General features: G+C 71.1%; 157 protein-coding genes, 4 tRNA genes and 4 pseudogenes (1 of these 165 only partly in view). 91 read left to right on the top strand and 74 right to left on the bottom strand.

All coding sequences use genetic code 11. The annotated features are described in order from the left end of the window. Nucleotides 1–120 (top strand): annotated as a pseudogene (locus AB0B14_RS10675) (dTDP-glucose 4,6-dehydratase); the annotation flags it as partial. 92 nt (nucleotides 121–212) lie between these two features. On the opposite strand, the gene AB0B14_RS10670 reads toward AB0B14_RS10675, so the two are convergent. Together AB0B14_RS10670 and AB0B14_RS10665 are read right to left on the bottom strand one after the other, a co-directional pair. Further along, nucleotides 213–1,688, bottom strand: a complete 1,476-nt coding sequence (locus AB0B14_RS10670) for a sugar transferase (protein WP_357522283.1) — start codon at nucleotides 1,686–1,688, stop codon at nucleotides 213–215. Nucleotides 1,689–1,864: 176 nt separating this feature from the next. Next, on the bottom strand, nucleotides 1,865–2,932 hold the full coding sequence (locus AB0B14_RS10665) for an LCP family protein (RefSeq protein ID WP_357080997.1): 1,068 nt from the start codon (nucleotides 2,930–2,932) through the stop codon (nucleotides 1,865–1,867). A 219-nt stretch (nucleotides 2,933–3,151) separates the two neighbouring features. Here AB0B14_RS10665 and AB0B14_RS10660 point away from each other — a divergent pair, with 219 nt between their 5' ends. Both AB0B14_RS10660 and AB0B14_RS10655 read left to right on the top strand, forming a co-directional pair. Then, nucleotides 3,152–3,970: an MOSC N-terminal beta barrel domain-containing protein gene (locus tag AB0B14_RS10660; protein ID WP_357522282.1), complete on the top strand. Its 819-nt coding sequence runs from the start codon at nucleotides 3,152–3,154 to the stop codon at nucleotides 3,968–3,970. A 113-nt stretch (nucleotides 3,971–4,083) separates the two neighbouring features. Next, on the top strand, nucleotides 4,084–5,073 hold the full coding sequence (locus tag AB0B14_RS10655; protein ID WP_357522281.1) for an expansin EXLX1 family cellulose-binding protein: 990 nt from the start codon (nucleotides 4,084–4,086) through the stop codon (nucleotides 5,071–5,073). A gap of 53 nt (nucleotides 5,074–5,126) precedes the next feature. Here AB0B14_RS10655 and AB0B14_RS10650 read toward each other — a convergent pair whose 3' ends face one another. The 3 genes from AB0B14_RS10650 to bcp form a co-directional block, all read right to left on the bottom strand. Then, nucleotides 5,127–5,654, bottom strand: a complete 528-nt coding sequence (locus AB0B14_RS10650; RefSeq protein WP_357080990.1) for a GNAT family N-acetyltransferase — start codon at nucleotides 5,652–5,654, stop codon at nucleotides 5,127–5,129. A 109-nt stretch (nucleotides 5,655–5,763) separates the two neighbouring features. Then, a tRNA-Leu gene (locus AB0B14_RS10645) sits at nucleotides 5,764–5,846 on the bottom strand. Nucleotides 5,847–5,935: 89 nt separating this feature from the next. After that, entirely contained in the window at nucleotides 5,936–6,412 is a 477-nt protein-coding gene (gene bcp / locus AB0B14_RS10640) for a thioredoxin-dependent thiol peroxidase (RefSeq protein WP_357080986.1), read from the bottom strand. A 253-nt stretch (nucleotides 6,413–6,665) separates the two neighbouring features. Between bcp and AB0B14_RS10635 the strand changes: the two genes are divergently transcribed. From AB0B14_RS10635 to AB0B14_RS10620, 4 genes are read left to right on the top strand one after another with little or no spacing between them, the layout of a single operon-like run. Further along, a complete protein-coding gene (locus AB0B14_RS10635) occupies nucleotides 6,666–7,382 on the top strand; it encodes an energy-coupling factor ABC transporter permease (RefSeq protein WP_357080983.1) in 717 nt (238 codons plus the stop codon). Beyond that, a complete protein-coding gene (locus AB0B14_RS10630; protein WP_357522280.1) occupies nucleotides 7,379–7,831 on the top strand; it encodes a PDGLE domain-containing protein in 453 nt (150 codons plus the stop codon). Before AB0B14_RS10635 ends, AB0B14_RS10630 begins: the two co-directional genes overlap by 4 nt. A 16-nt stretch (nucleotides 7,832–7,847) precedes the next feature. Then, on the top strand, nucleotides 7,848–8,618 hold the full coding sequence (cbiQ, locus tag AB0B14_RS10625; RefSeq protein ID WP_357522279.1) for a cobalt ECF transporter T component CbiQ: 771 nt from the start codon (nucleotides 7,848–7,850) through the stop codon (nucleotides 8,616–8,618). Next, on the top strand, nucleotides 8,615–9,373 hold the full coding sequence (locus AB0B14_RS10620) for an ABC transporter ATP-binding protein (protein ID WP_357522278.1): 759 nt from the start codon (nucleotides 8,615–8,617) through the stop codon (nucleotides 9,371–9,373). The genes cbiQ and AB0B14_RS10620 overlap by 4 nt, the downstream gene beginning before the upstream one ends. Nucleotides 9,374–9,461: 88 nt before the next feature. On the opposite strand, the gene AB0B14_RS10615 is transcribed toward AB0B14_RS10620, so the two are convergent. The 4 genes from AB0B14_RS10615 to AB0B14_RS10600 are packed head-to-tail and all read right to left on the bottom strand — an operon-like array spanning nucleotide 9,462 to nucleotide 12,409. Continuing rightward, nucleotides 9,462–10,556: a hypothetical protein gene (locus tag AB0B14_RS10615; RefSeq protein WP_357522277.1), complete on the bottom strand. Its 1,095-nt coding sequence runs from the start codon at nucleotides 10,554–10,556 to the stop codon at nucleotides 9,462–9,464. After that, nucleotides 10,553–11,269, bottom strand: coding sequence for a thioredoxin domain-containing protein (locus AB0B14_RS10610; RefSeq protein ID WP_357522276.1), 717 nt, complete (start codon nucleotides 11,267–11,269; stop codon nucleotides 10,553–10,555). Before AB0B14_RS10610 ends, AB0B14_RS10615 begins: the two co-directional genes overlap by 4 nt. Next, the gene (locus AB0B14_RS10605) at nucleotides 11,262–11,786 is read right to left on the bottom strand and encodes a MauE/DoxX family redox-associated membrane protein (protein ID WP_357522275.1); all 525 of its coding nucleotides are present in this window, start codon (nucleotides 11,784–11,786) and stop codon (nucleotides 11,262–11,264) included. The genes AB0B14_RS10610 and AB0B14_RS10605 overlap by 8 nt, the downstream gene beginning before the upstream one ends. Before the next feature lie 32 nt (nucleotides 11,787–11,818). Beyond that, nucleotides 11,819–12,409, bottom strand: coding sequence for a sigma-70 family RNA polymerase sigma factor (locus tag AB0B14_RS10600; RefSeq protein ID WP_357522274.1), 591 nt, complete (start codon nucleotides 12,407–12,409; stop codon nucleotides 11,819–11,821). Between the two features lie 202 nt (nucleotides 12,410–12,611). Here AB0B14_RS10600 and AB0B14_RS10595 point away from each other — a divergent pair, with 202 nt between their 5' ends. The 3 genes and pseudogenes from AB0B14_RS10595 to AB0B14_RS10585 all read left to right on the top strand — a co-directional run. Next, nucleotides 12,612–14,276 (top strand): copper resistance protein CopC, encoded by a 1,665-nt coding sequence (locus AB0B14_RS10595; RefSeq protein WP_357522273.1) that lies wholly within the window; start codon nucleotides 12,612–12,614, stop codon nucleotides 14,274–14,276. A 17-nt stretch (nucleotides 14,277–14,293) separates the two neighbouring features. Then, a complete protein-coding gene (locus AB0B14_RS10590) occupies nucleotides 14,294–15,031 on the top strand; it encodes a YcnI family protein (RefSeq protein WP_357071085.1) in 738 nt (245 codons plus the stop codon). Nucleotides 15,032–15,721: 690 nt separating this feature from the next. Continuing rightward, a pseudogene (locus AB0B14_RS10585) lies at nucleotides 15,722–15,937 on the top strand (hypothetical protein); the annotation flags it as partial. Between the two features lie 330 nt (nucleotides 15,938–16,267). Here AB0B14_RS10585 and AB0B14_RS10580 read toward each other — a convergent pair. Further along, nucleotides 16,268–17,560 (bottom strand): glycosyltransferase family 87 protein, encoded by a 1,293-nt coding sequence (locus AB0B14_RS10580; RefSeq protein ID WP_357071088.1) that lies wholly within the window; start codon nucleotides 17,558–17,560, stop codon nucleotides 16,268–16,270. Nucleotides 17,561–17,632: 72 nt separating this feature from the next. Between AB0B14_RS10580 and orn the strand changes: the two genes are divergently transcribed. Beyond that, nucleotides 17,633–18,223: an oligoribonuclease gene (gene orn / locus AB0B14_RS10575; RefSeq protein WP_357071091.1), complete on the top strand. Its 591-nt coding sequence runs from the start codon at nucleotides 17,633–17,635 to the stop codon at nucleotides 18,221–18,223. 115 nt (nucleotides 18,224–18,338) lie between these two features. Continuing rightward, nucleotides 18,339–18,411: transfer RNA gene (locus AB0B14_RS10570), tRNA-His, on the top strand. Nucleotides 18,412–18,515: 104 nt separating this feature from the next. Here AB0B14_RS10570 and AB0B14_RS10565 read toward each other — a convergent pair. Together AB0B14_RS10565 and AB0B14_RS10560 are read right to left on the bottom strand one after the other, a co-directional pair. Next, a complete protein-coding gene (locus AB0B14_RS10565) occupies nucleotides 18,516–19,805 on the bottom strand; it encodes an Ig-like domain-containing protein (protein WP_357522272.1) in 1,290 nt (429 codons plus the stop codon). 251 nt (nucleotides 19,806–20,056) lie between these two features. Then, a complete protein-coding gene (locus AB0B14_RS10560; RefSeq protein WP_357522271.1) occupies nucleotides 20,057–21,331 on the bottom strand; it encodes an Ig-like domain-containing protein in 1,275 nt (424 codons plus the stop codon). 188 nt (nucleotides 21,332–21,519) lie between these two features. Between AB0B14_RS10560 and AB0B14_RS10555 the strand changes: the two genes are divergently transcribed. Further along, nucleotides 21,520–21,595: transfer RNA gene (locus AB0B14_RS10555), tRNA-Lys, on the top strand. Nucleotides 21,596–21,778: 183 nt separating this feature from the next. Here the strand turns inward: AB0B14_RS10555 and AB0B14_RS10550 are convergent. The 3 genes from AB0B14_RS10550 to AB0B14_RS10540 form a co-directional block, all read right to left on the bottom strand. Beyond that, nucleotides 21,779–22,507 (bottom strand): hypothetical protein, encoded by a 729-nt coding sequence (locus AB0B14_RS10550; RefSeq protein ID WP_357071204.1) that lies wholly within the window; start codon nucleotides 22,505–22,507, stop codon nucleotides 21,779–21,781. 337 nt (nucleotides 22,508–22,844) lie between these two features. Next, on the bottom strand, nucleotides 22,845–25,967 hold the full coding sequence (locus tag AB0B14_RS10545) for a hypothetical protein (RefSeq protein WP_357522270.1): 3,123 nt from the start codon (nucleotides 25,965–25,967) through the stop codon (nucleotides 22,845–22,847). Nucleotides 25,968–26,072: 105 nt separating this feature from the next. After that, nucleotides 26,073–28,694, bottom strand: a complete 2,622-nt coding sequence (locus AB0B14_RS10540; protein ID WP_357522269.1) for a tetratricopeptide repeat protein — start codon at nucleotides 28,692–28,694, stop codon at nucleotides 26,073–26,075. Between the two features lie 581 nt (nucleotides 28,695–29,275). Here AB0B14_RS10540 and AB0B14_RS10535 point away from each other — a divergent pair. Further along, the gene (locus tag AB0B14_RS10535; protein WP_357071213.1) at nucleotides 29,276–29,845 is read left to right on the top strand and encodes a kinase; all 570 of its coding nucleotides are present in this window, start codon (nucleotides 29,276–29,278) and stop codon (nucleotides 29,843–29,845) included. A gap of 41 nt (nucleotides 29,846–29,886) precedes the next feature. On the opposite strand, the gene AB0B14_RS10530 is transcribed toward AB0B14_RS10535, so the two are convergent. The 3 genes and pseudogenes from AB0B14_RS10530 to AB0B14_RS10520 form a co-directional block, all read right to left on the bottom strand. After that, entirely contained in the window at nucleotides 29,887–30,432 is a 546-nt protein-coding gene (locus AB0B14_RS10530; RefSeq protein ID WP_357071612.1) for a hypothetical protein, read from the bottom strand. 339 nt (nucleotides 30,433–30,771) lie between these two features. Further along, nucleotides 30,772–30,924 (bottom strand): annotated as a pseudogene (locus AB0B14_RS10525) (J domain-containing protein); the annotation flags it as partial. 221 nt (nucleotides 30,925–31,145) lie between these two features. Then, nucleotides 31,146–31,271, bottom strand: a complete 126-nt coding sequence (locus AB0B14_RS10520) for a hypothetical protein (protein WP_357071216.1) — start codon at nucleotides 31,269–31,271, stop codon at nucleotides 31,146–31,148. Nucleotides 31,272–31,283: 12 nt separating this feature from the next. Here AB0B14_RS10520 and AB0B14_RS10515 point away from each other — a divergent pair, with 12 nt between their 5' ends. Then, nucleotides 31,284–34,268 (top strand): glycoside hydrolase family 3 C-terminal domain-containing protein, encoded by a 2,985-nt coding sequence (locus tag AB0B14_RS10515; RefSeq protein ID WP_357522268.1) that lies wholly within the window; start codon nucleotides 31,284–31,286, stop codon nucleotides 34,266–34,268. Nucleotides 34,269–34,682: 414 nt separating this feature from the next. Next, nucleotides 34,683–34,758: transfer RNA gene (locus tag AB0B14_RS10510), tRNA-Lys, on the top strand. Nucleotides 34,759–34,952: 194 nt separating this feature from the next. Here the strand turns inward: AB0B14_RS10510 and AB0B14_RS10505 are convergent. After that, complete coding sequence (locus AB0B14_RS10505; protein ID WP_357071226.1) at nucleotides 34,953–35,912, bottom strand: AraC family transcriptional regulator; 960 nt, start codon at nucleotides 35,910–35,912, stop codon at nucleotides 34,953–34,955. Between the two features lie 277 nt (nucleotides 35,913–36,189). Here AB0B14_RS10505 and AB0B14_RS10500 point away from each other — a divergent pair, with 277 nt between their 5' ends. The 12 genes from AB0B14_RS10500 (at nucleotide 36,190) to trpA (ending at nucleotide 51,279) form a co-directional block, all read left to right on the top strand. Then, the gene (locus tag AB0B14_RS10500) at nucleotides 36,190–37,494 is read left to right on the top strand and encodes an FAD-dependent monooxygenase (protein WP_357522267.1); all 1,305 of its coding nucleotides are present in this window, start codon (nucleotides 36,190–36,192) and stop codon (nucleotides 37,492–37,494) included. Between the two features lie 72 nt (nucleotides 37,495–37,566). Then, the gene (locus AB0B14_RS10495; protein WP_357522266.1) at nucleotides 37,567–39,042 is read left to right on the top strand and encodes a 4-hydroxyphenylacetate 3-hydroxylase N-terminal domain-containing protein; all 1,476 of its coding nucleotides are present in this window, start codon (nucleotides 37,567–37,569) and stop codon (nucleotides 39,040–39,042) included. Then, a complete protein-coding gene (locus AB0B14_RS10490; RefSeq protein WP_357522265.1) occupies nucleotides 39,039–40,517 on the top strand; it encodes an MFS transporter in 1,479 nt (492 codons plus the stop codon). Before AB0B14_RS10495 ends, AB0B14_RS10490 begins: the two co-directional genes overlap by 4 nt. Before the next feature lie 210 nt (nucleotides 40,518–40,727). Next, the gene (locus AB0B14_RS10485) at nucleotides 40,728–41,624 is read left to right on the top strand and encodes an NmrA family NAD(P)-binding protein (protein WP_357522264.1); all 897 of its coding nucleotides are present in this window, start codon (nucleotides 40,728–40,730) and stop codon (nucleotides 41,622–41,624) included. A gap of 154 nt (nucleotides 41,625–41,778) precedes the next feature. Next, entirely contained in the window at nucleotides 41,779–43,518 is a 1,740-nt protein-coding gene (locus AB0B14_RS10480; RefSeq protein WP_357522263.1) for a beta-ketoacyl synthase N-terminal-like domain-containing protein, read from the top strand. A 140-nt stretch (nucleotides 43,519–43,658) separates the two neighbouring features. Continuing rightward, complete coding sequence (locus AB0B14_RS10475) at nucleotides 43,659–44,828, top strand: monodechloroaminopyrrolnitrin synthase PrnB family protein (RefSeq protein ID WP_357522262.1); 1,170 nt, start codon at nucleotides 43,659–43,661, stop codon at nucleotides 44,826–44,828. Continuing rightward, nucleotides 44,825–46,111, top strand: coding sequence for a flavin-dependent oxidoreductase (locus AB0B14_RS10470; protein WP_357522261.1), 1,287 nt, complete (start codon nucleotides 44,825–44,827; stop codon nucleotides 46,109–46,111). The genes AB0B14_RS10475 and AB0B14_RS10470 overlap by 4 nt, the downstream gene beginning before the upstream one ends. Then, nucleotides 46,108–46,737 (top strand): DsbA family oxidoreductase, encoded by a 630-nt coding sequence (locus tag AB0B14_RS10465; RefSeq protein WP_357522260.1) that lies wholly within the window; start codon nucleotides 46,108–46,110, stop codon nucleotides 46,735–46,737. Before AB0B14_RS10470 ends, AB0B14_RS10465 begins: the two co-directional genes overlap by 4 nt. 5 nt (nucleotides 46,738–46,742) lie before the next feature. Beyond that, a complete protein-coding gene (locus AB0B14_RS10460; RefSeq protein WP_357522259.1) occupies nucleotides 46,743–48,353 on the top strand; it encodes an FAD-binding oxidoreductase in 1,611 nt (536 codons plus the stop codon). A 13-nt stretch (nucleotides 48,354–48,366) separates the two neighbouring features. Next, entirely contained in the window at nucleotides 48,367–49,170 is an 804-nt protein-coding gene (gene trpC / locus AB0B14_RS10455) for an indole-3-glycerol phosphate synthase TrpC (RefSeq protein ID WP_357071258.1), read from the top strand. Further along, nucleotides 49,167–50,450 carry a tryptophan synthase subunit beta gene (gene trpB / locus AB0B14_RS10450; protein ID WP_357071263.1) on the top strand — a complete coding sequence of 428 codons (1,284 nt, stop codon included), beginning with the start codon at nucleotides 49,167–49,169 and terminating at the stop codon, nucleotides 50,448–50,450. The genes trpC and trpB overlap by 4 nt, the downstream gene beginning before the upstream one ends. Nucleotides 50,451–50,472: 22 nt before the next feature. Further along, nucleotides 50,473–51,279, top strand: coding sequence for a tryptophan synthase subunit alpha (gene trpA, locus AB0B14_RS10445; protein WP_357071588.1), 807 nt, complete (start codon nucleotides 50,473–50,475; stop codon nucleotides 51,277–51,279). A gap of 142 nt (nucleotides 51,280–51,421) precedes the next feature. Here the strand turns inward: trpA and trpD are convergent, their stop codons facing one another. Next, complete coding sequence (gene trpD / locus AB0B14_RS10440; protein WP_357522258.1) at nucleotides 51,422–52,507, bottom strand: anthranilate phosphoribosyltransferase; 1,086 nt, start codon at nucleotides 52,505–52,507, stop codon at nucleotides 51,422–51,424. Between the two features lie 110 nt (nucleotides 52,508–52,617). Here trpD and AB0B14_RS10435 point away from each other — a divergent pair, with 110 nt between their 5' ends. After that, nucleotides 52,618–54,039 carry a PLP-dependent aminotransferase family protein gene (locus tag AB0B14_RS10435; protein ID WP_357522257.1) on the top strand — a complete coding sequence of 474 codons (1,422 nt, stop codon included), beginning with the start codon at nucleotides 52,618–52,620 and terminating at the stop codon, nucleotides 54,037–54,039. A 17-nt stretch (nucleotides 54,040–54,056) separates the two neighbouring features. On the opposite strand, the gene AB0B14_RS10430 is transcribed toward AB0B14_RS10435, so the two are convergent. Both AB0B14_RS10430 and AB0B14_RS10425 read right to left on the bottom strand, forming a co-directional pair. Next, complete coding sequence (locus tag AB0B14_RS10430) at nucleotides 54,057–54,635, bottom strand: aminodeoxychorismate/anthranilate synthase component II (protein WP_357071272.1); 579 nt, start codon at nucleotides 54,633–54,635, stop codon at nucleotides 54,057–54,059. After that, nucleotides 54,632–56,155, bottom strand: coding sequence for an anthranilate synthase component I family protein (locus tag AB0B14_RS10425; RefSeq protein ID WP_357522256.1), 1,524 nt, complete (start codon nucleotides 56,153–56,155; stop codon nucleotides 54,632–54,634). Before AB0B14_RS10425 ends, AB0B14_RS10430 begins: the two co-directional genes overlap by 4 nt. Before the next feature lie 266 nt (nucleotides 56,156–56,421). Here AB0B14_RS10425 and AB0B14_RS10420 point away from each other — a divergent pair, with 266 nt between their 5' ends. After that, complete coding sequence (locus AB0B14_RS10420; protein WP_357522292.1) at nucleotides 56,422–57,855, top strand: class II 3-deoxy-7-phosphoheptulonate synthase; 1,434 nt, start codon at nucleotides 56,422–56,424, stop codon at nucleotides 57,853–57,855. Between the two features lie 135 nt (nucleotides 57,856–57,990). Further along, nucleotides 57,991–58,452: an SRPBCC domain-containing protein gene (locus tag AB0B14_RS10415; protein WP_357071278.1), complete on the top strand. Its 462-nt coding sequence runs from the start codon at nucleotides 57,991–57,993 to the stop codon at nucleotides 58,450–58,452. A 368-nt stretch (nucleotides 58,453–58,820) separates the two neighbouring features. Here the strand turns inward: AB0B14_RS10415 and AB0B14_RS10410 are convergent. The 5 genes and pseudogenes from AB0B14_RS10410 to AB0B14_RS10390 all read right to left on the bottom strand — a co-directional run. Next, nucleotides 58,821–58,943: pseudogene (locus AB0B14_RS10410) on the bottom strand (GrpB family protein); the annotation flags it as partial. A 2-nt stretch (nucleotides 58,944–58,945) separates the two neighbouring features. Beyond that, nucleotides 58,946–62,596 carry an NACHT domain-containing protein gene (locus tag AB0B14_RS10405; RefSeq protein WP_357522255.1) on the bottom strand — a complete coding sequence of 1,217 codons (3,651 nt, stop codon included), beginning with the start codon at nucleotides 62,594–62,596 and terminating at the stop codon, nucleotides 58,946–58,948. A 133-nt stretch (nucleotides 62,597–62,729) separates the two neighbouring features. Continuing rightward, nucleotides 62,730–64,127: a dihydrolipoyl dehydrogenase gene (gene lpdA, locus AB0B14_RS10400; RefSeq protein WP_357522254.1), complete on the bottom strand. Its 1,398-nt coding sequence runs from the start codon at nucleotides 64,125–64,127 to the stop codon at nucleotides 62,730–62,732. A 156-nt stretch (nucleotides 64,128–64,283) separates the two neighbouring features. Beyond that, complete coding sequence (locus AB0B14_RS10395; RefSeq protein WP_357522253.1) at nucleotides 64,284–64,682, bottom strand: nuclear transport factor 2 family protein; 399 nt, start codon at nucleotides 64,680–64,682, stop codon at nucleotides 64,284–64,286. A 92-nt stretch (nucleotides 64,683–64,774) separates the two neighbouring features. Beyond that, nucleotides 64,775–65,578 (bottom strand): hypothetical protein, encoded by an 804-nt coding sequence (locus tag AB0B14_RS10390; protein ID WP_357522252.1) that lies wholly within the window; start codon nucleotides 65,576–65,578, stop codon nucleotides 64,775–64,777. Nucleotides 65,579–65,930: 352 nt separating this feature from the next. Here AB0B14_RS10390 and AB0B14_RS10385 point away from each other — a divergent pair, with 352 nt between their 5' ends. Beyond that, on the top strand, nucleotides 65,931–68,630 hold the full coding sequence (locus tag AB0B14_RS10385) for a ricin-type beta-trefoil lectin domain protein (RefSeq protein WP_357522251.1): 2,700 nt from the start codon (nucleotides 65,931–65,933) through the stop codon (nucleotides 68,628–68,630). Nucleotides 68,631–68,674: 44 nt separating this feature from the next. On the opposite strand, the gene AB0B14_RS10380 is transcribed toward AB0B14_RS10385, so the two are convergent. Then, a complete protein-coding gene (locus AB0B14_RS10380) occupies nucleotides 68,675–69,862 on the bottom strand; it encodes a DUF1996 domain-containing protein (protein WP_357522250.1) in 1,188 nt (395 codons plus the stop codon). 343 nt (nucleotides 69,863–70,205) lie between these two features. Between AB0B14_RS10380 and AB0B14_RS10375 the strand changes: the two genes are divergently transcribed. After that, nucleotides 70,206–70,502 (top strand): DUF6582 domain-containing protein, encoded by a 297-nt coding sequence (locus tag AB0B14_RS10375; RefSeq protein WP_357071300.1) that lies wholly within the window; start codon nucleotides 70,206–70,208, stop codon nucleotides 70,500–70,502. A gap of 57 nt (nucleotides 70,503–70,559) precedes the next feature. Then, on the top strand, nucleotides 70,560–71,768 hold the full coding sequence (locus AB0B14_RS10370; RefSeq protein WP_357522249.1) for an FUSC family protein: 1,209 nt from the start codon (nucleotides 70,560–70,562) through the stop codon (nucleotides 71,766–71,768). 22 nt (nucleotides 71,769–71,790) lie between these two features. On the opposite strand, the gene AB0B14_RS10365 is transcribed toward AB0B14_RS10370, so the two are convergent. The 3 genes from AB0B14_RS10365 to AB0B14_RS10355 form a co-directional block, all read right to left on the bottom strand. Next, nucleotides 71,791–71,874 carry a hypothetical protein gene (locus AB0B14_RS10365; protein WP_357522291.1) on the bottom strand — a complete coding sequence of 28 codons (84 nt, stop codon included), beginning with the start codon at nucleotides 71,872–71,874 and terminating at the stop codon, nucleotides 71,791–71,793. Between the two features lie 75 nt (nucleotides 71,875–71,949). Next, nucleotides 71,950–72,072 carry a hypothetical protein gene (locus tag AB0B14_RS10360; RefSeq protein ID WP_357522248.1) on the bottom strand — a complete coding sequence of 41 codons (123 nt, stop codon included), beginning with the start codon at nucleotides 72,070–72,072 and terminating at the stop codon, nucleotides 71,950–71,952. Between the two features lies 1 nt (nucleotide 72,073). Further along, the gene (locus AB0B14_RS10355) at nucleotides 72,074–72,499 is read right to left on the bottom strand and encodes a VOC family protein (protein WP_357522247.1); all 426 of its coding nucleotides are present in this window, start codon (nucleotides 72,497–72,499) and stop codon (nucleotides 72,074–72,076) included. On the opposite strand from AB0B14_RS10355, the gene AB0B14_RS10350 reads away from it, so the two are divergent. Then, complete coding sequence (locus AB0B14_RS10350; protein ID WP_357522246.1) at nucleotides 72,399–74,465, top strand: glycoside hydrolase family 15 protein; 2,067 nt, start codon at nucleotides 72,399–72,401, stop codon at nucleotides 74,463–74,465. The two genes, AB0B14_RS10355 and AB0B14_RS10350, sit on opposite strands and share 101 nt — an antisense overlap. 9 nt (nucleotides 74,466–74,474) lie before the next feature. Here AB0B14_RS10350 and AB0B14_RS10345 read toward each other — a convergent pair whose 3' ends face one another. Further along, on the bottom strand, nucleotides 74,475–75,290 hold the full coding sequence (locus tag AB0B14_RS10345) for a DUF72 domain-containing protein (protein WP_357522290.1): 816 nt from the start codon (nucleotides 75,288–75,290) through the stop codon (nucleotides 74,475–74,477). 141 nt (nucleotides 75,291–75,431) lie between these two features. On the opposite strand from AB0B14_RS10345, the gene AB0B14_RS10340 reads away from it, so the two are divergent. Continuing rightward, nucleotides 75,432–76,163 (top strand): Clp protease N-terminal domain-containing protein, encoded by a 732-nt coding sequence (locus AB0B14_RS10340; protein ID WP_357522245.1) that lies wholly within the window; start codon nucleotides 75,432–75,434, stop codon nucleotides 76,161–76,163. Nucleotides 76,164–76,173: 10 nt separating this feature from the next. On the opposite strand, the gene AB0B14_RS10335 is transcribed toward AB0B14_RS10340, so the two are convergent. Together AB0B14_RS10335 and AB0B14_RS10330 are read right to left on the bottom strand one after the other, a co-directional pair. Beyond that, complete coding sequence (locus tag AB0B14_RS10335) at nucleotides 76,174–76,692, bottom strand: hypothetical protein (RefSeq protein WP_357522244.1); 519 nt, start codon at nucleotides 76,690–76,692, stop codon at nucleotides 76,174–76,176. Nucleotides 76,693–76,818: 126 nt separating this feature from the next. Next, nucleotides 76,819–77,010, bottom strand: a complete 192-nt coding sequence (locus tag AB0B14_RS10330) for a DNA repair protein (RefSeq protein ID WP_357071321.1) — start codon at nucleotides 77,008–77,010, stop codon at nucleotides 76,819–76,821. A gap of 163 nt (nucleotides 77,011–77,173) precedes the next feature. On the opposite strand from AB0B14_RS10330, the gene AB0B14_RS10325 reads away from it, so the two are divergent. Continuing rightward, entirely contained in the window at nucleotides 77,174–77,836 is a 663-nt protein-coding gene (locus AB0B14_RS10325) for a GNAT family N-acetyltransferase (protein ID WP_357522243.1), read from the top strand. 226 nt (nucleotides 77,837–78,062) lie between these two features. Here AB0B14_RS10325 and AB0B14_RS10320 read toward each other — a convergent pair whose 3' ends face one another. From AB0B14_RS10320 to AB0B14_RS10305, 4 genes are all read right to left on the bottom strand, one after another. Further along, the gene (locus AB0B14_RS10320) at nucleotides 78,063–78,761 is read right to left on the bottom strand and encodes a TetR family transcriptional regulator (RefSeq protein ID WP_357071327.1); all 699 of its coding nucleotides are present in this window, start codon (nucleotides 78,759–78,761) and stop codon (nucleotides 78,063–78,065) included. Next, entirely contained in the window at nucleotides 78,724–79,218 is a 495-nt protein-coding gene (locus AB0B14_RS10315; RefSeq protein ID WP_357522242.1) for a DCC1-like thiol-disulfide oxidoreductase family protein, read from the bottom strand. Before AB0B14_RS10315 ends, AB0B14_RS10320 begins: the two co-directional genes overlap by 38 nt. Next, nucleotides 79,215–79,829 (bottom strand): hypothetical protein, encoded by a 615-nt coding sequence (locus tag AB0B14_RS10310; protein WP_357522241.1) that lies wholly within the window; start codon nucleotides 79,827–79,829, stop codon nucleotides 79,215–79,217. The genes AB0B14_RS10315 and AB0B14_RS10310 overlap by 4 nt, the downstream gene beginning before the upstream one ends. 131 nt (nucleotides 79,830–79,960) lie before the next feature. Continuing rightward, nucleotides 79,961–81,415 carry a glycoside hydrolase family 3 N-terminal domain-containing protein gene (locus tag AB0B14_RS10305; protein WP_357522240.1) on the bottom strand — a complete coding sequence of 485 codons (1,455 nt, stop codon included), beginning with the start codon at nucleotides 81,413–81,415 and terminating at the stop codon, nucleotides 79,961–79,963. Nucleotides 81,416–81,584: 169 nt separating this feature from the next. Between AB0B14_RS10305 and AB0B14_RS10300 the strand changes: the two genes are divergently transcribed. Beyond that, the gene (locus tag AB0B14_RS10300; protein ID WP_357071338.1) at nucleotides 81,585–82,760 is read left to right on the top strand and encodes an ROK family transcriptional regulator; all 1,176 of its coding nucleotides are present in this window, start codon (nucleotides 81,585–81,587) and stop codon (nucleotides 82,758–82,760) included. Nucleotides 82,761–82,880: 120 nt separating this feature from the next. On the opposite strand, the gene AB0B14_RS10295 is transcribed toward AB0B14_RS10300, so the two are convergent. Together AB0B14_RS10295 and AB0B14_RS10290 are read right to left on the bottom strand one after the other, a co-directional pair. Further along, a complete protein-coding gene (locus AB0B14_RS10295) occupies nucleotides 82,881–83,897 on the bottom strand; it encodes an ABC transporter permease subunit (protein ID WP_357522239.1) in 1,017 nt (338 codons plus the stop codon). Further along, nucleotides 83,894–84,901, bottom strand: a complete 1,008-nt coding sequence (locus tag AB0B14_RS10290; RefSeq protein WP_357522238.1) for an ATP-binding cassette domain-containing protein — start codon at nucleotides 84,899–84,901, stop codon at nucleotides 83,894–83,896. The genes AB0B14_RS10295 and AB0B14_RS10290 overlap by 4 nt, the downstream gene beginning before the upstream one ends. A 131-nt stretch (nucleotides 84,902–85,032) precedes the next feature. Here AB0B14_RS10290 and AB0B14_RS10285 point away from each other — a divergent pair, with 131 nt between their 5' ends. Both AB0B14_RS10285 and AB0B14_RS10280 read left to right on the top strand, forming a co-directional pair. Beyond that, complete coding sequence (locus AB0B14_RS10285) at nucleotides 85,033–85,863, top strand: ABC transporter ATP-binding protein (protein ID WP_357522237.1); 831 nt, start codon at nucleotides 85,033–85,035, stop codon at nucleotides 85,861–85,863. A gap of 25 nt (nucleotides 85,864–85,888) precedes the next feature. Next, nucleotides 85,889–86,785 (top strand): ribokinase, encoded by an 897-nt coding sequence (locus AB0B14_RS10280; protein ID WP_357522236.1) that lies wholly within the window; start codon nucleotides 85,889–85,891, stop codon nucleotides 86,783–86,785. Between the two features lie 11 nt (nucleotides 86,786–86,796). Here AB0B14_RS10280 and ftrA read toward each other — a convergent pair whose 3' ends face one another. After that, nucleotides 86,797–87,834, bottom strand: a complete 1,038-nt coding sequence (gene ftrA / locus AB0B14_RS10275) for a transcriptional regulator FtrA (protein ID WP_357522235.1) — start codon at nucleotides 87,832–87,834, stop codon at nucleotides 86,797–86,799. 70 nt (nucleotides 87,835–87,904) lie between these two features. Between ftrA and AB0B14_RS10270 the strand changes: the two genes are divergently transcribed. Further along, nucleotides 87,905–88,363 (top strand): rhodanese-like domain-containing protein, encoded by a 459-nt coding sequence (locus AB0B14_RS10270; RefSeq protein ID WP_357071356.1) that lies wholly within the window; start codon nucleotides 87,905–87,907, stop codon nucleotides 88,361–88,363. A gap of 19 nt (nucleotides 88,364–88,382) precedes the next feature. Here AB0B14_RS10270 and AB0B14_RS10265 read toward each other — a convergent pair whose 3' ends face one another. The 3 genes from AB0B14_RS10265 to AB0B14_RS10255 form a co-directional block, all read right to left on the bottom strand. Beyond that, complete coding sequence (locus AB0B14_RS10265) at nucleotides 88,383–89,111, bottom strand: hypothetical protein (RefSeq protein WP_357522234.1); 729 nt, start codon at nucleotides 89,109–89,111, stop codon at nucleotides 88,383–88,385. Between the two features lie 61 nt (nucleotides 89,112–89,172). After that, nucleotides 89,173–89,652, bottom strand: a complete 480-nt coding sequence (locus AB0B14_RS10260) for a DUF6232 family protein (RefSeq protein ID WP_357522233.1) — start codon at nucleotides 89,650–89,652, stop codon at nucleotides 89,173–89,175. Between the two features lie 127 nt (nucleotides 89,653–89,779). Next, on the bottom strand, nucleotides 89,780–90,259 hold the full coding sequence (locus AB0B14_RS10255; protein ID WP_357071365.1) for a DUF6232 family protein: 480 nt from the start codon (nucleotides 90,257–90,259) through the stop codon (nucleotides 89,780–89,782). Nucleotides 90,260–90,355: 96 nt separating this feature from the next. Here AB0B14_RS10255 and AB0B14_RS10250 point away from each other — a divergent pair, with 96 nt between their 5' ends. From AB0B14_RS10250 to AB0B14_RS10235, 4 genes are all read left to right on the top strand, one after another. Then, nucleotides 90,356–91,129, top strand: coding sequence for an enoyl-CoA hydratase-related protein (locus AB0B14_RS10250; RefSeq protein ID WP_357522232.1), 774 nt, complete (start codon nucleotides 90,356–90,358; stop codon nucleotides 91,127–91,129). 117 nt (nucleotides 91,130–91,246) lie between these two features. Further along, nucleotides 91,247–92,869 (top strand): acetolactate synthase, encoded by a 1,623-nt coding sequence (locus tag AB0B14_RS10245; RefSeq protein ID WP_357071370.1) that lies wholly within the window; start codon nucleotides 91,247–91,249, stop codon nucleotides 92,867–92,869. A 169-nt stretch (nucleotides 92,870–93,038) separates the two neighbouring features. Continuing rightward, complete coding sequence (locus AB0B14_RS10240; protein WP_357071372.1) at nucleotides 93,039–94,010, top strand: ATP-binding cassette domain-containing protein; 972 nt, start codon at nucleotides 93,039–93,041, stop codon at nucleotides 94,008–94,010. Further along, nucleotides 94,007–94,816, top strand: a complete 810-nt coding sequence (locus AB0B14_RS10235; RefSeq protein ID WP_357071375.1) for an ABC transporter permease — start codon at nucleotides 94,007–94,009, stop codon at nucleotides 94,814–94,816. Before AB0B14_RS10240 ends, AB0B14_RS10235 begins: the two co-directional genes overlap by 4 nt. A gap of 76 nt (nucleotides 94,817–94,892) precedes the next feature. Here AB0B14_RS10235 and AB0B14_RS10230 read toward each other — a convergent pair whose 3' ends face one another. Genes AB0B14_RS10230 through AB0B14_RS10220 form a run of 3 tightly spaced genes read right to left on the bottom strand, consistent with a single transcriptional unit; the run spans nucleotide 94,893 to nucleotide 96,031 of the window. Then, complete coding sequence (locus tag AB0B14_RS10230; protein WP_357071378.1) at nucleotides 94,893–95,309, bottom strand: PLD nuclease N-terminal domain-containing protein; 417 nt, start codon at nucleotides 95,307–95,309, stop codon at nucleotides 94,893–94,895. A gap of 27 nt (nucleotides 95,310–95,336) precedes the next feature. Beyond that, the gene (locus AB0B14_RS10225) at nucleotides 95,337–95,642 is read right to left on the bottom strand and encodes a DUF202 domain-containing protein (RefSeq protein ID WP_357071381.1); all 306 of its coding nucleotides are present in this window, start codon (nucleotides 95,640–95,642) and stop codon (nucleotides 95,337–95,339) included. After that, nucleotides 95,639–96,031 (bottom strand): DUF202 domain-containing protein, encoded by a 393-nt coding sequence (locus AB0B14_RS10220; protein ID WP_357071384.1) that lies wholly within the window; start codon nucleotides 96,029–96,031, stop codon nucleotides 95,639–95,641. Before AB0B14_RS10220 ends, AB0B14_RS10225 begins: the two co-directional genes overlap by 4 nt. Nucleotides 96,032–96,073: 42 nt before the next feature. Between AB0B14_RS10220 and AB0B14_RS10215 the strand changes: the two genes are divergently transcribed. The 4 genes from AB0B14_RS10215 (at nucleotide 96,074) to AB0B14_RS10200 (ending at nucleotide 99,223) form a co-directional block, all read left to right on the top strand. Next, a complete protein-coding gene (locus AB0B14_RS10215; RefSeq protein ID WP_357522231.1) occupies nucleotides 96,074–96,871 on the top strand; it encodes a GNAT family N-acetyltransferase in 798 nt (265 codons plus the stop codon). Next, on the top strand, nucleotides 96,868–97,281 hold the full coding sequence (locus AB0B14_RS10210; protein WP_357522230.1) for a hypothetical protein: 414 nt from the start codon (nucleotides 96,868–96,870) through the stop codon (nucleotides 97,279–97,281). The genes AB0B14_RS10215 and AB0B14_RS10210 overlap by 4 nt, the downstream gene beginning before the upstream one ends. A 188-nt stretch (nucleotides 97,282–97,469) precedes the next feature. Next, nucleotides 97,470–98,249: an electron transfer flavoprotein subunit beta/FixA family protein gene (locus tag AB0B14_RS10205; protein ID WP_357522229.1), complete on the top strand. Its 780-nt coding sequence runs from the start codon at nucleotides 97,470–97,472 to the stop codon at nucleotides 98,247–98,249. A gap of 14 nt (nucleotides 98,250–98,263) precedes the next feature. Next, on the top strand, nucleotides 98,264–99,223 hold the full coding sequence (locus AB0B14_RS10200) for an electron transfer flavoprotein subunit alpha/FixB family protein (RefSeq protein WP_357071396.1): 960 nt from the start codon (nucleotides 98,264–98,266) through the stop codon (nucleotides 99,221–99,223). Nucleotides 99,224–99,319: 96 nt separating this feature from the next. On the opposite strand, the gene AB0B14_RS10195 is transcribed toward AB0B14_RS10200, so the two are convergent. Next, nucleotides 99,320–100,177, bottom strand: coding sequence for an anti-sigma factor (locus AB0B14_RS10195; protein ID WP_357522228.1), 858 nt, complete (start codon nucleotides 100,175–100,177; stop codon nucleotides 99,320–99,322). Next, entirely contained in the window at nucleotides 100,131–100,733 is a 603-nt protein-coding gene (locus AB0B14_RS10190) for a sigma-70 family RNA polymerase sigma factor (RefSeq protein ID WP_357071401.1), read from the bottom strand. The genes AB0B14_RS10195 and AB0B14_RS10190 overlap by 47 nt, the downstream gene beginning before the upstream one ends. Before the next feature lie 230 nt (nucleotides 100,734–100,963). Here AB0B14_RS10190 and AB0B14_RS10185 point away from each other — a divergent pair, with 230 nt between their 5' ends. The 7 genes from AB0B14_RS10185 (at nucleotide 100,964) to AB0B14_RS10155 (ending at nucleotide 107,480) form a co-directional block, all read left to right on the top strand. Beyond that, nucleotides 100,964–101,794, top strand: coding sequence for a DUF4397 domain-containing protein (locus tag AB0B14_RS10185; protein ID WP_357071404.1), 831 nt, complete (start codon nucleotides 100,964–100,966; stop codon nucleotides 101,792–101,794). Further along, nucleotides 101,791–102,444, top strand: coding sequence for a class F sortase (locus AB0B14_RS10180; protein ID WP_357071407.1), 654 nt, complete (start codon nucleotides 101,791–101,793; stop codon nucleotides 102,442–102,444). Before AB0B14_RS10185 ends, AB0B14_RS10180 begins: the two co-directional genes overlap by 4 nt. Before the next feature lie 91 nt (nucleotides 102,445–102,535). Further along, nucleotides 102,536–103,711 carry a cysteine desulfurase family protein gene (locus AB0B14_RS10175; protein WP_357071410.1) on the top strand — a complete coding sequence of 392 codons (1,176 nt, stop codon included), beginning with the start codon at nucleotides 102,536–102,538 and terminating at the stop codon, nucleotides 103,709–103,711. A 210-nt stretch (nucleotides 103,712–103,921) separates the two neighbouring features. Further along, entirely contained in the window at nucleotides 103,922–104,995 is a 1,074-nt protein-coding gene (mnmA, locus tag AB0B14_RS10170; protein WP_357071412.1) for a tRNA 2-thiouridine(34) synthase MnmA, read from the top strand. A gap of 37 nt (nucleotides 104,996–105,032) precedes the next feature. Beyond that, complete coding sequence (locus tag AB0B14_RS10165; protein WP_357071415.1) at nucleotides 105,033–106,037, top strand: methionine synthase; 1,005 nt, start codon at nucleotides 105,033–105,035, stop codon at nucleotides 106,035–106,037. A gap of 36 nt (nucleotides 106,038–106,073) precedes the next feature. Continuing rightward, nucleotides 106,074–106,439 carry a VOC family protein gene (locus tag AB0B14_RS10160; protein ID WP_357071418.1) on the top strand — a complete coding sequence of 122 codons (366 nt, stop codon included), beginning with the start codon at nucleotides 106,074–106,076 and terminating at the stop codon, nucleotides 106,437–106,439. 30 nt (nucleotides 106,440–106,469) lie between these two features. Then, a complete protein-coding gene (locus tag AB0B14_RS10155) occupies nucleotides 106,470–107,480 on the top strand; it encodes an ADP-ribosylglycohydrolase family protein (protein WP_357071420.1) in 1,011 nt (336 codons plus the stop codon). Nucleotides 107,481–107,838: 358 nt separating this feature from the next. Here the strand turns inward: AB0B14_RS10155 and AB0B14_RS10150 are convergent, their stop codons facing one another. After that, the gene (locus tag AB0B14_RS10150; protein ID WP_357522227.1) at nucleotides 107,839–108,381 is read right to left on the bottom strand and encodes a type II toxin-antitoxin system PemK/MazF family toxin; all 543 of its coding nucleotides are present in this window, start codon (nucleotides 108,379–108,381) and stop codon (nucleotides 107,839–107,841) included. 511 nt (nucleotides 108,382–108,892) lie between these two features. On the opposite strand from AB0B14_RS10150, the gene ligA reads away from it, so the two are divergent. From ligA to AB0B14_RS10120, 6 genes are all read left to right on the top strand, one after another. After that, nucleotides 108,893–111,028: an NAD-dependent DNA ligase LigA gene (gene ligA / locus AB0B14_RS10145; RefSeq protein WP_357522226.1), complete on the top strand. Its 2,136-nt coding sequence runs from the start codon at nucleotides 108,893–108,895 to the stop codon at nucleotides 111,026–111,028. A gap of 157 nt (nucleotides 111,029–111,185) precedes the next feature. Beyond that, nucleotides 111,186–113,852 (top strand): EAL domain-containing protein, encoded by a 2,667-nt coding sequence (locus AB0B14_RS10140; protein ID WP_357522225.1) that lies wholly within the window; start codon nucleotides 111,186–111,188, stop codon nucleotides 113,850–113,852. 146 nt (nucleotides 113,853–113,998) lie between these two features. Further along, the gene (gene gatC / locus AB0B14_RS10135) at nucleotides 113,999–114,304 is read left to right on the top strand and encodes an Asp-tRNA(Asn)/Glu-tRNA(Gln) amidotransferase subunit GatC (RefSeq protein WP_357522224.1); all 306 of its coding nucleotides are present in this window, start codon (nucleotides 113,999–114,001) and stop codon (nucleotides 114,302–114,304) included. Then, entirely contained in the window at nucleotides 114,301–115,776 is a 1,476-nt protein-coding gene (gene gatA / locus AB0B14_RS10130) for an Asp-tRNA(Asn)/Glu-tRNA(Gln) amidotransferase subunit GatA (RefSeq protein WP_357522223.1), read from the top strand. The genes gatC and gatA overlap by 4 nt, the downstream gene beginning before the upstream one ends. 13 nt (nucleotides 115,777–115,789) lie before the next feature. After that, on the top strand, nucleotides 115,790–117,289 hold the full coding sequence (gene gatB / locus AB0B14_RS10125; RefSeq protein WP_357522222.1) for an Asp-tRNA(Asn)/Glu-tRNA(Gln) amidotransferase subunit GatB: 1,500 nt from the start codon (nucleotides 115,790–115,792) through the stop codon (nucleotides 117,287–117,289). Nucleotides 117,290–117,351: 62 nt separating this feature from the next. Continuing rightward, nucleotides 117,352–119,709, top strand: a complete 2,358-nt coding sequence (locus AB0B14_RS10120) for a pyruvate dehydrogenase (RefSeq protein WP_357522221.1) — start codon at nucleotides 117,352–117,354, stop codon at nucleotides 119,707–119,709. A gap of 309 nt (nucleotides 119,710–120,018) precedes the next feature. Here AB0B14_RS10120 and AB0B14_RS10115 read toward each other — a convergent pair whose 3' ends face one another. The 3 genes from AB0B14_RS10115 to AB0B14_RS10105 form a co-directional block, all read right to left on the bottom strand. Further along, a complete protein-coding gene (locus AB0B14_RS10115) occupies nucleotides 120,019–121,638 on the bottom strand; it encodes a metallophosphoesterase (RefSeq protein ID WP_357522220.1) in 1,620 nt (539 codons plus the stop codon). Between the two features lie 61 nt (nucleotides 121,639–121,699). Continuing rightward, nucleotides 121,700–122,872, bottom strand: a complete 1,173-nt coding sequence (locus AB0B14_RS10110; protein ID WP_357071447.1) for a PQQ-dependent sugar dehydrogenase — start codon at nucleotides 122,870–122,872, stop codon at nucleotides 121,700–121,702. A gap of 81 nt (nucleotides 122,873–122,953) precedes the next feature. Then, nucleotides 122,954–124,771, bottom strand: a complete 1,818-nt coding sequence (locus AB0B14_RS10105; protein WP_357071450.1) for a SpoIIE family protein phosphatase — start codon at nucleotides 124,769–124,771, stop codon at nucleotides 122,954–122,956. Between the two features lie 186 nt (nucleotides 124,772–124,957). Between AB0B14_RS10105 and AB0B14_RS10100 the strand changes: the two genes are divergently transcribed. Further along, complete coding sequence (locus tag AB0B14_RS10100; RefSeq protein WP_357071453.1) at nucleotides 124,958–125,884, top strand: 2-hydroxyacid dehydrogenase; 927 nt, start codon at nucleotides 124,958–124,960, stop codon at nucleotides 125,882–125,884. A 19-nt stretch (nucleotides 125,885–125,903) separates the two neighbouring features. Here AB0B14_RS10100 and AB0B14_RS10095 read toward each other — a convergent pair whose 3' ends face one another. After that, the gene (locus AB0B14_RS10095; RefSeq protein WP_357071456.1) at nucleotides 125,904–126,278 is read right to left on the bottom strand and encodes a PH domain-containing protein; all 375 of its coding nucleotides are present in this window, start codon (nucleotides 126,276–126,278) and stop codon (nucleotides 125,904–125,906) included. A gap of 210 nt (nucleotides 126,279–126,488) precedes the next feature. Between AB0B14_RS10095 and AB0B14_RS10090 the strand changes: the two genes are divergently transcribed. Continuing rightward, nucleotides 126,489–128,879, top strand: a complete 2,391-nt coding sequence (locus tag AB0B14_RS10090; protein WP_357071459.1) for a GGDEF domain-containing phosphodiesterase — start codon at nucleotides 126,489–126,491, stop codon at nucleotides 128,877–128,879. Between the two features lie 6 nt (nucleotides 128,880–128,885). Here the strand turns inward: AB0B14_RS10090 and AB0B14_RS10085 are convergent, their stop codons facing one another. After that, complete coding sequence (locus AB0B14_RS10085) at nucleotides 128,886–129,905, bottom strand: LacI family DNA-binding transcriptional regulator (RefSeq protein ID WP_357071463.1); 1,020 nt, start codon at nucleotides 129,903–129,905, stop codon at nucleotides 128,886–128,888. Nucleotides 129,906–130,016: 111 nt separating this feature from the next. Between AB0B14_RS10085 and AB0B14_RS10080 the strand changes: the two genes are divergently transcribed. The 3 genes from AB0B14_RS10080 to AB0B14_RS10070 all read left to right on the top strand — a co-directional run bounded on the left by AB0B14_RS10080 (nucleotide 130,017) and on the right by AB0B14_RS10070 (nucleotide 134,576). Further along, entirely contained in the window at nucleotides 130,017–132,455 is a 2,439-nt protein-coding gene (locus AB0B14_RS10080; protein ID WP_357522219.1) for a glycoside hydrolase family 2 protein, read from the top strand. A 94-nt stretch (nucleotides 132,456–132,549) separates the two neighbouring features. Further along, entirely contained in the window at nucleotides 132,550–132,888 is a 339-nt protein-coding gene (locus AB0B14_RS10075) for a metalloregulator ArsR/SmtB family transcription factor (RefSeq protein ID WP_357071469.1), read from the top strand. Continuing rightward, on the top strand, nucleotides 132,885–134,576 hold the full coding sequence (locus AB0B14_RS10070) for a SulP family inorganic anion transporter (RefSeq protein WP_357522218.1): 1,692 nt from the start codon (nucleotides 132,885–132,887) through the stop codon (nucleotides 134,574–134,576). The genes AB0B14_RS10075 and AB0B14_RS10070 overlap by 4 nt, the downstream gene beginning before the upstream one ends. 183 nt (nucleotides 134,577–134,759) lie before the next feature. Here AB0B14_RS10070 and AB0B14_RS10065 read toward each other — a convergent pair whose 3' ends face one another. The 7 genes from AB0B14_RS10065 to AB0B14_RS10035 all read right to left on the bottom strand — a co-directional run bounded on the left by AB0B14_RS10065 (nucleotide 134,760) and on the right by AB0B14_RS10035 (nucleotide 139,717). After that, the gene (locus AB0B14_RS10065) at nucleotides 134,760–136,157 is read right to left on the bottom strand and encodes a stress response protein (protein ID WP_357071472.1); all 1,398 of its coding nucleotides are present in this window, start codon (nucleotides 136,155–136,157) and stop codon (nucleotides 134,760–134,762) included. A gap of 646 nt (nucleotides 136,158–136,803) precedes the next feature. Next, nucleotides 136,804–137,067 (bottom strand): hypothetical protein, encoded by a 264-nt coding sequence (locus AB0B14_RS10060; protein ID WP_357071478.1) that lies wholly within the window; start codon nucleotides 137,065–137,067, stop codon nucleotides 136,804–136,806. A 93-nt stretch (nucleotides 137,068–137,160) separates the two neighbouring features. Next, nucleotides 137,161–137,592, bottom strand: coding sequence for a hypothetical protein (locus tag AB0B14_RS10055; protein WP_357071481.1), 432 nt, complete (start codon nucleotides 137,590–137,592; stop codon nucleotides 137,161–137,163). After that, on the bottom strand, nucleotides 137,540–138,250 hold the full coding sequence (locus tag AB0B14_RS10050; RefSeq protein WP_357071484.1) for a hypothetical protein: 711 nt from the start codon (nucleotides 138,248–138,250) through the stop codon (nucleotides 137,540–137,542). Before AB0B14_RS10050 ends, AB0B14_RS10055 begins: the two co-directional genes overlap by 53 nt. Next, nucleotides 138,247–138,507: a hypothetical protein gene (locus tag AB0B14_RS10045; protein ID WP_357071487.1), complete on the bottom strand. Its 261-nt coding sequence runs from the start codon at nucleotides 138,505–138,507 to the stop codon at nucleotides 138,247–138,249. Before AB0B14_RS10045 ends, AB0B14_RS10050 begins: the two co-directional genes overlap by 4 nt. Before the next feature lie 87 nt (nucleotides 138,508–138,594). After that, complete coding sequence (locus tag AB0B14_RS10040) at nucleotides 138,595–138,789, bottom strand: DUF397 domain-containing protein (RefSeq protein ID WP_357071490.1); 195 nt, start codon at nucleotides 138,787–138,789, stop codon at nucleotides 138,595–138,597. Then, the gene (locus tag AB0B14_RS10035) at nucleotides 138,782–139,717 is read right to left on the bottom strand and encodes a helix-turn-helix transcriptional regulator (protein WP_357071493.1); all 936 of its coding nucleotides are present in this window, start codon (nucleotides 139,715–139,717) and stop codon (nucleotides 138,782–138,784) included. Before AB0B14_RS10035 ends, AB0B14_RS10040 begins: the two co-directional genes overlap by 8 nt. 193 nt (nucleotides 139,718–139,910) lie before the next feature. On the opposite strand from AB0B14_RS10035, the gene AB0B14_RS10030 reads away from it, so the two are divergent. The 6 genes from AB0B14_RS10030 to AB0B14_RS10005 all read left to right on the top strand — a co-directional run bounded on the left by AB0B14_RS10030 (nucleotide 139,911) and on the right by AB0B14_RS10005 (nucleotide 148,179). After that, a complete protein-coding gene (locus tag AB0B14_RS10030; RefSeq protein ID WP_357522217.1) occupies nucleotides 139,911–140,162 on the top strand; it encodes a hypothetical protein in 252 nt (83 codons plus the stop codon). Between the two features lie 38 nt (nucleotides 140,163–140,200). Continuing rightward, nucleotides 140,201–142,180 (top strand): hypothetical protein, encoded by a 1,980-nt coding sequence (locus AB0B14_RS10025; RefSeq protein ID WP_357522216.1) that lies wholly within the window; start codon nucleotides 140,201–140,203, stop codon nucleotides 142,178–142,180. 572 nt (nucleotides 142,181–142,752) lie between these two features. After that, nucleotides 142,753–143,571: a DUF3152 domain-containing protein gene (locus AB0B14_RS10020; RefSeq protein ID WP_357522215.1), complete on the top strand. Its 819-nt coding sequence runs from the start codon at nucleotides 142,753–142,755 to the stop codon at nucleotides 143,569–143,571. Nucleotides 143,572–143,665: 94 nt separating this feature from the next. After that, complete coding sequence (locus AB0B14_RS10015; protein ID WP_357071503.1) at nucleotides 143,666–144,046, top strand: nucleotide pyrophosphohydrolase; 381 nt, start codon at nucleotides 143,666–143,668, stop codon at nucleotides 144,044–144,046. 116 nt (nucleotides 144,047–144,162) lie between these two features. After that, nucleotides 144,163–146,067 carry a DUF2075 domain-containing protein gene (locus AB0B14_RS10010; protein ID WP_357071506.1) on the top strand — a complete coding sequence of 635 codons (1,905 nt, stop codon included), beginning with the start codon at nucleotides 144,163–144,165 and terminating at the stop codon, nucleotides 146,065–146,067. A gap of 111 nt (nucleotides 146,068–146,178) precedes the next feature. Continuing rightward, complete coding sequence (locus AB0B14_RS10005) at nucleotides 146,179–148,179, top strand: DUF2075 domain-containing protein (RefSeq protein WP_357071509.1); 2,001 nt, start codon at nucleotides 146,179–146,181, stop codon at nucleotides 148,177–148,179. 117 nt (nucleotides 148,180–148,296) lie between these two features. Here the strand turns inward: AB0B14_RS10005 and AB0B14_RS10000 are convergent, their stop codons facing one another. Both AB0B14_RS10000 and ilvD read right to left on the bottom strand, forming a co-directional pair. Beyond that, nucleotides 148,297–149,157, bottom strand: a complete 861-nt coding sequence (locus AB0B14_RS10000; protein ID WP_357522214.1) for a hypothetical protein — start codon at nucleotides 149,155–149,157, stop codon at nucleotides 148,297–148,299. Between the two features lie 157 nt (nucleotides 149,158–149,314). After that, on the bottom strand, nucleotides 149,315–151,162 hold the full coding sequence (gene ilvD / locus AB0B14_RS09995; protein WP_357522213.1) for a dihydroxy-acid dehydratase: 1,848 nt from the start codon (nucleotides 151,160–151,162) through the stop codon (nucleotides 149,315–149,317). Between the two features lie 111 nt (nucleotides 151,163–151,273). Here ilvD and AB0B14_RS09990 point away from each other — a divergent pair, with 111 nt between their 5' ends. The 5 genes from AB0B14_RS09990 to serA all read left to right on the top strand — a co-directional run bounded on the left by AB0B14_RS09990 (nucleotide 151,274) and on the right by serA (nucleotide 159,497). After that, nucleotides 151,274–153,655 carry a bifunctional diguanylate cyclase/phosphodiesterase gene (locus AB0B14_RS09990; protein ID WP_357522212.1) on the top strand — a complete coding sequence of 794 codons (2,382 nt, stop codon included), beginning with the start codon at nucleotides 151,274–151,276 and terminating at the stop codon, nucleotides 153,653–153,655. 188 nt (nucleotides 153,656–153,843) lie between these two features. Continuing rightward, complete coding sequence (locus tag AB0B14_RS09985; RefSeq protein ID WP_357522211.1) at nucleotides 153,844–155,727, top strand: acetolactate synthase large subunit; 1,884 nt, start codon at nucleotides 153,844–153,846, stop codon at nucleotides 155,725–155,727. 69 nt (nucleotides 155,728–155,796) lie between these two features. Further along, complete coding sequence (gene ilvN, locus AB0B14_RS09980; RefSeq protein WP_088946549.1) at nucleotides 155,797–156,312, top strand: acetolactate synthase small subunit; 516 nt, start codon at nucleotides 155,797–155,799, stop codon at nucleotides 156,310–156,312. 92 nt (nucleotides 156,313–156,404) lie between these two features. Continuing rightward, nucleotides 156,405–157,418 carry a ketol-acid reductoisomerase gene (ilvC, locus tag AB0B14_RS09975; protein WP_357071524.1) on the top strand — a complete coding sequence of 338 codons (1,014 nt, stop codon included), beginning with the start codon at nucleotides 156,405–156,407 and terminating at the stop codon, nucleotides 157,416–157,418. Between the two features lie 480 nt (nucleotides 157,419–157,898). After that, complete coding sequence (gene serA, locus AB0B14_RS09970; protein WP_357522210.1) at nucleotides 157,899–159,497, top strand: phosphoglycerate dehydrogenase; 1,599 nt, start codon at nucleotides 157,899–157,901, stop codon at nucleotides 159,495–159,497. 148 nt (nucleotides 159,498–159,645) lie between these two features. Here serA and AB0B14_RS09965 read toward each other — a convergent pair whose 3' ends face one another. Both AB0B14_RS09965 and AB0B14_RS09960 read right to left on the bottom strand, forming a co-directional pair. Continuing rightward, nucleotides 159,646–160,002: a hypothetical protein gene (locus tag AB0B14_RS09965; RefSeq protein ID WP_357522209.1), complete on the bottom strand. Its 357-nt coding sequence runs from the start codon at nucleotides 160,000–160,002 to the stop codon at nucleotides 159,646–159,648. Between the two features lie 446 nt (nucleotides 160,003–160,448). Continuing rightward, nucleotides 160,449–161,291, bottom strand: coding sequence for an FAD:protein FMN transferase (locus AB0B14_RS09960; protein ID WP_357522208.1), 843 nt, complete (start codon nucleotides 161,289–161,291; stop codon nucleotides 160,449–160,451). Between the two features lie 227 nt (nucleotides 161,292–161,518). On the opposite strand from AB0B14_RS09960, the gene AB0B14_RS09955 reads away from it, so the two are divergent. After that, on the top strand, nucleotides 161,519–162,550 hold the full coding sequence (locus AB0B14_RS09955; RefSeq protein WP_357522207.1) for a 3-isopropylmalate dehydrogenase: 1,032 nt from the start codon (nucleotides 161,519–161,521) through the stop codon (nucleotides 162,548–162,550). A gap of 141 nt (nucleotides 162,551–162,691) precedes the next feature. Beyond that, nucleotides 162,692–163,789 carry a branched-chain amino acid aminotransferase gene (locus AB0B14_RS09950; protein WP_357522206.1) on the top strand — a complete coding sequence of 366 codons (1,098 nt, stop codon included), beginning with the start codon at nucleotides 162,692–162,694 and terminating at the stop codon, nucleotides 163,787–163,789. Nucleotides 163,790–163,883: 94 nt separating this feature from the next. Here AB0B14_RS09950 and AB0B14_RS09945 read toward each other — a convergent pair whose 3' ends face one another. The 4 genes from AB0B14_RS09945 to AB0B14_RS09930 all read right to left on the bottom strand — a co-directional run bounded on the left by AB0B14_RS09945 (nucleotide 163,884) and on the right by AB0B14_RS09930 (nucleotide 166,117). Further along, nucleotides 163,884–164,639, bottom strand: coding sequence for a tyrosine-protein phosphatase (locus AB0B14_RS09945; protein ID WP_357071542.1), 756 nt, complete (start codon nucleotides 164,637–164,639; stop codon nucleotides 163,884–163,886). A 55-nt stretch (nucleotides 164,640–164,694) separates the two neighbouring features. Continuing rightward, nucleotides 164,695–165,153: a PRC-barrel domain containing protein gene (locus AB0B14_RS09940; RefSeq protein ID WP_357071545.1), complete on the bottom strand. Its 459-nt coding sequence runs from the start codon at nucleotides 165,151–165,153 to the stop codon at nucleotides 164,695–164,697. 233 nt (nucleotides 165,154–165,386) lie between these two features. Continuing rightward, nucleotides 165,387–165,917, bottom strand: coding sequence for a carboxymuconolactone decarboxylase family protein (locus AB0B14_RS09935; protein ID WP_357071548.1), 531 nt, complete (start codon nucleotides 165,915–165,917; stop codon nucleotides 165,387–165,389). A 2-nt stretch (nucleotides 165,918–165,919) separates the two neighbouring features. Beyond that, the gene (locus AB0B14_RS09930; protein WP_357522205.1) at nucleotides 165,920–166,117 is read right to left on the bottom strand and encodes a hypothetical protein; all 198 of its coding nucleotides are present in this window, start codon (nucleotides 166,115–166,117) and stop codon (nucleotides 165,920–165,922) included. A 327-nt stretch (nucleotides 166,118–166,444) separates the two neighbouring features. Between AB0B14_RS09930 and cimA the strand changes: the two genes are divergently transcribed. Next, entirely contained in the window at nucleotides 166,445–168,028 is a 1,584-nt protein-coding gene (gene cimA / locus AB0B14_RS09925) for a citramalate synthase (RefSeq protein ID WP_357522204.1), read from the top strand. 91 nt (nucleotides 168,029–168,119) lie between these two features. On the opposite strand, the gene AB0B14_RS09920 is transcribed toward cimA, so the two are convergent. After that, complete coding sequence (locus tag AB0B14_RS09920; RefSeq protein WP_357522289.1) at nucleotides 168,120–169,061, bottom strand: endonuclease/exonuclease/phosphatase family protein; 942 nt, start codon at nucleotides 169,059–169,061, stop codon at nucleotides 168,120–168,122. 407 nt (nucleotides 169,062–169,468) lie between these two features. On the opposite strand from AB0B14_RS09920, the gene AB0B14_RS09915 reads away from it, so the two are divergent. The 7 genes from AB0B14_RS09915 (at nucleotide 169,469) to arfB (ending at nucleotide 174,989) form a co-directional block, all read left to right on the top strand. After that, on the top strand, nucleotides 169,469–169,978 hold the full coding sequence (locus AB0B14_RS09915; protein WP_357522203.1) for a hypothetical protein: 510 nt from the start codon (nucleotides 169,469–169,471) through the stop codon (nucleotides 169,976–169,978). A 250-nt stretch (nucleotides 169,979–170,228) separates the two neighbouring features. Further along, complete coding sequence (locus tag AB0B14_RS09910) at nucleotides 170,229–171,278, top strand: MoxR family ATPase (RefSeq protein ID WP_357522202.1); 1,050 nt, start codon at nucleotides 170,229–170,231, stop codon at nucleotides 171,276–171,278. After that, the gene (locus AB0B14_RS09905) at nucleotides 171,275–172,285 is read left to right on the top strand and encodes a DUF58 domain-containing protein (RefSeq protein ID WP_357522201.1); all 1,011 of its coding nucleotides are present in this window, start codon (nucleotides 171,275–171,277) and stop codon (nucleotides 172,283–172,285) included. The genes AB0B14_RS09910 and AB0B14_RS09905 overlap by 4 nt, the downstream gene beginning before the upstream one ends. Further along, entirely contained in the window at nucleotides 172,282–173,241 is a 960-nt protein-coding gene (locus tag AB0B14_RS09900) for a VWA domain-containing protein (RefSeq protein ID WP_357522200.1), read from the top strand. The genes AB0B14_RS09905 and AB0B14_RS09900 overlap by 4 nt, the downstream gene beginning before the upstream one ends. Before the next feature lie 37 nt (nucleotides 173,242–173,278). Then, nucleotides 173,279–174,133 (top strand): trypsin-like peptidase domain-containing protein, encoded by an 855-nt coding sequence (locus AB0B14_RS09895; protein WP_357071566.1) that lies wholly within the window; start codon nucleotides 173,279–173,281, stop codon nucleotides 174,131–174,133. A 99-nt stretch (nucleotides 174,134–174,232) separates the two neighbouring features. After that, nucleotides 174,233–174,529 (top strand): hypothetical protein, encoded by a 297-nt coding sequence (locus tag AB0B14_RS09890; protein ID WP_357522198.1) that lies wholly within the window; start codon nucleotides 174,233–174,235, stop codon nucleotides 174,527–174,529. Between the two features lie 34 nt (nucleotides 174,530–174,563). Continuing rightward, complete coding sequence (gene arfB / locus AB0B14_RS09885) at nucleotides 174,564–174,989, top strand: alternative ribosome rescue aminoacyl-tRNA hydrolase ArfB (protein WP_099851126.1); 426 nt, start codon at nucleotides 174,564–174,566, stop codon at nucleotides 174,987–174,989. 37 nt (nucleotides 174,990–175,026) lie between these two features. Here arfB and AB0B14_RS09880 read toward each other — a convergent pair whose 3' ends face one another. Next, nucleotides 175,027–175,932 (bottom strand): RICIN domain-containing protein, encoded by a 906-nt coding sequence (locus AB0B14_RS09880; protein ID WP_357522288.1) that lies wholly within the window; start codon nucleotides 175,930–175,932, stop codon nucleotides 175,027–175,029. Between the two features lie 142 nt (nucleotides 175,933–176,074). On the opposite strand from AB0B14_RS09880, the gene AB0B14_RS09875 reads away from it, so the two are divergent. Together AB0B14_RS09875 and AB0B14_RS09870 are read left to right on the top strand one after the other, a co-directional pair. Beyond that, entirely contained in the window at nucleotides 176,075–177,070 is a 996-nt protein-coding gene (locus tag AB0B14_RS09875) for an aldo/keto reductase (RefSeq protein WP_357522196.1), read from the top strand. A gap of 73 nt (nucleotides 177,071–177,143) precedes the next feature. Further along, nucleotides 177,144–177,740, top strand: coding sequence for a TetR family transcriptional regulator (locus tag AB0B14_RS09870; RefSeq protein WP_357071575.1), 597 nt, complete (start codon nucleotides 177,144–177,146; stop codon nucleotides 177,738–177,740). A gap of 8 nt (nucleotides 177,741–177,748) precedes the next feature. Here the strand turns inward: AB0B14_RS09870 and AB0B14_RS09865 are convergent, their stop codons facing one another. Further along, the gene (locus tag AB0B14_RS09865; RefSeq protein ID WP_357522193.1) at nucleotides 177,749–178,615 is read right to left on the bottom strand and encodes a 3-methyladenine DNA glycosylase; all 867 of its coding nucleotides are present in this window, start codon (nucleotides 178,613–178,615) and stop codon (nucleotides 177,749–177,751) included. A 35-nt stretch (nucleotides 178,616–178,650) separates the two neighbouring features. Then, complete coding sequence (locus AB0B14_RS09860) at nucleotides 178,651–180,063, bottom strand: hypothetical protein (RefSeq protein WP_357522287.1); 1,413 nt, start codon at nucleotides 180,061–180,063, stop codon at nucleotides 178,651–178,653. 342 nt (nucleotides 180,064–180,405) lie between these two features. Here AB0B14_RS09860 and AB0B14_RS09855 point away from each other — a divergent pair, with 342 nt between their 5' ends. Beyond that, a protein-coding gene (locus AB0B14_RS09855; RefSeq protein ID WP_357071585.1) for a fumarylacetoacetate hydrolase family protein crosses the window boundary here: on the top strand, nucleotides 180,406–180,562 show its 5' end (the start). The gene runs 647 nt beyond the window's last position; 157 of the gene's 804 nt are visible here — the first part of the coding sequence; its start codon is at nucleotides 180,406–180,408; the stop codon falls past the right edge of the window.

The raw sequence follows: 180,562 nt of genomic DNA, 5'->3' as shown, positions 1-180,562 counted from the left end.
CACCAGGAACTCGGCTACACCCCCAGCATCACCCTCGACGCCGGCCTCGCCGACACCGTCACCTGGTACCGCGACAACCGCACCTGGTGGGAACCTCTCAAGACCACACCCACCGCATGAGCTGACAACCGCCTGAGCTGACAACGCCGCGGGTGGTGGTGCCGACGTGTCGAGATCGTCGGCGCCACCACCCGCGGCGGTTGTGTCTTCGGTCAGCGGCCTCCGGCGCGGAAGACCTCCGAGACGGTGCGGAGCACCACCTTGACGTCCAACCACAGCGACCAGTTCTCGATGTAGTAGTTGTCGAACCGGGCCCGGTCGGAGATCGGGGTGTCCCCGCGCAGGCCGCTGACCTGCGCGAGCCCGGTGAGCCCAACGGGAACCCGGTGGCGTGCCGCGTAGTCCGGGTATTCCGCCGAGAACTTCTCCACGAAGTACGGCCGTTCCGGCCGCGGCCCGACCACGCTCATGTCGCCACGCAGGATGTTCCACAACTGGGGCAGCTCGTCCAGCGACGTCCGGCGCATGAACCGGCCGATCGGGCCGACCCGGTTGTCGTGGGCGATGGACCAGTTGGTCTGGGACTCCTGCTCGTTCACGGGACGCATCGAGCGGAACTTGATGACGTTGAACGGCTTGCCGTACCGGCCGATCCGCTCCTGGTAGAAGAAGATGCCCTTGCCACCGTCGATGAACGTGGCGAGCGCGCAGAGCAGCAGCACCGGGCTCAACAGCAGGAGCGCGACCCCGGCGAACAGCATGTCCGACGCGCGCTTGATGGCCCACCGCGGGCCGGTCAGCGTGATGTCACCGATCTTGACGATCGGGAACGCGCCGATGTGGTCGGGGTAACCGCTGTGGGAGCGTGAGCCCCACAGACGCGGCACGGCCCAGAGATCGCAGCGGGAGCTGCGCGGCTGCAACAGGGTTTCCATGAGCGTGGTCTCGTCGCAGTCCGGGTCGGCGATGATCAGGACTTCGCACTCCGTCAACCGGACGAGGTGTTCGAGGTCCGACATCGACCCGCTCAGCGGCAGCGCACCGTTACCCTGGCGCGACGCGACGTCGACACAGCCGGCGTACCGCAGGCCGTACTGCGGGTAGCGGCGCAGCAGCCTGGCGATTTCGAGGCCGATCGGGCCGCCGCCGACGACGAGCGCGTTGTGCTCCGCCCAGCGACGCTTGCGGGACAGGACGGTGAACGACCTGCTGGCCGCACGCCCGAGGATCACGAGCCCCGCCGACAGCGCGACGCCGCGCATGAACCCGCCGACGTACGCCACCGAGGCGTGACGTTCGGCCGCGATGATGGCCACCACCGAGGCGGCGGCCAGCAGGCGCCCGCAGAGGCTCGGCAGCTCGTCGAGGATGCTCACGTGCCGGCGCGGCCGGTAGAGGCCGCCGGCCGCGAAGAGGGCCACGGTCAGGGCCGCGTTGGCCATCGTCCCGCGCCAGTAGCTCTGGGTCAGCACCAGCGGAGCGATGAGCGCGACGGCGTCGACGGGCGCGATCATCATCCAGGCTCGCAGCCACCGGGTCCGTGACGAGGTGCGGGACCGCGCGTACGGCAGGACGGCCGTGGTGCCCAGGCCGGGCGTCTCGACCTTCGCCTGCGCCCGAATCCGCGGCTCCCTGGTCTGGGGCACGGGTGGGGCGCCGCCGTACAGACGGGCCCCGTCGCCCGGCATGTCAGTCTCGTCCCCGCCGACTGGCGGCGGCGTGGACGAATGGCTGGTCGCCGGCTGGCCTGGCACTAGTGGACCTCCCCGTGAATGCCCTCGGTCACGCATCCCGACCGTAAGGGCGACCGAACTCTACGATCGACCGGGTCGAGTCACCATAGCCGGCAAGTCAGTTCCTCCTCCTACTTTGCGGCGGAGAGGATTCCCGGAACGTTGTCGTTGCGGACCGCGTCGAAGACCTTGGCTGCCTTGTCCTTGTCGGCGAGCACGACGCTCTCGGTGCCCATCGTGCCGGTGCCCTTCACCGGGCAGGTGAGGAACGTCAGGTTGCCGCTGCGCAGGTCACGCATCTCGGAGGCGAGATCAATCAGGTTCAACTTCTTGTCCACGGCGACCGCGTCCGCCGTCGCCTTGACGAAGGAGTTGAGCTTGGCCGGGTTGGCGAGCGTCCCGCCGGACGCCGCCTTGTCCAGGATCGCCTTGATCACCTGCTGCTGGTGCCTGATCCGGGCGAAGTCGCCGTCGGCGAAGGCGTGCCGTTCGCGTGCGTAGTCCAGCGCGGCCGCCCCGTCCATCTTCTGCCGTCCGGCCTTGAACGTCCGGCTGCCGTTGAGCGCGTACAGCGTGGTGAAGCCCTTCTCCACGTCCACGGTGATGCCGCCGAGCGCGTCCACGATCTCCTTGAAGCCGCTGAAGTCGACGATCGTCACGTGGTCGATCCGCACGCCGGTGAACTTCTCCACCGTCTGCACCAGCAGCGGCACGCCACCCCACGCGAACGACGCGTTGATCTTCGCGTCCTTGCCACCCCGGCCGCTCGAGGACTTCGGCACGCTGACCCAGGTGTCCCGGGGGATCGAGATGAGCTGGGCGCTGGACCGGTCCTTCGGCAGGTGGGCCACGATGATGGTGTCGGTGCGGGAGCCGGACTCGTTGCCCGGATCGCGGGAGTCGCTGCCGAGGATCATGATGTTCATGGCGCCCTGGGCGTTCTCACCAACCTGCGGACGGTCGGCCTCCGGCACACCGTCGAAGGCGTCGACGCGCTCGATGCCGGAGTTGATGGAACGGAAGTACAAACCTCCGGCGATCATGCCGCTACCGCCGAGCAACGCCAGGACCACGAAGGTGATCAAAGCGACCTTTTGCCACCGGGGACGCTTCCGCCGCGCCTTCTTGGTCGGCTCCGATGGTTGCTGCGGCGCGATGAACTGGGTCTCGGGCTCCGCGTACTCTTGGCGATACTGCATGCCGCGATGCTACTGATTCCGGGTTACAGGCATGTACCCCCGTCCGGGTCATCGGATCCGCGACCCGACCGAAACTTCTCCGACGATCGTTGGCCCGAACCCGCTATGAAGCAGCGGTGGACGCCATCCAACCACGCAGAGCCCTCGCCGGCACGCCGTTCGCCCCGGTCGGCGGCCACTGGCACCCGGGCGACGGCAGCGGCGGAGGGTGGTAGCCAGGTGCGACTGACGTCGATCCACACGTACCCGGTCAAGGGTTGTCACCGGCTCGACCACGACGGCGCGTTCGTGCGGCCGTGGGGTCTGGCCGGCGACCGGCGCTGGATGGTCGTCGACGCCGACGGCGTCGGCGTCACCCAGCGGGACACCACCCGGCTGGTCGGCCTGCACGCCAGCGTTCGCCCCGGGGGTCTGACGCTGCGCGCCGCCGGGCGGCCCGACCTCGACGTGCCCGAGCCGACCGCCGGCGATCCGGTCGCGGTGCGCACCTTCCGCCACCGCACCATCCCGGTCCCGGCTCTGCCGGCCGGTCGAGCGGCCGACGACTGGCTCGGTGCGCTGCTCGGCCGACCGGTCCGGCTGGTCTGGCTGGCCCGGCCGACCCGCCACCTGGCCGTCGAGGACCGCGACCACGACACCGGCGACGAGGTCAGCTTCGCCGACGCCTACCCGCTGCTGCTGACGAACACCGCCTCCCTCGACGTCCTCAACGAATGGCTGGCCGAGGCGGCGGAGGAACCGCTGCCGATGACCCGGTTCCGACCCAACCTGGTCGTCGACGGGGCACCGGCCTGGGCCGAGGACGACTGGGTGGGTCGATCGCTGCGCATCGGTGACCTGCGGTTTCGCGCCGCCGGGCCGTGCGCCCGCTGCGTGGTGACCACGACCGACCAGGAAACCGGGGTACGCACGAAGGAACCGCTGCGCACCCTCGGCCGCCACCGCAACGTCCAGCGGAAGATCCTCTTCGGACTGAACCTGGTACCGCTCGACAGTGGACCGCTGGCCGTGGGGGCCGCGCTCGTCCTCGCGCCCTGACCGGTCACCGCGACCCTCGATCGGGAACGCGCCGATCACCGTCCGTCGACGCTGTCTTAGCTTTGGCTTAGCCGGCTTGTCGCCTCGCGCCCGGTTCCGGCAGCATCGCCGTCGTGACGGACGCAAGCGTTGTCGACATCGACATCGACCTGGACCGGGCTCCCGAGGTCCGGCCCCGGTCGTCGTCGCGCTCGACGCCCTGGCTGGTCGCCACCGGCGTCACAGTTGTCGCGGCGGCACTGGGGCTCACCCTGACCCTGCGGTCGGGCTCCGCCCCGGCCTGTGCCGCCGGCCGGACGCTCGCCGCCGCACCGCCCACCGGCACCGCCACCCACAGCGGCAAGGCCACCTTCTACGACTCGAACGGCGCTGGCGGCAACTGCTCGAACCCCGCTGCCCCGGCCAACCGCCTCTACGTCGCGCTCGGCCCGACCGAATACTCCGCCGGCGCCGCCTGCGGTGGCTTCCTCGACGTGACCGGCCCGAAGGGCACCGTCCGAGTGCTGATCATGGACCAGTGCCCGGAGTGTGCGCCCGGGCACCTCGATCTGTCCCGCGAGGCGTTCGCCCGGATCGCCGAGCCGGTCCAGGGTCTCGTCCCGGTCACCTACCGCGCGGTGGTCAACCCACCGCTGCCCGGCCCGCTCACCTTTCGGATCAAGGAGGGCGCGTCGCAGTTCTGGTTCGCCGTCCGCGTCGGCAACCACGGCAACCCGCTGCGGTCGGTCGAGGTCCGGCAGCGGGACAGCGATCCGTGGCGCCCGGCCGCCCGGCAGGACTACAACTACTGGCTGATCCCCCCCGGCGCCGGGGCCGGACCGTTCACCATCCGCGTCAGCGACGTGTACGGAAACCGCGCCACCGTCGGCGGCATCCGGATGGCACCCGCCCAGGTGCAGAACAGCGCGGTCCGCATGTACGGAAGTGTCGGCGCGGCGGCCACCCCGCGCCCGGCCGCGTCGGCCCGGCCGCCCGGCAACCGACCCGCCGGTACGCCGACGCCGGCCCGCCGACCGGCCGAGGTGGCGAAGGCGAGCGCGCCGGCCACCGGCACGCCGAGCACCCCGCCGGTCGCGGCGAACGCCCGCTGGTGCGCGGGCTGACCGCTCAGTCTGGTGCGCGGGCTGACCGCTCAGTCTGGTGCGCGGGTGACCGCTCAGTCGACAGGCGTCAGGTCGAGCCACATCAGGATCTCGTCCCGGTCGTCACCGGGCGCCACCCGCAACGCGCCCGGCAACCGGCCGATCTCCCGGTAGCCGAGGCGAGCGTAGAACGTGTCCAGCCCCAACCCGTCGCGCACCGTCACGTGCAGCGCCTCGTGGCCGAACCGCCTGCCCAGCCGAGCGGCCTCGACCATCAGCGCCGAGCCGTACCCGGTGCCCTGGGCGTCCGGGTGGACCATCACCCGCTTCAACACACACCAGTGCGCCTTGAGCGGGAAACGGTTGTCACTGAAGACCAGCAGGGCCACCAATCGGTCGCCGGAGTATCCGACAAGCAGGCGGTCCGGTCCGTCGGTGATGCCGGCGAAGGTCGGGTCGGCGAGCACGTGGACGTCGGCGACGGTCACCGGCGGGACGAAGCCGACCGCGCCGCCAGCGTTGCTGGCGTCCGCCCAGAGCGCGACGATCTCGGCGCGCAGCCGCGGGGTCAGGTCGGGGTCGAGGACGAAGCGCAGACTCACGCTCGCCATCCTGACCTGCCGACCAGGCCCGCGACCCTCGACAGTGACGCGCCCGACAACCGCAGTCGGGGCGCGTGGTGCTCGGTGGCCTGTGGTGCTCGTTGATCTGTGCGGGAGAGGGGACTCGAACCCCTACGCCCTTTCGGACAATAGGACCTAAACCTATCGCGGCTGCCGTTACGCCACTCCCGCCAACCCGCTGAGTCTAGAACGTCCGGCTTCGGCGATGTCGAGCCCGGCCTCCCGGCGGCTGGTCCAAGGCCGCGCCGGGGCTCTCCGCCTCAGTCCAGGCCGAGGTCGCGGCGGAGCTTCGCGACGTGCCCGGTGGCCTTGACGTTGTAGAGCGCTCGCTCGACCTTGCCGTCGGCGTCGATCACGAACGTCGAGCGGATCACGCCGGTGACGGTCTTGCCGTACAACTGCTTCTCGCCGTACGCGCCGTAGGCGGTCAGCACCGCCCGGTCCGGGTCGGACACCAGCGGGAAGGTGATCGCGTCGCGCTCGCGGAACTTCGCCAGCTTCTCCGGCTTGTCCGGGGAGATGCCGACGACCTCGTACCCGGCTGCCTGGAGTGCGGCGAGCGAGTCGCGGAAGTCGCAGGCCTGCTTGGTGCAGCCGGGGGTCATCGCCGCCGGGTAGGCGTACAGGATCACCCTGCGACCGCGCAGGTCGGCGAGGGAGAGTTGGTCACCGGTGTCGGTGGCGAGGGTGAACTCGGGCGCGGGGTCACCGGGGGAGAGGCGGTCGGGCGTGGTCATGGCCCGACGATACCGCCGCCCGACCGGGCGCCTGCTGTCGCTGGCGGCGTGGCCTGGGTCGGTTGGGCGCTGTCACCGGCGGCGAGGGCAGGATGGCGGGTCGATCACCTGGGCGGCGGACCGCCGCAGGGTTTGGTCGGCCGGAAAGGTGATCAACACCTCGCGTTGTTGCCAGAGTCTGGCAACAACGAGTGTTGGGAAATAGGCTGACGCACGCTGGTCCGGTCGGGCCCGCTGACGTGTGGGAGGTCGCGTGGAAACACTGGCGATGCACATCTCGAACGGGATCATCGACGGTCCGGTGGCAGCGATCTTCGCTGCGCTCGCTCTTGCCGCGCTCACCTTCTGCGTCCTGCGCGGCCGGCGTGACCTGGACGACCGGCTGGCACCGATGGCGGGCCTGGTGGCCGCGTTCATCTTCGCCGTCCAGATGCTCAACTTTCCGATCTTCACGGCCGGGGTGAGTGGCCACCTGCTCGGCGGCGCGCTCGCCGCCATGCTTGTCGGCCCGTGGGTCGGCGCGCTCTGCGTGTCAGTGGTGCTGGTCGTGCAGGCACTGATCTTCGGTGACGGCGGCGTGGCGATGCTCGGCCTCAACATCACGAACATGGCGCTGCTCGGCACCGCCGCGGCATACCTGCTGATCGCGCTGTTGCTGCGGGTGCTGCCCCGTACGCCGGCCGGTCTGGCCGTGACCGCGTTCGTGGCCGCGACGCTCAGCGTGGTGGTCGCGTCGCAGGGCTTCGTCCTGGAGTACTGGCTGGGTGGCACCACCGACCTGGGGAGCAACCTGACCGGCCTGGCCGGCACGATGGCCGGCGTCCACCTGCTGATCGGCATCGGCGAGGGCCTGATCACCGCGACCACCGTGCTCACCGTCGCGAAGGTGCGACCCGACCTGGTGTACGCGCTGCGCTCGCTGCGCGCACCCGCCGCCCCCGCTGTCCCGGTCGCCGGAGGTGTCCGATGAAGAACCGCTCCTGGGCCTTCCTGGCCGCTGGCCTGCTGGTCGCCCTGCTGCTCGCCGGAGTGGTGAGCAACTACGCCTCGTCGCACCCGGACGGGCTGGACTCGTCCCTACTCAAGGGCTGCACGGTCGACGCCGAGGACAACATCGTCGGCGGCAGTTGCCCGGCCCAACAGGCCCGAGACCACGAGTTCGCCGACAGCCCGCTCGCCGACTACGGCGTGCGCGGCGTGCGGAACAGCTTCGTCTCCACCGGCCTCTCCGGGGTGCTCGGCGTGCTCGTCACCTTCGCGATCGGCGCCGGCGGTTTCTGGCTGCTGCGCCGCCGGGGCACCACGCCGACCGGCGGCGACGCCACGCCGACCGGCGCCACGCCGACCGGCGCTACGCCGACCGGCGGCGACGCCACGACGCCCGCCGAGGACGACGCGGCGACGTCGCGCGTCAGCTGAGCAGGGAGTACGCGGAATGGGTGCCGGTCACGGGCACGTGCTGTACCGCGAGGCGGACTCGCCGGTGCACCGGCTCCCGCCCGAGGTCAAGATCGTGGCGATGGTGGTCTTCACCCTCGCCGTGGTGGCCACCCCACGCGAGGCGTTCTGGGCCTTCGGCGCGTACGCCGTGCTGGTGGCGGCGGTGGCGGCGCTGGCCCGGGTGGGGCCGCGGTGGCTGCTCGGCCGGGCGCTGATCGAGCTGCCGTTCGTGCTGTTCGCCGTGGCGCTGCCGTTCCTCGGTGCCGGCGACCGGGTCGAGGTGCTGGGCCTGCGCCTGTCCGAGGACGGGCTGCACGGCGCGTGGAACATCCTGGCCAAGGGCACCCTGGGTGTGCTCGCCTCGCTGCTGCTCGCCGCGACGACCACCACCCGGGACTTGATCGTGGGGTTGGACCGGCTGCACTGCCCGCAGGTGCTGACCCAGATCGCCACGTTCATGCTGCGCTACCTCGACGTGCTGGTGGGTGAGGCACGGCGGATGCGAGTGGCCCGGATCTCCCGGGGTGACGATCCGCGCTTCCTGTGGCAGCTACGCGGCTTCGCCGCCGGGATCGGGGCGTTGTTTCTGCGTGCCTTCGAGCGCGGCGAGCGGGTCTACCTGGCGATGCTGTCGCGGGGCTACACCGGGCGGATGCCCGCCGTGTGGCAGGGCGACGGTGCCGCGAGCGCCGGTCAGTGGCTGGTCGCGGCGACTGTGCCGGTGTTGGCGGCCTCCATCGCCGCCACCGCCGTCGTGCTGTCATGATCGGTGTCGTGCAGACCGCTCTCTCGCTGGACGTTCGGGGCGTTCGCTACGCGTACCCGGATGGGCACGTCGCCCTGCACGGGGTGGACCTGACCGTGCCGCGTGGCGACCGGGTGGCGTTGTTCGGGCCCAACGGCGCCGGCAAGACCACGCTGGTGCTGCACCTCAACGGCATCCTCACCCCGACCGAGGGCACCGTGAGCGTCGGCGGGCTGACCGTGACGCCGGATCGGGCCACCCTGGCCGAGGTGCGCCGCCGGGTGGGCATCGTCTTCCAGGACCCGGACGACCAGCTGTTCCTGCCCACGGTGGCGGAGGACGTGGCGTTCGGGCCGGCGAACCTGGGTCTGCGCGGTGCCGAGTTGGCCGCCCGGGTGGACGAGGCGCTCGACGCGGTGGGGATGGGTGCGCACCGCGACCGGGCCCCGCAGCACCTCTCCTTCGGGCAGCGCCGCCGGGTGGCGGTGGCCACCGTGCTGGCCATGCACCCGGAGATCCTGGTGCTCGACGAGCCGTCCTCGAACCTGGACCCAGCGGCCCGTCGGGAGCTGGCCGAGATCCTGCGCGGCCTGCCGGTGACGCTGCTGATGGTCACGCACGATCTGCCGTACGCGGCGGAGCTGTGCGAACGATCGGTGATCCTCGACGGCGGCCGGATCGTAGCCGACGCCCCCACCAACACCCTGCTGAACAACACCCCCCTGCTAACCCAACACCGCCTGGAACTCCCCCAAGGTTTCACCCCAAACCCCTAACCCGACCCACCCACCCCCCCACCCCCACCCTCGTTGATCATGAGGTTATTGCCCTTCTCCCGGCGTGTCGGGGGCAATAACCTCATGATCAACGGGGGCCGGTGGGGTGGGGGCCGGTTGGGGCTGGGGTTTTGGGGGCGGCGTGTAGGCGGAGGACTCCTGCTGCTGTTGCTCCGGTGCCGGTGATCAGCACCAGCGCGACCATCACCCGGGCCAGCTCGGGTGGCCAGGGGACCGGGGCGATGGAACGGGCGAACACGGCCGCGTTGCCCACCCCGGCGAACAGTGCCACGCAGGCCCCGGCCAGCGTCACCACGAAGTCGGCGGCCGGGCGACGTGCCAGTGCGTACCAGCCGGCGGCGATCGCACCCAGGCCGGTGAGCAGCGACCAGATCTGCCCGGACAGCAGCCCGACCAGCACCCCGCCCACTCCGTGGGCACCCGCGTCCAACTCCCGCCCCACCGGGTATCCGACGGCCAGCGCGCCGCCGACGACCAGCAGGGCACCCAGCGCGGACAACGCGCGGGCGCCGGCCGGGGCGGCCGCGGCGACCAGGCCGAGCGCGCCCACCGCGAGCAGCCCCACGATGGTCACCGCCCACCAGGTGTACGCGTCCGGCGGCGGCACCCAGTCCAGTGTCCCGCCGATCGTCACCGGGTCGGCGCCGTCCCGCAGGGGGATCGTCCAGTCCCGGACCCGGTGCTCCCGGTCCGGTGCGGCGCGTACCTGCGCGGGTGGTGCCGACTCCTGCCACAGCGCGCGCTGGTCGTGCCAGCGCGCGGTGCTCCCGTCGGCGATCCGCCGCCAGGTCGGCGGGGCCGCCGGGTCGGCCTCGGCCGGGAGCGCGGTGTCCCCGGCGATGGTGCGGTTCAGGTACGTGGCCGGGGAGCGGCTGTTCTCGAAGACCCCGTCCGGGCCGACCCGCAGGTACGGCTCGCCGGAGTAGCCGATGACCTCGATGGCGCGGCCGGTGTCGTTGGTCAGCTCCAGTCGGGCGCCCGCCTCGACGACGCGTACCTCCAGCCCTGGCCGCTGCGGTGTGACCCCGGTGGCCCGGGTGCGGTAGTCGGTGCCGTCCGGGGCGTCCGCGCCGTGGGCGGCGGCGGGCGCCGCGGTGAGCACTGTCGCCGCGAAGGTCGCGGTGGCGACCAGGCCGGCCCGAGCCAGCAGGGTACGGATCACTTGCCGGCCGCCGCCACGGCCGCGTTGAGGGCGTCCGGGGTGGGGTTCTCCAGGGGCTGGCCGTTGACCATGATGGTCGGCGTGCCGGTGACCTTGCTCCGGCTGGCCTCGTCGGTGACGTGATCGGTCCACGTGCGGTACGTGCCGTCCTTGACGCAGCCGCCGAACGAACCCCGGTCGAGCCCCACGCCGGCGCCGATGTCGATCAGCTCGTCGTTGCTGAGCCCGGCGCTGCCCTCCGGTGGCTGCTTCGCGAACAGCGCCTTGGCGTACTCCCGGAACTTGCCGCCGGCGGCGGCGCAGCCGGAGGCGGCCGACGAGCGGGTGGAGTAGTCGGTGGTGGAGAAGCGGTTGAGGTACGCGACCGGGTGGTAGACCACCTTCGCCTTGTTGTCGGCCACCAACTGCTCCAGGGTCGCCCCGCTGGTCTGCTCGAACTGGTGGCAGGCCGGGCAGATGAAGTCCTCGTAGACGTCGACGGTGACCGGCCCGCCGCCGGTGACGATGCCGGTGCCGGCCGCGTTGGCCCCGGGCGGGGTGGTGAACGTGTCGGAGCGCTGGTTGGACCAGACGACCCAGCCGACGACACCGGCGATGACCAGGACGACGACCGCCGCGGCGGAGACCCAGATCGTGCGGCGACGCCGCCGCTCGCGGGCGAGCTGCTCGCGGACCACCCGGGCGGCGTCCCGCTGCCCCTTGCGACTACTCATCCTCGTCCTCCACAGCGGGTTCGCCGGACAACCACCCGTCCACCGATACCGGCGTACGTGGCCAGACCAGCAGAAATCCGGCCAGTACCAAGAATCCCAGGTCCCGGAGGATCTCCGGGAGGTAACTGGGTGCCTGCCCCTCGGCCAGCTGCCCGCCGCTGCCGAAGCAGCCGCAGTCGATGGCCAGCCCGCGTGCCCAGGCCGAGGCGATCCCCGCGACGAAGACCACCAGCAGCGCGGCCGACACCCCGGCGACGAGCCGGGTGGCCAGCCCGAGCAGCAACAGCACGCCCAGCGCCAACTCGACGAAGGGCAGGGCCGCGCCGAGCACCGTCGCCACGTCGTACGGCAGCACCTGGTACGCGTTGACGGCTCGCCCGGAGGCGGCGAGATCGCCGACCTTCGACGCGCCGGCGACGAGCCAGACGGCGGCGAGGCCGAGCCGTGCCGCCGTGCCGAGCCAGGGTCGGACGACAGGCCAACGGCCGAACCTGTTGGGAGGTGCAGTCACGCTCATTTGTCGTCCCGTCTCCACCGGAAGTTCCCCGCTCAGCCGGCCAGGGCGTCGCCGACCGCCTCGACCAGCTCGTCGCGGGCCCGAGCGACCCGGGAACGGATGGTGCCCACCGGCACCCCTTCCACGGCGGCCGCCTCGGCGTACGACAGGCCGAGCAGTTGGGTGAGCACGAACGCGGCGCGCCGCTCGGCGCTGAGCCGGCGGACCAGGTCCGCGGCGCCGAACTGGCCGGCCGGGTCCGGGTGCGGGTGGTCGGTGTACGCGTTCGCGGCCAGCCGCTCGTCGAGCCGGCGGCGACGGATCACCGTGCGCAGGTGGTCGGCGCAGGCCCGCCGGGCGATGCCGAGCAGCCAGGTGCGGGCGCTGGAGCGACCCTCGAACGCGGGCAGGGCCCGAAACGCCCGCAGGTACGTCTCCTGGGTCAGGTCGTCGGCGCTGTCCGGGTCGACCAGGGCTGCGGCGAACCGCCAGACCTCGATCTGGGTCAGCCGGACGAACGCCGCCTGGGCCCGCGGATCACCGTCGCGCGCGCTCAGCGCCCACTCGGTCGCCGGGTCCCGGGCGACGTCACCGGCCGGCTCTGCCGGGTCGGCGTTACCGGTGTCACGCGGGACGGGGATCACGACAGACCACGTTACGCGGCACCCGACGGAGCGCCAGGGTCCTTCGGCCCTTGGATGGTCTGCGCCACGCCGGGAACTTTTTCGCCACCGGAGCCGACTACCTTCGCATGACACGCGATCCCTCCCGCGCGGCACGGGCGGCTGAGCAGAGTTGAGCCCTTTGCCCGACTCGGGTCGCCGATCTCCACACCGGTCGGCGACCATGGCTGGCATGATTGTCGCCCCCCGCCGCTGGATTGCCCGGCTGGCTGCCGCCGCCGGCCTTCTGGTCACCGTCGTCGCCCTGTTGATCGCGCCAGCCACCCCGGCCAGCGCCCACGCGGTGCTGGAGAGCAGCAGTCCAGCAGCCGCCGCGGTGGTGTCGAGCGCGCCGTCCGAGGTGACCCTCCGGTTCAGTGAGTCGGTCCGCAAGGTTCCCGGCAAGATCAGGGTCATCGCGCCGGACGGCTCCCGCGCCGACCGGGGTGAGCCGTCCTTCGACGGCGGGGCCGTGAGCATCCCGGTGGACCCGGCCGGTGGGCGCGGCACCTACCTGGTCAGCTTCCGGGTGATCTCCGCCGACAGCCACCCGGTGTCCGGGGCGTTCACCTACTCGGTCGGCGCGCCCTCGACGCCACCCGTCGACTCCGGCACGGACAGCCGCGCCAACCCGGTGGTGGGCACGGCGGTGAAGGTGGCTCGCTTCCTCGGCTACGCCGGCCTGGTGCTGCTGGTCGGGCCCGCGCTGGTGCTCGCCGCGCTGTGGCCGCGACGGCTCCCGCGCCGGGGCCCGGCCCGGCTGGCCTGGATCGGCCTCGGCCTGGTGGCCGTCGCCACCCTCGCCGAGCTGTGGTTGCAGGTGCCGTACACGGCCGGCGGCGGTCTCTTCGAGGTGACCGGCGAGGGGTTCGGCAGCGTGTTCGGCAGCGCCTTCGGTGCCGCCCACCTGGTCCGACTCGGCCTGTTGGCGGCCTCCGCCTTCCTGCTCCGGCCGCTGTTGGCCCGGCCGGCCGGTCGGGCCGACGCGATCATCCTGGCCGTGCTCGGTGGCGTCGCCCTGCTGACCTGGCCGCTGGCCGGGCACCCGGCGGCCTCGCCGGCACCGGCGGTCTCCGTGGTGGTCGACGCGGTCCACCTGGGCAGCATGGCGGTCTGGCTGGGTGGTCTGCTGATGCTCGCCGGGTTCCTGCTGCGCCAGGCCGACGAACGGGAGTTGGGCGCGATCCTGCCCATCTGGTCGCGCTGGGCCGCGCTCGCCGTCTCGGCGCTGCTGCTGGCCGGCACCGTCCAGGCGCTGATCGAGGTGGCCACGCCGAAGGCACTGTTCGACACCACGTACGGGCGGTTGCTGCTGGCCAAGATCGCGCTGTTCGCGCTGGTGATCGCCGTGGCCGCGTACTCCCGGCAGTTGGTGCGTCGGCGCATCGCCGCGCAGCGCCCGGCACCGGTACGCCGGGCGGTCTGGGTGGAGTTGGCCGTCACCGTGGTGGTGCTGGGCCTGTCCGCCACGCTCGTGCAGACCACGCCCGCCCGCACCGCGGTGGCCGGGCCGTCCAGCACCGAGGCCGGCCTCTTCAGCACCAGGCTGTCCAGCCCGCTCTTCTCCATGCAGGTCGAGGTGAGCCCGGCCGAGCGGGGCAACAACTCGGTGCACCTGTACGCCTACGGCAAGGACGACCAGCCGCTGCCGGTGGTGGAGTGGAAGGCGACCGCCGCGCTGCCCTCGGCCGGGATCGAACCGATCGACGTCCCGTTGCTGCCGTTGACGGACAGCCACGCCTACGGCGACATCAGCCTGCCGGCCGCCGGCGACTGGCAAATCAAGATCACCGCTCGAACGACAGACATCGACCAGGACACGGTGACCGCCACCGTGCCCATCCGTTAGAGAGGTTCGCAAAACCCATGATCCGATTCCGGCGTACCGCAGGCGCCGCTGCCGCCCTGGCGTTCACCGCCGCCGCCACCGCTGTGCTCGGCTTCGCCGGGCCGGCGTCCGCGCACGTCACGGTCAACCCGAAGGAAGCAGCCCAGGGCGGGTACGCCCGGGTGGCGTTCCGGGTGCCCAACGAGAGCGACAGCGCCTCGACCACCAAGCTGGAGGTGACGCTTCCGGAGAACGCCCCGGTCGGCTCGGTGTCGACCATGCCGGTGCCCGGCTGGACGGTGGCGACCGAGAAGCGCAAGGTGGACCCGCCGATCGAGGTGCACGGCAGCCAGCTCACCGAGGCGATTTCCAAGATCACTTGGACGGCCACCGGCGACGCGGCCGTGAAGCCCGGCCAGTTCCAGGAGTTCGGAGTCTCGATGGGGCCGCTGCCGAAGGTCGACTCGATGGTCTTCAAGGTCCTGCAGACGTACTCGGACGGCGAGATCTCGCGCTGGATCGACCCGCCGGCGGCGGGCGGCGAGGAGCCGGAGCACCCGGCACCGGTGCTCGCCCTGACCGCCGCCGGTGCTCCGGCGAGTGCGGCCACGCCGAGCGCCGCAGTCGTGGCGTCGCCCGACGACGACGATGACGACGAGGGCAACGGGCTCGCGGTCGGCCTCGGTGTGGCCGGTCTCGTCGCCGGTCTGGCTGGTCTGGTGCTGGGCGGTCTGGCGTTCTCCCGGACCCGTCGGGAGCCGGTCGTCAAGTCCTGACCCGTCCCGCCCGCTGGCCCGCCGGAGAGCATCCGGCGGGCCAGCGCGCCTTCCGCAGTCGGACCTGGCCGTGCCGTGGATATCCCCTGATCACGGCGCCTACGTCGGTAAGGTCGGCCGAGTATCTGGCTACGGAGGGAGACGTCGCGAATGCGTGTCGTGCGGGCGATCGTCGGTGTGCTGCTGTTGGTCGTGGGGATTCCGGCGCTGATCGCCGGTGGCGCGTTGTGGTTGGTGACCCGACACGTCGAACCCGATGGGGCCTTCGCCGCCCGCTTCGAGACGGTCCGCACGCCCGGTCACGCGGTGGTGGTCACCGACCTCGACCACCTGCTGCGCCAGGAGGTGCCGTTCGCGCGTACCGGGCAGACCCGACTGCGTCTGGACGCCCGCACCTCGGATGGCCCGGCCTTCGTGGGGCTCGCGCCCGCCGCCGAGGTGCGGACCTGGCTGGAGTCGGTGCCGCACGGCGTGGTCCGCCGGGTGGCGCTGGCCCAGGGCCCGCTGCCGGTCCGGCTGGACCCGGCCGGTGCCGTTGCGGGCGGCCCGCTCGATCCGCCCGCCGTGGTGCCGGTCGACTCGCCGGGTCGGCCGTCCTGGGTACGCGAGGGCATCGGTTCGCTCCAGTGGAGTGCGGACGACCTCGCTGGTGAGCCCATGAGCCTGGTGCTGATGCGCCCCGACGGCCGCGCCGACCTGTCCCTGGAGCTGCGGGCCGAGTTGCGGGCGGGGTGGACCGGCCCGGCCACCGGGAGTCTGCTGGCCGCCGGCGTCCTGCTGGTGGTGTGCGCTCTGCTGCTCCTGCTGCGACCGCTACGGCCGCGCGAGGTGATCTTCGTGGTCGAGCCGGATCAGGTGCCGATGCTCGCCGGTCGGCTCGGGGTCACCTCGCTGAGTGGCCTGGGGCCCGAGGACGCCCGGGCAACCTCGCCGTTTCCGGCCGTACGGCAGCTCACCATGGTCGGCTCGGGTGCGGGGGAGCGGCGTCGGTCGCCGACCGGCGCGGCCCGGTCGGCCACCCTCGACGACCGGGAGGAGCCGGTCCAAGCACCTCGACCACCGGCGGCGACGCTGAGTCTCGCCTGGCCGCCGACCGGTGGGGCGGCCCGGCCGGTGGCGGTCGACGAAACGGCGGGTGGCCCTCCGCGCTGCCGACGCGGAGGGCCACCCTCACCGGGGGATCGGTGCTACCCGAGCGACGCTTGAGGTATGAGACCAGATTAGCGCTAGTGGCGGCTATTGGGGAGATCCGTCCATTTGGCGCGATTTTTCCGCAGGGTGCGGATGCTCGACGGGCCGGCGACGGCCCGACCGCACCGGCAGCGTCGCCAGCAGCAGCAGGCTGATCAGCACGTACGTGTTCTGCACCACGAAGTCCACCGGGTCCCTGGTGCGGACCGCTGCCGAGCCCCAGTCCTGGAAGGTCACCACGCCGTAGACGATCACGGGGGTGATGCCCAGCGCCAGCCCGGCCAGCCACCGACGCCGGCGTACCTCGTCCGGGCGGTCGGCGCTCAACGCCGCGTCGGCGAGCAGCACCACCGCCGGCACGAACCAGTAGATGTGGTGGGTCCAGGTGATCGGGCTGGCCAGGGAACCGACCAGCCCGGTCAACGTCAGGCCCGTCAGCAGGTCACCGGCCCGCGCCGCGCGGGCGGCCCGCCACAGCCCGTAGCCGGCCACCGCGGCGACCACCAGCAGCCAGAGCAGCCGGTCCGGCTTCTCCGGTGCGGTGAACCGGCTGAGCAGGCCGAACAGCGACTGGTTGCCGACGATGTCGGTGCGCCCGACCCGGTCGGTGGTCCACAGCTCGTGCGTCCAGAACCGCCACGAGTCGCTCGGGGCGATCGCCGCCGCGAGTAGGGTCGCCGCCGCCGCGGTCGCGCTCGCCACCGCGGCGGCCCGCCACCGCCTGGTGGCCAGCAGGTACACGATGAAGATGCCGGGGAAGAGCTTGAGCGCCGTCGCCAGCCCCACGCCGATCCCGGCCCAGCGCCGCGCCTGCGGTACGGCGAACAGGAGGTCGGCCAGGATCAGCACCACCAGCAGCATGTTGATCTGCCCGAAGGTGATCGTCTCGCGGGTGCTCTCCACGGCCAGCACCAGCAGGACGGCGAGGGTCAGGGTGAACGTCCGCGGCAGGTCGTGGCGGGCGATGACCGGCAGCACCAGCCAGCGGGTGGTCAGCACCACGGCCAGCACGGTGAGCACCGTGAAGATCGTCACGGTGGCACCGAGCCGCAACAGGCCGAACGGCCACAGCAGCAGCGCGCTGAACGGCGGGTAGGTGAAGTACAACTCGCCCTGCACCCGGTCGGGCTGGACGTAGTCGTAGAGCGGGTGGCCCGCGCGCCACCAGTCCACCGCCGACATGTAGATCTTGAGGTCGAGGAACTTGTGGTTCAGACCCCGCAGGTAGAGCGCCGGCAGCACGGCGATGACGGCCACCACCGCGACCAGGCGACGGACCGTACGGCCGCCGGGATCGTCGTCGGTGACGGCGGGCGGTGCGACGGGTTCTGCTGGCACCCCGAAACCCTAGCGGGCTGGCCCGCCGAGAGCGCGCAGCCACGTCCCATGGGCTGCGCGTAGGCTGTCCCGGTGGCTGATCTCCTCGTCTGGATCGACTGTGAGATGACCGGGTTGGACCTCGGCAGGGACAAACTGATCGAGGTTGCGGCACTGGTCACCGATCCAGACCTCAACGTGCTGGGTGACGGGGTCGACGTGGTGATCCACGCCGACGAGACGGCGCTGGAGGGGATGCCGGAGGTCGTGCGGACGATGCACGCCAAGTCCGGCCTCACCGACGAGGTCCGTCGTTCGCCGGTCACCCTCGCCGAGGCGGAGGACCTGGTCCTGGAGTACGTCCGCACCTTCGTCAAGGACCCGCGGACGGCGCCACTGTGCGGCAACTCGATCGCCACCGACCGGGGCTTCATCGCCCGGGACATGCCGCGCCTCGACGCGCACCTGCACTACCGCATGATCGACGTCTCGTCGATCAAGGAACTCTGCCGTCGCTGGTACCCCCGGGTGTACTTCGGCCAGCCGCAGAAGGGCCTCGCGCACCGCGCCCTCGCCGACATCCGGGAGAGCATCCGGGAGTTGGAGTACTACCGGCGCACCGTCTTCGTCCCGCTGCCCGGCCCGGACGTGGAGACCGCCAAGGCGATCGCCGCCGACCTCTGAGGGTGGGCGGCCGTCTTCGGGGCGCGCAGGGAACCCGCTAGACGTGGTGCGCGGCGGTGTGGCTATTATTGGTCCGCACCCCGCCCGGGGCGATCGACCGGGCGACGGCGGCATGGTGGCTGTAGCTCAGTTGGCAGAGCACCGGGTTGTGGTCCCGGTTGTCGTGGGTTCAATTCCCATCAGTCACCCAGTTGGTTGTGCTGCTCAGGCCCCCTCTTCGGAGGGGGCCTGAGTCGTTTTAAGGGGCTCAACGAGGAAGCCCCCTCCATCGGAGAGGGCTTCCTCGTGGGGCTCAGGCGGTCGGCGTGGGGGACGGGGTGCCGGCGCCGTCCGGGGTCGGGGCGGTGTCCGGATCGGCGGGCGGCTCGTACGGGAGGGCGCTGCCCTTGACGTACTCGTCCCAGCTCATGTTCCAGTCGGTCCAGCCGTTGCCGTTCTTCAGCTTGGTTTCGGTGCCCTTGACCGTGATCGGATCGCCGACCTGCGTGTTGTTGAACAGCCAGTTGCCGTTGGCCATCGACACGTTCACGCAACCGTGCGAGACGTTCACGCTGCCCTGCTGGCCCTCGGACCAGGGTGCCGCGTGGATGAACTCGCCGCCCCAGGTGAGACGCTGCGCGAAGTCAATCTTGGTGCGGTAGCCCTCCTCCGGGCCCAGCTCCTCGAACGTGTCGAAGACCGTCTTGCGCAGCTTCTCGATCACGACCATGGTGCCGCTGGACGACGGGGTGCTCTTCTTGCCCAGGCTGACCGGGATGGTCTTGATCACCGCGCCGTTGCGGGTCACCGTCATCCGCTTGGTCTTGTTGTCCACCGTCATGATCACCGAAGGGCCGATCTTGATGTCCACGGAGAGGTCGGCACTGCCGTACCAACCCTCACCCATCGGCAGGCCGCCGGCCCGCACCCGGTAGGAGACCTTGCTCCCGGTCTTCCAGAACACCTTCGGCCGGTAGCGGATCTCGGTGGGGCTGACCCAGTGCCAGATGCCCTCCTGGGCCGGCGTCGAGGTCACCGTCATCCGGCGCTGCACGTCGTCGCGGTAGTCCTCCGGGATGTCCCGGCTGAACTTCACGATCAGCGGCATGCCGACCCCGACCACCTGGTTGTCGCCGAGGAAGCTGCTCACCCGGACCTGGTTGTCCGGCTTGGCCATGGTGGTGAAGGTGCTGGTCGCGGTGGCCGGACGATCATCGTCGCCGGTGGCGGTCACGGTCGCCGTGTAGCTCGTGCCGTACTCCAGCGTGCCGGTCGGCAGCCACGTCTTGCCATCCGCGGCGAGCGCGCCCTCGACCGCCTTGCCGGCCGCGTCCTTGAGTTCGACGGCGGTCTTCACGGCGTCCTTCGTGGTGAAGGTGATGCCGGTCGAGGCCGGCACGTCCTTGGCGTCGGCCGCCGGCTCGCTGATCGTGGCCGCGGCCTTCGGTGCCGGGCTCTCGCTGCCGCCGTGCCACGAGGACGGCTTGCCGCCGTCGCCGTCGGTGCAGGCGGCGGTGAAGGCCAGCGCCACGGCGAGGAAACCCGCCGCGAACACGCGACGTCGCCCACGGCGCCTGATCAGCTGATCCTGGCTAGCTCGCATGATTCCCTCACAGTCGTGGTCGCTGCCCCATCGTCTCCTACTGACGCGCCAGAGCCGGCCCCGGTTGCCGAGGGTGAACCGAAACACGCCGATTTTCCTGCCGGATTCTTGCTACTATCCGGCGTTTCGTGAGTGTGGCTCGTCTCCGTGCGGGGGCGCTGGGGTCGCCGCGGCATCGTCGCCTCGCCGGAGTGCAAGGATACGCGCCGGCCCGGCCATCGGCAGGGCCGGCGCGAGAGGGCCGACAGGGCTCAGAGCGCCGGGCCGGCACCGCCACTGGGCACGGGCAGCGCGCTGCCCTTGATGAACTCCGACCAGCTCACACTCCACGCCGTCCAGCCGTTGCCGGCGCTGATCTTGCGCTCGGTGCCCTTAACCGTGATCGGGTCACCGATCCGCGTCTTCTCGAACAGCCACCGGGCGTTGGCCGTCGACACGTTCACGCAGCCGTGCGAGACGTTCTGGCGCCCCTGCACGTGCTCCGACCAGGGTGCGGCGTGGATGTACTCGCCACCCCAGGTGATCCGCTGGGCGTACTGGATGTCGGTGACGTAGCGGTTGGCCGGGTCCGGGTCGTCGCGGGTGTCGAAGACCGTGGCTTCCTTCTTCTCCATCACGACCATCGTGCCGCTGGACGACGGCGTGCTCTTCTTGCCCAGGCTCACCGGAATGGTGCGCACCAGCGCCCCGTCCTCGTACACCGTCATCTTCTTGTTGGCGTTGTCGACCTTCATCACCAACGACCGACCGATCTTGGCGGTGGCCTTGCGGTCCATGTCGCCGTACTTGCCGTTGCTCAGTGGCACCCCGGCCAGCGCGATCCGCACCGAGATGGTCGTGCCGGGCTTCCAGTACTCGGGTGCCCGGTAGTACGCCTGCGTACCGTTGTCGACCCAGTGCCAGGCCCCCGGCTGCGGCGGGTCGGTACGGACGAACATCCGCTTCTGCACCGCGGCCCGGTCCTTCTTCGGGATGCCCGGGTGGAACTCGGTGACCACCGGCATGGCGACGCCGTAGCTCTTGTCGTCGAAGAGGTACAGGCCGGACCCGATCGTCGACTTCGGCTTGGCCATCGTGGTGAAGTTGCTGGTGCCCTGGCTGCTCGTGCCGTCGGCCGCGCTCGCCGTCACCGTTGCGGTGTATCGGGTGCCGAACTTCAGCGGGGCGGACGGCACCCAGGCGGAACCGTCGCTGCGCAGCTTGCCCTCCACCGCGCCCCCGCCGGCCGCGGTCAGGGTGACCGCGGAAACCTTGCCGCCGTCCGGGAGCTTGGCGCTGATCTCCGTGCTCACCGGCCGGTTGTTCGCGCCGTCGGCTGGGCTCAGCGCGAGCGTCGGCCCGCTCGGCGCGCTGGGCGTGGCCGCTGTCGAGGGCGCGGACGAGCCCGCTGCGGCGCCCGCGTCTGCCGCCGGCGTCCCGCCGACGAATGTCGGCTCCTTCTGCTTGTCGCCGCACCCGGTTAGTGCCAGCGACGCCGCCAGGGTCAGAGCGCCCACCACCGCCCCGGCTCGCGTGAACCGTGTCATCCCCACCTCTGTTCTCGCGTACCTGGCGGACATCGTGCCGCATCACCGCCGCAACCCACGCCCCCGAGTTGAGCGAGCTGGCCGGTTTGGTGGTTTTTGCCCGCAAAGCTCGACCGAAGGGGGGAGCCCGGTAACCGGATTGGAGCCCGACTTCCGGGGGTGCTAATGTTTTCTCCGTTGCCGAACGAGCGCCGCTAGCTCAACTGGCAGAGCAGCGGACTCTTAATCCGCGGGTTCGGGGTTCGAGTCCCTGGCGGCGCACCAAACCAAGGCCCTGGCCAGCAAGATGCTGGCCAGGGCCTTGCTCGTTACACCCATGTCCGGGTCTCTGCGGTCCGGGGCGGGTCACAGGGTTCACGGGTGACCCGCCCGCGCCCGGCGGCAGCCGTCGACGAACCCCGTCAACGCCCACGACCGGGCAGCACCACCAGGACGCAGGACCAGCGGCTACTCGGTGAGCACCTTCACGGAGTCGGCGCTTCCGCCGTTTCGGTTGACGGCGACGAAGAACTCGCTCCCGACGTGGGTGATGTCTTCGATCTCGTCGGTCAGGTTGTTACCCGGAATGCCGATGTCGCTCTCCACGTCGCCCCCGGACCAGTTGTACTGGTAGATCCAGTTCCACCCGGTATCGGGCGTTGAGTCATTGATCGACTTGCTGTTCCAGATGTAGTTCTCCGAGCAGTCGATGCCCTGGTCGGAACGATTATCGTGACTGGTCAGGTTGCTCTTCACGAGCGTCCATCCACTCGTGAGCGAACCGGCGCCGGGGTGGGTCCACAGACTGCCCAGTCGGCGGGCGGCATATTTGCCGGCGCCGCCGGCCGCCGTCGCGCTGTAGCAGAGGCCACTGATGTTGCCGATCGGCAGATCGACCACCTCAGTTGCGCCAACAGATCCGTTGGCGTTCAGGTGCACGATCGTCACATCGTCGCTGGGAAATGCCGATTGGCTTCCCTGGGTAGCGATCAGGGCCGGGCCCTGGCCCAGGTAGTTCGCGTTGTAGGCGAGGTCGTTACCGTGGCCGAGCTGGGGCATGGGGGTTGGTGCCCCGGCACAGGTCCAGCTGGCGCCGTCCCAGGTCGAGCCGTCGCGCAACCATCGGGACAGCACCGGCTCCCCGGCGCTTCCCTTCGAGAAAATAATGTAAAGCTGGCCGCCTGGCCCCGCCACCATTCCTTCCAGGACCGTACGACCCGCCCTGCACGCGCTGCTGTTCGGGATGTTCAGCCGTTCCGCCCCGCTCCTGTCCGTGGCAGCGTAGGCCGGAACTGCCGAGGCGATAGCGATTCCTATTGAGAGGGCGCACACGGACGCGACAGTTGATAATCTCTTCACTTCAGTGTCTCTCCTTGGGGGTAGGCCGAGGTAGTGTACCAAGAACTGTCCACATGCTCCGGTCGACTTTCCGCGAAATGGGGCGGTGTGCAATTGCGCCGCGGAATTGCCCTCGAAGGCACTGACGACGAACCGGCGCGGTGCCGGCGCCCGCAGGCACCGGCACCGCGCCGGTTCAGTTGGCGTGGGTCAGGCGTGTGGTGATGCGCAGCCCCATGATGGTGTCGTTCATCCAGGGCACCCGTTCGCGGTGCAGCCCGGCGGTCATCTGGTCCGCCCACACCTCGTACCGCTGCATGAGCGCCGCCGCGCGGGAGCGCGCGCTGGTGACCAGGCAGTCGCCGAGCGGGTCACCGGGCAGGTTCGAGGCGTTGACGGCGGGCTCGCAGGGCAGCTTGAGGCTGACCTGCTCGCGCAGCGGGCGGTCGGGGTCGAGCGCGCACGGCGGGCTTCCGCACGCCGCGTAGGTGTCGCCCGCCCTGGCGTAGGCGTTGCTCACCTTGGCATCCGTCGGCATGTTCACCGGAATCTGGTACTGCCCGAACAGGTTCGCGGACAACACGTCGTCCGAGTCCAGGGCGTTGGGCAGACCCAACCGGGTGTACGCCTGGAGCAGCCGCGCCGTCGTGTTCATCTTCTTCAGCGCGGCGGGCACCTGCCCGCTCACCTGGGTGCTCAGCTCCCGAACCCGGTCGTACATGGCCTTCTGCCGGGCCTGGAGAAAGCCGCGCAGGGTCGGGGTCAGCGTGGCGTCCAGCGCGGTGTTGTTCGTGGCTGTCGCGCCGCTCGCGAAGGCGTACCGCCCGGACGGCCACTTCTGGGTCAGGCCCTGCTCGGGTGTGGTCTCGCTGTCGCAGTTGAACACCTCGCAGTCGACCTGGTAGACCTGCTCGTCGGGCCAGGTGTAGTCGGCGGTCCGCGAGTTCTGCCACGCCGCGGTGGGATTCAGCCGGAACCGGCTGTGGATCTGCAACCGCAGCTTGCCGTAGTGGCGGATCACCCCGGTGCCGTAGCCGGTCGTGCGCGTGTATACCCAGCTCGGCGCGTAGCAGTAGCCGACCTCGGGCAACTCCCGTACCCCGGCCGGCGGCTCGCCGGCATGTGGCGTGTACGCGTAGTGGAGTGCCCGCACCACGTTCGACATCAGGTCGTAGCGAACGTTGCTGGGGCGGTCGATCTGCCTGGTGCCGCTACAGGCCGGCACCGTCGCCTCGTCGGCCTTCGCCGGTGCCGCCGCGAGCGTCTTGTCCGTGTCCCAGAACAGGTCGTAGTTCTTGGGCGTCCGCACCTGTACGCCGTTGGCGTCCGGCTCCCAGCGGACCTGGGTCTCGTTGGTCCGGACGGCGGCCAGTGCTGTCGACAACTCGTTGGTGGCGCCGACGTACTCGTTGACCAGCCCGGTGATCAGGCTGTTGGCGTTGCCGTCGACCGGCCGGCCGAAGCTGGCGGCGAGGTCGGCGGTGCGCGTGCCCTCCGCCTCGATCTGCGCCGCGCGGCTGGCGCTGACCTGGGCGGCGTACGTCGGATTCTGCAGCATCAACATGGCGTACGCCTGCGCGCCGAGGTTCCACACCGTCGGGTTGCCGACCGGCGTCGCCGGTTCGACGATCGACGGGTCGCGGCCGGCGGCTATCCGCGCCAGATAGTTGATCGACCGGGCCTCACCGAAGCTGTTCAGCACGTTTGTGGGATCGAGTGCCGGGTTGTCGGCGTCGGTCTTGGGCACCACGAAGGCCGCGCCGCTGGCCAGCTGGGTGGAGGCCAGGTGGAACTCGTTCTCCGGACCCACGAACTCGCCGTACGTCGGGATCGGCTGGCCGAAGTTCTCCAGGTAGCCGACGTACTGGTTGATGTCGGAGCGGGCGTCGTGCAGGGTGGCGTCGCCGATCGCGGTCAGCACGGTGGCGGCGATGTCCTCCAGGCGCAGACCGAGCTGGGCGACCTGCTGCTGCACGAGGGTGATCTGCGCGGTGTTGCCGGCGATCGCCGCGTTCAGTTTGTCGAACTGGGCCATCATGTTCGCGTACACCGTGTTGATCTGGGCCTCGACCCGCGCGAAGCTGGCCCGCATCTCGTTGCCGAGGGCCCGCACCTCGTCGCGCAACGCGTTGACCTGGGCGAGGATCTGCTGGTCGAGCGAGGGTCCGCTGCTGCCGAAGAGCCCGACGATCGACATCACGGCTCCGAAGACGTTGCCGGTCATCGCCAGCGTCGCGGTGCTGAAGATCGAGCCGGCCAGGCCGCGGCCGGTGATCGCCGCCGCGTACTTGGAGATCGCGCTGATGGTGGTGAGGACCGCCTCGCCGATCACCTTGGACTTCTTGCCGGCATCGGGGTCGGCGAAGCCGATGATGGTGGAGACCATGCCCACGCCGGCCTTGATGTCGGAGATCGTCTGCTGTCGTTCCTTGTCCCGGTCCTCGGCGGCCTTCTTCGCCGCGGCGGTGCACCCGGCACTCGGTGGCCCCTCCGGCGGACACTTGCGGTTGTTCTCGCCGATTTCGAGACGGACCTCCAGGCTCAGGCCGAGCAGCTGCGCGTGCAGGGTGGCGAGTTGCTGCTTGGCCGCCGCGACGTACGCCACCGAGTCGCCCTGGAGCGCCAGGATCGCGTCGAGGTCCACACGGGAGAGCCCGGGATCCGCCGTGAGCTCCTCGTAGGTACTTGTCACGTCCACGCCGAACGGCGCACCGAGCACGGCGTTCCAGGCGGTGGCCACCGGCACGCTGCCCGCGCCCGCCTGCCGGACCGCGGACCAGACGGTGGCGAGCGCGTCGTCCCGGCCGCGCAGCCACTGGGCGGTGCGCAACGCGCCGGACGCCAGCTCCTCGCGGGTGTCCCACGGTTCGACCGATTTGCCGATCACGGCTCCGACCAGGCCGGTCACCTCCGGCGAGGTCCGGGTGTCGCCGCCGGGGGCGCCGAGCAGGATGTCGACGGACTTGAGCAGCAGATCCTGCTCGGGCACCAGCAGGTCGAACGCGGTAAGTGAGCTGTCGAGCAGCTGCTTGCGGGCGGTGAGTTGGGTCTGTGCCTGTGCGGCAGTGGCGTTCGGGTGCAGCCGGTGCCACTGGACGAACTCGGCCGACAACACGGCGGTCCTGATCCGATCGGCACCCTGGATGTGGATCTCGGCGACCTGTCCGAAGGCCCGGTCGGTGAGCGTCGCCTGAGGGATGGGGACGGGAACGGGATCGGCCGACGCGGGTACGCCGGACAGCACGCCGGCCGCCGCGACGGCGACCACCGTCGCGACAGCCGCCCCGCGTCTCGCCCGCGAGAAACGTTTGATTGTCATGGCGCGAACGTATTGAGCAGCCTGAAACGGCGCTGAAGCGGCGCTGATTCGGCAGGTCAGCGGCGGTTTTCCGGGGGATCGACCCGGCGTCTGGCCGCCGCCCGGTCAGCTCGGGCGCGGCTGCGGTTCGCGGTGCTCGGCGGGGTCCGTCGCGCTGTCGGCCAGCAGGCCCAGTTCGGCAACCTTGTCGGTGTTGCCGAGTTGGGCGTAGAGCGCCTGCGCGTCGACGAACGCCCGGTGGGCGGCGTACGCGTCGACGTGCAGGTACGCCTTTCCGAGGGTCGTCAGCGAAGCCGCCTGGAACGAGTGCCATCCCCGGGTCCGCCAGATGGCGACGGATGCCTCCAGGTGACGGATCGCGTGGGCCGGCCTGCCGTCGCGCAGCTCGATCTCGCCGAGGACCGCGTACGCCTCGGCGAGATGGTGCCTCATGTGGTAGCGGCGACTGAGCGTCAGAGCGGTCTCGGCCGTCTCCCGGGCGGTGCCGTCGCCGCGTTCGAGGTAGAGGCGGGCCAGTGCGAGAACGGTCAGCACCTCCGGGTAGTGATCGCGGTGCGCACGGGAGATGGCCAGCGACTCGTTGAGCATCCGCTCGCTGGTCTCGTGGTCACCGAGCTGCCGGTACGCGATCCCCAGGTACTGCAGGCCGGTGGCGACCCAGCGCATGTTGCCCAACGCGCGCGCGTTCTCCAGCGAGGCGAGGGCATGACCGATCGCGAGGTCGACGTGCTGCTGCTCGTAGTAGGCCATGGCCAGCGCGAGGTTGCTCCGCGCCTGACCGCCGAGGTGGTCCGACCGTTCGGCGAGGCTCAGCGCGCGGGTCGCCATCGCTGTCGCCTCGGGGTAGGCGCCGCCGGCGCTCAGTGCCCACGAGTACATGACGGCGGCGTCGGACGCGCCCGCGTCGTGCCCGAGGGCGGTGAACATCTCCAGGAGACTGCGGGCCTGGATGCTGGAGCGGGCCATCGCGTCACCGTCGCGGTCGTCGGTGATCCAGGTGGTCACGTCGAGCAGACCGCGCAGCATGACCGCCTCGCCCAACCGGTTGCCGGCGTTGCGGCAGACCGCCATCGCCTCGGTGTTGAGGCTTGTCCACTCGGTGTACCTGCCGCGCAGGTCGAAGTATTTCTCCAGACAGCCGGCCAGGTCGAACGCCAGGTCGTCCAGGCCGAGCCGGCACGCCTGGCGAACCCCGGCCTGCAGGGCGGCGCATTCGGCGTCGAACCAGTCCGCGGCGGCGACGCGCTCGGCGTAGTCGTCTGCCCAGTCGAGTGCGGTGTGCGGTGCCCGGCCACTGATCGGCGCGTAGCAGGGACCCGGGATCCACCTGGCCATCCGCCGTGCCAGTGCGAGCCAGCCGCCCAGCCCGCGCTGCACCGCCTGCGCCCGCTCGTCGGGCTCGACCTCCAACTCGGCGCACCTGGCGGCGAAGAGCCTGGTCAGGTCGTGGAACCGGTATCGGGTCTGCCCGGCGGCGTCGAGCCCGTCCACGACCAGGAGTTGGGCGTCGACAAGCGCCTCGGTGTGCTCGATCGAACGCTCCGGGGGGCAGTTGAGCACCGCGGCGGCCAGGGTCGCGGAAAAGTCCGGTACGTCGAAGAGGCCGAGCAGCCGAAACAGCCGCTGCGCCTCCGGTGCCAGCCCGCGGTAGCTGATGGCCAGCGAGGCGCGTACCGTCAGATCGCCCGTGACCAGCCAGTCCAGGCGCCGCTGTTCGTCGTCGAGTTGCTCGACGAGGTGCGCGAGCTGCCAGGTTGGCCGCGCGGCCAGTCGGGCCCCCGCGATGCGCACCGCGAGGGGCAGGTATCCGCACAGCTTCACCAGGTCGGCGGCTGCCGTGGGCTCGCCCACCACCCGTTCGTCGTCGGCGAGCCGGGCCAGGAACTCGACCGCCTCGGTGGCGGAGAGGACGTCCAGGTCGATCCGCCTGGAGCCCTCGATCGCGGTCATTCGCGCACGACTGGTGATCAGTACGGCACACGGGGCGGCCCCGGGCAGGAGGGACCGGACCTGCCCCTCGGAGACCGCGTTGTCCAACACCACCAGGACCCTGCGGTTGGCCGTCCGGGTCCGGTACGCCTCGGCGCGTTCCGCCGGGCAGGCCGGGATGGCGCGGTACGGCATGCCGAGCGCCCGCAGGAACCGGGCCAGCACCTCGGCCGGGTCCACCGGGCTGGCATCGGCGTTCGTCAGGTTGGCCCAGAGCTGACCATCCGGGTACGCGGCCCGGACCAGGTGCGCGACGTGCGTCGCGAGTGCGGTCTTGCCCACCCCGCCCATCCCGGCGATGGTGGTCACCGGCAGGGCGGCGGGTGCGCGGCCGTCGTTGCGCTCGTCGGTCAACCGGTGGGTCAGCGTCGCGACCTCGGCGGCGCGCCCGGTGAAGTCGGCGATGTCCGGTGGAAGCATGGCCGGTGACGGCCAGGCCGGCTCGGCGGTCGGCAGGTCGGCCCCCTCGTCACGGGCCCCGCCGCCAACCACGTGCGTGGCGTTGACCGCCAGCGCGTTGCGTTCCCGCACCCAACGGGCGGTCGACGCTTCGTCCAGGCCGCAGGCCCGCGTGAATGTCACCACGAATTCCCGCCTCGGCAGACTGGTCCGGCTCAGCACGGAGGCGATCGTGCCGAACGGTAGCGCATCCCCGGATGCGGCGGCTTTGGCCGCCAGTTGTCGGTAGGTCAGCCCGGACCAGAGGCGCAACTGTCGCAGTGCGCCGACGAACTCCATTGGTGTGGCCGTGCCTTCAGGTGCCGGTGGACTACCGTAAAGGTCGGGCTCCATCTGCTGATCTTCCCCGAATTGTCGACCAGGCGCACCCGCTGGCCTCGCCCGGCGGTGTCAACATGCGCTTCTGTGACCAACTCTCGGAGCTGCACCGGGATGCGGCAACGAGGAGTCGCGAGGCTTGCTGAAATCTTGAGCTCAAGGGAGCCGCCAAGGCCGGGCATGCCTGACTGCTCGTGCGCGAACCCTTACCGTACAGGCGATCCGGGCTTCTGCCGAGGCGTCGCTGACATCGGCCCGGATGCTGGGTTAGGGCAGGTCGGGTGAATCTCGCACAGTCCCAAACATTCGCAAACACTTCCCAGCTTGCAGGGCCGAGTCTGCCGTCATAGCTTCGGCGGGGCGGAGCGAAACGCCTGATTCGGCTCTGGTCCGCGAATGATATCGAACCATGCGCTCAAAGTAATTGACGCACCGCGGACGTCAATCAGCTTTTCGTCCGGGGTTAGTCTCGGCTTCCGGGCCGCACGGTGCCGGCCGTCGCCGGCGCGACGAAACGCGACGACTTGCTGCGAGGGGGCGATGTGGTCGCCGAAGCCGTACCGACCGGCAGCCCGGCGACGATCCTCGTCTGCGTTCGCGGCAACTCCGGCTCGGGTAAGAGCAGCATCGCGAGGGAGTTGCGGCGTCGGCACGGCCGGGGTTGTGCGCTTGTCGAGCAGGACTACCTGCGGCGCATTGTGCTGCGTGAGCGGGACAAACCCGGCGGCGCGGCACCGGCGCTGATCGGGCAGACCGTCCGGTTCGCGCTCGACCACGGCTACCACGTGGTGGTGGAGGGCATCATGCACGCCAGCCGCTACCGGAGGATGTTGACGGGCCTGCGGGACGGGCACCGGGGGCGGTCGCTGTTCTGCTATCTCGACGTGTCCCTACCCGAAACCCTGCGTCGGCATCGCACCCGGCCACAGGCGGGCGAGTTCACCGCCGAGCAGATGAGCGGCTGGTACGCGGCGCACGACGTCCTGGGCTGGCCGGACGAACTCGTCCTACCGGAGACCACCACGTTGGAGGCCGCCGTCGAGGCCATCGCCGCGGCCTCCGGGCTGCCCCAGACGGGACGGGACGAGGACGTGCTCCCGATCGTCCCGTAGCCCGTCCCGCGGCCCCGGCCGGTGGAACGGCCCGGCGCGACTCACCGTAGCCAGCGGACGTGTTCCTCGACCTCGCGGACCGCCCTTCGCCACACCGTGCTGACCTGCGCTCCTGGCTGAGACGCGAGGTGGCGGCGGGCGGCCCACCCGGCCAGCGGCCGGTCCGCGACCCGGAACAGATTGTCGAGCTGATCCAGGGGCGAACCCGCGGCCAGCAGATTCAGCACGTCGTCGAGGCGGAACGCCTCCGCGATCTCGCCGACGACGTCCCGGTGGGCGACGAACAGTGCGGGCACCCACTGCATGGGTGGGAAGCGCAGGCTGTGCAGGATGAGGTCGAACTCGTAGAAGTGTTCGTCGTCGGGCTCGAAGGCCGCGTCACCGATCCGGTCCAGAATGCTCTCCCAGCCCGGAACGCCCGACAACTCATGTGCCTCGACCCGGGCCAGATACGTGCGCATCGAAGCGACGGATCTGAACAGGAGGAGGTGACCCTGGGCGCCGGGGAAGGCCGCCTCGGTTCGCTGGTCGTCGAAGTAGGCGCGAAGGGTGTAGCCGATTTCGCCGCGCCGCAGGGTGATCGCCACGGGATGAACGCTCGAATCCGTGCCCCATGGGGAACCCTGCTGCTGACTCGTGCCGTCGCATCGAGGGTGCGTCCACCGTGCCCTCGGGTGCTCGCGTTCGCGGGTCTCGCGTTCACGATCCTGACGTTCCCTGCGCAGACGCTCGGGGTCCTGCCGTTCCCGGGCTTCGCGGTCGCGGGCTTCGCGGTCCTGTCGCGCACGGTCCTGTCGTGCACGGTCCTGTCGTTCGCGGGCCTGGCGTTCGTGGTCCTGTCGCTCGCGGGCCTGGTGTGCACGGGCCTCGCGCTCGTGGGTGTCGGTCAGGTGTTTGTACGCCGCGTTGATCCGCTGCATCTGCCGGGTCACTTCGGCGCGGACACTCTCCGGGCTCGACTGATGCCGGTCCGGATGCCAGATCTGCACGAGAACGAGGTAACGCTCCCGAATCTCCGCGACCGACGAATCGCGTGTCACGCCGAGGAGCGTGTACGGATCCGGTCCGTCAGAGGGCATGGATTCCACCGGATCTCATGGCTGATCGGGTCACGCACACCGCGGCGATCGTAACAGCACCGTCGATTCGTCCGTGCCCGTCGCAGTGTGCCGCGGCGGCCCCGGCCGAGGAATGGCTGCCTCGCCGAGACCCGTGGGGGCTCGGGGCAGTGCACCGGGTGGACCGGCCGGGGTATTGCCCGGTCATTGGCCGACATCTATAGTTGCGCGGATCACAACAATCATGGCCGTGGTGGTGCGGCCGGGTCGTCGAAGCGCTTCGACGATTCGTCGTTCAGGCCCGTCAGCCGGGTGTCGAGCCTGGCCACGCCGGTCGGGGCGCCCATCGGGCGTCTGTCGTACGACATGAGGAGAAGCAAATGGGGTACAAGCGCCTTCGGCGCGGAATCGCCGTGCTCGCGCTCGTCCTACTGGCACTACCGGCCGTTCCCGGCACCGCCCTCGCCGAGCCCACCTACCCGTTCCGAGATCCGCACCTGCCGGTGAACGCCCGGGTCGACGACCTGCTCGGGCGGCTCACCCTGGACGAGAAGATCTCGTGGCTGCACCAGTACCAGCCGGCCGTTCCCCGGCTGGGCATCGGCCTGTTCAAGACCGGCACCGAGGCCCTGCACGGGGTGGCCTGGTCGACCGACATCGACAACAACGGCGCTGTCGTCAAGGCCCGCGGCACGTCCTTTCCCCAGCCGGTGGGCATGGCGAGCACCTGGGACACCGACCTGATCAACCGGGTCGGCTCCGCCGTCGGCGACGAGGCGCGCGGCTACCACGCGCAGAACCCCCGGGTGTGGGGTCTCAACCTCTGGGCGCCGGTGGTCAACCTGCTGCGCGACCCTCGCTGGGGCCGCAACGAGGAGGGCTACTCCGAGGACCCGATGCTCACCGCCGCGATCTCCACCGCGTACGGCTCGGGCATGACCGGCGGCGACCCCGACCACCTGAAGAGCGCACCGACCCTGAAGCACTACCTGGCCTACAACAACGAGATCCGGCGCGACGTCACCTCGTCGAACGTGCCGGCCCGGGTGCTCAACGAGTACGAGCGAGCCGCGTTCAAGCCGGCCCTCGCCGCCGACGCGGCGACCGGGGTGATGGCCGCGTACAACCTGATCAACGGGCGGCCCGCAACCGTGGATCCGGACCTGGCCACGGTGGTGCGCGGCTGGACCGACCAGCCGCTGATGAACGTCACCGACGCCTGGGCGCCGAACAATCTCGTCGCCTCCCAGGGCTACTACGCCACCCAGGCCGAGGCGAACGCCGCGATCGTCAAGGCCGGCCTCAACAGCTTCATCACCGACGACACCAACGCCCAACCGACGGTGACGGCCATCAAGCAGGCGCTGGCGACCGGTCTGCTGACCGAGGCGGACATCGACGCCCGGATCCGGGAGATCCTGAACGTGCGGTTCCGGCTGGGTGAGTTCGACCCGGGCGGCGGCCGCCACGGCGGCATCACCCCGGACGTCATCAACAGCCCGGAACACCAGCGGCTCGCCCGGCAGGCCGCCGGTGAGGCGATGGTGCTGCTGAAGAACTCCCGACAGGCTCTTCCGCTGGACCCGGCCCGGACCCGCAAGATGGCCGTGCTCGGTCCGCTCGCCGACACCCTCTACACCGACTGGTACGGCGGCGACCTGCCGTACGAGGTGACGGCGTTCGACGGGATCCGCGAGCGGCTGGGCAACTCCGCGAGCGTCAACGCGCTCGACGGGGCCGACCGGATCGCCCTGAAGGACCCGGCCACCGGCCGGTACGTCACGGCCACCGGCACCACCGACGCCGACCCGGTCGCCGCCACCGGCACCACGGCGACGCCCGAAGCCCAGTTCGACGTGGTGGACTGGGGTCAGGATGTGGTGACGTTGCGCAACGCCGCCAACGGCCGCTACCTCGGCTACAACTGGGGGCCGTTCGTCACCCGCGACGCGCAGCCGAACGGTTGGTACGTCCAGCAGCAGTTCAAGCTGGAGCCACAGGACGACGGCAGCGTGGTGCTGCGCTACGTCGGCTACGAGACCAAGGAGAGCTGGTTCGCCCCCGAGAAGTATGTGACGGTCGGCGACGACGGTGCGCTCAAGCTCGGCGCGTCCACCCCGGCCGCCGCGACCCACTTCAGCCGCGAGGTGATCAGCAGCGGAATCGACCGGGCCGTGGCGGCGGCCAAGGCGGCCGACACCGCCGTGCTGGTCGTGGGCAGCAACCCGTTCATCAACGGACGCGAGGCGCACGACCGCACCTCCACGGCCCTCAGCGCCGGCCAGGAGGCGCTGGTCAAGGCCGTGGTCAGAGCCAACCCGCGTACCGTGTTGGTGCTCCAGACCAGTTACCCGGTCACCACGACCTGGGAGCAGGAGCACGTCCCGGCGATCGTGTGGACCACCCACGCGGGCGCCGAGACCGGGCACGCGGTGGCCGACGTCCTGTTCGGCGACCGCAACCCGTCCGGCCGGCTCACCCAGACCTGGTACCGATCGGACGGGCAACTGCCGCCGGACCTGCTGGAGTACGACATCATCTCGTCCGGGCAGACCTACCTGTACAGCACCGCGAAACCGCTCTACCCGTTCGGCCACGGGCTGTCGTACTCCCGGTTCCGGTACGGCCAGGCGCGCACCGGCGACCGGCCGGTCGCGGCCGACGGCACCATCACGGTCAGTGTCGACGTGACGAACACCGGCAGCCGGGCCGGGGCCGAGGTGGTCCAGCTCTACACCCACCAGCGCACCTCGCGGGTCAAGACCCCGAACCGTGCGCTCAAGGCGTTCCAGCGGGTGCACCTCGCACCCGGGCAGACCCGGACCGTGACGTTGCGGGTGCCCGTCGCCGACCTGGCGCACTGGGATGTGACCCGCAGCCGGTGGGTGGTCGAGTCGTCCACCCACGACCTGATGGTGGGCGCGTCGGCCGAGGACATCCGGGCCCGGACCGCGGTGCGGGTGCGCGGTGAGACGGTTCCGGCCCGGGACCTGTCCCGGACCACCCGGGCGGAGAACTTCGACAGGTACGCCGGGGTCCGGCTTGTCGACGAGACGAAGGCCCAGGGTACGGCCGTCGGTGCCACCGCGGCGGGCCAGTGGATCTCGTTCGCCGGTTCGGCCCTGCGTCCGGGAGCCCACACCTTCACCGCGAGGGTCGCCAGGGCCGGCGCGGACGTCGGCACCATCCAGGTGCGGCTGGGCTCGCCCACCGGTCGGCTGCTCGGCACGGCCACCGTGCCCAGCACCGGCGACGACTACCGGTACGTCAGCGTCAGCGCCGAGTTGGCCCGCGCGGCCGGCACCCATGACGTGTACCTGGTGTTCGACTCGCCGCAGCGGCTCGCCGACTTCTCCATCAGGTGACCGGAGCCCGGGCCGGGACGATCGTCGTCCCGGCCCGGGCTGGTCGGTCCTCGCGATGGGCTGGTTCGGCACGACTCAGGGCCGGTCCCCCGGAGGACCGGCCCTGAGCTGTCGATCGCGAACAGGACCAGCTGCGACATCGCTAGGGTTCCTCCTGATCACCAGGCATTTTCGGTAAACTTTCGGTATGTATTTGGTGACGGTAAGTGCTGCATGGATATCCGTCAATGTCAATGCGCGGTGAGCAGCCAGGAAGCCGGCCTCGTGCTGCAAGCCTGGCCCGTTCTGGTTCACCGAAAATTTCGGTGCCCGTCCTGTGTCGGCCGAAGGTCGCGGGGCCGGCCGGCCGGCGGACGTGGGGTCATGGAAACGCCCGTCCGCGGCGGTGTTAACGTCTCATCCCGTTGCCGGCGAGCGCCGCTAGCTCAACTGGCAGAGCAGCGGACTCTTAATCCGCGGGTTCGGGGTTCGAGTCCCTGGCGGCGCACCAACGATCAAGGCCCCGACCCGGTGGGATGCGCTGGGTCGGGGCCTTTCGTGTGCGTGGGTGGTTGGTGCTCTCACCGACGGGCGGGCCGGCCGGAGGGCGCGGCTGTTCGCGGACGCGGACGCGGGCGCTCGCGCCCCCGTGGCCCAGGGTGTGACCGTCGCCTGTCCGCGACAGGCCCCGGGGGCCCCGGTGCCTCACGAATCATCGTTGCACGGCGGGCCGCCGGCCAATCCGTGGTGTGCCCGGTACCGGCCCGGTGTGTCATTCAAAATCTTCCGAAAGGCGAGATGGAATCCTACCGAACTCCGGTATCCCACCATCTCGGGTATTGAACTGAGTGGGGTTTTGGTGTACGCCAGCAGTTGCACCGCCTCCTGCATCCGGCGTCGGGTGAGATGTAGCGCCGGTCCCTCACCGACGAGATCCCTAAACGTCTTGGCGAAACTCGACCTCGACATGCCGGCGCGCTGTGCCAGCAGGTCCAGCGTCCACGGCTGCCGGAACTCGCCGTAAATGGCGGATAGGGCACGGCTTACGCCGGAATGGGCCAGTGCGCGCAGGGCCGGCGAGTCGACTGTCAGATTCTGCAGTGCCACGCGGAGGGCGAGCACGAATACCATCTCAAAAGCTCGCAGAGTCACCAGCGGGCTGCCCGGCTCGCGCCGCTCGGTCTCTGGAACCAGCGACTCCAACGTTCGGAGCAGGAGTGGCTCCTCGTCGAGCTCGGGTTTGCCCAGCACGAAGACCGGCGGGAGCGACCGGTACAGCGGGGGTTCGCCGCCGGGGTCGTAGTTGAGGCTGGCACACATCAACTCGGTGAGAGCACCCTCCTCGCCAATCCGTACAATCGCCGACTCACCGAGGCGGCGCTCGGGGAGCAACTGGCGTAACGGGTGAGTCGGTCCCGGTGATCCGTCGCCCAATGTGTGCGCTGTGCCGTAGGGAAAGATCGCCAGGTCGCCCCGGCGCAGCAGAATGGGTGGTCGGTCCCTAAGCTTGACGTAACAACTGTTTCGTAGGACGTAGTGAAGCACCGCGCAGCGATCGTCGTCACCCTGGACATTCCATGGTCCCCGCACGACCCAGCGGCTGTGGAAAACGCTGATCAGACGTATCGGTTTGAGCAGCTCAGCCAGTACGTCAAGGTCATTCATGGACGATCCTTAAATCAGAGCGGAGGGTTCTTAATTGATCGTAGCTAACTCTTCCGTGAAACTTCCGGGGGAAGCAGGTCGTTCGGTCGAGACGATCGGTATACGTGGTTGCGTATCGCAAGACGAGCTTCATGCACGGGGGCCTTCCTGGTGTCGCGTCGAACTTCGCGGGCTGCACTCCGCTCCCGCCGTTGACCACGGCGGTCGGTGTCACCCGCGTTGATGGACGCATCGCCGGCCGGCGATCCGGCATGGAACGAGCAGGGAGGGAGCGTCGATGCGGATACTCATCGCCGGGGCGGGCATCGCCGGCTTGACCACGGCCCTGAGCCTGCACGCGGCCGGTCTCGACGAGATCCGGCTGGTCGACGCGGCCCCGGAGATCCGGCCCCTCGGTGCCGGGATCAACCTCCTGCCCAACGCCGTCAGGGAACTCGCGGACCTCGGCCTCGACGCGGCGGTGGGCGCGGCCGCCGTCCCGACCACCGAGCTGGTCTACTTCAGCCGGCACGGTGACGTGATCTGGCGTGAGCCGCGGGGCCGCGCGGCCGGTCACCGATGGCCGCAGCTCTCCGTGCACCGGGGGCACCTGCAGATGGTGTTGCTCGCCGCCGCCGAGGAACGACTCGGCCGGGGGTGTGTACGCGCTGACGCGCGGGTCACCGACTTCTGTCGGCTGCCCACCGGTCGGGTGCGGGTCACCCTCGCCCATCGCACCGGCGACACCAGCACCACCACCGAGGTCGACGCCCTGATCGGAGCGGATGGCATCCGGTCCGGCGTCCGCCGGGTGCTCTTCCCCGACGAGGGACCGCCGGTGTGGCAGCGGCAGGTGGTGTGGCGCGGCATCACCAAGATTCCGCCGTTCGCCGACGGTCGGTCGATGTTCGTCGGAGGCGACAGCACGTGGAAGGTGGTCGCCTATCCGATTGCGCCACTCCCGGACGCCGCCGGCCTGGTCGACACCAACTGGGCGGTCTCCCGCACCTTCGTGCCGGGTGAGGTGGTCGACCGGGCGGGGTGGGACCGGGTGGTGGATCCTGCGAAGCTGCTGGCCGCGCTCGACGGCTGGGTCTTCGACTCGCTCGATGTCGGTGCCCTCATCGCCGCCGCCGCCCCCTTCGAACAGGCCATGGTCGATCGCGATCCGCTGCCCCGCTGGACCTTCGGACCGGTGACGCTCGTCGGTGACGCCGCCCACGCGATGTGCCCGATGGGGTCCAACGGCACCACCCAGGCGATCATCGACGCTCGTGCCCTGGCCAGCGCCGTGGCCGTCGAACCGAACATCAGCACCGCCTTCGTGGCCTACGAACGGGACCGGCGTGAGCGGATGACGCTGCTCCAGAACTGCAACCGGGCCCTGGGCCCGGAGGTGGTGGTCGCCATGGCGGACCGGGCCAGATCGGTCATCCGTCCCGGTCCGTCGGCGCGCGACCTCGACCGGGAGCTGGCTGAGATCTCTCGACGCTATGCGGAGTTGGGCGGCTTCGACGTGGCGGCGGCCAACGCGGCCTCCTCCTACTCGGTCCGACGCCGACCGCACTCCGCTCGCCCCGCCCAGCAGCCGGCCGGGTCCTGAGCGTTCCGGACACCTGACAGGTCCACCCACCACCAACCACCTGCCTAACCCCGTGATCGAGGAGATTGAGACATGACGCGAACCGGTGAGCAGTATCTCGATGCGTTGCGCGACGGCCGAGAGATCTGGCTGGACGGCGAACCGGTCAAGGACCTGACCCGACACCGCGCGTTCCGCAACACCGCTCGGTCCATCGCCCACCTCTACGACCTGACACACCAGGCCGAGTTCGCCCCGGTGTTGACTGTCGAGTCCCCGTCGGGCGACCGCATCCACCGGGCGTTCCACATCGCCCGCGACTACGAGGATCTGGTCGCTCGGCGCAAGGCACACAAGATCTGGTCCGAGGCGACCTTCGGATTCCTCGGTCGTTCGCCCGACTACATGGCGTCCGGCCTCGCCGGGTTCGCCGCCCTGCCGGAGGTCTTCGCGGGCAGCGGGTTCGACGGTCGGGACAATGTCGCCGCCCACCATCGGCGGATGTCTACTGGTGATCTCTACCAGGCGTTCACCATCACCAACCCGCAGATCGACCGAACCAGGGCCGCGTCCGAGCAGGAGGAAGACGATCTCTACCTGCGTGTGGTGAGGGAAACCGACGGCGGCATCGTGGTACGCGGCGCGAAGATGATCGGCACAGCCGCCGCCTTCGGCGACGAGGTGGTGGTGGGCACGATCGAGCCCTTGGCCCCGCAGGACGTGGAGTACGCGCTGAGCTTCTCCCTCCCCCTCGACACCTCGGGGCTGAAGTTCGTCTCGCGCGCCTCGTACGAGGCCGGTGCCCGGAGCGTCTTCGACAACCCGCTCTCCTCCCGGTTCGACGAGAACGACTCGCTGCTCGTCTGCGACGACGTCTTCGTGCCGTGGGAGCGGGTGCTGGTCTATCGCGACGTGGACGCCAGCCTGGGCCAGTGGTGGGCGACGCCGGCGTACAACAACTTCGTCCACCAGTCGGCCACCCGCTTCTGGACCAAGCTGGAGTTCCTCACCGGCCTGGCGATCCTCATCGCCAAGGCGAACAACACCTACGGTCTGCCCCCGGTGCAGATGCAGATCGGCCGCCTGATGACCTGGGTGAACATCGCGCGTTCGATGTTGATCGCGGCCGAGACGGAGTTCGTCCCCGTCCAGGGCGGCGAGGGCGTCATGATCAACCCGGAGATCGCATCCGCGCATCGAGCGATGGCCGGTGACATCTACCCGAAGGCGGTGGCCGAGGTCAAGCTGCTCGCCGGCGGCGGCCTGATCCAGCTCCCCGCCTCCGGCTACGACCTGCTGCACCCCGAGCTGGGGCCGGTGCTCGCCAAGTACGTGCGCTCACCCGGCCACTCGGCAAAGGCGCGGATCAAGCTGCTCAAGCTCGCCTGGGACGCGCTGGGCTCGGAGTTCGCCTCTCGGCACGAGCAGTACGAGCGTTTTTACCACGGTGCCCCGCACGTCTACCTGCCGGCGGTGGTGCGCGACGGCCGCCCGGACCTGTGCGAACGGCTCACCCAGTCCTGCCTGGACGGCTACGAACTGGACAACTCGATGTACGGCGCCTCATGACCAGTCCGGACGTCTCCCCGCCCGGTGCCACCGCCACCGAGGCCTCCGGGGCACCCCACCGGTGGCGGGCGCTGGCGGTGCTGGCCTGCACCCAGTTCCTCCTGATCCTCGACACCGCGATCATCAACGTGGCGGTGCCCTCGATCGGCGAGGACCTGCACATTTCGCCCACCGGGCTCTCCTGGGTGGCCAACGCCTACCTGATCACCTTCGGCGGGCTCCTGCTCCTCGGCGGACGCAGCGCCGACCATATCGGCCGCCGCCGGGTCTTCGTGATCGGTCTGGTCGTCCTCGTCCTCGGCTCGGCGGTGGGCACGGTCGCGAACTCGGCCGGCTGGCTGATCGCCGGTCGGGCGATTCAGGGTCTGGCCGCCGCGCTGGCCGCCGCCGCCGCGCTGGCGCTGGTGCTGAGCATCTTCCCGGAGGGTCCGGAACGGCATCGGGCCCTCGGCATCTTCGCCGCGATGGCGGGTGCCGGAGGTGCCGTCGGCACGGTCCTCGGTGGGTTGCTGACCGACTCGTTCGGCTGGCGCTCGACGTTCCTCATGAACGTCGTCGCCGGTGCCGTGCTTGCCGTCGTCGCCCTCCGGGTGGTGCCCAAGGTACGCGAATCCGCAGACCGCCGGGCCTTCGACGCGATCGGCGCCGTGACCGTCACCGCCGGCCTGGGGCTGCTGGCGTACGCGTTGGTGTCCACCGGAGACATCGGTTGGCTCGCCGGTCGAACCGTCGGCGCGGCCGGTGTGGCGGCGCTGTGCCTGGTGGCGTTCGTGTTCATCGAGCGGCGCAGCAGCCACCCGTTGGTGCCGTTGGGCATCTTCCGGCGGCGTCGACTCCGCACCGCGAACATCCTCGGCGGGCTGGCACAGCTCGTGCTGTTCCCGACGTTCTTCTTCGTCAGCATCTATCTCCAGGACGTGCTCGGCTACTCGCCCCTGGGTGGCGGGCTCGGTCTGTTGCCGATGTCGCTGGTGGTGATCGTGGTGGCCGCGATGGCCGAGCGGCTGATCGCCCGGCTCGGCCTCGAGGTCGTGATGACGGTTGGCTTCGTCCTGGTCGGTGTGGGGATGCTCTGGCTGTCCCGGCTCTCCGCCGAGGGGGACTTCGTCTCCGAGGTACTCGGGCCGACCGTCCTCATCGGCATCGGGTTGCCACTGGTGAGTGTGACGACGAATGTCGCGGCGACCGCGGAGGCGACCGACAACGAGGTCGGGCTCGCCTCCGGGCTGATCAACACGAGTCAGCAGATCGGTGCGGTCGTCGGTCTTGCGGTCATGGCCGGTGTGGCCGCCGCCCGGACCAACCAGGTGACCGGTGACAACCCGGCCCGCCTGGACGCGGCGGCAACCACCGCCGGCTTCCAGGCAGCGTTCCTGGTGGGCGCGGTGGTCTCACTGATCGCGGCCGCGGCGGCCGTCCGGCTACGTCGGGCCCGGCCGGCGCCCGTCGGCTCGGCGACGGTCTCCGGACGGTAGGCCGGCGGCCGATCCCGTGCCGGATGCGGCGGAGCCCGGCACCATTCGGACTCCACCGGCCGAGCGGACCCGGAACGCCCGCGGTCCGCGCACCCGGTCGTGACCCGAGCGGTCCCGGCCGGAAACGAGGACCTGGCACGACGGGTCCTGCACCAAGCGCCGTGCCCCCGGGGCGGGGCGCTCCTCCCACGCACGCGAAGGAACTGAGCAATGACAGAGCAGGGCAGGCAGTATCTGGTGTTCGGCGCGACCGGTGGCCAGGGTGGCGCGGTCGTCCGGACCCTCGCCGAACGGGGCCATCCGGTGCGCGGTTTCGCTCGTCGCGGCGCCGAGCCGGCCGACTCGGGGGTCAGCCTGGTCGCCGGCGACCTGGCCGACCCGGCCGCCGTGCGCGAGGCGTTCGCGGGCGTCACCCACGCCGCGGTGACCCTGCCCCTGGTGTACGACACACCGACGGTCGCCGACTACGCCCGCAACATCGCGGACGCCGCCCGGCAGGCCGGCGTGCAGCAGCTCGTTTACAACACCAACACCTGCATCCCGAACGACACGACGCCGTACCCGGCGTACGAGACCCGACGGATCACCGCGGAGATCCTGGTGGACAGCGGCGTGCCTACGGTCGTGCTGTGCCCCCCGGTGTACCTGGAAAACCTCTTCAACCCCGGGGTGGGTGGGGCGTTGGCCAACCAGAACGTGCTGGCGTACCCCTTGCCCGCGGACCGGCGGGTGGCCTGGCTGTCCCACGACGACCTGGCGGCGGCGATGGTGGCGGCACTGGACCGTCCGGACCTGGTCGGCAGGTCTGTGCAGTTCGGCGGCGGCGACGTCGTGACCGGCCCCGAACTGGCCGCGATCTTCTCCACCGCGCTCGGCCGACAGATCAACTACCTGCCGCTGGAGGTCGACGCCTTCCAGGAAGGGCTGGCCTTCGCGTTGGGCGCCGAGGCGGCCACCGGCGTCGCCGGCATCTACCGCTGGGTTGGTCAGGATGCCGGTCGTGACCTGTTCGACCTGGACCCGGCGACGCTGCCGAAGGTTCTGAACGTGACGCCGACGCCGATCGCCGAATGGGTCGTGGCGCGGCCGTGGCAGCAGTTCGCCTAAGAGGAGCAGGTGGAACTTCCCTGAGGGCGGTCACCCCCGGGCAACCTGGCCAGCCGACACAGCAGTCGGCCGGCCGGGCTCCGGGGGTGACGGCCACCGCTCGCAACGGCGCGGCGGGTCCACCGCACGACCTTCGCGGCAAGGAGCTCGACACATGTGGTCAGCACGACGACAGGCGGGGGAGCCGATCGCGGTGATCGGCGCAGGGTGCCGCCTCCCCGGCGCGCACGGCCCGGCGCAGCTCTGGCAACACCTGGTTGACGGTCGGGACCTGATCACGGAGGTCCCGCCGGACCGGTTCTCGGTCGACGACTACGTCGCACCGTTTCCCCCGCCCCCAGGCATGACGACCAGTCGCTGGGGTGGCTTCGTGGACGGCGTCGCCGAGTTCGACGCCGAGTTCTTCGGCATCGACGACGACGCGGCCGCCAGCCTTGACCCGCAGCAACGGCTGTTGCTGATGACCGCGTGGGAGGCGCTGGAGGACGCCGGACAACTGCCCGAACACCTCGCGGGCAGCCGGACGGCGGTGTTCGTGGGCCAGAGCCAGGCTGACTACTGGGATCTCCAGAGCACGCGACCGGACCGCCTCGGGTTGCTCTCCGCCCTCGGCGGCCAGCAGCGCGGCATGGCGGCCGGCCGGCTCTCGTACACCTTCGACCTGCGCGGACCCAGTGTGACCGTCGACGCCGCCCAGGCGTCCTCGGGTGCGGCGGTCCACCTCGCGGCGCAGAGCCTACGGTCGGGCGAGAGCACGATGGCTGTCGTCGCCGGGATCAACCTGGTGCTGGCGCCCACGCCAGCGGTGCTGTTCGGGCAGGCGGGGGTGCTGGCCGCCGACGGGCGGTGCAAGTTCGGCGACCGATCCGCGGACGGGTTCGTCCGTAGCGACGGTGTCGTGGTGGTGGTCCTCAAGCCGCTGTCCGCCGCCCTCGCCGACGGTGATCGGGTACGCGCCGTGCTGCTGGGCAGCGCGGTGAGCAACGACGGTCGTGCCAAGCCCGAGCTGACCGCGCCCTCGGTGACCGGTCAGGCCATGGCCATGAGGTCGGCGTACGCCACCGCCGGCGTCTCCCCGGGGGATGTCGACTACGTCGAGGCGCACGGGACCGGGACCCGCATCGACGCGGCCGAACTCGCCGCGATGACCGAGGTGCTCGCCGAGGGGCGGCCCGCCGGACGGCCTTGCCTGGTGGGGTCCGTCAAGACGAACCTCGGCCACACCGAGGCCGCCGCCGCCCTGACTGGCCTCGTCAAGGCGGTGCTCTGCCTGGAGCACCAGCTCGTACCACCCAGCCTGCACTGCACCCGCCCCCGGGCGGACGTCGACTGGGCTCGGGTACCGCTGGTCGTGCCCGAGGTCGCGACCCCGCTGCCCGACCGTGGTCGACCGGCGATCGTGGCCGTCAACGGGCAGAGCATGACCGGCACCAACGTCCACCTGGTGCTCGCCCAGGCGTCGGTGGTCCCGGACCCGGGTGGAGCCGGGACCGGCCGGTCGTCCGGAGTGCCCGAGGCGGGCCGGGACCACTATCCGCTGGTGCTCACCGCCCGCTCACCGGCCGGGCTGACCGAGCTGATCCACAGCTATCTGGCTTTCCTGGCGCCCGACGGCGCGGGCGCGGCGCTCGACCTGCGGGACATCTGCTACAGCACCAACGTCCGGCGGCGGCGCTACCCGCACCGGGTGGTCGTGCGTGGCAGTTCCCACGACGACATGATCCGGGAACTTCGCGCGGTGCTGTCGGGCGAACCGCCGGAGACCGTGCTGACCCCGCACGACATCGGGCCATCGGGCCGGCTGGTGCCGTTGCCGCTCCGGCCCTGGCAGACCACCCGGCACTGGCTGGACTGGGTGGGGCCGCCGAGCCCAAGAACCGCGGTCGGCACCTGATCGGCGGCAGCGCTGCCGTCACCGCCGCACCCGGACCACCTCGTCGTCTTCCCGCTACCTGCGCGCACGTCGTGCCGCCATGACGCGCGCCCTCCCGCCACCACCCACTCACCGTCCCCTCTCGCACCAGGAAGTGAGCAATGCCAAACGCAACGATCACAGACCTGTCCAGCCTGGCCCGGATCGAGAACGTCCGGCTCCTCGACCCCCTCAACGCCGACCCGGCCTGCTTCCGCCTCCGCGCCATGAACGCGCAGGCCGACGTGCCAGCGATAGCCGGTGCCCTGCGCGCCCTGATACCCGGCCTGGACGAGGTCGCCACATACTCGGTGGACGAGTGCCTCGCGGCGATGCGCGACCTCGGCATGTTCCTGGGCTCCCTCAAGCGGCACGGCGTCGAGCCGCTGTCGGTCGTGCCGGAAGCCACAGCGGTGCTGGAGGAACTGGGCCGGCGCACCGACATGGTGCCCCGCGACACCGTGCACCACTACACCACCTGGAACCCGCTGGGGCACCGCCAGCGGATGTACACCGGCGACCCGCAGGAGGGGTTCCTCCAGGAGTCGGTGCGGATGGTCTTTCCCAGTCTGCGTACCGGCCTCAACACCTGCGACGTCCTGGCCGACACCGCGCCGACGGACCCGGAGTTCGCGCCGCTGCTGGACGAGTTGAACCTCCGGCTCACGGCGATGGTGGACTCGATCGACCTCGTGCTGCGACACGTCAGCCCGGTCTTCTTCGCCCGGGTGCTCCGCCCGTACTTCGAGGAGATCATCGTCTCGGGCCGGGAACTGCTCGGCCCGGCCGCCGCGCAGGTGCCACTCTGGCTCGTCGACCAGGTCATCTGGGCGGCGGACCGCAGCGAGCCCGATTACAGCGAGTTCATCCGCCACTCGGTCCCCTTCAGCCTGCCGCGCTGGCGGAGCTACTACACCCGGTGGACCGAGCGGAGGTCGGTGGTGAGTCGCCTCGTCGACGCCTTCGGCGGGGTCGACGGCGCGGCGACCGGCAACGACTCCCTGGTGCTACGCCGCGGCGCGGAGGCGCTGGCCCGGGTGTTGCGTACGGTGGTGGTGTTCCGGGGTCGCCACCTCGGCATCGCCCGTCAGGCGTACCAGGCCGACCTGCGGCTCTATCCGGTCGGCAGCGGCGGCGCCAGCGTCGAACTGCTCCGGCAGATCATTGATCTGACCCGGCAGAACGCCGGCCTGGTCCAGGCCCGGCGGTCCGACCCGCCGACCGAGTCGCACAGGGTTCGACCGGAGGGCACGATTCCCCGGCAGCGCTGGCAGGGCGGGGTGGCCCTGTGAGGGTCCTGGTCGCCGGTGCCGGCATTGGCGGGCTCACCCTGGCGCTGAGCCTGCACGCGGCGGGGATCCGTGACGTCCGGGTGCTCGAGGCGGCCCCGGAGATCCGACCTCTCGGGGTCGGTCTGAACATCCTGCCCAACGCGGTGCGCGAACTCGCCGAGCTGGGTTTGTTGGACGACCTGACGGCGGTCGCGGTCTGCACCGGGGAACTGTCCTACTACAACCGGTTCGGTTCGTTGATCTGGAACGAGCCGCGCGGGCGATCCGCCGGCTACCGCTGGCCGCAGCTGTCGATCCACCGGGGTCGGTTGCAGATGGTGTTGCTCGAGGAGGTACGTCGACGTCTCGGTGACGCGACGGTCGTCACCGACGCGCGGGTACGGGACTTCGACATCCGGCCAGACGGTTCGGTGCGGACCGTGGTGGGGCAGCCCGGCCCTGGCGGCGTCAGCGAGTTCGAGGCTGACGTCATGGTCGGTGCGGACGGCATCAACTCGGCGGTACGCGCGGCGCTCTACCCCGGCGAGGGCGAGCCGCCGTGGAACGGACTGCTCGTGTGGCGGGGGTCGGCCTGGCGGACGCCCATCCTCAACGGGAAGACGATGATCATCGCGGGGGACGAACGCCGCCGGGCCGTGGTGTACCCGATGTCCCGAGCGGCTGGCTCCGGGCAGCCGGTCCTGATGAACTGGGCGCTGGCCCGACCCGCTGCCGAGCAGGACAGACCGGCCCGTGCCGACTGGAACCGGGTGGTCGAACCGGATTCCTTCCTGGCCGACTTCGCCGACCTCCGCTTCGACTGGCTGGACGTGCCGGAGCTGGTCCGGGCCGGCGGGGAGGCGTTCCTCTATCCCATGGTGGACCGAGATCCACTACCCCGGTGGAGCTTCGGGCCGGTCACGTTGCTCGGCGACGCCGCGCACGCCATGTACCCGATGGGTTCCAACGGTGCGACCCAGTCCATCGTGGACGCGCGAGTGCTGGCGCACTGCCTGGCGCTGCACGCCGACCCGGTCACCGCCCTGAGCGAGTACGAGCGCCTGCGTCGACCGGTCACCACGGACCTTCAGGAGCGCAACCGGCAGCTCGGGCCGGAGCTCGTCATCAGCCTGGCGGCTCAGCGGGCCCCGGACGGCTTCGTCGACGTGCACGACGTGATCCCGGCCACCGAGTTGGCCGAGATCTCCCAGCGGTACGCCCGCCTGGGCGGGTTCGACGTTGCCACGGTCAACGACCGGCCGTCCTACGACGTGCCGGTCGCCGCCCGGGGAGTACGGCCGTGAGAGTCGACAGTTATCTCGACGTCTCCTGCCCCTGGTGCTATGTCACCAAGCGGCACCTCGATGCGGCTGTGCGGGAGTTCGGCGATCCCACGGTGCGGGTCGTGCGGCATCCGTACCAGATCGACGGCGAACATCCCGCCACGCCGATGCCGATGCTCACCTGGCTGGCCGGGAAGTACGGCGCGGCAAAGGCGACCCGGATGAGCAGCGAGGTCACCGCGTACGGGCGCGGCATGGGTATCGCCTTCGCGAACGAGTCCGGCTACGCGGTCAACACCCTGGCCGCGCACCGACTGCTCTGGTTCGCCGGGCGGGAGTACGGCGAAGAGGTCCAGGGGCGGCTCGAGGAACTGCTCTTCGCGGGGTACTTCGTCGATGCCGTCGACGTCTCCGACCCCGAGGTGCTCGTGGAACGGGCCGGTCGGGCGGGGATGGCGCCGCAGCGGGTGGCCAGCTTCCTCGATGCCGGCGTCGGCGTGGACGAGGTCCGGGAGCTGGTCCGGCAAGCCCGGCGGGAGACCGCCGCCGTCCCCCTGATCGTCGTCGATGGCCGGATCCGGCTCGACGGTGTGCACGAACGTGACCGCCTGCTGGCGGCGTTGCGACAGATCGCGGAAGAAAGGTGACTCAGATGGAAGTGACTCGTCGAGGAGTGCTGGGTGGTTCGGCGGTGCTGGGTGGTGTGGTGACCGCGGCGCTCGTCGGCGCCGCACCCGCACCGGCGGCCAGGCCGGGGTCGGTGGCCGGTGACGCGCTACTGACCGTACGGCCCGGCGACCCGCAGTACGCCGACCTGGTGCGCGGTGTCAACCAGCGGTGGGTGGGCCGACCCGGGCAGGTGGTGGTGGCCACCTCGACCGCCGACGTCGTACGGGCGGTCCAGCAGGCCGCGCGTTCGGGACGGCGCCTGTCGGTCCGCAGCGGCGGCCACTGCTTCGAGAACTTTGTCAGTGATCCCGCCGTCGAGGTCCTGCTGGACCTGGCGGGGCTCGACCAGATCGGCTTCGACCCGGCCCGGCGGGCCTTCGTGGTGGGCGCGGGTGCCCGGTTGGAGGAGGTCAACCGCCGGCTGTTCACCGGTTGGGGCGTGGCGTTGCCGGCCGGCTCGTGCCCGAGCGTGGGCGTCGGTGGGCACATCGCCGGCGGCGGTTACGGTCCGCTCAGCCGCCTGTTCGGGCTCACCGTCGATCACCTCTACGCGGTCGAGGTGGTGGTGGCCGACCGGTCCGGGTCGGCACGGGCGGTGCTCGCCACCCGCGAGGCCGACGACCCGAACCGGGAGTTGTGGTGGGCACACACCGGCGGTGGCGGCGGCAACTTCGGCGTGGTGACGCGGTACTGGTTCCGTTCACCCGGCGCGGACACCTCGGATCCCCGCCGGCTGCTGCCCCGGCCACCGGCCGAGCTGCTGGTCAACACCGTGATCTGGCCGTGGGAGGCGATGGACCGGGCGGCGTTCACCCGGCTGCTGCTCAACTACAGCCGCTGGTACGCGGCGCGTAACCGGCCGGGCCGGGTGGAGAACCACCTCTACAGCCATCTGATCACGTTCCACCGCTCCGGTGGCGCTGTAGTGCTCAACACCCAGGTGTCCGGGCAGGCTCCGGACGCTGACGGGCTGCTCGACGAGTTCCTGGAGGCGATCGGGGACGGGGTGGGCGTGCCCATGCAGAGCACCGTCCGGCGCCGGCTGCCCTGGCTGCTCGGAACCCAGTGGTCCGGTTTCGCCGACCGGCCGGTCGGACGCCGGATCAAGGGAAAGTCGGCGCTGCACCGGAGCGCGTTCACCGAGGCCCAGGCGGCGGCCATCCACCGCGCGCTGGTCTCCACCGACTACACGCATCCCGGCAGCGGGGTGCTGATCGCTCCCTACGGTGGTCAGGTCAGCGCCGTAACCGGGTCCGCCACCGCGAGTTCGCACCGCGACGCCGCGCTGATACTGCTGTACGTGAGCGAGTGGGACAACGAGGCAGAGGATGCGACCCACCTCCGCTTCCTGCGCGAGTTCTACCGGGGCGTCTACGCCAGCACCGGAGGTGTGCCGGTACGCGACGGCAGCACCGCAGGGGCGTACATCAACTATCCGGACGTCGACCTGCGCGATCCGGCGTGGAACAGCTCGGGTACCTCGTGGCAGGAGCTGTACTACGGGGAGAACTACAAGCGGTTGCGGCGGGTCAAGAGTCAGTGGGACCCGTTGCGACTGTTCCACCACCAGCTCTCGGTGGAGCCGGCCCGATGAAGGAGGTGTCCCGATGAGCGTGTTGCAGGAGATCGTCCGCGGGGTGCGCGCTGATCTGGCGGAACGGGAGGCGCTCGTCGAACTGGCCGACCTCCAGGCGGCGGCAGCCACTGCCGCCCCGCCGCTGGACGTGGTGGCCGCGCTGCGCGGCGACGCGGTACGGGTGATCGCCGAGATCAAGCGGCGCAGCCCGGCCAGGGGCCCGCTGGCCGCGATCGAGGACCCGGCCGGGCTCGCCGAGGCGTACGTGGCCGGGGGCGCCGCCGCGGTGAGCGTACTCACCGAACCGCGCCGGTTCGGTGGTTCCCTGGCGGACCTGAGCGCGGTCCGTGCCGCGGTGCGGGTGCCGGTGCTCCGCAAGGACTTCATCGTCTCGCCCTACCAGCTCTGGGAGGCTCGAGCCCACGGGGCCGACCTGGTGCTGTTGATCGTCGCCGCGCTCGGCCAGGCCGAGTTGGAGTCGCTGCTGCGGCAGGCGACCGAGCTGGGCATGACCACCCTCGTCGAGGCGCACGACGCCGAAGAGGTGCGCCGGGCGGTCGACGCCGGCGCGCGGGTGGTCGGCATCAACGCTCGGGACCTCAACACACTGCGGGTCGACCGGGGCGTGTTCGCGACGATGGCCGCCCTGGTGCCCGACGACGTGGTCCGGGTCGCCGAGTCGGGGGTGCGGGTTCCGGCCGATGTCAGTGCCTACCGAGAAGCTGGTGCGGCGGCCGTGCTGGTCGGTGAGACGCTGGTGACCAGCGCGGATCCACGCGGGTCGGTCGCCGCTCTGGTGGCGGCGGGCCAGCGTCCGGCGGGAGTGGCCCGATGACCCCGCCGTGGGCGGCGCCGCCGCAGGCGTACGTGGCGCTGGTGGCCGAGGCGCTCGACGGCGCTGACCTGTCCGACGGCGGGGACGGCCACTTCGGCCGGTTCGGTGGGCAGTTCATGCCGGAGGCGCTGATGGGGGCGCTGGCCGAGGTGGCCGAGGCGTATCACCAGGCCCGTAAGGATCCGGAGTTCCACGCCGAGTTCGCAGCGCTGTTGACCGGCTTCGCGGGGCGGCCGAGTCCGCTGACCGAGGCGCCCCGGTTCGCCGAGGGCGTCGGCGCGCGGATCCTGCTCAAGCGCGAGGATCTCAATCACACCGGCTCGCACAAGATCAACAACGTGTTGGGCCAGGCGCTGCTGACCCGCCAAATGGGCAAGAGCCGGGTGATCGCCGAGACCGGTGCCGGCCAGCACGGCGTCGCGACCGCCACCGCGGCGGCACTGTTCGGCCTCGAGTGCGTCGTCTACATGGGCGAGGAGGACATCCGCCGGCAGGCGCTCAACGTCGCCCGGATGCGGGTGCTCGGCGCGCAGGTCGTTCCGGTGTCGGTGGGTAGCCGTACGCTCAAGGATGCCCTGAACGAGGCCATCCGGGACTGGGTGACCAACGTGGACACCACCCACTACGTCCTCGGCACGGCGGCGGGCCCGCACCCGTTCCCGGCACTGGTCCGCGACTTCCACCGGGTGATCGGGCTGGAAGCTCGCGCCCAGGTGGCCGCCCTCGGTCTGGCCCCACCGACGGCCGTGGCGGCGTGCGTCGGTGGTGGCTCGAACGCGATCGGCGCGTTCCACGCGTTTGTGCCCGACAGCCGGGTGCGCCTGTACGGCTTCGAGGCCGGAGGTCGCGGCGTGACGACCGACCGGCACGCGGCCTCGATCACCGGAGGCTCGGTGGGCGTGCTGCACGGCGCTCGCACCTACCTGCTCCAGGACCGGTACGGACAGACCAGGGAGAGCCACTCCATCTCCGCGGGGCTGGACTACCCGGCGGTCGGCCCGGAACACGCCTGGCTGCACGACACCGGCCGGGTGCGGTATGAGCCGGTGGACGACGACGAGGCGATGCGGGCCTTCGCGCGGCTGAGCCGTACCGAGGGCATCATCCCGGCGATCGAGTCGGCGCACGCGCTGGCCGGGGCGCTCCGGATAGCGCCCACGCTGCCCACCGGTCCGAACGACGCCCAACCGGTGATCGTCGTCTGCCTCTCCGGACGAGGGGACAAGGACATGCACACCGCCATCGAGCACCTGGGGCTGGAAGGGGACGATCGTGGGTGACGCAGACACGTCGGAGACCAGGCTGAGCCGTGTCCTGCGTAGCGCACGGGCGGCCGGGCGGGGAGCGCTGATCGGCTATCTACCGGTCGGGTTTCCCACCGTCGCCGACTCGATAGCGGCCATGGAGGCGATGGTCGCCGCGGGCGTCGACGTGATCGAGGTCGGTCTGCCCTACAGCGACCCGGTCATGGACGGGCCGGTCATCCAACATGCCGTGGATGTCGCACTGGCTAACGGAACTGTCACGCCGCATGTCTTCGAGGCCGTCGAGGCGATCACCGCCGCCGGAGCGGCCGCGGTCTGCATGACCTACTGGAACCCGGTCGAGCGCTACGGCGTCGACCGGTTCTCCGAGGAACTGGCCGCCGCCGGCGGCTGCGGGCTGATCATCCCGGATCTCATTCCCGAGGAGGCGGACCGTAGCGGCTGGACCGCGGCAAGCGACGCCCACCAGCTCGACCGGATCTACCTGGTCGCCCAGTCCTCGACCACCGAGCGGCTCAGCCGGACGGCAACGGCCAGCCGGGGCTTCGTCTACGCGGCGGCGTTGATGGGTGTCACCGGCACCGGCGGCGCCAAGGCGGAGGCGGCGCAACGGCTCGTCGGCCGGGTGCGAGCGGTCAGCGACCTACCCGTCTGCGTCGGGCTGGGGGTGTCCACCGGGGAGCAGGCGGCCCGAATCGCCGCCTACGCCGACGGCGTGATCGTGGGCGCCGGTTTCGTCCGCCAGCTGATCGACAACAAGGACCAGGCCGCCCGGCTCGACGCGGTCCGTGGCTTCGCCGCGCTGCTGGCCGACAGTATCCGGGATGCTCGTGTGCCCGCTTGACCTGCTGGCAGGACCGACCGCCGACGCCCGGCGGTCGGTCCTGCCGCTGTACCCGGTCGGGGTCGGCATCCGACCGTGCCGGCAGCTCGGCTCTGCCCGTCCGGCCGCCGGCCCCTTCCGGAACCCGTCCCGCCCGGCTTACCTACAGCGCGGCGACGGTGCCGTCCGGAGCCCGCACGGCGCTCCTGGCCAGCGCACCGCCGACCTCCCGCCAGCGATCGAGCAGCCGACGGGCGGCACCGGAGTCGATGGCCTCCGCGGCGAGCCGTACACCGGTCGCCAGCCGGGCGGTGACCGACTCGTCGGTCGGTCGGGCCGCCGCGATCCCGGCCGCCGCCGCGAGGAGCACCGCATCGCGTACCGGGCCGGCCGCACCGGCCAGCACCTCGCCCACGACCCGCGCGCTGTCCTGTGGCCCGGTGGTGCGCAGCGCCGCCAACGGGGAGTAGCCGATACCGATCTCGCGAGGATCGAAGACCTCCTCGCGCACCGTCCGGTCCTGCACCGACCAGACCCGGGACGTCGTGGTCACGGTCAATTCGTCCAGCCCGTCGTCGCCACGGAACACCAGTGCGCTTGCGCCGCCACCGGCCAACACCCGGGCGACCAGTGGGGCGGCCCGCACGTCGGCGACGCCGACTGCGTGGGCGGACGGGCGGGCCGGATTGGACAGGGGCCCGAGCAGATTGAACACGGTGGGGACTCCCAGCTCCCGGCGGACGGGGGCGGCGTGCCGCATCGCCGGATGGAACACGGGCGCGAAACAGAACCCGATGCCCACCTGATCGACCAGGGTGGCCACGTCGGCGGCCGAGAGCGGCAGGGGCACCCCGAGGTGTTCCAGGACATCGGCGGAGCCGCTCGACGACGACACCGACCGGTTGCCGTGCTTGACCACCCGGAGCCCGGCGCCGGCGACGACGATCGACGCCATCGTGGATATGTTCACGGTCTGGGCGCCATCCCCGCCGGTGCCGACGATGTCGACGGTCGGGCCCGCGACGGTCACCGGCACCGCGTGCGCGTACATCGCCCGCAGCAGCCCCTCGACCTCGGCGGCGGTCTCACCCTTGGCGCGCAACGCCACGAGGAAGGCGGCCAGCCGGGCCGGCCCGACCGCACCCCGCATGACTTCGTCCATCGCCCACTCGGTGTCGGTCGCGGTCAGATCCTCACGCCGCAGCAGGGCGCTCAACAGCACGGCCCAGCGCCGATCGGTCTCGGTCATCGCTTCCCCTCTCAGATCCTCCTGCCCACTGTCGGATCGGAGGTCGCGCCGTGCCAGACCACCCCGACGTCGAACGGCCGGTCCACTTCGCGCGTCGAGGGAGTGGTGTGATGACCTGGCGGCTGTTCATCCACGTCGACCGAAGCTCCGGCACCCCGTTGACCGCGCAGATCCACGACGCCATCCAGCGTGAGATCACCGCCGGGTCGCTGCGGCCGGCCACCCGACTGCCGTCCAGCCGGCAACTCGCCGCCGACCTGGAGGTTTCCCGCAGTGTCGTGGTGGAGGCGTACGACCGGCTGATAGCCGAGGGCTACCTGGAGGCGGTACGGGGCTCGGGCACCCGCGTCGCCCGGCACATCACGCCGGTATCGGCCCGGCCCGAGCCGGTGGAGCATGCCGCGGCGCAGCTCGTCCGGTTCGACCTCCGGCCGGATGCGAGCAACGCGGTCCATTTCCCGCACCGCGACTGGCTGGCCGCGTACGACCGGGCGATCCGGTCGGTCCGCCTGCCCGACCTGGACCGGCCGCCCCCCTTCGGCGTCCCGGCACTGCGCACGGAACTCGCGGGCTATCTGGGCCGGGTCGTCGGGGTCCGTGCCTGCCCCGGGCAGACACTTGTCACCGCGGGCTTCTCGGCGGCGCTGCGACTGTTGAGCATCTCGCTGCGCCGCATCGGGATCGACCAGCTCGGCGTGGAGGACCCGGGTCACCCTCGGCACCGGGACATCGCCGCCCGGTTCGGCCAGCGACTGTACCCGGTGCCCGTCGACGCCAGCGGGATCAACGTGCGGGCGCTCGCCCGCAGCGGGGTGCGGGCGGTGCTGACGACGCCCGCCCACCAGTTCCCGACCGGGGTCACGATGACCCGGGATCGCCGGGACCAGTTGCTGCGCTGGGCACACGACACCGGCGCGTGGATCATCGAGCTGGACCATGACGGTGATCTGTGGATGGAACCCCGGCCCCGGCCCCTGGCCCTGCAACGCGAGTCGCCCGACCGGGTCATCTACGCCGGCACGGCCAGCACGATCCTTGGCCCGGGGCTGCGGGTGGGCTGGCTGTGCGTCCCGCCCACCCTGTCGTCCGTCCTCGACCGGGTCGGCTCGGAACGTGAGTTCGCCGGCGACAGCCTGACCCAGTTGGCCTTCGCCGAGTTCATCCGCAGCGGGCTACTGGACCGCCACGCCCGACGTATGCGGGCCCGCTGCCGGGCCCGACGCGAAGCGCTCACCCAGGCCGTCGGCCGTCACCTGCCCGAGGCCCGCATGAGCGGGTCGGCGGCCGGGCTGTACGCGTACCTGAGACTGCCCGCGCACATCGACGAGGCCGCGTTGGTGAACGGCGCGGCCCGACGCTCGGTGCTGGTCGCCGGCGGCCGGTCCTGCGCCACGGCGGAGCCCTCGCCGACCGCGGCTCTGGTAGTCGGGTACGCCGCTCTGCCCAGGTCGGGGTTGTTCGAGGCGATCCGGCTTGTGGGGGAGACGGCCGCGGAGCTGTCCGGCCGGCCCTGCCTGCGCCACAGCGCCTGACGGGCCGGCCGGATCGCTCAGACCGCCGCCACCGAGGCAGTCAGGAAGTTCTCCAGCAGGCGCATGCCGTCGACGGTGGTGATGCTCTCCGGGTGGAACTGGATGCCCTCGACCGGAAAATGCCGGTGCCGCAAACCCATGACGAACCCGTCGTCGGTGGAGTGAGCGGTCGCCTCCAGCACCGCTGGCAGCGGCTCGCCGACCACCAGCGAGTGGTAACGGGTGGCGACCATGTCCGGCGCCAGGCCGGTGAAGACGCCGCGCCCGTCGTGCCGGACGACGCTGGTGCGACCGTGCATCGGCCGGCCGGAGACCCGCACCTCCGCGCCGAAGGCCATCCCGATGGCCTGGTGACCGAGGCACACCCCGAGCACTGGCACCCGGTCGGCGAAGAGCCGTACCAGTTCCACGTGACCCGAGTCGGCCGGGTGTCCGGGGCCGGGCCCGAGAACCACCGCGTCCGGCCCCCAGGCGAGCAGGTCGGCCTCCGACAGCGTCTTCGACCGTACGGTCTCGGCGTGCACGCCGAGATCCCGCAGGTATTGCTGGATGATGTGCACGAAGCTGTCGTAGGCGTCGATGAGAAGCACCTTCACGGCTTCAGTTCCTCTCCGGTCAGGGCCCAGTAGGCGGCGGACATCTTGTGCAGGGTCTCGGCCCATTCGCCCTCGGGGTCGGACTGGGCCACGATCCCGGCCGAACTCTGGGTCGAGTACCGGCTGCCGTCGAAGCGGACGGTGCGGATGCAGAGCGCCAGCTCGCTCCAGCCGCGCGCGTCGACCAGACCGACCGCGCCCGCGTAGCTGCCCCGATCGTCCCGCTCGATCTCGCTGATGATCTCCATGGCCCGCAGTTTCGGCGCACCGGTCATCGTGCCCGCGGGAAAGGTCGCCCGCAGCGCCGCCCAGAGGTCCGTGGCCGGATCCATCCGGGCCGAGACGGTCGACACCAGGTGGAAGACGTGGGAGAAGGCCTCCACCGCCATCAGCCGGTCGACGGCCAGGCTGCGCGGTCGGGCGACACGACTGACGTCGTTGCGACACAGGTCGACCAGCATGATGTGCTCTGCCCGTTCCTTCGTGCTGGCGAGCAGCGCCCGCACGCGTTCGTCGTTCCCCTGCCCGTCTGGGTCGCGGCGGGTGGTGCCGGCGATCGGCCGCATCACCAGCAGGTCCCCCTCGGTGCGGAACAGCAGCTCCGGGCTGGCACCGATCAGGGTGGAGTCGGCGTGCGGCAGGAGGTACATGTGCGGCGAGGGATTGCGCCACCGCAGCCGCCGGTACACCTCGAGTGGGGTCAGCGACGTACGCACGTCGATCCGGTGGCCGATCTGGATCTGGTAGATGTCACCGACGTGGATGTGCTCCAGGCAGCGTCGCACCCAGCCGAGGAACGTCTCCCGGTCGACGTTGTCGCTGACCTCGTCGGGGGGCGGCGCCGCCGGCACCGCCACCGACAGCCCGGCCGACTCCGGAACCGGTGGTACGTCCGGGAGGGCGGGGAAGCACGGGTTGTCGCCGCGCAGGTGCCGGACCCGGCCGGTGCGGGCATCGAACCAGACCGACTGCTGGAACAGGGTCAGCGTCAGATCCGGGACGTCGCCCTCGGGCCGGGGAGGCAGGTCCTCCATGTGCCAGGCGGCGCCGTAGCCGGCGGTGAGGAGGAAACCGAAGGCGTACGCGTGCGGCGGCTCGTCGGTCACCACGTCGAAGAGGCGTTGGGTGTGGCGCAGCAGCTCCCAGACGCTTTCCGACCGGTCGAACCTCCACCGGTCGGGCCCGTCGGTGCGCAACCCGAGTCCGGCGGCCAACCGCCGCAGCGCTTCCACGATGCCGGTCACCCCGTCGAACTCCAGGTGTTCCGGGTGTAGCCGTATCTGCGCGAGACGCCCCCAGCCGACCACCGAACCCTGTCGTTGTGGCTCCGACCCGGAGAGGTTCTCCAGCAGGAACACCTGGTGACTGCCGAGGCTGGCGGCAAGGGAGGCGTAGAGCTCCAACGGATCGCGCGAGGCCAACTCCGTCGAACGTACCGCGACCCGCATCCTCGGGTGCTCAAGCAGGCCCTGCGACGTCACGGCGTCGCGATCTGTCCGGGCAGCCTCATTCGTCGGCATCACATCCCCCTTCGCCGCTGCCAGCCAAGCAGGTGGCACCGGGGGACCCCAGACCATTCGCCGGTCCGTGTACCGGTCCACTTCGCCCTCGCGGTGTCCGTCGTGGTGGCGAATTCCCAGGCCGCGGAGGTACGCGGACGTTCTTGCCGGGCCACTCAAGTGGCCCCTACGGGTTTGACGGGGCTGGGTCCGCCGGGCCTACGCTCAGCCTGGCCGGTCCATGACCCGTCTCACCAGACCATGCTCTGCCGATGCGGAAGGCTGCCATGACCAGCGCTCTGCTCGCTCCTGTGCACCACGCCCCTACCGCCACCACCACCCGGGCGGCCGATCATTGGCGCGGCCGACCGGTCGCCCAGGCACCGGACTGGCCGGACCGGGACCTGCTGGACCGGGTGGTCGGCCAGCTCAGTACCGCGTCAACCCTGGTGTCACCGCAGGAGTGTGACGAGTTGACGACCCGGCTGGCGCAGGTCGCCCGGGGTGAGGCATTCCTGCTCCAGGGTGGTGACTGCGCCGAGACGTTCGTAGGCACCTCGTCGCTGGCAATCCGCCGAAAGCTGGAAACCCTGCTCCAAATGGCGGTGGTCCTCACATACGCCGGCTCACTGCCGGTCGTCAAGGTCGGGCGGATGGCCGGGCAGTTCGCCAAACCACGGTCGACGCCGACGGAGACCCGCGACGGCGTGACCCTGCCGGCCTACCGTGGCGACGCGGTCAACGGCATCGGGTTCACCGCCGAGGCCCGCAGGCCCGACCCGCGCCGCCTGCACGAGATGTACCAGGCGTCGGCGGCGACTCTCGCGATCATCCGGGCCTTCCTGACCGGCGGGTACGCCGACCTGCGTCAGGTGCACGCCTGGAACCAGGACTTCGTCGCTCGCTCGCCCGTCGGCCAACGCTACGAGCGCCTCGCCGACGACATCGATCGGGCGCTGCGCTTCGTCCAGGCCTGCAACATGGACCTGTCCGGTAGCCGCAGGGTCGACCTGTACACCAGCCACGAGGGTCTGTTGCTCGACTACGAGGAGGCACTGACCCGAACGGATCCCCGCAGCGGCCGCCGGTACGCCGGCAGCGGTCATCTGCTGTGGCTGGGCGAGCGCACCCGGCAGCTCGACGGCGCCCACCTGGCATATCTGACCACGATCGACAACCCCATCGCGGTCAAGCTGGGGCCGAGCACCACACCCGAAGAGGTGGTCGCCTACGTCGAACTGCTCGACCCGCACCGCCGGCCCGGCCGACTGACCTTCATCGCGCGGATGGGCGCCGAGCTCGTCCGTGACCGGCTTCCGGCGCTGGTCGAGGCGGCCGGTTCCGCCGGTGGCGAGGTCATCTGGGTCAGCGACCCGATGCACGGCAACACGATCACGGCGCCGAGCGGGCACAAGACCCGACGCTTCGACGACATAGTCGACGAGGTGACGGGCTTCTTCGAGGTACACGCCGCGTTGGGCACCCACCCCGGGGGCCTGCACATCGAGCTGACCGGCGACGACGTGGCCGAGTGCGTCGGCGGCGGGGAACCGGTCGCCTTCGACGACCTGCACGCCGGTTACGAGTCGGCGTGCGACCCCCGGCTGAACCGCAGCCAGTCGATCGAGTTGTCCTTCCGTACCGCGGAACTGCTGCACACCAACTTCCGGGCGGCCCGGGCCGTCGCCCCCACGAGCACCGAACCGTCCCGGCCGTCCTGAAGCGCCGGGCGGGTGTCGAGAGGCACGCGGACGGCGGCACCCGCCGTCCGGCGGCATGAGGAAGCCGGCGCGGACCGGGCCTGGTGGGCGCAGGCGCGGAGCAATTCTCAAGCGTCGAGAAACTAGGATCCGACCATGGCTAGGACGGACACGGCTTCCCGAGTGATCATGGCTCCGGCCGACCGTGTGTACGCGGCACTCGTTGACCCCGAAGCGCTGACGATCTGGTTGCCACCCGAGGGCATGAGCGCCCGATTCGAGCGGTTCGACGCCAGGCCGGGCGGATCCTACCGGCTTGTGCTGACCTATGCCGACGCCTCGACCGCACCGGGCAAGAGCACCGCGGACTCGGACGTGGTGGAGGCCTCCTTCGTCGACATCGTCCCTGGTGTACGGGTGGTGCAGGCCGTCGACTTCGTCTCCGAGGACCCGGCCCACTCGGGCACGATGACGATGACGTGGACGGTCACGGAGGTGGAGCAGGGCACACGCGTGGAGTTCCAGGCGGACAACGTCCCGGTCGGTATCTCCGCCGGCGACCACGCCGCTGGCATGACCTCCTCACTCGCCAACCTGGCAGCGCATCTCGAGACGTGACCTGACGATCGGACGGCGGCGGATGTGGATGCGGTGCGAGCCGGCTAACGGGCAGCCAGTCCTCGACAGTCGACGCCGCGCGGGGACCAGCCGGTGGCGGCAGCCCATTCCTCCGCTGCGGTCACTGCCAACCGCCGGGTCGAAGCCCAACCTGGAGCCGGTGACGATGTTCGACCGACCACGTCTACCCGAACGGTTCCCCGCTGCTCGACGAGCAACGACCATCTCTCCGCCATCCTTTGCTCTGCACCCGCGGAGGCGCCAGCTACGGACCGTGAGTGTCGCCTCCGCGGGTGCAGAGCAAAGGAGCTGCAGGGGGTGTGGTGGGCGGGAACCGGTTCATCGAACGCGACTACGGCGGCGTCGAGGTCGGCGACGCTGACCTGCAGGTCGAACACCGGCTTGGCTGCCATGCCGTGGATCGAGGTGCTGCCGATGGATCCACCCGCCGTGCCACAGGTGCCAGAACAGCCTGCAGGCTGAGAAAGCACGGCTATTCGACGATCGCACCGTTGCGGGCGAGGTGGTCGCGGACGGCCTGCGGCAGGCCTGTGGCTTCCCGGAAGATCGCACCACGGACCTTGGTGCTCAGGTTCGCCGTGGCGACCTCAGCGCAGGTATCCAGGTCATAGGCGCTGAGGCCGCCATAGGCGTCGGCGACGACCAGAAGGCCCCGGTCGGTGAAGGTGAAGCTCGTGGCATGACGGTCGGGGTCGATCTCCAGGATCGGCCGGGCAGGCTCGTCGACGCGGAACACGCGTACGCCGCCGGCGTACGGGACGGCGGCGGCGCTGCCGTCCCGGCTCAGCTTGAACGCGCGCAGGCTGCGAGCCGGGTAGTCGAGGCTCCGGTTGTAGGGTTTCGCGGACGCGTCCAAGAAGTCGATCAGGCGCAGGCTGCCCGTGTCGACGTCGAGCAGCATCAGGCGCAGACCGTCGTCGCTGATTGTTATCACGCCGACGCCACTCGCACCGTAGAGCTGAATGTTGTCCGCGTCGGCCGTGCGGACCCGCAGGGTGCGGTGCGGTTCGTAGCGAAGGTCTCCGCCCGCGCCGACGAGCAGCTCGAAGACTTCGACCTCGGATGTCGGAACGGTCTCGTCCTGGTCGACGCTCAGCACGTTGAGGCCGAACACCCGACCGACCCCGTTCACCTCGAATGTCATATTGGCCGCGTCAAGGAGAACCTCGGCGGTCAACACGTCCGTGTCGATGTCGCGCAGAGTAAGCAACTCGCCGTTCTCGTGCTGGAGCAACTCCAGCAGATAGTGCTTTTCGCCGATCTGCCACGCGTCGCCGGTGGACCCGCGGATCGGATGGGGCGACACCGTGCCGGTCGCCGGATCGTGTATCACGCTGGCGAGCCGCGACGCCGTCGTGTCGTCCCCGTAGACGACAAGCGTCTTGCCGTCGTCGAACATCACGCCGCCGTCGACCTTGCCCGGAGCTTTCAAGATCAGCTCGGGAGCGCCGGCCAGCGTCCACAGGTAGATCCGGTTGTCCCGAGTGAGGCAGACGACCGGCAGGTCGTCGCGGCTGCCGAGGGAATTCACGGCGCCGCGCTCGACGCCGAGGTAGTCGGCAGTGGCAAAACGGGCGCCGGTCAGGTCTGCGCCAGCCAGGTCCACGTCCTCCAGGTCGGCGTACTCGAACCTGGCTCCGCGCAGCGAGCACCCGGCCAGGCTCATCCCCGCGTCAAACCGATCCAGCTGCGCCGCCCGCAGGTCGACGCCGTCGAGCTGTCGCCCGCGCAGCGCGTTCGGGTCGATCCGGGCAATGATTTCGATGAGGTTCGCGCCCAGCAGACCCTCGTTGTTGTCGGACAGTTCCGCGGTGCACCGCAGGTACTCGACAAGCGACTCGATCGGGTTCGTGGTCAGCATCGGGCTCATCAGGTCGAAGACGGCGGGAGTTTCGACACTGAAAGCGGAGTCGGCGAGCTGCTGGAGGCCCTCCGGGCGCCATCCGATCGCGGCGGCGCGCTCGTCAGCCGGGATGGACGGCAGCTCGGACCAGGTGAACCTCGGCTCGCCCGTAGGCCGTGCCGACCCGATCAGGGTCATGAAGTCCTCGTTCATCACGCCGAGCTTGGCCGCCATCCGGTACGCGGCGAAAAACTCGAGCAGGGAGCGATGGGCCGGGGAGTAGTCGCCCTCCGAGTTCCGGACCAGCATGGTCTGCCCGAGCATGTCGTAGTGCCAGTGGTCCAGGTCGCGCTGTTCCTGGACAGCGGGACCAAAGCACGCACGGATGTGGTCGGGAATCGCACGGTAGTTGATGCTGAGGATCGACTCCTTGAGCATGTACGCGGACAGCTCGCACAGGAAGTAGACCTTGTCGGCCAGCGACGTGAACGTACGCTCGGCCCGAATGTCAGCATCGATCTTGTGTTGCACCGCGTACAGGTAGACGCGGGAGATGTCGACCTTCGCACCGCGCTCGATGGCCGGCAGCGCGGAAAGCACGAGGTCAGCCATGACCGGGCGCCGGATGAGGTCGACCAGGTCCTGATTCTGCAGGATGACGTCCTTCGCGGGACCGCTCGTCAGCTTGTCGAGCAGTTCGTCCACCTGGTCGTCGTCGAATGGCTCAAGCTCGACCACCTCGAACTGCGGCGGCTCGCCGGTCAGGGCCTGCGTCGAGGCGGCCAGCCGGGCGCTGAGCACGTCGCGGCCCTCGCGCGCCTCGGGGAAGTGTTCGGTGCGGCAGGTGAGCAACACCTTCGAACCGGGAACGACGGCCCGGGCCAGCTCCCAAAAGTTGTTGATCATCGCCTGGCGGTCGACCCGGGCGGCCATCTCGTCGAAGCCATCGAAGATCAGCAGCAGTCGACCCATCCGGTTCAACGCCTCGAAGACGCCGTAGCCGCCGGGCAGGATCTCGTGCTTGCGGAAGAAGAACTCGCTGAACAGCGACTCAAGGCTGACCGCCTTGGCGTAGTCGCGCAGCGGGATCACCAGCGGCAGGCGCGGCCGTTTGCGGCCGGAGGCCTTGGCCGCCCGCCACTCCTGCGCGACGGTCCAGGCGAAGTGAAGGCTGAACCAGCTCTTGCCCATGCCGAATTCGCCGAGGATCGACAGGTGCTCCTTGGTGTCGTCGTCCAACCAGGACCGCACGTATTCGCCAAGCCCGCCCTCGCGCCACGAGTAGACGCTTCGCGCGGCGATCCGACCGCTGCCCCGGTCGGGCTCGTCCTTCACACAGGACGGTGGCACGAACCGCTCGTCGATCTGGCGGTCGCGGACCTCGCGCTCAAGCCATTTCAGGTACGGCTCGAAGTCGGCGCTCTCGTCGATCAACTCGTCGAGGGTGTAGCAGTAGACCTGTTCGAGCTGCTCGTCGACAGCGCGGGCGGCCTTGCTGATCCGCTGCGGCACGACCACCCAGCCCTCGGACGCGTGGTGGGCCGTCACCAACTCGGCAGCTCGGGTGACGTCCGGGGCACTGAGCTCGCCACTCTTGCCGAGGACGACAGCGGTGTCGTACCCACGGCGGGCTGGCACCCGCACCAGCCAGACGAACTCCGCCGGGCCGGACTCGACCTCCCGCAGAATGCGGTATTCCACCGCGGCGAACCACTCGCGCAACTCGTTGGCCAGGTGCCGGATCGAGGTGATCGCCCCGCCCTCCTGCCGCAGGATCTCCTCGCGGGTGCCCATCCGGTCAATTCGCCTGATCAGCCCGGCGAGGGTCTCCTGGATGTCGTTGACGCCGAGCTCCATCCTGGTCTCGGCGGCGGTGCGGGTGCGGTCGACCAGCCGGTTGAAGACTATCGAGAAGCCGGTGACCTCACGGGCCAGGTTGTAGTCGAGACGGCCGAGCGCGCCGGTCTCCTCATTCCACTGGAGGATCTCGGCGACCTCGCGGTCGAGGTGAGCTGGGTCGCCGGTCACGAAGGACCGCTCGAACGCCTCGCGCACGTACTGGTTCTGGAACAGCCGGAGTACCGGTTCTGGCTTGCCGTAGCAGTACTCGACCACGGTGTAGGTGTAGACGCCCGCGAAGTCAGGCGGTGGCGCGTCCGGCGCCATGCCCAGCTTGTGCAGGACCGCGACCACGCCCTCCTGGCGCTTCAGCTTGTCGGTCGCGGGCTTGGCGATGGCGCCCAAGACCCGTAACGCCGTGGATAGCTCCGCTCCAGACATGACTGCCTTGTATCACGCCGCCCCGCCAGACGTAAGCGAGGGACGCAATGCCGATCCATCAATCTGCGGGTTCGGGATGCGAGTGCTCGGCGGTACGCCGACGATCAGGGCGCCGACCGCAGGAAGCTCGGTGCTACATGTTGATCATGTGGCCGGCCAGGCCGTGAATGGCCTCCTTGACGGCCTCGCCGAGGGTCGGGTGGGCGTGGATGTTGCGGGCCACCTCGGTGACGCGCAGCTCCCACTGCCGGGCCAGGGTTAGCTCGGGTAGCAGCTCGGTCACATCGGGACCGATCAGGTGGGCGCCGAGCAGCTCGCCGGTGGCGTCGTCGCTGAGGATCTTGACGAAGCCGCTGGAGTCGCCCAGGCCGTGGGCCTTGCCGTTGGCCGTGAAGGGGAACTTCGCCGCGTTCACGGTGTAGCCGAGCTTGCGGGCCTCCTCCTCGGTGTAGCCGAAGCTGGCGACCTGCGGCTGGCAGTAGGTGGCCCGCGGGACCATGGCGTAGTCGATCTCCATGGTCTCGGCGCCGGCGATCGTCTCGGCCGCCACGATGCCCATGGCCTCGGCGTTGTGGGCGAGCATGAGCTTGGCGGTGACGTCGCCGATGGCGTAGACGTTCGGCACGTTCGTGCGGCAGCGGCCGTCCACCGCGATCGCGCTCCGGGGGGTCAGCTCGACGCCCAGCTCGTCCAGGCCGTACCCGTCGACGTTGGGCGTGAAGCCGATGGCCTGGAGAACCCTGTCGGCCTCGATGACCTGCTGCTCACCACCACGGGACACGGTGACCCGCACCTCGGCGCCGGTCTCCTCGATCTGCTCCACCCGCGTGCCGGTGAACACGTCCACGCCCAGCCGCCGGTAGTGCCGCTGCAGCTCGGCCGACACCTCCGGGTCCTCCAGCGGGAGCATCCGATCGAGGAACTCGACGATGGTCACCTGCACGCCGTAGTTCTGCAACACGTACGCGAACTCGACCCCGATGGCACCCGCGCCCGCGATGACGATTCGCTCGGGAAGCTCGGCACTCAGGATCTGCTCCTCGTACGTCACCACGCGCTCGCTGAGCTGGGTGCCGGGCAGCAGCCGCGGGGTGGCGCCGGTGGCGATGATGCAGTGCCGGAACGACACCGCCCGGCTGCCGTCCGGACCATCGACGCGCAGCGTGTCAGCTCCGGTGAACGTGCCCCGGCCGTTGATCTCGGTGATGCCGTTCTTTTTCATCAAGTAGTGCACGCCTTTGACTCGGCCGTCGGCGACCTTGCGGCTGCGCGCGTGCGCGGCTCCGAAATCGAAGGTCACCTCGCCGGTCGAGCTGATGCCGAATGTCTTGGCCTCGCGCGTGAACAGGTGGGCCAGCTCGGCATTGCGGAGAAGCGCCTTCGACGGAATGCAACCCACGTTGAGGCAGACGCCGCCCCAGTATTTATCTTCCACGACCGCCGTGCGCAAACCGAGTTGAGCAGCACGGATGGCGGCCACGTAGCCACCGGGACCGGCGCCGAGCACCACGACGTCGAATTCGTCAGCCATCCGCAGATCCTAACCACACGCACGGCGCTGGCGTGAGTCGCGCTTATGTGACGAAGAACTGTTCTCGTAGAACCGGATCCCCGGGTCGAGTCGCGGGTGTGGAGATTGACCAACCCGGCGTCGAACACACGTCCTGGAGTGCGGTGCTGCCTCTCGTCAGGTGAACAGGCCGGCCGGCGGCGAGTGGTGGCCCTCGCGCACGTGCGAGTAGTCGCGGGCCTCGGCGACGAGGCCCGCCTCGTCGAAACGCAGCACGGTGCATCCGGAGATGGTCAGGGGCTGGTCCTTGAGGTGGACCACCGCCCAGTACTCCACGGTTGCGGCATCGCCGTCGACCCGTGGCTCGCCGAAGAACACCTGGGCGGGTCGGGACTCCTCGGCGAAGGCTTCCGCCAGGTAGGCCCGGAGGCCGGCTCGGCCCCGGTACGGGCGGAACAGGGAGGCCCAGTGGTCGCCGTCCTCCCGTTGCAGGGCGACGATCGCGTCGACGTCCCGGGTCGGCCAGGCGTCGGCCCAGGTCGTGGCCCAGCGGCGGGCCGCCGTGTGTGTCCGCATGGTGGTGTCCTCCGCTGCTGCCGCGTCTCGGGTCAGCCCAGTTCGTACCACCGACCCCTGACGCTCGCGCGGCCCGCGTCGCGGCTCCTCGGCTAGCGCGGTGGCGAGACGTACAGCCCGGTGTTGCACCCCGTCTCGCCCGGTGCCAGCCAGATCGGGTCGTACGCCGGTGCTTCGATGGCTCCGCCGGGCGTCCGGACCAGCAGGAGGCACTGCCGCTCGGGGGGCACGCTCAGCACGGCGACGAGGGCATTCTCGTGGGTGGTCGTGTCGACGGTGACGTGCCGCTCCGGGAAGGCGGCTCGCACGGCGCCCGCGAGGGTGTCGGGCGTGGCGGTACGCAGCGCCGCCGCGAGCCGGTCGCGCGCGTCGGCGGGCATCGCCGGGTACGGCTTGGCGACGGGCACCAGAGGCATCCGCACGGAGGGGCAGTCGATCTCTTCGGATGAGGTGTTGCGGCCGAGCTTCAGCAGGTAGCGATAGCACCGTGTGGCCTGGCCGGCGGAGTGCCCGGGGTTGCCGAAGGGCCCTCCGGGGTCTTCGTCCACTGTCACCACGAACCGGACGTCGATGGTGGCCTGCTCGTCGCCGAACGTGCGGCCGGACCAGGCCAGCGGCTCACGTCGGACCTTCGACGTGCCGTCTTCGGGGGGGTCGAGGACTTCGGTCGCGGCGATGTACTCGGCGTCCCGCACCCAGTCGCGATGGCCGAGTTCCTCGTCGAGGCGCTTCGCCTCGGCCGCGGCGTGGTCCCGTGCCATCGAGGTGCCGTCGCCGTACTCCGCGCATCCGGTCGACACCAGGCAGAGCGCCAGCACGGCGCAGACCAGCGGCGTGGAGCCGAGCCGTCGCCGGGTGCCGGAGGGTCGTCGACCGAGTCGGTGCGGATGAGCCATGGCGTCGAGCATGCCGGCCGACGGCGGTGGCGGGATGAGTGCTCGTACTCAGCCCGCTGGGCAGCGCGCTCCTTCGTCGCGGATTCATCGGACGATGCCGGTGACGCCGGGGGCGGGGCTCGGGCGTTCTGCCCGGTACGAGCGTCTTTGCGCATTGACCACTCTTAATTGACTGTTGCAGTCGTCACACGTTCGACATACAGTCCCTGGGAGAGCTTCGTAGCGATTGGAAAAAGAGTGCGGTCGGGCGACAGCAGCCCCTCCGCCAGTCCTTAGTGGCATCGCTGTTCCGTGCTCGTCGCTCGATACCCACATTCGGCATCCCGTCGACGGCAAGTGAAAGGAACAGCACGTGAAATCAGCAATATCCACCGCTCGAACGTCATTGTTGGCGCTCGCGGTCTTCGTCTCCGCCGCAGTGCCGGCCGTGTTGACGAATCAGCTACCGGCCTCGGCCGCGGTGCAGGCGACCTACTATGTCGCCCCGGACGGCAACGACACCAACGCGGGGACGCTCGAATCCCCATTCAAGACCCTGCAACGCGCACGGGATGTCGTTCGTACGGTGAATACGAACATGACCGGCGACATCGACGTGTTGCTGCGCGGTGGGAGTTATCCGATCAGCAGCACCGTCGAGTTCGGCACGAGCGACTCGGGCACCAACGGGTTCCGGGTCAGCTATGGCGCGTACCCCGGTGAGAAGCCGGTCCTCGACGGTGGTGTCCAGGTGACCGGGTGGACCCAGCACAGCGGCAACATCTGGAAGGCGCCACTGGACCGCGCCAACAAGCTGCGGGCGCTGTACGTCAATGACAAGCGAGCCGTGATGGCGTCGAAGACGATCAGCTCGGGCGGGTGCTACGGGACGTACAACATCACCGCGAACCAGGCCGCGTGGGCCTGGGAGTCGGGCTCGCAGTGCGACGGCGCCAAATACAGCCTGAACGATTTCCCCGCCGTCGCCCGCAACCAGGACGACATCGAGATCGAGACGGGGACGACCTGGACCACGGCCATCGTGGGTGTCCGCCAGGTGACCACGAGTTCCGACGGCGCGAACCGGGTCGCCCTGTTCCAGCAGCCGGGTGCGGCGATCGCCCAGGGCTCGTTCAACGGCAACGCCCAGGTGGGCGGCACCCACAAGCTCATGAACGCCTACGAGTTCCTGGACGCGCCGGGCGAGTTCTTCTTCGACAAGGGCACCAAGACGGTCTATTACTACAAGGCCACTGCCGACAACATGTCGACCGCGACGGTCTACGCGCCGAACAACGTCACCACCGTGCTGCGGGTCGCCGGCACCTCGACCAGCAGCCACGCCCGCAACATCACGTTCTCCGGCCTGACCGTGCAGCACTCCGACTGGAACCTGTTCAACGTCGCCGGCGCGTCCTTCAAGCAGGCGCAGCAGGGCAACCTCGGCGCCCAGGTGTACGCGAAGGGCAACTTCCACGTCTACCACTACCGCAACGTGGACGTCGTTCCCGGCATTCTCCAGGTGCAGAACGCCGACGGGATCCTCCTGCAACGCAACCGGATCCAGCACACCGGTGCCGACGGGATCAGCATGGTCAACGACGTGCAGGGCTCGCAGTTGATCGGCAACTCCACGAACGACATCGCCGGCTCCGCGATCCTGGTGGGCCATCCCCAGCACGTCTACATCGGAGACGGCACGTCGACCAACCGCGAGAAGTACTCCGCGCAGGTCGAGGGGCTGCCGAAGAACATCGACATCAAGAACAACTATCTCTACGACAGTGCCGTCCTGTTCAACGGGCACAGCGCCATCTCGGCCTACTTCGCGGACACCCTCACCATCCAGCACAACCGGATCGAGAAGACTCCGTGGTCGGGCATCACCCTCGGCTGGGGCTGGTGGAACTTCGACGGGTCATCGGGCTCGATCGTGCCCAACCGACCCACTACGACGGCGCGAAACAACAACATCAGCTACAACCACATCATCGACACGGTGCAGCGCCTCAGTGACACGGCCCCCATCTACACCCTCGGCAGCCAGCCCGGGACGATGATCACCAACAACTATCTCCAGGGCGTGCCGTCGGGCCACAAGTACGGGCTGCACCCGGACGAGGGATCGGCGTTCATCACGTTCCGCGACAACGTCCTGAGCATCGACAAGAACGTCACCTGGATGATCAATTCGGACGATTTCGGGCGCAAACACGATCTGAGCATCACGCAGATCTACGGCCCGATCAACAAGGTCTCGAACAAGAACCTGCCGAACAGCACGGTCGCCGACATCCTCGTCTCCGCCGACTATGTCTGGCCCGCGGCGGCCTACAGCATCGCCGCGAACTCCGGACTTGAGGACGCGTACCGGGACGTCGTTGCGGCGAGCACCTTCTCCGCGCCGAACTACGTGCTGCCGGCCAGCACGTTCGTCGCCAGTGCCACGGCGTCGATCCCGATCCGCAGCACCGGCGACGCCACCAAGTCGGTCTGGCTGGCTCCGTCCGGCACGACCACCTTCACCGCCGGGGCGACGATGACCAGGGCGACCGGCACCGCCACGTCCATCGCCGTGCCGACGACCCAGGGCGAGTACCGGCTCTACGTGGTCGACGCGCAGGGCAACCGTTCGGCGGAGTCGACCTTCATCGTCCGGCAACAGCAGGGCGGCGGCGGTACGGGCGTCGGGCAACTCGTGGGCGGCCAGTCCGGCCGCTGTGTCGAGGTGCCCAACTCCTCGACCACCAACGGCACCCAGACGCAACTCTGGGACTGCTCCACCGGCACCAACCAGCGGTGGACCCAGACCGCCAGCAAGCAGCTGACCGTGTACGGCAACAAGTGCCTGGACGCGTCCGGGGCCGGCACGGCCAACGGCACCGCGGTCATCATCTGGGACTGCCACGGCGGCACGAACCAGCAGTGGAACGTCAACACCAACGGCACCATCACGAACGCCCAGTCCGGGCTCTGCCTCGATGCCAACGGCGCTGCCACCGCCAACGGCACCAAGGTGATCCTCTGGTCGTGCAACGGCGGCGCGAACCAGCGGTGGACGCTGCGTAGCTGACCGATCAGACCCCGGGGCCAGGCCGACACGGGCCTGGCCCCGGGCTATTTCTGGTATCCGTAGTTGTCGCAGGTCCGGCGGCCGAGGACGCAGTTCTTGGTGCGCTTGTTCATGGTGGCGACGTCCCACATCACGAACGCGTCGCCGTGCATCGACGAGGCGCTCTTGCCCTCCTTGTCGGAGGAGAGGTAGTAGCCCGCCGGGGTGCCCTTCGCCGGGTACTGGATGTCGAAGGTGATCGCCGGAATCCGGACCGGATGGCTGGGCGGGCAGGCGTCGCCGCTGCCGTACGCCACATGGTCCTTGTGGTTGGGGCTGTCCAGGTGCTTGCCGTCCCAGCAGTCGGGGAACTGCATCATGAAGTGCAGCGTCGCGTCCCCTCCGCAGATGGGCCAGTTGCCGTTTGTGCTGCGGGCGACGCCGTCGAGATCCCCCGGGCCGTAGAAGGCGCAGTAGAACTGCCCGGTCGCGCCACGCGGGGTCGGCTTCTTCTTCTTGGCGTCGCCGGAGATCATGCGCAGGCCGTTGGGCAGCGGCATCTGGCCTGTCGAGTTCTTGGCGAGCGATCGGTAGTAGACCCGGAAGCCAGTGGTCTCGACCGGCTTGCCCGTCGCGTTGTCGTAGAGCGTGGGCACCCAGTAGGCGGAGTGGTCCTGCGCCGGCTTGCAGGAGGTGGCCGTGAACCTCGTCAGGTCACCGGCGGCGGTGTTCGCGTCGACGGCCTTGTTGCCGACGAAGGAGTGCATGTGTGAGGCGCCCGGTAGGCCAGGAGCGACGATCGGGTCATCCGGCAACCGGTGGCTGTACTGGCAGTCCGCGCGGAACTCCGGCAGGTTGCCCACACCGGCCGGGACCGGGTCGATCGTCAACGCCCGGTACGCGTCGGCCTGCGCCTTCCAGGCCGCGCGGTCGACGGGAATCCAGCCGGTGGCGGGGATCTTCGGCGCGGCGGCGGTGGACGGGGTCGCGGCGATCGGTGGGGTCGTGGAGGTCAATGGCGTCGCGACGGCCGACGCTGCCGCAGCGGACTCGGTGGGCCGGGCCGATGGAGACGGGTAATCCACGGCGTTGGCCGCGTTCGACGGCCTCGGCGGCACCCCGCCGTTGCCCAGGTATACGCCCCCGGCCGCGGCGGCGAGCAGCACCGCCGCTCCGGCGGCCACGCCGAGCTTGGTGCGGGCCGGCCACCCCGGCGGGCGATGACGTGACGGCGGCGGGCTCTCGTACGACACCTGGCACTCCCAACGAGCCGACATGAGGCTGACCCGAACGGCCACGGCCGCCGAATGGTAGGTGCCCGCCGCCCGTACTCGACAGTTCCTTAAACCTTCCTTAAAGTACGCGGACGCGGGTGTCCACACAGGTCGGTGCGTAGCGCCTGGCCACGGACGCGGAACGGTCGAATGTCGCGGATTACCGTTTCGCGGGGTGACATGTATCGCTCCGCGCCCAGGTGGCGGGGCACCCGCCGTCGAGGTCGACGGTGGGTGCTCCGCCCGCTCTGGTCGGGTTGGCGGGACCGGAAAATGTCCGCCGGAGAGGTGCTGGCGGACAGCGTGCGGGTAATGCGGGGTGATGAAGTCGACCTGGAAGCCCCACGAGAAGCACGGCGGCCTGTCGAGCAAGGACAAGCGCGAGCTGCCGGAGACCGTCTTCGCGTTCCCTCGTGAACGCAAGGAACCGATGACCGACGCGGGCCACGTCCGCAACGCCATCGCCCGCTTCGACCAGGTGCAGGGCGTCACCGACGAGGACCGGGACCTGGCCTTCCAGAACATCCTCGCCGCAGCCAAGCACTACGACGTCGAGGTCGCCGAGACGAACTGGCGCCAACTCGGCAAACTCCCGCACACACCCAATCCCGCCCACTGACCGGGTCACCCACCCGGTTTGCCGGATAGGTCCGCCGTCGGCGGGTAAGCGGCGCGAATGCCCGCGAAGCAGGAGCCCGTGGCCGACCTCGGCCCACAACCGAGCGGGGCGTCCCGCGCGGCGGCCGGCCTGCGTGAGCGGGTACGGCACGCACTGCGCGCCCGCGCCTGGCGGTTCCGCCTCTTCGGGCTGCTCGCCGTGCAGGCCGGCATCGCGGCGGCGCTCGCCTGGTTCGTGGGAGCCCAGTTCCTGGACAACCCCGCCCCGGTGCTGGCGCCCACCACCGCGGTCGGCATCGTGGCCGCCTCGATGGGCTCGCGCCTGCGGCGCACCGTCGAGCTGCTGGTCGGGGTGATTCTCGGCCTCGCCGTCGGTGACGCGCTCATGCCGCTGTTCGGCATCGGAGCCTGGCAGACCGGCGTGGTCGTCGTCTTGGCGATCGTCGTCGCCGTGCTGCTCAAGGGCGGCGGATCCCTGCTCACCCAGGCTGGCGGCACCGCGGTGCTCATCGCCACTCTGGAACCGCCGGTACGCGAACTGTCCGTGCCGCGCTTCGTCGACGCCGCGGTTGGCGGGCTGATCGGTCTGGCGGTCGGCCTGCTGCTGGTGCCCATCCACCCGCAGCGGACGGTGCAGCGGCTGGCCGAACCGGTCCTTGATCCGACCATCGACGCCCTGCACAACCTGGCCACGGCGCTGCGTCGCAGGGACCTTCGGGAGGTCGAGCAGAGTCTCAGCGGTCTGCGGGTTCTTGGATCGCGGATGACCGCGTTGGACGAAGGTCTCGGGGCTGCCCAGGAAGTGGTGCGACTGGCGCCACTACGGTGGCGCCAACGCAGATCCCTGGCCCGGTACACCGAGGCCGTCCGACATCTCGAGCGCAGCCTCTACGGCTGTCGGGCCGTCGCGAGGAGACTCGCCATGGCTCTCCGCGAGGATGAGCCGCTACCGGAGGAGTTCGCGGCGGCCATCGACCTGCTGGCCGACAGCGTGCAGACGCTGAAACGCACCACCTCCCGCGTGCGGGCGGAGCCGCGGGAGGCGCGCCAACAGATCCTGACCGCTGTCGAGTTGGTCGGGAAGGCGCAGGGGAAGGCCGCGCCGGATCCCACCCGTCCACACACCCACCGGCTGGGCTACTCGGGGATGATCGCCGCGGGTGAGTTTCGTACGGCCACCTACGACCTGCTCATCGCGAGCGGGTTGCACGCCGACGAGGCGGCAGCGTTACTGCGGCGGACGGTGGACCGGACCGCATGGAGCTGAGCCGGCCCACCGTCCGCCGTCACTACCCGGTCAGTCGCGCGACCTCCCGGGCCAGCACCTTCGCCCGGGTCTCCGGAGTGCGGGCCTTGAGCACCGGCAGGATCACGGCATACTGGGCGGATCGGCCGAGCCGCTCGAACGCGGCGTTCGCGCGGGATCGGCGGACAGCGCGGCCAGGAGGTCAGGCGGGGTGGTGGCGGTGCGCTGCCTTGGCGATCCGTAGCCACGCCTCGTCGCGTACCTCGTGCTGGGTGGCCAGCCACGCCTCCCACGCCGCCGCGTCGGGAAAGTCGAGCACCTCCACGTCAGCTGCCCTTCAGCGAGGCCAGGATCTCTTCGTAGTGCGGGTTCTTCATGACGCCCAGCACGTTGCCGAACGGGTCGACGACCGACGCGGTGATGAACCCCTCGTCCCCGTGCGGGGTGATCGGCTGGTACTCCGTGGCACCCAGCGCCAGCAGACGCTTGACTGTCGCGTCGAGGTCGTCGACGTACCAGTGCATGACCACGCCCCCGGGCCCCGTCGCGGCGTTGGGCGGGCCGAACTTGCGGTCGATGATGCCCAGCTCCGCCTGGTAGTCACCGATCCGGAACTCGGTGTAGGCCGGGCGTCCGTCGGGCCCCGGGCGCATGAAGTACGCCTCGACGCCGAGGAATTCCGCATACCACTTGGTGGCCGCCTCCACGTCGTCCGCCCAGATGTTGAGTGTGGCAAATCCTCGCAGGCTCATCAGGTGTCCTCTCCGCGATGTGTTCGGTGTCGACGCTAGCGACGATTGCGGAAGGTGCGGTTCCGCAATCGCGGGTGTAGGTCATCAATTCCCGGGTAGTCGCCGCCGTTGGCTCGACGAATGCGGGGGCAGCGTGGCGACGACCTACCCGGCGGTGGAGGAACACGGCCTGATCGGTGACCTGCAGACCGCGGCGCTGATCAGCACGGACGGCACTGTCGACTGGTTCTGTGCGCCGCGGTTCGACTCCCCGAGCGTTTTCGCCGCGCTGTTGGACCGCCACCGGGGCGGCCACTTCCAGCTGTCGCCCGACGGCGTCGACTACGCGAGCAAACAGCTCTACCTGCCCGGTACGCCGATCCTGATCACCCGCTTCCACAGCGCCGACGGCGTCGCGGAGCTGTTGGACTTCATGCCCGTCACCGGTGCCCGCGCCACCGAGCGGCACGTGCTGGTCCGGCTGGTCCGGATGGTCCGGGGGAGCATGCGGTTCCGCTTCGACTGCCGGCCCCGGTTCAACTACGGGCGCGATCCGTACACCCTTGAGGTGCACCCCGAGGGTGACGTCTTCCGGAGCCGGACGCTGACCCTCACCCTCGCTCCCTTCAAGAACGTGGAACGGGTGTTCAACGCCAGGGACATCCGGCGGGACGCCGACGGGGTGTCCGCGTCGTTCACCCTGCGGCAGGGCGACATCGGCGGGGTGGTCCTGGAGACCGCCTGCCCGCACGCGCCCCGGGCGCTCACCACCGACCAGGCGTGCGACCTGCTCGCCCAGACCCGCGACTACTGGCGGCGGTGGGTGGGTGGTTCCCGCTACACGGGTCGCTGGCGGGAGGTGGTCGAGCGGTCGGCGATCACGCTCAAACTGATGACGTACGCGCCGACCGGTGCCCTGGTCGCCGCACCCACCGCGGGTCTGCCGGAGCAGATCGGCGGGCAGCGCAACTGGGACTACCGCTACACCTGGGTCCGGGACGCGTCCTTCTCGGTGCACGCGCTGCTGCGCCTGGGCTTCACCGACGAGGCCCAGAAGTATCTGCTCTGGCTCGACGCGCGCATTCGTGCGGCCAGTGACGGTGACATTCCGCTGCAGGTCATGTACCGGATCGACGGCTCACCGGACCTGCCGGAGGAGGTGCTGGATCACCTGGAGGGGTACCGCGGCTCGGCCCCGGTGCGCATCGGAAACGGTGCGGCGGGCCAACTGCAACTCGACATCTACGGCGAGGCGCTCCTCTCGTTGGAACTTGCCGACCGCAACGGGCTGATCCCGCCGTACCAGGGTTGGCGTAAGACGGCCGGGTTGATGGACTGGCTCTGCGCGCACTGGGACCAACCCGAGGACGGCATCTGGGAGACCCGCTCCGGCCGGCAGGACTTCACCTACGGGCGGGTGTTGTCCTGGGTCGCACTCGACCGTGCCATCCGCATCGCGCACCGCCGAGGGCGCCCCGGTGACACCGCCCGCTGGGCCGCCGAACGCGACGCCATCTACGAGCAGGTCATGACCCGTGGGTTCAACCAGGAGCGGCAGGCGTTCGTGCAGCACTACCGGTCCGACATCCTGGACGCCTCGCTCCTGGCGATGCCCGGGCTGAACTTCATCTCACCGACCGACCCGATGTGGGAGTCGACGCTGCGGGCGATGGACACCGAACTGGTCTCCGACAGCCTGGTCTACCGCTACGACCCGAAGGCCTCGCCGGACGGCCTGGCCGGCACCGAGGGCACCTTCAACATGTGCACCTTCTGGTATGTCCAGGCGCTCGCCCAGGCCGGTCGGCTCGACGACGCACGGTTGACCTTCGAGAAGATGCTCACCTACAGCAACCCGCTCGGCCTCTACGCCGAGGAGATCTCCCCGTCGGGTGCGCAGATCGGCAACTTCCCGCAGGCGTTCAGCCACCTGTCCCTGATCAGCACGGCGACCCACCTCGACGACCTGCTCGGCGAGCAGTGCTGACCGCTCGGGTCAGAACAGCGTCAGCGGCTCGACCGGGATCGGCTCGGGCAGCGGGTCGAGCTCGGGTACGCGTGCTCGTACCTCGTCGTGGAAGCGCCGCGCGAGCACTGGCGCGTCGGCGTTGTCCGGGGTGTGCACGAACATCGTCGGTGAGCGCCCCTCCCGTAGCCAGGCCACGGTGACGTCGATCCAGCGCTGCCACCCCTCGACGGTGCGGGCCGAGTCGTCCCGGCCGAGGTAGCGGACGATCGGACGATCGGTCAACGCGAGCGACCGGAGCGGCACCCGCGGCTTCTTGGTCCAGGCGTCCCGCTCCGCGCCGCTGGTGGGTGGGCTCGCGAAGAAGGCGGTCGTGTCGAAGGGGACCCACTCGGCGGACGCGTCGGCGAGGGTCGCCTCCAGCAGCCGGGCCGCGTGGGCGTCGCCGAAGAACGCGGGATGGCGGACCTCCACCGCGTACCGGTGCGACTGCGGGAGTTGGCCCAGGAACCGGCGCAGGGTCGCGACGTCGGCGGGGGCGAACGAGCCGGGCAGTTGGATCCAGAGGGCGTGTACGCGCGGGCCGAGCGGCTCGATCGCGCCCAGGAAGGCGTGCAGCGGTTCGCCGACGTCGGTGAGCCGGCGTTGGTGGGTGATGACCTTCGGAAGTTTGAGGACGAACCGGAAGTCGGGATCCGTCTGGGCGGCCCACGACGAGACGGTGTCCGGGGCGGGCGTCGCGTAGAACGTCGTGTTGCCCTCCACGGCGTCGCACCAGCTGGCGTAGTGCCGCAGACGCTCTGTCGGCGGCAGCAGGTGCCCCGACCACGACCGGTGGCTCCACATCGCGCACCCCACGTGCAGCCGCATGACCGCCCTTCCCGCCGCTCGACCGGAGCCCACCGTATCCGGGCCAGCCGATGCGACTGGGTCGGCGGTCGTCAACTCGGGGTTGACGCAAGGAGATCGTCAACTTATGGTTGACGCATGACAGATCCTCTCCAGATGAGCAACACCGTCAAGCTCGACGACCTGATCCAGGCGATCAAGAAGGCGCACACCGACGCGCTCGACCAGCTCACCGACGCGGTCATCGCCGCCGATCACCTCGGCGAGGTCGCCGACCACCTGATCGGGCACTTCGTCGACCAGGCGCGCCGCTCGGGTGCCTCCTGGACCGACATCGGCCGCAGCATGGGGGTCACCAAGCAGGCCGCCCAGAAGCGCTTCGTGCCGAAGGCCACCGACGGATCGCCCCTCGACCCGAACGAATCCTTCGGCCGGTTCACCCCCCGGGCCCGCAACGTGGTGATGTCCTCCCAGGAGGAGGCCCGCACCAGCGGCAGCGCCGAGATCCGCCCCGAGCACCTGGTGCTGGGCCTGCTGGCCGAGCCGGAGGGACTGGCCGCCACGGTGATGGCCGGCCGCGGCGCCACCGCCGAGGTGGTGCGGGAGAAGGTCGCCGCCGTCCTGCCGCCGCCGGCCGAGCAGGTCCCGGACCTCATCCCGTACGACGCGCGCGGCAAGAAGGCGTTGGAGCTGACCTTCCGGGAGGCGCTGCGCCTCGGGCACAACTACATCGGCACCGAACACATCCTGCTGGCCCTGCTGGAGCAGGAGGACGGCACCGGCGTGCTCACCGATCTCGGCCTGGCGAAGGCGACGGTCGAGGCCGACCTGGCCGCCGCGCTCGCGGCGTTCACGGCGCAGCAGAAGTGAGGACCCGGGGTCAGGGTGCCTCGGGAAAGCCGTAACGCAGGGCGTGCTCCGGATCGGCCGGGTCGATCTGGCGCACGCCCGTGTCGGCGAGGCGCTTGTTGACCTCGTCGAGCTGCTCGCGCACCAGTCGGGCCTCCTCCTCGGTGACCCGGCCCCGGTGCGGCCTGCCGGCGTGCTCAAGCGTGCTGTAGTCGATCTTCTCGGCGCTCTTGCGGGCCTTCGGTGGGCGGACCCGCTCGGCCGTCCGCAACAGCTGCGCCATCGGCACGTCGGTGGCCATCGCGTCGAACTCGCTGGCCGTCAACACCACCCGACGCGGCTCGCCGCCGCCGTGCCGGTCGTGGATCTCCACCACCGCCACGTCGAGGGCGGCGTCGTCGATGTGCTCGACCTCGCCCGGGGTGGCGTCCAACTGCACGGGCCCGGCGACCAGGTCCGGGTGCTCCAGCACGACGACGCGCACCACCTCGTCGTCCTGCTGCAGAACCGTGCCGGTGAAGTCGGAGACGTGGATCGTCTTCTTGCCCATGCGCGGAGCTTCTCCTGTCGTAGGCCGGGATGCCGGACCACAAGAAATTACCCGACAGGTGTGCGAAAGCCCGCGCTGGACCTCCCCGGTGTGTCGCCGGACGGGGGCTGCCGGTCGACCGGCGAGTCAGTGCGTGTTCAGCCGGTGCCGACCGGAACTCCCGACGGCCAGCTTGTTCAGCCCGGCCCAGGACAGTGCGCTACCGCCGATCGCCCGGGGGTTGCGGTAGCGCGGCTGGGGCGGGATGCCGCCAGCGGTCCCCGCGGTGAGCCAGAGTCGCTCGCGGTCCTGCTGGTGGTGGTAAGGCTCATTCGGCATTGCCCTACCGTCCCAAACAAAGGTGTCCAGGTTGAAAAATAGATATGACGGTCGATTGCCGCACCAGGTCGGCGCGCCCGCCCGGCCCGGAGGGATCGTCCGCCCGGCCGGGCGGCCCGGCGTACGGTGATCCACGACGGGTGGGGCGACACCGGAGGTGCACATGCTCGACCGGCGGGTCCAGCTACACCTGGCCACCTGGCTCGGCCAGTGGCCGGGCGGGGCGGGGCTGCACGTGGTCGCGTCGCACCGACGGGCCACACCGGCCTGGGACGCCAGGCTGCGCCCCGCGCTCGCCGTGGACACCGGGCGAAGCGGCGTGCTCTCCGTGGCGCCGGAGCGGGTGGCGGCGATCCGTGCCCTGGTCCGCCGTACCCCGGACCGGTTCCTCGCCGCGCTGCCGCAGGCGGTGGGGCGGCCCGACTGGTGCGTGCACGACGGCCCCTTCCGCTGGAGTACGGCCCCCGCGCCGCTGCCCGACGTGGGGGAGTGGACCGCCTCCACGAGCCCCGGGCTGCCGCCCTGGCTGCGGCTCTTCGACCGGCCGGTGCTGGTGGTCCGCGACCCGGACGGCACCTACCTGGCCGGTGCCGGGATCAAACGGCACGACGCGTACGGGCACGAGTTGGCCGTCGGCACCGCGCCGGCCGCCCGGGGTCGCGGCCTCGCCCGCCGACTCGTGGCACAGGCGGCGCGACGGGTCCTCGACGAGGGGGCGGTGCCGACCTACCTGCACGAGCGGGACAATCTCGCCTCCGCCCGGGTCGCCGACGCGGCAGGTTTCCCGGACCAGGGCTGGCGCGCGTACGGGGTCTATCCGCGCTGAGCGACGACGGGCGCGAGCGGACCGTGGATCCCGGGCCGGATCCACGGTCCGCGACCTCTCCCCAGGCCCCGGTTCCAGGTGTGGCGGCCCCGCCGTGTGGGCGAGCCACTACGTGGCGATCACGCTACGTATCGAACAGGCTCGGGGCAAGGCTGATGCTGTCCGCTCGGAGTGTCGAGAAGTGGACTTGACCTGCTTCTTCGCCGATCGGTAGGTGCCGGCCGGGTCAGTGACGGAGCGTGCGAATCAGGTCCAGCACCTGGCGGGTCACCGGCCGGAGGACCCGGAGTCGGGACAGCGCCACGAGTCGGTCGATCAGTGGTACGACCCCGTCGATCAGCTGACGGGTCTTGGTCTGCCCCGGCGATCGATCGTGCACCCAGTAGAGGATCACGCCCATGTACGCGAGCCAGAGCAGCTCGGGTAGTTGTGGGCGAAGCTCGGCGTCGACCTTTGCCGTCGAGCCCGTCAACACCTCGGCGAAGAGGTCGATGGCCGCCTGTCGGGGACCGGAGGACTCCGCGGAGAAGGGGCTCAGCGGGGAGGTGGGCTCGGCCGCCGTCTTGAAGAAGGTCGCCGCGAACGCGTGCGACGGCGTCTGCACGTCGATCCCGGCGTGCAGCACTCCGGCCAGCCGGGCGCCGAACGCCTCCTCCCGATCCAGCACCGGCTGTGCGGCCGCCCGGTGCGCGGCCTGGGACTGGGCGTAGAACTCCTGGATCAGGTGGTCCTTGGAGCCGAAGTAGTAGTAGGCGTTGCCGACCGCCACGCCGGCCTCCTGCGCGATCGCCCGCATGGTGGTCTGGGCGTAACCACGCTCGCGGAACAGTCGCATCGCGGTGTCCCGGATCAGCTGCCGGGTCTGCTCGCCCCGGGCTGTGGCTGGGTCACCCGCAGTGGTCGTCTGCGCAGGCTGTTCGGTCATCGTGGCCACCGTATCCCGCCAGGTCGTCGGTCGGCTCGGCCCACGGGTCGCGGACCCGCTCCCGGATCGCCGAGGCGGTGGCCACCGCCTGTCGGGCGAGGGGCAGCAGGTGCGGTCGGGCCAGCCGCTCGGCCGTGGACCGATGGTCGGCCAACGCCCACAGGCAGGCGAACCAGGCGCCGTCGCCCGCGTACACCTCACCGGTGTCGGCGATCACGGTGAGGTCGCGCAGCGTCGCGTCGTGGTCCAGGCCGGGGAAGCGCCGCCGGGCCTCGGCCGACCCGGCCGGCACGAACTCCAGGGGTACGAGTTGGGCGCGGGACGACAGCCAGCGGCGGGCGGCGCGGCAGAGCGGGCAGGCCGCGTCGAACAGGACGGTGAACCCCCGGATCCCACCGCCGGAGTGAGCGGTGGGATCCGGGAGCCGACCGCCGTCATCGGCCGGTGGCACGGTCATCGGGTCGGCGGGTTGTTCGCCGGGCCGGCGCCCGGCTGCGGACCGCCCGGCTGCGGACCGCCCGGCTGCGGACCGGCCGACTGTGGTCCGGCCTGCTGTGGTCCGGCCTGCTGTGGTCCGGTCGGGTACCCGCCGGTCGGGTGCGGTCCGCCCGGGTACGCGCCGACCAACTGCGGCCCGGCCGGGGTGGGCTGCATGGGGAGTCGGCCGATCGGGGCGATCGGGGGATGGGTGGCGAGCTGGCGCAGGCGGTTTCGGCGGTAGCGACCCAGTGCGAAGACGTTGAAGAAGTGCAGCGCGCCGAGCACCAGCAGCACCAAGCCGATCTTGAGGGACAGTTCCTCCATCGCCTGGCTTGTCGAGAGCACCGGGTCGGAGTGCCTCATCGCCACCGTGACGTAGCCGAGGTTGAGCAGGTAGAAGCCGACGACGAGGAGACTGTTGACCGCTTGGGCGAGTCGTTCCTCGGCGAACACCTCCTCCAGGAAGACCAGCCCGTTGCGCGACAGCGCCCGAGCCACCCAGATGGTCAGGCCGATGCTGACCGCCAGGTAGATCACGTACATCCAGACCTTGGTGTCCATGTGGACGCCCTTCTTGAACGTGTTCAACTACCGACGTCGTCAGCCTAGGGCGGATGTTGAACATGTTCAAGAAGGGGCGACACGTGACTGTGGACACTGCGGTGTCGGAGCGCGTCCTCCGGCCGAGCCGCGGGGGCCCGGCCGGAGAACGCCGTGGTTCAGCCGGTCAGACCGAGCGCCTCGGCCGCCGCCCGGCCGTTGGCGTGGCTCGCGCCGTACGTGGTGACGAAGGCGCGCACACCCGCCGGGCGCCACTGTGCCGGCCAGCCCATCTCCACCACGGTCACCGGATGCTGGGCGGCCAGCCCGGTGACCAGCTCCGGGCCGCCGGGCAGCCGGTGCAGGTGCCGCCCCACCAGCACGATGGGTCGGTCACCGGCCAGCCCGCGCAACTGCGCCGGGTCGGTCTCGGTGGCGATCACGCGGATCTCCGGCACGCCGGCCAGGTGCGGGCCGAGGCCCCACGGCACCCGACCCTCGGCGATCGTCGACTCGGTGTGCAACTGCACCACGAGTGGCCGGTCCAGGCCGGTGAGCACGCCGTCCACCCGGAGGGCCCGCCGCGCTGCCGCGTACCCCAGCTCGGTGTCGCCGATGGCCGGCGACCCGCCGGCGGCCCGGGTCCAGGCGGCGAGCTCGGCGGCGCGGCCGGCCGCCTGCTCGACCCGGGCGGTCGCCAGCCGACCGTCGGTGAGGGCGTCGACGATCTCGGCGGCCACCCGCTCGACAAGCGCGGCGTCGACCCGCGCGCCGATGCAGAGCAGGTCGGCCCCGGCGGCCAGGGCGCGGACCGCGGCCGGCCCGACCCCGCCGGCCGCCACCGCGGCGCCCTTCATCTCCAACGCGTCGGTGATCACGGCGCCGGTGAAGCCGAGGTCGGTGCGGAGCAGGTCGACCAGGACGGCCCGGCTGAAGGTGGCCGGATCGGTGCCGGTCAGCGACGGCACCCGGATGTGTGCGGTCATCACGGCGCGCGCACCGGCGGCGACGACCGCCGCGAACGGCGGCAGGTCCCGCTGGCGGAGCAGGCTCAGTGGAGCGTCCACGGTGGGCAGCTCGTGGTGCGAGTCGGTGACGGTGGCACCGTGCCCGGGAAAGTGCTTCGCGCAGGCGGCCACGCCGGCGGCCTGCAACCCGGTCACGGCGGCGGCCGAATGGGCGGCCACCCGCACCGGATCCGCGCCGAAGGACCGGGTGCCGATCACCGGGTTCTCGTCGGCGGTGTTGACGTCGACGGTCGGGGCGAGGTTGACGGTGATGCCGAGCGCCGCCAGCTCGGCGCCGATCGACCGGTAGACGCGTCGGGTGAGCGCCACGTCGCCGATCGCGCCGAGGGCGGCGTTTCCGGGGTACGGGCTGCCGGTGGCATGCGCCAGCCGGGTCACGTCGCCACCCTCCTCGTCGATGGCGATCAACACGTCCGGGCGGCCGGCGCGCAGCGCCGCGGTGCTCGCCGCCACCTGGGCGGGGTCGTGCACGTTGGTCCCGAACAGGGTGTGCCCGGCCAGCCCGTCGGCCAGCAGGTCGACCGCCCAGTCCGGCGGGACCGGTCCCGGGTACGCGGCGAGCAGCGTGCCCAGCGCCAGCCGGCGCAGTCCTGGATCCAGCCCCACGTGATCTCCCCCTTCGGTGCCCCAGCGGGTACGAAACGTCGTACCGGTGGTGGTGTTCGCCCTGCCGAATCGGCGGAGCGCCCCGCCTGCGGGTGGCCGATACGCTACGGCTACCCGTTCGCAGGTCGGTTTACAGTTAGCAAAGTTTACTAAAACTAGAGGACGTGTCATGAGTGCGACCCGGCTGCCCGGCACCCCCCGCCTGTTGCGGGCGCTCAACGACCGTGCGGCACTGGAACTGCTCCTCGAACGCGGCCCGCTGACCAGGGCCCGGCTCGGCGAGCTGACCGGGCTGTCGAAGGTCACCGCCTCGCAGTTGGTCGAGCGGTTGGAGGAGCGCGGTCTCGTCACGCGTGTCGGCGAGCAGGCCGGCGGGCGGGGGCCGAACGCCCAGCTCTACGCGGTCAGCCCGGGCAGCGCGCACGTGGTCGGCGTGGACGTCGGGCCGGACCGGGTGGTGGCGGCGTGTGCCGACATCACCGGTGCGGTCATCGGCCGGGTGGAACAGTCGACCCGGGACACCGACGACCCGGTGGGCGTCGTGCACAACGCCGTGGTGCAGGCCGCCAGCAGCGCCCACGCGCAGTTGAGCAGCGTACGGCGGATCGTGCTCGGCACCCCGGGCCTGGTCGACCCCGGCACCGGCGACATCACCTTCGCCTTCAACCTGCCGCGCTGGCACAGCGGCCTGCTCGCCGCCCTGCGGGACGACCTGCACACCCCGGTGGTCTTCGAGAACGACGTCAACCTGGCCGCGGTGGCCGAGGCGCAGTCCGGCGCCGCCCAGGGGTTGGCGGACTTCGTGCTGGTCTGGGTGGGTGCCGGCGTGGGCCTGGCGATCATGCTGGGTGGGCGGTTGCACCACGGCAGCAGTGGCGCGGCCGGTGAGATCGGCTACCTGCCGGTGCCCGGCGCGCCCATCCCGCGTGACGTCTCCCGTCGCGCCAAGCCCGCCTTCCAGCAGCTCGTTGGCGCGGATTCGGTGCGCGCGGTGGCCCGCGAGCACGGCTACCCGGACACCGACGCCGCCGAGGCGGTGCGTGCGGCAGTCGCGGCCGGCGCCGATGGTGGCCCGATGCTCGACGAGCTGGCTCGCCGGCTCGCGCTCGGCGTGGCCAGCACCTGCGTGGTCCTCGACCCGCCGTTGGTCGTGCTCGCCGGCGAGGTGGGCCAGGCCGGCGGCGCCGCCCTCGCCGAGCGGGTGCAGCACGAGGTCGCGGCGATCACCCTGGTCCGGCCACGGGTGGTGCCCACCGGGCTGACCGAGGAGCCGATCCTGCACGGCGCGCTGCGCACCGCCCTGGACGCGGTACGCGACGAGGTGTTCGGCTCCACCGTCGGCTGAGCCCGCTGCGCCGGTCATGTGAAGGAATATTTCATCGCCGGCTAGCAGGCTGCAAGCCATTGCCGTCGAGGTCCTGGTTCGGCGGCCTGCCCGCGACTCCCCGGGCAGGCCGCCGACACCTCAGATCAGGTCGCGTCGGCGGAACACGGCGAACGCCGCCGCGGTCAGCCCGCCGGTGATCACGAGCAGCACCAACAGCGACGGCAACCAGGTCAGCGTGTAGAAACCGTCGCAGTACGAGCCAACGCTGTCGCCGCGGCAGATCCGTGCGTCGTAGAAACGCGCCTCGCCGTTGAGCCACGCCCCGATGTGGCTGGAGAGCATGAACAGGTCCGATTCTGGGGCGTCGACGATCTCCAGGACCAGCCGGGCGCCCAACTCCCAGACCACCACGTACGCGGCGAGCGCGCCGAGCGCCGCCGACGTGTGCCGACCCAGCGTGGCGATGGCGAAGCCCGCCGCGCTGGCCAACAGCACCAGCACCAGGCCGCGGCCGTGCACCGCGCCCAGCGAACGCCAGAAGTCCCCGTCCAACCGGCCGGGCAACCCGGCGGTCTGCCCGATCACCCAGAACGTGGCCAGGTAGGCCACCGACGCCAGCAGCGCCAGGACCAACACCGTGCCGAGCAGGGTGCCCAACTTGGCCCCGAGCACCGTCAACCGGCGTGGTCGCCAGAGCAGCAGGTTCACCACGCCGCCCGAGTTCAGGTCGGCGCCGATGTAGGAGGCGCCGACCAGGAAACCGAACAGCACCAGGAACGCGATGAGGAAGTAGAGCAGCGGCCGCGCCTGCTGGGCGAAGCTGAACACCCCCGGCAGGAAGTCGGCGGCGATCGGCAGCCGCTCCTGCCGCACCGGGTCGATCTCCGAACAGTCGGTGGGGAGGTACCGGCCGGTGTCCTCACCCTGGAACGAGCCGCTCCGACGGGCCAGGCACTCCTGGTACGCGACCTCCATGCTCTGCCGCGCCTCGGTGGCCTGCTGCCGCGCCGATTCCATCTCGCTCGCGCTCGGTTTGTGGGAACCAGCCAGGGTGGTCGCCGCCGTCACGGCGAACGCCAACGCCAACAGGACGACCATGAGCTGCACGAAGCGACGGGCGGACAGCCGCTCAAACTCGGCACGAACCAGGTTCACGCGTCCACTCCCCGATCGAGGTCAATCACAGCTTCGCCCTGACCGCCGGCCGGCAGCGCCGAGCCGTCGACCTGCCGGGGCACCGACGGCTGCGCGTTCGCACCGGTCAGCTCCAGGAAGACGCTCTCCAGATCCGGCCGAAGCGGCGTCAGCTCGCCCACCCACAGCCCCTGCTCGCCGAGCGCCCGGCTGATCACCGTCGGGTCATCCACGCCACTCACCACCAGCGCCCCGCCGTCGACGACAGCCGTCAGCTCGGCCGCGTTCAGCAACTCGGCCGCGCGCTCCGGCTCGGCCACCCGTACCAGGAACTCGTGCCGGTCGTGACCCGCCAGCACCTCGTCCACCCGGCCGGCCGCCACCCGACGCCCCCGCGAAATGATCGTGACGTGGTCGCAGATCAACTGGATCTCGCCCAGGATGTGACTGGACACCAGGACTGTCACCCCGTTGGCCGCCAGCGACCGCATCAGGTCCCGCATCTCCCGGATCCCCGCCGGGTCCAGCCCGTTCGCCGGCTCGTCCAGGATCAGCAACCGTGGGTCCTTCAACAGCGCGGACGCCACCGCGAGGCGCTGCTTCATGCCCAGCGAGTAGCCCTTCACCCGCTCGTCGCCCCGGTCGCGCAGCCCCACCAGATCCAGTGCCTCGTCCACCCGCGAGATCGGCACCCCGCCGGCACGGGCCAACAGCCGCAGCGTGCGGTACCCGGTGAAGTTGCCGAAGAACTGCGGGCTCTCGACGATCGCGCCGACCTGGCCCGCCACCCGGGGCAACAGCTGCGGCGACGGCGCGCCGAGCACGGTCATCCGCCCGCCGTCGGCGCGTACCAGCCCGAGCAGGGCTCGCAGGGTGGTGGTCTTGCCGGAGCCGTTGGGCCCCAGGAAACCGTGGACCTGGCCCGCCTCGACCAGCAGGTCGAACCCGTCCACCGCCACCCGCCGCCCGTTACGCAGGCTGTGGAAGGTCTTGCGCAGACCCTCGATCTCGATGACCGCGCTCATCCGCGCGGCTCCGTACCTCGACGGGGCATCAGCCGTCCTCCGGGTGTGGTGATCAACGACACGGCGCTTCACCCTATGGCCGAGGCGCCGCCCATGGGGGGCGCCGCGTCGCTGCGTGGTTGGATGGTGCGGTGACTGGTGACCTGATCCCCGACGCTGCCGGCGCCGCGCCTGTGGACCCGGATCTGGTGGTCAGCCTGGCCGGCGTCGGTGTACGCCGGTCCGGCACCGCCCTCCTAGAGGACCTGACCTGGCGCGTCGAGTTGGACGAGCGGTGGGTGGTGCTCGGCTCCAACGGTGCCGGCAAGACCACCCTGCTCAACCTCGCCTCGGGCCGGCTGCACCCGACCACCGGTGTCGCGCACGTGCTCGGCGAGCGGATCGGCCGCACCGACGTCAACGAGCTGCGGACCCGGATCGGGCTCACCACCGCCGCGCTCGCCGAGCGGCTACCCGCCGACGAGCGGGTCAGCGACGTGGTGGTGACCGCCGCGTGGTCGGTGGTCGGCCGCTGGCGGGAGAACTACGACCGTGGCGACGAGGCGCGGGCGCTGGCACTGCTGAGCCAGCTCGGCGTCGGTGGTCTCGCCGAACGCCGCTACGGCACCCTCTCCGAGGGTGAGCGCAAGCGGGTGCAGATCGCCCGTGCCCTGATGACCGACCCGGAGCTGCTGCTGCTCGACGAGCCCGCCGCCGGGCTCGACCTGGGTGGTCGCGAGGACCTGGTCGCCCGCCTGGCCGAGCTGGCCAACGACCCGGACGCGCCGGCGATGGTGCTCGTCACCCACCACGTGGAGGAGATCCCGCCGGGGTTCACCCACGCGTTGCTGCTGCGCGAGGGTGGGGTGGTCGCCCAGGGTCTGCTCGCCGAGACGTTGACCGGCGACAACCTCTCCAAGACCTTCGGCCTGCCACTGGTTGTCGAACGGTCGGGCGACCGTTACACCGCGCGGGCCGCCTGAGCGTCGGGACAGGGCGGAGACGACAGTGCCTCAGACCCGGGTCGCCGTGGTGGGCAGCGCCAACATGGACCTGGTCGCGATGGCACCCGCGCTACCCCGGGTGGGTGAGACCACGCTCGGCACCGACTTCGTGATGGTGCCCGGCGGCAAGGGCGCCAACCAGGCCATCGCCGCCGTCCGGGCCGGCGCCTCCTGCGCCTTCCTCGGCGCGATCGGTTCGGACGCCTTCGGCGTCACCCTGAAGGCCCGCATCACCGCCGCCGGGGTGGACACCAGCCAGCTGCGCGTGGTCTACGGCACCTCCGGCGTCGCGCTGGTCATGGTCAACGCCCAGGGTGAGAACGCCATCATGGTGACCCCCGGCGCCAACGACACCCTGGTCGACCTCGCCGAGGAGGAGCTGGCCACGGTGCGCGAGGCGGACGTCCTGGTCGCCCAACTGGAGATCCCGGTGCGCACCGTGACGACCGCCGCGGTGGCCGCCCGCGCCGCCGGCACCCGGGTCATCCTGAACGCCGCCCCGGCCCGGGACCTCCCGCCCGAGCTGCTCGCCGCGGTGGACGTGCTCGTCGTCAACGAGGGCGAGGCGCAGGCACTGGCCGGCCGAGGTCGGGAGGACCCCCGGGCGCTGCTCGCCCTGACCCCCCGGGCCGTGCTCACTCTGGGCGGCGAGGGCGCCTGGTACGTCGACCGGGACGGCACCCACGTGCACGTGCCGGCGGTACGGGTCGACGTGGTCGACTCCACCGCCGCGGGTGACGCGTTCACCGCCGCGCTGGCCGTCGGCTGGGGCGAGGGGCGCGACCTGGTCGACGCCGTGCGCTGGGCGTCGGCGGCCGGCGCGGCCTGCGTCCGCAAGCTCGGTGCCTCGGTGGCGCTGCCCCGGCGCGCCGAGATCGACGAGCTGTACGCGCCGGCCTGAGCGCGCCCGCGCTACGTCGGCCTGAGCGCGCCGGTCGCGCCGGTGCGGAAGGCCCGGCGGTACGCCGACGGCGAGGTCAGCATGACCCGGCCGAAATGGTGGCGGTAGGTGACCGGCGTGTCGAAGCCCACGGTCCGGGCGACCTGCTCGACCGGGGCGTCCGTCTCCTCCAGCAGGGTGAGGCTGGCGCGGACCCGCTGGTCGATCAACCAACGGATCGGGCTTGTCCCGGTGGCCCGGGCGAAGTGCCGCAGGTAGGTGCGGGACGACATGTGCGCCCGCCCGGCGAGCTGGGCCACGCTCAGCGGCTCGGCGAGATGGACGAGGGCCCAGTCGATGCTGCCCGCGATTCGGTCGTCGTCCGGGTCGGCGGGCACCGGTGCCTCGACGAACTGGGCCTGGCCGCCGTCGCGGTGCGGGGGGATCACCAGCCGTCGGGCGACCGCGTTGGCGATCGCCGCGCCATGGTCACGCCGGACCACGTAGACGCAGAGATCCAGCCCAGCGGCGCTGCCGGCGCTGGTGAGCAGATCGCCGTCGTCGAGATAGAGCACGTCCGGGTCCACCGCGACCCGCGGGTAACGCCGCGCCAGCAGCTCCGCGTACCGCCAGTGGGTGGTGGCCCGCCGGCCGTCGAGCAGCCCGGCACCGGCAAGCGCGAACGCGCCCGAGCAGATCGACATGATGCGGGCACCGCGTCGGTGCGCCCGACACAGCGCGGTCACCAGCTCGGGTGACGGGTCACCGGTCACGTCCGGCACGCCGGGCACGATCACCGTCTGCGCCTCCGCCAGCTCGGCCAGGCCGTACGGGGTGTGCAGGCTGGCCCCGCCGACCACCGGCACCGGCCCCGGCCGCTCGGCGCAGACCACCAGGTCGTACCAGTCGACGTCGAACTCGGGTCGGGGCAGCCCGAACACCTCGGTGACGATGCCGGTCTCGAACACCGACATTCCTGGGTACGCGAGCACGGCGACGCGGTGCGCGGCCGCTGGCCGTCGGGGCGTCGGCAGCGGGCGCGAGCTGGTGGTGTTGGTCCGGGTCGGCATGGCGGGATGTTAGCGCAGGACGTCGTTCGCGCCACTCGTCCCGAGGTGGCGTGCCGGCGAGGATCGGTGCATGACCTTCACATTCGCCGTTCCGCCGGCCGAGCCGGCCACCGCCGCCGCCCACTTCCACAATCGGCTCAGCGTCGAGACCGACGTCAGTGATGTGCACGCCGCCCTGTCGGCCCGTACCCCGGGCCTGATGGTCGTCGACTCCCGGGGCGCGGCGGCCTGGGCGCAGGGGCACCTTCCCGGCGCGGTGCACCTGCCCACCGCCGAGATCGCGAGCCGGGCAGCGGACGTGATCCCGCCAGGCTCGGCGGTGGTGACCTATTGCTGGGGTCCGGGCTGCAACGGCGCGACCCGGGCGGCGCTGGAGTTCGCCCGGCTCGGCTACCCGGTGAAGGAGATGCTCGGCGGGTTCGAGTACTGGGTGCGGGAGGGGCTGCCGGTGGTGACGGAGACCGGGTTGACCCGGCGCCCGGTCGACGACCTGACCGCGCCAATCGCGACGATCACCTGCGACTGCTGATCCCCCAACGCAGGAAGGCTCAGTCGGCCGGTTCGTCGGCGAGCCTCTCGCCCCGCCGACGCAGCATGCCCAGCCCGGGGATGCCGGCCACGGCGAGCTTGAGGTCACGGGTCACGTCGAGCAGGTCGTGCAGGTCGGGCCCGACCCGATCCAGGGTGGCGAGGATCGGCAGGATGTCGGCCGTCAGGTGCTCCCTGAGCTTGGGCAACTCGTCGATCAGGTGGATCGCCGCGCTGATCTCCTCGTGGCTCAGCTCCTCGACGAACTTCCGCGCCATCGGCGCGGCCCGGCGCAACGCCGGCTCGTACGCCGCCAGCAGCTCGGCGGCCGTGGCGGCGGCCTCCGCCGCGGTGCCCACGGTGGCGGCGGCCCGGCCGGCCACCGTGTCGGCCTCGGCGACCACCGAGCCGGCCGACCGGGACACCCGGTCGGCTTCGGCGACCACCACGGCGGCGGCCGTCGCCACCTCGGTGGCCGTGTCGATGGCGGTGGTCGCGGCTGCGCTGATCAGGCCCACCTCGCGGACCGCCGCCTCGGCGTCGGTGAGCACCTGGTCGGTCCGGTCCAGGGTCGTCTCGATCCGGTCCACCACGCCGTTGATCCGGGCCAGCAGCGACTCCACCCCGTCCAGCACCGCGAACGCGCGGGCGGGCACGGCGGCCATCGAGGCGGCCGAGCCGAACGCCTGGTCGAGAGCGAAGCGGGTCAGACCGACAACGGCGGTCGGTGTGGGGAGGGGGATCGCCATGGGACCAAGTGTGCGTCGGCCGCGCCGCAACCGCTCGACGGCGTCGTCGCGGTGGCGACCGTCAACGGTCCCCGTGCTGTTCGACGGCGCGCTGCACGGCCCGGTAGATCTGCCCGAACCGCAACGCGTCCGGGGTGCGCACCAGCAGGTCCTCGCGGCCGTGGTGCTGCACCCACAGCTCGTGCACGTGGCTGCCGCGCTCGTAGGAGCGGTCCAGCCAGCCGAGCGGGATCTCCAGGAACGGCAGCGCCACCACCACCCCGACCGCGCAGGCGGCGAGGATGATCAGCGCCAGCTGCCAGTTGCCCCGGTCCTGTGCGGACCAGGCCAGTGAGACGACGCAGACCAGGGCGACCAGCGGCGGCAGCGAGAGCAGCAGCACCAGGACACCGCGACCCAGCACCCGGCCGCGCACGGCGAGAGTCTTCTGGCCCCGGGCGTGCCACACGAACGTCACGTCGGACAGGGCGATCGCGTGACCGCCCGCCCGGATCGACTCGGAGGTCACCTGCACCGCGTCGTCCCGGTAATAGAGGGTCATCACTAAGCCTAACCACCCGTAGGCAACCCGTCGACAGTCCGTAGACAACTCGTCGGCGCCGCACGAGGGTGGCTGGCCCCGCGCCGGAGGCGTCCGGGCCGCCAGTGACCCGGGCTCGCCTGGGGCGCTAGCGGCGGGTGCCGGGGCGGGCCGGTTGGCTGTGCTCGACCGCGCGCTGCACCGCCCGGTAGATCTGACCGAAGCGCAACGCGTCGCCGGTGCGCAGCAGCCGCACCGGCTGGCCGCGCCAGCGGGCCCAGATCTCCAGTTGGCGGCTGCCCCGGGTGTACGAGCGGTCCAGGTATTCGAAGAGGAAGTCGGCGACCGGCCCGACGGCCAGCCCGACCAGCACCGACGCGCCGACGATCGCGATCGTCACGGTGGGCGAGCGGTGCAGCCAGACGGCCAGGGCGATGCCGAGCACCGCGGCGACCAGCGGACCGGCCAGTGCGGCGCCGAGCGCGCCGCGCCCCACCAGGACGCGCCAGGAACGGGTGCCGCGGCGGTGCCAGATCATGGTGATGTCGGTCAACGCGTAGCTGCGGCCGTCGACTCGAAAGGTGGTGGAGGTGACCTGCACCGATCTGTCGTCGTAATAAGTGACCATGGCTTCACTCCTGCCCGGAGGCTGACACCACACTACATACCCCAACGAGCGGGGTCGTAAGGTTGGCACGCGACTTCAACGAGGAAGTGAGGCACCGTGGGCGAGTTCGTTCGGCTGGAGACCAGGGACGGCATCGGCACGATCCGGCTGGAGCGGCCGCCGATGAACGCGCTCAACACCCAGGTGCAGGAGGAGTTGCGCGCCGCCGCCACGGCGGCCACCGCCGACCCCGAGGTCCGCGCCGTCATCGTGTACGGCGGGGAGAAGGTCTTCGCCGCCGGTGCCGACATCAAGCAGATGGCCGACATGTCCTACGTGGACATGGTCGAGCGGGCACCGGACCTGTCCAGCGCGCTCGGCGCACTCGCCCGGATCCCCAAGCCGGTGGTCGCCGCGATCACCGGGTACGCCCTCGGTGGCGGCTGCGAGCTGGCGTTGGCCTGTGACTGGCGGGTGGTCGCCGAGGACGCCAAGCTCGGCCAACCGGAGATCAAGCTGGGCATCATCCCCGGTGCGGGCGGCACCCAGCGGCTGGCCCGCCTGGTCGGCCCGGCCCGAGCCAAGGATCTGATCATGTCCGGGCGGATGGTGGACGCGCAGGAGGCGCTGCGGATCGGCCTGGTCGACCGGGTCGTCCCGGCCGCCGAGGTGTACGACGCGGCCGTCGCGCTCGTCACTCCGTACCTGACCGGGCCCCCGCAGGCGCTGCGCGCGGCGAAGCTGGCGGTCGACGGCGGCCTGGACATGGACCTGACCTCGGGCCTGGCCTGGGAGACGCAGCTCTTCGCGGCGCTGTTCGCCACCGACGACCGGCGCGAGGGCATGACGGCCTTCGTCGAGAAGCGCAAGCCGGACTTCACCGGCCGCTGAGCGGGCGGGGCCGGCGGTTCGGACCGCTGGCCCCGACGGCGAGCCGAGAATTGTTCACATTGTGCCTACCGGCCAGTAGCGTGTGGCTTCGGTCATGAGCGACGAGAAGGAGCGGCGATGACGGAGCGGATCGAGGGTCACGGCGGCGAGTTGGCGCTCGCGGCACTACGCGCGCACGGCGTACGGGAGATGTTCACACTCTCCGGCGGGCACGTCTTCCCGCTGTACGACGCCGCGTACAAGACCGACTTCCCGATCTACGACGTCCGCCACGAGCAGTCCGCCGTCTTCGCCGCGGAGGCGGTGGCCAAGCTGCACCGCCGCCCCGGTCTCGCCGTGCTCACCGCCGGGCCCGGTGTCACCAACGGCATCTCCGGCATGACCAGCGCCTTCTTCAACGCCTCCCCGGTGCTGGTGCTCGGCGGGCGGGCGCCCGCCTTCCGCTGGGGCTCGGGCAGCCTGCAGGAGATGGACCACCTGCCGTTGGTCACCCCGGTCACCAAGCATGCCGAGACCGTGTTCAGCACCGACGACATCCCGCGCGCGGTGGGTTCCGCGCTCACCGCCGCCCTCACCCCGCACCGTGGCCCGGCCTTCCTCGACTTCCCGTTGGAGACGGTCTTCTCGGTCGCCGAGGTCGACCTGCCCGCGGTGTCGGGCGTCGACCCGGTCGTACCCGACCCGGAGGAGGTCGGCCACGCCGCGATGCTCATCGCCGGGGCACAGCGACCGGTCATCATCGCCGGCTCCGACGTGTACGCCGGCGACGCGGTCGCCGCCCTGCGCGAGGCGGCCGAGGCGTTGCAGGTGCCGGTCTTCACCAACGGCATGGGCCGCGGCTCACTCCCGCCGACGCACCCGCTCGCGTTCGCCAAGGCCCGCCGGGCCGCCCTGTCCGGCGCCGACGTGGTCGTGGTGGTCGGCACCCCACTGGACTTCCGGCTCAGCTTCGGCGACTTCGGCGACGCCAAGGTGGTGCACATCGTCGACGCGCCCAGCCAGCGGGCGACGCACGTGCAGCCGGCCGCCGCCCCCGCCGGCGACCTGCGCCTGATCCTCTCCGCGCTCGCCGATCACTCCGGCGACCGGGCCGACCACACCGACTGGATCGCCGACCTGCGCGTCGCCGAGGACGCGGCGAAGGCCCGGGACGCCGCCGAGATGGCCGCCGAGACCGACCCGATCCGCCCCGCCCGGATCTACGGCGAGCTGCGTCGGGTGCTGGCCCCGGACGCGATCACCATCGGCGACGGCGGCGACTTCGTGTCGTACGCCGGGCGCTACCTGGAGCCGGCCCAGCCCGGCACCTGGCTGGACCCGGGCCCGTACGGCTGCCTGGGCACCGGCATGGGTTACGCGATGGGTGCCCGGGTCAGCCACCCGGATCGGCAGATCTGCGTGCTGATGGGCGACGGTGCCGCGGGCTTCTCGCTGATGGACGTCGAGTCGCTGGTCCGCCAGAAGCTGCCGGTGGTGATCGTCGTCGGCAACAACGGCATCTGGGGGCTGGAGAAGCACCCGATGCGGGCCATGTACGGCTACGACGTGGCCGCCGACCTGCAACCCGAGCTGCGCTACGACACGGTGGTCAGCGCGCTCGGCGGGGCGGGGGAGACGGTCGCGAAGGCCGCCGACCTGGGTCCGGCCCTGCAACGGGCGTTCGACGCCGGAGTGCCGTACCTGGTCAACGTGCTCACCGACCCGACCGACGCGTACCCCCGGTCGTCGAACCTGGCCTGAGACGCACCCGCCGCCGCCGTCGCCCCCCAGCGGGCGACGGCGGTCGTGTCTGTCCGCAGCTAAATCAGCGGAATGTCAGCTCGTGTCGTCGTAACGTCAGCGCGGGAACGGCGGGATGTCAGACCTGTCGCCCACAGTGGTGTCACCACTGACGACGACAGGAGTTGGGATGGACTACGCGATCCGGGCCGAGGGTCTGGTGCGGCGTTTCGGCACCACCACAGCCCTCGCCGGCGTTGATCTGGCGGTGCCGACCGGGACCGTCTTCGGCCTGCTCGGGCCGAACGGGGCCGGCAAGACCACCGCCGTGCGGGTGCTCGCCACCCTGCTGGCCGCCGACGAGGGGCACGCCACGGTGGGCGGCTTCGACGTGGTGCGCGACGCGCACCAGGTGCGGCAGCTGATCGGCCTCACCGGCCAGTACGCCTCGGTCGACGAAACGCTCACCGGTGCGGAGAATCTGCTGCTGATCGGTCGGCTGCTCGGGCTGAGCCGAGCCGACGCCCGGCAGCGTGCCCGCCAACTCCTCGCCGACTTCGCGCTCAGTGATGCCGCCGACCGGGCCGCCAAGACCTTCTCCGGGGGCATGCGTCGCCGGCTGGACCTCGCCGCCAGCCTGGTCGGTCGGCCGCAGGTGCTCTTCCTCGACGAGCCGACCACCGGGCTCGACCCGCGCAGCCGCAACGACCTGTGGGACATCGTCCGCACCCTGGTCTCCGACGGTGTGACGGTGCTGCTCACCACCCAATATCTGGAGGAGGCCGACCAGCTCGCCGGTGAGATCGCCGTGGTCGACCACGGTCGGGTGATCGCCCAGGGCACGCCGGAGGAGCTGAAGGCCAAGACCGGTGGTCAGACCCTCACCGTGCGGCCGGCCGACAGCACCGACCTGGGCACCGTGACCGCCATCGTCGGCGAGGTGTCCGGTGCGACCCCCGAGGTGGCCCAGAACGCCGTCACCGTCGCCGTGAACGACTCCGGTGTCCTGCCCGCCGTGGTCCGCCGCCTCGACGCCGCCGAGATCGCGGTCGCCGAGCTGGCACTGCGCGGCGCCAGCCTGGACGAGGTCTTCCTCTCCCTCACCGGCCACCGGGCCGAGGACGCCCCGGCCGACACCGACCTGGAAAGGACTCCGGCATGACCGCCGTCACCCTCCCCGCTCCGCTGGCACCGGCCCGCCGGCTCAGCCCGGCAGCGGGGCTGCGCCACACCCTCACGCTGGCGTGGCGCAGCCTGGTGCAGATCAAGCACAACCCGATGGAGCTGCTCGACCTCAGCATCCAGCCGGTGATGTTCGTGCTGCTGTTCACGTACGTCTTCGGCACCGCCATCGCCGGATCGTCCGGCGAATACCTCACCTTCATGCTGCCCGGCATCATGGTGCAGAACGCGCTGTTCGCCACGATGACGACCGGGTTCGGGCTGAACAACGACCTCACCAAGGGCGTGTTCGACCGTCTCCGGGCGCTGCCCATCGCCCGGTGGGCGCCGTTGGCCGGCCGGATCCTCGCCGACACCGTCAAGCAGGCCTGGTCGATCGCGCTGCTGCTGGGCGTCGGGTCGATCCTGGGTTTCCGGGTCGGCAACGGCCTGTTCGGGGTGGTCGGGGCGTTCGCGCTGCTGCTGGCGTTCACGTTGGCCGCGTCGTGGATCTCGGTGCTGGTCGGCGTGCTGGTGAGCGAACCGGACAAGGTGCAGATCTTCGGGTTCATGGTGATCTTCCCGCTGACCTTCACCAGCAACATCTTCGTACCGACCGACCGGATGCCCGGCTGGTTGCAGAGCTGGGTGGAGGTGAACCCGGTGACCGTGGTGGCCGACGCGCTGCGCGGGCTCCTGGTCAGCGGGCCGGTGGCCGGGCCGGTGCTCCAGACGCTGCTCTGGGGCTCCGGCATCGCGGTGATCTTCGCGCCGTTGGCGGTGCGCGCGCTCAAGCGTCGGGTGTGAGTCGACGCTCGGGCACCAACGCCGGCGCGACCGCGCCGCCGCTCGGGCACCAACGCCGGCGCGACCGCGCCGACGCTCACACCTCCGGCCGGTCACCCTCGCGGGGCGGCTCACCGTCGCGCCGGCGCAGGTCGTCCTCGCGCCGGCGCAGGTCCTCCTCCCAACGACGGAAGAGCTCGTCGTCCTGCTGCTTCGCACGGTCCTGCACGGACCGGAGAAACTCCGGGTCGTCGTCGGGGGCGACCGGTCGGGGGCGCTTCCGCTCGACCGAGCCGGTGCCACCCGACCAGCCCTTGCGCGCGCCGGCGCTGGGCTCCCGGCCGGCGACGAACCAGGCGATCGAGCCGACCAACGGGAAGAACAGGATGATCAGCACCCAGGCGATCCGGGGCAGGGCGCGAATCTGACCCTCCTCGGCGGAGAGGCAACTGATCAGCGCGCAGACGGCGAGGACAATCTGCACCAGGAAGAGGAGAACGTACAGCCGGGCCATCCACCCATCATGGCGCACCGAGTCCCGTCACCACAGTCCGCGCAGCACCAGCAGCACTCCCAGCAACGCGATCCCCACGGTGCCCAGCGCGACCAGGGGCAGGGTCCGGCCACCGGTGCGGGCCGGGCCGGCGCCGGTGCCGCGGGGCCAGCAGAGCACCAGCAGGGCGCCCCACAGCAGCACGACGACGCCGGCGAGCAGCGCCCCGCTCGGGCCGTCCGCCGAGGCCAACCGGACGGCGAGCGCGGTCACCACCGTCACCGTGAGCAGGGTGCGTCGCCAGGCCAGGCGGGTGCGCTCCGGTTGCAGCCCGGAGTCGCGTGCGGCGCTCACCGGCTGCCGACCGCCCGCAGCAGGACGGCGACCACCAGCAGCACCGCACCGACACCCACGGCCAGGGCCAGGACGGCGGGAAACCGGGACGCGGGCAGCTCCTGACCGAGCCGGATGGCCCGCTCGGTACGCGCCCAGTGGTCCACCGCGCGGACCGCGACGGCACCGCCGAGCAGGAGCAGCGCGACGGCGATCGCCTCCCGCAGGTGGCTCATCGGCAGGGGCGGCAGGAACTGCGCGGCGGCCAACCCACCGCCGACCAGCGCCAACCCGGTGCGCAGCCAGGCGAGGAAGGTCCGTTCGTTGGCCAGCGAGAACCGGTAGTCCGGCTGCTCACCGACCGTGCCCAGCTCCGCCGGGTCGAACCATCTCCTGATCGCCGCCCACACGGTGGAAGATTATCCGCTTCCCATCCCGCTTAGCCTGACTCGGTGACTGATCTCGACGTAATGACGCTGCGTGCCGCCTACGACAACCAACTCCGCCCGGAGATCCCCGACCCGGTTCCGGCCGGGGTGACGGTGGAGCGGGACGGGCCGTTGGTGCGCATCATCGGGCTCGACGCCGGCGGCTTCCTCACCTACCGCGACCTCGGCGGACTCACCGGGGACGCGCTGGACGAGCTGATCACCCGACAGGTGCGGCTGTTCCGCGAACGTGGCCAGTCGGTCGAGTGGAAGCTCAACGAGCACGACGAACCGGCGGACCTGGCGGACCGCCTGCGCGCCGCCGGCTTCGTCCCGGAGGACCGGGAGACCGTCGTGGTCGGCCCGGTCGCGCCGCTGGCCGCCGCGCTGCCGGTCACCCCCGAGGGGGTACGCCTGCGTGAGGTGACCTCCCGCGCCGACCTGGAGCGGATCGCCGCCATGGAGGAGGAGGTCTGGCAGGAGGACCGCTCGCACCTGGTGTGGGGGCTGGCCAAGGAGATCGACGCCGACCGGAACTCGATCACCGTCGTGGTGGCCGAGGCGGACGACACGGTGGTGAGCGCCGGCTGGGTGCGGTTCCCGGCGAACACCGGCTTCGCCACCCTGTGGGGCGGCTCGACCCTGCCGCAGTGGCGGCAACGGGGCATCTACCGGGCGCTCGTCAACTACCGGGCGCGGTTGGCCGACCAGCGGGGCCGCACGCTCGTGCAGGTGGACTGTTCCGAGGACAGCCGGCCGATCCTGCAGCGGCTCGGCCTCGTCCCGGTGACCACCACCACCCCGTACGTCTACACTCCGTGATCATGGAGCAGCGGTTGACGGACGAGGAGCGGTTGATCCTCAAGACCGGCGCCTTCGGTGCCGTCTTCCTGGTGTCCAACGCCGACCCGGGGGTGCTGGGGGTGATCCGGGAGAGCGTCGCCGCGTCCAGCGCACTCGCCAACGCCAGCGGGACGGTCAAGGAGGCGCTCACCACCGGCCCGCTGCCCCGGCTGCCCAGGGACTCGCAGTTGGAGATCGAGTCGGTGGTGCTGCCGGCGCTGCGGCAGGCGGTGCGAATCCTGCGCGACAAGTCACCGCAGGACGTGGCGGCGTACCGCTCGGTGGTGTTGGGTGCGGCGGACCGGGTGGCCCGGGCGCACGCCGGGGTGGCGCCCGCCGAGGCGGCGGCCATCGACCAGATCCGGAACGCGTTGGCCGACCCGGCCTGACCGCCTGCCCGTCGGTGAGCTGTGTCACCCTGAGTGGCCCGGGGAGCGCAAGCTACCGACAGGTAACATTGCGTCGTGGGCAACTGCACAACAGCCCGCGGTTGACCAGGCGTCGACCGACGCGCGACGCTGCGCCCCAGACCGGGCGAGCGAATCGCATCACCACACAGGAGGGTCGTCGAAGCGCGATGAATATCGTCGTACTCGTCAAGCAGGTGCCTGATTCGGGCGCGGACCGCAACCTGCGCAATGACGACAACACCGTCGACCGCGGTTCGGCGAACAACGTGATCAACGAGATGGACGAGTACGCCATCGAGGAGGCGCTGAAGATCAAGGAGGCGCACGGCGGCGAGGTCACCATCCTGACCATGGGTCCGGACCGGGCGACCGAGTCGATCCGCAAGGCGCTCTCCATGGGCCCGGACAAGGCCGTGCACGTGCTGGACGACGCCCTGCACGGTTCCTGCGCCGTCGCCACCTCGAAGGTGCTCGCCGCCGCGCTCGGTCAACTGAACGCCGACCTGGTGATCTGCGGCGCCGAGTCCACCGACGGTCGGGTCCAGGTCATGCCGCACATGATCGCCGAGCGGCTCGGCGTCGCCGCGCTCACCGGCGCCCGCAAGCTGACCGTCGACGGCAGCACGCTGACCGTGGAGCGGCAGACCGAGGAGGGCTACGAGGTGGTCACCGCCGCCACCCCGGCCGTGGTCTCCGTCTGGGACACGATCAACGAGCCGCGCTACCCCTCCTTCAAGGGCATCATGGCCGCCAAGAAGAAGCCGGTGCAGACGTTCTCCCTGGCCGACCTGGGCGTCGCGCCCGCCGAGGTGGGCTTCGACGGGGCCACCAGCGCCGTCGTCGAGCACTCCAAGCGCCCGCCACGCTCCGGCGGCGCCAAGATCACCGATGAGGGCGAGGGCGGCGTCAAGCTGGTCGAGTTCCTCGCCACCGAAAAGTTCGTGTGAGAGCGGGTCTGGACATGTCTGAGGTTCTCGTCGTCGTCGAAGCCACCAAGGAATTCGGCGTCAAGAAGGTCACCCTGGAGATGCTCACCCTCGCCCGCGAGCTGGGCACCCCGAGCGCGGTGGTGCTCGGCGGCGCCGGCGCCGCCGAGGCGCTGAGCGGCAAACTGGGCGAGTACGGCGCGGAGAAGATCTACGCCGCCGAGGGTGACGAGATCGACGGCTACCTGGTGGCCCCCAAGGCCACCGTGCTGGCCGAGCTGGTCACGCGCGTGCAGCCGGCCGCCGTGCTGCTGGCCTCGGCCCAGGAGGGCAAGGAGATCGCCGCCCGCCTCGCCGTCAAGCTGGACAACGGCATCCTGACCGACGTGGTCGGCCTGGACACCGACGGCACCGCGACCCAGATCGCCTTCGCCGGCTCCGCCATCGTCAAGTCCAAGGTCACCAAGGGCCTGCCGCTGGTCACCGTCCGGCCCAACTCGGTCACCCCGACCCCGGCGGCGGCCACCCCGACGATCGAGCAGCTCACCGTGTCGGTCACCGACACCGACAAGCTGGCCAGGGTCGTCGAGCGGGTCGCCGAGCAGAAGGGCTCCCGCCCCGAGCTGACCGAGGCCGGCGTGGTCGTCTCCGGCGGTCGCGGAGTCGGTAACGCCGACAACTTCAAGCTCGTCGAAGAGCTGGCCGACCTGCTCGGCGGCGCCGTCGGCGCGTCCCGCGCGGCCGTCGACTCCGGCTTCTACCCGCACCAGTTCCAGGTGGGCCAGACCGGCAAGACGGTCTCCCCGCAGCTCTACGTCGCGCTCGGCATCTCCGGTGCCATCCAGCACCGGGCCGGCATGCAGACCTCGAAGACCATCGTCGCGGTCAACAAGGACGGCGAGGCACCGATCTTCGAGCTGGCCGACTTCGGCGTGGTGGGCGACCTGTTCAAGATCGTCCCGCAGGCCGCCGAGGAGATCCGCAAGCGCAAGTGACCCGCTGACACGACAGTGGCCGCCCCGATCCGGGGCGGCCACTGCTTTTTCGTGGGGAGCTGATCGGCGGGCCGGGGAGCTGAGCCGGCCCGCCGATCAGCCCGTCAGGGTGCCCCTCACCAGGCTGTCGCCGGAGTGGCGGGTGTTGTTGTCGAACCGTTCCGCGGAGACGTCGACCACCGAGTAGGTCTTGAGGTCGACATTCGGGGGCAGGGGTAGCAGGGCATCCTGGCCGCCACCCAGGGTGCCGACCGAGAACATCTCCATCGTCGTCGGATTGATCAGCCAGACCTCGTAGTACCCCGGGACGCGCGGGAGATTCGCCACATGCAGATGTAGTTGGCCGTCCTGGAGAACCCGGGCGTCACCCCTGGCCGCCGGGGGCGTCGACCCGTACGCCGCCAGCGGGGCGCTCGCCACCACCACCGGCTTCGGTGTGGGCGCCGGGTCGTCCGGCCGGAGCACCGAGACCGTGCCCACCACACCGACCGCCGCGGCGGCGGCAGCGGTCACCGCGGTGGCCGCCCAGCGGGACCAGCCACGGCCCCGGCGAGACCGCCGAGCCGAGTCCAACCGGGTGACGGTCGGCTCCGCCACTGTGCCGATGGTCGGCTCCGCCACTGTGCCGATGGTTGGCTCCGCCACCGTGTCGACGGTCGGCTCCGCCGTCGTGCCGGTGGCCTGTTCCGGCACCGGCGGGCGGCGGATCTCGGTCACCGGCGGTCGGGTCTCCGCCGCGCTGACCTGGGCCAGGATGCCCTGCCAGAGGTGCTCCGGCGGGTCGGGCAGGTCGGCGAGGCCCTGCGTCTCCACGCCGAGTCCGGCGATCTGCCGCAGGGTCGTCATCTCCACCCGGCAGTGTGCGCAGGTGCCGAGGTGGGTGCTCTCCCCGTTGTCCGCCTCGCTCTCACCGAGCGCCAGAAAGACCAGCCGGTCGTGGTCCAGGTGCTGCACCGTCCACCTCCCATCTGCGTTTCAAGCTCGCCATGCCGCGCCGGATGTGGCTCTTGACGGTGCCCAACGGCACCCCCGTCACCGTGGCAATCTGCTGGTGGGTCAGGTCGTCGTAGAAGGCCAGCTCCAACATGCGTCGCTGGTCGTCGGGGAGACGGGCCAGCTCGTCGGCGATCACCAGCCGGTCCACCACGCGGTCCGGGTCCGGGTCGGCCGGCGCCGGCTCGGGCAACTGACGGACCGTATCCACCACCCGGGTCTCCCGGGCCGAGGCGCGCATCCGGTCGATCACCTTGCGCCGGCCGATGCCGAGCAGCCAGCCGATCAGCGACCCCTTGGCCGGGTCGAAGGTGTCGCGACCCAGCCAGGCGGCGACGAACGTGGCCTGGGTGACGTCCTCGGCGTCGGCGCGGTTGGCCAGCATGGAGGTGGCCAGGTGGAACACGGCCCGACCGTACCGGTCGTACGCCTCGCGGAGCGCCACGTCGTCGCCCGCGCGGAAGCGGAGCGCGAGGTCGTCCACCGGAGGGTCCGGTTCCTCGTGCAGGGCCGTCATCGGGCGGTTCGCCTTCGATGGGGCATGCCCGACTGTAGCTGCCACAGTCTCCGCCCCACTCTCCCGGTCGATGTCATCTCAGCAGCTCTTCGCCTCGCGACCCCGGTTCGGATGCAGGTGGGGCCGAAAAAGAAAAGTGCGTCGGTGTCGCATCCACCCGTCCAGACGGCGGCGTAACCCGTTCTGCAAGTCAGGCCTGACGAATCAGCACCAATCACCAGGAGGCAGACATGCAGTTCTCATCCCTGCGTCGGGTCGCGGCGGGCGGCGCGGTCGCCGCGCTGGCCTTCGCCGGAGTCGGCGCGCTCACCGCCACCCCCGCGTACGCCGCCACGTCGAAGGTCTCCGTCGTGCACGGCATCCCGGACACCCCGGTCGACGTCTACGTCAACGGCAAGAAGACGCTGGAGAACTTCAAGCCCGGCGACGTCGCCGGCCCGCTGAGCCTGGAGGAGGGCGACTACGACATCGCGCTCACCAAGCCGGGCGAGCCGGTCGGCAGCGCGATCCTCAAGGTCGACAACGCGGCGGTGCCGGGCGGCGCGAACATCAGCATCGCGGCGCACCTGGACGCCGCCGGCCAGCCGAAGATCACACCGTTCGTGAACGACGTGTCGAAGGTCGACGCCGGCAAGGCCCGGCTGATCGTCCGGCACACCGCCGCCGCCCCGGCGGTGGACGTACGCGCCGGCGGCACCCCGGTCTTCGAGGGCCTGACCAACCCGAAGGAGGCCAAGGGTGACGTCGACGCGGGCAGCGTGAAGGCGGACGTGGTGCTCGCCGGCACCGACACCGTGGCCATCGGCCCGGCGGACCTCAACCTCAAGGAGGGCACCGCGACGATCGTCTACGCGATCGGCTCAGCCGAGGGCAAGACCCTCGGTGTGGTGGCACAGACCATCACCGGCCTGCACTCCGCCCCGGGCGGCGTGCCGAGCGGTGACGGCGGTCAGGCTGGCACGGGCCTGGGCACGTGGTGGTACACGCTCACCGGTGCCGGCGTACTCCTGCTGTTGTTTGGTGGTGTGCGGATGGCGACCGCGCGGACCGGTCGCAGGTGACGGTGCGCAACCGCGGCGCGCTGGCGGCCCTGGCCGCCGGCGTTGCCGCGCTCACCGTCGCCGCCGTGGTGGCGGGCGGCTCCCGGCCGGCCGGAACCGTGGGCGCCGCGGAGGCGAGCGCGTTGGCCAGCACCCCGACGACCGCCGCCAGCGTTCCGTCGGTCCCGGTGACCGCCGGTGAGCTGCCGGTCGACGCGGCGATCATCCCGCCGGTACGGCTGGTGATCCCGGAGATCGACGTCACCGCCACCGTCGACGCGGTAGGCATCAACGAGCGGACCAACGAGTTCGAGGTGCCGCCGAGCGTCGACCAGATCGGGTGGTACCGCTACGGACCCGGCCTGGAGGCCCCCGCCGGCTCGGTGGTCATCGCCGGTCACGTGGACAGTGCCAGGCAGGGCAGGGGGGCGTTCTTCCGACTCCGTGAACTGGACCAGGGCGACACGCTGACCGCGACCGGCAGCGACGGCACGGCACGGCGCTACCGGGTCGTCGCCCGGGAGGAGTACGCGAAGACCAGGATTCCGTTGGACCGGTACTTCGCCCGGGACGGCAAGCCGCGACTGACCCTGATCACCTGTGGCGGGCCGTTCGACGCCAAGGCGCGCAGGTACCGGGACAACATCGTCGTCACCGCGGTGCCCGCCTGACCGGGCCGGGGTGGGAAGCGCCACCCCGGCCGTCGCGCCGGGTCCCCTCCGCCATCCGGGCTCCGCGGTGTCGGCCGTAGGCTGAGCGGTGATGGCTTACCTGGATCACGCGGCGACGACTCCGATGCTCGATGAGGCACTGGAGGCGTACGTCGCTACCGCCCGCGAGGTCGGCAACGCGTCCTCCCTGCACGCGGCGGGTCGCCGTGCCCGCCGCCGGGTCGAGGAGTCCCGCGAGAAGGTGGCCGCGGTGCTGGGCGCGCGGCCGTCCGAGGTGATCTTCACCGGTGGTGGCACGGAGAGCGACAACCTCGCGGTCAAGGGCATCTTCTGGGCCCGCCGCGGAGCCGACCCGCAACGCCGTCGGGTGGTCTCCAGCGCCGTCGAGCACCACGCGGTGCTGGACGCGGTGGACTGGCTCGTCGAGCACGAGGGAGCCGAGGTCGGCTGGTTGCCGGTGGACGCCGCCGGTCGGCTCGACCCGGAGGACCTGCGCGCCGAGTTGGCCGCGCACGCCGACCGGGTGGCGGTGGTCACCGCGATGTGGGCGAACAACGAGGTGGGCACCGTCCAGCCGGTCGCCGAGTTGGCCGCCGTCGCGGCCGAGTACGGTGTGCCGTTCCACACCGACGCCGTCCAGGCGGTCGGTCAGGGGCCCGTCGACTTCGGCGCCAGCGGTGTCGCCGCGCTGACCGTCACCGGGCACAAGTTGGGCGGCCCGACCGGGGTGGGCGCGTTGCTGCTCGCCCGGGACGTGGCGGCCACGCCGCTGCTGCACGGCGGCGGCCAGGAACGCGACGTCCGCTCCGGCACCCTGGACACCGCCGGCATCGTCGCCTTCGCGGTCGCCGTCGAGAGCGCGGTGAAGGGCCAGCAGGAGTACGCGGCCCGGGTGGCCGCACTCCGCGACGACCTGATCGAACGGGTTCGTCGGGCGGTGCCCGAGGTGATCTACAACGGCGACCCGACCTGCCGGCTGCCCGGCAACGCGCACTTCTCCTTCCCGGGCTGCGAGGGCGACGCCCTGCTGCTGCTGCTCGACGCGCAGGGCATCGCCTGTTCGACCGGGTCGGCCTGCTCCGCGGGTGTGGCCCAACCCTCACACGTGCTGCTGGCGATGGGCGCCGACGACGACCGCGCCCGCTCCTCGCTGCGCTTCTCCCTCGGCCACACCAGCACCCAGGCCGACGTCGACGCCCTCATCGCGGCCCTCCCCGGCGCGGTGGACCGAGCCCGCCGAGCCGCAGCCCTCCGCACCCCCCGCTAACAGCCCCCCGCCCCTCGCCCCTCGCCCACCCTCTTCTCTCCGCGGTCGATCATGGAGTTGTGGTGCCGAGAAGATGGCGAATGACGGCTTTTGTCACCCACCACAACTCCTTGATCGACGGAGGGCTGAGGGTGGAACAGGTCACTTTGCCGCCAGCGGAGCCGGTGCGGGGTGGGTGGGTAGGCTGGCGGTGGGGAAGGGAGTGCGCTGGTGAGGGTTCTGGCGGCTATGTCGGGCGGGGTTGACTCGGCCGTGGCGGCGGCGCGGGCGGTGGCGGCCGGGCATGACGTGACAGGCGTACACCTGGCGCTGGCCCGCAATCCACAGACCTACCGGACCGGGGCGCGCGGCTGCTGCACGCTGGAAGACTCCCGGGACGCACGACGGGCCGCCGACGTGATCGGCATCCCGTTCTACGTCTGGGACATGGCCGACCGCTTCCACGAGGACGTGGTGGACGACTTCGTCGCCGAGTACGCCGCCGGCCGTACGCCGAATCCCTGCCTGCGCTGCAACGAGAAGATCAAGTTCACGGCGGTGCTGGACCGGGCGGTGGCCCTGGGCTTCGACGCGGTGGTCACCGGGCACCACGCCCGGCTCGGCCCGGACGGGCTGCTGCGGCGCAGCGTCGACATCGCCAAGGACCAGTCGTACGTGCTGGCCGTGCTCACCCGCGAGCAACTGGACCGGTCGATCTTCCCGCTGGGCGACTCGACGAAGGCGCAGGTCCGTGCGGAGGCCGCCGAGCGTGGCCTGGCGGTGGCCGACAAGCCGGACTCGCACGACATCTGCTTCATCGCCGACGGCGACACCCGCGGCTTCCTGGCCGGCCGGCTCGGCGAGGCGCCCGGCGACGTGGTCGACGCGAGCACCGGCGCGGTGGTCGGCAGTCACCGCGGCGCGTACGCGTACACGGTGGGGCAGCGTCGCGGCCTGCACCTGGACCGGCCGGCCCCGGACGGGCGGCCGCGCTACGTGCTCTCGATCACGCCGAAGACCAACACGGTGACCGTCGGCACCGCCGAGGCGCTGGAGGTGTCCGAGGTGCGCGCCGTTCGTCCGGTCTGGACCGGCGGCGCACGGCCGGACGCGCCGGTCGAGTGCGAGGTGCAGTTGCGTGCGCACGGCGACGTGGTCCCGGCGACCGTCGCTCTCGACGGTGACCTGCTGCACGCCGAGCTGCGCCGGCCGGTCCGCGGCGTCGCCGCCGGTCAGGCCGTGGTCGCGTACCGGCCGGACCCGGCCGGCGACGTGGTCCTCGGCTCGGCGACCATCACCGCCTGACGGCGCGGCACGGGGGTTCGCGGGATAGCCTTCGGCCGTGACAGATCAGGCGTGGCCCTGGCCGGCCGGTGCGGCAACCGGAATTGGTTCGCTGCCCGGCACCGACATCGGCGAGGCACAGCGGGTGGTCCTCGGTGAGCTTCCCGAGCTGCCCCACCTGCCCGAGTTGCCGGCCCGTGGCCCCGGCGCCGACCTCATCGGCCGCAGCGCCGGGCTGCTGGTCGAGCTGCCCGTCGAGGTGTACGCCGGCCGGTGGCGGGTCGCCCCACGCCCGGGCCGCGACCTGCGCCGGGCCGCTGACCTCATGGAACGCGACCTGGACCAGCTCGCCGAGCAGGCCGAGGAGTACGACGGCCCGATCAAGGTGCAGGCCGCTGGTCCGCTGACGCTGGCCGCCTCCCTGGAGTTGCCGATCGGTGGCCGCCTGTTGCGTGACCCCGGCGCGGTCCGCGACCTGACCGGCTCCCTCGCCGAAGGGCTGCGCGCGCACGTCGCGGCGGTGGCCCGGCGGTTGCCCCGGGCGTCGGTGCTGCTGCAACTGGACGAGCCGTCACTGCCGACCGTGCTGGCCGGGCGGGTGCCGACCGAGAGTGGCCTGGGCGCGTACCGGGCGGTCGAGTCGGTGGACGCGGCCGCGCTGCTGCGCGAGGTCGTCGACGCGGTCGGCGTGCCGACGCTCGTGCACTGCTGCGCCCCCGACGTACCGCTGGAGCTGATCCGCTCCACCGGCGCCGTCGCGGTCGCCCTCGACCTCGACCTGGTCACCAAACTGGACCCGCTGGGCGAGGCGATCGACGCCGGCCTCGGGTTGCTGGCCGGGGCCGCGCCGACCCGACCGCCGTCGGCCGGTGGCGCGCCGACCTCCGCGCAGATCGCCGACCGGGTACGCCAGGTCTGGGACCGCCTCGGCTTTCCTCGTCGGCAGTTGGCCGAGCAGGTGGTGCTCACCCCGGCCTGCGGTCTCGCCGGTGCCACCCCGGAGTACGCGCGGGCGGTGCTCGCGGCCTGTCGGGACGCCGGTCGGCGGCTCGCCGAGGACTGAGGTTTCCTGTCGTACCGGGTGGGCAGGATGACGGTCATGATTGGACAGCTGCGTTCAGTGGTGATCGATTGCCCGGATCCCCGGGCGTTGGCGGAGTTCTACGCCGAGCTGCTCGGCGTACCCATCGCCGACGGGGAGACGGAGTCCGACTGGGTGGTGCTGGGCGGTCCGCCCGGCCACCAGCCGCGGGTGGCCTTCCAGCAGGCGCCCGACCTGCGGCCACCGGCCTGGCCGGACCCGGAGCGTCCACAGCAGTTCCACCTGGACGTGACGGTGGACGACATCGAGAGCGCGGAGAAGGCGGCCCTCGCGCTCGGGGCTCGGCGGCTGCCGGGCGAGGGCGACGGTTTCCGGGTCTACGCCGACCCGGTCGGCCACCCGTTCTGCCTCTGCTGGGACTGAGCCCGACGGGGGTTGCGGCGGCCGGGCATCATGGCCGCCGTGATCCCCACCTCCGCGCTGCGCGCCTCCGGTTCACTCTTCGGCCTCGCCTACGGTGACGCGCTCGGCAAGCCGACCGAGTTCCTGACCGTCGCCGAGATCGAGCACCGGTACGGCCCGACCGGCCCACGTGAGCTGTCCGGCGAGCCGGCACTCGTCACCGACGACACCCAGATGGCACTCGCGGTGGGCTGGGCGCTGCACGATGCGCCCTCGCTCACCCCGGAGGCGGTGGAGCCGCTGCTGCGGCAGCGCTTCCTGGCCTGGGCGGTCAGCCCGGACAACAACCGCGCCCCGGGCATGACCTGCCTGCGGGCCTGCGCGGAGCTGAGCCGTGGGCTGCGCTGGCAGGAGGCGACAGTGGCCGGGTCGAAGGGGTGCGGCGCCAACATGCGGGTCACCCCGGTCGGGCTGCTCGACGTCGACCTGGACACGCTGGCCGGGTTGGCCCAGCTACAGGCCGGGATGACCCACGGCCACCCGACCGGGCTGGCCGCCAGCGAGCTGACCGCGTACGCGGTCTTCGCGCTGCGCGCGGGCGCCACACTGCCCGAACTACCCGCGCTGCTCACCGAGCGGGCGCTCGCCCAGCGCCTGGTCTACCGGGAGCAGTGGCTGGGTGACCTCTGGCAGCGTCCCGGTACACCGTCACCGGAGACGTTCATCGCCCGAGGCTGGGACGAGTGCCTGACGGCGCTGGGCCGACTGACGACCGCCCTGAGCCAGCCGGACGACGGCGGCGACCCGTGCCGGGCCACCGGGGAGGGCTGGGTTGCCGAGGAGGCGCTGGCCACCGCGCTGCTCTGCGCCATTCGGCACGTCGACGACCCGGTGGCGGCACTGGCCCGGGGCGCGACCACCGCCGGCGACTCCGACTCGATCGCCGCACTGGCCGGCGCGTTTGTGGGCGCGGCCGCCGGCATGGCCGCCTGGCCGACCGGGTGGTTGGACCGCATCGAGTACGCGGACCAACTCGCCACCCTGGGCGCCGCCTGGGACTGACCCCACCTGCCTGCCCTGTCCTCGGTGCTGACCGGCGCGGTCCTCGGTGCTGCCCCGCGCGGCCTCGGCGGTGCCCCGCGCGGCCTCGGCGGTGCCCCGCGCGGCCTCGGCGGTGCCCCGCGCGGCCTCGGCGGTGCCCCGCGCGGCCTCGGCGGTGCCCCGCGTTGGTCCCGGGGGGCGTGATCCACTCGGCTTTCTGAAAGTCGCGGTGTCCGTTGGTGTCGGATGCCGCGTTTTGCAGGAAGCCGAGTCGATCATGCCTTCTTTGGGCAGGGCGGACGGGGTAGTGGGCCCGCCGGATAGTCAGGGTGACGGGGTGGGCTCGCCGGGCGGTCATGTCGACCGGGCCGCGGGGTGGTCAGGGGGTGGGCAGGTGACGCAGGCTGCGGACCTTGCGCCACAGGTCGGCGTCGCAGCGGCCGGCGTGGTCGGCGAAGGCGGCCGAGTTGAGTCGGATCGGCTCGGTCAGGCTGAGGTAGCTGTCGTGCTCCGCGCCGGGGTCCCAGTCCCGGGTGGGGATCCGCACGTGGTCGTCCCGGTCACTCTTGTCCTGGCTGGTGATCTTCAGGACGTCCGCCCCTCGGGAGTCCGCCCGCAGCACCAGACAGGGCCGTACCTTCGAGCCACTGCCATCGGCGTACGGCACGTCGGCCCACCAGATCTCGCCCGGTGCCGGGGCATCCCGCCGGTCGGTGTCCGATGAGCGGGGCTTGGCGCCCGGCCGGTCGGCGCCACGCGGTCGAGGTGGGGTGGGTCGACGACCACCGGTGCGGGCCGTGGCACGGCGATCCGGTCGGGTGCCCGAGGGTCGGGTGGAAACCCGGTGCCGCCAGCTGTTCCATGCCCAACCCGCACCCACCGCCAGCAGGATCGCCACCGCCCAGAGCAGTGCCTCGCGCATCGCATAACCTCCTGCTCACCGGCGGACGCATCCCCGCCGCCTGCCCACCGGCGGACGTAGCGCCGCCTCGTGCCCACCGGCGGACGTAGCGCCGCCTCGTGCCCACCGGCGGACGTAGCGCCGCCTCGTGCGTACCGGCGGACGTACCCCCGCCTCGTGCCCACCCGCGGACGCGCCCCCGCCTGGTGGCCACCGGCGGACGTAGCGCCGCCCCCTGGCGGCTCGCGGGTCGCACCGTGCGGCGATCCTCGCACGCCGTCGCCCGTGCCGCCCGCCAACCACACCGCGGCTGCCCCGACGCCCCGCGGCACCCGGAGGACACCCCCTTGATCACTTGAGGCTGAGTAGTGGGATCGGCCCGTCGAGAACCACTCAGCATCAAGTGATCACGGAACGCGGTGGAGAGGAACGTCGCTGCTGGCGCGGGCGGGCAACGGATTGTCCCACCGGCCCGATACCGTGCCGGAGTAGCGTGATCAGGGAGGTCGCAGGCGTGTCCGAAGGTGGCGGTGTGTCCGAGGAGCAGATCGGTCAGCAGGTCAGCCCGGAGCAGGAGGCGGCGGCCGGGGCTGAGCCGACGCCGCCGGCCCGGGAGCGGCACGCCACGCTCAGCCGGGAGCTGACCGAGCATCAATACCGCTACTACGTGTTGGACGCGCCGATCATCGCCGACGCCGAGTTCGATCGGCAGTTGCGCGAGTTGGAGGCGCTGGAGACGGAGTTCCCGGGGCTGCGCACGCCCGATTCGCCGACCCAGCGGGTGGGCGGCACGTTCTCCACCGACTTCACCCCGGTCACCCATGCCGAGCGGATGCTGTCGCTCGACAATGCCTTCGCCGACGAGGAGCTGGCGGCCTGGGCCGAGCGGGTCGAACGGGACGCGGGCGGCCCGGTGCCCTACCTGTGTGAGCTGAAGGTCGACGGGTTGGCCATCAACCTGACCTATGAGAAGGGCAGGCTGGTCCGGGCCGCCACCCGGGGTGACGGTCGCACCGGTGAGGACGTCACCGCCAACGTACGCAGCATCCGGGACGTGCCCAGCGAGCTCGCCCCCTCCGCCGAGTTCCCAGACGTCCCGGAGCTGCTGGAGGTCCGGGGCGAGATCTACTTCCCGATCGCCGGCTTCGCCGATCTCAACGCCAGCCTGGTCGAGCAGGGCCGGGCACCGTTCGCCAACCCGCGCAACGCCGCCGCCGGCAGCCTGCGGCAGAAGGACCCGCGGGTCACCGCCTCCCGGCCGCTGCGCCTGGTCATGCACGGCATCGGCGCCCGCCGGGGGTTCCAGCCCACGGCCCAGTCCGAGTCGTACGCGGCGCTGAAGTCGTGGGGGTTGCCGACAAGCGATCGGTGGCGGGTCGTCCCGGATCTGGCCGGCGTGGCGGAATACATCGCGCACTACGCCGAGCACCGGCACGACGTCGAGCACGAGATCGACGGGGTGGTGGTGAAGGTCGACCCGGTCTCCATCCAGGGCCGGCTCGGTTCGACAAGCCGTGCCCCACGCTGGGCGATCGCCTTCAAATACCCGCCGGAGGAGGTCACCACCAAGCTGCTCGACATCGAGGTCGGTGTGGGGCGCACCGGGCGGGTCACCCCGTTCGCGGTGCTGGAGCCGGTGCATGTGGCGGGCTCGACTGTCGCCCAGGCCACCCTGCACAACGCCAGCGAGGTGGAACGCAAGGGCGTGTTGATCGGCGACACGGTGGTGGTGCGCAAGGCAGGTGACGTGATCCCCGAGGTGCTCGGCCCGGTGGTCGACCTGCGTCCCGCCGACGCGCGTGCGTTCGTGATGCCCACCACCTGCCCGTCCTGCGGCACGCCACTCGCTCCCGCCAAGGAGAGCGACGTCGACATCCGCTGCCCCAACACCCACAGCTGCCCCGCGCAGCTGCGGGAGCGGGTGTTCCACCTGGCCGGCCGAGGGGCGTTCGACATCGAGGTGCTCGGCTACAAGGGCGCGGGAGCACTACTGGACGCGCAGATCATCACCGACGAGGGCGACCTCTTCCAGCTCGACGCCGAGCAGCTGGCCCGGTCCCCGTTCTTCGTCAACAAGGACGGCACCCTCGGCAGCAACGCGGCCAAGTTGTTGGACAATCTCGTGGTCGCCCGGCAGCGCGAGCTGTGGCGGGTGCTGGTGGCGCTCTCCATCCGGCACGTCGGCCCCACCGCGGCTCGGGCGCTCGCCCGGCATTTCCGCTCGATGGACGCCATCGAGGCGGCCACGGAGGAGGAGCTGTCCTCGGTCGACGGGGTCGGGCCGACCATCGCGGCGAGCCTTCGGGAGTGGTTCGCGGTGGACTGGCACCGCGAGGTCGTCCGCAAGTGGGCCGAGGCCGGCGTACGGATGGCGGAGGACGTGGTCGACGAGGGGCCGCGCCCGTTGCAGGGGTTGACGGTGGTGGTGACCGGCACGCTCGCCGGTTTCTCGCGGGATCAGGCCGCCGAGGCCGTGGAGACCCGGGGCGGCAAGGTCAGCGGGTCGGTCTCCAAGAAGACGAGCTTCGTCGTCGTGGGGGACAACCCCGGGTCCAAGGCCGACAAGGCGGTCAGCCTCAAGGTGCCGGTGCTCGACGAGGCCGGGTTCCAGCTCCTGCTCGACGCGGGGCCGGATGCCGCACGGGAGGTCGCTCAACCGGGCGGCTGACCCCGCCCGCGGCACGGCGCGGCGACAGGTCGCGTATACCAACTTAATTACGACTACGACCGATTCGTGACTGTCATACCGGGAAACCGGGGGCTGAGGGCGTTTCATTGGGTCACGACGTGCGCACCGGCACGTCGACGGTCGGTCGGGAGGTGTGGTGGAGGTCGCCGATCCACGCAACTCGCTGCCCCCGGGGCGAGTGGCACCGTTCGCTGCCTTCGTCGTCGGCATCCTGGTGGTGGCCACGCTGACCGCCGCCGTTCCACTCGCGACGCTGCCCGGTGAGGTGTCCGGGCTGCCGGTGGCGTTCTGGACGATGGCCGCGCTCGCCGTGCTCTGCGACGCCCGCCCGTTCGTCCCGCCGGGGCGCCGGCAGACCTCGGCGGTGTTCCCCTCCACCTGCTTCACCTTCGCGATCCTGCTGGGTTGGGGCCTCGGCCCGGCGGTGGCGGTGCAGGCGGTGGGTGTCGTCGTCTCGGGCTGGCGGATGCGGCACGCGGCGTGGCGGACGGCGTTCAACGTCGGTCAGTACGCGTGTGCGCTCGCCGCCGCGTACGGGGTGATCCTGCTCGGGCCGGGCACCATCTTCTCCGGCGGACGGTTGCACTGGACCGACGTGGCCGCCGTCGGCGGCGCGACGCTGGCCTGGTTCGTCGTCAACTACGTGTTGGTCAGCTGGGCGGTGCGGCTGCGCTTCGGGGACCGGTGGTGGCCCACCCTGCGGCAGGGGCTCGGCTTCGAGTTGCTCTCCACCGGTTCACTGCTGCTGCTCGCCCCGGTGCTGGTCGCGGCCTCGCGGGTCAGCGCGGCGCTGATTCCGCTGGTGTTGGTGCCGCTCTTCGCCGTCTACCGGATGGCCCGGCTGACCGTCGAACAGCAGCACCTCGCCGCCGCCGACCCGCTGACCGGCCTGCCCAACCGCAAGGCCCTGTTGGCCGAGGTGGCGGAGCAGGTGCACCTGCATGCCGAGCGGACGGCCCGTGGCGGACCCGACGGGCAGTTGGCGCTGCTGCTGATCGACCTGGACCGCTTCAAGAACGTCAACGACGCCCTCGGGCACGCGGTGGGCGACCGGCTGCTGGTCGAGGTGAGCGCACGGCTCACCGACGTGCGGCCCCGACCTCAGATGATCGCCCGGCTCGGCGGTGACGAGTTCGCCATCGTGATGACCGGGCTGACCGACGTCGCTCAGGCGCGGGAGCTGGCCGACCAGGTGGTCCAGGCGTTGGCCGAGCCGGTGCCGCTCGACGGGCTTCCGTTGGACGTGGGCGGGTCGATCGGGATCGCCCTCTTCCCCGAACATGGGGAGGACTTCGCCACCTTGATGCGCCACGCCGACGTGGCGATGTACGACGCCAAGCACCGCAACGACACGGTGGCCGTCTACGCCCCCGAGTCGGACCACAACTCCGCCGAGCGTCTTGGCCTCCTCGCCGATCTGCGCCGGGTGCTGGAGTCCGGCCCACCGGTCGTCGAGCCCTCCGCCGCCGACCCGGCCGAGCAGGGCGAGCGGGCCGAGCAGGGCGAGCGGGCCGAGCAGGGTGGGCGGGGCGATGGGAACGGCCGGCACGCCGTACCGGATGAGGTTGGCGCGGAGCGGGCGGTCGGCGTACCCCTCAGTGCGACGGCCGAGGTGCGCGGCGGTGACGGGGCGGCGCTGCCCACCGGGGCCGAGGCCGCGCCACACGCGGACCCGGCGCCGGCCATCGTGACGGCACCGCCGCCCGGTCGGCGCTGGGGGCGCCGTCGGCGCGGCGACGCGGAGTTGGCGCACGCCGACGAGCTGATCAAGCGGATCGCCACCGGTGCCGACCCGATCCGGGGTCGCAACACCCGCGCCACGGTCAGCGGCAACCGGCCGGGCCCGGCCGGGGAGCGACGCGCCGGGCTCGGAAACGACAGGCGGTCGCCGAACGGAAGCGCGGTCACCGCGATGGGCAACGGTGGCCTCGGGCCGCGGCGGGACATCGGGCCGGGCTCAGCAGGGCGACCGCTCGAACCGACGGGGTGGGCGCACGCGGACGGTGGGCCGGCCGACGACGCCGGGGAAATCACCATGTACTACCAGCCGCAGATCGCCATCGCGACCGGCGAGGTGGTCGGTGTCGAGGCCCTGCTGCGGTGGCGACACCCGCGGCGGGGCATGGTCGACCCGGAGGAACTCATCCGGGTCGCCGAGCAGAGCGCCGTGATGCGGCTGCTCACCCGTCGGGTGGTCGACGACGTGGTGGAGCAGCTCGCCACGTGGTCGGCGGCCGGCATCGGCCTGCGCGCGGCGCTGAACGTGAGCGTGCGCGACCTGCACACCGGCGAGATCGCCGACCAGATCGCCGACCGGCTGGCCCGCTACGGGGTGCCGGCCGAGCGGCTACAGGTGGAGATCACCGAAGGGGCGTTGATGGCCGACCCACGCCGGGTGCTGACGACCATCTCCCAACTGCACCGGATCGGGGTGGGCATCGCGCTCGACGACTTCGGCACCGGCTACTCGTCCTTGCAGCACCTGCGCAGGCTGCCGTTGTCGGAGGTGAAGGTGGACCGGTCGTTCGTACTCGGCATGGCCGACGACGCCGACGACGCGGCGATCGTCCGGTCGATGATCGAGTTGGCCGGCGCTCTGGGGTTGCGGGTGGTGGCCGAGGGCGTCGAGGACGAGCGGACCTGGCGGATGTTGCACGCCGCCGGCTGCGACGCGGCGCAGGGCTGGTTCTACGCCCGACCCATGCCCGCCGCGGAGCTGGTCACCTGGCTGGCCCGGTACCGGCCGGTGCGCCCGACCGGGGGGCACCCGCAGGCCGACGTCACACGCCGCCCCACCCGCTGACGCGGCACGGGGGCCGGCGGAGGGGGAGTCCGGGGACGCGGCACCGGAGCGGAACAATAGACTCGCTCCGGTCACCGCGCGTCACGCTCCAGTCGTCGCGCGGCCGGCACACCGCCCGACCAGCAGGACATCAGAAGGGGGCACGGATGGCCGCCATCTCCCGCGAGGAGGTCGCGCACCTGGCGCGCCTGTCGCGGCTCGCCGTCACCGAGGAGGAGCTGGACACGTTCGCCGGCCAGCTCGACGTGATCCTCCAGGCGGTCGCCCAGGTCGGCGAGGTCGCCGCCCCGGACATTCCACCGACCTCGCACTCGGTGCCGTTGACCAACATCTTCCGCGAGGACGTGGTCACGCCGTGCCTGACCCCGCAGGAGGCGCTGTCCGGCGCGCCCGACGCCGAGGACCAGCGGTTCCGCGTTCCGCGGATCCTGACCGAGGACGTGGCTTCATGACCGATTTGATCAAGATGACCGCGACGGAGATCGCCGCGCTGGTCGCCGGCGGCGAGGCCTCCGCCGTCGAGGTGACCCAGGCGCACCTGGACCGGATCGCCGCGGTCGACGACCGGGTGCACGCCTTCCTGCACGTCGACAGCGACGGCGCGCTCGCCGCGGCCCGCGCGGTGGACGAGCGCCGGGCCGCCGGTGAGGAGTTGGGCCCGCTCGCGGGTGTGCCGGTCGCGGTGAAGGACGTGCTCGCCACCCGGGGCGTGCCGACCACCGTGGGGTCGAAGATCCTGGAGGGCTGGCGCCCGCCGTACGACGCGACGATCGTGCAGCGGTTGCGCGAGGCCGGCACGGTGATGCTCGGCAAGACCAACATGGACGAGTTCGCGATGGGCTCCTCCACCGAATACTCGGCGTACGGCCCGACGCACAACCCGTGGGACCTCAGCCGGATCCCGGGTGGCTCGGGTGGTGGCAGCGCTGCGGCGCTGGCCGCGTACGAGGCGCCGCTGGCGATCGGCTCGGACACCGGCGGCTCGATCCGCCAGCCCGGTGCGGTCACCGGCACCGTGGGCGCGAAGCCCACCTACGGCGGCACCTCCCGGTACGGGCTTGTCGCCTTCTCCTCGTCGCTGGACACTCCCGGCCCGTGTGCCCGTACGGTGCTCGACGCGGCCCTGCTGCACCAGGTGATCGGTGGGCACGACCCGCGGGACTCCACCTCGATCCCGCAGCCGGTGCCGGACGTGGTGGCGGCGGCGAAGCTCGGCGCGACAGGTGACCTGACCGGCGTACGGCTCGGCATCGTGAGCGAGTTCGTCGGCGAGGGCGCCGAGCCGGGCGTGATGGCCGCGTTCCGCGAGTCGGTGGACGCGCTGACCAAGATGGGCGCCGAGGTCGTCGAGGTCTCCTGCCCGACGTTCGCGTACGCGCTGCCGGCGTACTACCTGATCGCCCCGAGCGAGTGCTCCTCCAACCTGGCCCGGTTCGACGGCGTCCGGTTCGGCCTGCGGGTCGGCGACGACGGCAACCGGTCGCTGGAGGAGGTCATGTCGTTGACCCGGGAGGCCGGCTTCGGCCCGGAGGTCAAGCGCCGCATCATGATCGGCACGTACGCGCTGTCGTCGGGCTACTACGACGCGTACTACGGGCAGGCGCAGAAGGTCCGGACGCTCATCACCCGGGACTTCACCGCCGCGTTCGAGCGGGTCGACGCGCTGATCTCGCCGACCACCCCGTTCACGGCCTTCCCGATCGGTGCCCGCACCGCCGACCCGTACCAGATGTACCTGGCCGACCTGTTCACCATTCCGACGAACCTGTACGGCGGGCCGGGCATCTCGGTGCCCTGTGGCCTGTCCGACGGGCTGCCCGTCGGCCTGCAGGTGATGGCCCCGACGCTGGCCGACGACCGGATGTACCGGGTCGCCGCCGCGTTGGAGTCCGCGATCGGCACGTTCACCCCACCGGCGCTGTGAGGCAGGAGCCCAGATGACCACGACACTGCCCGCGTACGACGAGGTCGTTGCGCGCTTCGAACCGGTGATCGGCCTGGAGACCCACGTCGAGCTGGGCACGAACACCAAGATGTTCTGCGGTTGCCCGACCGACTTCGGTGGCGAGCCGAACACCCGGGTCTGCCCGGTGTGCCTGGGTCTGCCCGGTTCGCTGCCGGTGGCCAACAAGGCGGCCATCGAGGCGATCATCCGGATCGGCCTGGCGTTGAACTGCTCGATCGCGCAGTGGTGCCGGTTCGCCCGGAAGAACTACTTCTACCCGGACATGCCGAAGAACTTCCAGATCAGCCAGTACGACGAGCCGATCTGCGTCGACGGTTACCTGGACGTCGAGGTGGGCGGCGAGACGGTGCGGATCGAGATCGAGCGGGTGCACCTTGAGGAGGACACCGGCAAGACGCTGCACGTCGGTGGTGCCACCGGCCGCATCCACGGCGCGACCGAGTCGCTCGTCGACTACAACCGGGCCGGCATCCCGCTCGTCGAGATCGTCACCAAGCCGATCACGGGCACCGGTGCGCTCGCCCCGGACGTGGCCAAGGCGTACGTCGCCGAGCTGCGCGACGTGATCCGCACCCTCGGCGTCTCCGACGTGCGGATGGAGGAGGGTTCGCTGCGCTGCGACGTGAACACCTCCCTCAACCTGCCGGGTGCGGAGTGGGGCACCCGCACCGAGACCAAGAACGTCAACTCGCTGCGGTCGGTGGAGCGGGCGGTCCGCTCGGAGATGCTGCGCCAGGCGTCGGTGCTCGACGCCGGGGGCCGGATCACCCAGGAGACGCGCCACTTCCACGAGGACACCGGTGACACCACCCCGGGTCGCTCGAAGGAGACGGCCACCGACTACCGGTACTTCCCCGAGCCGGATCTGGTGCCGATCGCCCCGGACCCGGCCTGGGTCGCCGAGCTGAAGGCCGCGCTGCCGGAGCTGCCCCGGGTGCACCGGCGTCGGCTCCAGGAGCAGTGGGGCCTGTCGGACCTGGACATGCAGTCGGTGCTGAACGCCGGCGCGGTCGAGCTGATCGAGGCCACCGTGGCGGCGGGCACCACCCCGGCGGCGGCCCGCAAGTGGTGGCTGGGTGAGCTGTCCCGCCGGGCCAACGAGAGCGGTGTGGAGCTGGCCGAGATCGGTGCCACCCCCGCCCAGGTCGCCGAGCTGCAGGGGCTTGTCGACGCCGGCAAGCTCAACGACAAGATGGCCCGCACGGTGCTGGAGGGCGTGGTCGACGGTGAGGGCTCGCCCACCGAGATCATGACCAGCCGGGGCCTGGAGGTCGTGTCGGACACCGGCGCGCTCACCGCCGCCGTGGACGAGGCGATCGCCGCGAACCCCGGCATCGCCGACAAGATCCGCAGTGGCAAGGTCGCGGCGGTCGGCGCGCTCGTCGGCGCGGTCATGAAGACCACCCGTGGGCAGGCCGACGCGAAGACCCTGCGGGAGCTGATCCTGGAGCGCCTCGGCGTCCAGGGCTGACCGGCACACCCACCCCGCACCCCTCGCGAGGGCGTCAACGGCGACGCCCGAATGGAGCCACCGTGACCCAGCACGACCTCGATGTCCTCGACGAGATCCAGCGGCGGGTGCTCTGGCTCGCCACGCGGATCGTGGACGCCGCCAACCACGACCGGGCCACCGGCGACGGGGTGAAGGTCGGTGGCCACCAGGCGTCCAGTGCCTCCCTGGTCACGGCGATGACCGCGCTCTGGTTCGCGCACCTGGACGCCGAGGACCGGGTAGCGGTGAAGCCGCACGCGTCCCCGGTGTTCCACGCCATCCAGTACCTGCTGGGCAACCTGGACCGCTCCTACCTGCCCCGGCTGCGCGCCCGGGGCGGCCTCCAGTCGTACCCGTCACGCACCAAGGACCCGGACGAGGTGGACTTCTCCACCGGTTCGGTCGGGCTGGGCGCGGCGGCGCCGCTCTTCGCCGCCGCCACCCGGCGGTACGTCGACGCGCACTTCGGGGCCCGCCCGCACTCCCGGTTCGTGGCGCTGATCGGGGACGCCGAGCTGGACGAGGGCAACATCTGGGAGGCGGTGGCCGACCCGGCGACCACCGGCCTGGGCAACGTGATGTGGCTTGTCGACTTCAACCGGCAGTCGCTGGACCGGGTGGTCCCCGGCATCCGGATCAACCAGTGGCGGGGTCAGTTCGAGGCGGCCGGTTGGCACGTCGTGGAGGTCAAGTACGGCCGTCGGCTCGCCGCGGCGTACGCCCGGCCGGGTGGCGAGGCGCTGCGCGACTGGATCGACGCGATGCCCAACGAGCAGTACCAGTCGCTGTTCGGGTTGACCGGCCCGCTGCTGCGCAAGCAGTTCCTCGACGGCGCGCCGGCCGGCATCGACGAGCTGATCGCCCACCTCAGCGACGAGGAGCTGGGCCCGCTCGTCACCGACCTGGGCGGGCACGACCTGTCCGCCATGCTCGACGCGTACGCCCAGTGCGACGCGGTCACCGACCGGCCCAGCGTCGTCTTCGCGTACACCGTGAAGGGTTGGGGTCTGCCCATCGCCGGCAACCCGCGCAACCATTCCGCGCTGCTCAGCTCGGAGCAGGTTGACACGCTGCGCGCCGCGCAGGGGTTGACCCCGGAGACCGAGTGGGACCGCCTGGACCCGGCGTCGCCCGCCGGCATCCGGGCCGGCGCCCGCCGGGAGGCGCTGTCCCGCGCGCCCCGCCAGCGCGCGTTGGGGGTCACCGTCCCGGAAAGCACGGGAGTACGCGCAACCAAGCCGATCTCCACCCAGGAGGTCTTCGGTCGGGTGCTGGTGGACCTGGCGCGGGACCGGGAGGTGGGCCGCTACCTGGTCACCACCGCCCCGGACGTGGCCACCTCCACCAACCTGGCCGGGTTCATCAACAAGACCGGGGTGTTCGCCCCCACCGAGCAGCGCTCCTGGACCGAGGACCGGATGCTGCGCTGGACGGAAAGCCCCGCTGGGCAGCACATCGAGCTGGGCATCTCGGAGATGAACCTGTTCCTGCTGCTGGGTCAGCTCGGCCTCTCCTGGGACCTGTCCGGGCAGCCGCTGCTGCCGGTGGGCACGGTCTACGACCCGTTCGTGCTGCGCGGGCTCGACGCGTTTCTGTACGGCACGTACTCCGGCTCCCGGTTCGTGGTGGCCGGCACCCCGTCCGGCATCACCCTGGCCCCGGAGGGTGGCGCCCACCAGTCCACCATCACCGCGTCGGTCGGCCTGGAGCTGCCCGGGGTGACGTTCGTCGAGCCGGCGTACGGCGCCAGCCTGGACTGGCTGCTCTGCGACGCGCTGGGGCAGATCGCCGGTGGGTCGGCCCCGGCGGCGACCGCCGCGCCCGCCGAGGACGGCGCGTACTACTTCCGACTGAGCACCCGCCCGCTGGACCAGGCGCCGTTCGAGGCGGCCCGGGCGCGGCTCGGCGACGCGGTGCTGCGTCGGCAGGTGGTCGCCGGGGCGTACCGGCTGGTCGATGCCCACCAGGCGTATCCGCACCTGGCCGACGCCCCGGTGGTGCAACTCGCCGCCTCCGGCGCGGTGCTGCCCGAGGTGCTGGCCGCCGCCGCGGAGCTGGCCGACGAGGGCATCGCCGCGCACGTGGTCGACGTGACGAGCCTCGACCGGCTCTACCGCGCCTGGCAGCGCACCCTGCGCCAGGGCGTACGGACGGCCACCGTGCCCAGTGTGCCGGGCGCGCTGCGGTCCGCGTTCGCCGACCGGGTGCCGGTGGTGACCGTGCACGACGCCGCGTCGCACGCGATGGCCTGGCTCGGGTCGGCGGTCGGCGCGCCGGCGGTGCCGCTCGGTGTGGACGAGTTCGGCCAGTCCGGCACCGTCGCCGAGCTGTACGAGTTGCACGACCTGCTGCCCGGCAGCATCGTCAACGCCGCCCTGGCCGCCATCGCCCTGCGCTGACCGCGACGGGGAGCGGTATCACACTGAGTGAATCGCATCGGAAAGAAGCCGTTCGCAACTTGCTGTGATCGCTCCTGTCACCAACACCAGGCCGTTTCCTTCCTTTGCTCTGCACCCGTCGATGCGCCACCCGTTCTGAACAGCGAGAACTGTTCGTTGCTCTGTCGGCGTCATGCCGTGGGTGACGCACGGACAGTGACTGGTGCAGATTGGGCAGCAGAGCAAAGGGGGGAAGCGGGGGTGGCGGGGGTTCGCCTTTGTTTACTCCCAGTCGCGCTTGAGGGGCGGTGGTCGCCCTTCGACGCCGCGTCAGCCCGTCGGGCTGGCGGCGGGCGAGGTGGGCGAGGTGGGCGAGGTGGGCGAGGTGGGCGAGGTGGACGACGTGGGCGAGGGGGACGCCCCGGTCGGGTTCTCCACCAGGTGCCGTTCCAGGTTGACCTGGGCCTGCCCGGTGCCGCCCACGGTGATGGTGTCGTACGCCTGGAGCATCTTCTGCTGGTCGAAGTAGAGCACGCTCATCGACAGCGGGGTCGGCTTCTCACCCTCCAGACCGCGCAGCCCGGCGCCGCCGGTGGACCCCTCCACCATCAACGTGGTGGGCTGCTGCCCGGGGGCCTGCGGCAGCTTGGAGACCTGCTGGGAGTGGGTGTGCCCGGCCAGCACCAGCGGGCAGGTGCCGGCGAGCGGCCCGGCCGACGCCGGGTCGTGCACCAGCGCGATGTTGACCGGCCGGGGTGACTGACGCACCGTGGTCGCGAGCTGGCCGCCGACGCCGATCACTTGGTCGGCGACCTGTTGGGTGAGGCCGCTGCCGGCGGGTGAGGTGTTCTTGTCCGGGGTGAAGCGGGGGTCGCCGATGCCCGCGATGGTCAGCCCGGCGACTGTCGTCGTCGAGTTGTTCAGGACTATCGCGTTGGGTTGGCGGGCGACGGCGGCGGCGGTCTTGCCGGAGTCGTGGTTGCCCCGGATGAAGACGTACGGCTTCTTGAGCAGGCCGATCGAGCCGACGAAGGACGCCTCCGGCTCGCTGCCCCAGTCGGTGATGTCGCCAGTGTCGATCACCGCGTCGATGCCGAACTGCTCCACCACCGTCCGGATCAGTTGCCAGCCGGTCGGGTTGAGGTGCATGTCGGAGACGTGCAGCACCCGCGTGGTGCCCGGGGTCGGCTCCAGCAGCGGAAGCGCCGAGACGGTGGTGTAGAGCTGGCTGACGTTGCCGACCAGGCGTTGCAACTGCTCGGCGTACTTCGTGTAGTCGTTGGCGATCCGGCGGGCGTCGCCGACGATGGCTGGTGCGTTGACCAGCAGACCCTCGTAGCGTGGCTCCTCGATCGCCTGGGGACGTACGGTGGCCGCCGCCGTGCCGAGGCTCCCGGCGGTGACCAGCAGCGCGAGCCCGCCCGCCCAGGCGGTCCGTCGGGCGTTGCGGAAGATCAGCCCGGCCAGCACCAGGGTGACCAGCACCGACGCGCCGAGGGCCCGCAGGCCGAGCCGCATCACACCGGAGCGGACGTCCTCCACGGCGCTCTGGCTGGCCCGGCTGATGCTGGCCGGGTCGTCGATCAGCGCCTCGGTGCGTCCCTGGTCGAGTGCGCCCAGCCGCACGGTGAGGTGGGTCGGCCCGTCGTGGCTGTCGAGCAGCAGCGCGCCGAGCGGCGGGATGTCGACGGTGGTGCCGCCGTCGCGGGCGGGGGAGATGCTGAGGTTGGCCCGGAACGGCCCGATGTCGGTGTCCACCTGACCGCCGGCCAGCACCCCGAGCACCGCCCCGGCGAGGGCCACGGCGAGGACGGCGACCACCAGCCCGATGCGGCGCAGCGGGCCGCCGGGGCCGACAAGCGAGCGCGTGGGGCGTGGCGGATCACCGTCGGTCACCGGGACGTCCCGGTCACCGGCGTCGTCGTGCTGCTCGTCGCGCTGCCCGTCCATGGTGAAATTCTGACCTGCCCGTTGGAAGATCTTGGCAAACCTGAACGGATGGTGACGAATGTCAGCTGCGGCCGCCGTCCCCACCGGCGAAGACCACCCGCAGGAGGCGGTCGTCGTCGCCGGCGGGGTCGCCGCGTCCGTCATGGTTGGAGGTGCTCACCCAGAGTGAGCCGTCCGGTGCCGCAGCCACCGCGCGCAGTCGACCGTACCGGTTGGTGAGCAGCTCGCTGGGCTGACCGAGCAGCGTGCCGGTGTCGGTCAACTCCATCACCCAGAGGCGCTTGCCACGCAGGCAACCGGTGACCAGCAGCCGGTCCGTGGCGGCCAGGCCCGAGCAGGACGCGTCCGAGGTCGCCCACTGCGTGATCGGGTCGGTGAACCGCCGGTCGCCGGCCCGCCCCTCGACCTCCGGCCAGCCGTAGTTGCCGCCCTTGGTGATCTGGTTGATCTCGTCCCAGGTGTTCTGGCCGAACTCGACGGCGTACATCCGCTTGGCGGCGTCCCAGGCGAAGCCCTGGACGTTGCGGTGACCCTGGGACCAGACCGGAGAACCGGGGTACGGGTTGCCCGGGGCGGGCTTGCCGTCCCGGGTGATCCGGAGGATCTTGCCGCCGAGGCTCTTCACGTTCTGGGAGAGGGGACGCTGACCGGCGTCACCCGTGCTGACGTAGAGCTGCCCGTCCGGGCCGAAGCCCAACCCGCCGCCGTTGTGCACGTTGGCCTTGGGAATGCCGGTGAGGATCGGGGTGGGCTGCCCACCGAGTTGCAGCCGGGCCACCCGATTGTCCTGCTCGGCCGTGTAGTAGACGAAGACCGTCCGGTCTCGCGCGTAGTCGGGGGAGACGGCGATGCCGAGCAGGCCGCCCTCGCCGGCCGCCGCCACGTCGGCGATCGTCTGCACCGGGCGGACCCGCAGCCCGTCCGGCCCGGACTCGGGGCCGACCTGGAGGATCCGGCCGTTGTCCCGTTCGGTGACAAGCGCCGCGCCGTCCGGCAGGAAGGCGATGGCCCACGGCACCCGCAGACCCTTCGCGAGGACCGTCGCCACCGCCTGCTGGCCGGCACCGCCGGGGCTCGCCGAGGCGGACGGGGTGGGCAGGTTGGGCGGTTCGCCGGCCGGGTCGGGCTCCGGCTCGCCGAAGCTGCAACCCGTCGTGAACAACAGGGCCGCGCAGGATGCGGCGAGGGCCACCCGGAGGCTACGGACGCGAGGGTACGAGGGACGGGCTCTCACCCGGCCCAGGGTAGCCGGCCGGACGGCCCGGTCGGGCCCGTCGGATCCGACGGGTGCCGGCGACCCGGGACGGTGCACCACTCACCGTGCCCGTACGGCGAGCAGCGCGGTGTCGTCCTCACGGTGGCGGATCGAGGCGAGCAGCAGGTCGCACAGCTTGTCGAGGGGCAGCGTGTCGGTGTCGGTCAGCCGGACCACCAGCTCGGCCAACCCCTCGTCGATGGATCGGTCCCGCCGCTCGATCAGCCCGTCGGTGTACAGCAGCAGGGTGTCGCCGGTGGCCAGGCTCGTCGACTTGCTGGTCCGCGGGGACGGCCGGGCCAGGCCGAGCAGTGGCTCCGGTGTCGCCTCCAGGGCCTCGACCGCCCCACCGACCCGGACCACCAGGGCCGGGGGGTGCCCGGCGTTGGACCAGGTCACCTCGTGGGCCCCGGCCTGCTGCGGACAGATCCGGACAAGCGTCGCGGTGGCGGCGATCGGCAGCCGGAGGCCGCGGATCGCGCCGTCCAGGTTGCTCATCAGCGACCCGACCGTGTCCGGCCGGCCGAAGGCGTTGCCGCGCACCAGGTTGCGCAACTGGCCCATGGTCGCCGCCGCCTCGATGTCGTGCCCGGCCACGTCCCCGATCGCCGCGATCAGGTCGCCGTCGGGCTGGATGAAGGCGTCGTACCAGTCACCGCCCACCTCCACCCGGTCGGCCGCCGGCTGGTAGCGGGCCGCCAGCTCCAACTCCGTCACCACCGGCAGCCGCGGCAGCATGCTGTGTTGCAGGACCTCGGCGACGTGTCGCTGCTCGCCGTACATCGAGCTGTTGCCGACGGCCTGGCCGGCCCGGCGGCCGATCTCGACCGCGGTGAGCAGGTCGCGGTCGTCGAACTGCTGCCGGTTGGGGTCGTTGACCAGGGTGATCGCGCCCAGCACGGTGCCGCCGACGCCCCGCACCGGCACACTCAGGTAGGACGCGATGCCCAGGCGGGCGGCGATCGACGCCATCTCCGGGTCGGTGGTGCCCCTCGCCACGTCGGCCAGGGACGCGACGCCGCCGAGCCGGGGCTGGCCGGTGCGCAGCACCGTCCGGATGATCGAGTCTGGGCCCAGCCCGGTGCGCAGCAACTCACCGAAGCGGTCGATGTCGGCCGCCCGGGCCGGATCGCGGTGCACCGAGACCACCTCGCGGGGCAGCCCGGTCGGGCCGATCAGGGTGAGCAGGCACCAGTCGGCGAGCAGCGGCACCATGGCGGCGGCGAGCCGGCGCAGCGCGGTGCCCACGTCCAGCGTGCCGGCGAGTGTCTCGCTCACCCCGGCCAGCAGCTCCAGCCGCTCGTTCGCCTGCACGACCCGCCGCCGCGCCTCCTGTGCGCCGTCCAGTGCGATACGCAGGCGCAGCTCCGACGAGCAGGCGGCGGCCAGGTCGGCGAGTGTCCGCAGCTGCGCGGCGGTCCACGCGCGGGGTTTGCTGTCGATGGCGCAGAGCGAACCGAGCACCCGACCGGAGAGGTCGGTCAGCGGCATCCCGGCGTACGCGACCACGCCGAGGTCGTCGATGGCCAGATTGTCCCGAACGCGGGGGGAGAGCCGGGCGTCCGGCAGCACCATCGGCACCCCCACGTCCACCACGTGCTGGCAGAAGGAGTGACTCAACGGGGTCTGCCGGCGCTCCGACCAGGGCTCCGGCAACCCGAACGCGCCCGGAAAGAACTGCCGGTCGGCGGAGACCAGGGAAACCAGCGCGACCGGCACGTCCAGCAGGTCGCTGACCAGCCGGGCGAACCTGTCGAACGCCTCGTCCGGGGTGGCGTCGAGCCCGGTGTCGGCGAGTGCGCGCAGCCGCGCCGGGTCGCCGAGCGCCGCCGGTGCGACGATCGAACGCCCGGGGGTGGCGGAGGAGCCGTCGGTCATCGAGCACCTGTCTGCTGGGACGGAGGCCGACCGGCCCACCGACCCTTCGTTATACCTCGTCCAGGCCCGGGTCGAACATCGGTGTGCTGAGTCTCGCCCGCCCCGGCCCCGCGCGCCATCCCCCGCGACGCCGGTTCGCGCCCGCGCCCACCCCCGCCGCGGCGACGGGGACTATCGTCGGCTGACGTGAAGGTATGGATCCCGAACCAGGCCGGCCTCAACCTGATGGGCGAGCTGCCCCCGGACGTGACGGTGGAGGTCCTGGAGCACGTCGACCGACTGCCCTCGTCGGTGGCCGACGTCCGCGTCTGGGTGCCACCGTTCCTGACCGGCGGCGACGCGACGGCGCTGCTGCGTGAGCTGCCCGACCTGGCCGTGGTGCAGTTGCTCTCCGCCGGGGCGGATGCCTGGGCCGGCCGTACACCGCCGGGCGTCACCCTCTGCGACGCGCGGGGCGTGCACGACCCGTCCACCGCCGAGTGGGTGGTCACCGCGATCCTCGCCCAGTTGCGGGCGTTCCCGGCGTTCGTCCGTGCCCAGACCGAGCGGCGCTGGGCGTACGCGGGGAACACCCCGACCGACGAGCTGTCCGGCAAGCGGGTGCTCATCATCGGGGCCGGTTCGATCGGCACCGCGGTGCGCGACCGGCTCGCCCCCTTCGGGGTGAGCTTCACCCTGGTCGCCAGGACGGCCCGCCCGGAGCAGGGGGTGCACGCCGTCGAGGAGCTGCCCCGGCTGCTGCCCGAGGCGGACGTGGTGGTGGTGCTGGTGCCGCTCACCGACCAGACGCGTGGCCTGGTCGACAAGGACTTCCTGGCCGCGATGCCGGACGGGGCGCTGCTGGTCAACGCCGCCCGTGGGCCGGTGGCACACACCGAGGCACTCGTCGCCGAGCTGGGCACCGGTCGGATCTCGGCCGCGCTGGACGTCACCGACCCGGAGCCGCTGCCCGCTGACTCGCCGCTCTGGGCGATGCCGAACGTGCTACTCACCCCGCACGTGGCCGGGTCGGTGCGGGGCCTGCTGCCGCGGGCGTACGCGCTGGTCGGTGATCAGGTACGCCGGTTCGCCGCCGGGCAGCCGCTGATCAACGCGGTCGTCGACGGCTACTGACACCCAGCCCCGGGGCGCCTCAGCCGGCGTGCGGCAGCGTCTGGCCGGTGGCCGAGACCAGCCGGGGCAGGTCCACGCTGCGGACGGCCGGCAGGGCGATCTGCTGGCCGTCGTCGAGCCGGGCGACCGCTCGGCCGCGGTGGTCGGTGGTCAACTCGAGGACGCGGTCCCAGCCGATGCGGCGTTGCCCGACCAACGCCCGTACGCGCAGCTCACGTGCGTCGGCATCGGTGCCGGCCCGCCAGGCCCACACCCCGACGGCGAGTGGCACCAGCAGCACCGGCAGCAGGTAGGCCCGGGCGTCGGCCAGCGGCAGCGCACCGATGAAGGCGATGACCGCGGCGACCAGGATGGCTTGGTTGTACCGGAAGCGGACCGTGTCGGGCTTACTCACCCTCCGATGATCCCATTCCCGGCCGATCCGACTGGCGGCGGGCGGTGTCAAGGGTGCGGTACGTCGTAGAGTGACACAGGTCGTTGTCACCTCTGGGTGACCGACACGTAACCAATTCGGCCACCGATCGTTCTCATTTGTTGGGCAGCGGACCAGCCGTTGCTCCCGCACCGTCGTACCGCCCCGTGCCCCCTCACGAAGGCGACCGCCGTGCTCCTCGCGTACCCGTTCCGCGTCCTCGTCCTCCGCCGATCGGCACCGGAAACCGCCACGTCCACGGCGGTGGCGCTGCTTCTCGCCGCCGGTGCTCTCGACCTGGTCCCGACTCCGGTGGTGATCGCGTTGGCGGCCGGCGCCGGTGCCACCCTCGCCGGGGTGCGGCTCTCCCGGCTGGCCACCCGGCGCCACGTCGACCCGTCACCACGTGCGGCAGGCGCGCTGCTCGACGCGGCGGTGGTGACGGCCGGTCTCACCGCCGTCGCGCTGCCCCTGGCCGGTGGCGGGCACACAGGTGCCGTGCTGGTCGGGGCACTGGTCGTGGCGGCCCTGGCCGTGGCCGGGCTGGGCCAGCTCCCCGGCCGGACGCGGCCGACCAGCGGGCTCCGGCTGCGGTGGCTTGTCGAGTCGACCGGCCCGGCCGTCGGGTTGGCCCTCGCCGGCTGGCTCCTGTTGCCCCACGACGGCCTGCCGATTCCGGCCCGGCTGGTGGCCGCGTTGGCGCTCGGTGCGCTGGGCATGGCCGCGCTCAACGCGTTCGCCGGGCCGCGCCGACGCGCCGCGACGGCGGTCTGCCGGGGTGGAGTCCTGCTCACCCTGGGCGGGTTGGTGCTGCTGGCCACGCTGCCGTCCGCGCCGACCGGGCGGGTGGCCCTGCTTGCCGTACCCCCGCTGGTGTTCGGAATGCTGCTCGTCGCGGTCGGTGCGGCCGACGCGGCGGACACCGGCGACAGCGAGCCGCCGGAGCCGATCGCCTCGGCCTGGCCCCGGTCGGTGCTCCCCGCCGCGGTGCTGCTGCTGGCGACGGGCCTGCACCTGGGCTCCGGCCACGCGCCGGACCGGACGAGCGTGTTGCTGGCCCTGGCGGCGGTGCCACCGCTGGTGCTGCGCGAGCTGCTGCGTGCGGGCGACGCACCCACCTCGCCACGACGCGCCGCACATCGCCGGCCCGCCGGCAGCCCGGTGCGGCACCGCCACGCGGCCCAGCCACAGTGGCTGGGTGACCTCCCGACCGCGCAGCACCGGCCCGACCGCGCCGATGCCGTGGGCGGCGGCCGGGCCACCGCGAGCGCTCCCGGCTCGGCCTGGTCGCCGGAGGACGGCGCCGGCTGGTCGGCGCTGACCCGGCGACCGCTTCCGGCGGGAGGCGGTCCACCGGGCGACCGGGCGGCCCTGCTGGACGCCCTCGCCGCGATCGGTGACGTGCCGGCGCCGTCCGGCGCCCTGCTGTTGGTGGACCTGCACGGCACCGACGGGGCCGGTCCGACCGCTCGGGAGGACGTGCTGGCCGAGGCGGTGCACCGGGTCCGCGCCGTCATCGCTCCCGACGACCTGGTCACCGGCTGTACGGCTGCCGGCTTCGCCGTGGTCACCCCCGCCGGCCCGATGCTGGCGTACGCGCTGGGCACCCGGCTGCTGGCCGCGCTCGCCCCACCCTTCGAGGTGGCCGGTTCGGTGGTGCGGGTGCAGACCAGCATCGGGCTGGCCGAGGTGAGCGGTGACCGCCCGGCGGACGTGCTCCGCCAGGCCGAGTTGGCCCGCCGACGGGCTGTGCAGCTGGGCCGGGACCGGGTCGAGTGGTATGACGCGTTCCTGGAGGAGCAGCTGGTGCGCCGGCTCGATCTGGAACGCGAGCTGCCCGGTGCGGTGGCCCGTGGCGAGTTGGATCTCGTCTACCAGCCGGTGGTCGACCTGGCCGACGGGCAGCCGGTGGGTGCGGAGGCGCTGCTGCGCTGGCGGAGCCCGGTGCTCGGCACCGTGCTTCCGGCCGAGTTGCTGCCGGTCGCCGAGGATCTGGACCTGGTCGGTGAGTTGGAGTGGTGGGTGTTGGATCGGGCCTGCCGGCAGTTGTCCGACTGGTCGGTGGGCGTCCGGGAGCTGTGGATGGCGGTCAACGTCACGACCCGGGAGTTGACGACGCCCGACTTCGTGCAGCGGACCGCCGCCGTGTTGGCCGCGTACGGGGTGCCGCCGGAGCGGCTGGTGGTGGAGGTGAGCGAGCCGCGGGTGGCCGGCGACCTGCCGACCGTGGTGGCCCGGCTGGCCGGGTTGCGGTCGCTGGGCGTCCGCACCGCGTTGGACGACTTCCGGGCCGAGCACGCCTCGCTGGCGCAGCTTCGCCGCCTGCCGATCGACCTGCTCAAGGTGGGCCCGGAGTTGGTGGGCGCGCGGCCCGATGGGCAGCCGCCGCTGATCGACGTGGTGGTCACCGTCGGCGAGCGGCTGGGCGTGGAGATCGTCGCCGAGGAGCTGGAGTCGTCGACCCAGGTCGAGGGTGCGCGCCGGGGCGGTTGCCGGTACGGGCAGGGCTTCGCGTTGGCCCGGCCGGCGACGGCCGAGCGGGTGGAGGCGTACTTCGAGGAGTTTCCCTCCGCGTCCCGCTGAACCGGTTCATCTCGCGCGTGGTCCTGCGGTGCTCCCGCGCGGTGTGAGGCGGGCTGTCTCGTCCTGCACCCGGCTGGCCGGCTGGCCGGCGACGACGGCGAGCAGTTGCCGGGCGGCGTGCGCGCCGTACGCCGGAATGTCCCGGCCCAGCGCGGTCAGCGGTGGGTGCACCAGCCGGCACAACGGCGAGTCGTCCCAGGCCACGATGGACAGATCGGCGGGAACGCTGAGCCCCATCTCCTGCGCGACGGAGAGCCCGGCGATGGCCATCACGTCGTTGTCGTAGATGACCGCGGTGGGCCGCTGGGCCGAGCTGAGCAGCCGGCGGGTGGCCCGCCCGCCCTCCTCACCGCTGTAGTCGGACCAGACGGTCACCGCGTCGACCAGGCCGAGCCGCTGGCAGACCGCCGTGAACGCGTCGGTGCGGATCTCGGTGTGCCGCAGGTCGGGCAGGCCGGCGACCCGGGCGATGCGCCGGTGCCCGAGCGCGACCAGGTATTCCACCGTCTCGGTCAACGCCGCCGCGTCGTCGGACCAGAGGCTGGCCAACTCGCCGGTGCCACCGGGGCCGCCGATCACCACCGCGGGCAGTTGGAGCTGTTCGAGTGCGGGGATGCGGCGGTCGTCGGTGCGCAGGTCGCAGACGAGCACCCCGTCCACCCGTCGCTCGCCCCACCAGCGTCGGTAGACCGCGATCTCGGCGTCCTGGTCGGCCACCACCTGGAGGGTCAGCGCGTACGAGCGGGCGGAGAGTTCGGCCTCGACGCCACTGATCAGCGCCATGAAGAACGGCTCGACACCGAGGATCCGGGCCGGTCGGCACAGCGCCAGGCCGATCGCACCGGCGGTGGCGGCGGAGAGGGCGCGGGCGGCGCTGCTCGGGCTGAACCCGATCTCCGTGGCGATGGCCAGGATGCGCTGCCGGGTGGCGTCGGAGACCCCGGGCTGCCCGTTCAGCGCGTACGAGACGGCACCCTTGGACACCCCGGCTTGCCGGGCGACATCGGCGATGGTCGGCCGCTTCACCGGCGGGCTCCTTCGGGCTCGGGCCGTTGACAGTCCGGATCGTGCACCATACGGTGGCTCAGCTTATCCGGTTCAGTCCACGTCTTTCGATGCAGAAGGTGCGGTGAAGCCGTGAGCCGAGAGGCACTCTACGACGGTTGGACCCTGCGGGCGGCACCCGGAACGCAGGTACCCGCCGACATCGCCGGGCGGGCCGTGCCGGCGACCGTGCCCGGTTGCGTGCACACCGACCTGCTCGACGCCGGGCTGATCGACGACCCCTACCGGGACGACAACGAGCTGGACCTGGCCTGGATCGGGCGCACCGACTGGCACTACCGGACGAGCTTCCGGCGCCCGGCCGGCGACCACGACCGGGTCGACCTGGTCTGCGCCGGCCTGGACACCGTCGCCACGCTCACGGTCAACGGTGTCGCCCTCGGCCGCACCGAGAACATGCACCGTGGCTACCGGTTCGACGTCGGGTCGCTGCTGGGCGACGACGACAACGACCTGGTCGTCACGTTCGACTCCGCGTACCGCTACGCCGAGGCACAGCGGGAGCGGCTCGGCGACCGGCCCAACGCCTACCCGGAGCCGTTCCAGTTCATCCGCAAGATGGCCTGCAACTTCGGCTGGGACTGGGGGCCGACCCTGGTCACCGCCGGCATCTGGCAGGACATCAGCCTGCACGCCTGGTCCACCGCGCGACTGGCCACCGTCCGTCCACTTGTCACACTGGACGGCCGGGACGGCCGCGTCGAACTGCACGTCGAGGTCGAGCGGGTCGCGGACGTCCCGCTGACCGTCCGGGCCACCGTCGCCGGCACCCGCGCCGACGTGAACATTCCGGCCGGGCAACGCACGGCCGTGCTGACCCTCACCGTCCGCGAGCCCGCGCTCTGGTGGCCCCGGGGGTACGGCGCACAGGCGCGCCACCCGATCGAGGTGACCCTGCACGCCCCGTCCGGCGAAACACTTGACACCTGGTCGCACCGGATCGGCTTCCGCTCGGTGCGGCTGGACACCACGCCCGACGAGCACGGCACCCCGTTCGCCCTGTCGGTCAACGACGTCCCGGTCTTCGTCCGCGGGGTCAACTGGATCCCGGACGACACGTTCCCCACCCGGATCACCCGGGAGCGGCTGGCCGAGCGGTTCGACCAGGCCGCCGAGGCCAACGTCAACCTGCTGCGCGTCTGGGGCGGCGGCCGGTACGAGTCGGCGGACTTCTACGACCTCGCCGACGAGCGTGGCCTGCTCGTCCAGCAGGACTTCCTCTTCGCCTGCGCCGCGTACCCGGAGGAGGAGCCGTTCGCCAGCGAGGTGGCCGCCGAGGCCGTCGAGCAGGTGACCCGCCTGACGCCGCACCCGTCGCTGGTGCTCTGGACCGGCAACAACGAGAACATCTGGGGCTGGCACGACTGGGACTGGCAGTCGGCGCTGGCCGGGCGGACCTGGGGGCGCGGCTACTACCTCGACGTGCTGCCCCGGATCGTCGCCGAGCTTGACCCGACCCGCCCGTACTGGCCGGGCAGCCCCTGGTCGGGCACCGAGGCGATCCACCCCAACGACCCAGCGCACGGCACCACCCACATCTGGGACGTGTGGAACACCGACGACTACACCAAATACCGCGAGTACGTGCCGCGCTTCGTCGCCGAGTTCGGCTACCAGGCCCCACCCGCGTACGCGACCCTGCGCCGGGCGCTCAGCGACGAACCCCTCGCGCACGACTCACCCGGCATGGCGCACCACCAGAAGGCCGCCAACGGTGACGTGAAGTTGCAGCGGGGCCTGGACGCCCACCTGCCCGCACCGGCCGACTTCGACGACTGGCACTACCTGACGCAGCTCAACCAGGCCCGAGCCATCCAACTCGGGGTGGAGCACTTCCGCTCCCACCGGGGCATCTGCGCGGGCACCATCGTCTGGCAGCTCAACGACTGCTGGCCGGTCACCTCCTGGTCCGCCGTCGACGGCGACGGCCGTCGCAAACCCCTGTGGTACGCGCTGCGCCACGCGTACGCCGATCGGCTCCTCACCGTGCAGCCCCGCGACGGCGGCCTGGCCCTCGTCGCGGTCAACGAGACCGGCGAGGTGTGGACCGCGCCTGCCACGGTCACCCGACTGACCCTCGCCGGTGAGCCCCGCGCGAAGACGACGATGGAGCTGGAGGTGCCCGCGTACTCCGTGGTGACGCTGGCTCTGCCGGCGGACCTGGCCCGGCCGGACGAGGCCCGGCGCGAGCTGCTCGTGGCCGAGGCGGGCGCCGATCGGGCGCTGTGGTTCTTCGCCGAGGACCGGGACGTCGACTGGCCGGCGGCGGCCTGGGACGCGACTGTCGAGCCGGTCGACGGCGGGCAGCGGGTCCGGGTCACCGCCCGCACGGTGCTGCGCGACCTGATCCTCTTCCCGGACCGACTGGACGCGTCCGCGTCCGTCGACAAGGCCCTGCTCACCCTGCTGCCAGGCGAGTCGACGACCTTCACGGTGAGCGCGACCGGGCCGCTGGATGCTGCGGCCCTCGTCGCCCGCCCGGTGCTGCGCTGCGTCAACGACCTGGGCTGAACTCCCATGATCACGCACACGGCGCTCCACCCGGGCGACCCGGTTGAAGACTTCTTCAAGTGCTAAAGTCTTCGTGTCGACCGGAAGGGTGTTCATGTCGGTGCCGCTGTACCAGGCCAAGGCCGAGCTTTTCCGCACCCTCGGGCATCCGGTGCGCATCCGGGTGCTGGAGCTGCTCCAGGACGGTCCGAAGCCGGTCCGCGACCTGCTCGCCACGATCGACGTCGAAGCGTCGAACCTTTCCCAGCAGCTCGCCGTGCTGCGCCGCGCCGGAATGGTCACCTCACACCGCGACGGCCCTCTCGTCATGTACGCGCTCAGCACCCCCGATGTGGCCGACCTGCTGGCCGCCGGTCGACGGATCCTCGGCGCTGTCCTGACCGACCGGGGCGCCCTCCTCGACGAGTTGCGCGCCACGAGCGGCGACCGGTGAGCGCCGCCATACGGGCGGCCCGTGAGCGGATCCTCGGGCTGCTGCCCGGCCGGGCCGACTGGGTGGCCGTCCACCGCTCACCGCGCCGCGACCTGCTGGCCGGGCTCACCGTGGCGGTGGTGGCGCTCCCACTGGCCCTGGCGTTCGGCGTCACCTCCGGGTTGGGCGCCCAGGCCGGGCTGATCACCGCGGTGATCGCCGGCGCGGTCGCCGCCGTATTCGGCGGCTCCAACCTTCAGGTCTCCGGGCCGACCGGGGCGATGACCGTGGTGCTGGTGCCGGTGGTGCAGCAGTTCGGAGCCACCGGCGTGCTCATGGTCGGGGCGATGGCTGGCCTGGTGCTGATCGCGCTCGCCGTGGCCCGCCTGGGCCGGTACGTCCGCTACCTGCCCACCCCGGTGCTGGAGGGTTTCACCGCCGGCATCGCCGTGGTCATCGCCCTGCAACAGGTACCCGCCGCGCTCGGCGTCACCGACGCGCACGGGGAGAAGGTCTGGGCCGTCGCCGCCGACGCGGTCGCCCGCTTCGTCGTACACCCGAAACCGGCCGCGCTGGCGGTGGCCGTCGCCGTCGCGGCGCTGATGCTGTTGGGCGCCCGGTGGCGGCCCGGCCTGCCGTTCTCGCTGCTCGGCGTGGGTGCCGCCACTGTCCTCGCCGAGCTGGTCCCGGTCGAGCTGGTCCGGATCGGCGCGTTGCCGCAGGGCCTACCCGTTCCGTCGCTCAGCTTCCTCGACCTCGGCGCGCTCGGAGTGCTGCTGCCCAGCGCGCTCGCGGTCGCCGCGCTCGCAGCCCTGGAGAGTCTGCTGTCCGCCACCGTCGCCGACGGCATGACCGTCGGCGAGCGGCACGACCCGGATCGGGAACTCTTCGGTCAGGGGCTCGCCAACCTCGCCGTCCCGCTCTTCGGTGGCATTCCGGCGACCGCCGCCATCGCCCGCACCGCGGTGAACGTCCGCGCCGGAGCGGCCTCGAAGCTGGCGGCCCTCACCCACGCCGTCGCCCTCGCCGCCATCGTGCTGGCCGCAGCCCCGTTGGTCGGCCGGATCCCGCTCGCCGCCCTGGCCGGCGTACTGCTGGCCACCACGGTCCGCATGGTGGAGGCCGGTGCGTTGTGGGCGCTGGCCCGCTCCACCCGGGGCGACGCGGTCGTGCTGGTACTCACCTTCGCCGTCACGGTGATCTGGGACCTCGTCACCGCCGTGGCGGTCGGCGTCGGCGTGGCCGTGGTGCTCGCCCTGCGCGCGGTGGCCCGCAGCGCCCGACTGGAACAGGTGCCCCTCGACCCCGGTGAACACAGCGCCGAGGAGTACGCGCTGCTCACCGAACACATCGTCGCGTACCGGCTGGACGGGCCGCTCTTCTTCGCCGCGGCGCACACCTTCCTGCTCGAACTCTCCGAGGTCGCCGACGTTCGCGTGGTCATCCTGCGGATGTCCCGCGTGACCACCATGGACGCCACCGGCGCGCACGTCCTCGGCGACGCGATCCGACGGCTACGCGGACGCGGGATCACCGTTCTGCTCTCCGGCATCACCCCCGCCCACGACCAGGTGCTCACCACCCTCGGCGTGGCCGACGACCTGCGCCGCGAGGAACTGGTCTTCCCGGACACCCCCACCGCCATCCGGTACGCCCGTGCGGTCGCGCTCCCCGCGGTGGGCCACCCGACGGTCGTACCCGCCGACTGAGCAGTGCCGGCTGACCGGTGCCGGCCGACCGGTCGCGGGCCTGGCCGCATCGATCCCGATCGGCGTGGCCATCAACCTCGTCACCGGCCAGGCGGGCACCGGGCGGAGACTGCGGTGAGCGTGATGCCTCACAGTCATCTTGATGACTGTGAGGCATCACGTGCAGGGCGCACTGGGTTCGGATCACTCCTCCAACTGGCTGCCAACTGCGGAGCTGCTGTCCCTCCCCGTCGACGTATCGAACTCCGGGCTGTCCTGGGACGAGATGGCAGTGGAGACGAGGCTGGCCGCGACCGGCTGCACGGGCGCGACGTCTTCGGGCGTACGCAGGCGCGGCGGCGTGGGCATCCACGGTTTCAGGTTCTGGATGATTTGCTCGTAGAAGTCATCGATCGCGTGCAATACGGAATCGATGAACGCGCCCCGTCCGCTGCCGCGCTTGGTTCCGGCCGCCGTGCTCTGCGCGACCCGGAATGCTCGCAGTTCACGTGCGGGATCGCTGATCAGCGTGGTGGGCTCGGCTCGGACCTGGCGTAGCAGATCGGTTGCTCCACCGCCTCGTGCGTGCATGGCGAACGCTTCGATCCGGACGGTGTCCGGCGCGTCTTTCAGCTGGCGAATCAGCCAGTTGACCCTGGTGGTCGGTCTGCCGGTGCGAGGGGCCTCGACATCGATGTGGCAGACGATTTGCCCGGCCCGCAGATCGGCGGTGACGTGGAGAGGGGCGACTGCGCCGGGAATCCTGATGCTGCCGGTCAGAGTCCCCGTGGTGGAGAGTTGGGTGACCAGCGACTGGGTACGTGCGGCTGGATCGGTGAGATCGCGGCGGCTCAGCGCGGGGGTGACATCGGTACCCAGCTGCCTGCCGAGACGCAGACATGCGTAGCGGATCAGGGCGTCGAAGCGGCCGGCCACCTCCGCCGCGCCGCTGTCAGCTGCACGTAGCGTTCCTGCTGACACTCCCTCGCGCACCTGCACCCACGCCGGCCCCATGTCGCTGAACTCCAGTGCACCTGAGCGAGGATGCTCGAGATACCTGATCAGCTCGCCCAGGATCCATGCCTGGTCCGGATCGGCGATGCCGCGGTACTCCTTCTGAATCACCGCCTGGGTCAGGATCTCCGTCCAGGGCAGGTGGTACAGGGCCACCTTGCGCAGCTTCCGGCGATCGATCGCGGTCGGATGCTGACCCGGGACGGGGGCGATCTCGTTGGAGATCGTGATGAGGGCGTCGAAGCCCTGCTCCCGGGCGATGTCCAGGTACGCCTCCAACTGCTCGGTCTTCAACGCGTTGCTGCCAGTCTTCACCTCTACCAGAGCGGTCCACTGCCGCTGCCCTCGCGTGACGCGGATCAGGCCGTCTGGAAAGAGCTGCTGGTTGCCGAGCTTGAACGGAACCTCGATGAAAGTCTGCACCGATCCGGCCGGTGCGCCGAGGGACTGGGTCAGGGCCCGCCCGAACTCCCGCACCGCGCTCATTACCGCCAGTAGGGCGGAGGTAGCCCGACGTTCTTGTTCGTCCGATCCATTGATGCCGGATGTGGGGATCAGTCGGGCAGCAAGCCAGGTCTCCTCAGACATGCAAGTCACTCCTCGTGCAGGCGGTGGTACGAGAAGTTACTCGCGAACTGGGTCGGAAAGCGGCGCGACCGTTAGAGCGTGCGCACGGAAAGAGTTACCCAAAGGGATGCCGGGCGATCCACCCGGCCGAATCCGCTCGCCGGTCGGAGACGTCGGCGTCGGCAGTTTGGTCTCTGTCTGCGGTTGTGTCCGCTAGCTGACTGCGAGCGAGTTTGCAGGCGGATCAGGTGATCAAAGGGCCGGGTTCCGACATCGCCCAAAATTGTCAGGGACTCCCCGGCGTCCGTCCGGGCGCGCAGCCGTGACAGCGGCCGTGTCGAGCTTTCCGCGTACGGCGAGGAGCCGTGCGACCAACTCGGCGATGCTGCCGGTCATCCGAGCCGGGTCGGTAGTCGGCTGTGTGTTCGGTGGTGCTGTCGAAGCGGCGGCGGGTCCGTTCGACCTCTGCTCTGGCGGCGGCGAGGGCCTGACGGGCCGCTGTCACGTCCGCGTGTTGGCTGCTGCGCAGGAGAGCGTTCGCCGTCTGGGTCGTTGCCTCCGCGTCAGAGGCGGCCTGGTCAAACACCCGCCGTTCCTGCCGGGCCGCCTCGACGGCGTTGCGAAGGGACGTCTTGACCTCACCAACGCTTGTTGTGGTGGTCGGGGCTCAGCCGAGGACGCTGATGTAGCGGCGTGCCGCCTCCGAGCTGCCCTGCACGAGGGCCATGGCTTCGGCCAGGCGCTGCTTGCTCTGCTCACCGCGGGCGATGGCCTCGGCGATCGTCGGGTGCCCGGTGCCCGCGGAGATGGCGCGTAGCCGGGTCAGCATCTGTTCGGTGTTGTCGGCGGCGGCCCGGATCTGGCTGATCGTGGCGTTGCCCTGCTCGGCGGCCTGCATCAGCGCGGCCTTGACTTCCTCGATGCTGGCCATGCCGCCCTCCGTCTGTCGATCGCGCCAACGAGTTCACGTTTGCGTGGTCGAGCGGACACTATCGGAGATGATGGCGGTACGCAGCCCTGCCGGCTACAGGTAGTCAGCGGCCGTACGCTCTACGTCGGCGATGAACTCTTCAAGCTGCGTCTCGGTGAGATCGCGATCCTGTAACAGCTTGCCGAGGAACACGATCTGCATCTGGAGGGCAATCTCAGGGCTGAGATTGTCGATCAGTCCAACCTCACCGAGGGCCGCGCGGACCAGGCCTTCCATCTCCAGGGCGGGCAGTGACTCCGCGCCTGGAAACTGGGTGCGCGTCTCGGCGACGAAGCGGGCGACGTCGGTGGGGGAGTGCCCGGCGGCCAAGCGGTCGTTGACCGCGATGGCGAACGCGGCACCGATCACCTGGTTTCCGCCGTGCCAGCCGGAGGTCTCCAACCCGTCCAGGAGTTGGTCCACCGTTCCCCAGTCACGCCGTGCCATCGCGCGGATCAGGTCGCCGAACTCGGTCCGTACGCTCACGATCTCGTAACCTCGCTATTCCCTTGCGGATCGACTGAACAGAGCGGTGGACGGCGATGCTCGCCACCAGCCCAACCACGACGAGGTGCCCCGCCGCATCAGGTGCTTCGTTGAGGAGACGTTGCCCGACCGGAGGGCTGACCGTCGGGGTCGTGGTGCCGGGCTGGTGAGCCCCTGACGGGCCCTGCGGGCCTCGGATAATCGTGAAAGCTTCCCTGGCCGCCGCCACCGACTTCTGGGTGTTGTCCTGGACGTCCTCGACCTTCCTGGTCATCGTACTCAGGAAGGAGGCGACGTTCTTCCGAGCGGATTCGCGCTCGACGGTCTCGGCGAGCAAATCCTCACCGGACGGTGTGGCCGAGTCAGAAGGCTGTGTAGCCGGGGCAGAGCCGGGAGCGATCACGTTGGAGTAGTCACCGATGCGATCGGCCGCCTCACTGATCAGGCGGGCGAGCTTGCCGGCCTTCTCGCCAGCGGTCTTGCTCTCGGTCACGGCGCCGGTGAGTTCGGGGTGCCTGGTGCCCCGCGCTGCCTGGGCGTAGTGCGCGTTGGCTTCTTCCGCGTCGGACTGAGCGCGATGCGCGACAACGGCGGCGCTTTGCAGGGTGTCGATGGCGCTTCGTAGCTGGGCGACGACATCGCCGAGGCTTCCGCTCATCCGATGATGGCGAGGTATGCGGCAGCGTGATCCTTAGCCGCCCTGATTAGGCGAAGCGCCAACTCCACCTCGTTCGCAGCCTCGCGGAGAGCTTTGCGGGACTCCTGCGCCTCGCCGCGTTCACTGTCATGCAGGGTGGCGATTGCCAGTGCCGACGCATCGGCGAGCCTGGCGCTGGCCTTCTCGATGCTCATCCGAGCGTTGTCGAGCGCTTGATCGCCAGTCCGGATCGTCACCTTGACATCGCCGATGGTCACTGCCGCACGTTAGCCGACCCCGGCCGTCGGGCGCAGCCCTCGCGTTGGGTGGGTGCCCAGGCCGGGCCCGAGACACCCACCGAAGCCTCAGCGTGAGGTGCGGCTCGCTTGTACGAAGCTGGCCCAGGCGGTTGGGGTAAAAGTGAGGGCCGGGCCCTGCGGGTCCTTGCTGTCGCGTACGGCGACGATGCCGGGCAGGTTGTCGGCAACCTCGACACACTCGCCGCCGTTACCCGCGCTGCGGGTGCTCTTGCGCCAAGATGCGCCCGTTAGGTCAACCACGGTGGACCTCCCCGATGATCTTGTTGATCAGTTGGAACGATTGTCCCTCATCAAGGGCGAGTGACAGCAGGCTCGACCAGACCTTTTCATAGGCCGCGAACTCGTTGGGGCGGTCCAGATAGAGAGCGCCGGTGATCGCCTCGCTGTAGACCACCGGTGGCTCGGGCGTGGTCCGGTTTCCAGGCGGAAAGTCAAGGAGCACGAACTCTCCAGCGACGGTCCCGTGGTGCGGTCCAGCGATGAGGGGCAGCACGCGAATCGACACGTTTTGCAGCCGGGTCATCGCCAGCAGGTGGTGCAGTTGCCCCGCCATGGTTGCCGAGTCGCCCACCGGCCGAAGGAGGACCGATTCGCAGAGCACCACCTGCACCTGCGGTGCTCGGGGCAGGCGGCGGGTCAGCAGGGACTGCCGTTGCAGGCGAAGCTCGACGGCACGCTCCCGGTCGTCCTCGCTCATGCCGGGCTGGTCGATGCGGTAGATGCCTCGGGCGTAGTCGCGGCTCTGCAGAATGCCCGGCACGAGAGTGTTCTTGAAGAACCGAAGTCTCGACGCGGCGGATTCGAGGCCGACGTACAGCTCGAACCATTCGGGGACGGCGTCGCCGTACGCATGCCACCAGCCCTTGGCCCGGGTTTCGCCGGCCAGCGAGGTCAGTGCCCGGGTCAGCTCGCCGGTCGCCCCGTACAGCTCGCACATCGCCCGGACGTCGACGCCGCGCACCGAGCCCAGCCCGCTCTCGATCCGCCACACCTTCTGTCGGCTGCACTCCAGCGCCTCGGCGACCGCGTCCAGGGTCGCCCCCGACTCCGTGCGCAGGTCACGTAGCGCTCTGCCGAGCTGCCGTCGGGGCACCGTCGAGCCCATGTCGTCGGTCACGCGGCTCTCCTTCCTGTTGAATTTTGCAACATCCCGACGGCCGTTCTGCAACAGGGGAATGTTGCCTACAAATAACGGAACAGGGTGAGTCGACATTCATTGCGATAGTGCCTCTGACCTTACAAGATGGGTCCGACAAAGGCGATGACCGCGCAATTCCCGTCTGTCGCCCGATAGTTCAACTAATCCGTCAGTGAGGAGAAGGTATGTGCGCGTTTCTTCGAGCTGAGCCGACGGCCGTCCAATGAGCCCTCGTTGGGTGGCGCACCTGCCGTTCACCGCCGCCGATCTGCCGGCTGCCCAGCAGTTCGCCAGCACCCTGGCCCGCTCCCTGAGTCTCCTGTCCGAGGTGGACTCGGGTGAGACCACGGTGTCCGCCGAGGACGCTCAGGGCGTACATCATCGGGTCTTCTGCGACCTGCCGCTCGACGGCGGTCGGCGGTGTGTGCGCCGCGTGGAGCACGACGGTGACTGCACGACCCGGCGGTCCCGGTGACTGGCGCGCCCGTCGTCACCTGCCCCGACTGCGACGGGATGACCTTCACACTGGACCCGTGCCGGTGCACCACCTACGGCGACCGGTTCCTCGCCGACGCCGACCTGCCCGTGCCACGCCCCGAGGCGTACCGGGGTTGCGAGCAGTGTCGGGGCGCGGGCACCGTCGCGTACCCCTGTTATCGCTGCGACCGCCGCGGCCGACGGCGGGCGCAGCTCGTGGTCACCGTCGCCAACCTGGACACCGGCGCGGTCGCGTCCCACCAGGTCGTGCCCGGCGGCCTCGACCCCCACCGCGACCCGGCGGGCCACTGGGTGGTCGATCTTGCTCCCCGGGTACGCGAACTCGCCGCCAACGTCGACGCCGTCGTGACCGACACCGACGCGCCTTCACTGTGGCTGGACCGGCAGTGGCGACCCGACCTACCCGCAGCACGCCGGCACGAACTGGAGGCCCACGCCATCCTGCGGGCTGATTACGCCCCCTGGCGACTGGTGCTCGGCCGATCCGCCGCCACGCCCACCGTCGATCCGGCCGCACGGCTGGCTCGGCTCTGCGCGCTGGCGGACCTGTTGCTGCTCGACCTGGTCGTCGAGGCCCGCCGGCAGGGCGTCGGGTTCGGTTGGGCCGTCCGGTACGAGGTGCCCGGCTCCCCGGTGCCGTCCAGGTCGCCGGGCCGGTCGCAAGACCTGCCGGAAGCGCTGACCCACACCGACGTCGGCGACGCGCTCACCGGCCTCGCCGAGCGCGGTCTGGCCGTCCCCGCCCGCCTGCTGCGCCCCGACTCGCCGCGCCCACCCGCCGCCCCGACCGTGGACGTCGACCAGCTTGAACGCCGCGTCCTCGCCGACTGCGTCGACCCGGCCCGCGGAGACGAGCTGCCCGGCGCGCAGGCCCTCTGGCGGGACGGCCGTTGGTGGCACACCACCCTGCGCCCCGGCGCGCCGGTGGAGATCCTCGCGGAGCAGCCCACCGGTCAGGTGGTCCGTCGGGTTCGGGTGCCGTTGAGCCGCGGCTACGAACCGCCCGGTCCGTCCTGGCTGGGCGGACCCGTCGAATGGCGGCCCTGCCCGGACTGCCGACCGCACAACCGGCTGCGTGCCTGCGACTGCCGGCTCGGCGGTCGCCCCGCCGACACCGACTGCCCGCACTGCAGTGGTGCCGGCCTGCGCCCGTCGGCGCTGCGCTGCTTCACCTGCGGCGACACCCACCGCCTGCACTGGGCCGTGCTGGTCACCGTCACCGACCTGCGGCACCGGGTGGTGCACCTGACCTGGCAGGCCGGCACGCCCGAGGTTGCCCCACTTGTCGCCACTCAGCCCAACGGTCGGCCCGTCGTCCGGCTCCCCGACCCCTACCGGCTCGGCTCCTGGGCTGCTGTCCTCGGCGCGCGACCCGAGGACCTCCGCGACGCCGACGGCGGGCACGACCTCGACCGGAACCTGCGCGACGGGTACGTCACCCTGCCCTGGGCCGGCGCCGACCCGGTGAGGGAGCACGTGCGCAGCGTCGGACGGGGCAGCGCAGCGGGTCGCCTGATCGTGGTGGCGGCACCTCCCGATGCGCCGCCGCTGCCCGAGTTGCTGCGGCTCGCCGTCGGCCTCGACCTGGCCCTCGTGGTGGCCGTCTGCGACCTGCGGCACCACACCGGTGACCCGTTGCTGGCCGACGGCCTGCGCTGGTCGGTCGAGGTGAAGCCGCGCGACGCAGCCGTCCTCCCCGACGACCTGCCCTACCGGCCCAGTCTGGCTGCCGCCCTCGCCTGGTGCCGGGAATGTCTGAGCGACGCCGTCGCCGGGGCCGCCCCGATCGACCCGGCGACACCCATTCCCTTGCCCTGGTCGAGGGCGCGCGGCATCGTCGCCGACCCCGAACCGGATCTGCTGCGGCTTGCCGCCCGGCATGCCGGGCAGGCACTCACCGTGCGCTTCACCCGCGCCGGCTGCGCCGTGCACCGGCACGACGACGACGGGGTACGCCTCCTCGCTCGAACCCGCGACCTGAGCGGTCTGCGATAGGGCTTCATTGCTGATCGAGCGCCGGCCATCCGGAGCGTTGGACCCCTTGACCACCGGCCCGGTGCTGCGCTGCGCTGCGTCAACGACATCCACTGATGCCCCAGGATCGCGTCTGATCAGGAAGTCAACGCCGTCGCGTCAGCGCGCCGGCCGGCCAGGCAAGACTTTGATCGCCGGCCGTCGTCTTGCCCCGGTGGCGGTGCACAGACCGCCTTCCTTTGCTCTGCACCCCGATAAGCACCGGTCGCAGACAGTAGCCGTCGCACCCGCGGGTGCAGAGCAAAGGACGCCCGACCACCTCTCACCCCCCGGCCGCCTCGAAGACATCGGCAGGGGTGGGGATTCAGCGGCACGGCAGAGGCACTCGTCGTGGCCGCCATTCCGATCGGTGTCGGCGAACCGTCCCGGTGTCAGGTGACGACACGGAAAGTAGTTGCGGAACGGGAGATGGTGTCCGCTCTGCCGAGGTGTGGCCGGGTATCGATGCCGATCATCCTGACCTTTTCCTTACCTCCAGTGACGTAGCCTTCCGGTTGCCCACCTGACCGTGATCGATTTCTGGAGGTTGCCACGTGCGGATCAACGGACGGCTGCTCGTGCCGATCTCGTTGGCGGTGGTGATGGCGACCGCGGCCTGTGGTCTGGCGTCAGCGCCGGCGTCCGGGGGTGCCGAAACCGGGCGCGCAGATTGGAGTGAGCCGCGCCCCAGCGATACGCCGAGCTCCAGCCCGACTCCGCGGATCCCGACCGACGCGGAGATTCCCATCAGGGCTGCCGGCACCTTCACCACCGCCTCCGGCACCGGTCGCGTGATCGGCAAGGGCAAGAAACGGGTGCGCTACAGCGTCTCGGTGGAGAAGGGGATCGCCTGGGGTGACATCCCCGCCTGGAAGCCGACCCAGTTCGCCGAGAGCATCGAGCAGGTGCTGGCGGCGCCGAACGGGTGGGCCAGCTCCGCACAGCACCCGGTCACCAACGACGCGGTGAATCTGAGCCGGGCGTCGTGGTCCTTCCAGCGGGTCAGCACCTCCCGCGTCGACGTCGATGTCCGCCTCGCCACACCAAGGACGGTGGACCGGCTGTGCGGTGCGAGCGGCGTCGACACCGAGGGGGTCTACTCCTGCAAGTACGGCAAGACGATCATGATCAATCTGCGGCGTTGGCTCCAGGGCTCGCCGGGATACCCGGTCACCATCGACGAGTACCACGCGGGCGTGATCAACCACGAGTTCGGCCACTTTCTCGGCTTCGCGCACATGAAGTGCGGCGGACCCGGCAAGCCCGGCCCGGTCATGATGACCCAGACGATCGACCTGGGCGGCTGCCTGCCCAACGTCAGCCCGTTCAACGAGAACGGCCAGTTCATCAGCGGCCCGTGGGCGCCCTCCTGAGCCGGCGACCCCCGCCCTGCCCTCGGTTTTGGCCTCGCTCGGTGTGGGCGACAATGACGAGAAGATCGAACCCTGCCAAGTGAGGATCTCAGCTATGGGCAGCCAATCGGATGCAGGATCCGCGGCAGGTGTCGCCCGGCTCACCGATCAACTTAGGCATTTCGCCGAGGAACGCGACTGGCAGCAGTTCCACACACCGAAGAATCTGGCGATGGCGCTCTCCGGCGAGGTCGGCGAACTGCTGGCAGAGCTGCAGTGGCTGACGCCGGAGCAGGCTGCCCAGGTGATGGCGGACCCGCAGGCTGGCGCACGGGTGCGCGCCGAGATCGGCGATGTCATGATCTATCTCGTCCGGCTCGCCGACGTCCTCGATATCGACCTGGTGGAAGCGGCGATTGACAAACTGGCGGACTCTGCCCGGCGCTACCCGGTGGAAATCGCCAGAGGCTCCGCGGCGAAGGCGCCACGGTCGTAGCAGTTGGTTGATCTTCCCGTTAAAGTCGTGGCAGTAAGGCGGTCCGACGGGCTTCCGGTGCACGGATATGCCCCCCATCCGCACGATCATTTCGTGCTGCCCGGGGGCACCTGTCGATGTCGGCATACCGTACGTCTGCTGCTGGTCTGTTGCGTCTCGCCACCGAAGGCACCCTCGTCGAGGTGCTGACCGAGCGGGCCCGCCACGGAGGTCACGGAGTCAGTCCCGCCGAGAAGCGGTCCTGGGCACGTAGTCTCCCGGTGCTCGCTCAGGATCTCGCCGACGCGGGCTTGGCCGAGGTCGAGGTACTGGTCGAGTATCAACTGCCGTTGACCAGCCGACGCGTCGACGCGGTGCTCGCCGGTGTGGATGCACGTACCGGAGACGACTCCTACCTCGTCATCGAACTCAAACAGTGGTCCTATGCCACGGCCTTCGAGGATTCCGAAACTCTCGTCGCTGTTGAGCAGGTCCATGGTCCACGCCTGCATCCGGGTATTCAGGTGGAGGACTACTGTCGCTACCTCAACGACTTCCTGGGCGTACTCGGCCGCGATCAGAAGCTGTTGAGGGGTGCCGCCTACCTGCACAATGCGGTGGATCGTGACGTTGCCGACCTGCTCGACCGAGCGTCCAGCGAGCAGAGCCGGATCTTCACCGGGCAGCGTCGCGGACAGTGGCTCGATTACCTGCGCAGCCGATTCGCACCCGCCTCGGGAGCCGGCCCGGCGGACCGATTCCTGACCAGCACCGTGCGCCCCAGCCGGCATCTGCTGGCATATGCCGCCGCCGAGCTGAAGGAGCGCTCGCACTTCACTCTGCTCGATGAGCAGCATGTGGCGTACGAGCTGGTGATGCACACGATCGAGCGGGCCCGGACGGCGAACCACAAGCGTGCCGTGGTGGTGGCAGGCGGGCCGGGTAGCGGCAAGAGCGTCATCGCCCTCGCGCTCCTCGGGGAGCTGGCCCGACGGGGTCGACCGGTGCTGCACGCCACCGGCTCGCGGTCCTTCACCCAGACACTGCGACGCTATGCCGGCCGGGGATCGACCCGGCTGCAGAGCCTCTTCAAGTACTTCAACAGCTTCATGGACGCAGACCCGAACGACATCGAGGTGCTGATCTGCGACGAGGCGCACCGGGTACGGGAGACGTCGGTCAACCGCTACACACCGAAGGCCCGCCGGGATGTCGCCCGCCCGCAGTTGGAAGAACTCATCTCACTCGCCCGGGTGCCGGTCTTCCTGCTCGACGAGCATCAGGTGGTGAAGCCGGGTGAGCTGGGCAGCGTTGAGGTCATCTCCGCCTTCGCGGAGAAGCTCGGTGTGGAGGTCGAAATGGTCTCCCTGCACGACCAGTTCCGCTGCGGCGGCAGCGAGGCGTACGAGGAGTGGGTTCTTGATCTGCTCGGCCTCGACGGCGGCGAGCCGTCCGTCTGGGCCGGCGACGGCCGGTTCGACGTACGGGTCGCTGAATCGCCGGAGGAGATGGAGACGTACCTCGCCGAGCGGCAGGCACTGGGTGGCACGGCCAGGATGTCGGCCGGTTACTGCTGGCCCTGGAGTGATCCGAGACCTGACGGCACGTTGGTGCCGGACGTGACGATCGGTGACTGGGCGCGACCGTGGAACGTCCGGAGCGAACGCAGTGTCGGAGAGGCGCCGGGGAGCGCATTCTGGGCCACCGATCCGAACGGCTTCGGCCAGGTTGGCTGCGTCTACACCGCCCAGGGCTTCGAGTACGACTGGTCGGGGGTCATCATCGGCCCCGATCTGGTGGCAAGGGACGGTCGTTTGGTGACCCGCCGCGAGGAGTCGAAGGACTCGGCGATCCGTAGCCGCAAATCCGTTGGTGACGGGGAAGTGGACCGTCTGATCCGCAACACCTACAAGGTGTTGCTGACCCGGGGCATGCGCGGCACGGTGCTGTACGCGACCGACCCGGAAACGCGGGAGTACCTGCGTGGGCTGGTGCGAGTCCGGCGGGCCCCGGAGATCAGGTTCGACGCCGAAGCCGGGTAGCGGGAAGTCTCGCCACGTCGATACTGTGACTGCCAGTTCAGCGGATCGACGGGCTTCCCGAGCAGGACACGCCCCCACCGCACGAGATCTTCGTGCCTCGGGGGCCTGTGAGTGCTGGCGTTCCAGACCACACCAGCTCAGATCGTCGCGCTGCATGACGACAAACGACTGGACGACGAGTTGGCGGCCTATCTCACCGCCTCCGGATACAAGGTGAACGAGCCCGAGCGGCGCTCCTGGCGTAACAGCCTGCCAGTCTTTGCCCGGCATTTGTGTGCGCTGGGATACGGCAATCTCGACGCGCTCGTGGAGTACCAACTTCCTCGCAGTAGCCGGCGGATCGACGTCATCCTCGCCGGAGCCGAACCCTTGACGATGCGGGCGACGTACCTCGTGGTGGAACTGAAGCAGTGGAGCGAGGCTTCGCGGTACGACGACGACGGGAGCGTTCTGCGCGTCAAACACCTTGAACAACCGCAACTGCATCCCGCCCTGCAGGTGCAGGCGTACTGCGCGTACCTCCTTGACTATGTCGAGAAGGTAAGGGAGTGGCCTAACGCCGTGCACGGCATGGCCTACCTGCACAACGCCAAGCGCGACCAAATCCCGGACCTGGTGCGTGAGCGCAGCTACCAGAGCATGGTGTGGACCCCGGACAAGGCTGAGCAGTTCTCTGCCTATCTCGAGCGTAAGTTCCATCGAGTGCGGCATCCACAGGCTGCGTATCGGCTGCTGAGCAGCCCAATTCGGCAGAGCAGGCAACTGCTGTCCCTCGCGGCGGATGAGGTGACCAACCGGGCGGTTTTCCCCCTGCTGGACGAGCAGCGCGCGGCATACGAGCTGGTGCTGCGAGGGGTGCGTTGGGCCGAGGATGGGCGTGGCAAGCGAGTCGTGATCATTTCGGGAGGACCGGGCAGCGGCAAGAGCGCGATCGGGCTCAACCTGCTTGCCGAACTGGCCCGCAAGGAACGGCAGATTGCCCACGCCACGGGTTCGCGGGCATTCACCCGGACCCTCCAGCAGTACGCGCGGCGTCAACCGAAGGATCCTGCGCAGCGCACCAGACCGTTGTTCAGCTACTTCATGGACTTCATGGATGCCACTCCTGACAAGCTCGACGTGCTCATCTGCGACGAGGCGCACCGGATTCGTGCACGGTCGACCAAGGGGTCGCGGCAGGGCAGCAAGCCCCAGGTGCAGGAGCTGATCGAGGCCGCCAAGGTGCCGGTCTTCCTGCTCGATGACAACCAGGTCGTACGCCCCGACGAGGTGGGCAGCGTAGACACGATCACGGAGGCGGCAGGTCAGTTGGATCTGGAGGTCGACCGGATCGAGTTGGGCGCGCAGTTCCGCTGCGGCGGTAGCCCACGCTACGAAAGGTGGGTGCTGCACCTGTTGGGATTGGCCCGCGCGGCTCCGTACCGCTGGAAGGGCGACGAACGGTTCCGGCTCGCCCTGGTGGATTCTCCCGAGGAGATGGAGACGATCCTGCGGGGATGCCAAGATCGGGGGGAGACGGCGAGGATCTCGGCCGGGTTCTGCTGGCCGTGGACCCATCGGGCGCAGAACGGCCGGCTCGTGACCGACGTCCGCATCGAGTCCTGGGCAAGGCCGTGGAACGCGTACGACGACTATCCGCCCAAAGGTATTCCGACCAGCGCCTACTGGGCCACGGATCCGCGCGGGTTCGGGCAGATAGGCTGCATCTACACCGCCCAGGGGTTCGAGTACGACTGGTCGGGCGTGATCATCGGCAAGGACCTCGTGGTGCGCGATGGCCGATTCGTCTCCGATCCGGCAAAGTCGTGCGACCCGGCGATCGTGAATCGTGAGGGCAGGATCATCGCCAGGAACGCGGACCGGCTGATCCGAAACACGTACAAGGTTCTACTCACCAGAGGGCTTCGAGGCACGCTTCTGTTCTCGGATGATCCGGAGACCCAGACTTTCCTGTCGCAGCTTATCCCTGCACCGCACAGGCCCGGTCGACCGATTGCCCCTGGCGTACGGCGGGTCGATTCGGTCAGAGCCGACAGCCCGATGGACCCTCACGTGGGCACTGCGGCCACCCCTGCCGAACGCTCGGAGACCGGTCCGGTTTCCGGGCTCTGAAAAACGCGATCCTGGCCGCCGACCCAAGCCGGCGCTAAGTGGTTTGGCCGGCTGTGGAGACGGCGCTGCCCGGCCCGCGCGGACCTTCGCGCCGGCCGGGCAGCCACGATGGTCCGGTCAGGTGCCGCTGGTCGTACCCTCCAGACCCTGCAGGTCCTTCAGACCCTTGAGCATCTCGGCGAAGTCGAGGGTCTCCGCCGTCGGCGGCGTCTCGATGGTCACCGCCTTGCCGTAGTCGGTGTAGTCCATCACCAGGTCACCCAGCGGGCCCATCTTCAGGGCCGCCCGGCGGGGCCGGTACTGCTCGTCGACCCACAGGTCGGTGGTGATGTCCTTGACGCCCATCTTGGACATCTGCTGCTCGACGCCCGCCCGCAGCTTCGCGTCGATCTGCTGAAGGTAGGTCGCCATCGGGGTGGTGACGGTGTAGTGGACGGTGGCCGCCCCGTTGACCGTCTCCTGCCCGACCACCTTTGTGCCCTCGGTGGCGAGCAGTGTCTTGACCTGCTTGGTCGGATCGATGTCCTCGAACTGCTTGCCGAGGTTCATCCCGGCCTGCTTGCCGGCGGCGCTCAGGTCCATCTTCATCCAGCGCTTGCCGTCCATCTCCGCGCGGTCCTCCGCCGGAATCTCGACGTAGATGACCGTGCCGACCATCCGGACGATCGTCGCGTCGCCCTTCGCGTCCGTCGTCGTCATCTCGGCCTTGACCGGGTCGCCGAGGTCCAGGACGCCCTTCATCGAGACCTTCTCGCCGCCCGCCGTGCCTGACATCGTCACGGTCACCGAGTCGCTCTTGTCGGTGGCCTCGGCGGTCTTCTGCAGCGACCCCTTCAGGTCACTTGCCAGCAGCTCCAGGACGCTGGGCTGTTTCGGCGACTCGGATCCGCCGGTTGTCGTGCCGCATGCGGAGACAGCGAGCGCGGTGAGCGCCGAGACCGCAACCGTCACGGACTTCTTCCAAAACGACACGTACACGCCTCTTCCCCCGTCGAAATCCGGGGCTCTCCCCGGATAGATCGACGACACGCTAGCCCACGTGGCCGACATGGAGGGACCGCCTTATCGCCGGGCGCACAGAGATCGTTGATATCGGGGTGTCCTGTGGACGCGGACACCCCGATATCGACGGTGACTACTCCGGGACGCGGCGGTAGGCGCCGTCGCTGGCCGAGGTGGCCATCGAGGCGTACGCGCGCAGCGCCGCCGACACCGGGCGCTGCCGGTCGGTCGGGGTGTACGGCTTGTCGCGCTTCTCCTCGGCCACCCGTCGCGCCTCCAGCTCCTCGGCGGACACGTTCAGCTCGATCGACCGGCTCGGGATGTCGATGACGACCTCGTCGCCGTTGCGGACCAGGGCGATCAGCCCGCCGGAGGCCGCCTCGGGGGAGACGTGCCCGATGGAGAGGCCGGAGGTGCCGCCGGAGAAGCGGCCGTCGGTGAGCAGCGCACAGGACCGGCCCAGCCCACGTCCCTTGAGGAACGAGGTGGGGTAGAGCATCTCCTGCATGCCGGGGCCGCCCTTGGGCCCCTCGTAACGGATCACCACCACGTCCCCCGCGACGACCTGCTTGGCGAGGATCGCGGTCACCGCGTCGTCCTGCGACTCGTAGACCTTCGCCGGGCCGCGGAAGGTCAGGCAGTCGTCCGGCACGCCGGCGGTCTTCACCACGCTGCCCTCCGGTGCCAGGTTGCCGTGCAGGATCGCCAGCCCGCCGTCGGCGGAGTAGGCGTGCTCCAGGTCCCGGATGCAGCCGCCGGCCGCGTCGGTGTCCAGCGACGACCAGCGGTTGGTGGTGGAGAACGGCTCGACGGTACGCACGCCGCCCGGTGCGGCGTGGAACAGCTCGACGGCCGTCGGGGTCGGCGAGCCGCCGCGCACGTCCCAGTCGGACAGCCACTGGGCCAGCGAGGGGGAGTGCACGGCGTGCACGTCCCGGTTGAGCTGCCCGGCCCGGTCCAGCTCGCCGAGGATCGCCGGAATGCCGCCGGCCCGGTGCACGTCCTCCATGTGGTAATTGGGGGAGTTCGGCGCGACCTTGGCCAGGCAGGGCACCCGCCGGGAGATGGCGTCGATGTCGGCGACCCCGAAGTCCATCTCCGCCTCGCGGGCCGCGGCGAGCAGGTGCAGCACCGTGTTGGTGGAGCCGCCCATCGCCACGTCCAGGGCGACCGCGTTCTCGAAGGCGGCCTTGGAGGCGACCGTGCGGGGCAGCACCGAGTCGTCGTCGCCGTCGTACCACCGCTTGGAGATCTCCACGACGGTGCGGCCGGCCTCGACGAAGAGCGACCGGCGCGCGGCGTGGGTGGCCAACGTCGAACCGTTGCCGGGCAGCGCCAGCCCGATCGCCTCGGTGAGGCAGTTCATCGAGTTGGCGGTGAACATGCCGGAGCACGAGCCGCAGGTCGGGCAGGCGGAGCGCTCGATCTCACCGAGCTGCTCGTCGGTGACCGACTCGTTCGAGGAGGCGATCATCGCGTCGATCAGGTCGATCTTGCTGTGCACGACGCCCTCGATCGCCATCGTCTTGCCGGCCTCCATGGGGCCACCGGAGACGAAGACGGTCGGGATGTTGAGCCGCAACGCGGCCAGCAGCATCCCGGGGGTGATCTTGTCGCAGTTGGAGATGCAGACCAGGGCGTCCGCGCAGTGCGCGTTGACCATGTATTCCACCGCGTCGGCGATCAGTTCGCGGCTGGGCAGCGAGTAGAGCATGCCGCCGTGGCCCATCGCGATGCCGTCGTCGACCGCGATGGTGTTGAACTCCCGCCCCACCCCGCCGGCCTCGGCGACCGCGTCGGCGACCAGGCCACCCATGTCCTTGAGGTGGACGTGACCAGGCACGAACTGGGTGAAACTGTTGGCGATGGCGACGATCGGCTTGCCGAAATCGTCGTCGGTCATCCCGGTGGCCCGCCAGAGGGCCCGGGCGCCGGCCATCGTCCGACCGTGTGTGGAAGTCCTCGATCGCAGCTCAGGCATACCCACCAGCATGACACCATCGCCGCGCCAACCCTCCCGCGTATGCGCCGTGTCCCAACAGATGCACACCCAGCCCCCCAAGGCGCGCGCCGATCCGGCACTCTTGGAGGCGTGCATATCCCCCCGGGCATGGTCGCTGTCGCGGCGCTCAGCGGGCTCGTCGCCGCTGCCGCCGCCGTGCTGCTGACCGTGATCGCCGGGCGGCGGGTGGGGCCACGTCGGCCGGCACACGTGCTGCTCGCGGTGGCCGCCGGGGTCGCCCTGCTCAGCCTGCTGGCCGGGGTGGTCGCCGCGCTCAGCGCCCACCACCACTGGGCCGCCGAGCAGGGGCAGCGCACGGGCTGGGCGACCGCTGTGGCGATCGGCACGACGGTGAGTGGGCTGGCCTTCGCCGCCGGCCTGCTCTGGTTGCCGGGCGTGGCCGCCACCGCGGCGGGCCGGGCCCGGCTCGCCCTGGACGGGTTGGTCGTGGCGGCGGCGCTGTGGTTCGTCGGCTGGGTGCTCTTCTCCGAGCCCACCCGGTTGCTCGGCATGGCCACCCCGATGGCCTGCCCGGCGATCCTGGTGGCCACGGTGAGTGCCGCGCTCGGAGCCGGCCTCGCGGCGACAGTCATCTTCCGGGCCGCGCTACGCCGGCGACTGACCGCGCTGGGCCTCGGCATCAGCGCGGTCACCTGCGGCGGGATGGGGCTCAGCGCCGGGCTCTGCCAGGCCGGGCCGACCATGGCGCTGACCGGTGCGGCGGTGCTCGCCGCCGGTCTGCTGGCCGTCGCGCTCGCCGCGCACTGGGCCGACCGGCCGGGGCGGGCCGAGGTCGACCTGATGGATCGGGACGGCGAGTACGGGATCGCCCCGATGATCGCGATGACCGCCTCGGCGATACACCACCTCGCCCAGGACGGTCGCTTCACCGCGCCGGGCGTCGTGGCCGCCAGCGTGGAGGGCTTCGCCCTGGTGGCGCGGCAATACCTGACTCTTCGCGACGTCCGGGAGTACGCGGGCCGCCTGGTCGAGCGGGAGGCGCACTTTCGCGAGCTGGCGCACACCGACCCGCTGACCGCGCTGGCCAACCGGCGCGGGCTGCTGCGCGCACTGCACGCCGCCGCCGCGGCGGGCACTCCGTGCGTGCTGCTCGGTCTCGACCTGGACGGCTTCAAGAACGTCAATGACATGCATGGCCACGACGTGGGCGACGCCGTGCTGGCCGAGGTGGGCCGGCGGCTCCGGAGCAACCTGCGCCCCGGCGACGTGGCCGCCCGACTGGGCGGCGACGAGTTCGCCGTCCTCATGCAGGGTCAGCCGGCCGAGGCGGACCGCGTCGCCGAGCGGCTGCTCGGGGTGCTCAACCGGCCGTACGACGAGCCGGAGGGGCCGGTCTTCCTGTCGGTGAGCATCGGGGTGGCCGGGTGGGCCGGCGAGCCGGACGTGGAGCTGCTGCTGCGCCACGCCGACCTGGCACTGCGCTACGCCAAGCAGCGCGGCAAGAACCGGATCGAACGCTACGACGCCGCGTACGACAAGTTGCTGCGCCGACGCACGACGGTGGAGCACGAGCTGCGTGGCGCCATCGATCGTGACGAGCTGCGGTTGGCCTTCCAGCCGGTGGCGTCGCTGCCGTCGGTGCGGCCGGTCGGCGCGGAGGCGCTGCTGCGCTGGCACCACCCCGAGCTGGGCAACGTCGGTCCGGACGAGTTCATCCCGCTCGCCGAGGAGTGCGGCATGATCGCCCCGCTGGGGGCCTGGGTGCTGCACCAGGCCTGTTACCAGCTCTCCCGGTGGCTGGCGGACGGCCACGACGTCTGGGTGTCGGTGAACGTCTCCCCGCACGAGTTGCACGCCCCGGCGTACGTGGTCCAGGTCGCCGAGGCGCTGCGCGCCCACCACGTGCCGCCGCAGCGGCTGGTGTTGGAGGTCACCGAGCACGCGGTCGCCACCGACCTGGACGAGCTGATCCGGCGGCTGACCGCGCTGCGGTTGACCGGCGTGCGGATCGCGCTCGACGACTTCGGGGCCGGCTACTCGTCGCTGGGGCAGTTGCGCCGGCTGCCGATCGACATCCTGAAGATCGACCACAGCCTGGTGGCCGAGCACGAGCCGGTCCGGCCGGTCGACCGGGACGGCCCGGCCTTCGCCCCGATGGTCGACATCGTGATGCGGTTGGGCCACCAGTTGGGGCTGGAAGTGATCGCCGAGGGGGTGACCGCGCCGACCGAGTTGGCCGCGGTGGTGGCCGCCGGTTGCCGGTTCGGCCAGGGCGCGCTCTTCGGCTGGGGAGTGCCGGCCGAGCACCTGGAAGCGATGCTGGAGGCGGCCACGTCACCGGGCGCGCGGTCCGCGCCACCGCCCGCGCCACCGCCCGCGCCACGCCGGGTCCCGGGTGGGTACGCACAGGTCACGCCGCCTGCCGATGGCGCGTCGTCGGGCGACGCGCCGACGTCCGTTGACCAACATGTGGGAGCAGTTGACTCATCGCGTGAGATGCGTCAGGCTTAGCCGCATGTCGTCGTACCGGTCGCTGCGAGTACTTACCTGAGCGCACTCTCCCTCATTGAGAGTGCGCTGGCCCCGTGCATCTGCACGAGGGCCGTTTTTATTGCCATCGGAACCTGGCGAGGCGGGCCCCGCCCGTGTCGCATCGCTTGACTAGCCACCAGCCACTCCAGCCGAAGGCCAGAACCGCCATGACGAGACCCACGCCCGAGACCCTCGCCCACTCCGCCCGCCGGGCCCGCGCGGCCGCCGACCCGACAGTCGACGTCGACCCGGCCGCCGCGCGTCCCGCGGCCACCCCGGCCGCCCCGGCGGTACGGCCATCCGCTCCGGCCCAGGTCTCCGGGGCCGGCTCGCTCGTGCGGTCCCTCGAGGCGCTCGACGTCGACGTCGTCTTCGGCATTCCCGGCGGCGCGATCCTGCCGGCATACGACCCGCTCTACGACTCCTCCGTCCGGCACATCCTGGTCCGGCACGAGCAGGGCGCGGGGCACGCGGCGACCGGGTACGCGCAGGCCACCGGCAAGGTCGGCGTGTGTATCGCCACCTCCGGGCCGGGCGCGACGAACCTGGTCACCCCGATCGCCGACGCGTACATGGACTCGGTGGCGATGGTGGCGATCACCGGCCAGGTGGCCCGACCGATGATCGGCACCGACGCCTTCCAGGAGGCGGACATCCAGGGCATCACCCTGCCGATCACGAAGCACAACTTCCTCGTCCAGACCGCCGAGGAGATCCCGCAGGTGCTGGCCGAGGCGTTCCACCTGGCCAGCAGCGGCCGGCCCGGCCCGGTGCTCGTCGACATCCCCAAGGACGTGCTCCAGGCGCCGACCACCTTCACCTGGCCGCCCACCCTGGGCCTGCCCGGCTACCGGCCCACCCTGCACCCGCACGGCAAGCAGATCCGGGAGGCGGCCCGGCTGATGGCCGCCGCCCGCCGGCCGGTGCTCTACGTCGGTGGCGGGGTGCTCAAGGCCGGTGCCACGGACGGGCTGCGCCAGTTGGCCGAGCTGACCGGCATCCCGGTCATCACCACGCTCATGGCGCTCGGCGCGTTCCCCGACTCGCATCAGCAGCACCTGGGCATGCCCGGCATGCACGGCACGGTCGCCGCGGTCTACGGCCTGCAGAAGTCGGATCTGATCGTCGCGCTCGGCGCGCGCTTCGACGACCGGGTCACCGGCAAGTTGGACTCGTTCGCCCCGGACGCGACGGTGGTCCACGCGGACATCGACCCTGCCGAGATCGGCAAGAACCGGCACGTGGACGTGCCGATCGTCGGGGACGCCAAGCACGTCATCGACGAGCTGATCGCCGCGGTGACCGTCGAGCGGTCAGCGGGGCGTACCACCGATCTGGGTGACTGGTGGACGCAGCTGGACGACCTGCGCAACCGCTACCCGCTCGGCTATGAGGAGCCGTCGGACGGCACGCTCTCCCCGCAGTACGTGATCAAGCGGCTGGGCGAGATCGTCGGCCCGGATGCGATCTTCGTGGCCGGGGTGGGCCAGCACCAGATGTGGGCGTCCCAGTTCATCTCCTACGAGAAGCCGTACACCTGGTTGAATTCCGGTGGTCTCGGCACGATGGGTTACGCGGTGCCGGCGGCGATGGGCGCCAAGGTCGGCAAGCCGGACACGGTGGTCTGGGCGGTCGACGGTGACGGCTGCTTCCAGATGACCAACCAGGAGCTGGCCACCTGCGCGTTGGAGGGCATCCCGGTCAAGATCGCCGTCATCAACAACGGCAACCTCGGCATGGTCCGGCAGTGGCAGACGCTGTTCTACAACGAGCGCTACTCCAACACCGAGCTCGGCACCCACAAGCACCGCATCCCCGACTTCGTCAAGCTCGCGGAGGCGCTGGGCTGCGTCGGTCTGCGCTGCGAGAACGCGGACGACGTGGACAAGACCATCGCCGCCGCCATGGAGATCAACGACGCCCCGGTGGTGATCGACTTCGTGGTCGGCAAGGACGCGATGGTCTGGCCGATGGTGGCCGCCGGCACCAGCAACGACGAGATCATGTTCGCCCGCGACGTCCGCCCGACCTTCGACGAGGATGACATCTGACATGAGTGAGCACAGCGAACGAATCCTTGCCCAGGGTCGTGGCACCACCGAGCGAAGCGAGGCCCCGGCATGACCATGCACACCCTCTCCGTCCTGGTGGAGAACAAGCCCGGCGTGCTCGCCCGGGTCTCCGGCCTGTTCTCCCGGCGCGGGTTCAACATCGACAGTCTCGCCGTCGGCGAGACCGAGAACCCGGACGTCTCGCGGATCACCATCGTGGTCAACGCCGAGTCGTCGCCGCTGGAGCAGGTCACCAAGCAGCTCAACAAGCTGGTCAACGTGCTCAAGATCGTCGAGCTGGACCCGCAGGTCTCGGTCGCCCGGGAGTTGCTGCTGGTCAAGGTCCGCGCCGACCGGTCCGCCCGGTCCCAGGTGCTGGAGACCGTCAACCTGTTCCGCGCCCGGGTCGTCGACGTCGCACCGGACACGCTGACCATCGAGGCCACCGGCACCCCGGACAAGCTCGACGCGCTGCTGCGCGATCTCGAAGCCTTCGGCATCAAGGAAATGGTCCAGTCCGGGTTGGTGGCGATCGGGCGCGGCTCGCGTTCGATCACCGCCGGTCCCGCGCTGCGGGCCGCCTGACCGCCACCGGTCGGCCCCGCTGGGCCGTGACCGAACCCATCCGCACAGACCACGACGGGCCGCCCCGGCCGTCGTACGAAAGGGAAGTTCTCATGAGCGTTGAGGTGTACTACGACGACGATGCCGACCTCGGCCTGATCCAGGCCAGGAAGGTCGCGGTGATCGGCTACGGCAGCCAGGGTCACGCCCACGCGCTGTCGCTGCGTGACTCGGGCGTCGACGTGGTGATCGGTCTGCCGGAGGGCTCGAAGAGCCGTCCCAAGGCCGAGGAGCAGGGCTTCCGGGTTCTCACGCCGGCACAGGCCTCCGCCGAGGCCGACGTGATCATGGTGCTCGCACCGGACACCGCGCAGCGTTCCATCTACACGGAGTCGATCGCCCCGAACCTCGCCGCGGGCAAGGCCCTCTTCTTCGGCCACGGCTTCAACATCCGGTACGACCTGATCAAGCCGCCGGCCGACGTGGACGTGGCGATGGTCGCGCCGAAGGGCCCCGGCCACCTGGTCCGCCGCCAGTACGCCGACGGCAAGGGCGTGCCCTGCCTCGTCGCCGTCGAGCAGGACGCCAGCGGCAACGCGTTCGCCCTCGCCCTCGCGTACGCCAAGGGGATCGGCGGCACCCGCGCCGGCGCGATCAAGACCACCTTCACCGAGGAGACCGAGACCGACCTCTTCGGCGAGCAGGCGGTGCTCTGCGGCGGCGCCTCGGCGCTGGTGCAGACCGGGTTCGAGGTGCTCACCGAGGCGGGCTACGCCCCGGAGGTCGCCTACTTCGAGTGCCTGCACGAGCTGAAGCTGATCGTCGACCTCATGTACGAGGGCGGCATCGCGAAGATGCGCTACAGCATCTCCGACACCGCCGAGTACGGCGACCTCTCCCGCGGCCACCGCATCATCGACTCCCGGGTCAAGGACGAGATGCGCAAGATCCTGGGTGAGATCCAGTCCGGCGAGTTCGCCCGCGAGTGGGTCGCCGAGGACGAGGCCGGCCGGCCCAACTTCACCAAGTGGCAGGCCGAGGGTGCGGCGCACCCGATCGAGGAGACCGGTAAGAAGCTGCGCGGCATGATGAGCTGGGTCGACCGCCCGATCACCGAGACCGCCTGACGGTCCGGACGACAACTCCTACCGGACCCGGGCCGGCGCTCTCCCCAGCGCCGCGCCCGGGCCGGCGGCTCTCTCCCCGCTGCTCCCAGGCGCCCCGTGCGCCCGCGCCAAAATCCGCGCAACATCAGGGATGGTGGCCCCTCGGGGCCTCAGGAGGCAGCTATTTCCCTGATCTTGCGCGGATCTTGGCGTTCTGGGCCCGCGGGCGGTCGACGCTCCCGTGCGCAACCACGTGCGGCGTCAGCGGTCGGCGTCTTGCGGGCGTGACCGTTTCGGTGAGGTGAACGGTCGATGTCCGTCGCTCGACCGGGCGTGTGAGGGCACTCACCCCACAGACCAGAACACGCCGCCCGGCCCGGCCCCTACGATCGCCTGTAGGTGCAGCAGCCGGCACCTGACGGCCACGGCACGGATCAGCGCAGGGCGCAGTGCGGCGCCCCGCCACCGCGCCGATCGCAAACACGACCTCTACGAGGACCGATGAATCCTGTCGTACTGATCGCCGAAGAACTCGCCCCCGCCGCCATCGAGGTGCTCGCCCACGACTTCGACGTCCGTCACGTCGACGGCACCGACCGTCCGGCCCTGCTCTCGGCGCTCTCCGAGGCCCACGCCGTCATCGTGCGCAGCGCGACCCAGATCGACGCGGAGGCCGTCGCCGCCGCGCCGCGGCTCAAGGTGGTCGCCCGGGCGGGTGTCGGGCTGGACAACGTCGAGGTGCCGGCCGCCACCGCGCGGGGCGTGATGGTCGTCAACGCGCCCACCTCCAACATCGTCTCCGCCGCCGAGCAGGCCGTCGCGCTGCTGCTCGCCGTCGCCCGCAACACCGCGAGCGCCAGTGCCGCGCTCAAGGCGGGGGAGTGGAAGCGGTCGAAGTACACAGGCGTCGAGGTGCAGGGCAAGACCGTCGGCGTGGTCGGGCTCGGTCGCATCGGCGTGCTCTTCGCACAGCGCATCGCCGCGTTCGGCACCCGGCTGATCGCGTACGACCCGTACATCCAGCCGGCCCGTGCGGCGCAGCTCGGCGTCCGCCTGGTCGGGCTGGAGGAGCTGCTGCGGGAGAGCGACTTCATCTCCATCCACCTGCCCAAGACCCCGGAGACGGTGGGCCTGATCGGTGAGAAGGAGCTGGCGATCGTCAAGCCCGGCGTCCGCATCGTCAACGCCGCCCGTGGTGGCCTCGTCGACGAGCAGGCCCTCGCGAACGCCATCGCCGAGGGTCGGGTCGCCGGTGCCGGCATCGACGTGTACAGCAAGGAGCCGTGCACCTCCTCGCCGCTGTTCGCCTTCGACAACGTGGTGGCCACCCCGCACCTGGGCGCCTCCACCAACGAGGCGCAGGACAAGGCCGGTCTCGCCGTGGCCAAGAGCGTCAAGCTCGCGTTGCAGGGCGAGTTCGTGCCGGACGCGGTAAACGTGCAGGCCGGCGGCGTGGTCGCCGAGGACGTGCGCCCGCTGCTGCCGCTGGCCGAGAAGCTCGGCCGGGCGTTCACCGCGGTCGCCGGCGGCATCGCCGCGAGCGTCACGGTCGAGGTCCGTGGCGAGATCGTCGCGCACGACGTGTCGGTGCTCAAGCTCGCCGCGACGAAGGGCCTGTTCAGCTCGGTCGTCGAGGAGCAGGTCACCTACGTCAACGCCCCGCACCTGGCCGCCGAGCGTGGCGTCGAGGTCACCCTGACGACGCTGGCCGAGACGGCCGAGCAGCCCACCCTGGTCACCGTACGCGGCGCCCTGCCGGACGGCCGGACGGTAAGTGTCTCCGGCACGGTCACCCACTCGGGTGCTCGCGACGTGCTCAAGCTGACCGAGGTGGACGGCTTCGACGTGGAGATCGGCGCCGAGGGCATCCTGCTCTTCCTGCGCTACGCGGACCGGCCCGGTGTCGTGGGCACGGTCGGCACCCTGCTCGGCGAGTCGGGCATCAACATCGCCGCCATGCAGGTGGCTCGGCGTGAGGCGGGCGGCGAGACGCTGATGACGCTCACCGTCGACCAGGCGCTCGGTGCCGACCTGCTCACCTCGGCCGCCGACTCGATCGGCGCCACCGCGGCCAGCGCCGCCGACCTTCGCGACGAATAGTCCACGGCACGCGGCATGGGGGCCCGGCGATCCGCTGGGCCCCTTTGTCGTACCCCGGGGTGGGGGTCGAACCCGCACCGGGTCGGATCAGCCGGCCCGCCGGGCAGCCGATCAGCCGGCCACCTGGGCGGCTGGTCGGTCGGATCGATCAGCCGGGCAGTCGGGCCGGGGGCGGGTAGACCGAGCCGTCCTGCGGGTCGAAGAGCATCAGCCCGTGCTCGCCGGCCAGCCGCTCGATGTCCAGTAGCACCTGGTCCGGGCAGGTCGGGTGCAGGTTCAGCTCGACATGGTCGTGGGCGGCGTGCAGTGGAGCCACCGCCCACGGGCTGTCCGCGCCGGGGTGACGGTCCGGATAGGAGGCGGTGATCGCCCGGTAGAAGCCGACCACCCGCGGGTCCGGGTAACGGTCCACGTGTCGCCCCTGTCGGCAACCGTCGACCGCTGTCCGTACGTCCTCGGGCGTCGCCCCGTCCTCCAGGGCCCACACGCTCAGATCGAAACTCACGGCGGATAGCGTGCCATCCGCCGTTCACCATGTCGAAACTGCCTCACCGCCGGTCCCGCGGTCTCCCGTCACGACGGTCCGGTGTAGAGACTCTTGCGTCGAGTTGCGTCGATTCGCTAGCGTACGTACTGCGGTTACTGGCCGAGTGCGAGGCGCCGGCCCGTCTTCGGGTGACGCGGTCGACGTCCGACCCGACCGGTCCGCACCCCTCGATTGTGCGAGCCACGCGCACTCGTCGCTGATCGGCCCCCACGGTCGTTGCCGAGAGCGTGGGGGCCGATCGCAAGCCCGACCGGTCGTCGACCACCGAGGCGGTGTGTCCGCCCGGCAGCGGGCGACCGAGGTGCGAATCGGGCCGGAGCGCCGCGGTGAGACGGGCTCGATGTGGCGCTGGTGTGCCCAGCGGCGATGTGTTCAGCGCTGGTCTGCTCCGCGCGTTGGTGTGTTCAGCGCCGGTGTGCGAAGAGCGCGCGATAGTCGGAGTTGCCGCGGAACCACGCCAGGCCGGTGGGGCCGGCGGCGTAGAGGGCGGTGGCGTAGCCGTCGGCGATCGTCAGGTCGGGGCCCACGACGGTGGCGGCGACGAGCTGGTCGGCCGGCTCGCCGGTGTGCGGGTCCACCACGTGCCCCTGCCGCCCACTCACCCCGGAGGTGCCGACCGCGCCGGCGGTCATCTCCAGCACCAGTGGCGCGCGCTCGGGTGCGGTCGGGTGGTGCACGGCGACCCGCCAGGGCCCGCCGTGCGGTGCGTGGCCACGGACGACGAGGTCGGCCCCGGTGACGACGGCGTAGTCGTGGATGCCGGCGGCCCGAAGCCTCTGCGCGACGCGTTCCACCGCCCAGCCACCGAGCAGGCCACCCGGGTCGAAGCCGCCGGGCACCGCCCAGGCGTCGAACCATCCGTCGGTGGCCGCGCGCATGGCGGCGCAGCGGTCCACCAGGTCGGCGAGCGGGGGGTACGAGTCAGGGCTGATCTCGCCCCGACGCAGCCGGGAGACCAGGCTCTCCGGCCGGTTGGGGCCGTAGGTGAGGTCGATGGCGCGCAACTCCGCGACGCTGTCCCGCAGGGCGTCGCCCACGCCCCGGCGGCCGAGCCACTCGGGGGCGTTGAGGAGCAGGGTGTATTCGGCGGTCGCCGTGCGGACGGTGTGCTGCACCGCGATCCGGCCCTCGGTGGCGCCGCCCGGGTCGATGCGGTGCCGGCGGCTGCCGAGGCGGAGGTCGGGCCGGCGGTTGCGGAACGCCGACGGGTCCGGCCAGCGGGTCCGCGGCTGCTCGTCGATGCGCATCGCATCTGCCCCCTCGCACTCGGCGCCGCGTCGTCGCGGCCAGCGGTCGACGGGCCCCCGCGACCCGCCGCCCACCAGGTTAGGCAGCGCAGATGATCGCCTCATGAATCCCAGCTGAGAGGCTGCTGTGCATTACGCTTTCCCACCTGCTGGACGTCGCGTACCGGGAGGCGGGACGGCGACGTACCGTTGCCCGGTACGGAACCGTTGAGCAGAGGAGTGCGGTCGTGGCGCGGATCGCGGTGGTGGCCGGGGACGGCATCGGGCCCGAGGTGGTCGCGCAGGCCCGCAAGGTCCTCGACGCGGTGCTGCCCGACGTGCAGGCCACCGAGTACGACCTCGGCGCGGCCCGCTGGCACCGTACCGGAGAGGTCCTGCCCGACTCGGTGCTGACCGAGCTGGCCGGGCACGACGCGATCCTGCTCGGCGCGGTCGGTGACCCGACGGTCCCGCCGGGTGTGCTCGAGCGAGGGCTGCTGCTCAAGCTCCGGTTCGCCTTCGACCAGTACGTCAACCTGCGTCCCTCCCGCCTCTGGCCCGGCGTCGTCGGCCCGCTGGGCAGTGTGAAGCCGGGCGAGGTCGACCTCGTGGTGGTGCGCGAGGGCACCGAGGGCCTCTACGCCGGGGCCGGTGGTTCACTGCACCGGGACACCCCCGCCGAGGTCGCCACGGAGGAGAGCCTGAACACCCGGCACGGCGTGGAGCGGGTGATCCGCGACGCGTTCGCCCGCGCCGGTCGCCGCGAGCGGCGCAAGGTCACCCTTGTGCACAAGACCAACGTGCTCACCCACGCCGGCTCGCTCTGGTCGCGCACCTTCGACGCGGTCGCCGCCGAGCACCCGGACATCGCCACCGAGTACCAGCACGTCGACGCCGCCGCCATGTTCCTGGTCACCCAGCCGCAGCGCTACGACGTGGTGGTCACCGACAACCTGTTCGGCGACATCCTCACCGACATCGCCGCCGCCGTCACCGGTGGGATCGGGTTGGCGGCCAGTGGCTGCATCAACCCCGAGGGCGCGTTCCCCTCGATGTTCGAGCCGGTGCACGGCTCCGCGCCGGACATCGCCGGGCAAGGCATCGCCGACCCGGTCGCCGCCGTGCTCTCCGCCGCGCTCCTGCTGGAGCAGCTCGGGCACAGCGAGTCCGCCGACCGGGTCAACGCCGCGGTCGCCGCCGAGCTGGCCAGCCGTACTCCGGGTGTGACGCTGCGTACCGAAGAGGTCGGCGACCGGCTCGCCGCCCACGCCGTAGCCTGACCGGCCCGGCATCGGCCTGGCCGGGCACCCCTTCCAGCCCGAGTGGCGTTACCCGCTGAACGACCGTTCGGGGTAAGTTTCTGGCACAGCCCATACGGTGTGCGGTCCCGCATGCCGTTGTCCCGCAGGGAGGTCAGCGCGATGAGCGGTGGTGACATGCTCGACTTCGAGATCCGTCCGAATCCCGCGCCGGTATCGGCCGCCGATCGGGCCGCCCTGCTGGCCAACCCCGGGTTCGGCCGCGTCTTCACCGACCACATGGTCACCGTGCGTTACGCCGAGGGCAAGGGTTGGTACGACGCCCGGGTGGAGGCGCGCGGTCCGATTCCGATGGACCCGGCCAGCGCGGTGCTGCACTACGCGCAGGAGATCTTCGAGGGGTTGAAGGCGTACCGGACGGCCGACGGTGGCGTGACGATGTTCCGGCCGGATGCCAACGCCGCCCGCTTCGTCACCTCGGCGCAGCGGATGGCGATGCCGGTGCTGCCGCCCGAGGTGTTCGTCGACTCGCTGCACAAGCTCATCGAGATCGACCGGGACTGGATCCCCACCGGCGCGGACGGCAGCCTCTACCTGCGGCCGTTCATGTTCGCCAGCGAGGTCTTCCTCGGCGTCCGCCCGGCCAACGAATACCTCTACATGGTGATCGCCTCGCCGGTCGAGTCGTACTTCAGCGGTGGGGTCAAGCCGGTCACCGTCTGGGTCTCACCCGACTACACCCGGGCCGCACCCGGTGGCACCGGCGCGGCCAAGTGCGGCGGCAACTACGCCGCGTCGCTGGCCGCCCAGGCCGAGGCGATCGAGGCCGGCTGCGACCAGGTCGTCTTCCTGGACGCGGTGGAGCGCCGGTTCGTGGACGAGCTGGGTGGCATGAACGTCTTCTTCGTCTACGACGACAACTCGATCGTCACCCCGCCGCTGACCGGCACGATCCTGCCGGGCATCACCCGCGACGCGGTCCTCACGCTGGCCGGGGCAGCCGGGCACCGGGTCGAGGAGCGGCCGGTCAGCTTCGCCGACTGGCAGGCCGACGCGGCCAGCGGTCGCCTCCGGGAGGTGTTCGCCTGCGGCACCGCCGCGGTGGTCACCCCGATCGGTCAGGTCCGCTTCCCGGACGGCGAGTTCCTGGTCGGCGGTGGCGAGCCCGGCCGGGTCACCATGACCCTCCGTGAGCAGTTGATGGACATCCAGCGTGGCAAGACCGCCGACGAGTACGGCTGGGTGCAGCGGGTCCTCTGACCGACGCGGCTGGCCGGCCCGTCCCCACCGGACGGGCCGGCGCAGTCGGCTGCGCCTCGGCGGGCTGCGCCTCGGTCGGCTGGGCCTCGGCGGGTTACGCCTCGGTCGGCTCGTCGAGCAGGTGGTCGCGGAGCGCGGCGAGCTGCTCGTCGGTCACCCCGGCATGGCGCAGGTACGCCTCGATCGAGCCGTACCCCTCGCGTAGTTCGTCGAGGAAGATCTGCATCGCCTCGGCGGGCGAGGCCAGGAACGGCGCTGGCACGTTCACGCTGGTCGGGCTGGTGGTCTTCAGCCAGGCACTGAACCGGGCCGACGCCTCGGTGCTGAGCGCGTAGTCCGCCGTGATGTCCGCGTCGTCGACACCGAGCACGGCGAGGGTCAGCGCACAGACGATGCCGGTGCGGTCCTTGCCGGCGACGCAGTGCACCACCACCGGGGCGTTCGCGGAGTCGGCGATCAGCCCGACCGCCTCGGCCAGCCCGGCGGTGCCGGTCTGGGCCAGGTCGGCGTACCGGTCCGCGAGGTAACGGGCCAGGCTGGCACCCTCCTCGTGCGGTGTGCCCGCCCAGTCCTCGTGCTCCGGGTGGATGTTCCGGTAGGTCAGCCCCTGGTACGCCGGCACCCGGCCGTCCCGTTGCACCTCGCTGGGGCGGCGCAGGTCGATGACGGTGCGGATCCCGATCGCGGCGAACGCGTCCTGGTCCTGCTCGGTGAGGCGGTGCAGCGAGTCGGAACGGAAGAGCCGGCCCCGGCGTACGGGTCGGTCGCCGTGGCCGAGGTAGCCACCGACCTCCCGGAAGTTGAAGGTGGCGGGCAACGAGATCTGGCGGCTGTCGTCGATGGCGTCCACGTGCACACGGTAACGGCCGGCGGGGCCGCACCCCACCGGCCGTCGGGTCGAACAGTTATCGGGCGGTGCCCGGCGGGAGGGCGCCGTACGTCTCGTCGTAGTAGCCGCCCAACTGATCCCGGTAGCTCGGGTCGCTGTGGCTGCTCTCGTCGTACTCCGGGGCGGCCTTGATCTGGTCCCGGGTCCGGTCGACGGAAACGGTGCGCTGGTCGTGGTCGACCTGGTTGACGGTGCCGGCCGGCAGCATCACCTTCTTGCCGAAGATCCAGGGGCCGGTGTCCACCACCAGGTAGCTGCCGCCCACCTCGTGGCTGGCACTGTCGATCTTGCCGACTCCGCCGTCACTGGCCTCGACCTTGTAGCCGACCAGGTCGGCGTCGGCCACCCCGGCCTGGTCCCGGTACCGCCAGGGGTCGAACGTGCCGGCCGGCGCGCCGCCGGGCACGGCACCCTGGTCGCCGCCGCGCAGCGGGTCCGGCCCGGCGTGGGTGGCGTGCGGATCGATGCTGTCCATGCCGTTCACTCCTGACTGTCGCCGATCGTCTCGGCGTAGGCGGGTACGTCGTCCCCGCAGGAGCTACCCGGCCGTCGGGGGCCGGAAACGGCGAGCGACCAAGGGCTCGGCGGCGGGCCGAGGGCCGTGGGTGCGGCGACGGGTCGAGGCCGCGGCGGCGGTTCGCGGGCCGCGAGGTGTGGCGACGGGCCGACGCCGCGAGGTGCGGTGTCGGCCCGTCGGGGCGTACCTGCTCAGGCGAGGGCGGCCTCGGCGTCCAGGGTGACCGCCGCGGCGTGCACCACGGCGGAGATCCGCAGCGCCTCGTGCACCTGCTCCCGGGTGAAGCCGCTGGCCCGCAGCTTCTTCTCGTGCAACTCCAGGCACACGCCGCAGCCGGTGATCGCCGACACGGCGAGGCACCAGAATTCGAAGTCGCCCTTGTCCACGCCGGGCCGCGCGATGATCCGCATCCGCAGCCGGGCCGGCATCGAGGCGTACTGGTCGTCGCCGATGAGGTGCTTGGCCCGGTAGTAGATGTTGTTCATCGCCATGATCGCGGCGGCGCCCTTGGCCGCCTCGACACCCTCCGGCCCGAGGTGCCCGAGCGCCTCGGCCGCGATCTCCCGCAGCACCACGGGGTTGCGGGCGGCGACCGCACAGGCCAGCGCGGTGCCCCAGGTCTGCGTCGGGGTCAGCGTCGAGGTGCCGACCGTGGAGCCCAGGTTGAGCTTGATGTCCCTGGCGTACTCCGGCAGGGCCGCCTTGATCGCGTCCAGGCCCATGGTCAGACCCCGGCGCCGGCGAGGAGGGCGTTGGCGTCGCGGGTGTCGCCGTCCCTGTTCCAGTTGCCCGGGCACAGCTCGTCGGTCCGCAGCGCGTCGAGCACCGGCAGCACCTCGGAGACGTTGAGCGCCTTGTTGGCGTCCACAGACACGCGGGCGGTGAGTTCGTACTCGGGGAAGCGGTCACCGACAGTGAGCACAGGTCCTCCTTTTGGGCGGCACGGTGGCTGTAACTGGATCTTTCCAGATGTTTCCGCATGGCTGTTTTCGCCGGTTGGCAGCCTAGGGGCTGCTGAAGCCGAGCACCGATGGCGGGCTCCAGGCCGCCCCCGGACCGAATGCACCCTCCGTAGTCATCTCGGTATGTGGATTGTCCTTCCCACATTCGGGGGCGAGTGGCACAGTGGTGACCGTGAGCAACACCTCCCTGATTATTGCGACCTAGCGCGCCGGCTCTCCCCTCCGCCGAGCGCGCAGACCTCCCGCACCCGCGGGAGGTCTTTTTGTTGCTCAGAGAAAGGATCCTGATGACGTTCCAGGTCTACGACACGACCTTGCGCGACGGCGCCCAGCGCGAGGGGCTCACCTACTCGGTGGTCGACAAGCTGGCGGTGGCCCGGCTGCTCGACGAGTTCGGCGTCGGCTTCATCGAGGGCGGCTGGCCGGGTGCGGTGCCCAAGGACACCGAGTTCTTCCGCCGGGCGCGCACCGAACTGGACCTGCGGCACGCCGTGCTCGTCGCGTTCGGCTCCACCCGCAAGGCCGGTGTCGCGGTCGCCGAAGACCCCCAGGTGCGCGCCCTGCTGGACGCGCAGACCCCGGCCGTGGCCCTGGTCGCCAAGGCCGACACCCGACACGTCGAACGCGCGCTGCGCACCACCGGCGCGGAGAACCTGGCGATGATCCACGACACCGTCAGCCACCTCGTCCGCGAGGGCCGCCGGGTCTTCGTCGACGGCGAACACTTCTTCGACGGCTACCGACACGACCCCGCGTACGGCGCGGCCGTGGTGCAGACCGCGTTGGCCGCCGGCGCCGAGCGGATGGTGCTCTGCGACACCAACGGCGGCATGCTGCCGTCCCAGGTGACCGCCGTCATCACCGATCTGACCGACCGGCTGGGGATCGACCCCGCGCTGCTCGGCATGCACGCCCAGAACGACACCTCCTGCGCGGTGGCCAACACGATCGCCGCCGTGGAGGCGGGCGTCCGCCACGTGCAGGGCACCGCCAACGGGTACGGCGAACGTCCGGGCAACGCCGACATCTTCGCGGTCGCCGCCAACCTCCAACTCAAGCTCGGCATGCCGGTCCTACCGGAGGGCTGCCTGGCGCAGATGGTGCGGGTCTCGCACGCCATCGCCGAGATCGCCAACATCGCCCCCGACACCCACCAGGCGTACGCCGGGGCCGCCGCCTTCGCCCACAAGGCGGGGCTGCACGCGAGCGCGATCAAGGTCGACCCGTTGCTCTACAACCACGTGGACCCGTCGGTGGTGGGCAACGACATGCGGATCCTGATCACCGAGATGGCCGGCCGGGCCAGCGTCGAGCTCAAGAGCCGCGAGCTCGGTCTGGACCTGGCCGCCAGTCCGGAGGCGCTGACCCGGGTCACCAAGCGGGTCAAGGAGTTGGAGGCCGGCGGGTGGTCCTTCGAGGCCGCGGACGCCTCCTTCGAGCTGCTGGTCCGCTCCGAGCTGCCGGAGGGCGGCCCGGCCCGACCGTTCACTCTGGAGTCGTACCGGGTGCTCGTCGAGCACCGTGAGGACGGTTCGGTGGTCTCCGAGGCGACCGTCAAGATCCGGGTACGTGGAGAGCGGGTGATCGCCACCGCCGAGGGCAACGGCCCGGTCAACGCGCTCGACGAGGCGCTGCGGGTGGGGCTCGCGCGGCACTACCCACAGCTGCGCGCCTTCGAGCTGGCCGACTACAAGGTCCGCATCCTCGAGGGCAGTCACGGCACCGGCGCGGTGACCCGGGTGCTGCTGGAGACCGCCGACGGCACCGGCCGCGACTGGACGACGGTAGGCGTACACCCCAACGTCGTCGAGGCCAGCTGGCACGCCCTGATCGACGCCCTCACCTACGGCCTGGCCCCCACCACGGTCTAACCATCTCACCCCACCCCACCCCCGCGATCTAGCACTTCGTGTCGCCCGTTCGCGGCTCTTGGCCCGCTAACTGAGGGCAGAAAGTGCAAGATCACGGTGGGGTGGGGAGGGTGAGGGTCGCGAGGACGGGGCGGTGGTCGCTGCCGGGGAGGGCGAGCACCCGCACCGAGCGGACCGCGATGCGCCGGTCGACCAGCACGTGGTCGATGGTGACCGGTGGGATGAGGTCACCGTCGTACGGGCCCCAGGTGCCGACCAGGCCCTCGCCAGCGGCGTCGGCGGCGTCGACGTAACCGGTGCGCAGCAGGGCTCGCAGCGGGCCGTGGTCGAGGGTCGCGTTGAAGTCCCCGGCGAGGATCTGCAGGCCGCCGTCCGGAGTGGCCGGTGGCTGCGCGGTCAGGTCGGCACGCCAGGGACCGACCTGGTCGAGCGCGTACGGCGCGGAGGGGTGCGCCGACTCGACCCGCACCGGGGGTGCGCCGGGGATCGTCACCGTCCCGTACGCCTGGGTGAAGCCCCAGCCGTTGAGGTTGCGCCGAAGGCCGACGTCGGTGAGCGGCCACCGCGAGTAGAGCCCGGAGCCGGGAGTGCCGACCTCCGGGTTGAGTTGGCGGTGCGGCAGCAGCCGGTCGAGGCCGAGCTGATCCAGGGCGGTCCGCGCGTCCGGCGTGAACTCCTGCACGGTGAGCACGTCCACCTCGTGCCGCCGGACCAGCTCGACCAACGTCCGCGCGTCGCCCGTCCCGGCGAGCAGGTTGGCGGTGAGTAGCCGCACGGTCGGCCCGGCCGCCGCGGGCTGCGGAGCGGCCAACGCCCGGGGTGCGACGACGCCGAGCAGCGCCACCGCCGCCAGGGCCGCGACCGCCGCCGGCCACCATCGCCGCAGGGCGAGTGCGAGGGCCAGGGGCAGCACGCTGACACCTGCGATGTACGGCGTGAAGGCGAGCGCCTGCACCAGTGGACCCCGGTCGAGGCCGAGCAGTCGGACGGCGGCCCAGAGGGCTGTCGGCGCGATCGTCAGCCAGCAGAGCACCGTGCCGAGTCGCGCACTGCGGTACCACCTCGGCGCGGGGGTGGGCCTGGTCGGGCCGTCGACGATCATGACGGTGATCCTAGTGGGCGCTCCGAATGCAATTCGTGAATGGTGACGCCTTCACATTTCACAGTTTGTCTGACGGCTGGTCGACAGCTCAATAAAGTGAGATCAACTATTGACGGCTGGCTTTTTGCGGTGCTACGTTCCATCTGGTTCAAGCGACGCCACTCTGAGTAGTAATCCCAGCTCAGATGGGATGTAGAACGTTCAGAAATCAACCTCACCGGTTGCCAGTGGGCTAGGTTTTCCGCACCCCAATGTCGTCGTCCGCCTATTTATGGGCAGTCATCCGTCCCGCCCCGCGGGTCGGTCGAATTCGCACGGTCATACAAGGGGGACCTGTCATGGAAAAATCCTTCCGACGTAAGGCGGCAGCGGTCACGTTCGCTGTCCTGGCGCTCACCCTGGCTGGTGGGGGGATCGCCATCGCCCAGCCGTCGGCGAAGGCGCCGCAGGCGGCCGTCAAGCCGACGGTCCGTGATGCCAACACCCAGCCGCCGGTCACCGCCGAGTCCGCACGCTCGGCGAAGGCCGCGCTGAAGGCGGGCGGGGTCACCACGATGGCGGCCGCCACCTGGTTCACCGTCGTCAACGCCAACGGCACCAAGGCGCGCGGCACCGGCACGGTGCTCAAGTACGGCACCGGCCAGTACGAGGTGCAGTTCGGCTACAACGTGTCGGCGGGGGCCTTCCTGGCCACCATCTCCCGATTCGACGCCTGCTGCATCCCGCCGGCTGGTGAGGTCGCGGTCGCCCCGCGGCTGAGCACGCCGAACGCGGTCTTCATCCAGACCCGCAACTCGGCGGGAGTGCCGGCCGACCTGGGCTTCACTCTGCTCACCCACACGCCCTGACCGAATCGACAACCCGGCCCCCGCGCTTCGTGCGCGGGGGCCGCTCGTTGCTCGCCCTGGCCGGGACCCGCAGCGGCCTGATCGCGCCGTGTTGGTCGCGGTCCCGGGGGCGGCACGGTTGAGGGGTCCTCGGCGGGCTCGTGTCGATCGTCGCGCTTCCGTGCGACTTGTCCCTGTTCCGGCCACTCCGGGCCCGTCCGGGCCGCACAATCCGACGTTTGCCAGGCCCTCGGCCAGGGAAGCAAGCACCGTGACGGACATCTCGGACACCCTGGCCAGCATGCCCAGCTCGGTCGATCCCGAGCCGACGGGCGTCGAGCTGGAACAGACCCTCTTCGAGGTCAAACGCGTGATCGTCGGGCAGGATCGGCTCGTCCAACGCCTGCTCACCGCACTGATCGCCAATGGGCACTGTCTTCTGGAGGGCGTACCCGGTGTGGCCAAGACCCTGGCCGCGCAGACCCTCGCCACCGTCGTCGGGGGCACCTTCTCCCGGATCCAGTTCACTCCGGACCTGGTCCCCTCCGACATCGTCGGTACCCGGATCTACCGGGCCTCGAAGGAGACCTTCGACATCGAACTGGGCCCGATCATGGCCAACCTGGTGCTGGCCGACGAGATCAACCGCGCCCCGGCCAAGGTGCAGTCGGCGCTGTTGGAGGCGATGGCGGAACGGCAGGTCTCCATCGGCGGGCGCAGCTGGCCGGTCCCGCAACCGTTCCTGGTGCTGGCCACCCAGAACCCGATCGAGTCCGAGGGGGTCTACCAGCTCCCGGAGGCGCAGCGGGACCGGTTCCTGATGAAGGTGGTGGTCGACTACCCCAGCGACGCCGACGAGTTGGCCATCCTCTACCGGATGAGCACCGACCGGCCGAGCCCGCGTCCGGTGCTCGACGCGCAACGACTGCGGGACCTCCAGGCCCACGCCGAGCGGGTCTTCGTCCACCATGCGTTGGCCGAGTACGTGGTGCGGCTGATCCTCGCCACCCGTGACCCGGGCCGGTTCGGGCTGCCGGAGATCGCCCCGCTGTTGGCGTACGGTGCCAGCCCGCGGGCCACCCTCGGCCTGGTCGCGGCCGCTCGGGCCCAGGCGCTACTGCGGGGCCGGGAGTACGTGCTGCCCGAGGACGTGCGTGACCTGGCCGTCGACGTCCTCGCCCACCGGCTGGTGCTCTCCTTCGACGCCGTGGCCGACGGGGTGTCGGCCGAGAGCGTGGTACGACGGTTGGTCGAGGCGGTGCCACCGCCCCGGTTGGCCACCGGCCACCCACAGCAGACGCCGGATCTGGCGGCGGCATGAGACGAGCGATCGTGGCGCCGGCCGGCCCGGGCCTGGCCGAGTTGGCCCCGGATCAGCGGGTACGTCGCCTGGAGCTGACCGTCACGCGCCGACTGAACGGCCTGCTGCACGGCCAGTACCGCGGCCTGTTGCCCGGACCGGGCAGTGAACCCTCGGGCAGCCGCGAGTACCGGCCGGGCGAGGACGAGGTCCGCCGGATGGACTGGGCGGTGACGGCCCGCACCGCCGTGCCGCACGTCCGGCAGGTCGACGCCGACCGGGAACTGACCACCTGGCTGCTCGTCGACGGCAGCGCCAGCATGGAGTTCGGCACCGCCGAGCTGGACAAGCGGGAGTTGGCCGTGGCCGCGGTCGCGGCGGTCGGTTTCCTGACCGCGGGCGTCGGCAACCGCCTCGGCGCCCAGGTGCTGCGGGCCGACGGGGTACGCCGCTTCGAGGCCCGCAGCGGGCGTACCCATCTGCTCGCTCTGCTGCGCACGCTGCTCGCCGCCCCGCGACCCACCGCGCCCGGCGGCCGGCCGGGGTGGGGGGCGGCGGGGCCGCCGGACCTGGCCGACGGGCTCGACGCGTTGCACCGGATCGCCAACCGGCGTGGTCTGGTCGTGGTGGTCTCCGACTTCCTCGACGGCCTGCCCGACGACCCTGGCCAGCCGGCGCCCTGGGAACGGACCCTGCGCCGGCTCGCCGCCCGACACCAGGTGCTGGCGATCGAGGTCACCGACCCACGTGAGCTGGAGTTACCGGACGTCGGCCTGATCACGCTGATGGACCCGGAGACCGGCCGTCGCCGCGAGGTGTGCACATCGGACCGGCGGCTGCGCGAGCGGTACGCCCAGGCCGCCGCCGCCCAGCGCGACCAGATCCACGGGTCGTTGCGCCGCAGTGGGGCCACCCACCTGCCCCTGCGCACCGACGGGGACTGGTGCGCGGACATCGTCCGGCACGTGCGAACCCAGCGTCGGCTGGCCGCCGCGCCGGTCGGCCCGGCACGGGGAGGTGTCGCGTGACCTGGCAGTCGCCGCTGCGACTCTGGCTGCTGCTCGGCGTACTCGCTCTCGTCGGCGTGTACCTGCTGATGCAACGTGGGCGCAGCCGGTACGCGGTCCGCTTCACCAACCTGCGACTGCTGGACCGGGTGGCGCCGGAGCGGCCCGCCTGGCGTCGGCACGTGCCGGCCGGGCTCTTCCTGGCGATGCTGGCCCTGCTGGTCGTCGGGTTCGCCCGCCCCAGCGCCGAGGTCCGGGTGCCCCGGGAGCGGGCCACGGTGATGGTGGCGGTGGACGTGTCCACGTCGATGCTCGCCACCGACGTGGACCCGGACCGGTTGGCCGCGGCGAAGCAGGCCGCCCGACGGTTCGTCGAGGGACTGCCCGACGAGTTCAACGTGGGTCTTGTCGCGTTCGCCGGCAGCGCGGCCGTGCTGGTGCCGCCGGGCACCGACCGGGGCGCCCTCGACGAGGGGATCGACCGGCTCGCCGAGGGCATCACCGGCGTGCAGGGCACCGCGATCGGCGAGGCCATCAACACCTCCCTCGGCGCGGTCAAGAGTCTGGACAGCGCGGCCGCGAAGGAGACGCCACCGGCCCGGATCATCCTGCTCTCCGATGGCGCCAACACCTCCGGAATGGACCCGATGGAGGCGGCGGCCGAGGCGGTGACGGCGGAGGTGCCGGTGCACTCGATCTCCTTCGGGACGCCGTCGGGGTTCGTCGACCGCGGTGGACGACCCATCCAGGTGCCGGTCGACGGGCAGACCCTCAAGGCGGTCGCCGAGGAGACCGGCGGGATGTTCCACGAGGCCAGCACCACCGACGAGCTGAAGGCCGTCTACGACGACATCGGCAGCTCGGTCGGCTACCGCACCGAGCGGCAGGACGTCTCGGCCCGGTTCATCGGCATCGGACTGGTGTTCGCGATGGGCGCCGCCGCCGGCTCGATGCGCTGGTTCTCCCGCCTGCCCTGACCGCGCCCACCACAGTCGTCGACCGTGAGGAGTACGCATGGCAGTACAGACCGGACTGGGCGAACCGCGCGGTCCCTGGTTCATCTCACCGCACCTCGACCCGGACGGGCGCGGGTGGTGGGACACGCCCGAGCGTGACCCGGGCGAACGAAGGCCGCGACGACTGCTCGCCGCGCTGGCCGTGGTGGCGCTCTCCGCCATCTCGGGGGCCGTCGCCGGTGGCGTGGTGGCCGCCCGGGACGGGGCTGGCGGCCCGGCTGCGGCGTCCGCCGCCCCGGTGTCGGCCGAGCTGGTCACCGCGGCCGAGCGGACCGTGCCCGGGGTGGTGTCGGTGTTGGCCGGCGGTACGTCGGCCGGGTCGGCGACCGGCTCGGGCTTCGCGGTGGACGACCAGCAGCATCTGATCACCAACGATCACATCCTGGCCAAGGGCGGTGGCGGGCCGGTGACCGTGGAGCTGCCCGACGGCCGCCGGTTCGCCGCCGACGTGGTCGGGCGGGAGCCACGCAGCGACCTGGCGGTGCTGAAGGTGCCGGCCGCGGCCGGTCTCACCCCACTGCCCCTGGCCAAGCCGGGCGCGACCCGGGTCGGCGAGCCGGTGCTCGCGGTGGGCTCACCACTCGGCCTGGCCGGAACAGTCACCGCGGGCATCGTCAGCGCCCTGGACCGTCAGGTGCGGCTGGGCAACAACCGGCACCGCGCGGTGCAGACCGACGCGTCCATCAACCCCGGCAATTCGGGTGGGCCCCTGGTCAACGCCCGGGGGGAGGTGGTCGGAGTGAACACCGCCATCGCGACGATCGACGGGAACGGTTCGATCGGCATCGGGTTCGCCATCCCGATCGACCAGGTGCAGCAGACCGCCGACACGATCATCGGTAAGGGCGGCTGACCTGCCCAGACAGCCTGGCGGCGCGCTGCCAGTGTCAGATATCCGGCGCGACGGCATCGGGCCGTGGAAATATTACTGTCGGTATGGATACTGGCGGAGGTGGAGCGTCCTCTTCTCGCGGTCCTCCTGCTGGTGGGCCTGGTCATCGGATGTGCGGTGGGGTCGGCGTACGCCCGGGCACGACGCGGGTGGAACGACTACCAGACCGTCCGGAGATCGGTGCCGGGCGCCCGTCGAGGCGCCTGGTCGCTGATCCGCGGGGTCGCCGTGAAGGCCGGCGTGATCGCGCTGCTGCTCTTCGGCGCGGTGGCGTACGCGGCGGTCGGCTCCGACGAGGAGGCCGCCGGGCCGGCGCCCGGCCAGTCCCCGACGCAGAGTGAGACTCCGCGCCGATGACCCCCGGCGAGTCGCCACGGGTTAGCCTCGGGGCGTGGACGACGGACTGCGGGTGACCGATCGGTGGGTCGTCCCCGCCGGGGAGCTGCGGGAGCGCTTCTCCCGCTCGTCGGGGCCGGGTGGGCAGGGTGTGAACACCGCCGACTCCCGGGTCGAGTTGAGTTACGACCTGGCCAACTCGCCGGCGGTGCCCGAGTGGCTGCGGTCCCGGGCGCTGGCCCGGCTGGCCAACCGTCTGGTCGACGGGGTGCTGACCATCGCCGCCAGCGAGCACCGGGCCCAGCTGGCCAATCGGGAGGCGGCCCGCGAGCGGATGACCGCACTGCTGCGGGAGGCCGCCGCACCCCCACCGCCGGCCCGCCGGGCGACCCGCCCGTCCCGTGGCGCCAAGGAGCGCCGGCTGGCCGAGAAGAAGCGTCAGTCCCAGCGCAAGCGGGACCGCCGCGCCGACGACGACTGATCGGCCGCGCCTCCGACATCCCCGAGCGGCGCGGGAGTCAGCCGGTGAGGGACCAGGCCTGGTTCTGGCCGCCGATGCACTCCCACTGCTGCACGAAGGCACCGGGCGCCGGTGCCGTCAGGGCGGAGTTGGCCGCGTCGAGGCACTTGTCGCTGTGGCCGGCCCGCAGCTCCCACTTGTCGTCTGCGCGGCGCTGAAGGTGCCAGGTCTGGTTCGGGCGCCAGCGGCAGCTCTCCAACCCCAGCCCTGCCCCGTTCCCGGTCGAGGCGTCGCGGACGCTGAGGCATCGTCTGCTGGCGGCGTCCCTGATCTGGAAGGCGTTCTGGTAGGCGACCCGTCCGCCTCGACGCAGAAATTGGAACCGCTGCGTCGGCCGATTCATATCCGGTTGCACTTTCATGTCCGCCCCGTCGACGGCCAGATTGTCCCGGCCGCTGTAGGCGCTGTGCAGCCGCCCGGTGTAGTCGAACAGGACGAATGGCACCGATGTTGTCTCGCCGCGCTTCGAAACGGTGGCCACCCACCGGTTGGACGCGCTTTCGTTGAACCTCTTGTGTGTTTCACGCACCTGGGGTGCGACGCAGAGGTGGTCCTTGGGCGTGGCCTCCCGCCACACGAACCCCTGCTGGCAGGTGTCGGTCCCGTAGGTCCGGTCGGCCGGGTTGCGGAACTGGTTGGGGTTCCGGTTGTCCAGTTTCACGAATTGTCGGGTCTTCGGGTCCACGCAGACGTGGTCGTCCGGCCGGGCTTCCCGCCACACGTTTCCCGCAATGCAGGTGGAGGGGCCGAATGGCCCAAACGCGGCCGCCGCGCCACGAACCGCGGGTTTGTCGAACGTTGTGCCGCCGCCGCTCGCCGCACTCACGGACGCAGTTTCGGACGCCGTTATGCCGATCGTCAGAAGACCGGCAAGGAACATCAGTGAACTTGCACCGGTAATCATGAAAATCAAGCTAACACGATGAGTCGCACCGCCGATGGGACAACGCGACGATCGCCTCAGGGCCTGTCCGGCTGACAGAAACTGGAATCTGTCAGCCGGATGGTGTACGGTCATCGGGTACCCACGATGAGAGGACACCCCCATGGACACCCGCTCCCTCGGCGCCGGGCCCACCGTCTCCGCCCTCGGGCTCGGCCTGATGGGCATGTCGGACCTCTACGGCGCCGCCGACGAGGCCGAGAGCATCGCCACCATCCACGCCGCCCTGGACGCCGGCATCACCCTGCTGGACACCGGCGACTTCTACGGCATGGGCCACAACGAGATGCTGCTGCGCGACGCGCTGCGCGGCCGCAACCGGGACAACGCGGTGATCAGCGTCAAGTTCGGTGCGCTTCGCGACGCCGAGGGCGGTTGGAACGGCATCGACGTCCGGCCGGTCGCGATCAAGAACTTCCTGGCGTACACGCTGCGTCGGCTCGGCACCGACCACGTGGACGTCTACCGACCCGCCCGACTCTCCCCCGACGTCCCGGTGGAGGAGGTGGTGGGCACCCTGGCCGAGCTGGTCAAGGCCGGCCACGTCCGGCACATCGGCCTGTCCGAGGTGAGCGCGGAGACGCTGCGCCGGGCACACGCCGTGCACCCGATCAGCGACCTCCAGATCGAGTACTCCCTGATCTCCCGCGACCCGGAGGCCGCGATCCTGCCGACGGCCCGCGAACTGGGCGTGGGCATCACCGCGTACGGGGTGCTCTCCCGCGGCCTGATCAGTGGCCACTGGCAGCCCGGGCAGCAGACCACGGGTACGGACTTCCGCAGCCACCTGCCCCGGTTCGCCGGCGCGAACCTGGACCGCAACCTCGCCCTGGTGGACGCGCTGCGCGCCATCGCCGAGGCGCGCGGCGTGACCGTGGCGCAGATCGCCATCGCCTGGGTGCTGTCGCGCGGCGCGACAATCGTCCCGGTGCTCGGCGCCCGCACCCGGGAGCGGCTCACCGAGGCGCTGGGCGCCACGACTGTCACCCTGACCGAGGCGGACCTGGCCGCCATCGAAGCCGCCGTCCCCGCCGGCGCGGCGGCCGGAACCCGTTACGACGAGGCGCAGATGGCCTTCCTGGACAGCGAGCGCGCATGACCGCGGGCCGTGGCGCGACCGCCGGTCCGGGGGTCGCGCCACGGTTGCCGGCGCGGTCAGGGAGGCTGGCCTGATGAGCGACGCCACCGCCCTGACCGCCGACCGCATCCTCGACACCGCCGAGGAGGTGCTGCGCCGGTACGGGCCGGCGAAGGCGACCGTGCTGGACGTCGCACGTGCGCTGGGCGTCAGCCACGGCAGCGTCTACCGGCACTTCGCCAGCAAGGCCGCCCTGCGCGAGGCGGTCGCCGAACGCTGGCTGGCCCGGGTCTCCACCCCCCTGATCGAGGTGGGCACCGGCCCCGAGCCGGCCGCGCAGCGGCTGCGTCGGTGGCTGGCCGAGCTGAGCGGCACCAAACGACGGATGGCCCGGGAGGACCCGGAGCTGTTCGACAACTTCCACCAGCTCGCCACGCTCTCCGAGGGCGCCGTCGCCAACCACCTGGAGGTGCTCGCCGGTCAGCTCAGCCTGATCGTCGCGGACGGGGTGGCGGCCGGAGAGTTCAGCGTGCCCGACGCGGCGGTGGCCGGCCGGGCGCTGCTGCAGGCCACCGCCCGTTTCCACCACCCGGCACACCGCACCGAGTGGACCGAGCCCGGGCTCGACGACGACCTGACCGCAGTGGTCGACCTGCTTGTCGACGGCCTGCGTACCCGCACGGTCGGCTGAGCTATCGATCAGAGCGGGACGGCGGTGAGCAGTCGGTCGCGCAGCACGGCGGCCCGCTCGGCGAACCCGCGCTGCGCGGCGGCGTACTCCGCCCGCCCGTCGGCGGTCTCCACCCGCACCGCGGGATAACCCAGCGCCGCCAGGTCGTACGGGCTGGCCCGCATATCCAGGGTACGGATCTCCCGAGCCAGCTCGAAGCAGTCAGCGACCAGCTCGGACGGCACCAGCGGCGACAACTTGTACGCCCACTTGTACAGATCCATGTTGGCGTGCAGGCAGCCCGGCTGGTCGAGTGCGTGCTGCGTCTCCCGGGTCGGGGTGAGCAGATTCAACGAACGGGCCGGCGGCGTGAAGAACCGGAACGCGTCGAAGTGGCTGCACCGCACGCCCCGCTCCTCCACCACCGCGGCGGTCCGTTCCGGGGTCAGCCGCAACGGCCAGGCGTTGTGCCGCACCTCCTCGTGGGTCTGCCGGTAGACCATCGCCCACTCGTGCATCCCGAAGCAGCCGAAGTGCGGCGCCCGCCCGGCGGTGGCCGCCAGCAGGGATCGGATCCAGGCGATCGACTCGCCGCGCCGCGCGCGTACCCCATCGGTGTCGAGGGTGACCCCGGCGGTGGTGGCGCGGTAGTCCCGGCCGAACTCGGCCGGATCGGCATCGCGCAGCTCGACCCCGGCGCCCGGATGCCAGCGACGGAGCTGGGCCGGGCGGTGCGAGTAGTAGGTGAACAGGAAGTCGGCCACCGGATGCCGCTCACCGCGCCGCCGGCGGGCCAGGTGCGGGGTCAGCCAGACGTCCACCCGCTCCTCGTGGGCACGCCGGCGGGCCTGCCACGCCGCCGCGTCGAGCACGGCGGGGGCGAGGGCGGCGGTCACGCACCCCAGGGTACGACCGCCGCCCGCGCACCCGGTCAGGGCATGTGCACCCGCACGCCGGCGGAGAACACCCCGCTGCGCAGCTCCAGCTGCTGGGGCGGGTCCCGTCCGTCGACCGTGAACACCAGCGGCAGCACCATCCGGCTGCCCGCGGCCATCGGGTCGGCGAAGATGTCCCGACCCAGGTTGGCCGCCCGGGTGGCCGACTCGTCGGTGCTCACCCAGCGTCCACCGGGCAGGTACGCCCGTTGCAGCTGGCCGTGCCAGGGCTGGTGGTCACCGGTGACGTTACGCACCCCCACGGTGGCCTGACAGCGTCGGCCGTTGGCCGGCGCGGCACCGCCGCCGTCGGCCTTCCCGGGTGAGCCGCAGGACATCCGGTAGACGGTGAACTCGAACGCCGACTCGCGAAGTGGCACACCCACCGGCCCGGTGACCCCGCTGCCCATCCACGCGCCGCTGGTGGGCTGCTTCTGCGTGTCGATCGCCGAGACCCGCCGGGTCGCCGTCCAACCCGCGGTGCCGACGACGCCCGCGAGGACCACCACGGCCGCACCCACCACCAACCAGACCGGCGGGGTACGCCGACGCCGCGGCGCACTCGGGGCTGCCGGGCGCGGATAGATCGTCCCGCGACCACCGTCGGACCCGCCCCCGCTGGCCAGTGCGGCAGCCGTGACCCGGCCCGCGCGCCGACGTCGCCACACCCAGGCCAGGGCGGCGCTGATCAGCAGCAGGATCGCCAGGCCGGCGAGCAACACCGGGTACCGACGCCAGGGCGGTGCCTCGGTGACCTCGGCCGCCGGTGCCGCCGCCGCCTGCCAGGTGGCCGTGGCGCAGTCGTACGGCCGGGTGCCGTCACTGGTGAACGCGCAGGCCGGCGCGGTCAGCGGCTGGCCGGGCGCGGTCGCGGCGAGCGCGGTGCCCAGCGTGGTGCTGCTGTGCGCCGGCAGCCTCAACCGCCAGGTCACCTCGGTGGTCGACCCGCCGGCCCGGGTGGACCGGCCGCCGGCGCTGATCGCGGTCGGCGACGACCCGGCCGGCAACTCCTGGCGCACCGTGGTGTCCACCGGTGCGTTGCCCACGTTGCGCACCTGGATCCGGTACCTCGGTGCGGGGCTGGTCTCCGGCGCGACCGCCACCGTGACCTGCTGCGGGGGCGCCGACGCCGGTGCCCGCGACGGCGGCCCCATCGCCGGTGGCGCCGACGGCGGGGTGGGCTCGACGGCCATCCGCGCGAGCACCGCGACCGGTGGCCGCGTGGTCGTCGCCGGCGTGGCCGTCGCCCCGGTCGCCACGGCGGTCGGCACCCCGGTCGGCACGGCGCTCGGTCGGGTCGCGACGCCCGGTGGTGGTGTCGGCGTGGCCGGTGGCGCTTGCGCGGCCGATGGTGCTTGCGCGGCGAGTAGTGCTTGCGCGGCCGATGGTGCTCGCGCGGCGGATGGTATTGGCGAGGCGGATGGTGGTGGCGCGGCCGGTGGTCTCGGCGCGGCCGGTGGTGCGTGCGCGGGCGGCGCCTCCGGGGCCACCGCCGGCAGGGCCGGCACGGCGGCGAGGATGCCGAGGCAGTGGACGAACACTGCGAGGGCTCTGTGGTGTCGTGTCGATGCAGGCATACGAACGAACCTCCGGAACCGACGCTAGGGGCGAGTCGCCTCCGTGCGGGTACGAAGTCGGGAAGCCCGCCCGGGTCACCTCCCGCGCCGGTAGGCTGCCGCCCGCTGACGGGTTGAGCACACCCCACGGCCGGTCCTGGCCGGTGGAGGTGTCGGCGGGGCTAGATTGGCCGGGTGCGTATCGCTCGTTTCGCCCATGCCAAGGGAATGTCGTTCGGTGCCGTCGAAGGTGAAGCGGGGGCCGGGCCGGAGGGCCTGACCATCGCCGAGATCGAGGGCCACCCGTTCGGCAAACTCTCCTTCAGCGGGGCCCGGTGGGCCCTCTCCGACG

Origin of the sequence: Micromonospora sp. NPDC049171 (assembly GCF_040648275.1) — a bacterium.
GTDB lineage: Bacteria > Actinomycetota > Actinomycetes > Mycobacteriales > Micromonosporaceae > Micromonospora.
The sequence above is the reverse complement of the archived record's forward strand: the minus strand, read 5'-3'. Positions and strand labels throughout refer to the sequence as shown.

Excerpts from the sequence above, each read along its gene's own strand:
- AB0B14_RS10315 (WP_357522242.1), bottom strand. The coding sequence starts at position 79,218 with ATGACCGTGCCACCGGCCGATGACGGCGGTCGGCTCCCGGATCCCACC.
- AB0B14_RS10330 (WP_357071321.1), bottom strand. The coding sequence starts at position 77,010 with ATGCCGAATGAGCCTTACCACCACCAGCAGGACCGCGAGCGACTCTGG.
- AB0B14_RS10185 (WP_357071404.1), top strand. The coding sequence starts at position 100,964 with ATGCAGTTCTCATCCCTGCGTCGGGTCGCGGCGGGCGGCGCGGTCGCC.
- AB0B14_RS10240 (WP_357071372.1), top strand. The coding sequence starts at position 93,039 with ATGGACTACGCGATCCGGGCCGAGGGTCTGGTGCGGCGTTTCGGCACC.
- ilvD (WP_357522213.1), bottom strand. The coding sequence starts at position 151,162 with ATGCCTGAGCTGCGATCGAGGACTTCCACACACGGTCGGACGATGGCC.
- lpdA (WP_357522254.1), bottom strand. The coding sequence starts at position 64,127 with ATGGCTGACGAATTCGACGTCGTGGTGCTCGGCGCCGGTCCCGGTGGC.
- AB0B14_RS10270 (WP_357071356.1), top strand. The coding sequence starts at position 87,905 with ATGACCTTCACATTCGCCGTTCCGCCGGCCGAGCCGGCCACCGCCGCC.
- AB0B14_RS10420 (WP_357522292.1), top strand. The coding sequence starts at position 56,422 with ATGACCAGCGCTCTGCTCGCTCCTGTGCACCACGCCCCTACCGCCACC.
- AB0B14_RS10415 (WP_357071278.1), top strand. The coding sequence starts at position 57,991 with ATGGCTAGGACGGACACGGCTTCCCGAGTGATCATGGCTCCGGCCGAC.
- AB0B14_RS10395 (WP_357522253.1), bottom strand. The coding sequence starts at position 64,682 with ATGCGGACACACACGGCGGCCCGCCGCTGGGCCACGACCTGGGCCGAC.
- cbiQ (WP_357522279.1), top strand. The coding sequence starts at position 7,848 with ATGGGTGCCGGTCACGGGCACGTGCTGTACCGCGAGGCGGACTCGCCG.
- AB0B14_RS10560 (WP_357522271.1), bottom strand. The coding sequence starts at position 21,331 with ATGACACGGTTCACGCGAGCCGGGGCGGTGGTGGGCGCTCTGACCCTG.
- AB0B14_RS10265 (WP_357522234.1), bottom strand. The coding sequence starts at position 89,111 with ATGGCGATCCCCCTCCCCACACCGACCGCCGTTGTCGGTCTGACCCGC.
- ftrA (WP_357522235.1), bottom strand. The coding sequence starts at position 87,834 with ATGCCGACCCGGACCAACACCACCAGCTCGCGCCCGCTGCCGACGCCC.
- AB0B14_RS10460 (WP_357522259.1), top strand. The coding sequence starts at position 46,743 with ATGGAAGTGACTCGTCGAGGAGTGCTGGGTGGTTCGGCGGTGCTGGGT.
- AB0B14_RS10595 (WP_357522273.1), top strand. The coding sequence starts at position 12,612 with ATGGCTGGCATGATTGTCGCCCCCCGCCGCTGGATTGCCCGGCTGGCT.
- ilvN (WP_088946549.1), top strand. The coding sequence starts at position 155,797 with ATGACCATGCACACCCTCTCCGTCCTGGTGGAGAACAAGCCCGGCGTG.
- AB0B14_RS10620 (WP_357522278.1), top strand. The coding sequence starts at position 8,615 with ATGATCGGTGTCGTGCAGACCGCTCTCTCGCTGGACGTTCGGGGCGTT.
- gatC (WP_357522224.1), top strand. The coding sequence starts at position 113,999 with ATGGCCGCCATCTCCCGCGAGGAGGTCGCGCACCTGGCGCGCCTGTCG.
- AB0B14_RS10350 (WP_357522246.1), top strand. The coding sequence starts at position 72,399 with ATGAAGTACGCCTCGACGCCGAGGAATTCCGCATACCACTTGGTGGCC.
- AB0B14_RS10320 (WP_357071327.1), bottom strand. The coding sequence starts at position 78,761 with ATGACCGAACAGCCTGCGCAGACGACCACTGCGGGTGACCCAGCCACA.
- AB0B14_RS10340 (WP_357522245.1), top strand. The coding sequence starts at position 75,432 with ATGACAGATCCTCTCCAGATGAGCAACACCGTCAAGCTCGACGACCTG.
- trpC (WP_357071258.1), top strand. The coding sequence starts at position 48,367 with ATGAGCGTGTTGCAGGAGATCGTCCGCGGGGTGCGCGCTGATCTGGCG.
- AB0B14_RS10490 (WP_357522265.1), top strand. The coding sequence starts at position 39,039 with ATGACCAGTCCGGACGTCTCCCCGCCCGGTGCCACCGCCACCGAGGCC.
- AB0B14_RS10355 (WP_357522247.1), bottom strand. The coding sequence starts at position 72,499 with ATGAGCCTGCGAGGATTTGCCACACTCAACATCTGGGCGGACGACGTG.
- AB0B14_RS10200 (WP_357071396.1), top strand. The coding sequence starts at position 98,264 with ATGTCTGAGGTTCTCGTCGTCGTCGAAGCCACCAAGGAATTCGGCGTC.
- AB0B14_RS10050 (WP_357071484.1), bottom strand. The coding sequence starts at position 138,250 with ATGAGCGGAAGCCTCGGCGATGTCGTCGCCCAGCTACGAAGCGCCATC.
- AB0B14_RS09940 (WP_357071545.1), bottom strand. The coding sequence starts at position 165,153 with ATGGACAGCATCGATCCGCACGCCACCCACGCCGGGCCGGACCCGCTG.
- AB0B14_RS10255 (WP_357071365.1), bottom strand. The coding sequence starts at position 90,259 with ATGGTCACTTATTACGACGACAGATCGGTGCAGGTCACCTCCACCACC.
- AB0B14_RS10370 (WP_357522249.1), top strand. The coding sequence starts at position 70,560 with ATGCCCGCGAAGCAGGAGCCCGTGGCCGACCTCGGCCCACAACCGAGC.
- AB0B14_RS10550 (WP_357071204.1), bottom strand. The coding sequence starts at position 22,507 with ATGGTGGCGGGGCCAGGCGGCCAGCTTTACATTATTTTCTCGAAGGGA.
- AB0B14_RS09950 (WP_357522206.1), top strand. The coding sequence starts at position 162,692 with ATGAGCGGTGGTGACATGCTCGACTTCGAGATCCGTCCGAATCCCGCG.
- AB0B14_RS10390 (WP_357522252.1), bottom strand. The coding sequence starts at position 65,578 with ATGGCTCATCCGCACCGACTCGGTCGACGACCCTCCGGCACCCGGCGA.
- gatB (WP_357522222.1), top strand. The coding sequence starts at position 115,790 with ATGACCACGACACTGCCCGCGTACGACGAGGTCGTTGCGCGCTTCGAA.
- ilvC (WP_357071524.1), top strand. The coding sequence starts at position 156,405 with ATGAGCGTTGAGGTGTACTACGACGACGATGCCGACCTCGGCCTGATC.
- AB0B14_RS10425 (WP_357522256.1), bottom strand. The coding sequence starts at position 56,155 with ATGCCGACGAATGAGGCTGCCCGGACAGATCGCGACGCCGTGACGTCG.
- AB0B14_RS10375 (WP_357071300.1), top strand. The coding sequence starts at position 70,206 with ATGAAGTCGACCTGGAAGCCCCACGAGAAGCACGGCGGCCTGTCGAGC.
- AB0B14_RS09875 (WP_357522196.1), top strand. The coding sequence starts at position 176,075 with ATGGACACCCGCTCCCTCGGCGCCGGGCCCACCGTCTCCGCCCTCGGG.
- AB0B14_RS10105 (WP_357071450.1), bottom strand. The coding sequence starts at position 124,771 with ATGACCGACGGCTCCTCCGCCACCCCCGGGCGTTCGATCGTCGCACCG.
- AB0B14_RS10590 (WP_357071085.1), top strand. The coding sequence starts at position 14,294 with ATGATCCGATTCCGGCGTACCGCAGGCGCCGCTGCCGCCCTGGCGTTC.
- AB0B14_RS10500 (WP_357522267.1), top strand. The coding sequence starts at position 36,190 with ATGCGGATACTCATCGCCGGGGCGGGCATCGCCGGCTTGACCACGGCC.
- cimA (WP_357522204.1), top strand. The coding sequence starts at position 166,445 with ATGACGTTCCAGGTCTACGACACGACCTTGCGCGACGGCGCCCAGCGC.
- AB0B14_RS10405 (WP_357522255.1), bottom strand. The coding sequence starts at position 62,596 with ATGTCTGGAGCGGAGCTATCCACGGCGTTACGGGTCTTGGGCGCCATC.
- AB0B14_RS10155 (WP_357071420.1), top strand. The coding sequence starts at position 106,470 with ATGGCCGCCGTGATCCCCACCTCCGCGCTGCGCGCCTCCGGTTCACTC.
- bcp (WP_357080986.1), bottom strand. The coding sequence starts at position 6,412 with ATGACCACGCCCGACCGCCTCTCCCCCGGTGACCCCGCGCCCGAGTTC.
- AB0B14_RS10545 (WP_357522270.1), bottom strand. The coding sequence starts at position 25,967 with ATGACAATCAAACGTTTCTCGCGGGCGAGACGCGGGGCGGCTGTCGCG.
- AB0B14_RS10290 (WP_357522238.1), bottom strand. The coding sequence starts at position 84,901 with ATGAGCGCGGTCATCGAGATCGAGGGTCTGCGCAAGACCTTCCACAGC.
- AB0B14_RS10630 (WP_357522280.1), top strand. The coding sequence starts at position 7,379 with ATGAAGAACCGCTCCTGGGCCTTCCTGGCCGCTGGCCTGCTGGTCGCC.
- AB0B14_RS10565 (WP_357522272.1), bottom strand. The coding sequence starts at position 19,805 with ATGCGAGCTAGCCAGGATCAGCTGATCAGGCGCCGTGGGCGACGTCGC.
- AB0B14_RS10160 (WP_357071418.1), top strand. The coding sequence starts at position 106,074 with ATGATTGGACAGCTGCGTTCAGTGGTGATCGATTGCCCGGATCCCCGG.
- AB0B14_RS09960 (WP_357522208.1), bottom strand. The coding sequence starts at position 161,291 with ATGCGCATCGACGAGCAGCCGCGGACCCGCTGGCCGGACCCGTCGGCG.
- AB0B14_RS09985 (WP_357522211.1), top strand. The coding sequence starts at position 153,844 with ATGACGAGACCCACGCCCGAGACCCTCGCCCACTCCGCCCGCCGGGCC.
- AB0B14_RS10480 (WP_357522263.1), top strand. The coding sequence starts at position 41,779 with ATGTGGTCAGCACGACGACAGGCGGGGGAGCCGATCGCGGTGATCGGC.
- AB0B14_RS10205 (WP_357522229.1), top strand. The coding sequence starts at position 97,470 with ATGAATATCGTCGTACTCGTCAAGCAGGTGCCTGATTCGGGCGCGGAC.
- trpD (WP_357522258.1), bottom strand. The coding sequence starts at position 52,507 with ATGACCGAGACCGATCGGCGCTGGGCCGTGCTGTTGAGCGCCCTGCTG.
- serA (WP_357522210.1), top strand. The coding sequence starts at position 157,899 with ATGAATCCTGTCGTACTGATCGCCGAAGAACTCGCCCCCGCCGCCATC.
- AB0B14_RS10495 (WP_357522266.1), top strand. The coding sequence starts at position 37,567 with ATGACGCGAACCGGTGAGCAGTATCTCGATGCGTTGCGCGACGGCCGA.
- AB0B14_RS10235 (WP_357071375.1), top strand. The coding sequence starts at position 94,007 with ATGACCGCCGTCACCCTCCCCGCTCCGCTGGCACCGGCCCGCCGGCTC.
- AB0B14_RS10015 (WP_357071503.1), top strand. The coding sequence starts at position 143,666 with ATGGGCAGCCAATCGGATGCAGGATCCGCGGCAGGTGTCGCCCGGCTC.
- AB0B14_RS10115 (WP_357522220.1), bottom strand. The coding sequence starts at position 121,638 with ATGGACGGGCAGCGCGACGAGCAGCACGACGACGCCGGTGACCGGGAC.
- AB0B14_RS10345 (WP_357522290.1), bottom strand. The coding sequence starts at position 75,290 with ATGTGGAGCCACCGGTCGTGGTCGGGGCACCTGCTGCCGCCGACAGAG.
- AB0B14_RS09915 (WP_357522203.1), top strand. The coding sequence starts at position 169,469 with ATGGAAAAATCCTTCCGACGTAAGGCGGCAGCGGTCACGTTCGCTGTC.
- AB0B14_RS10230 (WP_357071378.1), bottom strand. The coding sequence starts at position 95,309 with ATGGCCCGGCTGTACGTTCTCCTCTTCCTGGTGCAGATTGTCCTCGCC.
- AB0B14_RS10245 (WP_357071370.1), top strand. The coding sequence starts at position 91,247 with ATGACGGAGCGGATCGAGGGTCACGGCGGCGAGTTGGCGCTCGCGGCA.
- AB0B14_RS10485 (WP_357522264.1), top strand. The coding sequence starts at position 40,728 with ATGACAGAGCAGGGCAGGCAGTATCTGGTGTTCGGCGCGACCGGTGGC.
- AB0B14_RS10435 (WP_357522257.1), top strand. The coding sequence starts at position 52,618 with ATGACCTGGCGGCTGTTCATCCACGTCGACCGAAGCTCCGGCACCCCG.
- AB0B14_RS10175 (WP_357071410.1), top strand. The coding sequence starts at position 102,536 with ATGGCTTACCTGGATCACGCGGCGACGACTCCGATGCTCGATGAGGCA.
- AB0B14_RS10540 (WP_357522269.1), bottom strand. The coding sequence starts at position 28,694 with ATGGAGTTCGTCGGCGCACTGCGACAGTTGCGCCTCTGGTCCGGGCTG.
- AB0B14_RS09870 (WP_357071575.1), top strand. The coding sequence starts at position 177,144 with ATGAGCGACGCCACCGCCCTGACCGCCGACCGCATCCTCGACACCGCC.
- AB0B14_RS10075 (WP_357071469.1), top strand. The coding sequence starts at position 132,550 with ATGTCGGTGCCGCTGTACCAGGCCAAGGCCGAGCTTTTCCGCACCCTC.
- AB0B14_RS10670 (WP_357522283.1), bottom strand. The coding sequence starts at position 1,688 with ATGCCGGGCGACGGGGCCCGTCTGTACGGCGGCGCCCCACCCGTGCCC.
- AB0B14_RS10260 (WP_357522233.1), bottom strand. The coding sequence starts at position 89,652 with ATGACCCTCTATTACCGGGACGACGCGGTGCAGGTGACCTCCGAGTCG.
- AB0B14_RS10505 (WP_357071226.1), bottom strand. The coding sequence starts at position 35,912 with ATGAATGACCTTGACGTACTGGCTGAGCTGCTCAAACCGATACGTCTG.
- gatA (WP_357522223.1), top strand. The coding sequence starts at position 114,301 with ATGACCGATTTGATCAAGATGACCGCGACGGAGATCGCCGCGCTGGTC.
- AB0B14_RS10300 (WP_357071338.1), top strand. The coding sequence starts at position 81,585 with ATGAGTGCGACCCGGCTGCCCGGCACCCCCCGCCTGTTGCGGGCGCTC.
- AB0B14_RS10605 (WP_357522275.1), bottom strand. The coding sequence starts at position 11,786 with ATGAGCGTGACTGCACCTCCCAACAGGTTCGGCCGTTGGCCTGTCGTC.
- AB0B14_RS10475 (WP_357522262.1), top strand. The coding sequence starts at position 43,659 with ATGCCAAACGCAACGATCACAGACCTGTCCAGCCTGGCCCGGATCGAG.
- AB0B14_RS10150 (WP_357522227.1), bottom strand. The coding sequence starts at position 108,381 with ATGCGCGAGGCACTGCTCTGGGCGGTGGCGATCCTGCTGGCGGTGGGT.
- AB0B14_RS10520 (WP_357071216.1), bottom strand. The coding sequence starts at position 31,271 with ATGTCGTACGACAGACGCCCGATGGGCGCCCCGACCGGCGTGGCCAGG.
- AB0B14_RS10030 (WP_357522217.1), top strand. The coding sequence starts at position 139,911 with ATGAGCCCTCGTTGGGTGGCGCACCTGCCGTTCACCGCCGCCGATCTG.
- AB0B14_RS09880 (WP_357522288.1), bottom strand. The coding sequence starts at position 175,932 with ATGATTACCGGTGCAAGTTCACTGATGTTCCTTGCCGGTCTTCTGACG.
- AB0B14_RS10335 (WP_357522244.1), bottom strand. The coding sequence starts at position 76,692 with ATGGGCAAGAAGACGATCCACGTCTCCGACTTCACCGGCACGGTTCTG.
- AB0B14_RS10610 (WP_357522276.1), bottom strand. The coding sequence starts at position 11,269 with ATGAGTAGTCGCAAGGGGCAGCGGGACGCCGCCCGGGTGGTCCGCGAG.
- trpB (WP_357071263.1), top strand. The coding sequence starts at position 49,167 with ATGACCCCGCCGTGGGCGGCGCCGCCGCAGGCGTACGTGGCGCTGGTG.
- AB0B14_RS10190 (WP_357071401.1), bottom strand. The coding sequence starts at position 100,733 with ATGACGGCCCTGCACGAGGAACCGGACCCTCCGGTGGACGACCTCGCG.
- AB0B14_RS10325 (WP_357522243.1), top strand. The coding sequence starts at position 77,174 with ATGCTCGACCGGCGGGTCCAGCTACACCTGGCCACCTGGCTCGGCCAG.
- AB0B14_RS10060 (WP_357071478.1), bottom strand. The coding sequence starts at position 137,067 with ATGGCCAGCATCGAGGAAGTCAAGGCCGCGCTGATGCAGGCCGCCGAG.
- AB0B14_RS10665 (WP_357080997.1), bottom strand. The coding sequence starts at position 2,932 with ATGCAGTATCGCCAAGAGTACGCGGAGCCCGAGACCCAGTTCATCGCG.
- AB0B14_RS09935 (WP_357071548.1), bottom strand. The coding sequence starts at position 165,917 with ATGGGCCTGGACGCGATCAAGGCGGCCCTGCCGGAGTACGCCAGGGAC.
- AB0B14_RS09905 (WP_357522201.1), top strand. The coding sequence starts at position 171,275 with ATGAGACGAGCGATCGTGGCGCCGGCCGGCCCGGGCCTGGCCGAGTTG.
- AB0B14_RS09895 (WP_357071566.1), top strand. The coding sequence starts at position 173,279 with ATGGCAGTACAGACCGGACTGGGCGAACCGCGCGGTCCCTGGTTCATC.
- AB0B14_RS10515 (WP_357522268.1), top strand. The coding sequence starts at position 31,284 with ATGGGGTACAAGCGCCTTCGGCGCGGAATCGCCGTGCTCGCGCTCGTC.
- AB0B14_RS10065 (WP_357071472.1), bottom strand. The coding sequence starts at position 136,157 with ATGTCTGAGGAGACCTGGCTTGCTGCCCGACTGATCCCCACATCCGGC.
- AB0B14_RS10010 (WP_357071506.1), top strand. The coding sequence starts at position 144,163 with ATGTCGGCATACCGTACGTCTGCTGCTGGTCTGTTGCGTCTCGCCACC.
- AB0B14_RS10025 (WP_357522216.1), top strand. The coding sequence starts at position 140,201 with ATGACCTTCACACTGGACCCGTGCCGGTGCACCACCTACGGCGACCGG.